Annotated in this window: 142 protein-coding genes, 4 pseudogenes and 1 riboswitch; of the genes and pseudogenes, 73 read left to right on the top strand and 73 right to left on the bottom strand. The window is 69.5% G+C overall.

Annotated elements, in window-relative coordinates; all coding sequences use genetic code 11:
- Positions 1-215: 215 nt before the first annotated feature.
- Positions 216-1343, top strand: a complete 1128-nt coding sequence (locus ACFXKA_RS09510; protein WP_379426800.1) for a M24 family metallopeptidase — start codon at positions 216-218, stop codon at positions 1341-1343.
- Positions 1344-1492: 149 nt separating this feature from the next.
- On the opposite strand, the gene ACFXKA_RS09515 is transcribed toward ACFXKA_RS09510, so the two are convergent.
- Positions 1493-1915: a PPOX class F420-dependent oxidoreductase gene (locus ACFXKA_RS09515; RefSeq protein ID WP_354832195.1), complete on the bottom strand. Its 423-nt coding sequence runs from the start codon at positions 1913-1915 to the stop codon at positions 1493-1495.
- Positions 1916-1982: 67 nt separating this feature from the next.
- Between ACFXKA_RS09515 and ACFXKA_RS09520 the strand changes: the two genes are divergently transcribed.
- Together ACFXKA_RS09520 and cbiE are read left to right on the top strand one after the other, a co-directional pair.
- The gene (locus ACFXKA_RS09520) at positions 1983-2744 is read left to right on the top strand and encodes an SDR family NAD(P)-dependent oxidoreductase (protein ID WP_379426801.1); all 762 of its coding nucleotides are present in this window, start codon (positions 1983-1985) and stop codon (positions 2742-2744) included.
- Positions 2741-3985, top strand: coding sequence for a precorrin-6y C5,15-methyltransferase (decarboxylating) subunit CbiE (gene cbiE / locus ACFXKA_RS09525; RefSeq protein WP_379426802.1), 1245 nt, complete (start codon positions 2741-2743; stop codon positions 3983-3985). The genes ACFXKA_RS09520 and cbiE overlap by 4 nt, the downstream gene beginning before the upstream one ends.
- Here cbiE and ACFXKA_RS09530 read toward each other — a convergent pair.
- Complete coding sequence (locus tag ACFXKA_RS09530) at positions 3982-4506, bottom strand: hypothetical protein (RefSeq protein ID WP_379426803.1); 525 nt, start codon at positions 4504-4506, stop codon at positions 3982-3984. The two genes, cbiE and ACFXKA_RS09530, sit on opposite strands and share 4 nt — an antisense overlap.
- A 627-nt stretch (positions 4507-5133) precedes the next feature.
- Here ACFXKA_RS09530 and ACFXKA_RS09535 point away from each other — a divergent pair.
- Complete coding sequence (locus tag ACFXKA_RS09535; protein WP_379426804.1) at positions 5134-5598, top strand: nitroreductase/quinone reductase family protein; 465 nt, start codon at positions 5134-5136, stop codon at positions 5596-5598.
- A 75-nt stretch (positions 5599-5673) separates the two neighbouring features.
- Entirely contained in the window at positions 5674-6561 is an 888-nt protein-coding gene (locus ACFXKA_RS09540) for an alpha/beta fold hydrolase (protein ID WP_379426805.1), read from the top strand.
- 96 nt (positions 6562-6657) lie between these two features.
- Here the strand turns inward: ACFXKA_RS09540 and crcB are convergent, their stop codons facing one another.
- Positions 6658-7017 carry a fluoride efflux transporter CrcB gene (crcB, locus tag ACFXKA_RS09545; protein WP_379426806.1) on the bottom strand — a complete coding sequence of 120 codons (360 nt, stop codon included), beginning with the start codon at positions 7015-7017 and terminating at the stop codon, positions 6658-6660.
- Positions 7014-7532, bottom strand: a complete 519-nt coding sequence (locus ACFXKA_RS09550) for a fluoride efflux transporter FluC (RefSeq protein ID WP_379426807.1) — start codon at positions 7530-7532, stop codon at positions 7014-7016. The genes crcB and ACFXKA_RS09550 overlap by 4 nt, the downstream gene beginning before the upstream one ends.
- Positions 7533-7936: 404 nt before the next feature.
- Positions 7937-8108: riboswitch (M-box (ykoK) riboswitch) on the top strand.
- Positions 8109-8341: 233 nt separating this feature from the next.
- On the opposite strand from ACFXKA_RS09550, the gene ACFXKA_RS09555 reads away from it, so the two are divergent.
- Together ACFXKA_RS09555 and ACFXKA_RS09560 are read left to right on the top strand one after the other, a co-directional pair.
- The gene (locus ACFXKA_RS09555) at positions 8342-8527 is read left to right on the top strand and encodes a hypothetical protein (RefSeq protein WP_354833141.1); all 186 of its coding nucleotides are present in this window, start codon (positions 8342-8344) and stop codon (positions 8525-8527) included.
- Between the two features lie 90 nt (positions 8528-8617).
- Positions 8618-9403: a hypothetical protein gene (locus ACFXKA_RS09560; protein ID WP_354832208.1), complete on the top strand. Its 786-nt coding sequence runs from the start codon at positions 8618-8620 to the stop codon at positions 9401-9403.
- A 70-nt stretch (positions 9404-9473) separates the two neighbouring features.
- Here the strand turns inward: ACFXKA_RS09560 and ACFXKA_RS09565 are convergent, their stop codons facing one another.
- Entirely contained in the window at positions 9474-10097 is a 624-nt protein-coding gene (locus ACFXKA_RS09565; protein ID WP_379426808.1) for a carbonic anhydrase, read from the bottom strand.
- A gap of 317 nt (positions 10098-10414) precedes the next feature.
- Here ACFXKA_RS09565 and ACFXKA_RS09570 point away from each other — a divergent pair, with 317 nt between their 5' ends.
- The 3 genes from ACFXKA_RS09570 (at position 10415) to ACFXKA_RS09580 (ending at position 14087) form a co-directional block, all read left to right on the top strand.
- Complete coding sequence (locus ACFXKA_RS09570; RefSeq protein WP_379426809.1) at positions 10415-11473, top strand: polyprenyl synthetase family protein; 1059 nt, start codon at positions 10415-10417, stop codon at positions 11471-11473.
- Between the two features lie 143 nt (positions 11474-11616).
- Entirely contained in the window at positions 11617-12846 is a 1230-nt protein-coding gene (locus tag ACFXKA_RS09575) for a cytochrome P450 (RefSeq protein WP_379426810.1), read from the top strand.
- Positions 12847-12857: 11 nt separating this feature from the next.
- Positions 12858-14087 carry a cytochrome P450 gene (locus tag ACFXKA_RS09580; protein ID WP_379426811.1) on the top strand — a complete coding sequence of 410 codons (1230 nt, stop codon included), beginning with the start codon at positions 12858-12860 and terminating at the stop codon, positions 14085-14087.
- A 224-nt stretch (positions 14088-14311) separates the two neighbouring features.
- Here ACFXKA_RS09580 and ACFXKA_RS09585 read toward each other — a convergent pair whose 3' ends face one another.
- Positions 14312-14899 (bottom strand): TetR/AcrR family transcriptional regulator, encoded by a 588-nt coding sequence (locus tag ACFXKA_RS09585; RefSeq protein ID WP_379426812.1) that lies wholly within the window; start codon positions 14897-14899, stop codon positions 14312-14314.
- A 106-nt stretch (positions 14900-15005) separates the two neighbouring features.
- On the opposite strand from ACFXKA_RS09585, the gene ACFXKA_RS09590 reads away from it, so the two are divergent.
- From ACFXKA_RS09590 to ACFXKA_RS09625, 8 genes are all read left to right on the top strand, one after another.
- Complete coding sequence (locus tag ACFXKA_RS09590) at positions 15006-16745, top strand: amidohydrolase (RefSeq protein WP_379426813.1); 1740 nt, start codon at positions 15006-15008, stop codon at positions 16743-16745.
- On the top strand, positions 16742-18058 hold the full coding sequence (locus ACFXKA_RS09595; protein ID WP_379426814.1) for a M20 family metallopeptidase: 1317 nt from the start codon (positions 16742-16744) through the stop codon (positions 18056-18058). Before ACFXKA_RS09590 ends, ACFXKA_RS09595 begins: the two co-directional genes overlap by 4 nt.
- A complete protein-coding gene (locus tag ACFXKA_RS09600) occupies positions 18043-18642 on the top strand; it encodes a UbiX family flavin prenyltransferase (RefSeq protein ID WP_379426815.1) in 600 nt (199 codons plus the stop codon). The genes ACFXKA_RS09595 and ACFXKA_RS09600 overlap by 16 nt, the downstream gene beginning before the upstream one ends.
- A complete protein-coding gene (locus ACFXKA_RS09605; protein WP_379426816.1) occupies positions 18639-20105 on the top strand; it encodes a UbiD family decarboxylase in 1467 nt (488 codons plus the stop codon). The genes ACFXKA_RS09600 and ACFXKA_RS09605 overlap by 4 nt, the downstream gene beginning before the upstream one ends.
- A gap of 10 nt (positions 20106-20115) precedes the next feature.
- Complete coding sequence (locus ACFXKA_RS09610; RefSeq protein ID WP_379426817.1) at positions 20116-20847, top strand: alpha/beta fold hydrolase; 732 nt, start codon at positions 20116-20118, stop codon at positions 20845-20847.
- A gap of 193 nt (positions 20848-21040) precedes the next feature.
- Positions 21041-21667 (top strand): maleylpyruvate isomerase family mycothiol-dependent enzyme, encoded by a 627-nt coding sequence (locus tag ACFXKA_RS09615; protein WP_379426818.1) that lies wholly within the window; start codon positions 21041-21043, stop codon positions 21665-21667.
- A 178-nt stretch (positions 21668-21845) separates the two neighbouring features.
- A complete protein-coding gene (locus ACFXKA_RS09620; RefSeq protein ID WP_379426819.1) occupies positions 21846-23150 on the top strand; it encodes an isocitrate lyase/phosphoenolpyruvate mutase family protein in 1305 nt (434 codons plus the stop codon).
- 275 nt (positions 23151-23425) lie between these two features.
- Positions 23426-24715: a PucR family transcriptional regulator gene (locus ACFXKA_RS09625; RefSeq protein ID WP_379426820.1), complete on the top strand. Its 1290-nt coding sequence runs from the start codon at positions 23426-23428 to the stop codon at positions 24713-24715.
- Here the strand turns inward: ACFXKA_RS09625 and ACFXKA_RS09630 are convergent.
- Complete coding sequence (locus ACFXKA_RS09630) at positions 24681-25664, bottom strand: MaoC family dehydratase N-terminal domain-containing protein (RefSeq protein WP_379426821.1); 984 nt, start codon at positions 25662-25664, stop codon at positions 24681-24683. The genes ACFXKA_RS09625 and ACFXKA_RS09630 overlap by 35 nt on opposite strands.
- A gap of 343 nt (positions 25665-26007) precedes the next feature.
- Here ACFXKA_RS09630 and ACFXKA_RS09635 point away from each other — a divergent pair, with 343 nt between their 5' ends.
- Positions 26008-27201 (top strand): esterase/lipase family protein, encoded by a 1194-nt coding sequence (locus tag ACFXKA_RS09635; RefSeq protein WP_379426822.1) that lies wholly within the window; start codon positions 26008-26010, stop codon positions 27199-27201.
- Here ACFXKA_RS09635 and ACFXKA_RS09640 read toward each other — a convergent pair.
- Positions 27193-27870, bottom strand: a complete 678-nt coding sequence (locus tag ACFXKA_RS09640) for a TetR/AcrR family transcriptional regulator (protein WP_379426823.1) — start codon at positions 27868-27870, stop codon at positions 27193-27195. The genes ACFXKA_RS09635 and ACFXKA_RS09640 overlap by 9 nt on opposite strands.
- Positions 27871-28431: 561 nt before the next feature.
- Here ACFXKA_RS09640 and cynR point away from each other — a divergent pair.
- The 5 genes and pseudogenes from cynR to ACFXKA_RS09665 all read left to right on the top strand — a co-directional run bounded on the left by cynR (position 28432) and on the right by ACFXKA_RS09665 (position 32841).
- The gene (gene cynR / locus ACFXKA_RS09645) at positions 28432-29319 is read left to right on the top strand and encodes a transcriptional regulator CynR (RefSeq protein ID WP_379426824.1); all 888 of its coding nucleotides are present in this window, start codon (positions 28432-28434) and stop codon (positions 29317-29319) included.
- Positions 29320-29508: 189 nt separating this feature from the next.
- Positions 29509-31056, top strand: a complete 1548-nt coding sequence (locus ACFXKA_RS09650; protein ID WP_379426825.1) for an NCS1 family nucleobase:cation symporter-1 — start codon at positions 29509-29511, stop codon at positions 31054-31056.
- A 26-nt stretch (positions 31057-31082) separates the two neighbouring features.
- Positions 31083-31280, top strand: a pseudogene (locus ACFXKA_RS09655) (aspartate/glutamate racemase family protein); the annotation flags it as partial.
- A 242-nt stretch (positions 31281-31522) separates the two neighbouring features.
- Entirely contained in the window at positions 31523-32098 is a 576-nt protein-coding gene (locus tag ACFXKA_RS09660; protein ID WP_379426826.1) for a hypothetical protein, read from the top strand.
- The gene (locus ACFXKA_RS09665; protein WP_379426922.1) at positions 32095-32841 is read left to right on the top strand and encodes a cobalt-precorrin-6A reductase; all 747 of its coding nucleotides are present in this window, start codon (positions 32095-32097) and stop codon (positions 32839-32841) included. Before ACFXKA_RS09660 ends, ACFXKA_RS09665 begins: the two co-directional genes overlap by 4 nt.
- Before the next feature lie 11 nt (positions 32842-32852).
- On the opposite strand, the gene ACFXKA_RS09670 is transcribed toward ACFXKA_RS09665, so the two are convergent.
- The 4 genes from ACFXKA_RS09670 to ACFXKA_RS09685 all read right to left on the bottom strand — a co-directional run bounded on the left by ACFXKA_RS09670 (position 32853) and on the right by ACFXKA_RS09685 (position 36265).
- Positions 32853-33398 (bottom strand): PadR family transcriptional regulator, encoded by a 546-nt coding sequence (locus tag ACFXKA_RS09670; protein WP_354832248.1) that lies wholly within the window; start codon positions 33396-33398, stop codon positions 32853-32855.
- A 36-nt stretch (positions 33399-33434) separates the two neighbouring features.
- Complete coding sequence (gene cobJ, locus ACFXKA_RS09675) at positions 33435-35066, bottom strand: precorrin-3B C(17)-methyltransferase (RefSeq protein WP_379426827.1); 1632 nt, start codon at positions 35064-35066, stop codon at positions 33435-33437.
- The gene (locus ACFXKA_RS09680; protein WP_354832252.1) at positions 35063-35698 is read right to left on the bottom strand and encodes a precorrin-8X methylmutase; all 636 of its coding nucleotides are present in this window, start codon (positions 35696-35698) and stop codon (positions 35063-35065) included. The genes cobJ and ACFXKA_RS09680 overlap by 4 nt, the downstream gene beginning before the upstream one ends.
- A gap of 129 nt (positions 35699-35827) precedes the next feature.
- A complete protein-coding gene (locus ACFXKA_RS09685; protein WP_354832254.1) occupies positions 35828-36265 on the bottom strand; it encodes an Lrp/AsnC family transcriptional regulator in 438 nt (145 codons plus the stop codon).
- Between the two features lie 152 nt (positions 36266-36417).
- Between ACFXKA_RS09685 and ddaH the strand changes: the two genes are divergently transcribed.
- Positions 36418-37290 (top strand): dimethylargininase, encoded by an 873-nt coding sequence (gene ddaH, locus ACFXKA_RS09690; RefSeq protein WP_379426828.1) that lies wholly within the window; start codon positions 36418-36420, stop codon positions 37288-37290.
- On the opposite strand, the gene ACFXKA_RS09695 is transcribed toward ddaH, so the two are convergent.
- The 3 genes from ACFXKA_RS09695 to ACFXKA_RS09705 all read right to left on the bottom strand — a co-directional run bounded on the left by ACFXKA_RS09695 (position 37259) and on the right by ACFXKA_RS09705 (position 39779).
- The gene (locus tag ACFXKA_RS09695) at positions 37259-37810 is read right to left on the bottom strand and encodes a hypothetical protein (RefSeq protein ID WP_354832258.1); all 552 of its coding nucleotides are present in this window, start codon (positions 37808-37810) and stop codon (positions 37259-37261) included. The genes ddaH and ACFXKA_RS09695 overlap by 32 nt on opposite strands.
- A 250-nt stretch (positions 37811-38060) precedes the next feature.
- Positions 38061-39260: a precorrin-3B synthase gene (gene cobG, locus ACFXKA_RS09700; protein WP_379426829.1), complete on the bottom strand. Its 1200-nt coding sequence runs from the start codon at positions 39258-39260 to the stop codon at positions 38061-38063.
- A gap of 264 nt (positions 39261-39524) precedes the next feature.
- The gene (locus tag ACFXKA_RS09705; RefSeq protein WP_379426830.1) at positions 39525-39779 is read right to left on the bottom strand and encodes a hypothetical protein; all 255 of its coding nucleotides are present in this window, start codon (positions 39777-39779) and stop codon (positions 39525-39527) included.
- Between the two features lie 299 nt (positions 39780-40078).
- Between ACFXKA_RS09705 and cobN the strand changes: the two genes are divergently transcribed.
- On the top strand, positions 40079-43714 hold the full coding sequence (gene cobN / locus ACFXKA_RS09710) for a cobaltochelatase subunit CobN (RefSeq protein ID WP_379426831.1): 3636 nt from the start codon (positions 40079-40081) through the stop codon (positions 43712-43714).
- A 243-nt stretch (positions 43715-43957) separates the two neighbouring features.
- On the opposite strand, the gene ACFXKA_RS09715 is transcribed toward cobN, so the two are convergent.
- Complete coding sequence (locus ACFXKA_RS09715; RefSeq protein WP_354832266.1) at positions 43958-44338, bottom strand: PPOX class F420-dependent oxidoreductase; 381 nt, start codon at positions 44336-44338, stop codon at positions 43958-43960.
- A gap of 121 nt (positions 44339-44459) precedes the next feature.
- Positions 44460-45191, bottom strand: a complete 732-nt coding sequence (locus tag ACFXKA_RS09720; protein ID WP_379426832.1) for an alpha/beta fold hydrolase — start codon at positions 45189-45191, stop codon at positions 44460-44462.
- A gap of 93 nt (positions 45192-45284) precedes the next feature.
- Here ACFXKA_RS09720 and ACFXKA_RS09725 point away from each other — a divergent pair, with 93 nt between their 5' ends.
- Entirely contained in the window at positions 45285-45878 is a 594-nt protein-coding gene (locus ACFXKA_RS09725) for a TetR/AcrR family transcriptional regulator (protein WP_379426833.1), read from the top strand.
- Here ACFXKA_RS09725 and ACFXKA_RS09730 read toward each other — a convergent pair.
- Together ACFXKA_RS09730 and map are read right to left on the bottom strand one after the other, a co-directional pair.
- A complete protein-coding gene (locus tag ACFXKA_RS09730; protein WP_379426834.1) occupies positions 45875-46561 on the bottom strand; it encodes a TetR/AcrR family transcriptional regulator in 687 nt (228 codons plus the stop codon). The genes ACFXKA_RS09725 and ACFXKA_RS09730 overlap by 4 nt on opposite strands.
- 250 nt (positions 46562-46811) lie before the next feature.
- On the bottom strand, positions 46812-47579 hold the full coding sequence (map, locus tag ACFXKA_RS09735; RefSeq protein ID WP_379426835.1) for a type I methionyl aminopeptidase: 768 nt from the start codon (positions 47577-47579) through the stop codon (positions 46812-46814).
- Positions 47580-47658: 79 nt separating this feature from the next.
- Here map and ACFXKA_RS09740 point away from each other — a divergent pair, with 79 nt between their 5' ends.
- A complete protein-coding gene (locus tag ACFXKA_RS09740; protein WP_354832275.1) occupies positions 47659-47928 on the top strand; it encodes a helix-turn-helix transcriptional regulator in 270 nt (89 codons plus the stop codon).
- 12 nt (positions 47929-47940) lie between these two features.
- Here ACFXKA_RS09740 and ACFXKA_RS09745 read toward each other — a convergent pair whose 3' ends face one another.
- The 3 genes from ACFXKA_RS09745 to ACFXKA_RS09755 all read right to left on the bottom strand — a co-directional run bounded on the left by ACFXKA_RS09745 (position 47941) and on the right by ACFXKA_RS09755 (position 51267).
- On the bottom strand, positions 47941-48843 hold the full coding sequence (locus ACFXKA_RS09745; protein WP_379426923.1) for a S1C family serine protease: 903 nt from the start codon (positions 48841-48843) through the stop codon (positions 47941-47943).
- Between the two features lie 219 nt (positions 48844-49062).
- Positions 49063-49659: a dihydrofolate reductase family protein gene (locus ACFXKA_RS09750; RefSeq protein ID WP_379426836.1), complete on the bottom strand. Its 597-nt coding sequence runs from the start codon at positions 49657-49659 to the stop codon at positions 49063-49065.
- A gap of 177 nt (positions 49660-49836) precedes the next feature.
- On the bottom strand, positions 49837-51267 hold the full coding sequence (locus ACFXKA_RS09755) for an MFS transporter (RefSeq protein ID WP_379426837.1): 1431 nt from the start codon (positions 51265-51267) through the stop codon (positions 49837-49839).
- Between the two features lie 109 nt (positions 51268-51376).
- On the opposite strand from ACFXKA_RS09755, the gene ACFXKA_RS09760 reads away from it, so the two are divergent.
- Positions 51377-51880 carry a MarR family winged helix-turn-helix transcriptional regulator gene (locus ACFXKA_RS09760; protein WP_379426838.1) on the top strand — a complete coding sequence of 168 codons (504 nt, stop codon included), beginning with the start codon at positions 51377-51379 and terminating at the stop codon, positions 51878-51880.
- A 180-nt stretch (positions 51881-52060) separates the two neighbouring features.
- Here the strand turns inward: ACFXKA_RS09760 and ACFXKA_RS09765 are convergent, their stop codons facing one another.
- Complete coding sequence (locus ACFXKA_RS09765; protein WP_379426924.1) at positions 52061-53458, bottom strand: metallopeptidase TldD-related protein; 1398 nt, start codon at positions 53456-53458, stop codon at positions 52061-52063.
- Between the two features lie 21 nt (positions 53459-53479).
- Complete coding sequence (locus ACFXKA_RS09770; RefSeq protein ID WP_379426839.1) at positions 53480-55006, bottom strand: TldD/PmbA family protein; 1527 nt, start codon at positions 55004-55006, stop codon at positions 53480-53482.
- A gap of 187 nt (positions 55007-55193) precedes the next feature.
- Between ACFXKA_RS09770 and ACFXKA_RS09775 the strand changes: the two genes are divergently transcribed.
- On the top strand, positions 55194-56018 hold the full coding sequence (locus ACFXKA_RS09775) for a TetR/AcrR family transcriptional regulator (RefSeq protein ID WP_379426840.1): 825 nt from the start codon (positions 55194-55196) through the stop codon (positions 56016-56018).
- A 17-nt stretch (positions 56019-56035) separates the two neighbouring features.
- On the opposite strand, the gene ACFXKA_RS09780 is transcribed toward ACFXKA_RS09775, so the two are convergent.
- The gene (locus ACFXKA_RS09780; protein ID WP_379426841.1) at positions 56036-56806 is read right to left on the bottom strand and encodes a TSUP family transporter; all 771 of its coding nucleotides are present in this window, start codon (positions 56804-56806) and stop codon (positions 56036-56038) included.
- A gap of 100 nt (positions 56807-56906) precedes the next feature.
- On the opposite strand from ACFXKA_RS09780, the gene ACFXKA_RS09785 reads away from it, so the two are divergent.
- From ACFXKA_RS09785 to ACFXKA_RS09795, 3 genes are all read left to right on the top strand, one after another.
- On the top strand, positions 56907-58139 hold the full coding sequence (locus ACFXKA_RS09785; protein ID WP_379426842.1) for a sensor histidine kinase: 1233 nt from the start codon (positions 56907-56909) through the stop codon (positions 58137-58139).
- A gap of 89 nt (positions 58140-58228) precedes the next feature.
- A complete protein-coding gene (locus tag ACFXKA_RS09790) occupies positions 58229-58891 on the top strand; it encodes a response regulator transcription factor (RefSeq protein ID WP_354832289.1) in 663 nt (220 codons plus the stop codon).
- Between the two features lie 81 nt (positions 58892-58972).
- Entirely contained in the window at positions 58973-59467 is a 495-nt protein-coding gene (locus ACFXKA_RS09795; protein WP_354832291.1) for an FxsA family protein, read from the top strand.
- A gap of 37 nt (positions 59468-59504) precedes the next feature.
- On the opposite strand, the gene ACFXKA_RS09800 is transcribed toward ACFXKA_RS09795, so the two are convergent.
- On the bottom strand, positions 59505-60404 hold the full coding sequence (locus ACFXKA_RS09800; protein ID WP_379426925.1) for an LLM class flavin-dependent oxidoreductase: 900 nt from the start codon (positions 60402-60404) through the stop codon (positions 59505-59507).
- Positions 60405-60467: 63 nt separating this feature from the next.
- Here ACFXKA_RS09800 and ACFXKA_RS09805 point away from each other — a divergent pair, with 63 nt between their 5' ends.
- From ACFXKA_RS09805 to ACFXKA_RS09830, 6 genes are all read left to right on the top strand, one after another.
- Positions 60468-60899 (top strand): MarR family winged helix-turn-helix transcriptional regulator, encoded by a 432-nt coding sequence (locus tag ACFXKA_RS09805; protein ID WP_379426843.1) that lies wholly within the window; start codon positions 60468-60470, stop codon positions 60897-60899.
- A 53-nt stretch (positions 60900-60952) separates the two neighbouring features.
- The gene (locus ACFXKA_RS09810) at positions 60953-62548 is read left to right on the top strand and encodes an amidohydrolase (protein ID WP_379426844.1); all 1596 of its coding nucleotides are present in this window, start codon (positions 60953-60955) and stop codon (positions 62546-62548) included.
- A complete protein-coding gene (gene lnt / locus ACFXKA_RS09815) occupies positions 62538-64484 on the top strand; it encodes an apolipoprotein N-acyltransferase (RefSeq protein ID WP_379426845.1) in 1947 nt (648 codons plus the stop codon). Before ACFXKA_RS09810 ends, lnt begins: the two co-directional genes overlap by 11 nt.
- A gap of 405 nt (positions 64485-64889) precedes the next feature.
- The gene (locus tag ACFXKA_RS09820) at positions 64890-78542 is read left to right on the top strand and encodes an amino acid adenylation domain-containing protein (protein ID WP_379426846.1); all 13653 of its coding nucleotides are present in this window, start codon (positions 64890-64892) and stop codon (positions 78540-78542) included.
- Complete coding sequence (locus ACFXKA_RS09825; RefSeq protein ID WP_379426847.1) at positions 78539-79531, top strand: ATP-binding cassette domain-containing protein; 993 nt, start codon at positions 78539-78541, stop codon at positions 79529-79531. Before ACFXKA_RS09820 ends, ACFXKA_RS09825 begins: the two co-directional genes overlap by 4 nt.
- A 92-nt stretch (positions 79532-79623) precedes the next feature.
- Positions 79624-80406, top strand: coding sequence for an ABC transporter permease (locus ACFXKA_RS09830; protein WP_379426926.1), 783 nt, complete (start codon positions 79624-79626; stop codon positions 80404-80406).
- 73 nt (positions 80407-80479) lie between these two features.
- Here the strand turns inward: ACFXKA_RS09830 and ACFXKA_RS09835 are convergent, their stop codons facing one another.
- Positions 80480-80815 carry an RNA polymerase-binding protein RbpA gene (locus ACFXKA_RS09835; protein WP_040857934.1) on the bottom strand — a complete coding sequence of 112 codons (336 nt, stop codon included), beginning with the start codon at positions 80813-80815 and terminating at the stop codon, positions 80480-80482.
- A gap of 195 nt (positions 80816-81010) precedes the next feature.
- Here ACFXKA_RS09835 and ACFXKA_RS09840 point away from each other — a divergent pair, with 195 nt between their 5' ends.
- Entirely contained in the window at positions 81011-81337 is a 327-nt protein-coding gene (locus ACFXKA_RS09840; protein ID WP_040857932.1) for a hypothetical protein, read from the top strand.
- On the opposite strand, the gene ACFXKA_RS09845 is transcribed toward ACFXKA_RS09840, so the two are convergent.
- Positions 81288-82346 (bottom strand): hypothetical protein, encoded by a 1059-nt coding sequence (locus ACFXKA_RS09845; RefSeq protein ID WP_379426848.1) that lies wholly within the window; start codon positions 82344-82346, stop codon positions 81288-81290. The genes ACFXKA_RS09840 and ACFXKA_RS09845 overlap by 50 nt on opposite strands.
- Before the next feature lie 184 nt (positions 82347-82530).
- The gene (locus tag ACFXKA_RS09850; RefSeq protein WP_379426849.1) at positions 82531-83214 is read right to left on the bottom strand and encodes a M23 family metallopeptidase; all 684 of its coding nucleotides are present in this window, start codon (positions 83212-83214) and stop codon (positions 82531-82533) included.
- Positions 83215-83396: 182 nt separating this feature from the next.
- Between ACFXKA_RS09850 and ACFXKA_RS09855 the strand changes: the two genes are divergently transcribed.
- Both ACFXKA_RS09855 and ACFXKA_RS09860 read left to right on the top strand, forming a co-directional pair.
- On the top strand, positions 83397-83723 hold the full coding sequence (locus ACFXKA_RS09855; RefSeq protein ID WP_379426850.1) for an ArsR/SmtB family transcription factor: 327 nt from the start codon (positions 83397-83399) through the stop codon (positions 83721-83723).
- 164 nt (positions 83724-83887) lie between these two features.
- Complete coding sequence (locus ACFXKA_RS09860; RefSeq protein ID WP_379426851.1) at positions 83888-84817, top strand: DMT family transporter; 930 nt, start codon at positions 83888-83890, stop codon at positions 84815-84817.
- A 63-nt stretch (positions 84818-84880) separates the two neighbouring features.
- On the opposite strand, the gene ACFXKA_RS09865 is transcribed toward ACFXKA_RS09860, so the two are convergent.
- The gene (locus ACFXKA_RS09865) at positions 84881-85864 is read right to left on the bottom strand and encodes a glycosyltransferase family 9 protein (RefSeq protein ID WP_379426852.1); all 984 of its coding nucleotides are present in this window, start codon (positions 85862-85864) and stop codon (positions 84881-84883) included.
- Positions 85865-86052: 188 nt separating this feature from the next.
- Here ACFXKA_RS09865 and ACFXKA_RS09870 point away from each other — a divergent pair, with 188 nt between their 5' ends.
- A complete protein-coding gene (locus tag ACFXKA_RS09870) occupies positions 86053-86403 on the top strand; it encodes a hypothetical protein (protein ID WP_379380628.1) in 351 nt (116 codons plus the stop codon).
- Positions 86404-86517: 114 nt separating this feature from the next.
- Here the strand turns inward: ACFXKA_RS09870 and ACFXKA_RS09875 are convergent, their stop codons facing one another.
- Positions 86518-87204 carry an SGNH/GDSL hydrolase family protein gene (locus ACFXKA_RS09875; protein ID WP_379426853.1) on the bottom strand — a complete coding sequence of 229 codons (687 nt, stop codon included), beginning with the start codon at positions 87202-87204 and terminating at the stop codon, positions 86518-86520.
- Complete coding sequence (locus tag ACFXKA_RS09880) at positions 87201-88661, bottom strand: MFS transporter (RefSeq protein WP_379426854.1); 1461 nt, start codon at positions 88659-88661, stop codon at positions 87201-87203. Before ACFXKA_RS09880 ends, ACFXKA_RS09875 begins: the two co-directional genes overlap by 4 nt.
- A 120-nt stretch (positions 88662-88781) precedes the next feature.
- Between ACFXKA_RS09880 and ACFXKA_RS09885 the strand changes: the two genes are divergently transcribed.
- The gene (locus ACFXKA_RS09885) at positions 88782-89411 is read left to right on the top strand and encodes a TetR/AcrR family transcriptional regulator (protein WP_354832319.1); all 630 of its coding nucleotides are present in this window, start codon (positions 88782-88784) and stop codon (positions 89409-89411) included.
- Positions 89412-89577: 166 nt separating this feature from the next.
- Here the strand turns inward: ACFXKA_RS09885 and ACFXKA_RS09890 are convergent, their stop codons facing one another.
- From ACFXKA_RS09890 to ACFXKA_RS09905, 4 genes are all read right to left on the bottom strand, one after another.
- Positions 89578-89913 (bottom strand): YnfA family protein, encoded by a 336-nt coding sequence (locus ACFXKA_RS09890; protein ID WP_379426855.1) that lies wholly within the window; start codon positions 89911-89913, stop codon positions 89578-89580.
- A 70-nt stretch (positions 89914-89983) separates the two neighbouring features.
- Complete coding sequence (locus ACFXKA_RS09895) at positions 89984-91225, bottom strand: Dyp-type peroxidase (RefSeq protein WP_379426856.1); 1242 nt, start codon at positions 91223-91225, stop codon at positions 89984-89986.
- Entirely contained in the window at positions 91218-91778 is a 561-nt protein-coding gene (locus ACFXKA_RS09900; RefSeq protein WP_379426927.1) for a copper chaperone PCu(A)C, read from the bottom strand. The genes ACFXKA_RS09895 and ACFXKA_RS09900 overlap by 8 nt, the downstream gene beginning before the upstream one ends.
- A gap of 124 nt (positions 91779-91902) precedes the next feature.
- Complete coding sequence (locus ACFXKA_RS09905) at positions 91903-92454, bottom strand: hypothetical protein (RefSeq protein ID WP_379426857.1); 552 nt, start codon at positions 92452-92454, stop codon at positions 91903-91905.
- 119 nt (positions 92455-92573) lie between these two features.
- Between ACFXKA_RS09905 and ACFXKA_RS09910 the strand changes: the two genes are divergently transcribed.
- From ACFXKA_RS09910 to ACFXKA_RS09920, 3 genes are all read left to right on the top strand, one after another.
- Positions 92574-93251, top strand: coding sequence for a response regulator (locus ACFXKA_RS09910; RefSeq protein WP_379380639.1), 678 nt, complete (start codon positions 92574-92576; stop codon positions 93249-93251).
- A gap of 82 nt (positions 93252-93333) precedes the next feature.
- Positions 93334-94317 (top strand): ATP-binding protein, encoded by a 984-nt coding sequence (locus tag ACFXKA_RS09915; protein ID WP_379426928.1) that lies wholly within the window; start codon positions 93334-93336, stop codon positions 94315-94317.
- 364 nt (positions 94318-94681) lie between these two features.
- Complete coding sequence (locus ACFXKA_RS09920; RefSeq protein WP_379426858.1) at positions 94682-96511, top strand: DUF4153 domain-containing protein; 1830 nt, start codon at positions 94682-94684, stop codon at positions 96509-96511.
- Here ACFXKA_RS09920 and ACFXKA_RS09925 read toward each other — a convergent pair whose 3' ends face one another.
- Positions 96512-97720: a WD40/YVTN/BNR-like repeat-containing protein gene (locus ACFXKA_RS09925; protein ID WP_379426859.1), complete on the bottom strand. Its 1209-nt coding sequence runs from the start codon at positions 97718-97720 to the stop codon at positions 96512-96514.
- A 273-nt stretch (positions 97721-97993) separates the two neighbouring features.
- On the bottom strand, positions 97994-98932 hold the full coding sequence (locus ACFXKA_RS09930) for a TIGR03619 family F420-dependent LLM class oxidoreductase (protein WP_379426860.1): 939 nt from the start codon (positions 98930-98932) through the stop codon (positions 97994-97996).
- A 37-nt stretch (positions 98933-98969) separates the two neighbouring features.
- On the opposite strand from ACFXKA_RS09930, the pseudogene ACFXKA_RS09935 reads away from it, so the two are divergent.
- Positions 98970-99152: pseudogene (locus ACFXKA_RS09935) on the top strand (DapH/DapD/GlmU-related protein); the annotation flags it as partial.
- Positions 99153-99228: 76 nt separating this feature from the next.
- Here ACFXKA_RS09935 and ACFXKA_RS09940 read toward each other — a convergent pair.
- The 3 genes from ACFXKA_RS09940 to ACFXKA_RS09950 form a co-directional block, all read right to left on the bottom strand.
- Positions 99229-100065, bottom strand: coding sequence for an SDR family NAD(P)-dependent oxidoreductase (locus ACFXKA_RS09940; RefSeq protein WP_379426861.1), 837 nt, complete (start codon positions 100063-100065; stop codon positions 99229-99231).
- A gap of 127 nt (positions 100066-100192) precedes the next feature.
- The gene (locus ACFXKA_RS09945) at positions 100193-100561 is read right to left on the bottom strand and encodes a hypothetical protein (protein ID WP_379380649.1); all 369 of its coding nucleotides are present in this window, start codon (positions 100559-100561) and stop codon (positions 100193-100195) included.
- A 39-nt stretch (positions 100562-100600) separates the two neighbouring features.
- Entirely contained in the window at positions 100601-101386 is a 786-nt protein-coding gene (locus ACFXKA_RS09950; protein ID WP_379426862.1) for a DeoR/GlpR family DNA-binding transcription regulator, read from the bottom strand.
- Between the two features lie 118 nt (positions 101387-101504).
- Between ACFXKA_RS09950 and ACFXKA_RS09955 the strand changes: the two genes are divergently transcribed.
- The 4 genes from ACFXKA_RS09955 (at position 101505) to ACFXKA_RS09970 (ending at position 105867) form a co-directional block, all read left to right on the top strand.
- Positions 101505-102296, top strand: coding sequence for a helix-turn-helix domain-containing protein (locus tag ACFXKA_RS09955; protein WP_379426863.1), 792 nt, complete (start codon positions 101505-101507; stop codon positions 102294-102296).
- Between the two features lie 64 nt (positions 102297-102360).
- Positions 102361-103212, top strand: a complete 852-nt coding sequence (locus ACFXKA_RS09960) for a fructosamine kinase family protein (RefSeq protein ID WP_379426864.1) — start codon at positions 102361-102363, stop codon at positions 103210-103212.
- A gap of 112 nt (positions 103213-103324) precedes the next feature.
- Positions 103325-104266 (top strand): ATP-binding cassette domain-containing protein, encoded by a 942-nt coding sequence (locus tag ACFXKA_RS09965; protein ID WP_379426865.1) that lies wholly within the window; start codon positions 103325-103327, stop codon positions 104264-104266.
- Entirely contained in the window at positions 104263-105867 is a 1605-nt protein-coding gene (locus ACFXKA_RS09970) for a hypothetical protein (RefSeq protein WP_379426866.1), read from the top strand. Before ACFXKA_RS09965 ends, ACFXKA_RS09970 begins: the two co-directional genes overlap by 4 nt.
- Before the next feature lie 136 nt (positions 105868-106003).
- Here the strand turns inward: ACFXKA_RS09970 and ACFXKA_RS09975 are convergent, their stop codons facing one another.
- The 4 genes and pseudogenes from ACFXKA_RS09975 to ACFXKA_RS09990 form a co-directional block, all read right to left on the bottom strand.
- Positions 106004-106390, bottom strand: a complete 387-nt coding sequence (locus tag ACFXKA_RS09975; RefSeq protein WP_379426867.1) for a hypothetical protein — start codon at positions 106388-106390, stop codon at positions 106004-106006.
- A gap of 188 nt (positions 106391-106578) precedes the next feature.
- Positions 106579-106701 (bottom strand): annotated as a pseudogene (locus ACFXKA_RS09980) (DoxX family protein); the annotation flags it as partial.
- Positions 106702-106981: 280 nt separating this feature from the next.
- The gene (locus ACFXKA_RS09985) at positions 106982-107572 is read right to left on the bottom strand and encodes a hypothetical protein (protein ID WP_379426868.1); all 591 of its coding nucleotides are present in this window, start codon (positions 107570-107572) and stop codon (positions 106982-106984) included.
- Positions 107569-108522, bottom strand: a complete 954-nt coding sequence (locus ACFXKA_RS09990) for a universal stress protein (RefSeq protein ID WP_379426869.1) — start codon at positions 108520-108522, stop codon at positions 107569-107571. The genes ACFXKA_RS09985 and ACFXKA_RS09990 overlap by 4 nt, the downstream gene beginning before the upstream one ends.
- A gap of 311 nt (positions 108523-108833) precedes the next feature.
- On the opposite strand from ACFXKA_RS09990, the gene ACFXKA_RS09995 reads away from it, so the two are divergent.
- From ACFXKA_RS09995 to ACFXKA_RS10015, 5 genes are all read left to right on the top strand, one after another.
- Positions 108834-109259 carry an Hsp20/alpha crystallin family protein gene (locus ACFXKA_RS09995; RefSeq protein WP_379426870.1) on the top strand — a complete coding sequence of 142 codons (426 nt, stop codon included), beginning with the start codon at positions 108834-108836 and terminating at the stop codon, positions 109257-109259.
- A 50-nt stretch (positions 109260-109309) separates the two neighbouring features.
- A complete protein-coding gene (locus ACFXKA_RS10000) occupies positions 109310-110302 on the top strand; it encodes a 1-phosphofructokinase family hexose kinase (protein ID WP_379426871.1) in 993 nt (330 codons plus the stop codon).
- Positions 110302-111225 carry a universal stress protein gene (locus ACFXKA_RS10005; protein ID WP_379426872.1) on the top strand — a complete coding sequence of 308 codons (924 nt, stop codon included), beginning with the start codon at positions 110302-110304 and terminating at the stop codon, positions 111223-111225. The genes ACFXKA_RS10000 and ACFXKA_RS10005 overlap by 1 nt, the downstream gene beginning before the upstream one ends.
- 29 nt (positions 111226-111254) lie before the next feature.
- Positions 111255-112199: a universal stress protein gene (locus tag ACFXKA_RS10010; protein WP_379426873.1), complete on the top strand. Its 945-nt coding sequence runs from the start codon at positions 111255-111257 to the stop codon at positions 112197-112199.
- A gap of 222 nt (positions 112200-112421) precedes the next feature.
- Positions 112422-113321: a universal stress protein gene (locus tag ACFXKA_RS10015; RefSeq protein WP_379426874.1), complete on the top strand. Its 900-nt coding sequence runs from the start codon at positions 112422-112424 to the stop codon at positions 113319-113321.
- Positions 113322-113345: 24 nt separating this feature from the next.
- On the opposite strand, the gene ACFXKA_RS10020 is transcribed toward ACFXKA_RS10015, so the two are convergent.
- The 7 genes from ACFXKA_RS10020 to ACFXKA_RS10050 all read right to left on the bottom strand — a co-directional run bounded on the left by ACFXKA_RS10020 (position 113346) and on the right by ACFXKA_RS10050 (position 121659).
- The gene (locus ACFXKA_RS10020) at positions 113346-115058 is read right to left on the bottom strand and encodes a GAF domain-containing sensor histidine kinase (RefSeq protein ID WP_379426875.1); all 1713 of its coding nucleotides are present in this window, start codon (positions 115056-115058) and stop codon (positions 113346-113348) included.
- Between the two features lie 111 nt (positions 115059-115169).
- On the bottom strand, positions 115170-117476 hold the full coding sequence (ppsA, locus tag ACFXKA_RS10025; protein WP_379426876.1) for a phosphoenolpyruvate synthase: 2307 nt from the start codon (positions 117474-117476) through the stop codon (positions 115170-115172).
- Positions 117469-117645, bottom strand: coding sequence for a hypothetical protein (locus ACFXKA_RS10030; protein ID WP_354844298.1), 177 nt, complete (start codon positions 117643-117645; stop codon positions 117469-117471). The genes ppsA and ACFXKA_RS10030 overlap by 8 nt, the downstream gene beginning before the upstream one ends.
- Complete coding sequence (locus ACFXKA_RS10035) at positions 117642-118121, bottom strand: DUF2267 domain-containing protein (protein WP_379426877.1); 480 nt, start codon at positions 118119-118121, stop codon at positions 117642-117644. Before ACFXKA_RS10035 ends, ACFXKA_RS10030 begins: the two co-directional genes overlap by 4 nt.
- Before the next feature lie 44 nt (positions 118122-118165).
- A complete protein-coding gene (locus ACFXKA_RS10040; RefSeq protein ID WP_354844303.1) occupies positions 118166-118720 on the bottom strand; it encodes a flavodoxin domain-containing protein in 555 nt (184 codons plus the stop codon).
- An 80-nt stretch (positions 118721-118800) separates the two neighbouring features.
- Positions 118801-119253 (bottom strand): DUF302 domain-containing protein, encoded by a 453-nt coding sequence (locus ACFXKA_RS10045; RefSeq protein WP_379426878.1) that lies wholly within the window; start codon positions 119251-119253, stop codon positions 118801-118803.
- 75 nt (positions 119254-119328) lie between these two features.
- Positions 119329-121659 carry a heavy metal translocating P-type ATPase gene (locus ACFXKA_RS10050; RefSeq protein WP_379426879.1) on the bottom strand — a complete coding sequence of 777 codons (2331 nt, stop codon included), beginning with the start codon at positions 121657-121659 and terminating at the stop codon, positions 119329-119331.
- Positions 121660-121909: 250 nt separating this feature from the next.
- Between ACFXKA_RS10050 and ACFXKA_RS10055 the strand changes: the two genes are divergently transcribed.
- A complete protein-coding gene (locus ACFXKA_RS10055; protein ID WP_379426880.1) occupies positions 121910-122347 on the top strand; it encodes a pyridoxamine 5'-phosphate oxidase family protein in 438 nt (145 codons plus the stop codon).
- A gap of 95 nt (positions 122348-122442) precedes the next feature.
- Here ACFXKA_RS10055 and ACFXKA_RS10060 read toward each other — a convergent pair whose 3' ends face one another.
- Positions 122443-123726 (bottom strand): ubiquinone/menaquinone biosynthesis methyltransferase, encoded by a 1284-nt coding sequence (locus ACFXKA_RS10060; protein ID WP_379426881.1) that lies wholly within the window; start codon positions 123724-123726, stop codon positions 122443-122445.
- Positions 123727-123820: 94 nt separating this feature from the next.
- Here ACFXKA_RS10060 and ACFXKA_RS10065 point away from each other — a divergent pair, with 94 nt between their 5' ends.
- A complete protein-coding gene (locus ACFXKA_RS10065) occupies positions 123821-124381 on the top strand; it encodes a TetR/AcrR family transcriptional regulator (protein WP_379426882.1) in 561 nt (186 codons plus the stop codon).
- Here the strand turns inward: ACFXKA_RS10065 and ACFXKA_RS10070 are convergent.
- The 4 genes from ACFXKA_RS10070 to ACFXKA_RS10085 form a co-directional block, all read right to left on the bottom strand.
- Entirely contained in the window at positions 124378-126114 is a 1737-nt protein-coding gene (locus ACFXKA_RS10070) for an HAD-IC family P-type ATPase (protein WP_379426883.1), read from the bottom strand. The genes ACFXKA_RS10065 and ACFXKA_RS10070 overlap by 4 nt on opposite strands.
- On the bottom strand, positions 126057-127037 hold the full coding sequence (locus ACFXKA_RS10075; RefSeq protein WP_379426884.1) for a cation-transporting P-type ATPase: 981 nt from the start codon (positions 127035-127037) through the stop codon (positions 126057-126059). Before ACFXKA_RS10075 ends, ACFXKA_RS10070 begins: the two co-directional genes overlap by 58 nt.
- Positions 127038-127244: 207 nt before the next feature.
- Complete coding sequence (locus tag ACFXKA_RS10080) at positions 127245-127892, bottom strand: response regulator transcription factor (protein ID WP_354844327.1); 648 nt, start codon at positions 127890-127892, stop codon at positions 127245-127247.
- Positions 127893-127946: 54 nt separating this feature from the next.
- Positions 127947-128966, bottom strand: a complete 1020-nt coding sequence (locus ACFXKA_RS10085; protein WP_379426885.1) for an Acg family FMN-binding oxidoreductase — start codon at positions 128964-128966, stop codon at positions 127947-127949.
- Positions 128967-129084: 118 nt separating this feature from the next.
- Between ACFXKA_RS10085 and otsB the strand changes: the two genes are divergently transcribed.
- The gene (gene otsB, locus ACFXKA_RS10090) at positions 129085-133077 is read left to right on the top strand and encodes a trehalose-phosphatase (RefSeq protein ID WP_379426929.1); all 3993 of its coding nucleotides are present in this window, start codon (positions 129085-129087) and stop codon (positions 133075-133077) included.
- On the opposite strand, the gene ACFXKA_RS10095 is transcribed toward otsB, so the two are convergent.
- On the bottom strand, positions 133058-133264 hold the full coding sequence (locus tag ACFXKA_RS10095; protein ID WP_364618540.1) for a hypothetical protein: 207 nt from the start codon (positions 133262-133264) through the stop codon (positions 133058-133060). The genes otsB and ACFXKA_RS10095 overlap by 20 nt on opposite strands.
- 228 nt (positions 133265-133492) lie before the next feature.
- Between ACFXKA_RS10095 and ACFXKA_RS10100 the strand changes: the two genes are divergently transcribed.
- The 3 genes from ACFXKA_RS10100 to ACFXKA_RS10110 all read left to right on the top strand — a co-directional run bounded on the left by ACFXKA_RS10100 (position 133493) and on the right by ACFXKA_RS10110 (position 137534).
- Positions 133493-134431, top strand: coding sequence for a universal stress protein (locus tag ACFXKA_RS10100; protein WP_379426886.1), 939 nt, complete (start codon positions 133493-133495; stop codon positions 134429-134431).
- Positions 134428-136797 carry a phosphoketolase gene (locus ACFXKA_RS10105; RefSeq protein WP_379426887.1) on the top strand — a complete coding sequence of 790 codons (2370 nt, stop codon included), beginning with the start codon at positions 134428-134430 and terminating at the stop codon, positions 136795-136797. The genes ACFXKA_RS10100 and ACFXKA_RS10105 overlap by 4 nt, the downstream gene beginning before the upstream one ends.
- A gap of 299 nt (positions 136798-137096) precedes the next feature.
- Positions 137097-137534, top strand: coding sequence for a hypothetical protein (locus tag ACFXKA_RS10110; protein ID WP_379426888.1), 438 nt, complete (start codon positions 137097-137099; stop codon positions 137532-137534).
- Positions 137535-137929: 395 nt separating this feature from the next.
- Here ACFXKA_RS10110 and ACFXKA_RS10115 read toward each other — a convergent pair whose 3' ends face one another.
- Complete coding sequence (locus tag ACFXKA_RS10115; RefSeq protein ID WP_379426889.1) at positions 137930-138970, bottom strand: Acg family FMN-binding oxidoreductase; 1041 nt, start codon at positions 138968-138970, stop codon at positions 137930-137932.
- A gap of 277 nt (positions 138971-139247) precedes the next feature.
- On the opposite strand from ACFXKA_RS10115, the gene ACFXKA_RS10120 reads away from it, so the two are divergent.
- The 4 genes and pseudogenes from ACFXKA_RS10120 (at position 139248) to ACFXKA_RS10135 (ending at position 142617) form a co-directional block, all read left to right on the top strand.
- The gene (locus tag ACFXKA_RS10120; protein WP_379426890.1) at positions 139248-139835 is read left to right on the top strand and encodes a hypothetical protein; all 588 of its coding nucleotides are present in this window, start codon (positions 139248-139250) and stop codon (positions 139833-139835) included.
- A gap of 33 nt (positions 139836-139868) precedes the next feature.
- Positions 139869-141227, top strand: coding sequence for a wax ester/triacylglycerol synthase family O-acyltransferase (locus ACFXKA_RS10125; RefSeq protein WP_379426891.1), 1359 nt, complete (start codon positions 139869-139871; stop codon positions 141225-141227).
- Between the two features lie 467 nt (positions 141228-141694).
- Positions 141695-142366 (top strand): annotated as a pseudogene (locus tag ACFXKA_RS10130) (DUF4389 domain-containing protein); the annotation flags it as partial.
- Positions 142363-142617, top strand: coding sequence for a hypothetical protein (locus ACFXKA_RS10135; protein WP_379426892.1), 255 nt, complete (start codon positions 142363-142365; stop codon positions 142615-142617). The pseudogene ACFXKA_RS10130 and the gene ACFXKA_RS10135, both read left to right, overlap by 4 nt.
- Here ACFXKA_RS10135 and ACFXKA_RS10140 read toward each other — a convergent pair.
- From ACFXKA_RS10140 to ACFXKA_RS10160, 5 genes are all read right to left on the bottom strand, one after another.
- Positions 142584-143444, bottom strand: coding sequence for a universal stress protein (locus tag ACFXKA_RS10140; protein WP_379426893.1), 861 nt, complete (start codon positions 143442-143444; stop codon positions 142584-142586). The two genes, ACFXKA_RS10135 and ACFXKA_RS10140, sit on opposite strands and share 34 nt — an antisense overlap.
- Positions 143445-143602: 158 nt before the next feature.
- On the bottom strand, positions 143603-144646 hold the full coding sequence (locus ACFXKA_RS10145; protein ID WP_379426894.1) for a zinc-dependent alcohol dehydrogenase family protein: 1044 nt from the start codon (positions 144644-144646) through the stop codon (positions 143603-143605).
- Positions 144647-144681: 35 nt separating this feature from the next.
- Entirely contained in the window at positions 144682-145686 is a 1005-nt protein-coding gene (locus ACFXKA_RS10150) for a hypothetical protein (protein ID WP_379426895.1), read from the bottom strand.
- Between the two features lie 144 nt (positions 145687-145830).
- Positions 145831-146832: an Acg family FMN-binding oxidoreductase gene (locus ACFXKA_RS10155; protein WP_379426896.1), complete on the bottom strand. Its 1002-nt coding sequence runs from the start codon at positions 146830-146832 to the stop codon at positions 145831-145833.
- Positions 146829-147539 carry an SRPBCC family protein gene (locus ACFXKA_RS10160; protein ID WP_354844377.1) on the bottom strand — a complete coding sequence of 237 codons (711 nt, stop codon included), beginning with the start codon at positions 147537-147539 and terminating at the stop codon, positions 146829-146831. Before ACFXKA_RS10160 ends, ACFXKA_RS10155 begins: the two co-directional genes overlap by 4 nt.
- A gap of 186 nt (positions 147540-147725) precedes the next feature.
- Between ACFXKA_RS10160 and ACFXKA_RS10165 the strand changes: the two genes are divergently transcribed.
- The 3 genes from ACFXKA_RS10165 to ACFXKA_RS10175 all read left to right on the top strand — a co-directional run bounded on the left by ACFXKA_RS10165 (position 147726) and on the right by ACFXKA_RS10175 (position 150779).
- Positions 147726-147986, top strand: coding sequence for an SHOCT domain-containing protein (locus ACFXKA_RS10165; RefSeq protein ID WP_379426897.1), 261 nt, complete (start codon positions 147726-147728; stop codon positions 147984-147986).
- 18 nt (positions 147987-148004) lie between these two features.
- A complete protein-coding gene (locus tag ACFXKA_RS10170) occupies positions 148005-148907 on the top strand; it encodes a universal stress protein (RefSeq protein ID WP_379426898.1) in 903 nt (300 codons plus the stop codon).
- Positions 148908-149120: 213 nt separating this feature from the next.
- Positions 149121-150779: a SulP family inorganic anion transporter gene (locus ACFXKA_RS10175; RefSeq protein ID WP_379426899.1), complete on the top strand. Its 1659-nt coding sequence runs from the start codon at positions 149121-149123 to the stop codon at positions 150777-150779.
- A gap of 19 nt (positions 150780-150798) precedes the next feature.
- On the opposite strand, the gene ACFXKA_RS10180 is transcribed toward ACFXKA_RS10175, so the two are convergent.
- The 8 genes from ACFXKA_RS10180 to ACFXKA_RS10215 form a co-directional block, all read right to left on the bottom strand.
- Positions 150799-151950, bottom strand: a complete 1152-nt coding sequence (locus ACFXKA_RS10180; RefSeq protein ID WP_379426900.1) for a site-2 protease family protein — start codon at positions 151948-151950, stop codon at positions 150799-150801.
- A 28-nt stretch (positions 151951-151978) separates the two neighbouring features.
- Positions 151979-152626, bottom strand: coding sequence for a DUF2267 domain-containing protein (locus tag ACFXKA_RS10185; protein ID WP_379426901.1), 648 nt, complete (start codon positions 152624-152626; stop codon positions 151979-151981).
- Between the two features lie 36 nt (positions 152627-152662).
- Positions 152663-154219: an AAA family ATPase gene (locus tag ACFXKA_RS10190; protein WP_379426902.1), complete on the bottom strand. Its 1557-nt coding sequence runs from the start codon at positions 154217-154219 to the stop codon at positions 152663-152665.
- 124 nt (positions 154220-154343) lie between these two features.
- A complete protein-coding gene (locus ACFXKA_RS10195) occupies positions 154344-155309 on the bottom strand; it encodes a M48 family metalloprotease (RefSeq protein WP_379426903.1) in 966 nt (321 codons plus the stop codon).
- Positions 155310-155771: 462 nt separating this feature from the next.
- Complete coding sequence (locus ACFXKA_RS10200; RefSeq protein WP_379426904.1) at positions 155772-156788, bottom strand: TIGR03617 family F420-dependent LLM class oxidoreductase; 1017 nt, start codon at positions 156786-156788, stop codon at positions 155772-155774.
- A 112-nt stretch (positions 156789-156900) separates the two neighbouring features.
- Complete coding sequence (locus ACFXKA_RS10205) at positions 156901-157509, bottom strand: hypothetical protein (RefSeq protein WP_379426905.1); 609 nt, start codon at positions 157507-157509, stop codon at positions 156901-156903.
- Between the two features lie 664 nt (positions 157510-158173).
- Positions 158174-158383 (bottom strand): DUF397 domain-containing protein, encoded by a 210-nt coding sequence (locus tag ACFXKA_RS10210; protein WP_379426906.1) that lies wholly within the window; start codon positions 158381-158383, stop codon positions 158174-158176.
- A 2-nt stretch (positions 158384-158385) separates the two neighbouring features.
- Positions 158386-159267 (bottom strand): helix-turn-helix domain-containing protein, encoded by an 882-nt coding sequence (locus ACFXKA_RS10215; RefSeq protein ID WP_379426907.1) that lies wholly within the window; start codon positions 159265-159267, stop codon positions 158386-158388.
- 235 nt (positions 159268-159502) lie between these two features.
- On the opposite strand from ACFXKA_RS10215, the gene ACFXKA_RS10220 reads away from it, so the two are divergent.
- Together ACFXKA_RS10220 and ACFXKA_RS10225 are read left to right on the top strand one after the other, a co-directional pair.
- Positions 159503-159859, top strand: a complete 357-nt coding sequence (locus ACFXKA_RS10220; protein ID WP_379426908.1) for a hypothetical protein — start codon at positions 159503-159505, stop codon at positions 159857-159859.
- Complete coding sequence (locus ACFXKA_RS10225; protein ID WP_379426909.1) at positions 159849-160154, top strand: hypothetical protein; 306 nt, start codon at positions 159849-159851, stop codon at positions 160152-160154. The genes ACFXKA_RS10220 and ACFXKA_RS10225 overlap by 11 nt, the downstream gene beginning before the upstream one ends.
- Before the next feature lie 524 nt (positions 160155-160678).
- On the opposite strand, the gene ACFXKA_RS10230 is transcribed toward ACFXKA_RS10225, so the two are convergent.
- Entirely contained in the window at positions 160679-162067 is a 1389-nt protein-coding gene (locus tag ACFXKA_RS10230) for a DUF1254 domain-containing protein (RefSeq protein ID WP_379426910.1), read from the bottom strand.
- A gap of 826 nt (positions 162068-162893) precedes the next feature.
- Here ACFXKA_RS10230 and ACFXKA_RS10235 point away from each other — a divergent pair.
- Positions 162894-163385 carry a hypothetical protein gene (locus ACFXKA_RS10235; protein ID WP_379426911.1) on the top strand — a complete coding sequence of 164 codons (492 nt, stop codon included), beginning with the start codon at positions 162894-162896 and terminating at the stop codon, positions 163383-163385.
- The last annotated feature ends 396 nt before the right edge of the window (positions 163386-163781 follow it).

Raw genomic sequence — 163781 nt, forward strand, 5'->3', positions numbered from 1 at the left:
TCGCCCCCGGTCCACACGCCGCCCAGGGATTGCTCGTCGGAGTTGACGTGGAGCCGGGTCGGTGCGGTCGAGACGATATGTCGTTCGCGAGTTGGACGAAACCTGCTGAGCGGCAGGGGGCTCGGGGCGTGGTCCGGTGGTGGCACACAGTGGTGGGGGTGCGAAGTTCGGCGGTGGCTGGAGGGTGGCGGGGTTGGGGAGTAGCGTCGGTGGGCATGAGCGCTCATGACGAGTCACGGTTCGCGGCGGAGGTCTACGGGTCACGATTGGAGCGGGCTGCCGAGTTGGCGCGCCACGCTCATCTCGACGCGTTGCTCATCACACCGGGTCCTGACCTGCGGTTCCTCATGGGGTCGCGGGCGCAGTCCTTCGAGCGGCTGACCTGTCTGGTGATCCCGGCCAGCGGGGAGACACCCTCGGTGGTGATCCCGAAGCTGGAGCTGGCCTCGTTGAAGGGATCGGCGGCCGGTGAGCTGGGGTTGCAGATCGTGGACTGGGTGGACGGGGTGGACCCGTATCGCATTGTCCGGAACGTGCTCAATGCCGGTGCGCGGGTGGCGGTCACCGATGTCATGCCCGCCCTGCACCTGCTGCCCATCTCGGATCAGCTTGGCTCGCTACCGGTTTCGGCCACCCCGCTGTTGCGCGAACTGCGAATGGTGAAGGACCCCAGCGAGATCGAGGCCCTGCGCCGGGCCGGCGCGGCCATCGACCGGGTGCACGCCCGCATGGCCGAGTTCCTGCGCCCCGGCCGCACCGAGGCCGAGGTGGGCGCGGATATCGCGGCCGCCATCGTCGAGGAGGGCCACACCGAGGCCGACTTCGTCATCGTGGGCAGCGGCCCGCACGGCGCGGACCCGCACCACCTGGTGTCGGATCGGGTGATCGCGCCGGGTGACGTGGTGGTGATCGATATCGGCGGTCCGGTCGAGCCCGGCTACTTCTCCGATTCCACCCGCACCTACGTACTGGGCGAGCCGAGCGAGGAGGTGGCCGCGCAGTTCGCCGAACTGGAACGCGCCCAAGCGGCCGCGGTGGCCGCCGTGCGGCCGGGCGTCACCGCCGAATCCATCGATGCCGCCGCCCGCGATGTGCTGGCCGCTGCCGAGCTTGCCGACTACTTCGTGCACCGCACCGGCCACGGCATCGGACTGTCGGTGCACGAAGAGCCCTACATCGTGTCCGGCAACGACCTGGTCCTCGCGCCCGGCATGGCCTTCAGCATCGAGCCGGGCATCTACTTCCCGGGAGCCTGGGGCGCGCGCATCGAGGACATCGTGATCGTCACCGAGGACGGCTGCGAGTCGATGAACAACCGCCCCCACGGACTGACCCGCCTATAGCGCCTGGCCGCCTTCGGCCCACGCAGGTACGACGGCCCGGGCCCGCGAGGCCGCCGCTTTCACCGGCTCTCCCTGTCGGGTGCGCACTCGAGAGATTGGACGTGCCGTGTGGCGCACAGTGATCGGTCGCGCACCAATCGGGACCGGTGTCAGTGCCCGGCGGAGTCGCCCTTGAAGACGCTGCTGGCCATCACGCGCTGCACATCGATGGCGATCACGACGCGGGTCGGGTTCTCCCGGGGCTGCCGGTAGCGCCCGGCGTAGCGCTCGACCGCGTCGGCCACCGAATCGGGGTCGTCGAGCACGGTCGCGGGACCCTCGAGGGTGATCCAGCGCGGGCCGTCGACCTGGCTCACCGCCGCGTAGCCCGAGCGCCGCACATTGTTGACCTTGACCGACCCGTCATTGGTGATGATGCGCGCGATGCCGGCCTCGGGATCCCAGGTGAACCCGACCGCGACCACATGCGGGGTGCCGTTGGCGCGCAGTGTGGAGAGCGTGGCGAGGTGGCGTTCGGTGACGAAGTCGGCGGCGGCGGGCGACAGTTCCGGGCGTGCAGCGGTGCTGGTCATGATCCGACGCTAGCAATCCGGCCTCGGGAGCACCGGACAGCGGTGCCCGGGTGGCAAACTGTGGGCCATGGGTTTCGGATCGCGGGACGTCGACAAGGGCGTCGTGCTGGTGCTCGGCGGGCGGAGTGAGATCGGGCTGGAGGTGGCGCGACGGCTGTCGCCCGGCCGGGTGGTGATTCTGGCGGCGCGCCGCAGTGACCAGCTACAGGAACAGACGAAGGAGTTGCTGATCGCCGAGGCGGCGGCGGTGCACTGCGTCGAGTTCGACGCCGACGACATGGCGTCGCACCAACCGCTGCTGGAGAAGATCATCGCCGAGCACGGACGCATCGGCGTGGCCGTGGTGGCATTCGGGATTCTCGGGGATCAGGCTCGGGCCGAGGAGGATCCGGCGCACGCGGTCGAGATCGTGCTGACCGATTTCGTCGCCCAGGTGAGCGTGCTCACCAGTCTGGCGAATCTGCTGCGCGAGCAGGGCGACGGTCAGATCGTGGTGTTCAGTTCCATCGCGGGTGTGCGGGTGCGGCGCGGGAACTACGTATACGGCTCGGCGAAGACCGGTCTGGACGGGTTCGCGTCCGGGTTGCAGATGGCGTTGCACGGCAGCGGAGTTCACCTGCTCATGGTGCGTTCCGGATTCGTCATCGGGCGGATGACGGCCGGGATGGAGCCCGCGCCGCTGTCGAGCACACCCGATCAGGTGGCCGACGCGGTGGTGGCGGGGCTGTATCGGCGGGTGCGGGATGTGGCGGTGCCGCGGCGGATTCGGCTGCTGTTCGTGGCCATGCGCTATGTGCCGTACTCGGTGTGGCGGCGGATGCCGCGATGACCGGAACCTCGCGCCCGTTGATGCCGATTCCGGTGATCGGCATCGGTGCTGACGGCTGGGATGGTCTGGGCGGCGCGGCGCGGCGCGAGATCGCCGCGTGTGAGGTATTGCTCGGCTCCGCACGGCAATTGGTGCTGATCCCCGCGGAAGCGGCGCGGGCGGAGCGGGTGCCGTGGCCTTCGCCGCTGGTGCCCGCGCTGCCGGGACTGCTGGAACGGTACGCGGGGCGGCGGCTCGGTGTGCTGGCCAGCGGCGACCCCATGTTCTTCGGTATCGGGGTGACCTTGACGAAACTGCTTGGGGCGCAGTCCCTGCGGGTGCTGCCGCAGCCGTCGTCGGCGTCGCTGGCCTGCGCACGGCTGGGCTGGGCGCTCAACGAGACGCCGGTGGTGAGCGCGGTCGGGCGGCCTGTGGAGACGGTGCTCCCGGAATTGTCCGGCGGGCGCCGGATGCTGGTGCTGAGTTCCGACCAGCACACTCCGGCGCAGGTCGCGGAGCTGCTGGCGCGCAATGGCTTCGGCGGGTCGGCGCTCACGGTGCTGGAACAGCTCGGCGGGCCGGACGAGCGGATCGTGCGCGGCACCGCCGCGCGGTGGGACCACCCGGCCGGAGATGCGCTGAACGTCGTGGCCATCGACGGTGTCGCCGACCGGGTTTCGCCGCGCCTGACGCGGATGCCGGGCCTGCCCGACGAGGTGTACGGCGGCGACGGCCAGCTCACCAAGGCCGAGGTGCGGGCGCTCACGCTCGCGGCGCTGGCGCCCACACCGGGTGAGCTGCTGTGGGATGTCGGGGGCGGTTCGGGCACCATCGCCATCGAGTGGTGCCGCACGAACCCGGCCTGCCGCGCCGTCGCCTTCGAGCGAATGGAGAACCGCCGCAAGCAGATTGCGGCCAATGCCGTGGCGCTGGGCGTGCCGGGCGTCGAGGTGCGTGGCGCGGCCCCGGAGTCGTTCGCGGAACTGCCCGCGCCGGATGCGCTGTTCATCGGCGGCGGGCTCACCCAGGACGACATGTTCGACGCCTGCTGGGAGCGGCTGCGCCCGGGGGGCCGGCTGGTCGCGAGCGCGGTGACCGCCGAATCCGATGTGCTGCTACTGCGCCTGGCCGAGCGGCACGGCGGCGCGTTGCGCCGTTTCCAGGTGTATCGGGCCGAACCGCTGGGCGGCTTCACCGCCTGGCGGCCACAGCTGCCGGTGACCCAGTGGTCGGTCGTGAAACCCCGTGCGGCAGCGGGCTAGTCGATCGGGGGCAGGGCGATCGGGCCGGGTTCGAACACGGTCACCAGCACGATGAGGTTGCCGTAGGGCGCGTTCCCGTTGGCGAGGCGGTGCGCGGCCCGGGCGAGGGCGGTGCGCCACCCGTACTTGGCCTCGATCTCGGCCTGCACCCGGGGTACGAAAGTGCCCGTGCTCAGCAGGCGGGCCGTGCCCTGGAGCTGGCGGGAACCGAGTTTGGGATTGCCGCGCCAGTCGCCGGGCTGCACCAGCACCCGGCCGTCCTCGGCGAGTTGCTCGGCCTCGGCGGAGAACGACGAGGTCCGGAAGGCGAGACCGTTGTCACCGATGGGGACCACCAGCCGCGGCACGGTGACCAGCCGGCGCGGGCCGGTGGTCCGGGTCACCAGCACCGTTTTCGCCTGCTGCCAGACGGCGGCCGGGCCGGAGATGTCGCCGCGCGCCGGTATCGGGGCGGGCACCGCCGCCCCGGGGCGGGCGAACTGGCTACGTGCGGCCGCCGGGTCGATCATCATGTCGGTCATCGCCTTCGATCCTTCCGTGCCGAATTCCACTGCCGGGCTCGGTGCCAGGCGCAGAGCGAGGCGGTGCCACGGCACCACACAGTGATTGCCATGTATTCGCTCATTCGGCGGCGACCATCTGGCTGTGGACCGGTCCGGCACGGTGTCACAAGAGCGACACACGGGTCAGCCCATCGAGTTTCACCACATGGCACTCGTGGGCCACCCTGCCCCAACACTTCTCGACCACGTCGAGCCCGTCCCCTTCGATAGTCCAGACGTTCCGCAGATCTGGCAACAACACAGGTCAGACGTCGTGAATCTGTAGCGGGGAGATCGCTCGGGGCCGAAGATCCGCCCCAGCGGGGCCGGAAGGATCGCTGCAAAGCCGCCGGGTCACGAGTTCGGCGGAAGGTGAGCGCCAGGGGGAGTCAGCGCCTCCCGGCGGCGCACCGTCCACCGACTGTCAGCGGCGGCAGAAAAGACAGGGGCAGGAACCGGACCGGTCTGTCCGCAGCGGCGTCGTAGAGAAACGCGGGCACGAGTCCGGATCGGGGACCCGAGGCGGGTGCCGACCCGTTTCCGCGCGCACTGCCTGCGCGCGTGGCGTCAGGTGTGTTTACTGGCGTCATGGCACTGTTCGCTCGAATGGTTTCCGCCCTTGCGCAATTCGCGAACCGCCGGGGTGTCTATGCCGGGCGTCGATCCACGAAGGTTCATGTCCGCGTCTATCGGTGGTCGCGGGGCAGCCTGGGCGGGCACCTGCCCGGCCGCCGCGGCGCGCGGATCCTGCTGCTCGATCATGTCGGGGCGAAGAGCGGTGTGCGGCGGACGTCCCCGGTGATGTATGTGGAGGCCGGGGACGCGGTGGCGATCGCGGCGTCCAAGGCTGGGCAGCCCGTTCATCCGGCCTGGTTCCACAACCTGAAGGCCAATCCAGACACCGTGATTCAGATCGGCGGCCAGGTACTGCCGGTGCGGGCTCGGGTAGCCGATCCGGGCGAACGAGATCGGCTGTGGCCGGAGTTCGTCGCGGCGGTGCCGGATTTCGCGTTCTATCAGCAGCAGGCGGGAGAGCGGGTGATACCGGTTGTCCTTCTCGAAACCAGGTGAGGGCGGCGCGACCCGGCAGGTGTGGAACATGGTTGCTCGACTTGCGGGGGGCGGGTTTGGCCTAGGCTGCTCGGCGTGAGTGCCGCTGCGTCGCGAACGATTGCTTTGCCGCACTGCCGGGTGAGCTGTGCCGAGTACGGTGCGGGAGACGGGATACCGGTGCTGTACTGCCACGGCGTGCCCGGAACACATTTGGAGGGTGAGGCTTTCGATGCGGCCGGGATGGCGGCGGGAATTCGCGTCATTGCGGTCGATCGGCCCGGAATGGCGGAATCGTCGTTGCCCGCGGGGGAGCGGGTGGCGGACTGGGTGGGCACGGTGGCCGCGCTGGCGGATCGGCTGGGGCTGGGGCGATTCGGGGTCATCGGGGTGAGTGGTGGCGGGCCGTTCGCGCTGGCCGTCGCGGCCGGGCTGCCCGGCCGGGTCACGGGCGTGGCGCTCGTTTCCGCGCCCGCGCCGCTCGGTGAACAGGCCGACGCCGCGGACCTCGATCCGGCGGCGCGCCGGCGTCGGCGCGGGCTGAATGTCCTGCGGCGGGCCCCTTTTCTGGTGTATCCGATGGCGATGGAGATGTCGCTGGTGATCCGCCGGCAGCACGGGGTCGCGGGACTGGTCGCGCAGATGGCGGAGGTGGATCGCGAGCGGGTCGAGGGCGATCCCGAGCTGGCCGACAAGCTGGAGGCCAATCTGCGGCGCAGTTTCGAGCAGGGCAGCCGTGGTTTCGCTTCCGACATCCGGCTGGTCTTCACCCGCGAATGGGGATTCCGGCTGTCCGACGTGACCGTGCCGGTGCAGGTCTGGCACGGTGAGGTCGACGGCAATGTCCCCGCCGAGGATGCCCGGCGGCTCGCCGCGGCGCTCCCGGACGCCCGGCTGCATCTCGTGCCCGGGGCGGGCCACCTGCTGTTCGTCGAGCGTCCGGCCGACATCCTGGACTCCCTCGGAATCGGCAACACGCCGTGACCGGCGGGTGTCGGGCAACGGTGCAGCCGAGGTCGGAGGCCGACGAGTTCCGCAGGTGTGGACTACCCGCCGTGTCGATCGAGATGTGTTGCCGCCCTATCCCAGTGCGTGGGCGGTGGTGTATCCGAGCAGCGCCGCGCCGAGCCCCGCGATGACGCTCACGGCGACATTGAGCGTGGCGTACAGATACGAGCGCTGCTCGGCGAGACGAATGGTCTCGTAGCCGAACGTGCTGTACGTGGTCAGTGCGCCACAGAATCCGGTGCCCACGAGCGCGTAGGTGGGAGACGAGACCGCGGCGCCGGCGAGCGAGCCCAGGATCAGGCAGCCGGTGAGGTTGACCGTCAGTGTGCCCCAGGGGAAGACGCTGTCGTGGCGGGTCTGGATGGCGCGGTCGGTGAGATACCGCGCCGGGGCGCCGACCATCGCGCCGAGAATGACGAGCAGCGCGGTCATGCGGTGGCCTCCCGGCGTCGGGCGATCTGGTGGGTGCAGGCCGCGCGGGTGAGGCGGACCGCGACCAGGGTCGCGAGCAACGCGCACACCAGGGTGGCGCCCATGTAGGTGAATGCTGTTGCGACCGTGCCCGGTTGCAGCAGTCCGCGGGTTTCGTTGGCGTAGGTGGAGAAGGTGGTGAATCCGCCGAGGATGCCGACGCCGAGGAACGGGCGTACCAGCGGGTGGGCGGTGATGGTCTCGGTGACGATCACCATCAGCACGCCGATGAGGAAGCAGCCGGCCACATTGGTGAGGAAGGTGGCCCACGGGAACCCGGCGACCGGGGTGGGCCACTCCAGCGCGAGCCCGTATCGGGCCAGCGCGCCGAGCGCCCCGCCGATCGAGATCACGGCCAGGATCGCGCCGTGCGATCGCGACGGTTCCTGTGGTTGCCCGGGTTGATGCAGATCGACATCGGGGTCGATCGGTTCGAAGGTCTCGACACCATGGGTCGAATCCAGCTCACTGCTCACACGCGTCTCCTACTCCAGCGCACCCCGAGGGTGTCATTGTGGGGTAGGGACTGTTGGCGGCCGGTGGCCGCGGTTGTTCCGTGAGTTAGGAGCGGCGAGCCCCACCGCCGCATCTCGAAAAGGATAGCGAGCCTACGCGGGTCTCCGTTGGCGATGTGGGTCAGATCACGCCCCATCTGTCGCGGCCTCCGGGTGCGGACGCGGCATCCAGGGTCGCCGGCGGGTGGCCGTGCCGGCGCTGGAAGACGCGGCGGAAGGAACGGGGGTCCTGGCCGAGTTCCGTTGCGATGGAACGGATCCGGTGACTTCGCGGGGAGTCCGGCCCAGCTGCGGGTGGTGAAATCGACGACTTCGAGCGCCGAGTGATTTGACTCGGTGGCGGCCCCCGGTTCAGTATGGGTCGGTCAGCACCTCGCTAGGCGAGGCTCCTGTACGAACACAGGCCACTGATCCGACGACGTCGAGAGACGCCCAGGGTTAGGACAGATCTCCCCGGATTAAGGGGTGATCCGAAGTGGCTTCCCGGCTAAGGGGATACGTCGTGCAGTGCCGAAGCTCTGACGAGAGGGGTGCCCGCAATGTCACTGGTCGTGGCATTGCTTTTCCCCTCCGCCCGGTGCGACACCCGTAGATGAGGTCGACGCGCGTGCGTCCCGGCGGCAAGGAGGTGAGGGGCGAATGAGTTCCGGCGATAGTCCGTATCCCAGTCCGGTTCGAAAACCATTGTCGTTCCCGGCTTGCCGCGCACCGAGCGCTTCCTGAAGCATTCGGAATTTCGTGGCGGGCCGATTCTCCGAAGGAGTTCTCCCATGGCCGTCATCGCGTTTCCGCGTACCCGCACCCCGCTGACCGTCCTGTCGGTGCTCGGCGACTCCGCGCGGCGGGTTCGCGCGCGCCACCACCTCACCGAATCCGAGCGTGCCAACCTGCGCATCGCCCGCTCCCGGGTCGCGGTCTACACCGCCTCCCTGGGCGGTCACCCTTACCACGCGTAGGCCCTCGGGGCCGCGGGCCGACGCCCGCGGCCGCGGCGGGAGGGTGGTCTTCACAGCGGTTTCTCAGCGGCCCGGCGGCACAGTGTCGGCGTGACAAACCATGTGACACTTCCTGATTCGGCCCGCTCCGGGCTGCCCGTCAAGGTCCCGCAGATCACCGCGCTGTTCTGGGTGATCAAGGTGCTCTCCACCGGAATGGGAGAGACCTTCTCCGACTTCCTGGTCAAGCATCTGCCGCCGCTGCTAGCCGTCGGTGGTGCGCTGGTGCTCTTCACCGTGAGCCTGGCCGCCCAGATCCGCGCGCCCCGCTACCGCGTCTGGACCTATTGGACCGCCGTGGTCATGGTGGCCATCTTCGGCACCATGGTCGCCGACATCGTGGATTTCGTGGTCGGAATTCCGCTGGGGATCTCGACTGTGCTGTTCCTGGCCCTGCTCGCGGGCGTGCTGCTGCTCTGGTACCGCGTCGAGGGCACCCTGGATGTGCACAGTATCGATACCCGCCGGCGTGAAGGCTGCTACTGGACCACGGTCGTGGTGACCTTCGCGCTCGGCACCGTCGCCGGCGACTTCACCGCCGCGACACTGCATTTGGGCTACCTGGTGTCGTCCCTGCTGTTCGCTGTCGCGATCGCGGTGCCGGCGGTGGCCCGGCGCTGGGGCGGGATCGATCCGGTGCTCGCCTTCTGGGCCGCCTACGTGGTCACCCGCCCGCTGGGCGCCTCGGTGACCGACTGGCTCGCCTCCGACCGCAGCGACGGCCTGAACCTGGGCACCGGCTGGGTCACCCTCGCCGCGGCGGTCCCCATGGTCGTGCTCATCGCGGTGCTCGCGCGCCGGCAGGACCGGGTGCAGGCGGTCGGCGTGCACCCGTGACGTCGAGAAGGGCTGCAGCGCTCGGGGTTCGGCAAAGCTGCCACGATGTCGAATCGACGCGCGGCAGATTTCAGGGCTGTTCGCCGATATTGCCGATGACCTGGTTGAGGTGGGCGCGGCCGTCCTCGAGCTGGTAGGTGACGCCCGCGATGGCGCAGCGGCCGGAGTCGACCGCGTGCGAGATGATCTGCGAGCGCTCCATCAGCACGCGGCTGGTCTCGGCCACGTGCCGGGCCTCGAGCTCGTCGACGGTGCTCAGGCCCTCGCGGCGGCCGAGCAGGATCGACGGGGTGATGCGCTCGACGAGACTGCGGATGAACCCGCCGGGGACCGCCCCGCCGTCGAGCGCGTCGAGGGTGGCCTTGACGGCGCCGCAGCTGTCGTGACCGAGCACCACGATCAGCGGGACATTGAGCACCTGCACGCCGTATTCGATGGAACCCAGCACCGAGCTGTCGATGACGTGCCCGGCCGTGCGGACCACGAACATGTCGCCGAGGCCCTGGTCGAAGATGATCTCGGCGGCGACCCGGGAATCGCCGCAGCCGAACAGGATGGCGGTGGGGTGCTGGCCGCCGACCAGCTCGGCGCGGTGACCGGCGCCCTGGCTGGGGTGGACCTGGGTGCCCCGCATGAAACGCTCGTTGCCTTCGCGAAGAGATTTCCAGGCGCTGATCGGATTTGAGTGAGGCATATGTCCGATTCTGCACATCGGCGATCGGGTGTGCCGACCCACCCCCGTCCGTTCGTGTTCCGGACGCTTGGTCCGATGACGCGCGGGATTGGACGGTCGGACGACCATCGGTGCGTCTATTGGTTTGTGCAACAAAGGGATTCGTGACATGCCGAGGCCGGTGTGTCGCCTGGCGTGGCGGCGGTGCCGGTTTACCCACCTCCGTGATGTCCATTACAATCTCTTTGGTTTCAGTCCCGTTCGGCCCGGCCGGACGCGGTGGAGTTGTTCGACGCTTTCGGCGCGCGGGATTGGAGACTGTGATGACGGTGTCGGCCGTGACCGATTCACCCCTCGACCATGGCGCGATTCGCGTGCGGATCGATGCCGCCCTGCACGAATTCCTCGACCGGAAGGCCGAATCGGCGGCCGCCCGCCGGCTGCCCGCGGACGTGGTGGGCGCGGTCCGCTCCTTCCTGTTCGCCCGCGGGAACCGGATCCGGTCGCTGTTCTGCGTCCTCGGCTGGTACGCGGGCGGCGGGATCGAACTGCCGGACGCGGTGGTGCGGACCGCGGCCGCGGTCGAACTCCTGCACACCGCCACGCTGATCCACGACGACCTCCTCGACGATCGCGACACCCGCGACGGGCGGCCCACCGTGCATCGCATCGCCGCCGACCGCAGCCGGCGGGTCCGGGACGGGCACGCGGCCGAACGGTTCGGCGCGCGCAGCGCCATCGTCCTCGGCGACTGCGGCCTGGGCTGGGCCCAGGAGCTGCTGCACGGCGCCGGACTCTCCCCGGCGCAGAGCGCGGCGGCCGCGGCGGTGCTCGACACCCTGCGCACCGAGGTGAACTACGGCCGCTACCTGGAACTGGTCACCAGCGGCCGCCCGACCTCGGATCTGGATCAGGCGCTGGAGATCCTGCGCTATCGCACCGTGGCATGCATGGTGGAGCGGCCCCTGCACGTCGGCGCGGCGCTCGCCGACGCGGACGCGGACGTGATGGGGGCGCTGACCGCCTACGCCTGCCCGCTGGGCGAGGCCGCGCGGCTGCAGGACGAGCTGCGCAACGTCTTCCACGATGTCGAGCCGGTCGGCCAGGCCGGCCTGCAGGATCTGCGCGAGGGCAGGCACACCGTCCTGCTCGCGCTGGCCCTGCGCCATGCCAGCCCCGAGCGCCGTGACCACCTGACCGGGCTTGTCGGCAACGCGCGCCTGGACGAATCCGGCGCCGCGCTCTGCCGCGACATCCTGTCCGTCACCGCACGTTTCGAAGTGGAGCGGATGATCGGGCAGCGCCGGATGCTGATCGGGACCGCCCTCGACGACACCCGGATCCCCGAATTCGCGGCGGCGGGACTGCGCACTGCCGCCGACATGATCATCGGCTGAGGCGGGGCGAACGGCCATCTCGCGGCCCGCGCCGAGCGCGAGTTCGCCGTTCTGGCTCGTTGCCGTCGCGCAGGCCGGTTCCTCTGTTACGGTGGCCGAGGCCGGTCCCGGGATCGGCTGGAGCACAAGAGAATTGACTGGTTATGACGCATGGCGGCGTTGCCGATGGGGCACAGGCCGTGGGTGGAGAATCACGCGTGCCGCTGTACTCGGCCGAGTTCGCGGCGGATCCACACCGTATCTATCGTGAGCTGCGGGCGCGATGCGGGTCGCTGGCACCGGTGGAGCTGGCGCCGGGAGTGCCGGCCACGCTGGTGATCGGGTACCGGACGGCACTGCGAATCCTCAACGACCCGGAGCATTTTCCCGCCGATCCGCGCGTGTGGCAGCGCACCGCGCCGCCGGACAGCCCGGTCATGCCGATGCTCGAATGGCGGCCCAATGCGCTGCGCAGCAGCGGATCCGATCATCGGCGGTACCGGACGGTCAATGTGGCCGCACTCGACGCGGTGGATCCGCACGCCCTGCACGCCACCGTGGAACGGGTCGCGATACCGCTGATCAACGCCTTCTGCGCGGACGGGAGCGCGGATCTGGTGTCGCAGTACGCGTTTCCGCTCGCCTTCCACATGATCAACGCACTGCTGGGCTGCCCGCCGGCCATCGGGCAGCGCATCGCGGCCGGCCAGGCGGCGATCTGGGAGGGCGTCGACGCCGAGGCCGGGAACCAGATGATCACCTCGGCCGTGCTGGAGCTGGTCGTGCTCAAACGCGCCCAGCCCGGCGACGACGTCGTGTCGCGGCTGGTCGCGCACCCGGCGGAGCTCACCGACGAGGAGATGATCCACCAGATCGTCACCCTCTACGGCGCGGGCATCGAACCCGAGCAGAACCTCATCGTCAACACCCTGCGGCTCATGCTCACCGACACCCGGTTCGCCGGAAGCCTGCTGGGTGGCAGCTTGTCCACCCGCGGCGCCCTGGACGAGGTGCTGTTCACCGACCCGCCCGGCGCGAACTACTGCGTCAGTTATCCGCGGCATCCGATTCTCGTCGACGGCGTGTGGCTGCCGGCGCATCAGCCGGTGGTGGTGAGCATGGCGGCCTGCAACAACGATCCCGCGGTCGGCGCGCGCGAATTCACCGACAACCGCGCGCATCTCGCGTGGAGCGTCGGACCGCACGCGTGCCCGGCCCGGTCGCCGGCCTACCTCATCGCCCAGGACGCCATCGACCAGCTGCTCGACGCGCTGCCGGAACTGCGGCTCGCCGTCCCCGACGCCGAATTGATCTGGCGGCCGGGGCCTTTCCATCGCGCGCTGAGCGCACTTCCCGTCGTTTTCCCGCCGGCCCTGCCCATGCACGTGAACTGAGGAGAACACCAATGACCGCCGAATCCATCACCCTCGACCCCACCGGCGTCGACACCCAGGGCGAGATCGCCCGGCTCCGCGAGCGCGGACCCGCCACCCTGGTGGAGCTGCCCGGTGGGGTGCGCGCGTGGTCGGTCACCGATACCCGCCTGCTCGAACTGCTGCTCACCGATGCCCGGGTGTCCAAGGACGCGCGTCAGCACTGGCCCGCGTTCATCAACGGTGAGGTGCAGACCGACTGGCCGTTGTTCGCATGGGTGGCGGTGAACAATATGTTCACCGCCTACGGCGCCGACCACCGGCGACTGCGCAAGCTCGTCGCGCCCGCCTTCACCGTGCGCCGCAGCGCCGCCCTGCAGCCGCAGATCGAGGCCATCACCGCGGAACTGCTCGACACGCTGGCCGCATTGCCGGCCGGTGAGGTGGTCGACCTGCGCGAGGCGTTCTGCTACCGGCTTCCCATCCGCGTCATCTCCGAATTGATGGGTGTCCCGGACGAGATGCTGCCCGGCCTGCGGGTCTGCGCCGACGCTCTGTTCGACACCACCCTCGGCGCGGAGGAAGCGGCGGCCAACTACTTCGAGCTCTACCGCCTGCTCGGCGAACTCGTCGTCCGCAAGCGTGCCGAGCCCGGCGACGACCTGACCAGCGCGCTCATCGCCGCGCGCGACGACGAGGACGGTTCGCGACTGGCCGAACAGGAACTGGTCGACACCCTGCTGCTGGTCATCAGCGCGGGCCACGAGACCACCATCAACCTGCTCGACCAGGCCATCACCGCCGCACTCGGGCACCCCGATCAGCTGAAGGCGCTGCGCGCGGGGGAGGTCGCCTGGCCCGAACTGGTCGAGGAGTCATTGCGTTTCGAGACCGCGGTCGTACATGCCCCGCTGCGATTCGCCGTCGAGGACATCGACTACGAGGACGTCCATATCGCCAAGGGCGACCCCATCATCGTCTGCTACGCCGCCCCCGGCCGCGACGTGAAGGTGCACGGCGACACCGCCACCGAATTCGACGTCACCCGGGAGAACAAGAGCCACATGGCTTTCGGCCACGGCGTCCACCACTGCCTCGGCGCGCCCCTGGCCCGCCTGGAGGCGAACATCGCACTCCCGCAGCTCTTCCACCGCTTCCCCGACCTGCGCCTGGCCGTCCCGGTGGACGAACTCCCCGCGCTGCCCAGCTTCATCTCCAACGGACATGCCTCGCTGCCCGTCCATCTCACGGCCGACCGGTAGTCCGCGAGCGGTATCAGGGCACGATGTCGGCGCGGCCGCGCATCGTGCCCGCCGCCGGCCCCCGATAGGCTTCCGGGCCTCCGTCGAGCCCGAAGCGCTCGGTCGCGATCTCGAGGACACCCTCGTGCAGGGATCGATCAGCTCGATCAGTTCACTGCGGCTGGGTCGCGCGGGGGCGGCGGAAACTCGGGCTGGTCCGATCGATCGCGGAAAGGCGTACGGCCTCAGGGGAAGAAGCGGGCGATGGCCGGTCGGAGGCGGGCGGATTCGAAATCGTCGGTGGGCAGGGCGAGTTGCTCGAGGATCAGGCCGTTGACGAGAGTGAGGAGGTCGGCGGCGGCGGCTTCGGGGTCGGCGGCTCCGGCGCCGCGGAGTTCGCCGGCGAAGGCGGCGCGCTGGGTGGCACCCCATTCGTCGAGGCTGGCCCGGAGGGTGGGGCGGCGGGCGACTTCCAGGAAGAACTCGTAGCGGGCGACGGCGGCGTCGCGGTCGCCGGCCAGGGTTCCGGTCACGTAGTCGACGAGGCGTGAAATCCGTTGGGGGACATCCACATCCGGTAAGCCATCGAACAGGGCGCGGACCTCGTCGATCTGCCGGGCGGCCAGTTGGCGCAGGGCTTCGTCGAGCAGTTGGTCGAGCGTGCCGAAGTAGTAGCGGGCGTTGCCGTGGGTGGTTCCCGCCTCCGCGGCGACGGCGCGGTGGGTCACCGCGCGGGCGCCTTCGCGGGCCAGTAGTCGGATCGCGGCTTCCAGCAGGGCCTCGCGGCGGGCGGCCCCCCGGGCCATCCGCGGCTCGCGCACGGAGGTCGTCATGGAGGTCATCGTACCGTCGACCTCGATTCGCGAATTTTCTCCAAATGGAGAAAACTCGAGGTACGGTGTGCGCAGTCAACACAACGGTTGGCAGCGAAGGACGGGTATGACCAACACGATCATCACCGGGCGGGTACGCACGCTCGATCCGAACACCCCGGAGGCCCAGGCACTCGTGCTGTCCGGGGGACGCGTTCTGGCAGTGGGCGACCGCGACACCATGCGGGCGGCGGCCGGGCCGGACGCCCGGCACGTCGACGCCGGCGACGGCGTGGTCCTGCCCGGACTCATCGACACCCACCCGCACGTCATGCACTTCGGGATGCTGGCGGGCGGGCTGGTGGATCTGACCGACGCGGTCGATCACGCGGACATCGTGGCGCGGATCCGGGCCAAGGCCGCGGAAACGCCGCCCGGGCAGTGGATCATGTGCACGCCGGTGGGCGAGCCGCACTACTTCATCCGCCGTTCCGAGCGGGACCTGCTCGAGCGTCGCCTGCCCGATCGGTGGACCCTCGACACCGCGACCGACGCGCATCCGGTGCTCATCCAGGCCTGGGCGCCCCGCATGCCGAATGTGGTGGCGTTCAACACCGCCGGGCTGCGGGCCGTCGGGCTCACCGCGTTCATCCCGGACCGGGTCTGCGATGTCGAGATCGAGAAGAACGAATCCGGCGACCTGACCGGAATCCTGCGGGGACCCGTGACGAACTACTACACCTACGACCCCTTCTGGGGTCAGATCCTCACCAAACTGCCACCGCCGGACATGGCGAACGCGGTCGCCGGGACGACGGCCGAAATGGCCCGTTACTCGGCGCAGGGGGTGACCAGCGTGTACGAGGGTCACGCCATGGAACCGGAACACCTTGCGCTGTACCGGCATCTGCGCGCCACCGATGCCCTGACCCTGCGCGTCCAGGCGACGCTGGATGCCGAGTCGGTCATCTTCTATCCGTTCGATCCGCTGACCGGCGCCGAGTTCGACGACCGGCTGCGCCACCTCGCCGAGTTGGCCTCGGATCTCGACGACGATCTGCTGCGCGTCGACGGTCTCACCTTGAGCCCCGGCGGCCCGTGCTTCTCGGGCTACTTCGCCACCTACGAGACCTACTCGGACCCGTTCGGCCGTCCCACGCGCGGTGTGCGTTTCGTGTCGCTGGAGAAGGAGGAGGCGTTCGTCAGGTTCTGCGCCGCCAACGACATTCGCGCGAACCTGTGCCTCGGCGCCTACCGCGAGCACGACGACTTCCTCGACATCGCCGAACGCGTGGTGCGCGAACACGATTTCCGCGACCGGCGCTGGATCCTGCAGCACGCCATGACGATCACGCCGCGGCAGGCCCGCCGCTACGCCGACCTCGGCTTCCAGGTCACCACCAGTGCGGGCTTCGCGTGGGGGAAGGGCGCGATGTACGGCGAGCGGATGGGCGAGCACGTCTGGCGCGATCTGGAACCGCTGCACCGGCTCACCGAATGCGGCTTGGACCTGGCGGGCGGATCGGATTGGGGACCGAAGAATCCGTGGGAGCAGATCGAACTCGCGCACACCCACCGATTCGCCGGCAGCGACCACCGCAATGACGGACCCGACCAGAAGGTGTCCCGCGCCGACGCGCTGCACATGTGGACCACGGGTGCGGCGAAGGTGCTCGGCTGGCCCGGAATCGGTTCGCTCGCACCGGGAAACCACGCCGATGTGGTGATCGTGGACCGCGACCCGGTGACATGCCCGATCGACGACCTACGGGACACCAAGGTGCTGCGCACTTATCTGGGCGGCACGGCCGTCCACGACAGCGGCGATCTCGCCGCAGCCGCCGAGACTCAGGAGGTACGCGCGTGAACGCCCGGGCAACGGATCGTGTGCTCGCTCGGATCGACGGCCTGCGTGACGAATTGGTGGCCGAGCTCGCCGAGGCCATCGCCATCCGCAGCGTGAACCCCACCTATCCGGACCAGGACTACGAGGACCTGGTCGGCGGCGAGTCGGCGGTCTCCGGGCTGCTGGCCGGGCTGTACCGGCAGGCCGGCGCGGAGACCGAACTGTTCGGCAAGGCCGCGGGCCGCGACAATGTCGTCGGGGTGCTGCGCGGGCACGGCGGCGGACGGTCGCTGATCTTCAACGGTCATGTCGATGTCGTTCCGGCCGATGACGCCGCGCAATGGACGCACGACCCGTTCACCGCCTTCGTCGACGACACCCATGTGTGGGGCCGGGGCTCGGTGGACATGAAGGGCGGACTGATCGCCCAGGCGTTCGCCGCCATGGCATTACGGCAGGCCGGAGTGCGGCTGCGCGGCGACCTGATCCTGCAGGGCGTGGCGGGCGAGGAGAATCTCGAACACCACATGGGGACCTCCGCGGTCCTCGAGCGCGGCTTCACCGCGGACGCGGCGATCATCGCCGAGCCCACCGGCGCCCGCGTCCCGCTGACCGTCATGCCCGCGACTCCCGGCGTGCTGGTCATGCGCATCTCGGTCACCGGGCGTGCGGCGCACGCGTCGATGCGATCCCACATGCGGGCCGGGTATCCCGGCGAACCGGTTGCCGCCAGCGCGATCGACGCGGCCCTGCGCATCCACGACGGGTTGCGCCGGCTGGAGGACGAGTGGGTGGTGAGCCGGGTCGATCCGCTGTTCGACAAGGGCCAGTTCACCATCGGTCTCGATGTGATCGACGGCGGTGCGCGCGGCAGCCGCAATGTCGCGTTCATCCCCGACGAGACCACCCTCGACTACGCGATCTTCTATCCGCCGGCGGTGCCGGTGGCCGAGATCCAGTCGGAGATCGTGCAGACGGTCACCGGCATCGCGCAGCAGGACCCGTGGTTGCGCGCCAACCCGCCGCGCATCGACTGGCCCATGCACTATCCGGGCGGGCGCACCGACGGGGATCATCCGTTCACCCGGACGGTCTGCGCGGCGCGTGAACGGGCCGCGCTCGACACCGCCTTCGCGGGTGTGCCCGAGGTGCGGCCCTTCCCGTCGGCCACCGATCTCACCTGGTTCACCGCGGCCGGCATCCCCGCCGTCGGGCTGGGGCCGGGGCCTCTGGTCATGGCGCACGCGGTGGACGAGCGGTGCGCGATCGATGAACTGGTCTGTGCCGCAAAGACATACGCGACAGCCGCGATCGACTGGTGCGGTACGGATTGAACGCTCCCAAGCCCCGCCTGGTCGTCGGCATCTCGGGGTCGAGCGCGCCGCAACTGGGCATCACCCTGCTGCGCGCGCTCGCCGAAACCCGGGCGGTGGAAACGCATCTGGTCATCTCGCACGGGGCGCGGCGCTGCATCCGGCTCGAAACCGGTTCGAGCGTCGAGGAGGTGGCAGCGCTGGCCGATGTCGTCCACCACCCCGCCGACCTGGCCGCCGCCATCTCCTCGGGGTCCTTCCGGACCCTGGGCATGGCCGTGGTGCCGTGCTCGGCGCGCACGCTCGCGGCCGTGGCCACCGGGCACGGCGACAACCTGCTGGCCCGGGCGGCGGACGTCACCCTCAAGGAACGCCGCCCGCTGGTGCTGGCGGTGCGCGAGACACCGCTCAACCTGATCCACATCCGGAACATGGAGACCGTCACCCTCGCCGGGGCGACGGTGCTGCCACCCGTGCCGGCCTTCTATCACCGGCCCCGGACCATCGATGACCTGCTCCGGCAGACCGCCGGCAAGATCCTCGACCAATTCGGCATCGACCACCACCTTTTCGCCCGCTGGCACACTCCCGAAGAGGACCGATGAACCACGCCCGCACCGATTTCCGAGCATTTCTGGACACCCTCACCGAGGCGGGGCTGATGCATGGCATCGACGAGCCCGTCGACCCGTACCTCGAGGCCGGCGCGATCAACCGCCACCTCCTCGAATCCGGGCTGCCCGGACCGATCTACAGTTGCATCAAGGATTCGATTCCAGGAATGCGCTTGGCGGCCAACATGTTCGCGACCTTCCCGGGTGTCGCGATCGCGCTCGGCCTGCCCGCCGACACCGATGTGCACGACATCATCGACTGCTATCGCGAACGATTCGGCCGCACCACCGAACCCGTCGTCGTCGCCGAGGGGGAGTGTCAGCAGAACGTCCTGCTCGGCGACGACGCGGACCTCACCGGACTGCCCGCCATCCACGGCCACCCCGGTGACGGCGGCCGGTATCTGGGCACCTTCGGCGTCAGCGTCACCAAGGACCCCGACAGCGACTGGACCAACTGGGGCATCTACCGCGGCATGATCCACGGGCCCCGGGCGCTCGGCATCACCCTGCATCCGCAGATCAACCACGGCGGCCGCATCATGGCCGCCTACCACCGCGCGGACCGTCCCATGCCGTACGCCATGTTCTTCGGCGGTGACCCGCTCTACACGATCCTGGGCGGTCCGGGCGCGCCGCCCGGAGTCTCGGAGGTCGACATCGCGGGCGGGATGCGCGGCCGCCCGGTCGAACTCGTGCGGTGCAAGACCGTCGATCTCACCGTCCCCGCCGATGCCGAGATCGTGGTCGAGGGCACGGTGTCCCCGGGTGACGTCCTGCCCGAGGGGCCGTTCGCCGAATACCCCGGCTACCTGGTCTCCGATCCGGCCCCGGCCCCGGTCGTGCGGGTCACCGCCGTCACCTATCGGCACCGGGCGATCCTGCCGACGTGCAGTATGGGCATCCCGATGGACATGGTGTTCCCGCAGATCCAGATGGCGGCGAACTTCAAACGCGCCCTGCTGCAGGCCAGACTGCCCATCGACAAGGTCGGGGTACCCCGGGCCGGCAATGGGATGGCCGTCGTCGTCTCGACCGACACCCCGATCGCGGGACTTCCGCAGCGCATCGCCGCCACCATCTGGTCCGACGCGGCCGGTAGCAAACTCACGCCCTACGTCATCGTGGTGAACACCGACGTCGACCCCATGGACACCGATGCCGTCCTGCACGCCATCGTGGCCAAATGCCATCCGGCACGGGACATCCACGTCTACCCCGGCTTCTACAACGCACCCTTGCAGCCCTACCTGCCGCCGGGTCCGCACCGCGCCCTCGGGGCCGGCGGCGCGAACGTCCTGCTCGACTGCACCTGGCCGATCGACCTTGCACCACAGGACATTCCGTTGCGGAGCGACTTCGCGACCAGCTATCCGGACGACCTCAAACGCCGGATCAAGCACCGCGTCGCCGCCTGGAATCCGACCCCGATCGACGTCCGCGGAAAGAACTGAGGGCTTCGACATGAGTACATTCGTGCTGATTCACGGTGGGAGCCATGGCGCGTGGTGCTGGTACAAGATCGTGCCGCTGCTCGAATCCCACGGGCACACGGTCGTGACACCCGACCTGCCGGGCCACGGCAGGGACCGCACCCCGGCCAAGGGGTTGACCGGTGCCGCCTATCTCGATCGCGTGGGATCGGTCCTGAATTCGCTGGCGGACAAGGCGATTCTGGTCGGTCACTCGATGGGCGGAGTCACGGTGAAGGCGGCCGCGGAACGCTATGCGGACCGGATCGCGGGGGTCGCCTACGTCGCCGCCGACGTGGTCGCGGGCGGGCAGTCCCTCGTCACCGATCCGGCCCTGGCGGACATTCTGGTGACGCTGGGTCCCCACATCTCGGCCGACACGGACGCCGAGACCTTCGACATCGCGCACCAGGCGGCCACGCGATACTTCTACAACGACTGCGACGCAAGCGATATCGCCCTCGCGCTCCGGCTGCTCACCCCCGAGCCGACCGCGACCATCACCAGCCGCCTCGACCACACCACCGACCGATACCTGGCCCTCCCTCGATTGGGAGTGATCACCTCGGAGGACGCGCTCCTCCCCGCCGATGTCCAGCAGACCCTCTACCGGCGTGACGGCATCACCGACACGGTCTCGCTGCCCACCGGGCACTCCCCGTTCCTGTCCGCGCCCGGCGCGCTGGCCGCGCACCTGCTGGACTTCGCGGATCGCGTGGGATAGTCCGGCGACATCTTGCGATGCGCGTCCGGCGATGGCGTGGGCCGATGAGTTTGGGCGAGTGGCGCGGTCTGTAGGGAGGAACAACGAACCGCAGCCATGCCGGTGTGAGGTGACGGATCGATGGCCGGGCCCTCACCGCGCTCTCATCGGCAGGCTGCGCTGAGCCGGGAGGTTATTTCGAGTGTCGAACGCTATGTCTCGTGACGAGTTGTGGGCCATGGCTCACGCCGAACGTGCGGCGCTGGCCGATGATCTCGCCGATCTGACCGATCGGCAGTGGGCGGAGCGGTCGCTGTGCGGAGAGTGGACGGTGGAGGAGGTCGTCGCCCACCTCACCGCGGCGGCGAGTACCGGCCGAATCCGGTGGCTGGTCAGCGCTTTCGGGGCCCGTTTCGACTTCGAGAAACACAATGCCCGGCGGCTGGCCGAGCACCGGGGCGCGACTCCGGCGGAGACGTTGGATCGATTCCGGGCGATCATCACCAGCACCACCGCGCCGTTCGGCCATACGGCTGCCTGGCTCGGCGAGGTGGTCGTCCACGGCCAGGACATCCGCCGTCCGCTGGGCCTGCCGCGCGAGCCCTCGATCGAGGCCGTCACCGAGGTCGCCCGGTTCTTCGCGAGCCGGGACTTCACTGTCCGCAGCCGCAGCGCTGTCGAAGATCTGCGGCTCGAAGCGAGCGACGGACCCTTCGCCATCGGAACCGGCCCTCTGGTCAGCGGAACGACCATCGCCTTGACCATGGCGATGGCGGGACGAGCCGCCTATTGCGACGACCTCACCGGACCCGGCGTGCCCACGCTACGCAGCCGTCTCTGAAACCGTCTCGAACTCCGCCACGACTGGGGCCTGAGGACGATCTTGCCGTGGGTGTGGCGGAGTTCGAGTTCGGTGCAGGCCTCGCGGACCTGTGCCAGCGGGTGGAAACTGGGAGCCCGACTCTGTGTCCGCGACACTTCGGTGCCTGCCGAACCTTTGCGGCTCTAGCGTAATGAGCATGTTGGATCTTCCGGTACCGCCGGTTTCGCCCGGCGAGCATGGTGTGGCGTGGTTGCGTGCGCAGGTGGCGCGGTTCAGTGAGGGGGACGAGCATTCGCGGCGGCGCGCGATCGTGGAGCGTGAGCTGGCGGCGGTGGACGCGGTTGCGTTGCGTCGCGGGCGTGGGCATCACGTCGCGGAGTTGGCTGCGGCGCTGGGTGTTCGGGTGTCGGTTGCCGATGTCGAGTTGGTCGCGGAGTGCTATCGACCGCATCGGCCGGTGAGCGCGGCCGCGGATGCGGCGGTCGATCGGCTGGTCGCCGCGTTCGGGGGAGTCGCCGACGAGGTGACCGCGAATCGGATCGGGATTCTGGTGCAGGCGTGCGTGGCCACCTCGGCGCTGATCGCCGGCGACAATCCGCCGGTGCCCGGAACTCGCCGCGTCGGTGCGGGAGGTGAACTCGTGGAAGTCGATCTGACCGGACAACCTTTCGGCGCTGGTCGTCATGCCTGCCCTGGTCGGGCGCACGCGCTGGCGCTGGCCGCGGCGGCCGGGCGCTTCCATCAGCTCCACTATCAGGACACGCCGCTGCTGCTGCCGAATGTGTGGGATTTCGCCACGGCGGCGGCGCTGGTCGCCGACGGCTATCCGGCGATCGGGACCACCAGTCTCGGAGTGGCTGCGGCGCACGGACTTCCGGACGCGGCCGGGTCGACCCTGAACGAAACTCTCACGCTGGCAGCCGCACTCGTCCGGCTCCCGGTCCCGGTGACCGTCGACATCGAATCGGGGTTCGGCGCAGACCCGCGCGAGCTGGCCGCGCGCCTGTGGGAATTGGGCGTGGCGGGAGTGAACGTGGAGGACGCTGCAGGCGACCCCGGCGCCCACGCCGACCTGGTCCGCGCCCTCAAGGACGGCGCGCCCGGACTGTTCGTCAACGCCCGGGTCGACACCTACTGGCTGGACCGCGACCACGACACCACCCGCGACCGCGCTCACCGCTACGTCGACGCCGGTGCCGACGGCATCTTCGTCCCCGGCCTCACCCGCGACGATGACATCGCAGCACTCGTCGAAGCGATTCCCGTGCCGCTCAACGTCCTTGCGCAACGTCCACTCGCTGATCTGGCACGTCTCGGCGTCCAACGCGTCAGTACGGGTTCCCTCCTCTACCGCGCGGCTCTGGACGCGGCGCTGACCGCCGCGCGCACTGTCCGCGACGGCGGTCGTATCGAACCGGCAACGTCCTACGGGGCCATCGGCGCCCTGATACCCGCCCCGCCGGATCCGGCAGCGACGCCGGGGAATGCTGACCGGCCGTGAAACAGCTCGAACGGGAGCTTTCTCGAATTCCCGTCACGGACCACCTGATCGGACGGGGACAGCGGGCATAGTCCGGGGCTCCCGAAAGGTGAGCGAGTGGGCCCCGGAGTCGCCGCGACAGGTGCGGTGAAGGGTGGGAGTTCGGCCTCTGCCGCAGGTCAGAGGTCCGTGTGGCGATCATGCGGGCGTGCCGGGAAAGAGAGTAGAAGGTGAGCACTTCGTCGCTCTAGAGTTCGATCACGCCGATGACGTGCGTGGATCGGAAGGAGTCGACGATGACTACTGCTGGAGCGCTACGGGGCGGCCTGATCGTCTCCGGCAGGCCGATGTCCACCCCGCTGCAGGACGTACAAGGCGTATCCCGGCGGCTGGTGGGACATTTCGTCGACAATGTGATTCCCTGCGGCACGCTGCCCGGGGACATTATTTCCGGTGACGTGACCGCCGTGACCCGGGTGTGCCTGGAACTGGCGGTCGCGATGCTCGACGGCGAGGACATTCCCGAGAAGGCGGGCAGGCTCGCGGAGGCCGCGGCCGGCTGGGCCCGGGAGGGCGTGCCCATCGACACCGTCCTCCACTCCATTCACGAGGGCTTCCAGATCGGCATGGACCTGGTGCTCTCGAAGGCGACCGAGCACGATTTCGGCAGCCTGCTCGAGGGCGCGAAACTGGTTGTGACCATGCTGGATACGATCAGTGCCACCGTCTCTCGCGCCTATGTGCGCGAGTTCAAGGCGGTGGTGAGCGAGCATCACACCGCGGTTCACACGCTCACCTCGGCGCTGATCGGGGGCCACCCGACCTCGACCATGGCCCGCGAGTGCGGTATCGAGATCGCCGCCGAGTATTCCGTACTGGCACTGGACATCCCGGAACATCCGGACGAGCGCCATCCGATGCTGGACGGGAAAGTCGTGGCGCGCCGGAAGCTGCGGCGGCTGCAGGCCGAACTCGCCATCCGCTGTGGCGAGCGCGCTCTCGCCCTGCTCAGCGTCGACGGCGGGACCGTTCTCATCCCGACCGGCGCCCTCACCGATGCGGCCCTCGACGAACTGGTGGCGCGACTCTCGGCCGCGGCGCACGTTCCCGTCACGGCGGCTCTGGTCGTCGCGGCCGTGGACGACGTGTCCTCCGCCGTGGATCGCGCCCACGAACTACTCGACATGGTGCAGCGCCTGGAATGCCTGCCCGGGCTGTACCGGTTCGCCGACATGGCCCTCGAGTACCAGCTGACCCGGCCAGGCCCGGGCCGGGAAACCCTGGGCGCGCTACTGAATCCGCTCGACGCGCACACCGAACTCCTGCAGACCCTGAGCTGTCACATCAGCAACAATCTCAGCCGCCGGCGCACCGCGCGGGTGATGCACATTCATACGAATACCGTCGACTATCGGCTCAAGCGTATCTACCAGCTCACCGGATTCGATCCGACGGTGAATTCGGGCCTGTGGCAACTGCGCTCGGCGCTCATAGCGCGGACATTCACCGACCAGAGCAAAGACCGCGGAGACAGGCGAATTGCCCACGCTGTCACAGGCGCGCCGGGACCAGTGGTGCGAAGGTGACTTCCGCGCTGGAATATCCGAACAGTCTGCGGCCCCGCGATTTCGCCTCGATCGCGACGGTGGCGGTACGGAGGTCTTGATCCAATGCGATGACACGGCCGCCGAATTCGATCTCGGCGGCGTCGGTCTCCGATACCGACAGATAGTGCACCTGAGTGGCGAACTCGGCCCGGTATTTCGTCACCGCGGCCGGGTCGCGGGTCCACGAGGTCAGATATCCGGAGGCCAGTCCGAGGATCAGCTGATGTTCGAGGAAGACGTCCGCAGGCGAATCACCCGCCAGGCGTGCGTAAGCCGCCAGATCGGCGGCGGTCACCGTGGCGCCCGCACGCGGGAGCTCGGTATCGATGGCTAGCCGGTCGAAGTCGATGCGGGTGCGTGCCGGACGGGTGCTGCCGCGAAGGCCGGTGGGAATCGGTGGCGCGGTATCCGACGGGCCGACGAGAGCCACGGAATCGTCGGCGCGGTGGCGTTCCGTGCCGTCGACACGGGCCAGTAGCGCGGTCGAACCCGTCTGTACCGGAGTTCCGTGCCGATCGATGAGCACGCCGGTGACGGTGATGACGTCGAAAGCCCCGAACTGACGGAATGTTTCGACATACACGTCGCAGGTGATCACGTCCCCCGCGAGCAATGGGCGGCCGATGTCGAGCGTCTGGTCGACGTGCACGATCCGGTCCCAGCGGTACCCGGTGATCAGCTGCTCCAGCGCCTCGCGGCGGGCATGCCGCCAGATCGACGCCGCGAAGGTCAGCGGCGCGAGGATCTGGTCGAATCCCAAGTGCGCGGCCGCCGATTCCTGCCAGTAGGCGGGGTGGAATGCCTGGACGGCACGGGCGAATTCCCGGATCCGCTGCCGCTCCACCACGAACGGTTGCGCACACCGATACCGGTACCCGACCATGGCCTGCGGGTGCTCGGTTCCCGTGCCGAAGGTCCTGCCACCCATGGCCTCTCCTCTGCGGATGCGTTCCTGACCGGCACGGCCCGAATGCCAGGTCCGCCGGAATCTCCGACGATCCATTTTCCGGAGGCGTTCCGGGCCATTCGGCTCCGATTCCTGGATATTTCACGGAATCGGAGCGCCCTGGTTTGTGAAAGGCACTGGGAGGGGCCGCATTTGTGACGGCGTCCCGAAACGCTCGCCGAATATTGGTGAGCGGCTCCAGATTTCCGAGAATTGCCTTCTGCGCAGATTGCGGAGCGGCCTACCGTGGGCGCGGTTTCGCCGTCGGCCATCGATTGCCGGCGCCCCGGAAACCGATCCATGCAGGGCTGTAGGAGGGCACGAAATGAGACGAACCACCCATCGAAGGGCAGTGCGGGCATCCATCATGATGGGCGTCTCGCTGCTGGCGGTCGGGTTCGCCGGGGCGGGCGCCGACGCCGCACCCGACCCGGCGCCCACCGATCGACAATTGGCCGATTACATCGCAGCGGGCCTGAAACAGGCCGGTCCGATCGCCGACTCCGGATCCGCGTGCACCTCCGGTAGTGGCGCCGGCTCGGGCAACGGATCCGGCAACTGCTACGGCGGGTCCGGTTCCAGCTCGGGCTCGTCGGGCGGATACTCCACCGACACACAGGGTTACGGACCGTCGATGACCTCGTGGCTGGCGGCGTTCGGCTACGGCCTCGCGCACCCGGACGCCACCCCGCCGGGCGCCAACGACTGGAACTGCACACCGACCGCGGAGCATCCGCGGCCGGTGATTCTGGTGCACGGCACCTGGATGAACGCGTTCAACGGCTTCGCCTTCATGGGGCAGCCCATCAAGGACGCCGGATTCTGCACCTTCACCCTCAACTACGGCCGGTCGAACCTGATCGAGGGCGGCGGTCTGGGGTCGGTGCTGCCCGGCACCATGGGCACCGGCTACATCCAGGATTCGGCGAAACAGCTGTCCGCCTTCGTGGATCGCGTGCTCGCCGCGACCGGCGCACCGCAGGTGGACATCGTCGCGCACTCCCAGGGCGGGGCAATGGCCGGCTGGTACACCAAGTTCGAGGGCGGTGCGGGGAAGGTCCACAAGCTGGTGACCTTCGGGGCCACCCACCACGGCACCTCGCTCGACGGCATCGGCGCGCTCGGCCGGGCGGTCAACAATTTCGGTATCGACATCCTCGGATTCGTCGAGATGTTCGTCGGTCACGCCGGAATCCAGCAGACCATCGGCTCGGATTTCGTCGACAAGCTGAACGCGAACGGGGACACCGTGCCCGGCATCGAGTACACGGTGGTCGGCACCCGCTACGACGAGGTCACCAATCCGTACGACCTGACGTTCCTGAAGGCCGGGCCCGGTGCCCAGGTCACCGACATCACGCTGCAGGACGGGTGTGAGCAGGACGTCTCCGACCACCTGACGATGATGTACTCGCCGCGGGCGCTGTCCATCGCGCTGCGTGCCCTGGACCCGGCGAAGTTTCCGGATCTGCAGTGCACGTTCAATCCGTGGCTGCTGGGTGGCGGCGGGTCACTGTAGGTCATCCGTTGTGCCGGTAGGTGTTCGGGCGGCACGGGCTTCGGCCTCGAGCCACGCGGTGATCATCTGCGCGGTCAGGGCGATCACCTCCTCGCGCTCGTGATCGCCGACCTCGAGAGCCGATGCCCGCAGGACGCTCGCGAAGCCGGTGTTGATCAGCACGAAGCTCATCGCGTCGTATCTGCGATCGTCGCCGGGGCCGAGGATCTGGATCAGCAGCACCTTGACCAGCAGGCGCAACCGCGGCTCGAACTCGGGCAGGCCACTGCTGTAGAACTGCACGCCCGCCACCAGCGCGCGCACCAGTTTGGCATTGGCGACGAGTTCCGCGGTGAACAGCTCCAGCATCTCGGTGATCAGCTGGAGGCTCGACCGCGGGGGGCTTCCGGCCGGCGGCCGCGACAGCTCCGAAACCCATTGGGTGAAAAGGCGTTCGATGCTCTCGATGAGGCGGCTGAGGAGCTCGTCGACGATCACGGCCCGATCCGAGAAGTACCGGTACAGGGTCCCGATGCTCACCCCGGCCGCGGCGGCGATCCGGTTGGTCGAGGTGTCCGGGATCCCGCGCTCACCGAACAATTTCGCGGCGGTGTCGAGAATGTGCTCCCGAGTCGCTTTCGAGCGCTCCTGGGTCGGGCGGCGTCGCTCACGCACAGCCTTCGGCGGCAACACTGCCTCCTCACGACAGAGATAAAATGAGCGATTCTCATCTTAGCGGTGGCCGATCGGCACGGTCCTGGATGTCGTTGCGCCACAGGGCATGGAGGTGCAGGTGGCCGATCGAGTGCCGCAGGGACGCCTGGCTCGCGGAGGACAACTGGGACGTCCGGCGGTCACGCAGGCCCGCGGGGGCGGGCACGCGACAGTCCGCGATCGGACGGCCGCAGGAAGCGCGGCGGGGACTGGTCTGTGCCGCCCCCAGTGGCGCGCATCCCTCGAATGAACAGTTACGCGGGCGCCCACCGATTCGCGGTCAGCGCGTACCCGAGCAGTCCTTCAGCGGACACGACGGATTCGTAGATCCGGGGAACAAGCTGGATGTGGTGGTCGTGTTCGACGTGCCGGCCACAGCGGTTCCTCAGTCGATCGAGTTCCACGATTCGGTGTTCTCGGGTGGCGCGAAGGCTTCACTCCACTAGCGGAAGAGCCCGCGCCGGGTGGGTTACCTGTATTTATAGTGCGTGTGGCGTAGTCGGGGGTGGGCCGATTGGCTTGGTCTATATTCGGTGGGTGACCCCGGAGTTGCGCCATCTGCGGTATCTGCTGGCCGTGGCCGAGCATGGGAGTTTCACGCGCGCCGCGGAGGATTTGCATGTTTCGCAACCCACGCTCTCGCAGCAGATTCGGCAGCTCGAGCGGCTGGTGGGTGCGCCGCTGCTGGATCGGACCGGGCGTGCTGTCCGGCTCACCGATGCGGGAGAGGTCTATGCCCGGCATGCGCGGCTCGCGCTGGCCGAACTCGATGCCGCCGATCGGGCGGTGCACGATGTCGAGGATCTGTCGCGCGGGCATCTGCGGCTGGCGTACACCCCGACTTTCGCGGCCTATCTGATCGGGCCGCTCATCGCCGAATTGCGCGCCCGGCATCCCGGGATCACTCTAGACATTCGCGAGACCAACCAGGACGTGATCGAATCCGGCCTGCTGGCCGACGATATCGACGTCGGGATCGGGTTCGCGGGCGGGCACCTGCCGGGCATCGAGGCCGCCACCCTGTTCACCGAGACGCTGAGCCTGGTCGGCGCCGATCGGCGGACCGCGCGCTCGCGCCTGCCGGCCGCGAAGCTCGCCGAATACGATCTCGCCCTGCTCAATCGGGAATTCGTCACCCGGCTGCACATCGACGCCTATTTTCGCGAGCAGGGCGTGAGCCCGCGAATCCTGGTGGAGGCCAACTCGATTCACGCGGTCATCGAGGCGGTTCAGCTCACCGCGCTCGTCACCATCCTGCCCGACGGCATCGCCCGCGACCATCCGCGCCTGACGGCCGTGGCGCTGGATCCGCCACTGCCGACCCGGATCGCGGTTCTGCTCTGCCGCGAGAACGCCTATCGCACCGCGGCCGCGCGCGCCTTCTTCGGGCTCGCCCGGGACTGGAGCGCCCGCCAGGCCGTGTGAATCCCGCCTGCCGGTCAGACGTTCTGCCGATGGCCGGCATCGGCGTGGTCTATACCTTCCGGTCACGGCAATGGTGAGGGTGAACGGGACGGGGCGGGCCGATTGACGATCGGTGTTGTGTCAACAGACACTCGGAGGCCAGCCCGCGCTGGAAAACTCCTTCCGCCATGCGAAATCGAGGATCTACCCATGCTGGTTCCCGACGACACCGCCGAGCTCGTATCGCCGGTGGGTGACAGTGCGATCGCGGCGAATCCCCGCCCGGCGGACGCGGCCGGCGTCGCCTTCGCGCCCGGCCTGAGCACCCGCCTTTACAACCGGGACCTCGCTCCCACCCGACGCGCCGGCCGGCGCTGGTCGGGCTACAGCATCTTCACCCTGTGGGCGAATGACGTGCACAGCCTGGGCAATTACGGCTTCGCGCTGGGGCTGTTCGCACTCGGCCTGGGCGGCTGGCAGATCCTGGTGGCGCTGGGCCTGGGCTCGGCACTGCTGTTCGTGCTGCTCAGCATCACCGGGTTCATGGGCTACCGGACCGGCGTCCCGTTCCCGGTGATGACCAGGATCGCCTTCGGCGTGCGGGGCGCGCAGATTCCGGCGCTGCTGCGCGGTGGTGTCGCCGTGGCGTGGTTCGGCATCCAGACCTACCTGGCCTCGCTGGTGCTGCGCGTGCTGATCATCGCGCTCGCGCCCGGCGCGGCGGACTGGGACCACAACGCGATTCTCGGCTTGTCGACGCTGGGCTGGATCGCCTTCGGATCCCTGTGGGCCGTACAGACTTTCCTCGCGCAGCGCGGACTGGAGATGATCCGCAGGTACGAGGCGTTCGCCGGTCCGGTCATCCTCGTCACCATGGCCGCGCTCGCGGTGTGGGTCTTCACCGAGGCGGGCGGCTCGATCGCCTGGTCGGTCGATCGCCCGCTGACCGGGTTCGCCATGTGGCACGAGATCTTCGCCGGGGCGGCGCTGTGGGTGGCGGTCTACGCCACGTTCGTGCTCAATTTCTGTGACTTCACCCGGGCATCGAAAAGCCCCGGTTCGATTGTGCGGGGCAACTTCTGGGGCATCCCGATCAACGTGCTGTTCTTCGGCGCCATCGTCGTCGTCATGGCCGGCGGCCAGTTCGAGATCGATGGCCGGGTGATCGCGAGTCCCGCCGACATCGTGCACGCCATCCCGAATACCGCCCTGCTGGTGCCGGCGTCGCTGGCGCTGCTGGTCCTGACCGTGGCGGTGAATCTGATGGCCAACTTCGTCGCCCCGATCTACGCGCTCACCAACCTGTTTCCCCGGACGCTGAACTTCGCCCGCGCCGGACTGGTCAGCGGCATCATCGGGCTGGTCATCCTGCCGTGGAATCTGTACAACAGCCCGGCGGTCATCGAGTACTTCCTCGGTGGGCTCGGCGCGCTGCTCGGCCCGCTGTACGGCATCATCATGGCCGACTACTGGCTACTGCGCCGCGGCCGCATCGACGTCCCCGCGCTCTACAGCGAGGATCCGGTGGGCGCGTATTTCTATCGGGGCGGCGTCAACCCGCGCGCCCTGGCCGCCTTCGTCCCGGCCGCGGCGGTGTCGCTGCTGGTCGCGTTCATTCCCGCGCTCGACGCGGTGTCACCGTTCGCGTGGTTCATCGGCGCCGGATCCGGCGCCCTGATCCATCTCCTGATCGCCGACCGCAAGGCCGCGTTCGAGGACGTCTCGGGCGAGCCGATCGCCGTCGAGTGCACCCACTGAACCCACTATCCGGGAGGTAATCCGAGATGCGGATTCTCGTCGTCAATGTCAACACGACCGCGTCGATGACCGACGCCATCGCCGCCCAGGCCCGCGCGGTCGCGGCTGAAGGCACCGAGATCGTCGGTCTCACACCGAGATTCGGCGCCGAGTCGGTCGAGGGCAACTTCGAGAGCTACCTCGCGGCGGTCGGCGTGATGGACGCCGTCGTCAACTACCCGGAGCTCGGGGGCCGCTGCCGGGCTGCTGTCCACCCTTCGCGCCTGACACTCGCGCGGTATCGTTTCCCGGCGATATCGCGGGAAATCCATGCGTCCGTGCGCTGCTCAAATGGGTCATTGGCATGAAAGCGGCTCCGCGCGCGAGGCATTCAGAGTGAAACGTGCGTAACTCAACGGTAGTGTGAATCCGCGTGACCCGATTGTTATCGGGTTCGATTCAGACTATTTGGAGATCGATGACTTCCATGAAGTACACAAAGTTCGTGGCCACCGCATTCATTGCCGCCGCCGCGACCGGTATTGCCGCGGGCACCGGCTACGCCGTCCCCGTCGACCCCGCTCCGGCGGTGGAGCAGTCCCCGTCGACGCTGCACGGCAGCCAGCAGGGCGTCGACTACAACGTGGCGCTCACCGACGCGAACGACATCGTCACCCAGGTGACCGGCGGCCGGTTCAGCCTGGATGCGGCCAGCCAGACCGTCTTCCTGAAGAACCAGGCCGGCGATGTGGTGACCCAGGTACCGCTGAACGGCACGCTGGCGGGCAAGCAGTACGGCCTCACAGCCGCCATCGACACCGCGGGCACCCAGCTGACCCTGACCCCCGTCTCGGCGCCGGTGTCGACCGCCAAGGACATCGACTCGCAGGCCGACTTCTTCGGTCAGCTGCAGCACGCCGCGCTGGGCGGCATCATCGGCGGCATCCTGGGCGCCTTCCTGTTCGGGATCGGCGCGATTCCCGGCGCGATCATCGGACTGCTGATCGCCGGCGGGCAGCCGCTGATCGACTCGGGCTCGGCCTATTTCAGCGGGCAGCCCTGAAAACGCTGATTCTCGGCGGCACCCGGGAAGCCCGGGAACTCGCCGATATCGCGTCGGGCGAGCGAGGATTCGACATCGTGTCCTCGCTCGCCGGGCGCGTGCGCGACCCCGTGCTACCGGTCGGCGAGGTGCGCGTGGGGGGCTTCGGGGGCGTCGCCGGGCTGCGGGACTGGTTGCGCGGCAATGGAATCGAGGTCGTGGTGGATGCCACGCACCCGTTCGCCGGGGGCATCACCGCCAATGCCGCGGCCGCGGCCGCGAGTCTCGGGATACCGGTGCTGCACGTGCGGCGGCCGGGATGGACCGAGCAGCCCGGGGATCGATGGATGCGCGTTCCGGATCTGGCGCTCGCGGCGGAAGCCGCGGCGGCCCTGGGGAAACGAGTCTTCCTCACCATCGGCCGCCAGGGCGTGGCCGCGTTCGCGCACTCGGACGCCTGGTTCCTGATCCGGGCCATCGACCCGCCCGACGGGGCGATGCCGGCCGATCACGAATTGCTGCTCGCCCGTGGGCCTTTCAGTGTCGCCGACGAGACCGCGCTGCTGACCGAACAGCGCATCGACGTCATGGTGACCAAGGACAGCGGGGGAGCGCTGACCGAGGCCAAACTCACCGCCGCGCGCGAGCTCGGCATACCGGTCGTGATGATCGACCGGCCGCCGCTGCCCGCGGGCGCGGAACAGGTGGAAACCGTTGCGGCGGCCTGGGATTGGCTGCGCGCCCGGCGCGGAACGGGAAGCTAGGCCGGCCGGGCTCAGGACAGGCGGCTGGTGCGGTCGAGCAGCTCCGGCAGCCGATCGAACCACTCCAGCACCGCGCGCTCGTACCGGATACCGAAATCCAGGGTGGCCCGCTCGTAGGGCGACATGCGCTGCTCGTCGTGGCCGGACAGGTAGCCGGACAAGCGCTGCTCGTGGACGGTGCGGCCGGCGGCGACGATGCGCTCGAGCCGCTGTGGGTCGACGAACTCGCCGAAGGAGAGGGTCAGCAGCAGCGGGACCCGGATGGTCTCCGCGCCGGGATCGCGGGCGATCCACTCGGCGAAGGCCTCCCGGCCGTCCTCGGTGATCCGGTAGGGGGTGCGGTCGCGGGCGCCGGCCGCACCCTTGTCCACCAGTCCGTTCTGGTGCATGGTGGCCAGTTCGCGGTAGACCTGGCTCTGGGTGATGGTCCAGAAGTCGCCGATACGATCCTGGGCCAGCGCCACCAGATCCCACCCGGACAGTTCGCCCTGGTGGAGGAATCCGAGTAGGGACGCGGCCGTCGAGTTGAGCGGGCGTCGAGCATTGTCTTCAGGCACCGGCACTCCTTCCAGCCTACGTTCTACAGTGGAATATTAGTCTCCGTAGCGGCGCGACGTGAACACCCGGGGTCCACCGGCCGCGTCGAATACCGTGGTGGTCGACGCGCCGATGATCAGCAGGGTCCGCATGTCCACCTCGGCCGGATCCAGCTCCGCCAGCGTCACTACCCGCACCGACTCGGCCGGGCCGCCCACATCGCGGCCGATCACCACCGGCGTCTGCGGCTTGCGGTGCTCGAGCACGAGATCGCGCATGGCCGCCACCTGCCAGGTGCGCTGCGACGACGCCGGGTTGTACACGGCGAACGCCATATCCGCCGACGCCACCGCCGAAATCCGTTGCGCCACCGTCTCCCACGGCTTGAGCCGATCCGACAGCGAGATCATGGCGAAATCGTGCCCCAGCGGCGCGCCCATCCGGCTGGCCACCGCACTGGCCGCGGTCACGCCGGGCAGGACCCGCACCGGCACCTCCCGCCACTGCGGATCCGCCGACTCCTCGATCACCGCCGCCGCCATGGCGAACACGCCGGGATCGCCGGAGGAGACGACCACGACCTTCGCGCCCTGCTTGGCCATGTCCAAAGCCATTCCGGCGCGCTCGGATTCGACCCGATTGTCACTGGCGTGCCGCCGCTGCCCCGGACGCACCGGCACCCGGTTCACATACGTGGTGTACCCGACGATGTCGGTCGCCTCGGCCAGCGCCTGCCGAACCTCCGGCGTGGTCCATGCCTCCGCGCCCGGACCGAGACCCACTACGACGACCTCGCCGACCTCTCCCGATTGCGCTGCGCGGGGTTGGCCATCGGCGAGGGCGGCTGCGGGGGAGTGAGCGGCCGCCGTTCCCGGCCGGCCGTTCGTCGCGGAGGTGATACCGGAAACCATAGTGGCACCGGTCGTTTCGGAGGACGTGGGCGCACTGTCGGCCGTCAGCGCGATCCGCGTCGCGGGTTCGGGGCCCGGCACTATCGTGATCGCGAAGTAGGGGACGCTCGCTTCGTCGACCTCCGCGGCGCGCAGCACCCGCTGGCGGGTCGAGCTGGCGCGTTCGACGTAGTAGGCGTCGTCGAGGCGACCCGAGTCGGAAAGGGCCTGGCGGACACCGGGGTAGGTGCGGCCGAGCTTCATGATGGCGGCCGCGTCGGTCTCGCGCAGGCGGCGGGTCAGCTCCTCGGTGGGCATGGTGCCGGGCAGCACGGTGAGGACCTGGTCGCCTTCCACAAGGGGGGTGCCCAGGGCCGCGGAGGCGGCGCTGACCGAGGTGACGCCCGGGATGATCTCGGTGTCGAAGCGGTCGGCCAGGCGGCGGTGCATGTGCATGAACGAGCTGTAGAACAGCGGGTCACCGGCCGCGAGCAGCGCGACGGTGCGGCCCGCGGCGAGATGGCCGGCCAGCACCCCGGCCGCGCGCTCGTAGAACTCGTCGATCGCGCCCTGATAGCCGCCCGGGTGGTCGGTGGTCTCGGTGGTCACCGGGTAGACCAGGTGCTCCTCGAGCTGGCCCGCACGCATGTAGGGGGCCGCGATGGCGCGGGAGATGCTGCGGCCGTGGCGGGCGCTGTGGAAGGCGATGACATCGGCCTCGCCGATGATCCGCGCGGCCTTGACCGTCACCAGTTCCGGATCGCCGGGTCCGAGCCCGACACCCCAGAGCTTGCTCATTCTTGTTCGCTCGCAATCGCATTGAGGGCGGCGGCGGTGATGGCGCTGCCGCCGCGCCGGCCCCGCACGGTCAGGAATTCGACACCGCCGTATGCGGCCAGGGCCTGCTTGGATTCCGCGGCCCCGATGAACCCGACCGGAATGCCGAGCACGGCGGCGGGCCGGGGCGCGCCCGCGTCCAGCATGTCCAGCAGGTGGAACAGTGCCGTCGGCGCATTGCCGACCGCCACCACCGCGCCGTCCAGCCGGTCGCTCCAGAGTTCCAGCGCCGCAGCCGATCTGGTGTTGTCCATGCGGGCCGCCAGCTCCGGCACCCGGGGATCGTCGAGCAGGCACAGCACGTCGTTGCCGGCGGGCAGCCGCTTGCGGGTCACGCCCGAGGCGACCATCTTGGCGTCGCACAGGATCGGCGCGCCGCCCTGCAGCGCGGCCCGCGCCTTGGCCACCACATCGGTGCTGAACTCGACGTCACCGGCCAGATCCACCTGCCCGCAGGCGTGGATCATGCGCACCACCACCTGTGACACGTCCGCCGGGAACCGGGCCAGATCGGCCTCGGCCCGGATGGTCGCGAACGAGCGCCGATAGATCTCGGCCCCGTCTTTGAGGTAGCTGGCGCGCACGTCGGACATGGAGTCCACCCTAGATTTCGCCGTCGGGGCCGCGCTGAGCGGGTCGTGCGCCGGCGCCTGGCGACCGGGTTCGGGCCGCCTCGCGACGGGGTTCAGCTGGCACAGTGGACCGTTCGCGACCGGGCCGGATCACGTGCGGGGCCGTTCGAGCAGCCGGGACATGACGATATTGCTGCGGGTGCGCCCGACCCGCGCGTTCTCGCGAATACGCTCGACGGTCGCCTCGATCTCGGCCATATCGGTGGCCATCACGTGCACCAGGGCATCGGCCTCACCGGCGATCGTCCACACCCCGACCACCTGCGGAATGGGTTCGAGGCTGCGGCGCAGTTCGGCGGGGGAGATGTTGTCGCGGTAGAAGACTTCGACATACGCCTCGGTGCGCCACCCCAGCGCGGCCGGGTTCACCACCGCGGTGAAACCGGTGATCTGCCCGCCCGCCACCATCTTGTCGACCCGCCGCTTGACCGCGGGCGCGGACAGGCCGATCTCGGAGCCGATGTCCTGGAACGAGGCGCGCGCGTGCCTGAGCAGATGTGCCAGGATCTGCCGGTCCAGCTCGTCCATGCTCCCCCTTCGCAATCATGCGCACGCATGGGTGGCACGCAATGAATCGCCGCCAATCCAGAGATTCGCGCAACGATTCGCTATTTCGAGCACAACGGTACGCCACCTACCTTCAGATCAGCCCCGTCCGCGCCGCTTCCGAGGGAGTCTCGTTGACGTCCGTAGCCACGCTGCCCGCCCGTGATCCCGCCGCCCGCCGACCCGTTCCCCGCCGTTATCTCATGTGCCGCCCGGAACACTTCGACGTCACCTACGCCATCAATCCGTGGATGGACACCTCCGACCCGGTGAACCGCACCCTGGCCCTGGCCCAGTGGGACGGGCTGCGCGCCGCCTACGAGGCGCACGGGCATCGGGTCGAGGTCATCGAACCGATTGCCGGACTGCCCGATATGGTGTTCGCCGCCAATGGCGGACTCGTCATCGGGGACCGGGCGCTCTCGGCCCGTTTCGCCAATCCCGAACGCGCACAGGAAGGTCCGGCCTTCCACGCGTGGATGGCGGCCCGCGGATTCGCCACGGTGGCCGCCGCCCGTGAAACCAATGAGGGCGAAGGCGATTTCGCCATCGCCGCCGACCGGATCCTCGCCGGGACCGGATTCCGCAGCGCCCCCGGCGCGCACGAGGAGGTGGCGGAGTTCTTCGGACTACCGGTCGTCTCGCTGGATCTGGTGGATCCGCGGTTCTATCACCTCGACACCGCGCTCATGGTGCTCGGCGACACCATCGCCTACTACCCGGGCGCCTTCAGCGGGCCCAGCGCCCGGCTGCTGGCCGGCCTGTACCCGGACGCCCTCATCGCCGACGAGGAGGACGCGAATGTGCTGGGCCTCAACGGCGTCTGCGACGGCTACCACGTCTTCCTCAGCGAGAAGGCCGTCGGCCTGGCCGAGCAGCTGCGGGCCCGCGGCTACCAGCCGATCGGGATCGACCTGTCGGAGTTGCTCAAGTCCGGCGGCAGCGTGAAGTGCTGCACGCTCGAATTGCACCGGGTCAGAACGGCAGCCGGGTCCGGAACGGACTGACCGCCGGATCGTGCAGCGGGTGCGCCAGGATCAGGAAGCGCAGCAGCAGGATCGCACCGGTGATCTGCAACAGCGCCAGCGGGATCTCACCGAGGATCGCCGTGCCCGCCGACACCCACACGTCCCGGGCATCGGCGGTCACGATGTCGAACCAGGCGTCCACCAGCAGCAGCAATCCGGTGCCGAAGGCGGGGAGCAGCAGCACCACGCGCCGCTTCCAGCCCAGGTAGGCGGTGGTCGCCATCATCAGCACCAACGCGATGTCGAACCCGATCCAGGCCAGTGACCAGTTCTGCGCGTGATACTCCGCCGGCAGTGAGAACCCCAGGTAGACGATCCACGGGATCAGCGCGAGACAGCCGCCGACCATGAGCGCCAACCGAACCCGCCGATGCACCCGCACCACCTCGGGCCGCGGCAGCAACCGCTCGGGCGGCAGCCGCAAACGCCCGATCAGCTCCCGCCGCTCATCGTCCGACATCGCCGCGATCTCTTCATCGCTGAGCTCCGGCACAGCCATGACCGCCTCCCGTCTCCGATGCTCGCCGCTGTTCTAGGACCCACTGTGCACCAGCAGGCGCGATAACCTGCGGCGGCATGCCCAGCGGGGACTTCGTGGTAGTGCGGCCTGGGCGGCTGCCCGCCGGGGCAGTGCGAATGGCCTGGCACGGCAGGTGCGTTGCCAGGGCGGCCGACGGGGTTGACCGGTGTCGCGGGCGGGCCTGGCGGGGGACAGACGCGGGTTCGTACTCGGTGACGACGCCCTCGGCCTATGGGGACGGGAGGATGCGGTAGCCGTCGGTCGTGGCGATGATGTCGGTGACGGCGCCCTTGGGGCGGCCGCAACGGCGGTCGCAGCCGGACCAGTGCTGGCGGCCCGCGGTGACGATGTCATCGGCGTCGAGGCCTTCGCGCGCGAATTGTGGTGCGCCGGTGAGGACTACACGGCCGGTGTCCACGGCGTCGGTGGCGTCGGCGCGGACGTCGGTGAGCGACTTGGCGCAGCCGGGGCGGCCGGCACAGGCGCTGACCAGCAGCCAGGGGGAGTTGGCGTCGAAGATCAGGCCCATGGGGGCGAGGACGCGGACCACCTGCTCGGCCGTCCATTCGTCGAGATCGGTGAGGACCAGGCTGCGCCACGGGGTCAGGAACACGGGACGCTCGACGGCGGCGATGAATTCGGCGGTGCGGGCGGGCAGCGAGCCGAGGCGCACGCCGGCGCCGAGCGCGACCCGGTCGTCGTCCTGATTCAGCCAGCCGATCGGAATGTCCTGGCGCACCGGCAGTTCGAGGAGGTCGCCGGACGCGTCGAGGCCGGGCCGGGCGGTCAGCAGGTGATCGGTCAGTCGGGCGCTGCCGTCCGGGATCTCGTGCAACCGCCACTGGCCGTCGCGCAGCTCCAGGAAACCGTGCGCTGCGGCGAGCATGAGATCCACCGCGTCGGCAGGGGATACGCGGATACCGGAGTCCTTGCCTGCCAACAGGAGTGCGTAGGTGTTCTCGTCGAGCGCGTGCACACCGATATCCCCACCCAGTTCGCTGACATCGCCGCGACCGTCGTCGAGGGTGAACAGCACCCGGCCGGGCAGGTCGGCCAGTCGCGGATGCGCCTGCAAACCATCGTCGAGCGCCGGCACCAGGGGATGCACATCGGTCCACCCGCCGACGCGCCCGGACAGCGGCGAGGCGACGATGTTCCGCACCCGCTCATGCGTCGAGCTGGGTAGCAGGCCCGCGTCGGTCAGCCGCTCGGTGAGCGCGGCCGCATCCCGCACCTGCCGGAACTGCACATTGCCGCGGGAGGTGAGCTCGATATTGCCGTCGCTGAGATCGACGGCCGCGGCGGCCAGGGCCTGCACCTGGCCGGGGGAGAGGTGCCCGCCCGGCACCCGGATGCGAGCGAGGGGACCATCGGCCGCTTGGTGCAGGCGCAGCACACCCGGGCAGGAATCGGGATCGGTTCGCGTCATGACGCCCCCAGCCTACGGAGGATGCCGAGGTCGGGCACCTACGGGCCGGGAACGGGACGGATCAGCCCCGTAAGTATCCACATCTAGAGATATTGCGATCTGAGCATGTGTCACGCGCGCGTCGGTCCGTAACGAACCGAGAGCATGGATCATGGAGCCGCAGTTGGTCTTTCAAGGAGGGGATGATCGCGGCGCGGAGCGCTGGCCCCGGACAGAAAGATTCCGGGGCGTGGGCCCCGGAATCGTGGTGGAAGGTCCGGTGGGTCAGCGCATGCGGTGGGGTTCGATGGCCCTGGGGGCGCCACGGCGACGGGCGAAGGCGGGAGTGGATTCCCAGGTGTCGTTCAGGAGGCTCGGGACGTTGTGGTGGTCGACGTGGTCGCGGTGGACGGTGGTGGTCATGACCGTGATGCCGAACAGGGCGGTCGCGGCGCAGACGATGCCGGCGAGCATGGCCCACTCGGTGTGACCGGTGCCGGCGGCCGTGAGGGCCATGGCCAGCGTTGCGAAGGCAACCAATACGCAAAAGTATCCCGACCAGGCAGCAAAGCGGTTCCGCCTGACCCATCCTGGAGTGGTTGGCATACGCGCAGCGTACGCGCCGCCCAGTTGGTCTCGAAGGAGCTCGGAGGAGCCTTTGCCGCACTGTGATCCGGGCGCGATACCGACCCTCCGCAGTCGGCGCGATAGCATCGGCGAGCTCGTCGAACGGAAGAATCCGGTGCAATTCCGGTGCGGTCGCGCCACTGTGACAGTCAGACCTTCCCGGCGGGCGCCGAACCGTGCTGGGCGCGTCACCCTAGGAAGGCCTGAAACCTGTGATCCTGCTGCTGTCCACCTCCGATACCGACCTGCTGAGCGCGCGTGCGAGCGGCGCCGAGTATCGGCTCGCCAATCCCGCGCGCCTGCTGCCGGCGGACCTGCCCGCCCTGCTCGACGGCGCCGAGCTGGTGATCGTGCGCATCCTCGGCGGCAAACGCGCCTGGGAGCCGGGGCTGGAGGCGGTGCGCGCCAGCGGGATTCCGCTGGTCGCCCTCGGCGGTGAGATCGCGCCGGATGCCGAGCTCATGGAGTGCTCCACGGTGCCGGGCGGCGTGGCCGCCGACGCCCACAACTACCTGGCGGCGGGCGGCCCGCGAAACCTGCTGCAACTGCACAACTTCCTGTCCGACACGGTGCTGCTCACCGGGCACGGCTTCGAGCCGCCGGTGGAGATGCCGAGCTGGGGTGCGCTGGAACGGGATTCGCGCCCGGTCGCGGCGGACGCCCCGACGGTGGCGGTGGTCTACTACCGTGCCCAGCATCTGGCCGGGAACACCGGCTACATCGACGCGCTGTGCTCGGCCATCGAGGACAAGGGCGCGCGGGCGCTGCCGGTGTACTGCGCCTCGCTGCGCACCGCGGAACCGGAACTGCTGGCCGAACTGCGCACGGCCGACGCGCTCGTGGTGACGGTGCTCGCGGCCGGCGGCACCAAGCCCGCGACCGCGTCGGCGGGCGGCGACGACGAGGCGTGGGATGTGGGCGCGCTCGCGGATCTGGATGTGCCGATCCTGCAGGGCCTGTGCCTGACCAGCGGCCGCGAGCAGTGGGAGGCCAATGACGACGGCCTGTCCCCGCTGGATGTGGCCACGCAGGTGGCGGTGCCGGAGTTCGACGGGCGGATCATCACGGTGCCGTTCTCGTTCAAGGAATTCGACGCCGACGGGCTGTCGACGTATGTGCCCGATCCCGAGCGTGCGGCGCGGGTGGCGGGCATCGCGGTGCGATATGCGCGGCTGCGGCACATTCCGGCGGACCGGAAGAAGGTCGCCCTGGTGCTCTCGGCGTATCCGACCAAGCATGCCCGGATCGGCAATGCGGTCGGCCTGGACACGCCTGCCAGCGCCATCCGGCTGCTCACCGAAATGCGGCTCGCCGGTTACGACCTCGGCGCGACGGGGGAGATCCCGGGTCTGGAAGAGGCCGATGGTGACGCGCTGATCCACGCGCTCATCGCCGCGGGCGGCCAGGATCCGGACTGGCTGAGCGCCGAACAGCTGGAGGGCAACCCGATTCGCATCGGCGCCGACCTGTACACGCGGTGGTTCGAGACGCTGCCGGAGGATCTGCGCGCGGCCGTGATCGAGGCGTGGGGACCGCCGCCGGGCGAGCTCTATGTCGACCGGTCCGCGGACCCGGAGGGCGAGATCGTCATCGCCGCACTGCGTTTCGGCAATGTGGTGCTGATCGTGCAGCCGCCGCGCGGGTTCGGGGAGAACCCGGTGGCCATCTATCACGACCCGGATCTGCCGCCGAGCCACCACTACCTGGCCGCCTATCGCTGGCTGGCCGCGCCGGAGGGCTTCGCCGCCGACGCCGTGGTGCACCTGGGCAAGCACGGCAATCTGGAGTGGCTGCCGGGCAAGACCCTCGGCATGTCGGCCTCGTGCGGCACCGATGCCGCCCTCGGCGACCTGCCGCTGATCTACCCGTTCCTGGTGAACGACCCGGGCGAGGGCACCCAGGCCAAGCGCCGCGCCCACGCCACCCTGGTCGACCACCTGATCCCGCCCATGGCGCGCGCCGAAACCTACGGCGACATCTCGCGTCTGGAGCAGCTGCTCGACGAACACGCCAATATCTCCGCGCTCGACCCGGCCAAGCTGCCGGCCATCCGCCAGCAGATCTGGACGCTCATGCGCGCGGCCAAGATGGATCACGATCTGGGGCTGACCGAGCGGCCGGACGAGGAATCCTTCGACGACATGCTGCTGCACGTCGACGGCTGGCTGTGCGAGATCAAGGACGTGCAGATCCGCGACGGCCTGCACATTCTCGGCCAGGCCCCGGCGGGGGAGGCCGAGGTCGACCTGGTGCTGGCCATGCTGCGCGCCCGCCAGCTGTGGGGCGGCGAGGTCAATGTCCCGGGGCTGCGAGAAGCGCTGGGGCTCAGCGAATCCGGGGACGAAGCCCGCGAACGGGTGGACGCGTTCGAGAAGCTGGCGCGCGAACTGGTGCTGACCATGCAGGAGGTCGACTGGGATGTCGACTCCATCGACGCGGTGAGCGAGACCCTGCTGGGCAGCGAGCTCGCCGACGCGGCCGGGATCACCGAGGTCCCGGCCCGCCTGACCGAGGTGCGCAAGGTGCTGGGGTTCGCGGCGACCGAGGTGGTGCCGCGACTGCGGCAGACCGGCGTCGAGATCTCGCGAATCCTGCACGCGCTCAATGGCGGCTTCATTCCGGCCGGGCCGAGCGGATCGCCGCTGCGCGGCCTGATCAATGTGCTGCCGACCGGTCGCAACTTCTACTCGGTCGACCCCAAAGCGGTGCCGTCGCGGCTGGCCTGGGAAACCGGTCAGGCCATGGCGGATTCGCTGCTCGCACGGTACCTGGCCGACCACGGCGAGTACCCGCGCTCGGTGGGCCTGTCGGTGTGGGGCACCTCGGCCATGCGCACCTCCGGCGACGATATCGCCGAGGTGTTCGCGCTGCTGGGCGTGCGGCCGGTGTGGGACGAGGCCAGCCGCCGCGTCACCCGGCTCGAGGCCGTCTCGCTCGCGGAGCTGGGCCGGCCGCGCATCGACGTGACCGTGCGCATCAGCGGCTTCTTCCGTGACGCCTTCCCGCACGTGCTCGCGCTGCTGGACGACGCGGTGCGATTGGTGGCCGAGCTCGACGAGCCCGCCGAATCCAACTATGTCCGTGCCCACGCCCGGGCCGACCTGGCCGAGCACGGAGACGAACGCCGGGCCACCACACGGATTTTCGGCTCCAAGCCGGGCACCTACGGTGCGGGCCTGCTGCAGCTCATCGACTCCAAGAGCTGGCGCACCGATGATGATCTGGCGCAGGTGTACACGGCCTGGGGCGGTTTCGCCTACGGCCGCGACCTGGACGGCGCGCCCGCCGCGGACGACATGCGGACGGCGTATCGGCGAATCGCGGTGGCGGCCAAGAACACCGACACCCGCGAGCACGACATCGCCGACTCCGACGACTATTTCCAGTACCACGGCGGCATGGTCGCGGCGGTGCGTGCGCTGACCGGCAAGAATCCCGAGGCCTACATCGGCGACAGCACCCGCCCGGACGCGGTGCGCACCCGCACCCTGTCCGAGGAGACCACCCGGGTGTTCCGGGCGCGCGTGGTGAATCCGCGCTGGCTCGAGGCCATGCGGCGGCATGGTTACAAGGGCGCGTTCGAAATGGCCGCCACCGTCGACTATCTGTTCGGCTACGATGCCACCACGAATGTGGTCGCCGACTGGATGTACGAAAAGCTCGCGGAATCCTATGTTTTCGACGAGACCAATCGGAAGTTCATGGAGCAGTCGAATCCCTGGGCGCTGCACGGTATTGCGGAGCGCTTGCTGGAGGCGGCGGAGCGGAAACTCTGGGAACAGCCCGAGACCGACACCCTGGATCGGCTGCGGCAGATCTATCTGGAGACCGAAGGCGAACTGGAGTAATCGAATTCGACCGGTCTGTTCGATCGGTCGCGGCAGGCCGGGGTGACGCGCAGGACAAGGGCGGACAACCCCGGCACCTCGGTCTTCCCTGCCCTTCAGCCTGACCATTGTCGGCTGCGGTATCGGCGGACTCCTCGGCGCGATCATCGCCGGGGACCACCCCGTGCCCGCCCGGGGGTGTAAACCCCCCCGGCGCCGGGCCCGGGCCCGCCGGTCCGGCGGCCGCGCCGTGCGCGAATACCGTTACGCCGGAACGATTTCGATGCCGATGGTGCCCGCGCTGCCGCGACGCACCTTGCTCAGGGTGATGCCCAGCCAGCCCTGAATGCCGTAGCGGCGCTTGATGAGATCGCGCACCCGCTCGGTGCCGGCCGCGTCGAGCACGGTCGCGCTGCCCTTCACGATCTCGCCGCGGGTCTTGCCGCGCAGATCGCACGCCTGCACCGTGACCTCGGGATTGCGGCGGACACGCTTGACCTTCCAGCTGTCGGTGACGGTCCAGACGTAGAGGCGGCCATTGTCGAGCGCAGCCCACACGGGCGTGCCGACCGGCGTGCCGTCCTTCTTATAGGTGACGAGATTGACGTAGTTCGCGGTGCCCACGGGCCCGAACGGGTTGTCCACCTCCGCAGCCTATCCGGAACCGGCGGGCGACGCGGACCACGCGCCGTGTCGGGGGCGGGATCCCGGCCGGGTCCGTTCCGTGGGTCGCGAACCGACCGGCGAGGGCCGACCCGCTCGGCGCCTAGTGCGAGGAGGCGATCTCGCGGGCGGCGTCGTGCGCTGCCGCGAAATCCGCGACCAGGTCGGCGAACGTCACGGCATGCGTGAGCGGCAGATAGTGGCCCGCGCGCGGCACGATCAGGAGCCGGCCGTTCGCGCAGGCACGCACGAAACGCTGTTCGCCCAGGCGGAAGTGGTCGTGACCGCCGTTGATCAGGCGCACCGGGCCCGGGTAGGTCGCCAGTGCGGCAACCGGATCGAAACCGGATACGGCGGCGAGCACATCCGGAATCACCTCGGTGGCGATGCCTCCGCGGGCGATCGCCGTGGCCACCCGGGGTGGCACCGCACGGTCGAAGACCTTCTCGCTGAGGGCCTGTCCGCCGTCGGGCCGGGACGACAGGACGCGATGCATGAGCTGGAACGGGGTCGCCAGTGCGGGCCCCGGGACCAGGGTGGCGCCGGCGAGCATCACGCCCGCTACCTGGTCCGGATGGCCCGCCGCGGCCGCGATGGTGGTGAGGCCGCCCAGGGAATGACCGACGACCAGTGCGGGTCCGCCGAGTCGATCGAGACCCGCGCGCACGGCCTCGACCGCGCCCGGCAGCGTGAAGCGCTCACCGCGGCGGGTGCCGTGGCCGGGTAGATCGATCGCCAGGACCGGGCGCTGCGGGGTGAGATGCTCGCCCACCTCCACCCAGCAGGTGCTGCTCAGCCGAATGCCGTGGACCAGCAGGACCGGCGTTCTCGTCATGACTACCTCCCGAATCGAAATGCAACGCTGCGTTGCGTTTCCATGAAAGCAGTGCCGGAAATGCAACGCAACGTTGTGTTGTATTTTGGGGGAGTGACGACACCGGGACGGCGATCGGCGGGCAGGCCGCGACAGGCCGAGGCGATTTTCGGGGCGACCCTGGACCTGCTGGCGGCCAAGGGTTACGACGGGCTGACGATGGAGGCGGTGGCCGAACGGTCGGGGGTGAACAAGACGACGCTGTACCGGTGGTGGCCGGCCAAGGACGCGCTGCTGGCCGCGGCGCTCATCGACTCCGACGTACTGGCCTTCCCGGTGCCGGACACCGGCGGCCTGCGGGGCGATCTGCTGGCGCTCGCGCAGGCGATCGCGGGGCTGCTGACCGCCGAGGCGACCGCACCCATCGCGATCGCCGTGCTGGCGGCCGCCCCCGCGCGCCCGCACCTGGCAGCGGTCGGGGCGTCGTTCTTCGCTGACCGGCTCGGCCGCGAACAGCCGGTGTTCCAGCGCGCGGTGGCCCGGGGCGAACTGGCCGCGACCTGCGATCCGGCGGCGATCATGGACCTGCTCGCCGGCGCGATCTGGTTCCGGCTGCTGCTGCGCGGCGAGCCGCTGACGCCCGAATATCTCAGCGGCGCAGTCGATCTGGTGATGAATGGCCTACCCGCGGCCGGCCGGGCGGGCTAGGCGGGATTCGCCCCGACCATCCGCAGCGCGAGCGCCGCGTAGTCGGCGCCGATCTCCTCGGGAGAGCGGCGGTAGTCCCTCTGGTACCAGCGCGCGGTGTCCACACACAGCGACATCAGCGCCAGCGTGACGGCATTGGTGTCGGTGACGTCGAAGACGTCGTCGGCGAGGCCCTGGCTCACGAGATCGCGGACCAGGCGGTGAATGGCGACCTGGAGGTCGACGACCTCGGAGCGGTGCTCGGGGGTCAGGTCGGTCATGTGGTGCAGGACCACACGCACCGAGGCGGCGTGCTCGGCATGCCAGACGGTGAGATCGCGTACCACGGCGCTGAGATGGTCGGCGGCGCTGCCGGAACCGGCGGACGCGGCCACCGCGACCTGATGGGTCAGGCGCATGGACGACAGCGAGATGCGGTAGAGCACTTCCTCTTTGGAGCCGAAGTGCACGTACAGGCCCGCGGGGCTCAGCCCGGCGCGGGCGGCGATGTCGCGGGTGGTGGTGGCGTGGAAGCCGCGCTCGGCGAAGGCGTCGATGGCGGCCAGGAAGATCCGCCGCTGGCCCTCGGGGAAGCGGCGCTGGGTGAGCTCCAGGTGCGCCACCGCGGCGGTGTCACGAGAGCCGTCGGCGGCGGTGTCGCGGATGCCGTTCCCGGTGATCGGCGCGATGTCGTCGTTACCCATCGAATGAGTATCTCCCAGAGAGTGTTTCACCCGATCACCGGCCGGGCGCGAGGGCCGCCCGGCCGGTGGGGTGGGGGTGACGGGGCTCCGGTCACATGTAGACTAAGCGGACGCTTAGTCCGGCGCGGCCCCGAGACCGTGACGCCGGGATCCGCCGGGCATCCGCGTAGCCCGGACGTCGATCCCCGTCACGCGGCCGGGCGCGGAAACCCGACGTGCCGTCCGGGTTTCCGTGCCCAGGCCGGACCCGTCACGCCACGCGGGTGAGGACCTGCGCGCCCGCGTCGGTGATCGCGATCGTGTGCTCGGAGTGCGCGGTGCGCGAACCGTCGGCCGAGCGCAGGGTCCAGCCGTCCGGGTCGGTGACGATGCGGTCGGTGCCGCGCGCGAACCAGGGTTCGATGGCGAGGGTGAGGCCGGGGCGCAGCCGGAAGCCGCGCCCGGCGCGGCCGTCGTTGGGTACGTGGGGGTCCTCGTGCATGGTGCGGCCCAGGCCGTGACCGCCGAATTCGGTGTTGATCGGGTAGCCGCCGGCGCGGGCGACCTGTGCGATGGCCGCCGACAGGTCGCCGATGGTGTTGCCGGGCCGCGCCGCCGCGATGGCCGCGTCGAGGGCCTGTTCGGTGGCGCGGACCAGGCGCGCGTCCTCCGGATCGGGGGCGCCGACGATCGTGGTGACCGCGGAGTCGGCGACCCAGCCGTCGATGCTCACCGCCAGATCCATGCTCAGCACGTCGCCGTCGCGCAGCGTGTAGTCGAACGGAAGTCCGTGCAGCACAGCGTCATTGACCGAGAGGCAGACGGTGTTGCGGAACGGGCCGCGCCCGAACGAGGGGGAGTAGTCCCAGTAGCAGGAGACCGCGCCGCGCTCGCGGATGCGGTCGCGCACCACGGCCTCCAGTTCCAGCAGATTCACCCCGATCTGCGCCTTCTCCCGCAGTTCGCTCAGCACTCCGGCCACGAACTGCCCGGTCACCCGCATGCGTTCGATCTCGGCCGGGCTCTTGAGCTCCACCATGACAACCTCCTCGTTTCGGTATTTTTATACCGACCATAGCGGGTTGCGGTATTTAAATACCAACCGTAGGGTGGCGGGCATGGTCCGACTGCCCCTCACCCCCGCCCAGCTGGAAGCCGGTCGGCGCCTGGGCGCCGCGCTGCGTGCCGCCCGTGGCGGCCGGGAGCTGCTGGAGGTCGCCGCGAGCGCGGGTATTTCACCGGAGACGCTGCGGAAGATCGAATCGGGCCGGCTGCCCACCCCGGCGTTCGGGACCGTGGTGGCCCTGAGCCGCGCACTGGACATCCCGCTCGACGAGCTCGCCGAGATCTGGCAGCCGGGCCACGCGGACCAGCGCTCGGCATCGTGACTGCGGGCCGACTCAGTCGGCGGTCAGTTCCACCGGCACCGCGATGACATCCACCATCGCGCCGTTGCGCAGCACCGTCACCGGCAGCGAGCGGCCGATGGCATCAGCGAACAGCTGCCGCTGAATCCCCTGGGCGTCACGGATTTCGGTGCGCGCGATGCTGAGCATCAGATCCCCGCGCCGCAGTCCGGCGCGCTCGGCCGGGCCGCCGTGCACCACCTCGACGATGCGCAGCCCGGCGTCCTGCCCGGTGCGGGCGGCCACGGCGGTGGGCAGCGGTGCGGGCACCCCGACCACTCCCAGGTAGGCGCGCCGGACCCGGCCCTCGGCGAGCAGGGTGCTGATGATGCGGCGGGTGGTGGCATTGATCGGAATGGCCAGGCCCAGGCCGATGCCGGCGACCGCGGTATTGATCCCCACCACCCGGCCCGCCGAATCCGCCAGCGCCCCACCGGAATTGCCGGGGTTGAGGGCGGCGTCGGTCTGGATCACGTCCTCGATCACGCGGGCGGCGCGGCGATTGCCCACCGGCACCGACCGGCCCAGCGCGCTCACCACGCCCGCCGTCACCGACCCGGCCAGCCCGAGCGGACTGCCCACCGCGACCACCAGCTGGCCCACCACCAGGGTGTCGGCGTCGCCCAGCGTCACCGCGGTCGGTGCGCCGCCGCGGGCGCGCAGCACCGCCAGGTCCGAGAGCGGATCCACACCCACCACATCGAATCTCGATTCCAGCCCGTCGGCGAACACCACGGTGCCCTCGGCCGCCTCCCCCACCACGTGCGCGTTGGTGAGCAGGAAGCCGTCGTCGGTGAAGACCACCGCCGAGCCCCCGCCGCGGCGGGTCTGCACGCTGGCGACGTGCGGTGTCACCGATTTGGCGACCGCGATCACCGTGCGCGAGTAGGCGTCCATCGCCGCGGCGTCGGGGGTCCCGAAGCCGGGCTGCGGGGTCGATGCCGCTGAGTTCGCGTTCTCGTCCATCGACGAGAGGGCAGCTTCGTCGTCCACGACGACCACCATCCCGATTACATGATTACGTTGCCTCAATCCCAGGATGCGCGCGAAACCATCGTCACGACAACCGGTTCGCCGACAGCGCAACCACACTTCGGGCAGGCCGAGGTCAGGGCCTCAGCGGAGGCGGTACTTCAGGTGGGTGACCCGGGTGCCGGCGACGATTTCGGGATCCTCCAGCAGCACCGGCGCGTTGGAGAGTTCACCCAGCAGCGGGACGCCGCCGCCGAGCAGCACCGGCACGATATCGACCCAGATCTCGTCCAGCAGGCCCTGTTCCAGGCACTGGCGGGCCACATTGCCGCCGCTGACGCCCACCATCTTCGCGCCGGCGATGCCGCGCGCGACCTCCACGGCCTCCTTCACACCGCCGGTGACGAAGGTGAAGGGCGCATCGGGATGGTCGGCGACCCACTCGTCGGGCACGGTGTGGGTGACCACCACGATGGGCTTGTCCGCCGGGTGCACGCCGCCCCAGCCGTCGGTCAGGGTGAACAGGCGCTTGCCGACGATGTAGACGCCGACCCCGTCGAGCCAGGCCCGCAGATACGCGGCGTCTTCGCGGGTCAGGTTGAACGGGATCTCGGGGTGGGTGCTGGGGATCGGGACGTCGCCGCTCTGGTACCAGGCGAACAGGTGCTCGAATCCGGTTTCGCCCGGGCCCGCGATGTATCCGTCGAGGGACATGCTCGCGCCGGTGACTACCTTGCTCATTGCCGAACTCCTTCATGGGTGGGACGAAGCGGCGGGGGATTGCCGTCTCTGCGATGAAGTCGGAGCCGATATCGGCAAATCATCGTTCATGCCCCCGAGAAGTTGCCGGGAAACCATGGCGCGGAACCGGACCGGTGCACGCGCCGACCGCGCGCGGTCGGGCCACCGCCACGCCGTTCAGTCGTGGCGGGTGGCATGCCGGGGCAGCAGCACGCACAGCGCCGCGCACCCGAGCATGGCGGCCACGATCCAGGGCGCGGCGGCGTGGAAGCCCTCGGCCGGGCCCGCGGAGCTGTGGTGGAAGAACACCGTGCCGATCACCGCGACACCCAGCGCGCCACCGAATTGCTGTGCGGTGGAGAGGATTCCGGATCCGGCGCTCGCGGTCTCGGCGGGCACCGCGGACAGCACCACGTTCGCCAGCGGCACCACCAGGAACCCGAGGCCGGCACCCGCGAGCAGCAGTCCCGGCACCAGCGGCCAGGCCCCGGTGTGGTGGGCGGCGGCGTGGTCGACGGCGTAACCGACCCAGCCGAAACCACCCGCCATCAGCAGCGCGCCTGCCAGCAGCACCCAGCGGCCGAATTTCACGGCCAGGCCGTCGGCGGGTGGTGCGGTGAGGAATCCGCCCGCGGAGAACGCGACGGTGAGTACACCGGCCTGCATCGGGGTGTAGCCCTGGCCGGCCTGCAGCCACAGCGCGAAGATCAGGAAGAAGCCCTGCATGCCGATCGAGAACAGCAGCTGCACGAGCAGACCCACCGAGAAGGCCGGACGCCGGAACACCGGCAGCGGCAGCAGCGGCGCGGTCGCCTGACGCCGGGACTCGGCCAGCGCCAGTCCCGCCAGCGCCACGACACCCGCGGCCAGGCACAGCCAGCCCCACACCGGCCAGCCATTGGCCTCGCCCTGGACCAGCGGGTACACGACGGCCACCAGGCCGCCGGCCAGTACCAGCGTGCCGAGCAGGTCCGGGCGGGCCGCGCCGCGTTCGCCGGTGCCGGGAATCAGCAGCGCGCCCAGCACCACGACGGCCACCGCCACCGGGACGTTCACCAGGAAGATGGCCCGCCAGCCCCAGCCGAACAGGTCGGCGTCGGTCAGGACACCGCCGAGCAGCAGGCCGATGGCCGAGGCGAAACCGGCGATGGCGCCGTACATTCCGAATACCGCGCCCCGCTCCTTGCCCTCGAACAGGGTACGGAACGAGCCGAGCACCTGCGGCACGATGAGCGCCGCCGCCACACCCTCCAGCCCGCGGGCCCCGATCAGCTGGCCGGGTGACTGCGCCAGCCCGCAGGCCAGGCTCGCCAGCCCGAATGCGGTGGTGCCGCACAGGAACAGCAACTTGCGACCGTACCGGTCGCCGAGGTGACCGGCCACGATGAGGCTGGCCGCGAATCCGAGCAGATACGCCGACACCAGCCACTGCAACTGATCGCCCGCGGCGTGCAGATCGGTCCCGATCGAGGGCAGTGCGACATTGACGATGGTGACGTCGAGCAGATCCATGAGCGCGGCCACCATCATGACCACGGCCGCGGCCCACCGTCGTGGATGCGGGATGACCTGCGAGTTCTCGGGTGGTGCGGGGGTTGTGAGGGTCATGTCGGACTCCTGGAAAGTATTTCGTTCGGCCGAACAAAACAATATGACCGACGCTGGAGTCCGTCAAGAGGTTCGTTCGGGCGAACGAAATACTTGGTAGAGTCGTGCCATGACCAGCACCACCGAGCCGGGGGAGTCCGGCGACAGCACGGACGAGCGCCGCGCGGCGGTGATCGGCGAGCTCGACAATGTCGGCCGCGACTCCAGCACGGTCGCCGTCATGTTCCACAGCGCCATCGCCGCCAAACAGGGCCTGGGGGCGACCGATATGAAGGCCATCGACCTGCTCCAGCGGCACGGCCCGCTGACCGCCAAGGAACTGGGCGAGCGCAGCGGCCTGGCCCCCGCCTCGGTGACCGGCCTGGTGGACCGGCTCGAACGACGCGGCTACCTGCGCCGCGTCCCGCACCCCACCGACAAGCGCCGGATCCTGATCGAACTCTGCGAGCAGCCGGTCGACACCGAACTGGTGCCGCTGTTCGAGGACTGGGCCCGCGAAGTCCACTCGCACTACGAGGATTTCAGCACCGAGGAACTCGAAACCGTCATCCGCTTCCTGCGCGGCTCCACCGCCCGCCAGCGCGCACTGGCCGCCCGGCTCGACGCGGAGTAGCCACGGCGGCCGACGGTCTCGGCGCACCGTGCCTCACGGTGACGCGCGCTCACCCGCTGGCAAGCGCCACCGGAATCGTCATGATCGAGGGGCGAGGCGGCGGGAGGACGCCCGGCGCGACGCGGATCGCGCTGGGCGGCAACGGGATCCAGATTTTCGGTGCGGCGCCGCCGGACCGGGTCAGGTCGCCTGGCTCACCGAGGACATGTGGAAGTCGGGAATCCGCAAGGGCGGCATGGCCGTCCGGGTGAACCAGTCCTTCCACTCGCGCGGCAGGGTGATCTCGGTACGGCCCGCCTCGCCGACCCGGCGCAGCAGATCCAGGGGGCTCTCGTTGAAGCGGAAGTTGTTGACCGCCGCGGTGACCTCACCGTTCTCGACCAGGTAGACGCCGTCGCGGGTGAGGCCGGTGAGCAGCAGCGTGGCCGGATCGACCTCGCGGATGTACCACAGGCAGGTCAGCAGCAGCCCGCGTTCGGTGCGCGCGATCATGTCCGGCAGGGTGGCCTCGCCGCCGCCGGTCATGAGCAGGTTCTCACCCGGCACCGTGACGGGTGCGTCGAATTCGGCGGCCGTGGCGCGCGGGTAGACCAGTGACTCGATCACGCCCTCGCGGACCCAGTCGGTGCGCTGCGCGGTCAGGCCGTTGTCGAACACCGACAGCGACTCCGACGACGACGGTGTCGCCACGAACGGCCGGTACTCGAGCCCCGCCGCGCTCGGATCCGAGTACAGCGTGAGCGGAATCCCGGTCAGCCGCTCCCCGATTCGGGTGCCGCCCGCCCGCGAGAACGCGGTGTGGCCCTCGTGCGCGCCGCGGCCCTCCATGGTCCAGGCCATGTAGATCATCAGATCGGCGACGGCCGAGGGCGGCAGCAGCGTCTCGTAGCGGCCCGCGGGCAGGTCGACGCGGCGCGAGCTCCAGTCCAGGCGGCGCGCCAGTTCGGCCAGCAGGCCGGGGGTGTCGACATCGGCGAAGTCGGTGGTGCCGGTGCCGACCCAGGCACTGGCCAGCTCCGCGCCTGCGCCCCGCTTGCCATTGATCTCCACCGAGCCGGTGGGCTGCACCCAGCGCCGGCGCAAACCGGTGGAGGTGCCCAGCCAGGTGGAGTGCATCTGGTGGTGGGCGAAACCGTAGAGGCGGTCGGCGCCGTCGAAGCCGGCGGCGAGATCGGTTGCCAGCGTGGTGAAGACGCCGATGTCGGTGGTGGCCGGGTCGCCGTCCCAGTCGAGCAGCTTGTCGAGGGTGTCGGCGTCGACGGCGTCCGGGTGCAGCAGCGGCATGGCGTCGCGCGCGGGTTCGGCGGTGCGGGCCGCGGTTTCGCTGGCGCGCACCACGGCTTCGATATCGGCGGGATCCACGCTGGTGGAGCTGACGCTGCCGACGCGGGCGGTGTCCGGGCCGTCGCGGAACACCGAGACGACCGCCCAGTCCCGCGAGACCGAGGAACCGTTGGTGGTCATGGAATTTCCGGCCCAGCGCAGCGACGCCTCGTGGGCGTCGGTGACGATCACCATGGCCTCGTCCGCGCGGGAGGCCCGCAGCGCGCGGTCGACGACCTCGGGGGCGGGGAGCACACTCACCGTGTCGGTCCTTTCCTACTGTCCGGCTTCGGCGCGGGTATTGAGAATATTGATGCCGCGCACCAGGACCGAGGGACAGCCGTGGGAGACCGCCGCCACCTGACCGGGTTGCGCCTTACCGCAGTTGAACGCCCCACCCAGCATCCAGGTCGAGGGCCCGCCGACCGCCTCCATCGAACCCCAGAAGTCGGTGGTGGTGGCCTGGTAGGCGACATCGCGCAGCTGCCCGGCCAGTTCGCCGTTGCGGATGCGGAAGAAGCGCTGACCGGTGAACTGGAAGTTGTAGCGCTGCATATCGATCGACCACGACTTGTCGCCGACGACGTAGATGCCGTTCTCCACGCGGGAGATGAGCTCGGCGGTGCTGGTGTCGCGGTCGGGATCGGGTTGCAGCGACACATTGGCCATGCGCTGGATCGGCACGTGGTGTGCGGAATCGGCGTAGGAGCAGCCGTTGGAGCGTTCGAGACCCAGGCGCGGCGCGAACACGCGATCGAGCTGGTAGCCGACGAGCACGCCGTCGCGCACGAGGTCCCAGCGCTGCCCGGCCACGCCCTCGTCGTCCCAGCCGACCGTGGCCAGACCGTGCTGCTGGGTGCGGTCGCCGGTCACGTGCATGATCGGGGTGCCGTACCGCAGGGTGCCCAGCAGATCGGGGGTGGCGAAAGAGGTACCCGCGTAGGCGGATTCATAGCCGATGGCGCGGTCGTACTCGGTGGCGTGGCCGATGGACTCGTGGATGGTCAGCCACAGATTGGTCGGGTCGATGACCAGGTCGGCAGGCCCGGCCTGCACGGTCGGGGCCTTCACCTTCTCGGCCAGCCACTCCGGCATCCGCGCGAGTTCGCCTGCCCAGTCCCAGGTTCCGTCCGCGCCGGTCACGTACTCCCAGCCGCGCCCGGCCGGGGCGGCGAGGGTCCGCATGGTCTCGAACACGCCCGCCGACGGGTCGACGGTGATGGCCTCGAACTGCGGGTGCAGCCGGACCCGTTGCTGGGTGATGCGGGAGCCGAAGCTGTCGGCGTAGAAGGTCTGCTCCTTGACCTGCAGCACCGATGCCGTCACGTGATCCACGCCGTCGGCGGCCTGCAGCCGGCCCGAATAGTCCAGCAGCAGCGCCACTTTGTCCGGCGTCGGCACCTCGAAGGGGTCCACCTCGTAGGCGGAGACGTACTCCGCGCCGTCGTAGCGCGGTTCCGGGGCCAGCTCGACGCGCTCGCGATTGAGCGCGCGCAGGGTCCGCGCGACGGTGACCGCGCGGCGTGCCACCTCGGCGGCGGTACCGGTGGTGAGGTCGGCGTGCGAGGCGAAACCCCAGGTGCCGTCGACGATCACGCGCACCGCGAACCCGAGATCGGTACTGTCGGACACTGATTCGACGCGTCCGTCGCGCAATCGGATGGACTGCTGCACGAGTCGATGCACGCGCAGGTCGGCGTACTCGGCCCCGGCCGCGCGGGCGGCGCCGAGCGCGGCGTCGGCCAGCGCGGACAGCGGCAGCGCGCGGAACTGCTCGTCCACGACCTTGGTAGCGATGCTCACCCGCACCACGCTAGAGGCCGACACGCCGGGCGTTCAAGAAACGACTCACCTCGAACTGAATTCACCCCGCGCAAAAGTGCATACGCTGCAACGATGCACGAAGTGTGAAGCAGCACAGCCTGAAACGGCGCGCACGACAGCTGGACATGCCGCGTTTTGCTGACCGGATGCCGTACTGTCTGCCCGCGTGCCGCCATCCGCACTCCGCGATCGCAAACGGGAACGCACCCGCCGAGCCCTGCTCGAAGCCGCCGTCGAACAGTTCGAGAGCCGAGGTTATGAGGCGACCACCGTCGCCGATATCGCGGCCGCCGCCGAAGTCGGCACCCGGACGTTCTTCAACTACTTCGCCAGCAAAGAGGAACTACTGTTCCCCGAGCCGGACGAACGTGTGCAGGCCGCCGTGCGCGCCATCGCCACCCGCCGTGCCGGGGAACGCCCCGTCGAGGTGCTGCTGCGCGCCCTGCGCGCCGCCGGGGACAATCCCGGCGACCACCTCGGCGACACCCTCGCCGCCCGCATCGCCGTGCTGCGCGCGCAGGTTTCGCGCACCGTGCCCGCCGTCTCGGGTCGCGCCGCCTACGCCCAGCTCGCCTCCCAGCAGGAGATCGCGCGCCAGCTGCGCGCCGCCTTCCCCGACGAACTCGACGACGTCGGCGCGGCCGCGCTGGTGGGCGCGGTGGTCGGGGCCGTCTCGGGCGCGCTCACCGTGCTGTTCCAGCGGCCCGGCCTCGAGGACGGCGAAGCGCTGCAACGCAAGATCCAGGAGACCACCTCGAAGGTGCTGGCGCCGTGGCTGACCCAGCCCGAGACCGCCGCGCCGCGCGAATTGCCCGGCGAGCAGACCGCATTGCCGTCCGACGGGCCACTACGCCAGGAGTCCGACGCCTTCCGGCCGATGCCCACCGTGCACCGGCTCGGCCCGGAGTCCTTGCAGCGCTCCGCCTTCGACGGCGGCAGCCCGCGTTCGCTGCCGGGCGGTCACCGGCCCGCCGAGGACGCCCGCGTCTGACCGTCGCGGGTCCGGGGTCAGCCGCCGAACTGCTGCCAGCCCAGGCGGATCACCATGGCGACGACCACCGCCAGCAGGACGGCGCGGACAAAGCCGGCGCCCTTCGCCAGCGCCATGCGTGAACCGACCACGGACCCGGCCACATTCGCCACCGCCATGGACAGACCCAGCACCCACAGCACGTGGCCGGTGCTCGCCAGGAACAGCAGCGAGCCCAGGTTGGAGCCGCAGTTGATGACCTTCGCCATGGCGGCGGCGCGCACGAACTCGGTGCCGAGCAGGGTGGCGAAGGTGATGATCAGGAAGGTCCCGGTGCCGGGACCGAGAATGCCGTCGTAGAGCCCGATCAGGCCCGCGGCCAGGGCGACCACCAGGATCGTCTTGCGCCGGGTCGGCGGATGGGTGGCCATGGTGACGCCGACCGAGGGGCGCAGGGTCACGAAGATCGCCACGCCGACCAGCACGACCATCACGATCGGGACGAAGTATTTCTTGTCGATCAGCGCCACCGCCGCGGAACCGCAGGCGGCCGCGAGCGCGGCGATGACCGCGCCCGGGATCAGGACCTTCCAGCGCATCGGCACCCGGCGGGCGAAAGTGAGGACCGCGGCGCTGGTGCCGGAGAACGCGGCGATCTTGTTGGTGCCCAGGGCCGTCTGCGGAGCCAGGCCGGGCAGCACCACGAACAGGGTGGGCAGCACGATCAGGCCGCCGCCGCCGACCACCGCATCGACCCATCCGGCCGCCGTCGCCGCGGTCAGCAAGACCGCCCAGTCCGCAAGATTCACAGGGCGACCCAACCAGAAACCCCGGAGCAAGATCAAACGGTTGAGTGCCCAGGACAGGCCGACCCGAGGCCGCCCGCGGGCACGACCGTAGGGTGGACGGGTGCGCCGGTTCAGTTTGTGGCTGCGCGGCAAGCCGCTGATCACCGATTCCGCGGTGGCGCTGCTGCTGCTCACCATCGATGTGCTCGCCCTGAGCAACAGTCAGTACAAGCCGACCTACCTGGTCTTCAGTGTGCTGCTGCCGCTGCCGATCGTGTTCCGCCGCACCCACACCCGCGCCGCGGCGCTCGCGGTGGTGCTGCTGTCCATCGCGGCCTCACTGGTGCACGGGGCGGTCGGTGACACCTCCGTGCATCCGGCGCTGCTCGGGCTGGGCATCATGCTCTACACCCTGGTCGCGTATGTCGGCCGCCGCCAAGGTCTGCTCTACCTGGGCATCCTGCTGCTCGACAGCCTCATCTCGGCGGCCGCCATCGGTAAACCGTCGGGCACCGACATCGCCTTCACCGCCCTCTATTACGCACTGTGCTGGACGCTGGCCGAATTCGTCGGCGCCCGCCACGCCTACGACGCCGAGGTCGCCGCCCGCCTCGCCGTCGCCGACTACGACCGCGAACGCCGCGCCCACGACGCGGTCGCCGCCGAACGCACCCGCATCGCCCGCGAACTGCACGACGTGGTCGCGCACGCGGTCAGCGTCATCATCGTGCAGGCCGACGGCGCCCGCTACGCCCTGCGCCACGACCCGGACACCGCCGAACAGGCACTCACCACCATCGCCGGCACCGGCCGCGACGCCCTGCGCGAACTGCGGCGCACCGTCGAACTGCTGCGCACCGAGCATGCGCCCGAACAACTTCCGCAGCACGGCACCGCCGGCATCGCCAAGGTCGTCGACATGATGCGCAGCGCGGGCCTGGACGTCTCCCTCGAACTCAGCGGCGAACTCGACACCGTCACCCCCGAGGTCAGCCTCGGCATCCACCGCATCGTCCAGGAATCGCTCACCAACACCCTCCGCCACGCCGGCCCCGACCCGCACGCCGACGTCCGCGTCACCCGCCGCGACGCCGACGTCCTGCTCGACATCACCGACTCCGGCGGCGCCCCCGTCGAGCCCGCGACCACCCCCGGCGGCTGCGGATCCCCCAGCGCCCCAACCACACTCACCATTCTCCCGCCCCCGGCCCGCATCCCGGGCAGCGGCCTGGGCCTGGTCGGCATGCGCGAACGCATCGCCGTCCTCGGCGGCACCCTCACCGCGGGCCGAAATCCCCACGGCGGCTGGACCGTCCGCGCCACCATCCCCCTGGACCGCGACGTCCTCGACTGACCGGCTCCCACCTGCGACGACCAGATCGTCCCGCGATCGGCCCCGGCCCGCGCGCACCACCGCACCGGGCGGCCGGATAGGTTGTGGGGGTGCCGATCACCGTTCTCGTTGTCGATGACCAGGAGCTCATGCGGGCCGGACTGCGGATGGTGCTCGGTGCGCACCCCGACCTCGAGGTGGTGGGAGAGGCGGACAACGGGGCCACCGCCATCGCGCGGGCGGGGGAGCTGCGGCCCGACGTGGTGCTGATGGATGTGCGGATGCCGGTGACCGACGGGGTGACGGCGACGGCGCGGATCATCGAATCCGGGTGCGGGAGCCGGGTTCTGGTGATGACCACCTTCGATCTCGACGAGCACGCGCTGGGCGCGCTGCGCGCCGGGGCCAGTGGATTCCTGCTCAAGGACACGCCTCCGGAGGATCTGATCTCCGCGATTCGCAGTGTCGCCGCGGGGGATGCGGTGGTCTCGCCCAAGGTGACCAAGCGGCTGCTGGACCGCCTCATCGCCGAGGACCCGGCCGCCGGGCGCGATCCCCGCGTCCTCGATGTGCTCACCGCCCGCGAACGCGAGGTCCTTGAGCACATCGCCGCCGGGCGCTCCAACGCCGAGATCGCCGGCGCGCTGTTCCTGTCCGAGGCCACGGTGAAGACCCACGTCGGCCGGGTGCTCACCAAACTCGGCCTGCGCGACCGGGTGCAGGCCGTGGTGCTGGCCTACGAGACCGGGTTGGTGCGGCCGGGCAGCGCCTAGCCGGTGTGACCGGCGACGCATCCGGGAGAAAAACCGCGCGGTCGCGCGTTGCAGGGGTAGATCGATCGAAAGGATCGCCCGATGCCTGCCCTGTTGTTCCTCGCCTGGTTCGTCGCCGAGATCGCCACCCTCGTCGTGGTCGGCCACTTCATCGGCGTGTTCCCGACCATCCTGCTGCTGCTGGCGGGCTCGGCCGTGGGTCTGGTGCTGGTGCGCTCGCAGGGTCGGCGCGTGTTCCAGAGCTTCCGCCGCGCCGCCCGCGGTGAACTCGAACCCAGCACCGCCGTCGCCGACGGTGCCCTGGTCGCGGTCGGCGCGGTCCTGATGTTCGTGCCGGGACTGCTCACCACCGCGCTGGGTCTGCTGGCCCTGCTGCCCTTCACCCGTTTCCTGTTCCGCCCGGTCGTGGCCGCCTTCGCCGCCCGCCGCCTGAGCCGCGTCGCCACCGCGGTCGGCCCCTACGGCTACCGCAATGTCGTCATCGACCCCGACGGCGAGGTCATCGACGCCACCGTCGTGACCGAGTACTACGACGACGGCCAGGGCAACGGGTACAAGATGATCGACCCCCGCTGACCCACAGCGCCTTTCCTCACCCCGGTGTGTCCCGGCCTCAGAGCCGGTCGCGCACCGGGGTGATGACGTTGTCGACCAGCCAGGTGGCCACCTTGTCGGGATAGGGCGCCCGCAGGCTGAGCACGATGTGGGTGAAACCCGCGCCGATCAGATCCAGCACCGTGCCGCGGGTGCCCGCCGGGTCGTCGTAGTCGACGATGTACTGCACCGACCGGGTCAGTTGCGCCGGATCCCGCCCGAGCTCGGCACAGTGCGCGTCCAGCGTCCGGGAGCGCTCGGCGAGGAAGTCCAGGCCGTTGTGCGGCGGGCCCGGAATGTTCCACAGATCGGCGTGCTCGGCGACCAGCCGCAGCGTGCGGTCACCCCAGCCGCCGATCAGCAGCGGCGGGCGGCGGACCGGTTTGGGTTCGTTGCGATTGCCGCGCAACGTGTAATAGCGGCCGTGGAAGTCGAATTCCGGCTCGCTCCACATCTTTTCGAGGATCTCGATGGTCTCGGCCAGCCGGGCCAGGCCCTCGCCGGGCGAGACCATCGGCAGACCGTACGCCGCGTACTCGGCCTCGGCCGGATTCGGGCCCGCGATGCCGCCGGTATCGGCGGGCTGGCGGGTGCCGCCGACCCCGAGACCCATGATCAGCCGGCCCCCGGCGACCGCGTCGACCGTGCTCGCGATCTTGCCGAGCACCGCCGGTTCGCGAATCCGGTTGCTGGTCACCAGCAGTCCCAGCCCCAGCCGCCGGGTGCGGGCGGTCAGGGCCGCGAGCAGGGTCCAGCCCTCGAGGATCGGACCGTCCGCGGGCCCGGCCAGGGGCAGCAGGTGATCCCACAGCCAGGCGTCCGCGATCTCCGGCAGGGTGTCGGCCTCCTCCCAGACCCGCAGGATGTCGGTGTACGCGACCCGCATGGGCGTGGTCTTCAGGCCGAATTCGATATCCATCACTTCATCAATACTACTGATGATCAGCATGACTGACTATCAGTAGACGGTACGATCGGCGACATGGCCGCCCCCGCCTCCGACGACGTGCTCCGCTCCCGCCTCGGCTACCTGCTCAAACAGGCGTACCACCGGTTGGCCGAGGAAATCGGAACCGCCCTGCGGCCCTTGGGAATCGACAGCCGGGAACTGGCCATCCTGGTCCTGCTGGACGCCACCGACACCCCGCTCTCGCAGCTGGACGCGGCCCAGCGCCTGGGCATCGACCGCACCACCATGACCCAGTTCGCCGACACCCTCGAGGACAAGGGCCTGCTCGCGCGGCGGCGCAGTCCCGAGGACCGGCGCAAGAACATCGTCGAACTCACCGCCGACGGCCACGCCCGGCTGGCCGCGGCCGAACGGGTCCGGGCCGAGGCCGAGGCGAGATTCCTCGCACCGCTCGGTGACGGTGGCCCGGGCCTGATCGACACGCTGCGCACCCTGACACGCTGAACCCGGTGATGCGGTGACGGGCGCGCCGCGGGCGTCGGGCAGACTGGAGACCCGTGAGTACCCAGTTGCTTGTCGGCGGTCGTATCTACAGTTCGAGCAATCCTGACGCGACGGCCATGGCCGTCAGTGACGGGACCGTGGTGTGGGTGGGGCTGGACAAGCCGGGGCGGGCATTGCATCCGGACGCCGAGATCATCGAGCTGGACGGGGCGTTCGTGGCCCCCGGGTTCGTGGACCCGCACGTACACGTGACCGGGCTGGGGCTGACACTGACGGGACTCGATCTGGCACAGGCCCGTTCGCTGGAGGAATGTCTGCAGCTGGTGCGGGAGTTCGCCGCCGCGCACCCGGACGGGGTGATCCTCGGCGAGGGCTGGGACGAGACCACCTGGGCCGGCGGACGACCGCCGGCCCGCGAGGAGATCGACGCCGCCGCACCGGGACGCCAGGTGTATCTGGCTCGCGTGGACGCACATTCGGCGGTGGCCTCGACCGCACTGCTGGACGCGGTACCCGGAATCACCGAGGCGACCGGGTTCACCCGCGGTGAGCCGCTGCGCGCGGACGCCCACCATCGCGTGCGCGGGGCCGCGCTGGGCGCGCTGAACCGGGCACAGCGGGATGCCGCCCGGCAGGTCGCGCTGGACGCGGCGGCCGCCAATGGCGTTGTGGCCGTGCACGAATGCGCGGGACCCGAGATCTCCGGCGCCGACGACGTGCGGGAACTCCTCGAATTCGGGCACGGCGTCGAGGTGCGCGCCTACTGGGGACAGGCCGTGCGCACCGCCGACGAAGCCCGCACCCTGGTCAAGGAACTCGGCGTGCACGCCCTCGGCGGCGACCTGTTCGTGGACGGGGCGCTCGGCTCGCACACCGCGTGGCTGCGCGAACCCTATGCCGACCGCGACACCACCGGCACCTCCTACCTCGACCCCGAGGCCATCGCCGCGCACGTGCTCGCGTGCACCGAGGCCGGCATCCAGACCGGCTTCCACGTCATCGGCGACGCCGCCATGGACGCGGTCGTCGCCGGATTCGAGCGGGTCGTGGGCGAACTCGGCGGCCCGGCCGTCGCCTCCCGCGGGCACCGCCTCGAACACGCCGAGATGATGACCGCCGACCAGATCGGGAAACTCGCCGCCTGGGGCGTGATCGCCAGTGTCCAACCGGGTTTCGACGCCGCCTGGGGTGGACCGGACGGCATGTACGCCACCCGCCTCGGCGCCGGACGCGCCGCCACCCTCAACCCGTTCGCCGCCATGGCCGCCGCGGGTATCTCCCTCGCCATCGGCTCCGACGCGCCGGTCACCGCCCTGAACCCGTGGGAAGCCATCCGCGCCGCGGTCAACCACCGCACCCCGGGCCATCAGATCTCGCCGCGGGCCGCCTTCGCTGCGGCCACCCGCGGCGCCTGGCGCGCGGGTGGCGTCCGTGACGGTGTCGCCGGCACCCTCGTCCCGGGCGCCCCTGCCTCCTATGCCATCTGGGACGCTCGCGAGCTCGTCGTCGCGGCCGCCGCGGATACCGTGCAGCGCTGGTCCACCGACCCCCGCTCCCGCGTCCCCGGCCTCCCGCCCCTCACCCCGGACGCCACCCTGCCGCGCTGCCTGCGCACCGTGCACCGCGGAGTCACCATTCATGAAGCCTGAGCCCGACCCCGAGAACCGCACCGCCGCACCGTCTTCCACCGGACCGGCCACGCCGGATCCCGGACCTCGCGAGACCGACGGTCCCGGCGCCGAGGCACGGACCGGATCGGGACCATCGGCCGGCGATGCGGACACCGCCTCCAGGACCGCCGACGAGGGCCCGGATCGCGTGGCGACTGCCGGGGCCGAGCGTGACGGAGATCGCGCCGTCGGCGCGGCATCGGAAGGCGATGAGGGCGGCAGCATTTCGACGGTCGCGCGGGCCGGGGTAGCGTCCGCGCCGGAGTCCCGGCCGGGAGTGGCGGCGCGAGCGATCGCGGTGGCGACGGCACGCCCGTGGCTGACGCGGTTGCCGGCCGCGGCGGTGGCCGGGCTGCTGCTGTACGCGAGCTTCCCGCCCCGGACGCTGTGGTACCTGGCTCCGGTCGGGATCGCCGTGCTGACCCTCGCGGTGCGCGGAACCTGCCGGGCGCGTGGAGGATTCGGATTCGGGTTGGTGGCCGGGCTGGCGTTCTTCGTGCCGCTGCTGCCGTGGACCGGGATCTATGTCGGTCCGGTGCCGTGGCTCGCCCTGTCGACCGTGTGCGCCCTGTATGTCGGATTGTTCGGGCTGCTGACGCGATGGGTGGCGACGCTGCCCGGATGGCCGCTGTGGGTGGCGACCGTGTGGTCGCTGACCGAGTGGGCGCGGGCCAGCTTCCCCTTCGGCGGGTTCCCTTGGGGCAAACTGGCTTTCGGGCAGGCCGACGGGTGGTATCTGCCCTTCGCGATGGTGGGTGGCGCGCCGCTGGTGAGCTTCGCGGTGGCGCTCACCGGCACCGGGCTGGCGTGGCTTGCGGCGAGTTTGCTGCGCCGCTTCGCATCGGCCGCGGAGGAGAGCGCTGAGACGGTCGCGGCTGCCTTTGATTCTCCCAGATCGGGGGCTATCCGTCCCACATCCTGGAACCGGATTGTTGCTGCGGCAATGCTTGTGACTATAGTTCCCCTCACCGGAGTGATCCTCCGGACCGCGCTGCCCGGCCCGGAGGACGGCAACCGGCCGATCACGGTCGCCGCCATCCAGGGCAGCGTGCCGCGCCTGGGCCTGGACTTCAATGCCCAGCGCCGCGCGGTTCTCGACAATCACGTCAAGCGCACCGAGGAACTGGCCCGCGACATCGCGGCCGGCCGGGCCCCGCAACCGGACGTGGTGATCTGGCCGGAGAACTCCTCCGATATCGATCCGCTGCGCAATGCCGATGCGGCCCAGGAGATCTCGCAGGCGTCCAAGGATGTGAAGGCCCCCATCCTGGTCGGCGCGGTGCTCGTCAACGACGACCGCACCACCACCAACTCGGTCATCGTCTGGAACGGCGACGCCGGACCGGGGGAGCGGCACGACAAGAAGATCATCCAGCCCTTCGGCGAATACCTCCCGTACCGCAACTTCTTCCGGCACTTCTCCGAATACGCGGACCGCGCAGGCTATTTCGTCCCCGGTACGGGCGACGGCGTGGTGCACGCCCAGCCGTTCACCGGCGGCGCCCCGATCGCCATCGGCGTGGCCACCTGCTACGAGGTGGTCTTCGACCGCGCCTTCGAGGAGTCCGTGCGCGCCGGCGCGCAGCTGCTCGCGGTCCCGTCCAACAACGCCACCTTCGGCCGCAGCGAGATGACCTATCAGCAGCTGGCCATGTCGCGGGTGCGCGCGGTGGAACACGGGCGCGCGGTGGTGGTCTCGGTGACCACCGGCGTCAGCGCCATGATCACCGCCGACGGCGTGATCCGGCAGCAGACACCGCAATTCGAACCTGCGGCGCTGGTAGCGACGTTGCCGTTGCGGAACAATACGACATTTGCCACTCGTTTCGGCCCCGCGCCCGAGGCGATCGTGTGTATCCTGGCCGCTGCTGCCACTGCGGCAGCGCTGATCCGGCGTCGGGCTGTGCGCGCGTGACTCCGATCGACCGGATCTGATCCCGGAGGCTTTTCCGGCGTAGTACCCGCGGGCACGTGTGAGAGGGCCGTCCCGCGTCGGCGAGGCATTTTCGCCAGTTCATTGCCATGGCTTGTTGGAGTCTCCGGTCTGTCTGTGGTCGTGCGGTTTCCTTAGGCGAGTTAAGCGATCCTAGCGAGGTTTGCTATGGGGTAACTGAACTTAATCTTCGCGCCGTCAACGCCCGTTCGTTGCGGACAACTCGAGATCACCACCGATCCGCTCGGCGGGATGCTCCGAATCATAGGACGTGGATCACGTCCTACGGCTCGCGCATGCGCGCGATCGCCGGGCCATCGGGGCGGACCGTGATCGATTTTCGGGGCTCGGGGAGTTGCGTCTACAGCGGCAGAACGGAGTTTTTTGATGAGTTCATTGGCCACCGACCGTGTCGACCAATGTTCTTCTGGTGAATTCTCGGCTCAACCTTTCGCGCTCTCTCCCGCGCAGTCGGCTCTCTGGTACGCCCAGCGCATACGGCCCGACATCCCCCTCACCATCGCGCAATACGTCGAGATTCACGGCGACCTGGACGTCGGCCGCCTGCTGTACGCCATCGAGCGCTACGGCGCCGAGAGCCAAGTCGGCCACGTGCGCCTGATCGAGATCGACGGGGTGCCGCACCAGCTGGTGGACTACCACCGGCGGCCCGGCTGGGCCCGCTACGACCTGCGCGCCGAGACCGACCCGCGCGCCGCGGCCCTCGCCTGGATGAACGAGCACGCCAGCTCGCCCATCGACATCGAGCACGACCCGCTCACCACCAATGTGGTGCTGCAGGTCGGCGACTCGGACTGGATCTGGTACAGCCGCGGCCACCACATCGTCATCGACGGCTACGGCGCCATGAACGCCACCACCCGCGCCGCGGAGATCTATACGGCCCTCGAAGCCCACGACGAGCCGGCCGACTCCCGGGCCACCCCGCTGGCCACCATCTACTCCGACGAGAACCGCTACCGGGAGACCAGCCGCTTCGTCACCGACAGCGACTACTGGCGCCAGCAGCTCGACGGCGCCGGCGAACCGATCACCCTGTCCAGCAACGGAATGCTGCCCGCGGTGTCCGACGCCGGCCGCCGCAGCGCGACCGGCGTGCTCGCCGATGACGCCCAGGCCGCCGTCGAGGCCGCCGCGACTGCCTCCGGCTCCAACAGCTCCGCGCTGTTCGTGGCCGCCCTGGCCGCTTACGTGCGGGCCGTCACCGGCACCCAGGACGTGGTGCTGAGCCTGCCCGTGTCCGCGCGCACCACCGTGGCGCTACGCCGTTCCAGCGGTGTGGTCTCGAACGTGGTGCCCATCCGCGTGCAGTTCACCGACACCCACACCGTCGCCGACACCGTGCGCGCGGTCGAGCTGCAGATCACCGGCGCCCTGCGCCACCAGCGCTATCGCAGCGACGACATCCGCCGGGACTGTGGCTATTCGCGCGACGCCCGCGGTTTCTTCGGCCCCATGGTCAACCTCATGCTCTTCCACAGCGAGCTGAAGTTCGGCAGCCTGATGGGCGCCATCAACGTGCTGTCCACCGGCCCGGTGGAGGACCTGTCGATCAACCTCTACAACGGCCTCGGCGATCGCATCCACATCGACTTCGAGGCCAACCCGCGCCTCTACAGCGATGCCGAACTCGCCGCGCACCACGACCGGCTGCTGGATTATCTGGCCCGCTTCGTGTCCGCCGACCCGGAGACGCCGGTCGCCGACATGCCGGTGCTCACCGATCCGGAACGCGAACGCGTCCTGCGCGAATGGAATTCGACCCAGGTGGCCCGCCAGGAGGGCACCCTGGCCGGGCTGTTCGCCGACCGGGTCGCCGTCTCCGCCGATCAGATCGCGCTCGACTTCGAGGGCGAGACCCTCACCTACGCCGCCTTCGACGAGCGCACCAACCGGCTGGCCCGCGAACTCATCGCGCGCGGCGTGGGACCCGACGCCCTGGTCGGCCTGGCCGTCCGGCGCAGCCTCGACCTGCTGGTCGGCATGTACGCCATCGTCAAGGCGGGCGCCGCCTACCTGCCCATCGACCCCGACCACCCGGCCGACCGCATCGAGGCCATCCTCGACCAGGCCCGGCCGCTGTGCGTGCTCACCGCGTCGCGCGACAGCCTCGACATGCCCGGCACCGCACCGCGATTCGACATCGACACCGCGGATGTGTCGCGGCACCCGGGCCGCCCGGTCACCGATACCGATCGGACCGCGCCGCTGCGTCCCGACCACCTCGCGTACGTCATCTTCACCTCCGGTTCCACCGGCACGCCCAAGGGCGTCGGCGTCACCCACGCCGCCATCGTGAACCGGCTGCGCTGGATGCAGGACGCCTACCCGCTCGACTCCTCCGACGTGGTGCTGCAGAAGACCCCCGCCACCTTCGACGTCTCGGTGTGGGAGTTCTTCTGGCCCTTGCAGATCGGGGCCCGCCTGGTCATCGCCGCCCCCGACGGGCACCGCGATCCCGCGTATCTGGCCCGCGTCATCGCCGAGAAGGGCGTCACCACCGCGCATTTCGTGCCGTCCATGCTGTCGGTGTTCCTCACCGACACCGATGTGCGGGGCTGCACCGGACTGTCACGGGTCTTCTGCTCCGGTGAGGCGCTGCCCGCCGCCACCGTCGCCGATTTCCACGCCGCCCTCGGCAGCGGCGCCGACGCGCCGCAGCTACACAACCTGTACGGCCCGACCGAGGCCGCCGTCGACGTCACCGCCTGGCACTGCACTCCGGGCAGCACCGACGTCCCGATCGGCTCGCCCATCTGGAACACCCGCACCTATGTGCTGGACGCCCGGCTCCAGCCGGTCGCCCCGGGCGTCGTGGGCGAGCTGTACCTGGCCGGCGTCCAGCTGGCCCGGGGCTATGTGGGCCGAGGCGCCCTCACCGCCGACCGTTTCGTGGCCAACCCGTTCACCCCCGGCGCCCGCATGTACCGCACCGGCGACCTGGTGCGCTGGCGCGGCACCGGCACCGCGGGCGTCCTGGAATACCTGGGCCGCAGCGACTTCCAGATCAAGGTGCGCGGCCTGCGCATCGAACTCGGCGAGATCGAGGCCGTCCTGCTGGCCGACGCCCGCGTCGCGCGCGCCGTGTGCGTGGCCCGCCGCGGCCGCAGCGGGGACGAGCTCATCGCCTACGTCGTGCCGGCCCCCGGCGCGGGCGACCTCGACGTGTCCGACCTCACCGCCACGGTGCGCCGGACCCTGCCCAGCTACATGGTGCCGTCGTACCTCATGGTGCTGGACGAGCTACCGCTCAGCGCCAACGGCAAGGTGGACCGCAAGGCGCTGCCCGCACCCGATGCGGGCGCCCGCCGCCCGGCCCGGCCCGTCGCCGCCCCGCGCACCGCCATGGAACACCAGCTCACCGGCATCTTCGCCGAGGTGCTCGGCACCGACGAATTCGACGTCGAGGACAGCTTCTTCGACCTCGGCGGCAACTCGCTGACCGCCGCCCGGGCGGTCGCACGCGTGAACGCGGCCCTCGGCGCGTCGCTCACCATCCGCGATCTGTTCGAAACCTCCACCGTCACCGCGCTGGCTACCCGGCTCTCGGCCGCGGAGCCGGAGAACACCTCCCCGAAACTGGTGGCCGGGCAACGGCCGCAACAACTTCCGCTGTCGCTGGCCCAGCAGCGGCTGTGGATCCTCAACCGGTTCGCCGAGCACGCGGCGGCCTACAACATGGCCTTCGCGGTGAAACTGACCGGGCCCCTGGATATTCCGGCGCTGCGGGCCGGCCTGGTGGATGTGCTGGAACGGCACGAGAGCCTGCGCACCACCTTCCCCGACACCCCCGACGGGCCCTGCCAGCTGGTGCACCCGGCCTCGGAGATCCCGCTCACCCTCGATCCCATCGACGCCACCGGCGAGGACGCGGTCGCGCTGGCGAGCGAATTCGCCGGGTACGGCTTCGATCTGCGCAGCCAGGCCCCGGTCCGGGTGGCGCTGTACGCCATCGGGCCCGACACCCACCTGTTCCTGGTGGTGCTGCACCACATCAGCGGCGACGGCTGGTCCATCGCCCCGCTGAGCCGCGACATCATCACCGCGGTCGCCGCCCGCGCCCAGGGCGCGGCGCCGCGGTGGACGCCGCTGCCGGTGCAGTACGCGGATTTCGCACTGTGGCAACGGGAACTGCTCGGCGACGAGGCCGACCCGGCCAGCGCCCTGGCCCGGCAGCTCGCCTTCTGGCGCGCCGCGCTCGCCGACCTGCCCGACCAGCTGGACCTGCCGCTGGACCGCCCCCGACCGCGGCACCGCAGTACCGCCGGCGGCACCGTCGAGTTCGACATCTCCGCGCAGACCCGCCGGGCCCTGGCCGGGGTTGCCGCCGCACGCGGGGTCAGCACCTTCATGGTCCTGCACGCCGCGCTCGCCGCGGTGCTCGCGCGCCTGTGCAACACCACCGACATCGTGATCGGCACGCCGATCGCCGGGCGCAGCGATCCGGCGCTCGACGATCTGGTCGGCATGTTCGTCAACACCCTCGTGCTGCGCACCCGGGTGGACCCGGCCGCCGGGTTCGACCGCATGCTCGCCGAGGTCCGCGAAACCGACCTCAATGCCTTCGCCAATGCCGACGTGCCGTTCGAGCGACTCGTCGAGGTGGTCAATCCCGAGCGCTCCGCCGCCCGGCACCCCCTGTTCCAGGTGATGCTGTCCTACGACAGCAACCCCGAGCTGGATGTCGACCTGCCCGGCGTGGAGACCGAGGTGGTGCCCCTGGCCACCGACGTCGCCAAGTTCGATCTGCAGCTGACCGTCCAGGAACCGGCCGGAGTCCCCGCCGAGGCCGCCGGACTCATCGCCGAATTCGGTTATGCCGCCGACGTTTTCGACCGGACCACGGTGGAGGCCATCGCGCGGCGCTTCGGCGCGCTCCTGGCCGCCGCGGTCGCCGACCCGTCCACCCCGGTCGGCGACCTGCCGCTGCTGGACGTCCGGGAGATCGCGAAGCTGGTGCCCATCGTCGGTTCCCCCGCCGTGCCCAGCATCACCCTGGCCCGGCTGCTCAGCGACACCGCCGAGCGGGTGCCCGACGCGGTCGCGGTCCGCTACCTGGGCGTCGACACCACCTACCGGGAGCTCGACGAACGCTCGAACCGCCTGGCGCGGGTGCTGATCGAGCACGGCGCGGGCCCGGAGGTGGTGGTGGCGATCGCGCTGCCGCGCAGCCTGGAGAGCATCCTCGCGGTGTGGGCGGTGGCCAAGACCGGTGCCGCGTACGTGCCCGTCGACCCCGACTATCCGGCCGACCGCATCGCCCACATGCTCGCCGATTCCGGCGCCATGCTCGGCATCACCAATGCCGAACGGCGCGAGAACATGCCGACCACCTGGCCCGGCAACCGGGGCCGTCACCGCAAGAGCTACGTCGACTGGCTGCTGCTCGGCTCCGAGCAGCTCACGCAGGAATGCGCGCAGTTCCCCGACACCCCGGTCACCGACGCGGACCGGCACCACCCGCTGCGCATCGGCGGCCCGGCCTACCTGATCTACACCTCCGGTTCCACCGGCAAGCCCAAGGCCGTGGTCGTCACCAATGCGGGCATCGCCTCGCTGGCGCACGAGCAGATGCACCTGTTCAAGGTCACCGATTCGGCTCGCACCCTGCACTTCTCGTCGCCCAGCTTCGATGCGTCGGTGCTGGAGCTGCTGCTCGGTTTCGCGGCCGGGGCCACCATCGTGGTGGTGCCCGCGGGCGTCTTCGGCGGCGCCGAGCTGGCTCGCATCCTGCGCGAGGAGCACGTGACGCACGCCTTCGTCACGCCCGCGGCCCTCGCTACCGTGCCCGCCGCCGACCTGCCGGAGCTGGAGGCCGTCATCGTCGGCGGCGAGGCCTGCCCCGAGGACCTCGTCGAGGTCTGGACCGCACCGGATTCCCGGCCCGGCCGCCCGGCGCGGCGCATGCACAACATGTACGGCCCCTCCGAGGCCACCGTGGCCGCCACCGCCACCGGGCCCATGCTCGCGGGGCAGCCGGTGCCGATCGGCGGGCCCGTGCGCGGTATGCGGCTGTTCGTGCTCGACGGCCGCCTGCACCCGGTGCCGCCGGGCGTGGCGGGCGAGCTGTACCTGTCCGGTCCCGGCCTGGCCCGCGGCTACCTGGGCCGGCACGGCCTGACCGCGCAACAATTCCCGGCCAACCCGCACGGGCGACGCGGTGAACGCATGTACCGCACCGGCGATCTCGTGGTCGCCGACCGCGCGGGACAACTACGCTTCCTGGGCCGGGCCGACGACCAGATCAAGATCCGCGGCTTCCGCATCGAACTGCGCGAGATCGACCACGTGCTGGCCGCGCATCCGGGAGTCACCTTCGCGCTCACCGTCGTTCACCACGACGAGCGCGGAATCCCGCGTCTGGTGGCCTATCTCACCGCCGACACCGACATCGACCCGGCCGCGGTGCTCGAGACCGCGCGCGGACGGCTGCCGGGTTACATGGTGCCCGCCGCGCTCACCGTGCTCGACGCCGTACCGGTCTCCCCGACCGGCAAGCTGGACCGCAAGGCGCTGCCCGCACCGGAGTTCGTGGCCGCCGCGCCCACCCGCGCCCCGGAAACCGAACTGGAGCAACAGGTCGCGCTGATCTTCGGCAGTGTGCTGGGCGGCCTCATGCCGGGTGCGGACGACAACTTCTTCGAGATCGGCGGCAACTCGCTGCTGGCCACCCGCCTGACCTCGGCCCTGCACAGCGAGTTCGGGGTGGAGCTGCCGGTGCGCGACATCTTCGAGCTGCCGACGGTGGCCGGGGTGGCCGCACGGCTGGCGGAAGCGCCCCGGGCCGAGCGGGTAGCGCTGGCTGTGCATACGCCGCGCCCGGAGCGCGTGCCACTGTCGTTGCCGCAGCAGCGACTGTGGTTCCTCAACAGATATTCCCCCGAATCCAGCGCTTACAACATCGCATTCGTGCTGCGGATCGATGGCGATCCGGACATCGACGCGTTGCGGGCGGCGCTGGCCGACGTGGCGGAGCGCCACGAGGTGCTGCGCACCGTCTTCCCGGAGGACGCCCAGGGCGCCTACCAGGTCGTGCTGGACACCGCACGGTGCCTGCCGGTCCTGGACGTGGTCGAGACCGACGAGGTCGGCGCGCGCCACGCCCTGCGCTCGCTGGCGCGGCGCGGCTTCGACCTGACCCGCGAGATCCCGCTGCGAATGACCTTGCTGCGCACCGGAACCCGCCGGCACCTGCTCGGCATCGCGCTGCACCACATCGCCGCCGACGGCTGGTCGCTGGGCCCGCTGACCCGAGACCTGGCCATCGCCTACACCGCCCGCCACGGTGGTGCGGCCCCCACCTGGACGCCGCTGCCGGTGCAGTACGCCGACTTCAGCCTGTGGCAGCGCGCGATTCTCGGCACGGAGGACGACGCCGAGAGCGCCGCCGCCACCCAGCTGGCCTACTGGCGTGACGCGCTGGCCGAGCTGCCCGGGGAACTGCCGCTGCCCTACGACCGGCCCCGCCCGGCCGAACCCACCCACCGGGCCGGATCGGTGCGGTTCGAGGTGCCCGAAGCCGTGCAGCGCAGGCTCGCCGAGGTCGCCCGGGCACACGGCGTCAGCGTGTTCATGGTGATGCGCTCCACGCTCGCCGTGCTGCTGCGCGTGGTCACGGGCGGCCGTGACGTGATCGTCGGCACCCCGGTGGCCGGGCGCACCGACACCCGCCTCGACGATCTGGTCGGCATGTTCGTCAACACGCTGATCCTGCGCTCGGATGTGGACCCCGACCGCAGCTTCGCCGAACTGCTGCAGGCCGACCGCGACACCGAACTGGCCGCCATGGCGCACGCCGAGGTGCCCTACGAGCGGGTCGTGGAGGAACTGCAGTCCGCGGATGCCGGGCAGCGCCGCTACGGCGCGAGCCCGCTGCTGCAGGTCGCGCTGACCGTGCAGGACACCCCGGTGCCCGCGCTGCGGCTGCCCGGATTGTCGCTGCAGGCCGAGGAACTCGATATCGCGCTGGCCAAGTTCGATCTGGAGCTGCGGGTGCTGCCCGGCGCGGGCGAGGACCAGCGGGCCTTCGAATTCGTCTACGCCGCCGAGCTTTTTGACCAGTCGACGGTCGGCATCCTGGCCGAGCGCCTGGTCAAGGTGTTCGGCGCCGTCACCACCGACGCGCACGTGCGCATCCGTGACATCGACGCGCGCACCGAACTCGAGCACGACATGCTCACCCCGGCCTGGGGCCCCACACCGGAGCCCCAGTGCAGCCTGGCGGCCTATTTCGCGGCCACCGCGCACCTCCACGCCGACCGGGTGTTCCTGCGGCTCGACGACACCGAGCTCACCTACCTGGAATCCGACGTGTATTCGAACCGCTTGGCGCGGGCCCTGATCCACCGCGGCCTGGGCCCGGGTGACCGGGTCGCGCTGGGCCTGACCCGGTCGGTGGAGTCGGTGCTGACGGCGCTGGCCGTCACCAAGTGCGGCGCGGCGTTCGTGCCGGTGGACCCCAACTATCCGGCGGACCGGGTGCAGCACATGCTCGCCGACGCCGGCTGCCGGGTGGGTGTCAGCATGACCGAGCACGCCGACCGGCTCCACGCCGCCGGCAGCGCCGACAGCGTGGAGTGGCTGCTGCTCGACGACGCCGTACTGCTCGACGAGCTCGAGGTCCTCGACGACGGGCCCATCACCGATGCCGAGCGCACCGGCACCCTGTGGACCACGGATCTGGCGTACATCATCTACACCTCCGGCTCGACCGGAAAACCCAAGGGCGTGGCCGTCACCCACGGCGGCCTGTCCAATTTCGCCGACGAGGTCCGTGAGCGCGCGCGGGTCGACCGGGACTCGCGGACCATGCACTTCTCGTCCCCGAGCTTCGACGCCTCCGTCTACGACCTGCTGTTCGCGATCTGCGCGGGCGCGACCATGGTCATCGTCCCGCCCGACGTGTACGGCGGCGACGAACTGGCCGAGCTCATGGAACGCGAACAGGTCAGCCACACCTTCATGACCCCGGCCGCGCTGGCGACCATCGACCGGGACCGCTGGCCGCTACCGCACCTGCGCGCGATCATGGTCGGCGGCGAGGCCGTGGGACCGGAACTGGTGGCGCGCTGGGCCCCCGGCCGCCTGATGTTCAACGTGTACGGCCCGACGGAGACCACCATCGTGGTCACCATCTCCTCGCCGCTGCGGGTCGGCGAGCCCATCACCATCGGCAACCTGGTCCGTGGCGCCCGCGCCGTGGTCCTGGACGAGCGCCTGCGCCCGGTCCCGGTCGGCGTGCCCGGCGAGCTGTACATCGGCGGACAGGGTTGTGCGCGCGGCTATTTCGAGCGGTTCGAGCTCACCGCCTCCCGGTTCGTCGCGGATCCGTACGGCCCGGAGGGCTCGCGCCTCTACCGCACCGGCGATGTGGTGCGCTGGACCCGCGACGGTGACATCGTCTACCTGGGCCGCAGCGACCACCAGGTGAAGCTGCGCGGATTCCGTATCGAGCTGGGCGAGATCGACGGCGTGCTCACCGCCCACCGCGCGATCCGCTTCTCCCACACCGAGGTTCGCGAGATCGCGGGCGCGCGCCGCATCGTGTCGTTCGTGCTGCCCGTGGACCACGCCGCCGCACCCGATCTCGAGGAGCTGCGCGCGCACTGCGCCGAGCACCTGCCGGCGCACATGGTGCCCAGCGCCCTCGCCCTGCTCGACCACATTCCGCTCACCCCGGTCGGCAAGCTCGACCGCGAGGCGCTGCCGCAGCCCACGGCCGTCGTCGCCGGGGTCTCGCGGGAACCGGAGACCGACACCGAACGCCTGGTCGCCGAGGTGATGGGGGAGCTGGTCGGCGCCGAGGCCCTGGGCGCGGACGACAGCTTCTTCGAGGTCGGCGGAAACTCGCTGCTGGCCACCCAATTGGTGGCCCGGCTGGCCACCGTCACCGGGGTGCGGGTGGAGGTGCGGTCGGTCTTCGCCGCGCCCACCGTGGCCGGACTCGCCGCGGCCCTGGACGCCGGATCCTCCTCGGCGGATCTGCGGCCGGAACCGCGCCGGCGCACCCGGCCCGCGCGGATCCCGCTCTCCGCGGCCCAGCGGCGGCTGTGGTTCCTGGAGAAGTTCAACGCCGGCGAGCACGGAGAAGCGCTGGGCGCCTATAACGTCCCGGTCGCCCTGCGCCTGCACGGTGAGCTGGACATCCCGGCACTGCGCGCGGCCCTGCACGCCGTGCAGGACCGTCACGAGACCCTGCGCACCGTCTTCCCGGAGATCGACGGCGAACCCTGCCAGCGGATCCTGGAGCCGGGCGAGGGGGCGGTCGGGCTGCCGGTGCGGACGGTCGCCGCGGACGAGGTGCCCGGCGAGATCCGCCGCATCACCGCCGGCGGTTTCGACCTGGCCACCAGCGTGCCGGTGCGCGCGGCCCTGCTGCGCCTGACCGGCAGCAAGACCGAACACGTGCTGGTGCTGGTCGTGCACCACATCGCCATGGACGGCTGGTCGCTGCAGCCGCTGGCCGCCGATGTGGCCGCCGCCTACCGGGCGCACACCGGCAAGCAGACCCCGGAATGGCCCGAACTGCCCATCCAGTACGCCGATTACACGCTGTGGCAGCAGGATGTGCTGGGGCGCGAGGACGATCCGGACTCGGTGATCAGCCGCCAGCTCGACTACTGGCGGCGCGCCCTCGACGGCATCCCGGAACGGCTCTCCGTGCCCGCCGACCGGCCGCGGCCGCCGGTGCCGACCTACCGGGGCGGCACGGTGGAGTGCAAGCTCGACGCCTTCACCCACCGCGAATTGCAGGCGCTGGCAGCCGAACACGGCGTCACCATGTTCATGGTGCTGCACGCGGCACTCGTCGCACTGCTGCATCGCCTGACGCACGACGACGACATCACGGTCGGCACACCTATTGCGGGCCGCGGACATCCGGCGCTGGACCGCCTGGTGGGCATGTTCGTCGGCACCCTGGTGCTGCGCACCCACATCGACGGCGGCGCCGCGTTCGGGGACCTGCTACGTGCGGTCCGCGACACCGATCTGGAGGCCTTCGCCCACGCCGATGTACCGTTCGAGCGCCTGGTCGAGGTGCTGAATCCGGTGCGCTCCCAGGCGCATCACCCGATGTTCCAGGTCATGCTGTCGGTGCAGAACCAGGCCGCGCGGGTGCTGGAGCTGCCGGCCATGCGCATCGAGGCCGACGACGCCGACCCGGGCATCGCCAAGTTCGACCTGCAGTTCACCCTCACCGAATCCTGGACGCCGCGCCGCGAACCCGACGGCATCACGGTATCGGTGAACTACGCCTCCGACCTGTTCGAGGCGGCGACCGCGCAGCGGCTGGCACAGCGGTTCGTGCGGCTGCTGGCCGCGGCCGCCGCGCATCCGGCCACCGCCGTGGGCGATCTGGACGTGCTGGACTCGGCCGAATGGTCGGCGCTGGCGCCGGTCCGCGGCACCGAGCCCGGTCTGCCCATCACCTTCCCGGAGGTGTTCGAGGCCGCGGCCAACCTCAACCGGTCGGCCATCGCGGTCCGCTCGGACGGCACCCAGATCTCCTACGACGCTCTGGACCGCTGGACCAACCGGCTGGCGCGGGTGCTCATCGGCTACGGAGTGGGCCCGGAAACCCTGGTCGCCATGGGGATTCCGCGTTCGGCCGAATCGGTGGCGGTGATGCTGGCCATCGCCAAGGCCGGTGGCGCGTTCGTGCCCGTCGACCCGAACTACCCGGAGCAGCGCATCAGCCACATGCTGCTGGATTCCGGTGCGGCCGTGGGCATCACGGTGTCCGGCTATCGGGAGCGCATGCCCGACGCGGCCAACTGGACGATGCTGGACGCGCCGTCGTTCCGGCGCCGGGTGCTCGCCACCTCCGACGCGCCGATCCGCGACGCCGAACGCATCGTGCCGCTGCGCATGCACAACCCGGCCTACGTCATCTACACCTCCGGCTCCACGGGCATCCCCAAGGGCGTGGTCGTCACCCACGGCGGCCTGTCCAACTTCGCCGCCGAAACCGCGCAGCGCTTCGACGTCGGTCCCGATTGCCGGGTCCTGCACTTCGCCACACCGAGTTTCGACGCCGCCATGCTGGACCTGCTGCTCGCGCTCGGCGGGGCCGCCACCCTGGTGATCAGCCCGCAGGGCGTGGTCGGCGGGCAGGAACTGGGGCAGGTGTTCATCGAGGAGGGCATCACCCACGCCTTCATCACCACCTCGGCGCTGGGCACCGTCGATCCGGCCGGCGTGACCGCGCTGCGGCACGTGCTGGTCGGCGGTGAGGCGCTGCCCCCGGACCTGGTCAGCCGGTGGGCCCCGGGCCGCAGGCTCTACAACGTGTACGGGCCGACGGAGACCACCATCGTCACGGTGATCTCGCACCCCATGACGCCCGGCGGGCAGATCACCATCGGCGGACCCATCCGCGGGGTCGGCGCAAGCGTGCTCGACGCGCGCCTGCACCCGGCCCCGGCCGGGGTCACCGGTGAACTGCACCTGGCCGGCGCGGCGCTGGCGCGCGGGTACCTGCGCCGCCCGGGCCTGACCGCACAGCGGTTCGTGGCCAACCCGTTCGGCAAGCCCGGTGAGCGCATGTACCGCACCGGCGACCTGGTCCGCTGGCTCGAAAGCGAGGGCGGCGCACGGGATCTGGAATACGTCGGCCGCACCGACCACCAGGTCAAGATCCGCGGCTTCCGCATCGAACTCGGCGAGATCGACACGGCGCTGGCCAAGCACCCGGAGGTGGAGTTCGCCACCACCATCGGGCACCGCACCCCGGCCGGCTCCACCGCGCTGGTGTCGTATGTGAAGCCGCGCACCGGAACCGCGCCCACCACCGCCGAGCTGACCGCGCACGTGGCCGAGCTGGTGCCCAACTACATGGTCCCGCAGTCGATCATGCTGCTGGACCGGGTGCCGCTGTCCCCGGTCGGCAAGCTCGACCGGAAGGCGTTGCCGGAACCGGTGTTCGCGGCCCGCGAGGGCTACCGGGCCCCCGCCACCGCGCTGGAGGAGGCGCTGTGCGCCGCCTTCGCCGACGTGCTGGGCGTCGAACAGGTCGGCGCCGACGACGGGTTCTTCGAGCTCGGCGGCAACTCGCTGCTGGCCACCAAGGTGGTGGCCCAGCTGCGGGCTGGCGGCATCGACCTGCCGGTGCAGGCCATGTTCGGCGAGTCCACCCCGGCCGCCATCGCCGGGCGGCTCGCCGCCGCCGAGGGCGACGCGGGCGCCGCGCTGACCGCGGCCCTGGGTGCGGTGCTGCCGCTGCGTGCGGTCGCCGATTCCGGTGTGCCGCCGCTGTTCTGCGTGCATCCGGCCATCGGCCTGTCCTGGTGCTTCGCCGGGCTGCTGTCGCATCTGCCGCCGGAGCGGCCCGTGTACGGCCTGCAGGCCCCGCACGTGGCCGGGGAGGCTGGTCACCGCACCATCGCCGAGGCCGCGAAACACTATGTGGCGCACATGAAGTCGGTACAGCCCACCGGCCCCTACCAGGTGCTGGGCTGGTCGCTGGGCGGGCTCATCGCCCACGAGATCGCCGTGCAGTTGCAGGAGGCCGGTGACGAGGTCGCGTTGCTGGCGATGATGGACAGCTACCAGCTGTCGGACCGGTGGCTCGAGGACGCGGTGCCGTCGGTGGCGGCCGTGGTCGCCGAATTCGGTTCCGACCTGCTCGGCGGTGACGCCGACATCGATTCGCGCCTGACGCTCACCGAGGCGGCCGAACTGCTCCGCGGGCGATCCGGGCCGTTCGCGGCACTCACCGTCGAGCACTTGGAACGGCTCTATACCGGATACGAGAACGGCGCGGCGCAGGCGCACGGGTTCCGGCCCCGCGTCTTCGACGGTGATCTGCTGTTCTTCACCGCCGCCGACGACGAGATCAACCGGGCCGACCCGGACCGCTGTGCCGCGGCCTGGCAGCCCTACGTCACCGGTGCGGTGCACGACCAGCTGGTGCGCTGCACGCACGCCGGCATGACAACGCCCGAATCCCTCGCCGTCATCGGGCCGGTGTTGCGGGATCAGCTGGCAGCCATCCGAGCCCGGCGGGAGGGTATGCGATGAGTCTGGCCGTGGAAGTCCAAGGGCTGGTGAAGTATTACGGCAAGGTGCGGGTGCTGGACGGTATCGATCTCGAGATCCCGTCCGGCACGGTGATGGGCCTGCTCGGGCCCAACGGCGCGGGCAAGACCACCACGGTCCGCATCGTCACCACCCTGCTTCGCCCGAGCGCGGGCTCGGTGCACGTCGCGGGAGTGGACGTGCTGAAGCATCCGGCCCGCGTTCGCACCCGGATCGGCCTGTCGGGCCAGTACGCGGCCATCGACGCCAACCTGTCCGGATTCGAGAACCTGCGCATGGTGGCCCGGCTGTACGGCATGAACCACAAGCGGGCCGCCGAACGCGCCACCGAACTGCTCACCGCCCTCGGCCTCGACCACGCGGCCGGGCGGCGGGCGGGCACCTACTCCGGCGGTATGGCCCGCCGGCTGGACCTGGCGGGGGCGCTGGTGTGCCGGCCCCCGGTGGTCGTGCTGGACGAGCCGACCACCGGCCTGGATCCGCGCGGTCGCCTCGACATGTGGCGTGTCATCGGCGAACTCGTCGACGACGGCACCACTGTGCTGCTCACCACCCAGTACCTGGAGGAGGCCGACCTCCTCGCCGACCGCATCACCGTCATCGACCGCGGGCGGGTGATCGCCCGCGGGTCGGCCGACGAACTGAAGACCTCCATCGGCGGCGACAAGCTCACGGTCACCCTCGCGCCCGGCCAGGATCCCGCGCCCGCACAGCAGGTGCTGGGTGAGGTGGGCGTCGGCGAAGCCGAATTCGACGAGGGCTCCGACACGGTCACCGTGGTCGTCGGCGACGGCAGCCGCACCATGGTGGAGGCGCTGCGCCGCCTCGACGACGCCGGGGTGCACGTGGTCGACGCGGTCGTGGACCGGCCCACCCTCGACGACGTATTCCTTTCCCTCACCGGCAAATCCGGCGAACGCAAGCCGGACGTCCCCGCCCCCGAGTCCGTCCAAGAGGAGATCCTGTCGTGACGACCCTCCCCGCCGAACCGGAAGCTCCCGCGCCGCCCGAGGAGGAACAGGGCCGCCCCCGTATCGAGGGACCCCTCATGCTGCTACCCCGGGTGGTGCGTGACTCAGCGATCGTGGCCTACCGCAACCTGCTGACCATCCTGCGGGTGCCCACCCTGCTGGTGACGGCCACCATCCAGCCGCTGATGTTCGTGTTCCTGTTCGCCTACATCTTCGGCGCGTCCCTGGGCGGCAGCCAGTACCGGGAGTTCCTGCTCGCCGGAATCTTCACGCAGACAGTCGCTTTCAATGCCGCGTTCACCACCGTCGGCCTGGCCAACGACCTGCACAAGGGCATCATCGACCGGATGCGGACGCTGCCCATGTCGCGGCTGGCGGTGCTGATGGGCCGCACCCTCTCGGACCTGGTGGTCAACATTCTGGCGTTGGCGGTGATGGTGGTCTGCGGGTACGTGGTCGGCTGGCGGATCAACGGGTCGATCATCGACGCGGTGCTGGCGTTCGGGGTGATCCTGCTGTTCGCGTTCGCCATGTCGTGGGTCGGGGCGATCACCGGGCTCATGTCGCCCAGCGTCGAGGTGGCCCAGAGTGCCGGTCTCATCTGGCTTTTCCCGCTGACCTTCATCTCCTCGGCCTTCATCTCCGGGGAGACGCTGCCCGGCCCGCTGCGTACCGTCGCCGCCTGGAATCCGATCACCGCGGTGTCGGCGGCCGGGCGCAAACTCTTCGACAACGGGTCCCCGCCGTCGTTCGAACCGGCCACCGGCTGGCCTGCCGACCACTGCGTCGAATACTCCGTCTACTGTTCGCTGGCCATTCTGGCGATCTCGGTGCCGATCGCCCTGCTGCAGTACCGGAAGGTGGCCAGTCACTGAGCCGGTGGCACGGGAAGGGCCCCGCACCGGTGTGGTGCGGGGCCCCTTTTTTTTTCCCGTTTTGTCGCGGTGCTCAGCCGCGGCGGCGGGTCTTGAGCAGCTCCATGCGCTCCTGCAGGAGCTCTTCGAGCTCCTCCTTGCTGCGACGCTCCAGCAGCATGTCCCAGTGGGTGCGGGGCGGCTTGACCTTCTTGGGCTCCTGAGTGGTGCCCTCGAGCAGGATGCCCTCCTGGCCGTTGCGGCACAGCCAGGTCGGCGGGATTTCGGCGTCGTCGGCGAAGGGAACGTCGAATTCCTCGCCGTTGTCGGTGCGGTACCGCGCCATCCGACGCGGCGCCAGGTCGTGGTCGCGGTCGGTCTCGTAGCTCACCGCTCCGAGCCGAGACCCCCGGAGTACGCGATCTGCCATGAGTGCGGTCCCTTCTCGCCTGTCGGCAATGTTCTACATCAGTGTTTCTGCAGCTGCGCTACCTACTGTCAACGCAGCCGCGCACGTGTCGGTTCCCGTGGGAGAACCCTGCCATCCTACTCGTCCGGCGCGCCCACTCCGCCGCGGCGTGCCCTTGCGCCCGGTCGCGGCCGCAAACCGCTAATGTGACGGACCATGTCTCGACGCGTGCTGTCCTGCTGCCAATGGTGCGGGCGGGAGATCGCCGAATCGGAGATCGGACGCCGCCGGCGGTACTGCCGGCAATCGTGTCGCCAGCGGGCGTACGAACATCGAAACAGCGTGAAGGGCACCGGCATTCCCGAGGATTCGGTGGTGCTCAGTGCCCAGGAGGTCTCGGACCTGTCCGATCGCTGGTTCGCCGCCCGCTGCGCCGCCGAGGATGTGGCCACGGCGGTCGCGGAGGGCGCCGAGATGATCGAACTCGCCGATCTCACCGCGACATTGGTGGCGTTGACGCGCGAGGCGGAACGGCTGCGCTGACCGCGGCGTGGCGGCCGGCGGGCAGGGCGCGCACGCTCAGTGCGTAGACGAGGCCGATGCCGAGCGCGGTGACGGCGGCGACAAGGCCGAGGGCGGTGAGGGTTTCAGCGTCGGGCCGGGTCACCGGCTGCCCGCGCAGCGCCTGCCACATCAGCAGCGCCACCAGAGCGGTGTAGCCGAGCGCCAGCACCCCGATCAGCCGGGTGCGGGTGCGCTCGGTGCGCAGCCATGTCACGGCCGGGGCGAGGCGGGCCAGCACGATGGCCGCCACGATGAGCAGTTGGATGCCGTGCAGGCCCGCGAAATGCGCGATCCGCATGTCGCCGCCCGCAGTGCTCCAATGGGTGATCGGCATGCCCTCGACACCGTCGCGGACGGCGGGCTGCCCGCTGACGAAGGTGTGTCCCGCGCCCAGCCGGACCGGGTGCCCGTAGGCGTCGGTGGTCTGCTGCTGGCCGCTGAAGCCCATGGTGTAGCCCAGCGCCATGCCGAACACCGCGATGCCCAGGCCCGCGCGGATGGCCAGCGAGGTGGGCCGGTCGGTGACGCGCTGCCACGAAAGGGTCACCGCGATCACCAGATTCGCGAGGAACAGTCCGGGCACGCCGGTCATGAACACCCACTGGCCGATGGTGTTGACCGCGTCGTGCTGGGTGTTGAAGTGGCTGAAGGTGCCGCGCGCGGCCTGCACCACCACGAAGCCGACGTCCACGATGGCGGTGGCGGCGAACAGGGCGCCCATCCACCAGGTCAGCCGCTGCCCGCGGTGCGGGAACGACACCAGCCAGGCCAGGGTGCCGCAGTAGAGGACCATGGCGATGGCGAACTTGAGCGGCTTGAGCCACACCGATTCGCCCAGCAGCATGCGGTCGTCGAAGGCCATGGCGCCCAGGGAGAACACGGCCAGGGCCGCCATGGCCGCGGTGGTGACGAGCAGGGGGCGGTGCAGCCGGCGAGCGGGGACGGTGGGGGTGAGCGGCGCGAGCGGCGGACGATCGAGCGTGGTCATGACGGTGACGCTAGGTCCGTGCGGCCGCCCGCCACGTCCCCCGGCGGTGGGGTGGGCACGTAGTACCCGGGTATGAGAACAGCCCCGGCGGTATGAGCCGGGGCTGTTCTGCGTGGGTCGCGAACGCCGTTGTCGCGCAACCGATCCGTGCCCCCTGCAGCGGGCGCCCGGATGAGCGGTGGGGTCAGTCGGTGGACATGGCGACGTCCATGCCGCGCCCGGCCAGGTAGGGCAGCGGGTCGACGGGCGCGCCGCCGCCGGTGTGCACCTCGTAGTGCAGGTGCGGTCCGGTGGAGTAGCCGCGGCTGCCGACCGTGGCGAGTATGTCGCCGGCGCGCAACTGCTGGCCCACCTGGACCAGGATGTCCTGCATGTGGCCGTAGACGCCGATGGTGCCGTCGTCCTGCAGCACCCGCACCCACAGACCGAATCCGGAGGCGGGGCCCGCCTCGATGACGGTGCCGTCGGTGATGGCGTGGATCGGAGCACCGAAGCCCTCGCCGAAGTCGATGCCGGCGTGCATGGCGCCCCAGCGGATGCCGAAGCCGGAGGTGAGCGGACCGGCGACCGGGCGCACGGTCTTGGGGCGGGCCTGCTCGGCGTGCAGGCCGTCGAGGAAGTCGAGCACCGGCTGCGGGACCACCTGCGGCATCTGCGCCTCGCGCGGGGTGAAAGCGGTGAACGCGCCGTCGATCTGGGCGGCGTTTGCCACGGAGTCGCCCGCGAGCTCGTGGGTGGCGTGCGGATCGGTGGCGGCCAGCGCGGTTAGGGTGGCGCCGACGACGGCGGTGACGGCCGCGGCACGGGTCGCGACCGAGCGGTACCGGCCGGTTCCACGCAGGCGAGATAACGGAACGGTTACGGGCATTGCTCGACCGTACGAGAACCCGGGTGTCGTTCAGAAGCCGAGTTGCGACCGTCACAGTGCCCTGAAAGTCCAGTTCGTGTATTACGAGACGATAACGACGCGAGGCAATTCGTGGATGACGTCGGCCTCCGGGGTTTGCCGGCGAATTGACCCCGGGAGGGCGGTGCGGGCACTCTGCTTAAGTGGTCACTAATGGAGTGCGGGTGTTGAGCGCGCTCGCCGACGGTACTCGCCGAGCGGTGTTCGAAGCCCTTCCGCAGGGCCCGAAATCGGTGGGTGAACTCGCCGAGGCACTGGGCGTCACCAGTTCGGCAATCTCCCAGCATCTGAAGGTGCTGCGTGAGGCACGCCTGGTGATGATGCGGCCGCAGGGCAACCGCCGTCTCTACTCCCTGGACCCGCGCGGGCTGGCCGATGCGCGTGACTATCTCGAACAGTTCTGGCCCAGCGCCCTGGCCGCCTACTCCGCGGCCTTGTCCAGCGCGCAGACCGAACCCTCCTCCGAGTAGCGCGAACCTGCGGGCGGGCCGAACGGGGCGGGAACGGGCCGGGGTCGTAGGAGCAGACGCGAGGCTGCGGGAGCGGACCGGAGTCAGGAGACGGGCAGCAGTCAGCAGGGCGGCGTACGGCTGGATCGCCGAGACCCGGGCGGCCGGGCGGTTACGGTGGCGGGGTGGGTACGTCCGTCGTTGTCGAGAGTCCGCGCCGGACAGTGCTACCCGGCTGGTCGGTGCCGCTGATCTTCGTCGCGGGCGGCGTCTCGCAGTATCTCGGTGCGGCGATCGGCGTCCATCTGTTCGGCACGGTCGAACCCGCGACGGTGGCCTGGCTGCGTGCGGCCGCCGCGGGTGTCGCCCTGCTGGCGTGGCGGCGGCCCTGGCGCCGGCGCTGGACCCGCCGCTCGATCGGGGTGGCTGCCGGGTTCGGCGTGGTGACCCTGGGCATGAATATCGCCTTCTACGAGGCGATCGCGCGGATCCCGCTCGGCACGGCGGTCGCCATCGAATTCCTGGGACCGGTCGCGGTGGCCGCTCTCGGGTCACGCCGGCCCCGTGATCTCCTCGCCGTCGCCCTGGTGGTCGCCGGTGTCTTCCTGCTGGCGGGCGTCTCCTCGGATGCCCGGCCGGCCGGTGTCGGGTTCGCCTTGCTCGCGGCCGCGCTGTGGGCGGGCTACATCCTGCTGGGTAAGCGGGTCGCCGACGCGGGTTCGGGCCTGGACGCCCTGGCCGTCGGTATGGCCGCGGCCGCACTCCTGCTGGCCCCGATGCTGGTGACGCGCCAATGTGTGCTCGCCCCAGCCGCTTTCGCGGACGCGGGTACCTGGCTGCTGGGCGTCGGTGTCGGCGTGCTGTCCAGTGCCGTTCCCTACGCCCTCGACCAGTTGGTCCTGCGCACGGTCGGCCGCGCCCGTTTCGCCTTGCTGCTGGCGCTGCTCCCGGCCACCGCGGCCGTCATCGGCGCGCTCGCGCTGGCCCAACGGCCCGCTGCCCCCGAACTCGCGGGCATAGCGCTGGTGATGGCGGCTCTGACTCTCAGTGCGACACAACGCGATAGCCGTCCGCGGTTGCGCGGGAACGTGCGGCCGTCCCAATCGCGGGAATGAACGCGGGCGCGCGATCTCAGCGGATTCGCCCGGCGAAGCCCCGCAGAGTTCCGAAGATGGGATTCACCCCACCCGCCGGAAGGTCTGCTGGGCGCGGCGGTCCAATCCGGTGCCGGGCCAGGGGCGTTTGCGCAGTTGCTTGTCGACGGCGTTGACGACCTCGGGCACGCCGATCTTCAGCAGCCCCGGGTCGATGTCGTCGGCGTCCGGGTCGCCGGTCTGCCCGGCCCAGAGCACGGCGTGGCGGCCGAGCAGGTGCGGGGGCGGGCCGCTGCGGCTGGGCGGGTTGGGGCCGAAGAGCAGCACGGTGCGGGTGCCGAAGGCGGTGGCCAGGTGGGCGACGCCGGTGTCGCCGCACACCACGAGGGCGGCCTCGGCGACGGTGGCGGCCAGTTCGATGAGGTTCTGCTGGCCGGCGAGGACTCGTGCCGAGGAGAGTCCCGCGCGGGTGGCGACGCCGAGCGCGGTCTCGCGTTCGGATTCGTCACCGGTCACTACGACATCGCGATCCTGGACCAGCAGATGCCGGACCACGGCGGCGAACCGGTCGGCCGGCCAGCGCCGGGCGGTCGCGCCCGCGCCGACGTGCACGACCACGGCGTCGCGGTGGCTGGTGCTGGCCACCGGCGGCACCAGGCCGAGGTTGCGGCGATCGGCGGCGATGCCGTCGGATTCGAGCAGATGGCACCAGCGGTCCACGTCGTGCATCTCGGGCTGCCATTCCGGGCCTGGCAGATCGGGGAACGCCGGATTGCGGTAGGTGAGAATGCGTTCGGGCTTGGTGCGGGTGAGTTCCGCGATGCCTTCCGTGCCGTCGAGATTGACGGCCAGGGCCGGTGATTCGCCGTCCCAGCGCAGTCCGACGGTGTCGTGGATGGGGACCATTTCGTCGACGGAGGCGATGAGGTCGACGATGGGTTTCAGGCGATGGGGTGCTGCCAGTGCGATGTGGTCGCCGGGCCGGGCCCGGCGCAGGGCGCGCAACGCGGGTACGGCGGTGAGGAGATCACCCAATCCGCGTGCTCGCAGCACTAGTACAACCGCCACCTGAATTCTCCTAGCCGCTCACGTCGCCCACGACGCTGCGGTCCGCCACCGGACGTGCGGGGACCATTGCGTGAGGACTACCCGGCCCGCGCGGGGGTGAAACCCTGGGGACCGGTCCGCGCCCTGGCGGAAACCGCTGTTACTACCGGCTGTCGTTGTCGCGGGTGGATGGATTACCGTGTGCAGTCATGACGGTCGTCTACAACCTCATGGTCACGGCTCACCTGCTCGGTATGGCGGCGGTGGTCGGCGGGTATGTCGCCTCCCAGCCGCGGGTGTCGGAGCTGATGGTGTGGGGTGCGCGTGTGCAGATCCTCACCGGGGTGATCCTGCTCGGCATGGCCGAGTCGATCCATTCGCTGGGCAAGGACCCCGATATGGCGAAGATGATCACCAAACTGGTGGTGGCGGTGCTGGTTGCGGCCTTCGCCGAAATGGGGCGTGCGGACGCCAAGCGCGGCAAGGAGGTGGCGTGGATGACCCACGCGGCCGGCGGGCTGGCGATCCTGAACGTCTTCATCGCGGCGCTGTGGAAGTGAGTGGACGCGAAACCGTGAGCGCGACAACCGCATAGCGTTGTCCTGCGTGAAAGGCGATGCCGCACAGGGTGCATGACTGCACCGCGTGCGGCATCGGGCGTTTCCGGGCCGGGCTCAGGGGTGCCGGACGAGCTCGGGCGGGAGTTCGCGGGCGGTGTGGCGGGCCAGGTTCTCGGCGATCTCGGCGGCGACCACCGCGTGCCCGGCCATGGTCAGGTGGATGAGATCGGCGGAGAGCCAGTCCGGGCGCAGTCGCGCGGGGTGGTCCCAGAATTCGGTGAGGATGGCGTCGTGGCGCTCGGCGACGCGGCGCACGGCGTCGGCGAATCCGGCGAACAGCGGGCGCAGGGGAGCCATGCGCCCGGTGAAGGAGTCGGCCAGGGTGAACAGGGACAGCCGCGCGCCGGTGGCGGCCACCCGGGTGCACAGCCCGTCGAGGGCGGCCTCCACATCGGGCAGCCGGGCATTGCGCAGGAACAGGTCGTTGCCGCCGCAGGTGACGTGCACCAGGTCCGGGCGGAATGCCTCGAGCGCCGGCAGTTGCGCGGTGGTGACGTCGGCGATGACCGCGCCCAGGACGCCGGTGTTGAGGTAGTCGGTGCTCGGGTGGGTGGCGAGCAGCCAGCGCGCCACGCGGTCGGCCCAGGGGACCGTGGCGTAGCCGGGCCAGGGGTCGCCGGTGCCGGCGGCGGTGGAGTCGCCGATGACGGCGAACCGCCGGAACGGCACGTCGCGCAGGAGGGCGGCGGCTGCCGGATCGGACAGGGTGAACGGATCGGTGGCTTCGGTGCGGGCGGTCATGGCTGGGGCTCCTCGGCTCGGATCGGCAGGGCGGCGAGAACGGCTGCGGCGACGGCGATTCCGGCGCACACGGCGAACAGGGTGTGGAAGGCGGTGAGCGGCTGGGCCGGGTGGGCGGCGAAGACCGCGGCGAGCACGGCCACCCCGAGCGCGCCGCCGGATTGGCGGGCGGTGAGGTTCATGCCGACCCCGGCCGCGAACCGGTGCGGCGGCAGCGATCGCGCGGCGGCGGTGCCGAGCACGGTGATGAGCAGGCCGATGCCGCCGCCGCCGAGCAGTCCGGCCGGCACCCACGCCGTCCACAGCGCCGGGGTGGCGTTCCAGCTGCCGGTGCTCATGGAGAGGGTGGACGCGGCGAACATGACGGCGCCGAGCACGCCCAGCCACCGCTGCCACGGTACCGGCGCGCGCCCGGCCAGGACCGCGGTGACCATGGAGGCGATCGCGCCGACGGTCATGGCGGCCGCCGACTGCAGCACCGAGTAGTGCCACATGGTGTCCAGCCACAGCGGCCCGGCCAGCAGCCAGGCGAACATGGTCGCGCCGAAGACGAAGGCGACGGCATTGACCAGCGCGTAGTGGTGGCTGCGCCACAGCCCGACCGCGATGGCGGGACGCGGATGCGTCCGCGACCGCCACAGTGCGAGGCCCAGCAGTACGAGCCCGCCGAGACCGGTGACGAGGGTTTGCTGAGCGCCCCAACCCCATTGCTGTCCCTGGGTGACCGCGGCGACGACCGCGCCGATGCCGAGTCCGGTGGCGACGGTGCCGATCGGATCGGGCAGCCCCTGCGCGTGCCGCTGATCGCCGCGCGCGAGCCGCAGCCCGGTGGCGATGAGCAGTGCCGCGATCGGCACGTTGATGACGAAGACCGAACGCCAGCCGAACCAGTCGACGAGCGCGCCGCCCACGGCCGGGCCGACGGTGGCGGCGAATCCACCGGCCGCGGTCCAGGCGGCCATGGCGACGCCGATGCGGGCGGGCGGGGTGACGCTCAGGACCAGGCCGAGTCCGGCCGGGATGAGGAAGGCCGCTGTCGCGCCCTGCAGGAAGCGGCCGGCGATGAGCCAGTCCGCCCCCGGCGCGAGTGCGCACAGCAGTGAGGTGAGCGCGAATCCGGCCAGGGCGGTGAGGAATACGCGACCGCGGCCGAGGGCGTCGGCCAACTGTCCGGCGGGGGTGAGCAGGGCGGCGAAGGCGACGGCGTAACCGCTCACCACCCAGGTCAGGGTGGTGGCGGCGGTGCCGGGGTAGTCGCGGGTGATGGCGGGGAAGGCGATGTTGACCACGGACAGGTCCAGGAAGGACACGAACGCCGCGCCGGAGGCGACGAGCAGGGCGAGGCGGGCCGGGCGGTCGGAGGACGTGGTGGCCGAGGGGGATCGGCCGGCGCGAGCTTCGATGCTCGGCGGGGAGGTATCGGGTGCTGCGGGCTGATGCCGGCTGATGTCGGTCATGACGGGCTCTCCACGGAAGGGGGGTCGGAGCGGGATCAAAACAGTACGCACGATCGTTCGTATTTTTGAAAAGTACGACCGATCGTGCGTAAAAGCAACCGTTGGTGCGAAGATGAAGAGGTGGATGAACCGGTGCAGCCTTCCGAGCAGGAGATTTCCGATCAGCGGCGGCTCAAGGGGGCGCGCGCCCGCGCGGCCATCGCCCGTCACGCCGCCGATGTGGCCTCGGTCGAGGGATTGACCGGGCTGAGTCTGGGCCGGCTCGCCGGGGATCTGGGGGTCAGCAAGTCGGGGGTGGCGACATTGTTCGGCACCAAGGAGAACCTGCAGCTGGCCGCAGTGCAGTCGGCGCGCGAGGTGTTCATCGAGCACGTGGTCCGCCCCGCCCTGAGCGCGGACCGTGGCATGCCGCGACTGCGGGCGATCATCGACCACTGGTTCGACTACGTGGGTGAGCCGCTGCTACCCGGCGGCTGCTTCCGGGGCGCGAGCGTGCCCGAGTTCGACAGCCGCCCGGGCCCGGTGCGTGACGCCCTGGCGGCCGACCGCGACGACTGGTTCGCGGTGCTGGAGAAGGAGATCGGCCGCGCTCAGGAGCAGGGCTACCTGGCCGGGCTGGACCCGCATGCTGTCGCGTTCCAGTTGGATGCGGTGGTGGCGGCGGCGAATACGGCCGCGCGGATGGGTGACGAGACGGCGCTGCCCACCGCGCGCGCGATCATCGACGGCCTGCTCGGGGCCGGCCGCTGACCATCGCCGTGACCGGCGGGAATGCGTAATCCGTTCGCGCCCGGCAATTCTGCATCGACTGCACGTCGGCGCGATCCGGTGGCGATGCGTGGCATGCGTGAATGCGGTTCGGGCGCAGCCGGTTTCACGTGGAGCAATGTCACCGTGTGTCTCCCACCCGCGTGTCTCACGCCGGGCGCGGTGCGTACATGATGAGCCCCACTCCGGCCAGGCACACCAGCGCGCCGATCACGTCCCAGCGGTCGGGCCGGAAGCCGTCCAGCGCCATGCCCCACAGCAGCGACCCCGCCACGAAGACGCCACCGTAGGCGGCGAGGATGCGCCCGAAGTGGGCGTCGGGCTGCAGGGTGGCGACGAACCCGTAGCAGCCGAGCGCCACCACCCCCGCCCCCATCCACAGCCAGCCGCGGTGCTCGCGCACGCCCTGCCAGATCAGCCACGCGCCACCGATTTCGGCGACGGCGGCCAGCCCGAAGAGCACGATCGATCGCAAGACGGTCATGGCAGCCCACCCTAGAGTCCGCGACCGGTGTCCGGTCGGACCGCCCCGTGTGCGGTCTGACCGGTCCGGATCATCGTTGGGCGTCGGCGCGGTCGAACAGCTGCTGTCCGAGGTAGCCGCCCGGGCCGGGCACGCCGGGCGGGACGGCGAAGACCGCCGAGCCGACCGGTGTGGTCCATTGGTTGAGGGCGTCGAAGTCGGCCAGTCGCTGCTGTACCGGCAGGTACTGGGCGTCGATGTCGCGCTGGAAGGACGCGAACAGCAGGCCCGAGTTGGAGACGTGCCCGGGGGCGGGCGCGTCGTCGTAGTTGTAGCCGCGGCGCAAAAACCGCTCCCCGTCGTGGGCGTGGTGGGCGCGGGCGATGTGGGAGGACGGCGGGATCTTCGGGATGCCGTACTGGTCCACGGCCGCGAAGTCGGGTTCGTCGAATTCCCGGGTACCCGACAGCGGCGCCCCGTGCTCGACGGTGCGGCCGACGGTGATGGCGCGCCCGTCGGCGTCGAGTTCGTCCCAGGTCTCGAGGTTCATGGCGATGCGCCGCAACACCATCGAGGTACCCCCGGCCAGCCACGGCCGCACCGATCCGTCGTCCCACACGAGGCGATCGAAATCGGTTGTGCCGGGCGCGATGTTGACCGTGCCGTCCACCGAGCCCATGAGATTGCGCATGGTCCGGCCGCGGGCGCCATTGCGGAACCCGCGCTGCACCCATTTCACCGTGACCAGCGATTTCACATGCTTGGACAGCACCCGTACCGCGTGCGAGACCGTGGTGGCCTCGTCGGCGCAGATCTGCAGCAGCAGATCACCGCCGCACCAGGCGGCATCGAGCTTGTCGATGGTGAACGGCGGCAACGGTTTCAGCCAGTGCGGCCGCTGGTCCTCGAGTCCGGCGACGGTGAACAACCGCGGCCCGAATCCGGCGGTGACGGTGAGCCGGGCGGGCCGGGCGGCCAGTTCCGGTTCGGTGTCGGCGAGTGCCGGTCTGCCCTGGGTCAGGCGCGAGGCGTCGTCGGTCCAGATCTTCAACAGCCCGACGATGTCCTCGCGCTGTGCGCCCGCCACCAGGTCGAAGGCGACGAAGGCCGCGTGCAGCGGCGGATCCGTCGCGATGCCCGCCTGATGCGGGCCGTGGAACGCGACCGTGTCCAGTCCGGGATCGCGATCGTGGTCGCGGTGGGTGAGTGTGGCCGCGCCCCAGCCGACGCCGGCGGAGCCGGCGATTGTCACCGCGGCGGCCCCCGCGGCGGCGCCGCCGCCGAGGAGTCGCCGCCGGGACAGGCGGGGGTGCGGTTGTGGCCGGTCAGCCACCGTGGGCGGCGTTGTCGCCGGAGGGCTGGTAGTTCTCCTTGCCACCCGCGAAGTCCCGCACCTGCGCGGTGACGGTGGTGCTGGACCCGTCGGAGAAGGTGAGCGTGATCGGAGTGTCCGCGCCGGTGCGCAGCGGGGCCTTCAACCCCACGAACATGAGGTGGTCGCCGCCGGGCTTCAGGGTCGCGCTGCCGTGGGCGGGGATGACGATGCCACCGGCCTTGGGCCGCATGACCTTCTCTCCGGCCGCGTCGGGGGCGATCTCGTGGATCTCCACGGTGGCCGAGGCCGGGCTGGTGGCCGCGACCAGGTTGATCGGCTGGTCGGAGGTGTTGGAGAGAGTGCCGAAGGCGGCGGACATGCCGCTGTCGGCGGCCTTGATCCACTGATCGGTCATGGTGATCCGGTCGGCGGCCTTGCCGGTGGCGTCCGAGGCGGTCTGCGAGGAGGAGCAGGCGACGGGCAGCAGTGCCAGGGTCGCGACGGCGGCGGCCGCGCCGACGCGGCGCGCGAATCCGCCGGTGCGCAGGCGGAAGCTGTGGCAGGAGGGCATCTGGGACATGGGAAATGGACTCCGTGTGTCAGGGGGAGGGGAAGTCACCCCGGACCGGTTCACGGCGACACCCGTTCGGCGCAGGCCTGATTCGGCCACTGCGCGGGGAGGAGTCGTCGCGGATCTATGCCGGAGCGAGGTGTGATAACGGTGCGCCGGCCCGGGGTGGGCCACGACGCCCGATTCCCGGACTGACGAGCAGGCGACGCGCCTCGGCGCGATCGTCGGCGCGGCGCGGGCGCAGGCGCGGCGCGGGCGGCCGCAGGATCGAACCCAGCGCGAGGATGAACCGCCGCACGCTGGTGATGGCCCGGCGTATGCCGGCCTCGGCGGCGCGAATCGCGAGCGCGCCCACCGGAATTGCGACCAGGTGGGCCAGCAGCATCGACGGCGAGGAGCTGTGCTGGTGGTGGCCCGGCGACATCGACAGTGCCGCATGGCCGATGGACTGACCCACCGCCAGCATGGCCATGGTTCCGGCGATCCCGTAGCGGGGGCGCAGGGTCGCCACCACGACCCCGATCAGCGTGCACGCGGCGAACAGCAGGGCGAGCGCGGAACCGTCGAGCAGGGTCGCGCCGCCGCCGAGTCCGTGCGCGAGAATCGCTACCGCGCCGGAGGATGCGCCGACGGCAGCGCCGCGCAGGCGCGCGGTGTGATCCGTCGGTGAGCGCACCCGGCCATGCTACGACGTCGTGTCGCAGACGATGCTTCCAGGTGGTATGACCGGCGTCTCCACAGGATCTTCACAATCGATGCGAACCATCTCCACGGCGGTTGCCTAATGTCACCTGCATGGAAACCAGTGCGCGCCGGATCCTCGTCGTCGAGGACGAGCCGACCATCGCGGAATCCCTCGCCGCCCGCCTGCGCGCCGAGGGGTACGCGGTCGACATCGCGCACGACGGGCCCGCGGCCGTGGCCGCCGACGCGGCCGGGGACCCGGATCTGGTGGTGCTGGACGTGATGCTGCCCGGTTTCGACGGGCTCGAGGTCTGCCGCCGCATCCAGGCTCGCCGGCCGGTGCCGGTGCTCATGCTGACCGCCCGCACCGACGAAACCGACATGCTCGTCGGCCTCGGGGTCGGCGCGGACGACTATCTGACGAAACCGTTCTCGATGCGCGTGCTCACCGCCCGCGTGCACGCCCTGCTGCGCCGCGTGGACCGCACCGCGGCCCCGGTCGCCGCCATCGTGGTCGGTGATCTGCGCATCGACACCGATCAGCGACGGGTGTGGCGTGGCGACGCCGAAACCCAGCTCACCCCACTGGAATTCGAGCTGCTGGTGCACCTGGCCCGCCGGCCGCGCACCGTGCTGGCCCGGGAACGGCTACTCAGCGAGGTGTGGGGCTGGGCCGACGCCTCGGGTACCCGCGCCGTCGACAGTCACGTCAAGGCGTTGCGGCGCAAGCTCGGCGCGGACCTGATCCGCACCGTGCACGGCGTGGGGTACGCGCTGGAGGCTCGATGAACGGCGGCGGGCGCGCAGCGGAGGGGCAGCGGTGAGCGTGCGAGAGTGGTTGCGGGCGGCCGGGAATCGGGCGGCGGGGTGGATGCCGCGGCCGCTGGACCGGGTGCGGTCGATCAAACTGAAGCTGGCCATTCTCATGGTCGGGTCCGGGGCGGTGGCGTTCGGGTTCTTCGCCTCACGCATCGGATGGCTGCCGCCGCGCACCACCATCGCGGCCACACTGCTCGCGCTGCTCTTCTCGCAGGTGCTCGCCCACGGCATGACCCTGCCGCTGCGGGAGATGACCGCCGCCGCCAAACGCATGGCGCAGGGGGACTATTCGCGGCGGGTGCGTGCCACCTCCCGGGACGAGGTGGGTGAGCTGGCGGCGGCGTTCAATCAGATGGCCGCCGATCTGGCCGCCGCCGACCAGCAGCGGCGCGAGTTCATCGCCAATGTCTCGCACGAACTGCGCACCCCCATCACGGCGCTGGGGGCGGTGCTGGAGAACCTGGTCGACGGTGTGGCCGAACCCGATCCGGCGACCCTGCGCACCGCGCTCGCTCAGACCGAGCGGCTGAGCCTGCTGGTGTCGGAGCTGCTGGCGCTGTCGAGCGTCGAGGCCGGTGCGGTGGCGCTGGACCGCGAAGCCGTCGCCGTGGAGCCGCTGCTGAAAGAGGTTGTGGCCGAAGCGGAGGTGATGGCGGCCGCGGTCGACCGGCCCGTCCGCTTCACCATCGCCGCCGCTCCCGATCTCACCGTGCACGCCGATCGTGCCCGCCTGCACCAGGTTCTGCTCAACCTGCTCGACAACGCCACCCGCCACGGCCCCGCCAGCGGTGAGGTCCGCATCCACGCCCACACCGACCGCGCCGGCACCGTCATCGATGTCGCCGACGACGGCCCCGGCATCCCGATCGCCGACCGTGCCCGCGTCTTCGAACGCTTCACCCGCGGCGGCCGCGCCACCGGCGGCGGCACCGGCCTCGGCCTGGCCATCGCCCGCTGGATCGTCGACCTGCACGGCGGCACCATCGCCGTCGCCGACCCGGGCTCCCGCATCCGCATCACCCTCCCCGCTTCCTGACCTCACCCCGTCCGCAACCCGCAGCGCCCCGGCGCTCCCGGGTCGCTCCCGCACACCCATCGGAGGCCTTGCCATGCCCGAAAACCCTTCCGCCGCACCCTCTCCCGACGACCAGTCGCCCGCGCCCGCACCTGAACTCACAGCGAGTGAACCGCCGGCACCTGGTTCGGGACCGCGCGAACCCGAAGAACTCCAACCCGGGCCGGGAAGGACCGGCCCGAGAGCCTCCGAATGGGCAAGGCCTGGAGCGCCGCAACCAGAGCCGGGAGTGCCTGAACCGTGGACAACCGGAGTGGCGACCCCTGATGCGGCGGGCCCTGCTGTGGCGACTCCCGATATGGCGAGCGTTGCGGGGGCGACCCCCGTGATCGCTACCCCGGGGCAGTGGTCCGCTCCCACGCTGCCGGCAGTCCCGGCCGTTCCCGGCCAGCAGTGGCCCATGGCCGCACAACCGGCCGGTTCGTCGACAGTGCGCCCGGGTGCCACGAATTCTGTTCCACCCCAGCTGATTCCACTCCAGCTGATTCCGCCCCGCTCGGCGCGGGTGCCCGTGCCGAGCGGGTTGCTGGCGGCTACCGCCGCGGCGGGATGTGCCGGGGCGATCCTGGTGCCCGTCGACCGTCCCGGTGTCGGATGGCTGCTCGCGGGCCTGGTGATCACGGGCGCGGTGTACGCGGTCGACCGGTCGGCCCGGCGGACGGTTCCGAGCGAGCACGGCGTTGTCTCGGCGGCGCGTGACGCGGATGCAGCGGTCGCCGCTGCTTCGGGGACTGTGCCCGCTGCGCAGCCCTCTTCCGCACTGGCCGCGCCTCCCACGTCCAGCACCGCCACCCGCCGTCCCGTTGATGTCGGCTCGGGTGCTTCTTCCGTCGGCGGCCCCGGTGGGCCCGAGGACGGTGCCGGGACCGGCAGTGCGGGCCGGCCGCGTCCCGGTGGGTCGGGGCGTACAGGCGGGGTGTCGTGGGATCGGATCTGGTGGGTCGGAGTGGCGCTGGCGCTGCTGGGTGTCGGTGTGTTCCGCGCTGCCCCTTGGCTTTTCGTGCTCTGTGTGCTCGGGGCAGCGCTGGCCGGGTCGTTGGCGGTGGTGCGGCGGTCGGTGTACGGGCTGTGGTTCGACCTGCCGGCGGTGGCGTTCGCGGGACTGAATTCGCCGCCGTGGCTGTATCGGGCGATGACGGGGGCGCGTGGGCGCTTCGGGAAGGGTTCGCAGCGGGTGTGGTGGTCGGTGGCGGTGGCCGCCGCGCTGCTGGTGATGGTGGTGCCGTTGCTGGCGGGCGCGGATGCGGTGTTCGCGGGGCTGGTGGACGGGCTGATGCCGCGCATCGACGTGCCTGCGGCGGTGCGATGGGGTTTGGTGTTCGTGGTGGTCGGGTTGGGGACGGCCGGGGCGCTGTATCTGCTGGCGGGGCCGCCGCCCGTGGCCGACGATGCGGGCCCGGGCCGGGGGCTGGATCCGGTGGGTTGGCTGGGGGTGCGCAGGTTCTCGCCGATCGAGTGGGGAATTCCGGTGGGCGCGTTGACGATCGTGTTCGCGGCGTTCGTGGGCACACAGGTGGTGGTGCTGTTCGGCGGCGACGGGTATGTGCAGCGCACGGCCGGGCTGACGTATGCCGAGTACGCGCGCTCCGGGTTCTGGCAGCTGTCGATCGTGAGCATGCTGACCCTCGCGGTGATCGGGACAGTGCTGCGGCACGCGCTGCAGGACACGGTGATCGAGCGGCGCTGGTTGCGGGGCGCGATCACGGTGGTGATCGGGTTGTCGCTGGTGATCGTGGCATCCGGGTTGCATCGCATGTGGACCTATCAGCAGGCGTACGGGTTCACGGTGATGCGGCTGCTCGTGGAGGTGTTCGAAGCCTGGATCGCGCTGGTCTACCTGCTGCTGCTGGCGAGCCTGGTGCGGTTGCGGCGCGGCTGGGTGCCGCGCGCGGCGGTCGGCGCCGCGCTCGCGACCGTGCTGGCACTGGCGGTGGCGAACCCGGAACGGTTCATCGCCCAACGCAATGTGGAGCGCTGGCAGGCGGGCAAGTCCCTCGACACCGGGTATCTGAGCACCCTGTCGCCGGATGTGCTGCCGGTGGCCGACCGGCTGCCCGACGCCGAGCGCGCGGCCATTGCGGACATCATTCGCGCACGCCTGTCCGGTGATTCGTGGCAGGGCTGGAACTACGCCCGCGCCACCGCCCACCGGTGATCAGGAGCCGAAGCTGACCGGGGTCCAGGTGCGGCCCGCGTCCTGGGTGGCGAGCATCGTGGTGGCCAGGTGCTTGGATCCGGTCTGCGTCATGATCACGAAACCGGTTGTCTCGGTGACGAAATGGCCCGAGCTCTCGCGCCAGCCCTGGGCGGGTGCGCGGTAGGTGGTCGTCCACGTTGCGCCGCCGTCGGCCGAGGTGAGCAGATGGTCGTCGAGAGCGGCGACCAGATGGGTGGGATCGGCGGGGATGAGCGCGGCAGCTGCGGACAGCGTCGGCGACAGCTGCCCGGTCTCGGTGAAGGTGGCACCGCCGTCGGTGGAGGTCATGAGCTGGGTGGTGGTGCCGCCGTCGGAGTACGGGCCGGATCGGCCACACAGGGCGACGAGCCGCTTTTCGGAGAACGGGTGCCAGGCGGCGGGACCATTGCCGCCACAGGGCAGTTTCCACGGTGTCCACGTGCCGTCGACCGATCGGGCACCCTCCGCACCCCGGTTGGTGACGACCATCCAGGCCCGGCTGCCGAGCACGGTGACAGCGGCCGAGGGGTCCGGGCCGCCGCTGCCGGGTACCGGGATCTCGGTGGGACCGGTCCACGCATCACGGGTGAGAGGGCTGGTGAACAGCACGGTCCGTTCACCGGGCTGCACGGTGGCGATGTACACGCTGTCGTCGGAGATCGTGAACGACCAGGCGTCGACGACCGGATCGATGTCGAGATCGATCTCGCGCCAGGTCTTTCCGCCGTCGTGGGTGGCGAACAGCTTGTCGCCGGCCCGGATCCAGCCATTGCGGGCGTCGGCGAACCTCAGCCAGTGGCCCTTGGACCCGGAATCGCGCAGCGGGGCCGGGAGCGGGGCCTGCTGCCAGGTCTGCCCGCCGTCGGCGGTGTGCTGCAACGCCAGGCAGGGCTCGCTCGCGCACGGATAGGTCCGGCCCAGCACCCAGCCTTCGTCGGCGGAGATGAAGGTGATCGAATCGGGTTGGAAGCCGACCGGATCCGGCGCCGCGGCCTCGACGGCGGTCGGCGTCAGGGCAGGCCCGGTGGTCGGGGCCGCTGTCGCGGGGGCCGTCGTCGTGTCGGTCGCCGCCGAGTCCGGGCCGCTCTCACCGGTTTTGATGGTGAGCGCCGCGACCACCCCCGCCGCCAGGACCGGTACTCCGACTCCGACGACTCCGGCCAGCACGACCGGATTCCGCAACCCCACCGGCCCGGACTCCCTTCAGCACATCACCGGGGCCTTGTTCCGGGCGGTCACCCGGCGGCCCTGCGGCACAACGGGATCGAGTATGCCCGGTGAGTGCCCGATTTGCCCACCCGGCTCGGGATTCGCCCACCCTGCTCGAATCCCCTGCGCGCCGGGCGGCCTGTGGACAGCGATATCGCCGATGAGCTGGTAGGGGACCGGGGTATCCGGCAATGCTGAGCGGAGGGCGGCGCGCCGCTGATGGAGGGCGGCGCGGGTGGGTAGCGGGCCGGTTCAGCCGCGCAGCCGGCCCAGCAGCCGCAGGGCGGCGTCGAGCATGCCGTCGAGGGAGTCGGTGACATAGAGCAGGTCGATGAAGAAGTCGTCGAATCCGGTATCGGCGGCGACCTTCTCGATGGTGGCGGCGACCCGTTCGAGGTCGGTGCCCGCGGCGACGTTCACCCGCAGCACGGTGCCGATGTCCTTCGGATCGCGGCCCGCGGCGAGCGCGGCCTCGTCGATGACGCCGCGCAGCTTCAACAGCTGCTGACCCCAGGCGGGCGGGCCCGGCACCGGCACCACGGGCAGCCAGCCGTCGGCGCGTCGGCCGATGCGGGCCAGACCGGCCGGGCTGAACGCGCCCAGATAGATCGGCGGCCGCGGCCGCTGCACCGGCTTGAGCTCACTGCGATGCTCGGGCACCGACACGTAGCGGCCGCGATATCCGGCCGGGTCGGTGGTCCAGATGGCTTCCAGCGCATCGAGGGTCTCGTCCAGCCGGGCGCCGCGATGGGTGAAGGGGACCTCGGCGGCCTCGTACTCCTCCGGCGACCACCCGATGCCGAAGCCGGGAATCAGCCGGCCGTTGCTGACCACGTCGACCGTGGTGAGCGCGCGGGCCAGCTGCGCGGGCCGATGCAGCGGCGCGATCAGCACATTCGCGCCGAGGGCGACCCGCTCGGTCACCGCCGCCGCGATCCCGAGCAGCACCAGCGGGTCGAGCACCGAGTTGAACTCGCCGGGAATGGTGTCCTTGCCCCCGTAACCGACCTTCGGATCGGTGGCCGCGATGAGCCGCTCACCCACCCAGAGACTGTCGGCCCCCGCCTGCTCCAGCGCAGTCGCATAATGCGCCACCCGCGCGCCCTCACGGGCCTGTGAACCATGCTGAGGAAGAGCAAAGCCGATTTTCACCCTTCCGGTGATACCAGACACGCGATCACGCCGGGCCACGGGATCGCGGACAGGATGGACGGGGTGGGAGAGCACATGGGAGACGGCCGCGCCCATCACCATCGGCGACAATGTCTGGCTCGGCGGCGGGGTCATCGTCTGCCCGGGAGTGAGCATCGGTGCGAACACGGTGGTTGGGGCGGGCAGCGTCGTGACCCGTGAGCTGCCCGAAAAGGTGTTCGCCGCAGGCAATCCCGCGCGGGTGATCCGGCCGCTGTGACCGATATCGGCAACGGGCACGGAACCGGATCTGGTGCGACTTCGCTCACCGATGCCGAAGTTGGTTCGGCGTGACCTTATCCGGGCAGGCCCGCCAGGTCGGCGCACAGCCGGTGCAGGCGGGTGGCGGCCGCGTCGTCCTGGGCGGCGGGGGAGGGCGCCTTGACACGGTTGCGCGCGAAGTAGCAGCCGGACACGCAGGAGACGTCGGGGTCGGTCGCCAGATAGGTGAGGGCCCTCGCGGCCGTGCCGGCGTCGGTCATGAACAGGCGTTTGCCGAGCGCCAGCGCGGGCCGGGCGAACCAGGGGGCGGCATCCCAGATGCCGGTGGCGACGACCCCCGGATGGAAGGCGTTGGCGGTCACCCGGGTTCCGTCCAGCCGCCGGGCCAGGTCGCGCGTGTACAGAATGTTGGCGAGCTTGGCACGGCCGTAGGCGGTGGCGCCGCTGTAGCCGTGCCGCAGTTGCAGGTCCTCGAAGTCGAGGGCATTGCCGTAGTGCATGACCGACGAGGTGAACAGGATCCGCGCCGGGGCACTGTGGCGCAGCAGATCCAGCAGCAGTTCGGTGAGCAGGAATCCGGCGAGATGGTTCACCGCGAAGGTGGCTTCCAGACCGTCCCCGGTTTCGGTGCGCGACATGTGGAATGCGCCCGCATTGTTGGCCAGCACGTCGAGCCGGTCGTATCGAGCGGCGACGGTTGCGGCGAGCTGCCGTACCTCGGCGAGGGAGGAGAGGTCGCATTCGATCGCATCGACCGGCGCGGCGGCGGTAGATCGCACCGATTCGACTGCGGCACTGAGCTTTCCGGGATTGCGGCCGACCAGGATGACACGGTGACCGGCCGCCGCGAGCTGCCCCGCCGCCGCCAATCCGATCCCCGACGTGGCCCCCGTGATCAGCATGGTCTTCATGCCCGGCCAGCCTGCCACACCCCGGGCGCACTGTCGCGGTACGCCGGACCGCGTATCCGGCGCCGACCCGCTGTCCGACTTCGCCGTTCCCGCGCCTCGAGCCCGGTCCGCCGCGGGCCCGGGCCGGTCAGACGGCCGCGGGAATCTCGCTCAGGCTCAGATAGATTCGCTTGCCCTCCGCGCGCGCCTGCGCCACCATCCGATCGGCGCCCTCGGACGGACCGCCGATGCGCAGCACCGCGTCACAACGGGACAGCAGCTGCTCGGCGACAGGATGGAAGATCTCGTCGTAGAGCGGGTCGCCCGGGCGCGTGCTGCCGGCGGTCTCGAGCAGCGGCAGCGCCAGCGCTTCACCCGTGACCGCCAGATGCCCGGCGCGGAAGAGGGTCAGGGCCGTCTCGTTCATGGCCCGCACATTGGCCGCCAGTTTGACCGGATCGTCGCCGGTCCCCGAGCGGTACGGGCCCGCGACCAGGATCATCTGAGAATTCGACACGGTAGCTCCTTCGATCATCGGTTCATACGCCAATTCGGTTCACGCCGTATGGAGGACGACGCCCGCCTCACGCAGGGCGTCGAGGGTCTGCGGACCGGCCGGATGGATCGCCGGGTCGGACGCGGAGCGGTCGGTGACGAACTCCTGGACCGCGCCCAGCCCGGCCACCTGGCTGAAGGCCCGCACCCCGAGCTTGGTCGCATCCGCCACCGCCAGCACCCGCGCCGACTGCGCGATCCCGGCCTGCTTGACCGCGGCATCGTCGAGACAGAACTCCGACCAGCCGTACTCGGCGTGCACCCCGCCGATCGACATCACGAACACGTCGAACGCGAGCGACTCCACCGCCCGCAAAGCCAACGGCCCGACCAGGGATCGCTCACCCGGCCGGGACCGGCCACCCGCCACCAGCAACTCGATCCCGGGACGGTCGGCCAGGCACACCGCCGTCTGCAGACTCAGCGCGGTCACCGTCAACGGACCGCGCTCGGCCAGCGCCCGGGCCACATGCACGGTTGTCGTCCCGGCGTCCAGCAGGACGCGCGACCCGGGTGCGATGAGGGCCGCGACGGCCGCGCCCAGCCGATCCTTGGTCGCGGCCGACCAGCCCGCGCGATCGGCGAACCCGCCCGCCTCGGTCCGCGCCCGGGTCGCCACCGCCCCGCCGTGCACCCGCCGCACCAGGCCGCGCTGCTCGAGCGCGTCCAGGTCGCGGCGCACGGTCATCTCCGAAACACCCAGGCGCTGCGCCAATTCCGCCACCGCGGCCCGCTCGGCGCCCTGCACCAGGCGCAGCGTCACATCCAACCGTTCACCGGCATCCACCCGACATTTCTAACAGAGGTGTGTTCGAATGAACAGAGTTTGTTTCGTATTGTCCGAGGCTGGACGCTTACCTCCCAGGTAATGGCCTGCGGTGGTTGATCATTCGTACGATCGGCACATGGCGACTCACACGGCAGGCGACCTCCTGCGGCACTGGCGCACCACCCGGCGGCTCAGTCAGCTCGAACTCGCCGGCCGCGCCGAAACCTCCACCCGCCACCTCAGCTTCATCGAAACCGGTCGCGCCACCCCCAGCCGCCAGATGCTGCTGCACCTGTCCGACGAACTCGACATCCCCCTGCGGGAACGCAACCGCATGCTCCTGGCCGCCGGATACGCACCCGTCTACGCCGAACCCGAACTCGACACCCCCGCCATGCAATCCGTCCGCGACGCCCTCCGCCGCATCCTCACCGGCCTCGAACCCCACCCCGCCCTCGCCATCGACGCGAACTGGACCATGGTCGACGCCAACGCCGGCATCGGACTGTTCCTCGACGGCATCGACCCCGCCCTGCTCGCGCCGCCCGTCAACGCCCTGCGCCTGACCCTGCACCCCGACGGCTTCGCCGCCCGCATCATCAACCTCGCCGAATGGCGCGGCCACCTCTTCGAACGCCTGCAACGCCAGATCGAAGTGACCGGATCACCCGAACTCACCGCGCTGCTCGACGAATTGCGCGCCTACCCCGGCGGCGCGGAATCACCCGGCCTGCCCGAACCCGACCAGGCCGTCGTCCCACTGCGTGTGCGCCTCGACGGCCACGAACTCGCCTTCCTCAGCGTCACCACGGTTTTCGGCACACCCATGAACGTCACCGTCGCCGAACTCGCCATCGAAGCCTTCCTCCCCGCCGACGCCGCCACCGCCGCCCACCTCCGCGATCGCCTCACCGTCGCGGGAACCTGACCACCGCAACCCGATCCGACTAGTCGGTCCGCCCGAGCCGGTCCATACCTCACAATGAGATTCCATGGACGTGCCCGCGCACCTCACCCACCTCACCGGCACACCCATCACCCGCGTCGACCACCTCGGCCACAGTCACGCCTGGACCCTCCACCGCGCCCACACCGCCGACGGCCGCACCCTCTTCGTCAAAGCCGTCCAGAACGACACCGCCTCCGCCGTCCTCACCGCCGAAGCCGCCGGCCTCCGCTGGCTGGCCACCGGCCACCCCACTCTCGTCCCACCCGTCGTCGCCGCCGACCCCCACATGCTCGTCCTGCCCTGGCAGCCACCCGAACCCGCCACCCCCACCGCCGCCGAACACCTCGGCCACGACCTCGCCACCCTCCATACCGCCACTCCACCCACCTACGGCGCCCCCTGGGACGGCTACATCGCCACCCTCCCGCTGGACAACACTCCCAGCACCGGCGACTGGGGCCCCTGGTACGCCGAATACCGCCTGGCCCCTTACGTTTCCGCGGCCGCCCCCGAGCTCGGCCGCGACGGCACCCGCCTCCTCGACCGCGTCATCGACCGCATCGACCACCTCGCCGGCCCACCCGAACCCCCCGCCCGCATCCACGGCGACCTCTGGTCCGGCAACATCCTCTGGTCCACCGGCCGCGCCCTCCTCATCGACCCCGCCGCCCACGGCGGCCACCGCGAAACCGACCTCGCCATGCTCACCCTCTTCGGCGCCCCCCACCTCGACCGCATCCTCGCCGCCTACCAAGAAACCACCCCCCTGAGTTCCGGCTGGCGCCAACGCATCCCCCTCCACCAACTCCACCCCCTCCTCGTCCACGTAATCCTCTTCGGCGGCTCCTACCGGGGCATGCTCCTCGCCGCAGCCGCCTCCGCCCTGGCGGGCTAGTTCCGCGATCGCTGCCCTGCCGGTGCGGGACACGGCACAAGGTCCCATGGCCGATGCCGGGGCCGCAGCCGAGAATGGGGGAGCATTCCATCGCTGGTCGGAGGTAAGGGCCATGGGTGTTATCGAGGCGCATGCAGTCACCAAACGCTACCAATCCACGCTCGCACTCGATCGTCTCGAACTCGACATCGAGGCGGGGGAGATCTACGGCTTCCTCGGTCCCAACGGCGCGGGTAAGACGACGACGATCCGGCTCCTGCTGGGCCTGCATCGTCCGACCTCGGGTACGGTGCGCATTGCGGGCCGGGACGCGTGGGCCGATCCGGTCGCCGCGCACCGGCATTGTGCGTACGTCGCCTCGGAGGCGTTGCTGTGGCCGTCACTGACCGGAGCGGAAACCTTCGAATACCTGGAGAATCTGCGCGGCGGCTGTGATCGCGCATACCGCGACCGGCTGATCGAGCGCTTCGATTTCGATCCTGACAAGAAAATTCGCGCGCTGTCGAAGGGCAACCGGCAGAAGGTGCAGCTGGTGGCGGCGTTCGCGACCCGCGCCGAGATTCTTGTTCTCGACGAACCCACCTCCGGGTTGGATCCCTTGATGGAGGCCGCTTTTCGCGGGACCGTCGGTGAAGCCCGCGACCGCGGGCAGACGGTATTCCTGTCCTCGCACGTGCTCAGCGAGGTGGAGGCCTTGTGCGACCGGATCGGCATTCTGCGGGCGGGCCGGCTCATCGATGAGGGCACCCTGGCGCAGCTGCGGCACCTGTCGGCGCGGACGGTGGAGGTGAGCTTCGCGCGGGACGGCGTCGATATCGCTCCGCTGCGCGCGGTCGCCGGGGTCGAAGTGGTCGATGCGATGGATCACCATGCGGCACTGGAGGTCCGCGGTGAGATGGGACCGCTGCTGGCAGCACTCACCGGGTTGCCGGTGACGACGATCGACAGCCGGGAGCCGAGCTTGGAGGAGATCTTCCTGGTCCATTATCACGATGGCGCGGGCGGCCCTACCCGGAGCGGCCGAGCCGGGAGCGCAGCGGAGGCCAGTCGATGAACCTCGAGGCGGTGCACGGCTTCGTCGTCATGGTGCGAGCACGATTGCGCGCCAACCGGATATCGCTGGCCGTGATAACGGTTTTGATGGCGGTGTTCTGCACGGCCGCGCTGCAGACCTATGTGGTGGCGTTTCCGAATCAGGCAACCCGGACCACGATGCTCGCACCGCTGACGAACAATGGCGCGCTGCGGGCGTTGTACGGCTACCCCTACGACATCGCCTCGCCCACCGGCTGGGTGGCGTGGCGCAGCATGACCAGCGTCGGGATCATCATGGCCATGTGGGCGGCGATCATCACGACCGGTGCGTTGCGCGGGGAGGAAGACGCGGGCCGAGGCGATCTGGTGCTCAGCGGCGGACAGTCCCGGCGGCGCTGGTTCGCGGCGGCGCTCACGTCCACGGCCGTCGAGACTCTCGTGATCACGGCGGTGACCGTGTCCGTGCTCGCCGCGGTCGGGGTGCCGCAGCATCTGCTCAGTGCCGCCAACACGTGCGAGCTCGGGCTGCAGCTCGCCTTGCCCGCGCTGCTGTTCGCCGGAGTGGGCGCCTTGACCGCGCAGCTGGCCGCCACCGTGCGTGGCGCGCGGTTGCTCGCGGCGGGAATTCTGGTGGCGGCCTTGATCATCCGCATGCCCGCCGACGTCGGCGCGGGCATTTCGTGGCTGCGATGGCTCACGCCTCTGGGCTGGTTCGAGGAACTGCGCCCGCCGGCCGCGCCGCCGCTGCTCACGCTGGCGGCGATCGCCGCCGGAACGGCTGTGCCAGTGGTGATTTCGGTGTATCTGCTGCGGATCCGAGATATCGGCCGGGGCGTGCTCGGGGCCCGGGACAGCCGAGGACCACGGCGACTGCTGCTCGGCTCGGCGTGGCAGGCCGCCCTGCGCGATGAGATTCCGCAGCTGAGTTTCTGGTTCGGCGGGACCATCGCCTACACCCTGCTGATGGGCGGCCTGGTCAAGACCATTCTCGACTTCATGCAGCGCACCCCGATCTATAAGCAGTTCTTCGGTCGCCAGATCGCCGTCGACGGCTTTGTCGCCACGCTCTTTTCGCTGGTCCAGTTGCTGGCCGCGCTCCTGGCGGTGACATTGGTCGTGGCGGCCCGCAGCGAGGAATCATCAGGACGGCTGGAAGTCGTGCTGGCCATGCCGCACTCCCGGCTCCGATGGCTGTCCGGCCGCGCCCTGCTGGCGGTGTCCTTGGCGGCCGGTTTGACTCTGGTCGCATCGGTGGGCATGTGGACCGGCGCGGCGCTCACCGGCGAGCACCTTCGATTCGGTTCCCTCCTGGCGGCGTCGGCGAACAGCCTCCCGCTCATCGTGACCACCGTGGGCGCCGCGACCGCGGTGCTGGCGCTCGCACCCCGAGCCGTCTCCTTCGTGCACGCCCTGGTCGCCACAGCATTCCTCTGGGACTCCGTGGGCACGGCACTCAAAGCCCCGGCCTGGTCGCTGGAAGTCTCGCCATTCCACGCCCTCGCCCGCATGCCCATGCAGCATTTCGCCGTCTCGCCCGCCCTCGTGCTCACCACGCTCGGCCTGGGGCTGTTCGCGCTGGCGCTGCTCAGCTTCCGCCGCCGCGATCTCGCGCTCGCCTGACGACCGGGTGGCGCCGGAGGTCCTCACCGCGATGGACTGTGCGCACTCCCCGTCGCGGGTGAGCGTGTGAAGGCATTCGTGTTGCTGCGCTCGGGATTCGAACCGTCGGAGGGTCGCAGGCCGACTGCCACCGGTGTCATGTGGTCGCGCCGGCGTCCGAGGAGCGCGGTACCGGTAGAGGGTGTTTGAGCAGCAGGACGACCAGCGCCCATACGCTGCACAGGAATCCGGCAGCGAAGCAGATGCCCCGCACGTAGACACCCCAGACAGTGAACGTGTCGAACGCGTTCTGCAACGCGGCGGTGTCGGTGTCGGCGACCGAGCCCACATGCTGCATCGCCGGGGCGGCGATCACGGTTGAGACGATCGCGCCTAGCGCCGCCGCCACTGCCAGGTACAACGCCACCCGGACCGCGCGCGATACCGACCGATCCCGCCGGCAGGCGATCACGGCCGCGAAAACCAGGCTCCACCAGAGGATCCCGCCGACCGGGTACGACCTCACCTGGCCCCAGATCCGCATGCCGACTGTAATCGGCCCACGCCACCACCCCGAGATCCCGCCATGCGGGCGTGGCGACCAGCGCGCGGTCCAGCAGCGATCCGAACAGCCCGCCGACGATCACGGTCGCGACGACCAGGGCCTCGGCGACCGTCAGGCGGCGACCTGACCGCCCGGTCACGGCTGCACTCCCCGGGCCGGTGTTACGGCGCACCGAACGTCGCGGTTATTCCGATCTTGCCGAAGCGGCCAGGACCCAGAGTGTGTGGTTAGAGCGACTTCTGGATCCTCTCGCTGAGGAACACCAGCCCCACCGCCACCCGGATGCAGATCGCCGCCGCCGGACCGTCGGAGCCGGCCGTCCACTACCACCGCTGCGTTCCTGCCATCAGCACTTGCTCCCGATATCGGTAAATCGTGCTCGGTGTCACGCTGGTCGTCTACGCCACCGTCGCCGTCGCGGCCCCGGCGGTGCTCGGCCAGCACGGATTGGGTTCTGCCACAGCACCGTTGGCCGATACCGTGCGCGGTCAGGGTACCGGCCCCGGTGCCGGTGATACGGATCGGTGCGGCGGTCGCGGCCCTGGGATCACTACTGGCGCTGGTCCCCGGTTACCGGCCCTCGCACGACTCGGCGTCGGTGCAGCGCAGCACCTGGCCGGGGCGGGTGCCGGAACGATAGACGGTGATGCCCTTCGCGCCGGCCTGCCAGGCGCGCTGGAAAGCCCGGCGGACGTCACCGGGGGTTGCGGATTCGGGGAGGTTGACCGTCTTCGAGACGGCGGCGTCGGTGTGGCGTTGGACGGCGGCCTGCATCCGGATGTGCCAGATCGGCTCGATTTCGTGTGCGGTGACAAATGTACGGCGGAGCTCATCCGGCAAGCCGATTGCGCCGGAAGCTGTTCCGGTAGACAGGATTTCGTCTTCCAAGACGGTGGACCACGCCCCTGCGGCGGTGGCGCGTGCCCGGAACAGGGGATCGACGTGCGGGAAGCCGCGTCCGAGGATGTGCCGGGTGTAGGCAAGGCCGTAGAGGGGTTCGATTCCGGCAGAGGTGCCTGCGATCAGCGAGATCGTCCCGGTGGGTGCGATCGAGGTGACCTGTGCGTGGCGCATGGGGGACCCGGTGGCCCACCGGCTGTGGGGGAACAGCGGGAACGGGCCGCGCTCGGCGGCCAGCTGCCGTGCTCGGAGACCGCTCATCGCGTGACGATCTGGGGGAAAGCCGTTGCCGTATCGCGGGATACGACCTCGGTTCCGGGCGGGTCCGGGACCACCAGCACCGGGCAGGGCGCGTGGCGGACGAGATCCTGGGTGATGCTGCCCAGACGCGCCGTATGAGCGGACTCGGGATCATGCCCGATCACGACCAGTTGCGCAGTGGCGCCGAGGCGTTCGACCCCGGTCGCGGCATCGCCGACCACCGTGACGGGCCGCACCTCGACATCGGGGAAGTCGCGGCGATACTGCCGCAGCTGGGCGTCGGGGACGACCGAGGTCGCCGCGTGGTGATCGGGCGGAAGCCCCGACCACATCGCGTCATCGGGTGGTGACGCCCACTGCCGCCCCTGCCATACCCGCGCCACGGTGACATCCGTGCCACGGTCCCGTGCCGCACGGAACCCGGCGAGCAGGGCCGCACGGGCGGTATACCAGGTGCCGACCACGACCAGGATCGAACCGTGCTCGGCTGCGGGCCGTCCGACCAGCGCGACCGGGCAGCTCGCCTCACGGGTCACCGCCAGCGCGGTGGATCCCAGCACCATATGGGAGAGAAACCCGACGTCCCGGGCGCCCAGCGCGATGAGCATCGCGGATCGCGAGAGTTCGACGAGCACATGGTCGGCCTGCCCTCGCAGCACGGCGGTGCTGATCTCGAGCGGGTCGGCATCCTCACCAGCGGGGTGCCGCGCGAGTATCGCGGAGCGCGCGTCCTCGAGCGCCGCGTGAGCCTCCCGGTGGCGCTGCCCGCCGGGCCGGAATGCGGGCTTGTCGATCGCGGGCACGACCGAGACCAATCGCAGTGGGGCATGCCGGGCGGCGGCCTCGGCCGCGGCCCACTCGGCGGCGCGCACGGCCACCCGCGAGCCGTCGATGCCGGCGACGACCGGACCGGGTTCAGCGGTCACCGCGGTGGGGATGTTCGTCTCCATATAGCCAGGGTTCGCCGTGTTGCTCCCGTCGACTAGGGACCCCGCACCCGGGATCGCGGGACGAAAGCCCTCGGAACAGGAGGCTGGGTGAGCTAGGACCTGACATTCCGTCGCGTCGACGAGGTCACCGACTTTCCGAGTACAAGGTCACCGCGGTCGCCCTGCACCCGCGGCCGGTCAGCGGAAGGACTTCCGTCACCGGCGAAAGGACCACCGTCCCCGGCAGCGACGACTCGATGCCCTACAGAACTGCTGGCCGGGAGTGTGAAATCTATTGTGTCAGAACAGTTTACCTCTCGTAAGGAGGGATCATGAGCCTGCTGTCAGTACATCGTCAGCCCGGTTCGCTGCTGCCCGACCTCGCCGAGCTGTGGAACGCTGTGGCGCCGCCCGCCGTCCCGATGCCGGGTACCCACCTGATGCGCGTCGAGGACACCCTCGAGGAGGGGCGTTACCTGGTGCGCGCCGAGATTCCCGGTGTGGACCCGGCCAAGGACATCGAGGTGTCCGTGCATCAGGGGGAGCTGACCATCAAGGCCGAGCGGACCGAGAAACACGAGGCGAAGGGACATTCGGAGTTCACCTACGGCTCCTTCCTCCGCACTGTCGTCCTGCCGCCGGGGGCTCAGGAGGAGGGCATCGACGCGAGTTACGCCAAGGGCATCCTCACTGTCAGTGTTCCCATCGGTGAACCCGAATCCCCCGTCAAGACAGTCGAAGTCAAGTCCGCTGAGTGACATCCCGGCCCCGCGAACCGGACGGGCCCACACTCGAGAGAAGGCGGCCGATGCCGATCGTGACCTTGACCATGAATCCCGCGATCGACATCGCCGCCGGTGCGGACCACATCCGGCCGACCTCCAAGACCCGCTGCACGCCACCGCGATTCGATCCCGGCGGTGGCGGAATCAACGCCGCGCGCACCATCGCGGCTCTCGGCGAGCCGGTGACCGCGATCTTCCCGGCGGGCGGCCCGTCGGGGCGTCAGCTCGAGGACCTGGTCCGTGACGCCGGAGTCCCGATGCGATCGATCCCGATCGCCGGCCATACCCGCGAGAACCTCGCGGTCACCGACAACGGAACCGGCGACCAGTTCCGATTCGTGTTTCCTGGACCCCGGGTGACCGCGCCGGAACTGCATCTCTGCCTGAGCGAAATCGAACGCGCGGCAGTCGGTTCCCACTATGTGGTCGCGAGCGGCAGTCTGCCGCCGGGCGTCCCGGACGACCTCTATCAGACTCTCGCGGACCTGCTGCGCGACCTGGGTGTCCGTCTGATCCTGGATACGTCGGGTGCAGCGCTGCGCGCGGTCCGGCGTGGGGTCCACCTCCTGAAACCCAGTGTGCGTGAGCTCGCCGAGCTCGTCGGTCATCCTCTGCCCGACCGCAAGTCGCAACTCGCGGCCGCGCGGGAGCTGATCCTGGCGGGAGTCTGCGGGATCGTGGTCGTGTCGCTGGGGGCGAGCGGCGCGCTGGCGGTGACGCGCCATGACAACGAGTGGTTCCCGTCGCTCGAGGTGACCGTCCGCAGCGGTATCGGGGCCGGCGACGCCATGGTGGGCGCCATGACGGTCGGCCTGTCACGCGGCTACCCGCTCGACGACGCGGTGCGGCTGGGCATCGCCGCCGCCACCGCCGCCCTGACCACGCCGGGCACCCGGCCCGGCCATCCCGCCCGCATCGCCGAGCTGTACCAGCAAGAACCTGAGACCCGGCCGAGCTGCTTCTCACCGGCCGGCACGGGCAGCCCCGAAACGCCTGTTCCACAGAGGAGGACGTGATGACACACGAGGACTACGACGATCCGCACCAATGGGCCTCGGCCGGTGTCGTGGTCGGAGTGGACGGATCGCTCGGATCGGAACTCGCCCTGCGCTGGGCCGCGAGCTATGCCGCCCAGCGCCGCCGGGAGCTGCAGATCGCGCACGCCCTCGATCTGGGCGGAGTCGGTAGTTCCGGAGGCCCCTCCGGGGTGGTGCCACCGTCGGTGGTCGACGCGGTGCGGGCCCGGGGGCAGCAGCTCGTTCGCGAGGCCGAGGAGATGGCGCTGCGGATCGAACCCGGATTGCGGACCGCGACACGGCTTTCGGTGACCAATGCGAGCAGACTGCTGGTGGAGCTGAGCGCGGCCGCCTACGCGGTGGTGCTCGGAGCGACCGGAAACGCCGGGACATTCATCCATCTGGGATCCACGCTGTTCGCCGTCACCTCCCATGCCCACAGTCCCGTGATCGTGGTGCGCCCGGATCCGGATGCGCACGACACCCTCCGCGAGTCCGGACCGGTCGTCGTCGGCGTCGACGGCAGCCCGGTCAGCGAGGCCGCCATCGCCATGGCCTTCGCCGAAGCCGCCGAACGCCACGCCGACCTGGTCGCCGTACATGTCTGGAGCGATTGGGATTTCGGCGAATACCTCGGTGACCGAGCCACCGCTGACCTCGGCGAGGTGGATGGACTCGAGGAAGCTCTGCTGACCGAACGACTCGCGGGCTTCCAGGAGAAATATCCGGACGTGCAGGTGACCCGCCGCGTCTATGTGTCCGCCCCGGCCGACACGCTGCAAGGGTGGTCGAAACACGCGCAACTGGTCGTGGTCGGCAACCGCGGCCGTGGCGGCTTCACCGGCATGCTCCTGGGTTCCACGACGCACACGCTGGTGCAGCACGCCCATTGCCCGATCATGGTTGTCCGTCCCGCGGAGTGAGCCGAGCCGCCGACGAATCAGGAGACGTCATGGAAGAGAATGCTGTTCCCGCAACGAGTGTCGAGCACTCTGATCACGATGATCTGGGGATCGTCGTCGGCACCGATGGATCCGAGATCTCCTATCAGGCGGTGATGTGGGCCGCCGTCGAAGCCGACATGCGGGGCTGCCCGCTGCATATCGTCACCTCGTACGCGAACCCGATCGTGGCGGGGGCGACGGAACAGAACCCCCACGACAGGCGTGACCTGCGTCAGCGGGGCCAGCGGGTGCTCGCCGACGCCGCGCGTATCGCCGCCCACGCCGTGCCGGGGGCGAGCCTGCACATCAGGACCGAACTGATCTTCGACATGATCATCGGCGCGATGATCGAGCGCTCACGGCGGGCGCGGCTGCTGGTGGTCGGCAATCGGGGGCTCGGCGCGATCGGGCGGGCGGTGCTGGGGTCGGTGAGTACCGCGCTGGCCCGGCAGGCGCACTGTCCGGTCGCGGTGGTGCACGGTGTTTCGGAGACGGACCCGGCGGCGTCGAAACCGGTGGTGGTCGGGGTGGACGGATCGGCGAACAGCGTGCCGGCCATCGAGCTCGCCTTCGGGGAGGCGTCGCGGCGCAAGGCCGACCTGATCGCGGTGCAGGCGTGGAGTGATACGGGTGGCTTCGACCTACCCGTGATGGGGTGGGACGCTATCCGCAAGACCCAGGATGTGCTGCTGGAAGCGGCCCTCGCCGGCTACGCCGCGCGCTGTCCGGAGGTCACCGTGCACCGGGTCGTGTCCTCCGATACCCCGGTGCGCGCACTGCTGGAGGAAGCCGAGAACGCGCAGCTCGTGGTGGTCGGCAGCCATGGCCGGGGCGGATTCGCCGGGATGGGGCTGGGCTCGGTGAGCGCCGCGCTGCTGCACCTGGCGCAGTGCCCGGTCCTCGTCGTCCGTCAGCCATCGCAAACCCGGGCCGAAGAACCCGCCGGACAGTGACTTTCGGCCGTCACCGGCGGCCTGTCGCACGGGCCATGCTGAGTGAGGGCACGAGATTTCCGAGGAAGGACAGGCGATGTCGACTCTCCCCGATCACGACACCATCCGCGCCGCCGTGGCACTGCACACCCCGGCTCCCGCTCGAGGACGTCGTTCGTCCGCTCGAATCCCTGAGCCTGTCGGGTGAGCAATAGCGAAGACACGAGAGTCAGGAGCGCACAAATGACTGAAGACCCTGCCCCGCAGGTGGATCCGAATCCACCGATCGTCGTCGGCGTGGACGGCTCGGCCGTCTCCTACCAGGCGGTCGCCTGGGGGTCGCTGGATGCCGCGCGGCACGGAGCCCCCTTGCACATCGTCACATCGATCTGCGCGCCGACCGGGCTGCCGCCGACCGCCGTGCTCGACGCCCCCGATATCGCGTCGCTCGAACTGGACGGCGAACGCATCGTGGGTGAGGCAACCCGCATCGCGTCCGAGACATTGCTCGGCGAGGGGGTCGAGATGTCCTCGGAAGTCACCGAGGAGCCGATCATCTCGCGCTTGATCGACCTGTCGCGGGACGCCCGGATGGTCGTGCTCGGCAGTCGCGGACTCGGTGCGCTCCGGCGTGGGCTGCTGGGGTCGGTCGCCACGGCGGTGACCCACCACTCGCACTGTCCGGTCGCCGTCATCCACACGACCGCGGCCGCGGACCCGGTGTCGGCGCGGCAGCCGGTGCTGGTCGGCGTCGACGGCACCCCGAACAGCGTTGCGGCGCTGGAACTCGCGTTCGAGGAGGCGTCGCTGCGCAAGACCGGTCTGACCGCTCTGCACGCCTGGAGCGACGTCAGCGGACCCTACCTGCCGATGTCGGGGTGGGAGACCGTGGAGGAACAGGAGCGGGCGACCTTCGGCGAGGAGATGGCCGGATACACCGAGCGTTATCCCGATGTCGCGGTGCGGCGAATCCTGGTGAAGGATAGGCCGGTTCGGTCGATGCTGGACGAAGCCGAACACTCGCAGCTGGTGGTTGTCGGCAGCCACGGACGCGGTGGCTTCACCGGCATGCTCCTGGGCTCCACCAGCAACGCCCTGCTGCACAGCGTCGACTGCCCGATCGTCATCGTGCGTGGCACGTGACCGGATCGCTCGGCGGCGGCCGGTTCACCGCAGCGGCACCGCCCAGTGCAGCAAGGTCCCCGCTCCTTCGGGGTTGCGACCGTAGGAGAAGGTTCCGCCCATCTCCTCGGCCCGGCGGTCCAGGTTGTGCAGCCCACTCGGTGTGATGTTCGCGGGGATCCCGCAGCCGTCGTCGGCGACCAGCACGGTCAGATCGTCGGAGACGTCGATGGTCACCGAGACGGTCGCGGCCCCGGCGTGTCGCACCGCATTGGAAACCGCTTCGCGCACCACGGCTTCGGCATGGTCGGCGAGTTCGGCCGCCACCACCGACAGCGGCCCGGTGATGCGCAACGACGTGCGCAGGCCGGTATCGGCGGTATGTGTGCGGATCACCTCCTCGATCCGCTGCCGCAGCCGGGTGCTGCTCGCCGCGCCGCCGTGCAGGTCGAAGATCGAGGTGCGGATCTCCTGGACCACGTCCTGCAATTCGTTGATGACGTCCGAGATCCGTTCGCGCACTTCGGCCGAACGGGCGCGGGCGACGGTGCCCTGCAGGCTCAGGCCGGCCGCGAAGAGCCGCTGGATGACATGGTCGTGCAGGTCGCGGGCGATGCGGTCGCGATCGGTCAGCACGTCGAGTTCGCGCATGCGCTGCTGGGCTTCGGCCAGCTGGATCGCCAGCGCGGCCTGATCGGTGAAAGCGCCTGCCAGTTCTTGTAATTCGTCCGCGAAGGGGGGAGCGCCGGCCGGGCGGACCATGACCAGCACGCCGAAGGTCGACTCCTGGGCGTTGAGCGGCAGGATCAGCGCGGGTCCGGCGTTGAGCGCGATGTCGAGGCCGAGATCGTCGCTGTCGTCGAGGCGCAGCGCCATACCCTGGCGGAACGCTCGTCCGATCGCGGTCCCGGAGGTGTGGACCACTCCGGCATGATCGTGTCCGTCCGGCCCGGCGCACTTGCTGATCCGCAGCCCCTCGGCGTCACTGTGGTTGCCGTCGGGTTCCTCGTCGACAGCGAGGAACGCCCATTCCGATTCGGTGAGCGTGCGCGTATGCGTGACGAGGTGGGCGAGCACCTTCTCGGGATCGGTTCCGGCCAGGAATTCGGTGGCGATGTCGCGGGTGGCTTCGATCCAGGCTTGCCGGGTGCGGGTGGACTGGTACAGCCGGGCGTTGTCGATCGCGATTCCGGCGGCTGCGGCGAGGGCCTGCACGATGACCTCGTCGTCCTCGGTGAAGGGTTGCCCGCCGGACTTCTCGGTGAGGTACAGGTTGCCGAAGATCTCGTCGCGGATCCGGACGGGTACGCCCAGGAAGGTGCGCATCGGTGGGTGGTGGTCCGGAAAGCCGACCGACGAGGGATGATCGGCGATGTTGTCCAGGCGGATCGGCTTGGGCTGGCTGATCAGCAGACCCAGCACGCCGCGGCCCTCCGGGAGATCGCCGATCCGGGCTCGCATCTCCTCGTCGATGCCCTCGTAGATGAACTGTTCGAGCTGATCGTCCGCGCGGACGCCGAGCGCACCGTAGCGGGCGTCGACGAGGCTGATGGCGGTGTGCACGATGGTGCGCAGGGTTTGATCCAGGTCGAGCCCCGAGGTCACCGAGAGCATCGCCTCGACCAGGCCGTCCATACGGTCGCGAGCGTCGATGATCTGTTCGACGCGGTCCTTGACCTCGGTGAGCAATTCCCGCAGCCGCAGCTGGGAAAGGGTGTCACGTACCGAGTAGGAGCCGTCGGTAGGCTCAACGGTCATTTCCTGGCTTCCCTGCACTCGTGTCGGGCGCGCGCACAACTGGTTCTGTTACGGCTGTTCCAGTTTAGGCACGCGCGCGCCGACGATGGTGCAGGTGCGTGACTCGCAGCGTCACCGCCGGTCCGGCTGGGCCAGCGCGCGATCCAGGAGCACGCGACGTTCGGCGGCTGCGACGGCGCGCCGGGTGCGCTGGATCGCATCGGGTGAGACGGACACCGACGTGATGCCCGCGCGCACCAGATGCTCCACGAATTCCGGACGGGTGGAGGGCGCCTGGCCGCACAGCGACGAGGTGATGCCGAGCCGGCGGGCGGTGGTGACGATCTGCTCGATGGCGTCCAGCACCGCCGCATCGGATTCGTCGAACAGTTCGGCGCACTCCTCGGAATCGCGGTCCACGCCCAGCATGAGCTGGGTCAGATCGTTGCTGCCGATGGAGATTCCGTCGATTCCCAGTTCGACGTACTCCGGTAGCCGGTACATCACCGACGGCACCTCGGCCATGACCCAGCGGTGCAAGCCGCGCTGGCGTCCGAGCGGGCTCGCGTCGACGAGCTCGAGGCACTGCTCGAGTTCCCAGCGGGTGCGGACGAACGGGATCATCAGGTGCACGTTCGGGGTCTGTTCGCGCACGCGTGCGAGCGCGGCCAGTTCGAGGCGGAACATCTCCGGCTCGCGGACGTAGCGGTAGCAGCCCCGGAACCCGATCATCGGGTTGTGCTCCTGGGGCTCGTAGCGGTCGCCGCCCTCGAGCGCCCGGAACTCGTTGCTGCGCATATCACTTGCCCGGTAGACGACCGGGCGCGGGGCGAAAGCGGAGCTGATCCGGTGGATGGAATCCGTCATGCTCTGGATGAACTTCTCGTCCTCGCCGCGGGCGATGAGGTCGCGGGGATGGCGGCCACCGAGCGCCTGGGTCAGCAGGACTTCGGCGCGCAGCAGGCCGACCCCGTCCGCGTCTCCGGCGGCGGTGCGTTCGGCGACTTCGGGCAGCGCGAGATTCACGTACACGCGCGTCGCGGTGGCCTCGGGTGCGGTGGTCTCGGGGACCAGGCGCGGCACCGCGGTGGTCGTGGCCGGAAACGGGTTTCCGGCGTACACCTGGCCGGCGGACCCATCGACGGTGACCTCCTGGCCGGTGGTCAGCTGGGCGGTGGCCGTGCGGGCTCCGACAATGCACGGGATACCGAGTTCGCGCGCCACGATGGCCGCGTGGCAGGTCATGCCGCCGCTGTCGGTCACCACCGCGGCGGCCCGCGACAGGGTCGGCAGCCAGTCCGGATTGGTCATGGGGGCGATCAGGATCTCGCCGTCGCCCAGCGCGGATCCCTCTGCGGGCGAGCGCAACACGCGCGCGGGCCCGGTGGCACGGCCGGGTGCCGCGGCCAGCCCGCGCACCAGCACCCGCTCCTCGACGGCGTGCGCCATCGGCGGTGTCGGCGCGGCGTCGCCGGGCAGTATGGTGATCGGCCGCGCCTGGACCAGCCAGAGGTTCTCGTCGTCGAAGACCCATTCGACGTCCTGGGGGCGGCCGTGGTGCGCCTGCACCTCGAGCGCGAGCCGGGCCACGGCGACGGCCTGGTCGTCGGTCAGGGCCGGCGCCTCGGCCTCGGATTCGGAGAGCTGAATTCGCTGATCGCCGTCCGCGCTGGGCACGATGGCGAAGCTCTGGCGGCCGACCTGGGCGGTGAGCAGTGTCGGTCCGGCCGCGTCGAGGACGTAGGTGTCGGGTGTGACGGCGCCGGAGACCACCACCTCGCCCTGGCCGCGCGCGGCGTCGATGACGATGCGATCGAGCGAACCGGTGGCCGGGTCGGCGGTGAAGGCCACGCCGGCCGTGCGGGCGGCCACCATCCGCTGCACCACCACGGCCATCTCGGGCCGATTGTGCATGCCGCGCCGCGCCCGATAGGTCAGCACGCGCGAGGAGAACAGCGATTCCCAGCAGTCGGTCAGCGCGGTGATCAATTCTTCGTCGCCGCGAATATTGGTGTGGGACACGTTCATTCCCGCGAACGACGCGGTCGCGCTGTCCTCGCCGACGGCCGAGGACCGCACGGCCACGGTAACCTCGTCGCCGAGCCGGTGATAGGCCGACAGCACGGCATCGCGGACGGCCGGCGACATCGGGGTGTCGTGCACGAATTCCCGCATGCGGCGGCACAGCTCGTCGAGCTGCTGTGCCTCGTCGCGGGTCGCGCCCTGTGCTGCCGCGAGCCCTCGGGTGTGCAGCTCGTCGAGTTCGGGGCCGTGCGCGCCCGCGCCGATCACTTCTTCGTAGGCGGATTTGAGCACGACGAACCCCGGCGGCACGGGCAGGTGCGCCGCGACCAGTTCACCGAGATTGGCGCCCTTGCCGCCGGCGCGGTCGGCATCGGTCAAGCGCAATTCATCGAAGGTGGCGACATAGTCACCCATGACGGCTCCAGTTCTTTTTCGACCCGGGCAGCATGAGCAGCAACAGGATCGGGACGGCGAGGATGAACAAGGCGGACAGCATCGCCAGCGGCGACGCGCCGCTGAGTTCGAGGCCGGTGACCACGAAGGGAAGTGCGACGACGAACAGAGGGGCGTGCCGGATCGTCATTGCTGTGCCTCCGGAGACTCGAAAACGCCTGCGGCGGTGAGAACCTCACTGAAATCGGCACCGAGCAGCACGCGCCGCAGGGACACGGGAAGTTGCGCCAGCACGTGGTCGAGCTGGCCGGGGGAGAACAGCTGGGCCAGCGCATCGGTGACCGCAGCGGACATCCGCCTCGCCTCCTCCGCCGACACGTCCGCCGTCCGGGCGAACTGGTGCAGGAACGACTGCGGATCATGGCGCACCGGAACACGTCCCGGCGTCCAGCCGTCATAGAAGACACCGCGCAGCAGCGTGGGCAGCTGGGCGCTCAAGTGCGCGGCCGCGCCGATATCGAGGCGATCGCGTACGGTGTGCAGCCAGGCGCGCAGGGCCCGATTCGCCTCCATCCGGTCGTCGGTGCCGAGCCGGTCGGCGACGGTGCGCAGCCAGATGCGGCCGGTATGGATCGCCGGGGCGAATGGATCGGTGTGATGGCTCATCGGCATGGCCTTTCGCGGAAACGGGATGACCGGGGGTGCGCGGGTCAGGGGTGGGTCGGAGTGGCCTGGGCCTGCGGCAGGTGCAGAGCCTGCGCAATGGTGTCGGTCCAGACAGTGATGTCGGACCAGTCGCGCAGGTCCCCGTACCGGGCACCGCCGAGCACGCGATACAGGGCGCGGGCGGGCAGTGAGACCCCGACCCGCTCGTAGTGGCCGGCGAACGCGTGGAAACCACGCGGTTTGATCGAATCACGCAGGGCGGCAATCTTTCTCGGTACGACACTGCCGATGCGGCGTCCGGTCGGGCCGACCAGGGCCGGTCCCAGCCCGACGCTGAACAACCACACCGGGTATGCCCGCAGTTCGTGGCGGTGCGAGCGGACGAATTCGGTCATCTCGGGCAGCAGGGCCAGATCGTGCACGGCGCTGCCCAGCACGATGGCATCGAAGAGTGTGAGTTCGGGAGCGTGTTCGACGTCGGCGACCTCGACGGTCGCGCCGCGGGCCGTGAGGTAGGCGCCGATGTAATCGGCGATCTCCCGGGTGGATCCCTGGGCGGTGGCGTAGATGACGGCGACGCGGGGAGCGGTGGTTTCCATGCATCGAGCCTGCTCGCGTAGCCGGATTTCGGTGAGAGGCCTCCTACCCGTGGTGACCGGGACCATGGTCCTCGACCACCTCAGCCGGCCGCCGCGGCGGGATGGGCCAGGTCCGCCACTGCCGCGGTGAGCAATCGACGCGCCGCTTCGGCCGGTTCGGTGCGTTCGGGCCTGGCCAGGACCTCGGCGAGCAGCGTGGGATCGGTGGCCTCCACGAGCACCCCGGTCCGGTCGGCCCGCACGACGACGATGCGGGGCAACAGACATCCCGCCTCCCGGTCCATGGCGAGGGCACGACCGGCGGGCTGCGGGTTGCAGGCTCCGAGGATCAGGTACTCCGCGATGTGCTCACCGGTCCCCTCGCGGAGTGCGGCCTGCACGTCGAATTCGGTCACGACGCCGAATCCGTGCTCCCGCAACGCGATCCGGGTGCGGTCCACGGCGTCGGTGAACGTCGCGTCGAGGTGGACGGCGATGGCCGCGGCGGGGCCACCGGAATCCGGATCGCGCTGATCAGCAGACGGGGATGCCACAGAGGACAAGGTCACGGTGGTGTGGGAACCAACGCACGGCCGTGCGGGGCGAGCGGAAGGTGGGCCTGGTCATGATCACCGCCGTTCGTCGGCGGCGAGGGCGAAATAGTTCTCCTCCTCCTGGACGAAGTGCAGGCGCAGCACGGCGTGCAGGCCGTAGAGGCAGGCCAGCAGGTCGTCGATCTGATCCGGGTCGAATCCGCCACGCGCGTGGGCCAGTTCGAGGTGGGTGCCTATGCGGGTGGCCAGCCGCTGGATTTCGGCGTGCGCGCGGCTCATGGTGGCGGTTGCCTCGGTGCCGCCGAGCGGCCCGGCGAGCGCGGGATAGAGCTGGGTCTCCTCGGCCACCTCATGGGGCAGCAGGTCCTCGATAAGAAAGCCGTGCACGCTGTCGAGGGCTGCGAGTGCAGCATCATCGGGGCGGTCCGCGACCCGGTCGGCGACCGCGCGGAGCCTCGCCAGGGCGTCCTGCAGGACATCGTGTTCGGCGGCGAAGCGGTGGAGCAGCTCTTCGGTGTCCGCCGGCAGGTTCAGGCGGGCGGCCGGATTGCCGCGCAGTGCTCGCAGCGCGTTCAGGATGACGGCGACGTCGATGGCCTCCTGAAGCAGCGCGCCCGCCGCGGGCGGCAGCCAGCCGACGGCCGCGACGACCATGGCCGCCAGCGACAGGGCCATGCCGACGGTCGCGCTCTGGACCGCGATTCGACGCGACCAGCGGGCGATGTCCATGGCGTCCGCGAGCCGGTCCAGCCGATCGGTGGTGAGCACGATGTCGGCGGCCTCGGACGAGGCGGTCGAACCCCGCGCTCCCATCGCCACTCCCACCGTGGCGGCGGCGAGGGCGGGCGCGTCGTTGATGCCGTCACCCACCATCACGGTCACCTGCTGCCGACTCTCCCGGCGCACCGCCTCGACCTTGTCGGCCGGGCTCTGGCCCGCGTAGACCTCGTCGAGGCCCAGCACCGTGGCGACCTCACGCGTGGGCTCGGGGCGATCACCGGTGAGCATGACGAGGCGGTTCAGTCCGGCCTCCCGCAGCCGGCGCAGGGTACGAGGCGCCTGCCGCCGCAAGGGATCCCGCAGCAACACGACACCCCGCGGGTCGTCGTCGACGACGATCCAGGCGACGGCGGCGGAGTCCAGCCGTGCCCGATTCATCACCGGCCGCGCCCATTCCGGGGTGATCATCGACTCCGGCAACTTCCCCACCTGCACGCGATGACCGTCGACCGTGCCGGTGACGCCGCGACCCGCCTGCTCGGAAACCGCTGTGGCAACCGCGAGCTGGAGCTTGCGGGTCAGCGCCTCGGTCACGATCGCCTCGGCCAGCACATGTGGCGACAGCTGATCCACCGAGGCGGCCAGCTGCAACAGCCACGCTTCATCCGCACCCGGAGCGGCGGCGACCTCCGTGACCACGGGCCGCCCGGCCGTGACGGTACCGGTCTTGTCCATGACCAGAGTTGTTGCGCGACCGAGATTTTCCAACGCCCCGCCATCGCGCACCACCACGCCGACCCGCGACGCGCGTGAGAGACCCGACACGATGGCAACGGGTGCGGCCAGCAACAACGGGCACGGAGTCGCTACCACGAGCACCGCCACCGCACGCACCAGCGATCCGCTGAACCAGTACGCGGCACCCGCGACGAGCAAGGTCAGCGGGAGAAACCACACGGCATAACGGTCCGCCAGCCGGACCGTGGGCGCGGTGGCGGCTCCGGCCTCGCGTGCCAGCCGCACGATCCCCGCGTAGGTACTGTCGTCGGCCGTCGCGGTCGCCCGCATCTCGAACACGCCGCCGGCATTGAGCACGCCGCTGCGGACCGGCTCCCCAGGGGTGCGCTCGACCTGGAGTGGTTCGCCGGTCAGTGCCGATTCATCCAGTGCCGCAACGGTATCCATGATCCTGCCGTCGGTGGGAACCACCTCGCCGGCCGCGATCACCAGGATGTCACCCGGAACGATCTCATCGAGATCGACGACCCGCACCACGTCCCCCTGCCGTCGCCGCGCCGACCGCGGCGCCCGCTCGAGCAGGGCCCGCAGATCCCGGGCGGCGCGCCGCTCGGCGGCGGCATCGAGCGCGTGCCCGCCGCTGAGCATGACCGCGATCAGTGCGCCCGCGAGGTACTCGTGCACCCAGAGCGTGCCGACCAGCGACAACACCGCGATGAGGTCCACTCCGGCGCGCCCGCGGCGCAGCGCCGCGACAACCCACCACACCGCCGGGACCAAGGCCACCACCGTGCCTGCGGCCCAGCACCAGTCGGCCACCCCTGTCGCCCCGGCGGCCCAGGCGACGCCACCGGCGACCAACGGTGCGATCGTCCCGGCCAGCAGCACCGTTCCGAGGACACCGCCGGCTCGATCGATCCAACCCTGGAGACGTGAATCGGCCACCATGGCTCTCGTCCTTTCGCCGGGTGTGCATTCCCGACCAGTGCATCGCAGTTGTCCGAAGGAGCGACAGGGCCACAGTCCCCGAACACCACTGCCCTTCGTCCCGGTCGTGGCCCGCCCACGATTCGTGGGCTGTGCCATGTCCGATGGATGCCCGAGACAGGACCTTCGACCCTGTGAGGGGCGCTGGTGCGGATGCTGACATGGATCGAGGGTTTGTCGTGCGGGGGATCAGGTGAGAAAGGGTCAGTTGATGCGTGGGTATCACTTCGCTCCGCGCGCCACCGTGAGTCTGGGGCGCGCGGAAGCACTGCGGCTGCTGGCCGATGTTCCCTTCGGGAGGGTCATCTTCACGCGCGACGCGTTGCCCGCTGTAAGGCCGGTGAACCATCTGGTCGACGAGGGCGAGATCATCGTCGTGCGGACCCGTCTCACGTCTCGGCTGACTTCGACCGTGCGCACGGATTCGAATGTGGTGGTGGCCTACGAGGCCGACGACATCGACCCCGTCGCGGGGCTGGGATGGTCGGTGGTGGTGACGGGGATCGCCCGTACCGTGACGGATCCGGAACGGGTCGCACGCTACGAGCGCCTGCTGCAGCCCTGGGTCGACGGGGAGATGGACACCATCGTCGCCATCGAGCCGACCCTGGTGACCGGCGTGCGGCTCGTGGCGAAGCAGGCGGGTTAGCCGGATTCAGGGTGCCGAGGCGCCCCGCCAGGCGTCGAGATGGGTCCCAGCAGCCGCCGACACTTACACCTCGCTGTGCGCGAGTGCATAACCGATCATCGTGGCTTGTCGGCCCAGAGGATGACATTGGTGCCGAGGAACTTCTTGCTCCATCCGATGTTCTGAAAACCCATTTGGCACAGAACATTCGCGACATGTTGGGGTGAGGTGAAGGCGAGGGTGCTGGATTCGAGGTAGGTGTACGACGACCGATCGCGAGCAATCGTCTGCCCCAGCAGGGGAATGATCGTGCTCATTCCCCACTCGACGATCGGCCTCAACGGGCCGCTGGGAGGGCAGGTTTCGAGGATGACGATCCGGCCGCCGGGCACGAGGACGCGGTGCTGTTCGCGAAGCACTGCCGGGAGGTCTTCGACGTTGCGGAGCAGATAGCCTTCGGTGACCGCGTCGAAGGACTCGTCGTCGAACGGCAGCCGGGTCGCGTCGGCCTGCTGCCATCGAACCGCGCCGGCCCCGGATTTGATCCGTGCGCGAGCCAGCATCGCCTCGGAGAAGTCGGCACCGGTCACGGCGACGGTGGGATACATCTGTGCCGCCGCCAGAGCGATCACGCCCGTCCCGGTGGCCAGGTCCAACAGTTGTCCGCCCGCGGGCGGTGCCGCGCGGGCGGCCACTTCACGGCACCAGCGCGCATGGCGGCCGAGCGTCATGACGAGGTTCATCCGGTCGTAGTATCCGGCGATCTTCTCGAAGATCGGGTGTACCGCAACACCTTTGCCGTGCGAGGTCTCGGCGACGGTGTTCGCCTGCCACTCGCGGCCGATGGCGCGCATCAGCGCCGGATACACACCGAGATACCGAAAAGGCTTGATACCGGCCATGTAGAGGGCGCCCAACAGGCCGTTCGGCTTCACCAGGACAGCCATCTGGCCGCGGTAGCCGCCGGTTCCGTCCGCAACCCAGCCGAGGTGCATGACCGCGTGGACGGTCGTGTTGCGGATTTCGGCTGCCCATTCGTTCTCCAGTTGGTAGACGGACCGGAACGGCGCTGTGCCGAGGTCCGGGCCCCGGGAGCCCTCGCGGAGGTCGGCGGGCAAGCGGTCGTACAGGGAGGGCAGCCGATCGCCGGTGCCAGTATCGGGCCGGTCCCAGCCGAGCAGTGCTCCGAGCTTCCAGCGAATGGTGAACAGCGCCCGGGAGATCGCGGTATCGCCGGTCACCCCACCGCCGATTCCTTCGGCGAATTGGCCTACCAGCCGAGGGAAGTCGTCGGGGCCGCCCGGCGTGGGCAACGCCCATACGTCCTCCACGGTGAAGTCGTCGGCGATGTCGTGGATCCGCCACGGGCGGTTGGTGTGAGCGGTTGGAGGAAGTCTCACGAGCTCGGCTCCGATCTATACGGGGGCGTATAGATCGAACATAAACCCATCTATACGCCCCCGTATACTCCTTGCCGACGTGAGGAGGCGCACCATGGCCGTGGCTCGCACACCGCGAGGCAGATGGATCGAGGAAGGCTTGCGGGCACTCGTCGCGGGCGGCCCCGAAGCGGTACGGATCGAGGCGCTGGCACAGGCGCTCGGTGTCAGCAAGGGCGGCTTCTACGGGTACTTCCGCAACCGGGACGCACTGCTCACCGAGATGCTCGACACCTGGGAGTACGAAGTCGCCGAAGGTGTGGTCGAACAGATCGAGCGCGACGGAGGGGACGCCAGAACCAGGCTGGAGCGGCTTTTCACCATCGTCGCCGACACGGCGGACGGGCCGGTGCGGGGCATCACGGCCGATATCGCGATCCGCGATTGGGCCCGCCGCGATGTGGCCGTGGCCGAACGGCTCCGCCGCGTCGACAACCGCCGAATGGACTACCTGCGGTACCTGTACTCCTCGTTCTGCCCCGACGAGGACGAGGTCGAGATCCGTTGCCTGATCACCGTTTCGGTGCGCATCGGCAACCACTTCCAAGCCGCCGACAACGGCCCGCGCAGCCGCACCGAAATGATGGACCTGATCAAGCACCGGCTGCTGGCCTAGGAGTCCACAGTCGCCGCCCGGGGCGTTCCGGTGGCGAAACGCGCAGCGCGTCGGCGCATTCGATGATCGGGCCGGCGGTCACGGGCGGCCGGGACGGCGGGGGTTGTCCGGAAGAACCAGTGCTTCGCGGTTTCCGCCAGCGCCAGGTAAACGACGATCATGGCGAGCAGCGCGACGAAGAAGGTGCCGGGCAGCGGCTGGAAGCCGAGCGTGGCGGCCAGCGGCGTCACGGGCAGCAGCGCACCGATTCCGACCGCGGCGAGCGCGGCGGTGAGCAGAGCGACGCTCGGGTGGCTGCGGAAGAAGGGCGTTCTGCGGGTGCGGATCACGAACAGCACCAGGGTCTGGGTGGCCAGCGATTCGACGAACCAGGCGGTGTGGAAGAGGGCTTCGCCCGCGTGGAAGACCCACAGCATGATGCCGAAGGTCGCGAAGTCGAACACCGAGCTGATGGGGCCGAACACCAGCATGAATCGCCGGATCAGCCCGATGTCCCAGCGCGCGGGCCGGGCCAGCTGCTCCTCGTCGACGGTGTCGGTGGGTATGGCGAGCTGGCTGGAGTCATAGAGCAGATTGTTGAGCAGGATCTGCGAGGGCAGCATGGGCAGGAACGGCAGGAACGCGGAAGCGCCCGCCGCACTGAACATATTGCCGAAATTACTGGACGTGCCCATCAAGACGTACTTCATGGTGTTGGCGAACACGCGCCGGCCCTGGGTGACGCCGTCCGCCAGGACCTGCAGGTCCTTCTCGAGCAGCACGACGTCGGCGGCGTCCTTGGCGACGTCGGTGGCGGCATCCACGGAGATTCCGACATCGGCGGCGTGCAGAGCCAGCGCGTCGTTGACGCCGTCGCCGAGGAAGGCGACATCGACGCCGTGCGACCGCTGCGCGCGGACGATGCGCGCCTTCTGTTCGGGATCGATGCGGGCGAAAACTGTTGTGGTGGCCAGCTTCCCGGTGAGCTCGGCGTCGGTGAGCAGATCGATGTCGGTGCCCGACAGGGTGTCGCCCGCCGGTAGGCCCAGCTGTTCGCAGACCCGCGCGGCCACTGTCGGATGATCTCCGGTGATGACCTTGACCGCGACGCCGAGCGTGGCCAGGCGGCTGATCGCCTCGCGCGCAGAGGCTTTCGGCGGGTCGAGGAACACGAGGAACCCGGCCAGCCGTAGACCGGTCTCGTCGGCGGCCGTCAGCGATGTCCGTCCGGGTGCCGGACGGGTCGCGACGGCGACCACGCGGTGCCCGGCCGCGAACTCGGCGGCGAGCGCCGCGGTGGCCGCATCCGGCACCTTCTCGCAGCAGGCGAGGACGGCTTCGGGCGCTCCCTTCGTAATGATCGTGCCCCCGGTGTCCGGTGCGTCGACCAGGACCGAGACCATACGCCGCCGATGATCGAAAGGCAGTGTGGCGAGCCGAGTGTGCCCCTCGGCGCCGTCCCGCGGTGCGAGCGGCGCGGCCCACAGTGCCGTGTCGAGCGCGTCACCGCCGGCGAGCCGGCCGTTCTGGATCACGCCGTCGGTGCAGGCCATGCCGAGCTCGATGACCTCGCCGCCGGCGTCCGGTTCGACGGCGACCGCGCGCATGAATTCGATCCGTCCCTCGGTCAAGGTGCCGGTCTTGTCGGTGAACAACACCTCGATGTCGCCGAGATCCTCGATGCATACCAGCCGCTTCACCAGCACCTTGCGCTGCGCCAGGATTCGTGACCCGGCCGCCAGGCTGGTCGACACGACCGCTGGCAGCAGTTGCGGGGAAATGCCGACCGCGATCGCCAGGAGAACATCAGCGCGTCCAGCAGCGGCCGGTGCAGCACCAGATTCACCGCGAAGATGCCGATCGTCAGAACCGCGGCGACGCGCACCAGCAGCATCGAGAACCGGCGCAGTCCGGCCTGGAACTCGGTCTCGGGCTCCCGGCGCGCCAAACCGACCGCGATACGGCCGAATTCGGTGTCGCCACCCGTCGCTGTCACGACGCCGCGGCCGGTCCCGGCGGCGACCACCGTGCCCATGAGTGCGCAGCAGGCCAGCTCGGATACCGGGCTTCCCGCCGCTACCGGGTCGGTCGACTTGATCACCGGCTCCGACTCGCCAGTCAGCACCGATTCATCGCACTGCAGTCCGGTCACGGACAACAGCCGCAGATCCGCGGGCACCAGCTCGCCCGGCCGCAGCTGGACGATGTCGCCTGGAACCAGTTCCGCGAGGTCGACCGATCGTGCCTGTCCGGCGCGCGTCACCACGACTCGATGCCGGATGCGCTCGTGCAGTGCGGCCGCGGCCTGCTCGGCGCGGAATTCGTTGACGGTGCCCAGCCCGACGGACATCGCCACGATCACCCCGATGACCACCGCGTCGCTGCGCTCGCCGAGGAAGAACGACACCAGAGCGGTCACAGCGAGCAGCAGCAGGAGCGGCGAGCGCAATTGCCGCGCGATGACCGGCCCGATTCGCGCGCGATGCGCCTGAATGGCGTTCGGCCCGAAAAGGCCTGCCCGTCCGGCATATTCGGACTCGGACAGCCCTTCGTCGCCGGTGGCCAGCGCGCTCAGCATCCGGTCGGCGGACTCCGCGGCGGCGGTCGTGGCGGGTACGGCCCGAACCGTGTGCGGCAGCGTGTGATTCGTGGCCGAGGACAGCGCGTGAACGTGCATGCAGTCGAGGGTTCCGCTGTCCGGGCCGGGCCGATAGGGCCTGCCCGCATCCAGCGAGGGGACCAAAGACCTTGTAGCCGAGGACTTGCCGCCGCTTTGGCTGGCCCCGGCCTCGGGGGTCGGCCTGTCGGGTCGGTGTGGGCGGAGGCGGGAACGCGCGATCGTCGCGCCTTCGGCCGAAGACGCGGCGGGGGAGCGCGGTTCGCTCTACTGCGGACGCGGATGGTCGCCACGCAGCTTGGATGCGTAGACCGCGGCCTGGGTGCGGCGCTCCATGCCGAGCTTGGCGAGCAGCCGGGAGACGTAGTTCTTGACCGTCTTCTCCGCGAGGAACATCCGTTCGGCGATCTGCCGGTTGGTCAGCCCGTCGCCGAGCAGGTCGAGCAGTTTGCGTTCCTGGTCGGTGAGCCCGGCCAGCGGGCCATCGGACTGGGTGCTGCGGCGCAGCCGATCCATCAGGGCCGCGGCGGCGCGGTTGTCCAGCAGCGAGCGGCCGGCGCCGACCTCCTTGATGGCCTTCGCCAACTCCATGCCCTTGATGTCCTTGACCACGTAACCGCTGGCTCCGGCGAGGATCGCATCCATCATGGCCTGCTCGTCGGTGAACGAGGTGAGGATGAGGCAGCGCAACGCATCGACGCGCGAGAGCAGATCACGGCAGAGTTCGATGCCGTTCCCATCCGGCAGCCGGACATCGAGGACCGCGACATCCGGTTTCAGCGCCGGGATTCTGGCCAGGGCCTGGGCCACATCGGAGGCTTCACCGATGACGGTGAGTTCCGGGTCGCTGTCGAGCAGGTCGACGAGTCCCCGGCGAACGATCTCGTGATCGTCAACGAGAAAAACCTTGATCATGGCCGGTTCCCAATCTGTAGGTCATCGTGGTCGAACATAGCTCTCCGGGACGGATTATCGGGGATGGCCGGACGTAGCTGGGCCGCCGGGGGCGGCGGGAGCGGTGACCTCCAGGATCTGTTCGAGGGGCAGCCGTGGGGTATGGGTCGGCTGCCGGTCGGAGGCGGGAACCGTGCCGACCCGCACCAGCACCTGGGGTTGCTCCACGCGGCCGGTGAGCTCGCGGATGACCGCTCGGCTCTGCGGCACTTCGGTGACGTGGGTGATCGGGCAGGTCGCATAGCCCGCGACCGTGCATTCGAGCAGGATGGTGGACAGTGCCTCACCGCAGCGCAGCAGGTCCGCGGAGGTGTTGCCGCTCGACACGACGAGAACCACGGACCGATCGTCCTGGATCTCGGTCCGGCGCGGCTCCTCGTCGACGGCCGGGAGTACGCGGCTCAGATCGACCCGCTCGCGCTCCTCGGCGGACACCCGGGCCGTCGGCGGGATACCCTCCGCGGGGAGTGAATGCCCTGTCCACCACTGCAATTCGGCTTGATAGCCGGAATCGTAGCGACGTATCGCCGCGGTCAGCCGTGAAGCGCGGGCGAGCTCGGTGCGGGCCTCGGGCGCCAGCACGGTGATCACTGCGTCGGAGGGGGCGACGATGACCGGCAGTACCGGTTCGAAATCGCTCCAGTCCGCCGGTGCGGAGAAGGGGAGCCGGTCGGTGTAGCGAACCGTGATGGCGGCGGCCCGATCCCGGTCGGCGTCGGTCACGATCCGCGACGGCTCGAAGGTCACCGTCGCCGGCTGATCGTGCCGGTTGGGGTTGGGGAAGTACGTGACCTGCGTCTGCCACCCGGCCGCGGCCAGCGCGGCGCGCAGATGCCCCAGCGCGAGACCACAGCTGATCAGCATTTGCCGACCGGAGTGGTCGGTGGCCGGGAGCATGCGCGATGGCACCGAGAACAGGTGCAGGGCATCGCCGTCGAAGACCCACCGCCACGGCTGGCTGTTGTGCAGGGAAGGCGCGCGACCGGCCAGCCGGACTGCCTGCTCGATCGTGTCGCCGCTGGGTAGTTGGCTCATGGACTCACGCTAGGACGGGTGGCGTGCGCGCTACAGGGGCCGTTGGTCCTCGTTACGGTGCTACAGGACCCTTGGCCCGGCGCCCGGACGCACGCACGCTGAAGCCGTGGACGACAATATGCGGCCCGCGCCGCTGATCGACGCGCGGCGCCATGACGCGGTGATATTCGATATGGACGGCGTGGTGACCGACAGCGCCCGCGTCCACGCGGCGGCCTGGAAGGAGATGTTCGACGACTTCCTCGCACATCGGGCGCCGGCCCCGGGCGAGAACCTGTCGCCCTTCACCGACGACGACTACCTGCGGTGGGTGGACGGTGAACCGCGTTACCGGGGTGTGTCCGATTTCCTTGCCGCACGTGGTATTTCGCTACCAGAAGGCGATCCCGCCGACGCCGAGGACGCGGGAACGGTGTGCGCACTCGGCAACCGCAAGGACCGGTTGTTCCTCGAACGGCTCGCACGCGACGGCGTCCCCGCGTTCGACTCCACCGTGGCCCTGGTGCGGCGCCTGCAGACGGCGGGTATCGGCGTCGCGGTGTTCTCCGCCAGCCGCAACTGCGCCGACGTGCTGCGGGCCGCTGGTATCGGAGACCTGTTCACGGTGCGGGTGGACGGCATCGTGGCGGCGGAGCTGGGGCTGGCGGGCAAGCCCGACCCGGCGATGCTGCTCGAGGCCTCGCGTCGGCTGGGCGCGGAGCCGGAACGGACCGTCGTGGTCGAGGACGCGGAGGCCGGTGTCGCGGCGGGCCGGGCCGGCGGATTCGGCCTGGTGATCGGCGTCGATCGGGGCGGGCACGGCGATCGTCTGGCCGAGCGCGGGGCCGATGTGGTGGTGCCCGACCTCGATCGGGTGCGGCTGCGCAACGGTTTCCGGCGGATGTCGGAGGTGCCGGAGGCAGTCGCGGGGCGGCTCGGTGACCTGCTCGACACCGAAAAGGCTTCCGTCCTACTCGATTTCGACGGCACGCTGTCGGCCATCGTCCCCGATCCGGCGGCCGCGACCCTGGTGGAGGGCGGTGCGGCGGCGCTGGCGCGGCTCGCGGCGCAGTGCCCGGTCGCCATTGTCAGCGGGCGTGAGCTGGCGGATCTGCGCGACCGGGTCGGTGTCGAGGGTCTCTGGTACGCCGGGTGTCACGGTTTCGAACTACAGGCCCCGGACGGCACGACGTACGTGCACGATGCCGCTCCGGGCGCGGAACGCGCGCTGGCGGAGGCAGCGGAGGAGCTGACGCGGTCGTTGAGCGCGATCGAGGGGATCCTGGTGGAGCACAAGCGTTTCGCGGTCGCCGTGCACTATCGGCGGGTCGCCCCGGAGCAGGTCGGCGCGGTGACGGCCGCCGTGCACGCGCAGGCGCACCAACGTGGCCTGCGCGTGACGGGCGGACGCAAGGTGGTCGAACTGCGGCCGGACATGGACTGGGACAAGGGCGCCGCGCTCCAGTGGATCCTCGGCCACCTCGTCACGCCGATGCTGCCGATGTACATCGGCGACGACCTCACCGACGAGGACGCCTTCGACGCCGTGGAGGCCGAGGGTATTTCGATCGTGGTCCGGCACGACGAGAACGGCGACCGGCGGACCGCCGCCCGCTTCGCGCTGCCCGGACCCGAGGGCGTGCGCTCCTTCCTCGACGATCTGGCCGTCCTGCTCGCCGCCGAATCCGCTGGGGCCGTGTCGGATTCGTGGGTGTTCGCCTTCGACGGGTACGACCCGGCGCACGAGCGGCTGCGGGAGGCGCTGTGCACCGTCGGAAACGGATATCTCGCCACCCGCGGGGCCGCGCCGGAGTGCGCGGCCGGGGAGCACCACTACCCGGGTACCTACGTCGCCGGGATCTACAACCGGGTCTTCGATCAGATCGCTGGGCGCACGGTCGACAACGAGAGCCTGGTGAACCTGCCCAACTGGCTGCCGGTCACCTTCCGTATCGGCGACGGCGACTGGCTCGACATCGACACCGTCGAATTGCTGTCCTACCGCCAGGAATTCGATCTGCGCCGGGCGGTTCTGCTGCGGCACTTCCGCTTCCGGGACGGCACCGGTCGCATCACCGCGGTGCGGCAGCGGCGGTTCGCGGCCATGCACGCGCCGCACCTGTGCGCACTCGAGACCACGGTGACCGCCGAGAACTGGTCGGGGACAGCGGTCTTCCGCTCGACGGTGGACGGCGCGGTGAACAACAGTCTGGTGGCGCGGTACCGGGACCTGTCGGGGGATCACCTCGAGCGGGTCTCGGCGCGGGAGCTGTCACCTGAATCGGTCCTGGTGGTGGTACGCACCGGGCAATCCCGGATTCCGGTTGCGACCGCGGCGCGCGGCACGCTGCACCGAGAAGGTGTGAAGCTGTGTCCCGCTACCGAGCTCGTCGAAAGCGACGGGTCGATCGGGCACGACCACGGCGTCGCGATGGCCGAGGGCGACACCGTCGTGCTGGAGAAGATCGCGGCCGTGGTCACCGGCCGCGACCACGCGGTCTCGGCGCCGGACGACGAGGCCGCGCGCGCACTTCGTAGTGCCGGCCGGTTCGCGGACCTGCTCGAATCGCACACGGCTGCCTGGGAACACCTCTGGGATCGGCTCCGAATCGATCTGGGCGGCGGTGAACACGCGACCCGGGTGATCCGGTTGCACCTGCTGCATCTGGTGCAGACCCTCTCGCCGCACACCGCCGATCTGGACGTAGGGGTCCCCGCGCGGGGTCTGCACGGCGAGGCCTATCGGGGGCACGTCTTCTGGGACGAGCTGTTCGTGCATCCGGTTCTGAGTCCTCGCTTCCCGCGACTCGCACGCGGTCTGCTCCGGTACCGATACCGCCGGTTGCCGGAGGCGCGGCGCGCGGCGGCCGCCGCCGGGTTGTCCGGGGCGATGTTCCCGTGGCAGTCCGCTTCCGACGGCCGTGAGGAAAGCCAGCTCATGCATCTGAATCCGCTGTCGGGGCACTGGAATCCCGACCCGAGCCCACGCGCCCACCATATCGGGAGTGCCATCGCCTACAACGTCTGGCAGTACTTCCAGGCGACGGGCGACCTCGAATTCCTCACCGACTACGGCGCCGAGCTCATGGTGGAGATCGCCCGGTACTGGGCGAGCCTGGCCGACTACGACCCGCGCCACGACCGGTATCACCTGCGCGGGGTCATCGGGCCCGACGAATTCCACACCGGATCGCCGAGCGCACCGGGATCCGGCGTGGACGACAATGCCTACACGAATGTGATGGCGGTGTGGACGTTGCTGCGGGCGCGCGACGCGCTGGCACGGCTGACGCCCCGCGCACGGGCGGAACTGCTCGAATCGCTGCGCGTCTCACCGGTGGAACTGGCGCGGTGGGAGCATGTCGGGCAGCGGATGTACGTGCCTTTCCACGACGAGGTCATCAGCCAGTTCGACGGTTACGAGCAACTGGCCGAACTCGATTGGGACGGCTACCGGCAGCGCTACGGCGAAATCCAGCGGCTGGATCGCATCCTCGAGGCCGAGGGCGATGACGTCAACCGCTATCGGGCCGGCAAGCAGGCCGATGTCCTGATGCTGTTCTATCTGTTCTCCGCCGACGAATTGCGGGAGGTGCTCGAGCGCCTGGGCTATGACCTTCCCGGGGAGATGATTCCGCGGACGATCGACTACTACCTGGCTCGCACGTCGCATGGTTCGACGCTGAGCGCGCTGGTCCACGCCTGGGTGCTGGCCCGTGCGCATCGGGCGCGGGCGATGGAATTCTTCGACCGGGTCCTGGATTCGGATATCGCCGATATCCAGGGCGGGACCACGCAGGAGGGAATCCACCTCGGCGCCATGGCCGGAACCATCGACCTGGTCCAGCGCTGCTTCACCGGAATGGAGGTCCGGGCCGATCGCCTCATCTTCAACCCCTGCTGGCCCGACGAGCTGGGGGAGCTGCGCTTCTCTATCGTCTACCGCGGGCACCGGCTCGCGATCAGGGTCAGCGCCTCCGAACTGGAGGTCGCCGCCGATCCGGGCGTGGCGGACCCGGTGGAGATCCATTACGACGGGTTCACCGAGCTGCTGGCGGCGGGGGCGACGGTCCGAATGCCGGTGAGCCGCAAGGCATCAGATCCGGATCCGCTCACGATCGCAGCTGATTGACGCCCCATCGGGCCAGCCCTATCGCGACGGCCAGGTATTCGACGAGCGCGAGATACACCAGCACCGCGCCGTACAGCCGAGCCCAGAGCGAGATGTAGTCGGTGGCGGCGGGAACCGCGACCACCATAGCCGCGCCGAGGACCAGGGCCACGGTCGCCACGGCATGCGGAGTTGCGGGAGGATTCATGGCAGCAAGTTTTGTCGCTGCTCGCGCGGATCAGCAGGGCCGATGTTCCCGACACCGGTGGGACCAACGGCCGAAGTCCCAGGCCGCTCAGCCCGGTCGCCGCGCAGAGGTCTTTGGTCCTCACTCCGAGGACGATCGCCTGCAGAGGGCGGTCAGGTCCCATTTCTACCGTGAGAGTACGAGCCCCTCCCCGGGCGCCGACGATTTCACCTCACCCCGGAGGTCAGGATGACACACCAGGAACTCGACGATCCGCATCGGCTGGCCTCCGCGCCCGTCGTGGTCGGCGTGGACAATTCGGAAGGGTCGGCGCGGGCGGTGCACTGGGCCGCGAACTACGCCGCACAGCGGCAGCGCCGACTGCACATCGTTCACGGCCTGGATCTGGTAGCGGTCAGCCGTGGCGTCGGTCCCTACGCGGTGGCGACGCCGTCGCTCGTCGATGCCGTCAAGGCCGCCGGCGCGGCGGCCATCGCCCGAGCCCGGGTGGCCGCAGGCGACTACGAGCCGGAACTGACGGTCTCGTCCGCGGTGTCGACCGACAGTCCCGCCCAGGTGCTGATCGATCTCAGCGAGTCCGCCTTCGCGGTCGTAATCGGGGCGACCGGGACGGCCGGCACGCTCTCGCATCTGGGATCCACCCTGTTCTCGGTGACCAGTCACGCCCGGGGCGCGGTGGTCGTGGTGCGGCCGGACCCCGACGCAGCCAATGCGGTTCGCGGCTCGGGTCCGGTCGTGGTCGGCGTGGACGGCAGCCGCGTGAGCGAGGCGGCGATCGGCGCGGCGTTCGCCGAAGCCTCCGAACGGGGAGTGGGATTGGTCGCCGTCCACGTCTTCAGCGATTGGGACACGGGGCAATTCGCAGACGAGGTGGTATCGGTGGTGACTGCGGAGCTGGCCGGTATCGAGGAAGCCGTCCTGGCCGAGCGGCTGGCCGGCTGGCAGGAGAAGTATCCGGATGTCGCGGTGACCCGCGAGGTGTTCGCCTCCGGGCCCGCCGAGCGGCTGGGGGAGCTGTCGAAGACCGCGCAGCTGGTCGTGGTCGGCAACCGTGGACGCGGCGGATTCCGAGGAATGCTGCTCGGATCCACTACCCATTCCCTGGTGCAGCACGCGCACTGCCCGGTGATGGTCGTGCACGCCGAAGACGAGGAGACGAAGCGATGACGCTGACCATGCCCGGCGCCGGAACCGGAATCCGGGACGACCTGATCGACCTGGACGCGTGGTGGCGGGCCGCCAACTATCTGGCCGCCGGGCAGATCTACCTCATGGACAATCCGCTGCTCACCGAGAAGCTGCGGCCCGAGCACATCAAGCCGCGGCTGATCGGCCACTGGGGAACCGTGCCCGGGGTGACCCTGACATACGCCCACCTCAATCGGGTCATCATGCGGACCGGGCAGCAGATGCTGTTCGTCCTGGGGCCCGGCCACGGTGCCGCGGCGCTCACCGCCGCGACCTGGCTCGAGGGCACCTATTCGCTGCGGCACCCGGAGGTCGGCCAGAACCTGGCCGGGATGCGAGAACTGTTCCGGCAGTTCTCCTTCCCGGGTGGTGTCCCCAGCCATGCCTCACCGCATCTGCCGGGTTCCATCCACGAGGGCGGCGAACTGGGCTATTCGCTCGCCCATGCCACCGGCGCGGCGCTGGACAATCCGAATCTGGTGGTGGCGTGCATGATCGGTGACGGCGAGGCCGAAACCGGGGCGCTGGCCACCAGCTGGCACGGGTCGCTGTTCCTGGACCGCGTCGGCGACGGCACCGTGCTGCCGATCCTGCACCTCAATGGCTACAAGATCGCGAATCCGACGCTGCTGGGGCGCATGTCGCGCCGGGAGCTCGACGCCATGCTCAGCGCGCAGGGCTGGGAGCCGATGTATGTCGACGGCGACAATCCGGCCGAGGTCCACGACCGGTATGCGACCGTGCTCGACGAGGCGATGGAGCGGATCCGGGAGATTCGCGAGTTCGCCGAGCACGGCCTGGGTCCGCGCGATCCCTGCCGTCCGATGATCGTGCTGTCGACTCCGAAGGGGTGGACCGGTCCGATGATGGTGGACGGCGTGCGAGTCGAAGGCACCTTCCGATCGCACCAGGTGCCGTTGCCGGGCGTGCGCGAGAATCCGGAACGCCTTGCGCAACTGGAGGACTGGTTACGGTCCTATCGGCCCGAGGAGCTCTTCGACGACGAGGGCCGTCCGGTGGACCGGATCGCTCGCCTGCATCCCGAGCACAGGCGGATGAGCGCCAATCGCGCCGCGCACGGTCACGACAGCGTCGACCTGCAACTGCCCGACCCGACCGACTACGCCCTCGAATTCCCCTCTCCCGGAACCGAATCGGCGGAGGCGACGCGGGTACTGGGCGGGTATCTGCGCGACGCGCTGGTCGAGAATCCGCGCAATCTGCTGTTCTTCTCACCGGACGAGCACACCTCCAATCGCCTGGACGCCGTTCTCGAGGTCACCGGCCGGCGCTGGCGCGCCAGGCGGATCGCGGACGATGATCGGTTGTCCCCGGACGGCCGCGTCTTCGAGGTGCTGTCGGAGCATCTGTGCCAGGGCTGGCTGGAGGGTTATCTGCTGACCGGCAGGCACGGTGTGTTCTCCACCTACGAGGCCTTCGCGCACATCATCGATTCGATGGTGGTGCAGCACGCCAAATGGTTGCACATGGCGGCGGAATTCCCCTGGCGCGAGCCGATTCCCAGCCTGAACTACCTGATCACCTCGCACGTGTGGCGGCAGGATCACAACGGGGCGTCCCATCAGGATCCCGGCTTCATCGACCATGTGCTGAGCAAGCGGCCCGAGGTCAGCCGGGTGTACCTGCCGCCGGACGCCAATTGCCTGCTGCATGTTTTCGACCACTGCCTGCGCAGCCGCGGCCGGGTGAATGTCGTGGTCGCCGGGAAGCAGCCCGCGCTGCAATACCTCGACGACGAGGCGGCGCGAGTGCACTGCGAGCAGGGCCTGGGCGTCTGGCATTGGGCGAGTTCGGATTCCGATCGCCCCGCCGAGGTGGTGCTGGCCTGTGCCGGGGACGTCCCCGCCCAGGAAGCTCTCGCCGCCGCGGCGCTGCTGCGAGAGCTGGTGCCGGACTTGGCTGTCCGCGTTGTCAACGTGGTTGACCTGGCCCGTCTGTTCCCGCCGGATCGCCATCCGCACGGGATCTCCGACGAGGAATACCGCTCCGTCTTCACCGACGCGCCGGTGATCTTCGCCTTCCACGGGTACCCCTGGCTCATCCACCGCATCGCCTACCGCCGCCCCGGCCACGACGTCATGCACGTCCACGGATTCACCGACAACGGCACCACCACAACACCTTTCAGCATGTGCGCCATGAACGGCATCGACCGCTTCACCCTGGCGGCCGCCGCCCTCGCCGAGGTGCCGCGCCTGTCCGAACGGCTCGCCGCGCTCACCGAAGAGCTCACAGCCCGCCGTGAGGCCGCCGACGCGTACGCCCGCCGCTACGGCATCGACCCACCGGAGATCGCCGACTGGCGCTGGCCCGCTCAGCTGTGACCACCTGGCGCCGGCGACGCGGATCAATTCCTCGTCGCTGGTGTCGTCGCACACCCCGTCGGCATCCCGCGCCGCCTTGTTCGGTGACCGCTGCATCCTGTCCGGCGTCTGGCATTCGGCCGTTGGGGTGAGCGGATCGGGTGGCGTGGCCGTGAAGCGGCCACGTTGTCGTTCCGGCAGCCTGGTGAGGTGGCGCTTACTCCCGGACAACGCTCCACCCGGTGGTATGTCGCGGAGGTGGTGATCCTGTTCGGCGTGCAGAGCCTGCGCGGCGCGGCCACCAGCACTATCGCGCCGATGTGACCGTCTTCTTCGGCCTCGACCTGGCAAAAGTACTGCCATACAACCTGACTCGCACCCGGCATCTTCAGTTGGCATTGTCCTGGGTGGTAGCGGCGTTCCCGGCGGCGGGAATCTTCCTGGCCCCCTTGATCGTCAAGCGGGAACAGCGCGGGCAGGGCAAGCTCTCCTACATGCTGCTGGGCGCGGTGGCGGTGGTCTTCGGCAGTCTCATCGGTGAGACGCTGAGCATTCACGGCAAGGTGTCGTTCACGAATTTCTTTGCCGCCCAGCAGTTCACCTTTCTCGACCTGGCGCGATTCTGGCAGATCCTGCTCGTGGCCGGCCTGGCGATCTCGCTGGTGATCCTGTACTCAGCCCGAGGTTGGCCTCGGCAATTCTTGCGCGCCGCTTCGACGGCGCCGATGGCGCGGTCAGGTGACACTCTGGGTTACTGAGCAGTTGCCCAGTCTGTTTTTCTCGCTTTGACTGGTCGGCTGGTCTTGTAATCCCCCGAATCGGGATTGTTCGGTGACTGCTATGAATGCGCTGATCAGGCGTGTTAACTGAAGTAACACATATCACCCCCTAATCGGCGGCTGGTCTGGTGGATATCGGCGGCGCGCTCGATAGGGTTTCCAATCAGCCACTACAGCAGCAGTTTTCGATCCCGAGTCGTGTCACGCGGAGAGGATCGAGGAGACGTGAGCCGCTCACCCCTTCGCAGCGGCTCACGGTTGTCCCGCGGATTGCCTGCAACGATCCCGGTGACGACGTCGAGGTCGACGCCCGGGTGCGGTCGCCGCCTGCCCCGGGCGTCGGCCCCGACCGGCGCTGGCGGAGCTCCTGGAGGTCAGCGGTTTCGCCGATGTGGCGGTGCCGGGGCGGCCTGGTCGGCGAGGGTGAGTATGTCCGCTACCGGGCGTCGAGGGGTGGGGGGAGGTAGGTGCGCGTCGTCGATCGGTGGGGTGCCGATGCGGACTACCGCCTGCGGAATGCCGGGGCTGGCGATCATGCCGGTGAGCAGGTCCCGCCCGTCGGGTAGCTCGGTGATGTTGGTCAGGGTGCAGGTGGCCAGCCCGGCGGCCGTGCACTCCAGCAGTACCGCGGACAGCGCCTCGCCGACGCGAACCCATTGCGGTACCGAGTCCCGCACGGCGCTGAGGACCACGAGCTGGGCGCGATCGGCGAAGTGATCGCGGCGGGCGGTGCGCGGACCCGGGGGAAACACCCGGCCGACGCCGACCTGCGCGAACTCCGCCTCCGATGCCAGCGCGGTGCGGGGAATGCCTTCCTGCCCATCGGAATGACCTGCCCACCAGTGAAGTTCGGTGTCATAGAACATGTCGTGGCCGCGCAGTGTCGCGAATTTCCGGGAGAGTGCCGCGAGCTGCGGCCGAACGGATTCGTCGAGTACGTCGAGCCGCACGTACTGTGCCGCTGTCAGCGCGCGCAGCCTGGGCAGCAGTTCGGCCCACCCCTGCGGCTCATGGAGGGCGAGCCGGTCGGTGCGGCGGTGTTCGACGGCGCTGGCCAAGGTGCGGATGCTCGCCGGGGGATTGCTCCACGGCCGGAACTCGATGGCGGCCAGTCGATCCGGGTGACGCTCATCGGGAACATGCACGATGTCGGTGTGCCAGCCGTGGTCGGCGAACACGGTTCTGACGTGGTGCAGCATCGCGCCACAACTGATCACCAGCTGGCGGCCGAGCGGGTCGGTCGAGGTCAGCTGCCGTTCGGCGTCGGCATACAGATAGAGGCGTCTGCCATCGAAGCGCCAGCGCCACGGCTGGGTGTTGTGCAGCGACGGCGCGCGCGCCGCCACCTCGATCATCGCCGTGATTGTCGCCGGATCGGGCACGGACCGGCCGCGCACACCTTCGTCGCCGCTCATACCGAAAGTCTGCGGTTTGCCGGCAGCTCGAACATACGGCCGTTGCTCCTGCGCCGCAGGGTATTTGGTCCCTGCTGTGCGCTGTGCGGTGGATCGGCGACACCGGCGGCAGGGGGGCTCATCGCGGCCCGATACCTAGACACTGCCTAGCGGCCTATCGGCACCAGACCGGCGACCTCGGACCGGCGGATCGGTGACTTTCGGCCGTCACCGAGCGGCCCTGGACGCGAGATGCTGAACGGGCAGACGAGAAACTCCAGGGACGAGGAGCAGGGCCATGTCACACAATTGCTCACTGCTGTGGCGGGTGTGGCGGATGCGGCCGTGGAATACGAATCCGCTCATGCGGGCATCCGACCGCTGGGAGTCGGTGCTGCACGTGCTGGTGGTCGTCCTGCTGCTGCTGGCCGTGCCGGTCGCCGCCGCGGTCGGGACCGAGACCTACACCCGCAGCGCCGCCCACATCAGCGTCGCGAACGCTTCGAAGACCACGGTCCACGCGACGGTTCTGACCGCGCCGAAGGAAGTCCAGCCGGCCGGTCCCGCGCAGCCGGCGCGTTTCGAGTCACAGGTGCAGTGGCAGCGCGACGGGAACCTCGCGACCGGAACGACCGGGATCCGGCGCGATACGAAGGCCGGCGACACGGTGCAGCTCTGGGTCGGGACCGACGGGCTGGTCACCGACCCGCCGCGGCAACCCGAAATGGCGATGTGGGACGGCGTCGGCACCGGTGTCGCGCTGCTCATGGGAGCCGGATTCGGAGTGTTCGCGCTGTTCTGGTGTGTCACACAGGCGCTGGAACGCCTGCACGCCGCGCGCTGGGAGGCGGAGCTGCGCGGGCTCGGCCGTCCCATCGGCACGTAGTCACCACGACGATCTCGAGATCAGGTGTCGGTCATGACCGAATTGCAGCCGCTGGATGTGGGATTCATCGAACTGGAGGACTCCGATCGGCATATCAGCCTCGGTATCGCCGCCGTGGCGATCCTGGCCGGTGCGCCTCCCGGTCGTGCGGAATTCACGGCGGCGCTGGCCGAGCGGGTCTCGACCAACGACCGCCTGCGGCAGCGGGTCCGGCGTGCGCCACTGGACCTGGCCGTACCGGTATGGGAGGACGACCCGAATTTCGATCTCGCCCACCATGTCCGGTGGAGCGCGCTGCCCGAACCTGCCGACGAGTGCGCCTTGCGTGAATTCGTCGCCGGTGAGCTGGTGGAGCGCCTGGACCGCGATCATCCGATGTGGGAGTGCGTCGTCATCGACCACTTCGCGGGCGGGCGCTGGGCCGTGATCGTGAAGGCGCATCACAGTCTGGTCGATGGTGTCTCCGGCGTGAACCTGTTCGAAAGCTTCTGTGATGAAACGGAAGTGGAGCGCCGGGAGAAGCCGGCGCCGGACACCGATGCCGCGGGAGGCGGGAACTGGTTCGACTGGGCGGTTACCGGGCTCCGATTGCCGGTGGAGGTGCCACGCTATGCGTTGGGTCTGGTCCGCAGCCTGGTCCCGGTGGCGGCCGCTCTCGTCTCCACGCCCGCGGCCTCCTCGCTCAACGGTCCGATCGGCAGGCAACGACGATATGCGATCGCGCGAGCCTCGCTCAACGAGATCAGGGAGATCGGACACGGCTTCGACGCGACGGTCAACGACGTCGTGCTGGCCGCGGTGACATCGGCGTACCGAGCTGTCTTGCTCGGGCGCGGGGAAGAAGCCACCGGTAACAGCGTGCGGATCCTCGTCCCGGTGTCGATGCGCGCCGCGGATGCGAAGACGTTTCTCGACAACCGTGTCTCGGCGGTTCTGTCCCTGCTGCCCCTGCATCTCGACGACCCGGTCGAACGGCTCACCACCATCCACCGGCGGATGGCCCGGCACAAGTCGGGCGGGGCGGCGCAAGCCGAGAAGTCGCTGCTCGCCCTCGCCGGCCGGCTCCCGTTCGCGCCGGTCGCCTGGGGCATGCGGCTGTGGTCGCATCTGCCGCAGCGCGGCGTGACGGCCGTGGCGACCAACGTCCCGGGCCCGCGCCGCACCCTCACCATGCTGGGTTGTGAGGTCCTGGAGTTGATACCGGCCATTCCCATCGCCATGCGCCTGCGCACCGGCATCGCCATCCTGAGCTACCGCGATCAGCTCACCTTCGGCATCACCGGCGACTACGACTCGACCCCGGATCTCGAGGTGCTCGCCGACGGAATCCACAGCGCCATAGCCGAACTGCTCACCGCGGTGCGGGCACGGCCGCAGCGTCCGGCCGGGTAGGCCTGCGGTGCTCGGGGGCCACTGTCGGCCGGCCAGAGGTCCCGCTGCCCGCGGGACCAGGGTCTCGCCCACGGTGGCGCCGGCGGTGGGGCGGCAGCGGCGAAAGGCCGTCGGGCGTGCGACTTCGGCTTCTGTCTCGGGTGCCCGGTCGGGGCGGACGATCGGATCGGCGGGCGGATCGACGCGCTCGCGGACGGAGGACACAGTGGTTACGAAGTACGGGAGCCACGGCATCGGGCCGGCGGCCGTGCGGCTGCCGAACAAACTGCGGCATGTGTTGGGGGAGTGCAGGACACCGCCTTCGGGCTTGGTGATCGATCCGGCGGCGCGCGAGGTGCGCGCACGTGGCCGACCGGCATCGCCGGACGCCGCCTGCGGAGCATCGATCCTGAAGCCCGGCAACGGATTCCCCCTCGAGAACGTGCACGACTCTTTGTTCCGAACAGGAGACAGACATGAACCCTGAACCCTCCACCGTCCGCTCCGTCCGACTGCGCGGCGACCTGGACGAACCGCTCTCCCGCTGGCTGTGGCTGGTGAAATGGATCCTCGCGATACCCCACTACATCGTGCTGCTGTTCCTGTGGATCGCCTTCTGGGTGGTCACGGTGGTGGCGTGGTTCGCGATCCTGTTCACCGGGCGCTACCCGCGCTCCCTGTTCGACTTCACCGTGGGTGTGATGCGCTGGTCCTGGCGAGTGGAGTTCTATACCTACGCGGCACTGGGTACCGACAGGTATCCGCCGTTCACCCTGCGGCAGTCCGACTACCCGGCAGATCTGGAGATCGATTACCCCGAACAGCTCTCGCGCGGGCTCGCTCTCGTGAAATGGTGGCTGCTCGCCATCCCGCACTATTTGATTCTGGCCGCCCTGTTCGGCGGCGGTGTCATGCTCGGTGGTGGCACCGGTAACAGCAACGGCAACAACACGATTCCGCTGATCGGCGTGCTGGTACTGATCGCCGCGGTCGCCCTGCTGTTCACCGGCCGCTACCCGCGCGGACTGTTCGGATTCGTCCTCGGCGTGAACCGGTGGTTCTACCGCGTCCTGGCGTATTCGGCGCTGCTGACCGACGACTATCCACCCTTCCGGCTCGACCAGGGCCCGCGGGATCCAGCCGAGGATGTCGTGCCGTGACAACGAGATTCCCCCGCGTGCCGGAACGCTGGGCAGTCATCGCGGTGCTGCTGGCGGTCGCGGTGGTGCTGGCCGCCGCGGCCCTGGTGGCGATCCTCTGCGATCGCAGTGACCAGTCCGCGCCGGCACCGCCGGCCACCGTCGCCTCGTCGGCCGGCGTCGACTTCCGCTACGAACCCCTCTTGCCCTTCCGCAGCCTCGCCGAACACCCGGCCGCTCAACCGCACAGCACGACGGGACAGGGGGAGTGATGCAACAGATCCCGGCTCGTGGAACCGAACAATGCGGCGGTGGCGGAGTTGCGAGCGCGGGTGCCGACGACCAGTAGCTGGGAGTCGCGTCCCGCCTCCGCCAGAACGGTGGCGGGTACGCCGGGAACGGTCACCTCGGTGACCTCCACGTCCGGGTGAGCCAGGCGATGCGGTGCCAGCGCGCCCGTCAGGACGGCATCGTCCGTGGTCGTATGGTCGCCTGCCGGTCCGATCGGCACGATCCGGTTCCACGACCGGCAGTGCACGGCGGTCAGCGGCACCGAGAGTGCCTCGGCGAGTTCGAATCCCAGCGCGAGGGCCGCCGTACTGACCGGTGTGCCGTCCACACCCACCGTGACCGGTTTCCGCCGCGGAATGCGACGGCCCGCTCTACCGCGCCACACCGCGACCGGGCACCGCGCGTGGCGCGCGACCTCCATGGTCGTCGGGCCGACCAGCCGCCCATCCCAGGCGGTCTGGGCCCCGACCACCAGGATCCGGGCGTGCGTGCTGCGCGCGATGAGCGCGCGAGCGGCCGCCTCGGGGGTGACCTCGGTGGTGACGGGCAACTCCGGCGCACAGGAACGGACCAGTGCCACAGCGTGTTCGGTGGTGTGCGCGGCGATCTCGTGCCAGCGCACCACCCGTCCACTCGGGTGAGCGTGCTCCGCCCCGCCGTCGCCGCGGGGAAATCTCGGAGCGCAGGCGATGACGAGCGGTTCGTGGATGGCGGTGGCGAGATACGCGGCCCAGCGGACGGCATTGAGTGAAACCGTCGAGCCGTCCACCCCGGCCACCACGGCGTTGCGATCATGGTGCGCGTCCATCGTTCCCTGCCTCCCGCCCGGCGTATCCGTGCGAAACCTGCTCCGACTCTCCGAGAATGACGCGTCACCGGCGATCGCACACGATCCGAGAGACCTCGATCGCGGTGACGTAAGACCATCCGCTCCCGGGATCAGGCAGGGCCGCAGGTGTGTCGGACCTACACGGCGGTGATGACGACCTTGAGCGCTCCGGTCTCCCCGGCGCGCGCGAAGGTGTCGTACGCGGAGGGGAATTCGTCCATCGTGAAGCGGTGGGTGATCATCGCGGCGGGGTCGAGCCGCCCGCTGGCCACCAGGTCGATGAGCCGGGGTGTGGAATAGGTGTCGACCAGGCCGGTGGTGATGGTCAGGTCCCGGATCCAGATCTTCTCGAGGTGCAGGGTGGCGGGCTTGCCGTGCACGCCGATATTGGCGACGTGGCCGCCCGGGCGGACGAGGTCGACCGCGGATTCGAACGTTTCGGGGATGCCGACCGCCTCGATGGTGACGTCCGCGCCGAGGCCGCCGGTGAGCCGTGCGATCACGTCGGCTGGGTTGTCGCGGCCGCTGTTGACGATGACGTCCGCGCCCAGTTTCGCGGCGGCGTCGAGCCGGCTGTCGGCCAGGTCGATGGCCACGATGTGGCCGGGGCTGTAGAGCCGGGAGGTGACGATCGCGGCCAGCCCGATCGGACCCGCGCCGATGATCGCTACCGTATCGCCCGGCCGCACAGCGCCGTTGAGGACGCCGACCTCGTAGCTGGTGGGCAGAATGTCGGCGAGCATGAGCATCTGCTCGTCGGAGATGCCCTGGGGGATCGGATAGGTCGAGGTATCGGCGAAGGGAACGCGTACCATCTCCGCCTGCGTGCCGTCGATGAGATGGCCGAGGACCCAGCCACCGCCGCCGAGGCACTGCCCGTACCGGCCCTCCCGGCAGAATCGGCATGCGCCGCAAGCGCTGATGCAGGAGATCAGGACCCGCTCGCCGACCGTGCGGGTGTGCACTCCGGTACCCACCTCGACGATGGTGCCCACGGCTTCGTGACCGAGAATCCGGCCGGGCGCGAACTCGGGTACGTCACCCTCGAGAATGTGCAGATCGGTGCCGCAGATCGTCACCGCCTCGACGCGGATGATCGCATCGGTCGGTTGCGTGACGATCGGGTCGGGCACCTCATCCCAGGATTTCTGCCCGGGTCCATGAAAAACCATTGCTCGCATGGGAATACCTCCTGTGCGCGGACATCTCGACCGGCCTAACGGTCCGATGCTGCCGCGGTGCGTGATCGGCGACCGTGCGTATCGGTCGCGGCGTCGAGGGAATCGGCGAAGTCGATGAGCTGGTGGACCTGTTCGCCGTGGCGGCGCAGGAAGTCCTCGCGCGCGCGGCCGCGGCGGAAGGTGAGGAAGGAGCGGCCGGTCTCGAGCTGCCAGGTGTACCAGAACAGGTAGGGGATGGTGAGGACGAAATTGGCTATGCCCCAGACGATCCAGACATCGTTGTCGAACCAGCCGTCCGACGGCATCACCTTCGGGAAGATGTTGTAGATCGCGATCACCAGCATGAGCACGGGCAGCGTGTAGATGCGCGCCATGATGTAGAGCTCGGGGCGGCGCTTGACGAGCGGATAGATCTCCGCGACCGCGAGAATGCAGATGCTGGCGGCGAAATGCTCTTCCTGCGGGGGATATCCGCCGAAGGTGAAGCACAGATTCCAGGTTGTGTAGAGGAAGTTCCACGCCATGGTCGTGTAGGCGACGAGCTCGGCGTTGCGGCCGGGCAGCACTTCCCAGAAGCGCGGGCAGTAGGGGATCGTGAGGCACAGTCCGAGCCCGACCGCGGCGTTCCAGTAGTTGCCGATCTGGGCGTCGCGCAGGGTGGCCTCGGCGATGTTGAGGAACAGGATCGCGTACGGGAACCACAGGAATCGCGGGTTGCGCAGGATCTCCCACACCCGTCCAGAACGTTGCTCGGCCACGGCGATCCGCATCGCGCCGACCAGGGTCAGCGGGATCAACACCGACAGGATCTTGGCCCAGGAGAACCAGTTGATCAGGCCGATATCGCGGCCAGGCCCCCAGATCCAGAGCGGGAACGTCAGCAGCGACAGTCCCCACACCCACATCGCGGGTCGTGGATGGGTGCGCATGTAGTCGACGATGAGCCACAGGACGCCGCAGAACACCAGCATCGAAACCGCCGTCACCCAGGTGAAGGGGGCCGGATTCCCGGACACCGCCTGCGACGCCGCGCTGATCATGGTGGATACCGCCTTTCGCTGACTTCGGAGGAGAGCGATCGGGCAACCGACGAGCAGGCAGATTCCGCCCATCGTGAGCCGACCGCGTGGGCAGCCGCGGATCGCGCGTCGTGCGGCCGGGGAGGGGCAGCGCGCCCGCCTGCGTCAGCCCTGTTCGATCGTGAGGATGTCGGCCAGCGGGCGCCGGGGAGTCGGCGGCAGCGGCGGTTCCCCGTCCGGTACGGTGCCGATCCGCACGACGATCTGCGGTGTGCCGGGATGCCGCAGCAGGTTCGTGAGAATGTTTCGGCCCGTGGGTAATTCGGTGATGTGGGTGAGCGCGCAGGTCGCCAGCCCGGCCACTGTGCATTCGAGCAGCACCGCTGAGAGGGCCTCGCCCGTCGCCAGCCACTCGGGTAGGGAATCGCCCTCCGAGCTGAGCATGACCATGCCGGCGTGGTCGTCGGTCTCCGCGCGCCGCATGGAGTGCGCCGTGGACGGGAAGACCCGGCCCACCCGGACCCGGGCGAATTCCGCGTCCGAGACCAGCGCCGCGGCCGGAACGCCCTCGGGGTCCCCGGAATGCCCTGCCCACCAGCCGATTTCGGCCTGGTACATCATGTCGTGCCGGCGCAGCGCCGCGGTCTGCTCGGAGACCGCGGCGAGCCTGGCCGTTACCGCATCGTCGAGCGTGTCCAGCTCCAGGTAGTGCGGGGAGACCAGCATGCGCAGCCTCCGCTGCAGGTCTTCCCAGTTCTCGGGCGCGCCCAGCGGCAGCCGGTCGGTGTGGCGGTGCTCGATGGCGCCCGCCCGGGCCACCAAACCCGACGGGGGATCGGGCCAGGGCCGGAAGCTGATCTCGGCCAGGAGGCCGGGATCCAGTGGGTCCGGGACCCGGGTGGTGTCGGTGTGCCAGCCCTGCGCGCCGAACGCGGTACGGACGTGGTGCAGCATGGCGCCGCAGCTCATCACCTGCTGGCGGCCGTGCGGGTCCGCGGCGGTGAGCAGCCGGTCGGGATCGGTGCGCAGGTGCAGCCGCGCGCCGTCGAAGCGCCAATGCCAGGGCTGGGTGTTGTGCACGGAGGGCGCGCGCGACGCCAGCAGCATCGCGGCCCGCAGCGTGCGGTGGTCGGGTACGGCGAGCGGGGTGGCGTTCATTGCGGTCATACTTCGAGTGTTCGCGTCGGCCAGTTCGGAACATACGGGCTTTCCGCCTGCTGACCAGGGACGTTGGTCACCAGGGCGAGTGCCGGCGCGGTGCGTTCGGCTCGCTCCTTGATGCCCCGCAGCATCTTGGCCTCCATGATGAGGCTGCCGGGCTCCATGATCAGCATGTAGAAGAGCCGTTGCAGCAGACCGGCATCCGGTAGCGCGATGCGGTTGCGGCTGATCAACCGGGTGCCCTCGGCGGTCGGGTAGAGGCCGAACGCCCACACCCAGTGGTGGTCGGTCGAGGCCAGCACGAAGGCGTGCGGACGGTCCAGCACAGCCACCCGCATCGCGGGACCGGACTTGCCCATCGGCAGCACATCGTCCACCGCGAGCTGCTGATACTCCGGCAGGATCTGGTCGGCGCTGTGCATGTCCAGGCCGAGCAGGTTCTCGATCCAGTCGTAGGTATAGGCACCGGCCCGGCCCGGCCCCATCTGAACCAGCCACGGCCAGATCTGCTCCGGCGTGGCGGCGACGGTGATCGCACGCGTGGTGACGGTGCCGGCTTCGGCCAGCAGTCCGTCGCCGGGCATCGCCCGCCCGACCTCCTCGGCGGTCGAGCCCCAGGTCACGCACTTGGTGCGCGCGAAGAGCCGGTATCCGGCCGCCAGCCCGGTGAGGGCCGAGGCCACGCCGATCACGGTCGCCAATGGTGTCTTCACGGTTCTTCCTCTCGGTGGGACGTCGATGTCGATCCTCGGCCGCCCCGCGCGGTTTCCGCAGGGACCGATGGCCCGACATCCGCCCTCGGAACCGGTGACTTTCGGCCGTCTCGCCGCAGCTCGTACGCGCGGGATGCTGTGAACGAACAGCGTTCTGGACGTCGTCAGGGAACTGGAGGCATCGCCATGATGTATTGGTACGGCCACGATATGGGTGGCTGGGGCTACGCCTGGATGGGTGTGGGCATGTTGGTCTTCTGGGCCCTGCTCATCGTCGGGATCGCGTTCGCGGTCCGGTTCGCGGTATCCGATCCGGGCCGCTCGGGCCGCTATGAATCCCCGTCGCCGCAGGAACTGCTGGCCCAGCGTTTCGCGCGCGGCGAGATCGACGAGACCGAATACACCAATCGCCTTGCCGCACTGCGGGCCTCGGGCGCGCGGCAGTAGAACGACGGGAGCGAGAGAATGTCGGAGATCTCCGAAACCCCGGGCGGGCAACTGAATCCGCCGGTCGTCGTGGCAACGGACGGATCGGCCGTCTCTTACCGCGCCGTGGCCTGGGCGGCCGTGGATGCGGGACTGCACGGCTCGCCGTTGGAGATCGTCACCTCCGTGGCGGTCCCCGGCGGATGGGGACCCGGTGCGATGCTGACCAATACCGACACCGACTGGCTCCGGCTCGATGGCGAACGGGTGGTCACCGAGGCGAGTCGCGTGGCGCGCACCGCGGCCGTCGGCGACGGCCTGTCCATCCGCACCGATATCACCTTCGACACGGCGATTCCGTTCCTGATCGAACGGTCGCGGCACGCGCGCCTGCTGGTGGTGGGCAGCCGCGGGCACGGCGCGATCCGGCGCGGCCTGCTCGGATCGGTCAGTACCGCGGTGACCCGGCATGCCCACTGCCCGATCGCGATCGTGCATTCGACAGCGGCGATCGACCCGGTGTCAGCGGAGAAGCCGGTACTCGTCGGTGTCGATGGCACGCCCAACAGCGTGCCCGCCCTGAGGCTGGCTTTCGAAGAGGCATCCCGGCGCAAGGTCGGGCTCGACGCGCTGCATGCCTGGACCGACATCAACCGTGACGGCCTGCCGCTGCCGGGGTGGGATGCCGTCCGCGACCGTGAAACCGAACTGCTCGCCGAACGACTGGCCGGATTCGGCGAACGCTACCCGGACGTCCAGGTCCGCCGAATCCTGGTCCGCGACCGCCCGATCCAGTCCCTGCTGGAGGCCGCGGAGAACGCCCAACTGCTGGTGGTCGGCAGTCACGGTCGCGGCGGTTTCGCCGGCATGCTGCTCGGCTCGACCAGCAACGCGCTGCTGCACAGCGTGGAATGCCCGATGATCGTGGTACCGACCCGCTGACCGGGCCGACATGGTCTCGGCGCAGTGGTAGCTGCAGTGCCGCCCCCCGGACAAGGGGGGTCCATGCGCACCATTGATTGCATGTTTTCTAAACTAATAACCTTATTTATTGGTGAAGGAGAATGTTGCCGTGGACGATCAGACCACTGCGGAGCGGCCGGCGGCAGTACTGGAGCAGCCGGCGGTGTCGAAATCGGCTCTGGTGCAAGAACTGTGAGCGTGCGGGCACTGCTGCCGGTCTGGTCGGACTGGCGTGCGGGCGTGCGTGCGCCGGGCGCGGATCTGCTGTCCGGGCTGATCGTCGCCCTGGTGGCGCTGCCGTTGGCGCTGGGCTTCGGGATCTCCTCGGGCCTCGGCGCGGCCGCCGGCCTGGCGACCGCGGTGATCGCGGGCGCGGTCGCGGCGGTCTTCGGCGGATCGCGATTCCAGGTGTCGGGGCCCACGGGTGCGATGACCGTGGTGTTGGTGCCGATCTTCCATCAGCACGGTGCGAGCGGGGTGCTGGCCGTGGGGCTGCTGGCCGGGCTCGTGCTGGTGGTGCTCGCGGTCGCCGGGGTCGGGCGTGCGGTGCGCTACATGCCCGCCCCGGTGATCGAGGGTTTCACCGCCGGAATCGCGGTGGTCATTGCGCTGCAACAGGTCCCGGCCGCGCTCGGGATCGCGCACGCGCACGGGGACAAGGTGTGGCAGGCTGCCGCTGACGCGGTGCGCCAGTACCTGGGGCATCTCGATCCGCTGCCGATCGTCACTGCCCTGCTGGTGGCGGCGCTCATGCTGGTCGGTGGCCGGTATCTGCCCCGCTGGCCGTTCGCACTGCTGGCCGTGGTGCTGGCGACCGCGGCGGTGGCGGTGTTCGATCTGCCGTTGGCCCGGATCGGCGCCATCCCGTCGGGCTTGCAGGCCCCCGCCCTCGGTTTCCTCCATGTCGACCAGCTGGGTTCGCTGCTGGCGCCGGCGTTGGCGGTGGCCGCGCTGGCGGCATTGGAGTCGCTGCTGTCGGCCACGGCCGCCGACGCGATGGCGGTGGGTACCCGCCACAACTCCGACCGCGAGCTGTTCGGCCAAGGCCTGGCCAATATTGCCGCACCGCTGTTCGGAGGTGTCCCGGCCACCGGCGCGATCGCGCGCACCGCGGTGAACGTCCGCTCGGGCGGTCGCACCCGGCTGGCCGCGCTCACCCACGCAATCGTGTTGGCGGCCATCGTCTTCCTGGCCGCCCCGCTGGTCGGGCAGATTCCCCTCGCCGCGCTGGCGGGCGTGCTGCTCGCGACCACGGTGCGGATGGTCGAGACGGCGTCGCTGGCGGCGATCGCCCGCGCTTCGAAGGGAGACGCGGCGATCATGGGCGTCACGTTCCTGGTCACCGTCGCCGCCGATCTGGTGACCGCGGTGGCGGTGGGCGTCGGGATCGCGGTGGTGCTCGCCTTGCGCGCGGTCGCGAAAGAGGCACGCCTGCAACAGATTCCGCTGGACGAGGGAGATCATCTGGCCGAGGAGCACGAGCTGCTCGACGAACACATCGTCGCTTACCGGCTCGACGGGCCGTTGTTCTTCGCCGGCGCGCATCGATTCCTGCTGGAGCTGGCCGAGGTATCGAATGTGCACGTGGTGATCCTGCGCATGTCGCATGTCACCGCGCTGGACACCACCGGTGCGCTGGTGCTCAAGGACGCGATCGGCAAACTCGAACACCGCCACATCATCGTGCTCATGTCCGGGCTTCGTCCCGATCACCAGCGCCGTCTCACCGCGATCGGAGCCCTGCCCGCGGGCGGCGCCGACCACCTGTTCACCCACACGCCCGATGCCATCACCTGTGCGCGGCAGCTGGCGCCGGTGGTGGCCGGGGACGGTCATCGATCGGGCGCCTGACATCCTGCGCCCGCGCTGTTCAGGGCGTGTTGGTGGAGGGGCGGGCGGGGAGCCCCAGAGCGGAGCGGTTGCAGGCCAGCGCGAGGTCGGTAGCGGTCACGAGGCCGGTGAGGCGGCCGGTGGAGTCGGTGACGGCGACGGCATCGAGGTTGGGGCGCAGGACGATTCGAGAGATGACGTCGGCGAGCAGATCGTCGGAGTGAGCGATCGCGGCCGGGGGGAGCGGGCGGGCGAGATCTGCGACCCGCAGGCCGGGGTGCGGACCTGCGCGGGTGTGCAGGAGATCGGCCCAGGCGAGGACGGCGTACGGATGGCCGTTCTGGTCGACGACCGGGAAGAGGTGGTGGTGGGTGTAGACGAGGTCGGATCGGAGGAGCTGGTCGAGGGTCCATGCCGCGTCGGCCATCCGCGGCGCGGGGGTCATGACATCGCCGATGGTGGTGGCGCCCAGACGATGTCGCAGGCCCGCCATGGTCAGCTCGCTGTTGGCGGCGCTGTAGAGGAACCAGCCGAGCAGTATCAGCCACAGGCCGCTGAAGTCGCGGAACGCGATGATCTCGGCACTGCCGAGACCGGCCAGGGTCATGCCCAGAACCTGGCCGGTGCGGGCGGCCGCGGTCGCGGCGCGCAGGCGGTCGCCGCTGCGCCACCAGATCACCGCCCGCACGACGCGCCCACCGTCGAGGGGCGCGCCCGGCAGCATATTGAACACGGCGAGAACCACATTCACGGTGGCGAGCCAGACGAGGGTTGCGGTGACTGGGCCGCCGGGGGAGAAGACCGACGACACGGCCGCCGCGCCGTAGGCCAGCACGCCGAGAAGCAGACTGGTGGCGGGGCCGACCAGCGCGACCCGCAGATCGGTCCGGGCATCCGTGGGTTCGTCGGTCAGCTCGGAGGCCCCGCCGAGCAGCCACAGCACGATGCGTTCGACATGAATCCCATTGCGGGTGGCCACGATCGAATGCGCCAGCTCGTGTGCGAGCAGGCAGGCGACCAATCCGAGAGCACCGGCGATCGCCGCGGCCCAGATGATTCCGGCGCCGGCGGTGCCACGGAGGTAGGTGGCGAGGATCCACGTGAAGAGCCCCACGGTGACGGCCGCCGACCAGTGCGCGGCGACACGGATGCCGGCGATTCTTCCCAGTGGGACCGTGGATCGGAGCTGCATGGTGTCCTCGTCTGTCGTGCCGCTCGGATCAGCGCTCGGACCCGGTCAGCCCCTGAGCGACCAGGATGCGATGAGCCTGCTGCGCGGCCGAGAATCCGCCGTGCTCGTCCGGTCCGGCGTCGGCGGGATACTCGAGGCCACGCACGAGCGCGGTGACGGCCTCGGTGAGCGCGGTCAGGCGTCGTTCGATGTCATCGGTCGGCATCTGGCCCGGTTGTGTGGGGACCGCCGCGCTCCCGTAGACCGCCGCGAGATCGGTGCCGAGCAGGAGGAAGCGCAGCGCCACCGGCAGCTGCGCCAGCACATGGTCGAGCTGACCGGGCGAGAACAGGTCGGCGAGGGCATCGGTCACCACCCCCACCAACGGCACGGCCTCCTCGGGACTGATGCCCGCGGCATGGGCGAACTGGGCGAGGAATGACGGCACATCGCGCGGGACCGGCACGTGGGCCGGGATCCAACCCTCGTAGAACGTGCCGCGGAGCAGCTCGGGCAACTGGGCGCTGAGATGCGCGGCGGCATTGACGCCCAAGCGGTCGCGCACGGTGTGCAGCCACGCGCGCAGGGCGCGATGGGCGAGGAAGCGATCCTCGGTGTCGATCGCCCCGGCCACGGCCGCCAGCCATTCGTGGGCGGTGTGCACGCTCGGTGCGAACGGATCGGTGTGATGGCCCATGGGACACGTCCTTTCGTGAGATGAGAACGCACTGAGCTAGGTCTGGTTCCACCCGCGCAATGCCTGGGCGATGGTGGCATCCATCGAGGTGGTGGTATCCACGGTAGTCGCGTCCGGCCACGGAGAGCTGGTCGTGGCCAGTGCATGCGCGACATCGGGGGTCGCCTCGGAATCGCCGGGGCGGCGCGTACGAATGCGCGTGTCGGACGTCTGGGGCGGGCACTCACAGCGCAGCGGGATCAGCTCGGCGTGGGTGCCCGCAGCGAGCGCCTGGGCGCGGGCCCGTTCGGCGGCATCGGTCCAGGAGGCGTCGAGTATCACCGAGACGCCGAGCCCGAGTCGCTGCCGTGCCAGTTCCAGCATGTGGGTGTACACCAATGATCTCGCGTCGGGCCGATAGGCTCCGGCGTCGAGGACGCCGCTCGCACCGGTGATCACTCCCGAGGCGCGGAGCCGGGCCCGCACGGTGTCGCTCGAGATCACCTCGGCGCCGGTGACCTGTGCGAGACGGGTTGCGACAGTGGACTTTCCGGTCCCGGGCAGGCCGCCGACCAGAGCCAGCCGCACCGCGCCGGCCTCCAGGTGCCGCACCGCGAGATCCAGGTGCCGGACAGCGTGACCGACGAACTTCTCGTCGCCCTGTGCGGCCCGGATGTGGTTCGTCTTGGCCCGCACCATGGCCCGGTAGGCGATGTAGTGGTGGCGCAGCGAGGCCGGCGGCGAATCCCCGGCCGCGCGCAGGTAATCGGTGAGAAAGTCCTCGGCGAGCTGGGGTCGGCCCAGGAACTCCAGATCCATCGCCAGGAATGCGGCATCGTCGAGGCCGTCGACAGTGCGGAGGGAATCGTCGAAGTCGAGGCAGTCCAGGATCCGGAAGCCGTCGGGCAGCGCGAAGATGTCTTCGGTCATGAGATCGCCGTGCCCATCCAGAATCCGGCCGTCCGCAATGCGTTCGGCCAGCAGTGGCGCCCGGCCGTCGATGAAACGCATGGCCAGCCGCTCGATGCGGTCGACCAGCAGGGGCTCGAGCGCGCTGAGCGGATGGGATCGAGGGCCGCGCAACAGGATTCGCCATCGCTGCCGCAGGGCCTGTGCCGTTCCCGCCTGATCGATCGTGCTGCTCCGACTGGCATGGCGATGGAATCGGGCCACCACCGTCGCCAGCTCGGACAGTTCCGCCCGGCTGATCTCGCCGCTGGTGACCAGCCTGCTCAGGCGCCGAGATTCCGGCATACGTCGCATGACCAGCACGGGTTCGCCGGGACTGTCGAGCGGACCGGTGAGATGTTCCAGGCCCAGGTAGACATCGGGCGCCCAGCGCCGATTCAATTCGAGTTCGCGGCGCAGCGCATGTTCGCGGGCCTCGGTCGTCGCGAAATCGAGGAAGTCGGTGACGATGGGCTTCTTCACCTTGTACGCCCGATCCCCGACCAACACCACCAGGCCGGTGTGCGTTTCCCGGAGTTCCGCGGCGCGCGCATCGTGGAGGGTCCCGCTCCGCAGGTGCTCGGCGGCCACGGCGCGGTCGACCGCCCGCTGTCGCAGGTCGTCGGGCCGGACGACAGGACGTGAGGTGGAGGCGTTCGTGTCCATGCCTCCCACACTCCGCGCGCCGGGCTGCCGGAAACAGAGGACTTAGGTCCCCGCGGTGACGACAACGGTCCCGTCTGATTCCGGCTGGCTGTAGCCGCAACGCGATGATGGCGCGGCCTCAGGGCTAGGCCGGGGAGGGCGAGGGCCGCGTGCGGTAACGAATCTTCAGGCGGCGGGTCGAAACGTCCGGGTGGGTGGCGCTGAAGCGTTCGCCGTACTTCCTGCCGTAGGTCACGAGGTAATCGTGTAGGGCGGGACCGTAGCCGAGGTCGACGGCCACCTGGTCGGCCAGGAATTCCTCCCGCCAGTTCACCCACATTTTCGGGAAGGGCTGCAGGAGACAGACTATGGCAAGCGCCTGGGCGAGATGCAGGCCGATGGTCGGGAGCAGGGCACCGACCAGGGCAGCGAAGGACACGGTGTACATGATCAGCAGCAGGATCGTCGCAACGAAGTCCGGCGATCGTCGATAGGACAGCACGGTGATCAGAAATGTGGCCGGCGCGCCGAAGACGGTGACGACCGGTGCGGTGCACAGGCTTTCCAGTCCCCTGACGGTCCAGCCGCCGATCAGCTGATGACCGAATTCATGTGCGATCACCGCCCGTAGCTCGAGCGGGGGTAGTTCGTTCACAGCCGAGATCGGCACTGAGACACGACGGCGCGGGTGCGACCGACCCGCGGACCGAGGGTGACGGGTTCGCAGCACGATTCGCAACCAGGTCTCGGGTCGGCCTGCGGCCCGCATGACCTCCCAGGAGGCTATAAACAGCAGGGTGGCGGGCTCGAAGCGTTCCGGTGGGCACGGCACGGTATCGGGAAACGCCACGACATGCCGCCATATCGTCAACTCGTCCGGCATGATCAGTTCGACGACCAGCGCGTAACACCAGATCAGACACCAGACCACTACGACGCTGGTCGTCGCCCAGCGGCCGGCCCAGGCGGTGAGACTCCAGAGCATCACCACGGTCGCGACCGCCCAGGGCACAGCCAGGAGTAGGCCCAGCAGCGGCAGCAGTCGGGCTTCGATGCGGGCACGGCCAATCAACCGGTACCTGGTTGTGCCCGAGGGCGATTCGAGAGACATGGCGGGTCAGCTCTTCGTGCGGGCGAGGCTGTGTTCTCCTGCGCGGTCGCTTCACGATACGAAACCGGCGACAAGGTCGCGTAGCCCCAAATTCGAGTGGGAGGGCGCGGCAGCGGTTCCCAGTCGATGCGGTGGTCGAACATCCAATCCAGATGTCCGACAACGCCTCGGCCCAGGCCAGTGTGCGGTCGGGATCGGCGTCGAGCGATAACAGCAGTGCGACCGCTGGGTTGTTGCAGAGCAATCGAGGGCCTGCACGCAGTAGCGTGCGGGCCCCCGATCCTTTGGTATGTCCCTGCGATCGCGGTCAGAGGTTGCCGAGACCGCAGAGCCCCTGGCCGGGGCGCGGCGGGCACAGGATTCCCAGGATGATCCCGGAATCGGATTGACGAAGGTGGCCGAACCGGCCTGGAGCAGTAAGGATCCGGCGTCGGCGCCGGCGGATCCAGTGGTCTTTTCCCGCTACAACGCTCGGAGGGACTCGATCGCGTGCATCACACGGGTGTCCTCGGGGTCGGCTGTGGGTGCCGGCAGGACGATGCCGTGGACGAGGCCGGCGTAGCGGTCACGAACGAGGTCCGGCAGGGCGTCGTAGTCGCCGCAGATGAGCAGTTGGTCGAGGACGTTGTCGGTGACCACGTCGTGGAGTCGATCCCAGTATTGCTCTTTCACCAATTGCCGTAGGCGATCGAACAATTCGGGCAGGCCGAGACGGGTCAGTGTCGGCCGGTAGGACGGGGTGGAATAAAGGAAGGCGAGTAGCCGGCGCTGCCGTTCACGGTCGCGTGCCACCTCGGCTGCCGTGGCGCCCGTGGCGATCGGGACTGCGGCGATGATTCCGGGGGCCTGGCGTGACCGTTCCACAGCGCCCGCGTGCAATGCGGGCTGGACGACGTCGCGCAGGTACCCCGGATCGGAGTTGGTGGAGTGGGTGATCACGCCGTCCGCGAGTTGTCCTGCGAGGCGGCACATCCCGGCATTCACCGCGCCGAGCAGGATCGGCGGCGGGGCGATGTCGTCGGGGCCGGGGTTGAAGTAGGGCTGCAACCGGGTCAGCCGGTAGCTGTCACCCTCGAAATGGATCGAATCACCGGATGCGAACGCGGCGAACAGCTCTCGCAGCACGGTCAGGTATTCCCCGATCCGCGCGACGGGTTCGGTCCACGGCATGCCGAAACGGCCTTCGATGTTCTGCTTGATCTGCGTTCCGAGCCCGAGCTCGAAGCGCCCGCCGGAGAATTTCGCGAGATCCCAGGCGTTGTACGCGACCAGCGTCGGGCTCCGCACGAAGGCCAGCGTGATCGCGGTGCGCACGGTGATCCGGCTGGTGTGCTCCGCCGCCAGCAGCGCGACGGCGAACGAATCGTGGATCGTCTCGGGGATGTGAAGCCCATCGAATCCGAGGTCCTCCACCCGCCGTGCCACCCGTGGCACCTCGGACAGCGGCAGTCGCGGATCCAGGGCTGCATAGACTTTCATCGACCGTCTTCCTCGGCGTCGGTGCGTTGTCACCGCAGACGGTAGCGGGCGCACCGCGTCGTGTGCCCTCAGGCTGTCGGTCTGCTCCTCCGGAATCCATGCCCGCGCACGATCACGCCAAGATCTCCGCTTTCAGATCCGGCCGATCTCGCTCCTCCGCGAACGTCAGTGCGCGCCCACACAATAGGTCCACGAAGTACGCGTACGGGGCATCGTCGCTATCGACGGCCATCATGAACAACAACACCAGAAAGTCGTTCGCCGACTCCTGTGACCACCGGTAACCAACCGCCGGACCGAACTGGTCGAAGATCGGCGCACCGTTCTCAGGTGAGTTGAACCAAACACCCTCGACGCGTCGCACCATCCACTCGCCGATATAGGTGATGAATTGGTCCGCGAGATAACCGTTTTCGGGCGCGTACCGTCCATCCTCGCCGAACACGGCGGCATCGATCAGGGAAACGATCCAGTCGAACGCAGCGGCGCTGAATCGGTCATCGAGTGAGGGGCGGCCCTCGTTGCCCCGTACCGCTTCCAGCCGGGGCAGCGTCTGGGTGAACAACGTCTCGATGCGGGCGTCGATCGCAGCTTGGTCGCTCCACGCGAGCCAGGCCGCGGACTGCTGGGCGTCGCTGTCGAACAATCCGGGGTCCAGATCACTATCGGCCGGAGTGGCCCGTCTCGCGTGAGTCTTCACGTTCCCCTCGTGTGTGTGCATGCCATTGATGGTGTGCTGGATGATAGACGATCTCGCACTGCCACAACGGTAGAGCCGCCGAGGTGCTGCTCGAGATTGTGGCTGATCATTGGTTGATCTCAGGGTCGATGACGACCGCCGCTCGCCAACAGGTCATCCCCGACCCGTAATCCAGCTGCTGGGGCGGGAACTCCCACGGTCTACGTTGCGCGGCCGCGTACCTCCAGTCACTTCTGGCACTAAATCAACACCAGCCCTATAGCTTTCATTTCGCCGCAATCGACCGACACTCAACCCAGCTTTATTGGGAGTTCTAAGTGGAACCGCGCCGACCAGCACCGGCACATACTGTCGCATGAGCGGCACTGTGTGTCATCGATGGAATGCGACTGCCGCGATAGGTTTCTCGGTGCCGACACTCCAAACAACACCGCGTCGGCGCGCAAAGGGTTAGCGCCCGCCCGGGCGGCCATTTCTTTCAGCGCAACCCGGGCGGGCATTCTCTGTCCACGGATGATGATCTCAATCGCTTCGGGATTCATGCCACATGCGGCCTGCGCAGACGGCACGAGTGGCGCACGAGGGAATGTTCGCATTTGAATGCCTCGATCGCTTCACGACACCCAGTGCAGATGGTGCCGCCTGTACTGATGAGGTCCTTCCCACATTTGGCACTGATCGCTCCTCAGGCCGGGAAGTTGAAGTCCCCTCGAATGATGCCAGCGGCGAAGACATCCCATTCGCCGGGGGCGAAGACGAGGGCGGGGCCGGTCGGGTTCTTCGAGTCGCGAACTCCCACGAGCCCCTTGTCGAGGAAAGCGACCTCGACACATTCTTTTCCCGCGGAGCTGCGGCTGCTCTTGAACCACTGTGCGCCGGCTAGGTCAACACTCACCTTCAGTTGTCCTTTCGTGCCACCTGCCGGAGCAGGTTCCTGCTGCTCACCGCGTCGAGCGCGGCGCGCTGGAATATCGCGGATGCGTCGCGGTAGCGTTGGACGTCCGTTTCTCCCTCAAGGTACATATCGCCGGTGAAGTTCTCGACGTAGATAACGGTCGGTTCTTTCTCATGGGTCTGGTCGGCGGCGAAGTCGAGGATGACGAACGGGCCGACCGGAGTGCCCACGGGCAGACCGGCATTGAACGGCAGCACACGAATGCTGACGTTCGGCCGGGTGCTGATATCGGCGAGCTTCCACAGCTGCCCGGCCATGACCCCTGGTCCTCCGACCATCGTATGTAGTACCGATTCATGCAGCACCACACTGGTTTTCGTTGGTCTCGCCTTGCGGGTGATGATCGTCTGCCGGTTCATCCGCAACTGGACCCGACGATCCTGCTCGTCCTCGGAATCGTTCGGAAAGTAGATGCGATCGAGTGCGCGAGCGTAGTCGGCGGTCTGGAGCAACCCGGGCACCACGTCGGGCCGGTAGATATCCATCGACTGAGCCGAAGTCTCCAGCCCGACGAAGACATTGAATCCCTCGGGGATCAGATCACCGAACGAGTGCCACCAGCTCTTCGCCGCTGCCTGCCGGTTGAGGCCGACCATGGCCGCAGTGGTCTCGGCGGTGAAACCGAGGACGCCGCAGAGCGCTTCGATATCGCGAGCCGTGAGTTTGCCCGTTTCGCCGCGTTCGATACGTCCTAGTTTGGAGATGCTCCACTCCATTATCGGCGCGACCTGCTCGAGGGTGAGGTTCGCGTCAAGGCGTCCCCTGCGCAGATACCGTCCCAGCTGTCGACGTGGCAGTGACGAAGCCGATCCATCCTTCACCATGATCCGCTCCCCAGGCATGTTCAAGTTGGCAATGGAGTGAGGTCAGAATGGCACTCTCCCTGGGGTTTTGCACCGGAATCACGAATTTGCCAGCGTGGCATTGCCACTCTGCATGGACGGTGGTGTGCTGGTTCCACGCCCACCGGGGTCCACCGCACGTTCTCTCCGGCCGGGTGCACGTTAGTCGTCCGATTACGCAGGGGGTCAGGCGATGTCCCAAGAGAATCCGCGGTCGGTGCAGGCGATCATCGACCGCATCGAACGTGAGAAGCAGCGAACCGTTGACACAGAACACGCCGAGGTCGGCGTGGCCGGGTATGCGGTGCGTGGGCTGTGGTCGTGCTACGACGATCCCGGCACATTGACTGCCGGACAAGCGCATACCGCAATGCAGCTGCATCTCGGATGCGGGGTGGACAGCTGCTGGGTGCGGTGGCGGGCGCGGACCGCGCTGGTCGTGGCCGGGCGTATGGTGCTCGATCCGCGTGCGGCGCGGGTGCCGGGTGTGCACCGCAGGTCGCTGTTCACCGTGGTGCGGATGGCGGTGTTTGGTTGTGGCGCACTGTTTTTCGGCGGTCGTCATGCCCTGTGATGACCCCGATCGGATCGAGATCCAAGTCATCCAGGACGTACTCGACACCGTCGAGGCCCGGCTGTGCGACCGCGAAGGTCGCGGGTGGCGGTTGACCGCGCCCCGTTCGCTCATCTACGCGGCCGTCCTGCACGCGGTCATCGTCAGCGCCCGTGCCTCCCACCGCCTGCCCGCCACCCTCGACCACGCCGCGGTCCTCGACGCCATCTTCGACGGCACCGAACCGTCGGAACCCGGTGAACGCGGCCGCCCGGTCGACGACGTGATCGAACGACACACCATCAACATGAACTGACGGCCTTCGCCGCCGAGGCGGCTCCCGTGACGAGGAGGCCATCACGGTCGGCAACCGTCCAACTCCCGGGACTTCGGCGTGGTGGAAAGGCGCCGGACGATCATCGATTGGAGTGCCATCGTTCGCGGTACGGCACAGAAAGCCATCGCCCAGCAGCTCACGGTCAATGACTGGGAAGATCCAAAGAACCCGCGGAAGCGGACTTGGTGGACTTCGCTGACACCTACCACGTGTTGCTCGATCTGTTGGGCGGCGATTTCGATTATGCAGGACGAGTGTCCGAATCCTGAGGGCGCCTTCGGCTTTGGCGGCCACTGGGTTTTGTGGTCGTTTCCATCGATGTCCGTGACATCAGCTACTTCGCGGATCGAATCCGCTGCACGAACTGGCGTGAGTGCAGCGACGATCTCTGGGCACCTACGTTTGGCCGCGGAGCATCAGGGGGTGGAACTGGAGGCGATTGTGCCCCCGCCGATTTGCGGCAGGGGCACAGTCGCATTTCGCCGATCGCGTGACTGTCGAGTTCAGCTCTTGACGACTTTCGGCGGTGTCCAGCTACCATCGGTGATGGCCTGCTCGGGCCAGTACGTCCGCAGGATCATCTCGAAGTCACCCGCGGGGGTCGGGAGCCAGTTGGCCTCCTTCTCCGATCCCGGTGAGGTGTGTTGCAGGTACAGGGTGATTCCGCCGTCGGGGTTGCGCACCAGGTTCGGCAGCATCGGCGAGTTGATCAGGTACCGGTTGATCGGGTTGTCCACCAGCAGGATCTCCGGCAACTTGTACATGGTTACCGACCAGAACGCCTTCACCGGCGGGAGCTGTCCAGCGGGGAAAGTGAGGGTGTAGTTACCCGCACCGTTGAGCTTGGCGCCTGAGGAATCGTTGGTGAGCGGGAAGTACATGGCCTCCACTCCGGGCAGGCCCAGGATGCCCATCACGGCTCCGGCCATGCGGTAGAGGTAGTTTCCCTCGAGCTGCTCGGCCGACCCGAACAGCTGACCGGAGTCGACCTTCCCGGTCTGCAACTGGTCCTTCTGGAACGTGTGCAGCTCGGCCCACGCGTCGGCCATGCCGCCCTCGATTGCGGTGCGCTGCTCGGCACTCAACGTCGCGGGATCGAAGTCTCCGTTCGGCCCGATCCCGATCTTGGCGAACCGCTCGCGCAGTTCTTTCTCCTCGGGTTTCACCGGCGCGTACTTCAACGTGAAGTTGAGAACTTTGAAGAAGTCGAGGGAGGTCTTCTCTTCGTCTGGTGTGAGTGGCGTGATGAAGTCGACTGCGGGCGCGGCGGCGGGGGCCGGCTTCTTCTCCAACGCCGATAGCGGCGAAACCTTGTACTGAGCCTGGATCGTCTTGACGTTGTCGAGGTCGGCCGGGTCGAACAGCTGTGTGCGGTACAGGACCATCGCAAAGTCGGTGTCGGACTGGATCACCTTGTCGACGCCGGCTGGCTTCGCGCCCTTCCATGCGGGGCCGGCGAGCAGATAGGTGCCGCCACCGTTGCCGGTGGTGCGGCTGCCGATCAGGTCGAAGACGTAGGTGTAGTTGTCGATGAACTGCAGTGAGAAATACCGGTTTTGCTCGATGGGCGGCACCGTGAGAACCAGTGGCTCCGTTCGCAGATCGGCGGCGAGAAACGAGTACGGCGTGTCGGAGTTGGGCGTCTGAACGGTGGTGTCTGCCGGCGTGAAGACGCGGGCGATGCTGTGGATCTGGTTCCAGTCCCCCAGGTACTGGCCGCTGTTCTTGTTCACCGCGTACGCGTTCTCGATGCGGTACATGTCCACCATCGGGAAGCCGTACACATAGGCCTCCTTGGCGATTGCCCGCACCTCGTCCATGCCGAGGACGCCGCTGGCCTCGGATTGCGTTCCGCAGCCGGCGATCGCTGCGGTGATTGCCGCAACGATCATTCCCACTCCCCAAGTCCGATAGTTCATTCCGTTCCTCCAGGTCGATTACCAGTAACTTGTGCAGCGACCACAGACCGCTCGAAATCGGCCATCACACCAACCTCGCCGAGCAGGCGTACGGTCTCCGGTGTCGGAAACCCGCCTTCGAAGCCCGTTTCGGCGAGTTCGTCTCAGCGGGTCATGGGCGGACTCCTCTCAACGGCCGCCTGATGGGCCGGATGTGCGCGGCTAGCCGGAATTGTCTCCGGCCCGCCACGGCGTGCATTGGGTTCAGCTCCTGTTTTGCGGCGTTGGGCGGGCTATGAGTGCAAACGTTAACACCGACAAATTTGATAACTGAGAGTTTCCTGAAACCCGGATCGGTGTCCACACCAGCCAGTGGGGCGCATCACTACACCCGAGCTGAATATCCGCAACTCGGCTAATCGGAGACTGGTGTCAGGGCAGGTCCCGGCCAGGATGTGATCCACGCGCCCCGTGGGGCGCTCTCTCAATGCGGCTGTATTACAGTGCCTTCCGCTCACCCATCAGCGGGTCGAGCCCCCGGAGATGACATCAGCTGACGTTGGGCGGGAGCGGAGGCAACGGCGGTGACGCTGCGATCGCGGACTGTAGCGAGGTGACGACCGATTCGGTCACCGGGTCGGTTGCGATGAAGGTGCTGACACTGTCGATTATGTGGTCGCCGAGCATGTCTGGATCATCGGGCGGTAATGGCGCTTGGTGGCCGGGGGGCGCTGACAGGCATGGACGTCGTACCCGGCGGAGCCCACTACAGCTCGCAATGGCATGGTGGCTGCTGCAGGTGGCGCGATAGGGTTCTGGCGTGCCGCACGCCATCACCGCGATGATCTTGCCCGGCCCTGTCAGTGCTGAAGCAGCGGACCGATGGGACCTGATGCCGGTATCGCTGCGATGCGATCTCACGCTACTGCACGTGACCCACTACTACACTGCGTATTGGCAAGCACGACTCGGGATTTCGAGCTACTTCGAACTCCCCTCCGAAGCGCCAGGACTGTTCCCTCGCGAGGGCGTCGTTACGACGATTGCGGCTGAATTGGCGACCCTACCCAACCCGACATTCGCTGTGGTGCTCACGGACTACTTCGGCGGCGTCGGAGACCAGTGGGCAGCGGTATCGGTTGGCGGTGGACCGGTTCGGTCGGTGAACACCATCAACACGGCGTTGCGTGTGCTGGGCATCAGCGCTACGGCGGGATCGGATGAGTTCGACACGGTCGGCCTGGCGGCTCAGAGATCGACGCCCGACTACCTCGATCGGTATGTCGATCTGTGCGACGAGCTCGGTGTTTGACCCGGTACCTTCCGATTCCTGTTGTACGACAGGCATGTGCGTATGTTGCCGCGCCTCGGATCGACACGCTCCGCTGGTCCTCCGGTCCCACGCTGGTCGGTTCGGTCAGCGCGATACGCGGCGTGAGAGCTCACTTCCGGTTGGCAATAGTCAGCTTGGTACAGGGTCCCGGCTACCGAATCCACTGTGCCGTTCTGATCGTCTTTCTTGTCCGGGTTGCTAGGTAGGGTTCCGCTTCGCAGGGTTGTCCTACGCCTTGCCGGATTCACTTGGAGGAGAGGTAGTTCCGGGACTATGGGCTGGGGCTGCTGCAGGATCGGGTGACAGTGGTTAAGCAGCCTGTCGGGCTGCTGGGGACATGATGGTTTCGAATTCGATCGGGGTCAACCGGCCGAG

Source organism: Nocardia sp. NPDC059228 (assembly GCF_042754245.1).
Lineage (GTDB): Bacteria > Actinomycetota > Actinomycetes > Mycobacteriales > Mycobacteriaceae > Nocardia.

Bases quoted from the DNA above. Each gene is read 5' to 3' on its own strand.
- ACFXKA_RS09965 (WP_379426865.1), top strand. From the start codon at position 103,325: ATGGGTGTTATCGAGGCGCATGCAGTCACCAAACGCTACCAATCCACG.
- ACFXKA_RS09625 (WP_379426820.1), top strand. From the start codon at position 23,426: ATGACTACTGCTGGAGCGCTACGGGGCGGCCTGATCGTCTCCGGCAGG.
- ACFXKA_RS09620 (WP_379426819.1), top strand. From the start codon at position 21,846: ATGTTGGATCTTCCGGTACCGCCGGTTTCGCCCGGCGAGCATGGTGTG.
- ACFXKA_RS10095 (WP_364618540.1), bottom strand. From the start codon at position 133,264: ATGAATCCTCCCGCAACTCCGCATGCCGTGGCGACCGTGGCCCTGGTC.
- ACFXKA_RS10155 (WP_379426896.1), bottom strand. From the start codon at position 146,832: ATGACCGCAATGAACGCCACCCCGCTCGCCGTACCCGACCACCGCACG.
- ACFXKA_RS09555 (WP_354833141.1), top strand. From the start codon at position 8,342: ATGGCCGTCATCGCGTTTCCGCGTACCCGCACCCCGCTGACCGTCCTG.
- ACFXKA_RS10065 (WP_379426882.1), top strand. From the start codon at position 123,821: ATGGCCGTGGCTCGCACACCGCGAGGCAGATGGATCGAGGAAGGCTTG.
- ACFXKA_RS10055 (WP_379426880.1), top strand. From the start codon at position 121,910: ATGCGTGGGTATCACTTCGCTCCGCGCGCCACCGTGAGTCTGGGGCGC.
- ACFXKA_RS10100 (WP_379426886.1), top strand. From the start codon at position 133,493: ATGACACACCAGGAACTCGACGATCCGCATCGGCTGGCCTCCGCGCCC.
- ACFXKA_RS09940 (WP_379426861.1), bottom strand. From the start codon at position 100,065: ATGAAGACCATGCTGATCACGGGGGCCACGTCGGGGATCGGATTGGCG.
- ACFXKA_RS10030 (WP_354844298.1), bottom strand. From the start codon at position 117,645: ATGACGATCCGGCACGCCCCTCTGTTCGTCGTCGCACTTCCCTTCGTG.
- ACFXKA_RS10075 (WP_379426884.1), bottom strand. From the start codon at position 127,037: ATGCACGTTCACGCGCTGTCCTCGGCCACGAATCACACGCTGCCGCAC.
- ACFXKA_RS10165 (WP_379426897.1), top strand. From the start codon at position 147,726: ATGATGTATTGGTACGGCCACGATATGGGTGGCTGGGGCTACGCCTGG.
- ACFXKA_RS09515 (WP_354832195.1), bottom strand. From the start codon at position 1,915: ATGACCAGCACCGCTGCACGCCCGGAACTGTCGCCCGCCGCCGCCGAC.
- ACFXKA_RS09730 (WP_379426834.1), bottom strand. From the start codon at position 46,561: ATGGGTAACGACGACATCGCGCCGATCACCGGGAACGGCATCCGCGAC.
- ACFXKA_RS09680 (WP_354832252.1), bottom strand. From the start codon at position 35,698: ATGTCCGACGTGCGCGCCAGCTACCTCAAAGACGGGGCCGAGATCTAT.
- ACFXKA_RS09630 (WP_379426821.1), bottom strand. From the start codon at position 25,664: ATGGGTGGCAGGACCTTCGGCACGGGAACCGAGCACCCGCAGGCCATG.
- ACFXKA_RS09575 (WP_379426810.1), top strand. From the start codon at position 11,617: ATGACGCATGGCGGCGTTGCCGATGGGGCACAGGCCGTGGGTGGAGAA.
- ACFXKA_RS09610 (WP_379426817.1), top strand. From the start codon at position 20,116: ATGAGTACATTCGTGCTGATTCACGGTGGGAGCCATGGCGCGTGGTGC.
- crcB (WP_379426806.1), bottom strand. From the start codon at position 7,017: ATGACCGCGCTGCTCGTCATTCTCGGCGCGATGGTCGGCGCCCCGGCG.
- ACFXKA_RS09875 (WP_379426853.1), bottom strand. From the start codon at position 87,204: ATGACCGCCCGCACCGAAGCCACCGATCCGTTCACCCTGTCCGATCCG.
- ACFXKA_RS09975 (WP_379426867.1), bottom strand. From the start codon at position 106,390: ATGCGGATCTGGGGCCAGGTGAGGTCGTACCCGGTCGGCGGGATCCTC.
- ACFXKA_RS09870 (WP_379380628.1), top strand. From the start codon at position 86,053: ATGACGGTCGTCTACAACCTCATGGTCACGGCTCACCTGCTCGGTATG.
- ACFXKA_RS09720 (WP_379426832.1), bottom strand. From the start codon at position 45,191: ATGACGAGAACGCCGGTCCTGCTGGTCCACGGCATTCGGCTGAGCAGC.
- ACFXKA_RS10120 (WP_379426890.1), top strand. From the start codon at position 139,248: ATGTCACACAATTGCTCACTGCTGTGGCGGGTGTGGCGGATGCGGCCG.
- ACFXKA_RS10205 (WP_379426905.1), bottom strand. From the start codon at position 157,509: ATGCACACACACGAGGGGAACGTGAAGACTCACGCGAGACGGGCCACT.
- ACFXKA_RS09795 (WP_354832291.1), top strand. From the start codon at position 58,973: ATGCCTGCCCTGTTGTTCCTCGCCTGGTTCGTCGCCGAGATCGCCACC.
- ACFXKA_RS10035 (WP_379426877.1), bottom strand. From the start codon at position 118,121: ATGAGCCATCACACCGATCCATTCGCCCCGGCGATCCATACCGGCCGC.
- ACFXKA_RS10115 (WP_379426889.1), bottom strand. From the start codon at position 138,970: ATGAGCGGCGACGAAGGTGTGCGCGGCCGGTCCGTGCCCGATCCGGCG.
- ACFXKA_RS09695 (WP_354832258.1), bottom strand. From the start codon at position 37,810: ATGGCTGTGCCGGAGCTCAGCGATGAAGAGATCGCGGCGATGTCGGAC.
- ACFXKA_RS10225 (WP_379426909.1), top strand. From the start codon at position 159,849: ATGCCCTGTGATGACCCCGATCGGATCGAGATCCAAGTCATCCAGGAC.
- cbiE (WP_379426802.1), top strand. From the start codon at position 2,741: ATGACCGGAACCTCGCGCCCGTTGATGCCGATTCCGGTGATCGGCATC.
- otsB (WP_379426929.1), top strand. From the start codon at position 129,085: ATGCGGCCCGCGCCGCTGATCGACGCGCGGCGCCATGACGCGGTGATA.
- ACFXKA_RS09915 (WP_379426928.1), top strand. From the start codon at position 93,334: ATGCCGCGGCCGCTGGACCGGGTGCGGTCGATCAAACTGAAGCTGGCC.
- ACFXKA_RS10085 (WP_379426885.1), bottom strand. From the start codon at position 128,966: ATGAGCCAACTACCCAGCGGCGACACGATCGAGCAGGCAGTCCGGCTG.
- ACFXKA_RS10000 (WP_379426871.1), top strand. From the start codon at position 109,310: ATGCCGATCGTGACCTTGACCATGAATCCCGCGATCGACATCGCCGCC.
- ACFXKA_RS10190 (WP_379426902.1), bottom strand. From the start codon at position 154,219: ATGGACACGAACGCCTCCACCTCACGTCCTGTCGTCCGGCCCGACGAC.
- ACFXKA_RS09960 (WP_379426864.1), top strand. From the start codon at position 102,361: ATGGACGTGCCCGCGCACCTCACCCACCTCACCGGCACACCCATCACC.
- ACFXKA_RS10140 (WP_379426893.1), bottom strand. From the start codon at position 143,444: ATGGACGCGCACCATGATCGCAACGCCGTGGTGGCCGGGGTGGACGGC.
- ACFXKA_RS09530 (WP_379426803.1), bottom strand. From the start codon at position 4,506: ATGACCGACATGATGATCGACCCGGCGGCCGCACGTAGCCAGTTCGCC.
- ACFXKA_RS09650 (WP_379426825.1), top strand. From the start codon at position 29,509: ATGCTGGTTCCCGACGACACCGCCGAGCTCGTATCGCCGGTGGGTGAC.
- ACFXKA_RS09805 (WP_379426843.1), top strand. From the start codon at position 60,468: ATGGCCGCCCCCGCCTCCGACGACGTGCTCCGCTCCCGCCTCGGCTAC.
- ACFXKA_RS10015 (WP_379426874.1), top strand. From the start codon at position 112,422: ATGACTGAAGACCCTGCCCCGCAGGTGGATCCGAATCCACCGATCGTC.
- ACFXKA_RS09990 (WP_379426869.1), bottom strand. From the start codon at position 108,522: ATGGAGACGAACATCCCCACCGCGGTGACCGCTGAACCCGGTCCGGTC.
- ACFXKA_RS10080 (WP_354844327.1), bottom strand. From the start codon at position 127,892: ATGATCAAGGTTTTTCTCGTTGACGATCACGAGATCGTTCGCCGGGGA.
- ACFXKA_RS10125 (WP_379426891.1), top strand. From the start codon at position 139,869: ATGACCGAATTGCAGCCGCTGGATGTGGGATTCATCGAACTGGAGGAC.
- ACFXKA_RS09755 (WP_379426837.1), bottom strand. From the start codon at position 51,267: ATGACCCTCACAACCCCCGCACCACCCGAGAACTCGCAGGTCATCCCG.
- ACFXKA_RS09510 (WP_379426800.1), top strand. From the start codon at position 216: ATGAGCGCTCATGACGAGTCACGGTTCGCGGCGGAGGTCTACGGGTCA.
- ACFXKA_RS09685 (WP_354832254.1), bottom strand. From the start codon at position 36,265: ATGGACGAGCTGGACCGGCAGATCCTGGCACATCTGCTCAGGCACGCG.
- ACFXKA_RS09850 (WP_379426849.1), bottom strand. From the start codon at position 83,214: ATGCCCGTAACCGTTCCGTTATCTCGCCTGCGTGGAACCGGCCGGTAC.
- ACFXKA_RS09820 (WP_379426846.1), top strand. From the start codon at position 64,890: ATGAGTTCATTGGCCACCGACCGTGTCGACCAATGTTCTTCTGGTGAA.
- ACFXKA_RS09660 (WP_379426826.1), top strand. From the start codon at position 31,523: ATGAAGTACACAAAGTTCGTGGCCACCGCATTCATTGCCGCCGCCGCG.
- ACFXKA_RS09845 (WP_379426848.1), bottom strand. From the start codon at position 82,346: ATGACCACGCTCGATCGTCCGCCGCTCGCGCCGCTCACCCCCACCGTC.
- ACFXKA_RS09750 (WP_379426836.1), bottom strand. From the start codon at position 49,659: ATGAGCAAGGTAGTCACCGGCGCGAGCATGTCCCTCGACGGATACATC.
- ACFXKA_RS09910 (WP_379380639.1), top strand. From the start codon at position 92,574: ATGGAAACCAGTGCGCGCCGGATCCTCGTCGTCGAGGACGAGCCGACC.
- ACFXKA_RS10005 (WP_379426872.1), top strand. From the start codon at position 110,302: ATGACACACGAGGACTACGACGATCCGCACCAATGGGCCTCGGCCGGT.
- ACFXKA_RS09565 (WP_379426808.1), bottom strand. From the start codon at position 10,097: ATGCCTCACTCAAATCCGATCAGCGCCTGGAAATCTCTTCGCGAAGGC.
- ACFXKA_RS09970 (WP_379426866.1), top strand. From the start codon at position 104,263: ATGAACCTCGAGGCGGTGCACGGCTTCGTCGTCATGGTGCGAGCACGA.
- ACFXKA_RS10195 (WP_379426903.1), bottom strand. From the start codon at position 155,309: ATGTCTCTCGAATCGCCCTCGGGCACAACCAGGTACCGGTTGATTGGC.
- ACFXKA_RS09825 (WP_379426847.1), top strand. From the start codon at position 78,539: ATGAGTCTGGCCGTGGAAGTCCAAGGGCTGGTGAAGTATTACGGCAAG.
- ACFXKA_RS09615 (WP_379426818.1), top strand. From the start codon at position 21,041: ATGTCTCGTGACGAGTTGTGGGCCATGGCTCACGCCGAACGTGCGGCG.
- ACFXKA_RS10170 (WP_379426898.1), top strand. From the start codon at position 148,005: ATGTCGGAGATCTCCGAAACCCCGGGCGGGCAACTGAATCCGCCGGTC.
- ACFXKA_RS09520 (WP_379426801.1), top strand. From the start codon at position 1,983: ATGGGTTTCGGATCGCGGGACGTCGACAAGGGCGTCGTGCTGGTGCTC.
- ACFXKA_RS09745 (WP_379426923.1), bottom strand. From the start codon at position 48,843: ATGGACGCCTACTCGCGCACGGTGATCGCGGTCGCCAAATCGGTGACA.
- cobG (WP_379426829.1), bottom strand. From the start codon at position 39,260: ATGACGCGAACCGATCCCGATTCCTGCCCGGGTGTGCTGCGCCTGCAC.
- cobJ (WP_379426827.1), bottom strand. From the start codon at position 35,066: ATGAGCAAGCTCTGGGGTGTCGGGCTCGGACCCGGCGATCCGGAACTG.
- ACFXKA_RS09585 (WP_379426812.1), bottom strand. From the start codon at position 14,899: ATGACGACCTCCGTGCGCGAGCCGCGGATGGCCCGGGGGGCCGCCCGC.
- ACFXKA_RS10020 (WP_379426875.1), bottom strand. From the start codon at position 115,058: ATGACCGTTGAGCCTACCGACGGCTCCTACTCGGTACGTGACACCCTT.
- lnt (WP_379426845.1), top strand. From the start codon at position 62,538: ATGAAGCCTGAGCCCGACCCCGAGAACCGCACCGCCGCACCGTCTTCC.
- ACFXKA_RS09800 (WP_379426925.1), bottom strand. From the start codon at position 60,404: ATGGATATCGAATTCGGCCTGAAGACCACGCCCATGCGGGTCGCGTAC.
- ACFXKA_RS10215 (WP_379426907.1), bottom strand. From the start codon at position 159,267: ATGGTGAAGGATGGATCGGCTTCGTCACTGCCACGTCGACAGCTGGGA.
- ACFXKA_RS09840 (WP_040857932.1), top strand. From the start codon at position 81,011: ATGTCTCGACGCGTGCTGTCCTGCTGCCAATGGTGCGGGCGGGAGATC.
- ACFXKA_RS09590 (WP_379426813.1), top strand. From the start codon at position 15,006: ATGACCAACACGATCATCACCGGGCGGGTACGCACGCTCGATCCGAAC.
- ACFXKA_RS10145 (WP_379426894.1), bottom strand. From the start codon at position 144,646: ATGCGAGCAATGGTTTTTCATGGACCCGGGCAGAAATCCTGGGATGAG.
- ACFXKA_RS09900 (WP_379426927.1), bottom strand. From the start codon at position 91,778: ATGCCCTCCTGCCACAGCTTCCGCCTGCGCACCGGCGGATTCGCGCGC.
- ACFXKA_RS09635 (WP_379426822.1), top strand. From the start codon at position 26,008: ATGAGACGAACCACCCATCGAAGGGCAGTGCGGGCATCCATCATGATG.
- ACFXKA_RS10010 (WP_379426873.1), top strand. From the start codon at position 111,255: ATGGAAGAGAATGCTGTTCCCGCAACGAGTGTCGAGCACTCTGATCAC.
- ACFXKA_RS10105 (WP_379426887.1), top strand. From the start codon at position 134,428: ATGACGCTGACCATGCCCGGCGCCGGAACCGGAATCCGGGACGACCTG.
- ACFXKA_RS09835 (WP_040857934.1), bottom strand. From the start codon at position 80,815: ATGGCAGATCGCGTACTCCGGGGGTCTCGGCTCGGAGCGGTGAGCTAC.
- ACFXKA_RS10230 (WP_379426910.1), bottom strand. From the start codon at position 162,067: ATGATCGTTGCGGCAATCACCGCAGCGATCGCCGGCTGCGGAACGCAA.
- ACFXKA_RS10150 (WP_379426895.1), bottom strand. From the start codon at position 145,686: ATGATCAGCGCGGCGTCGCAGGCGGTGTCCGGGAATCCGGCCCCCTTC.
- ACFXKA_RS09580 (WP_379426811.1), top strand. From the start codon at position 12,858: ATGACCGCCGAATCCATCACCCTCGACCCCACCGGCGTCGACACCCAG.
- ACFXKA_RS09995 (WP_379426870.1), top strand. From the start codon at position 108,834: ATGAGCCTGCTGTCAGTACATCGTCAGCCCGGTTCGCTGCTGCCCGAC.
- ACFXKA_RS09605 (WP_379426816.1), top strand. From the start codon at position 18,639: ATGAACCACGCCCGCACCGATTTCCGAGCATTTCTGGACACCCTCACC.
- ACFXKA_RS09890 (WP_379426855.1), bottom strand. From the start codon at position 89,913: ATGACCGTCTTGCGATCGATCGTGCTCTTCGGGCTGGCCGCCGTCGCC.
- map (WP_379426835.1), bottom strand. From the start codon at position 47,579: ATGGTGGAGCTCAAGAGCCCGGCCGAGATCGAACGCATGCGGGTGACC.
- ACFXKA_RS09955 (WP_379426863.1), top strand. From the start codon at position 101,505: ATGGCGACTCACACGGCAGGCGACCTCCTGCGGCACTGGCGCACCACC.
- ACFXKA_RS10180 (WP_379426900.1), bottom strand. From the start codon at position 151,950: ATGCAGCTCCGATCCACGGTCCCACTGGGAAGAATCGCCGGCATCCGT.
- ACFXKA_RS09880 (WP_379426854.1), bottom strand. From the start codon at position 88,661: ATGACCGACATCAGCCGGCATCAGCCCGCAGCACCCGATACCTCCCCG.
- ACFXKA_RS10200 (WP_379426904.1), bottom strand. From the start codon at position 156,788: ATGAAAGTCTATGCAGCCCTGGATCCGCGACTGCCGCTGTCCGAGGTG.
- ACFXKA_RS10040 (WP_354844303.1), bottom strand. From the start codon at position 118,720: ATGGAAACCACCGCTCCCCGCGTCGCCGTCATCTACGCCACCGCCCAG.
- ACFXKA_RS09740 (WP_354832275.1), top strand. From the start codon at position 47,659: ATGGTCCGACTGCCCCTCACCCCCGCCCAGCTGGAAGCCGGTCGGCGC.
- ACFXKA_RS09535 (WP_379426804.1), top strand. From the start codon at position 5,134: ATGGTTTCCGCCCTTGCGCAATTCGCGAACCGCCGGGGTGTCTATGCC.
- ACFXKA_RS10050 (WP_379426879.1), bottom strand. From the start codon at position 121,659: ATGGTGGCCGATTCACGTCTCCAGGGTTGGATCGATCGAGCCGGCGGT.
- ACFXKA_RS10185 (WP_379426901.1), bottom strand. From the start codon at position 152,626: ATGGGCCATCACACCGATCCGTTCGCACCGAGCGTGCACACCGCCCAC.
- ACFXKA_RS09985 (WP_379426868.1), bottom strand. From the start codon at position 107,572: ATGAGCGGTCTCCGAGCACGGCAGCTGGCCGCCGAGCGCGGCCCGTTC.
- ACFXKA_RS09760 (WP_379426838.1), top strand. From the start codon at position 51,377: ATGACCAGCACCACCGAGCCGGGGGAGTCCGGCGACAGCACGGACGAG.
- ppsA (WP_379426876.1), bottom strand. From the start codon at position 117,476: ATGGGTGACTATGTCGCCACCTTCGATGAATTGCGCTTGACCGATGCC.